General features: G+C 74.5%; 215 protein-coding genes, 5 tRNA genes, 3 pseudogenes and 1 riboswitch (1 of these 224 cut by a window edge). Of the genes and pseudogenes, 132 read left to right on the forward strand and 91 right to left on the reverse strand.

Going from position 1 to position 225,666, the window contains the following annotated elements; translation table 11 throughout:
• The 3 genes in view from BJP59_RS00740 to BJP59_RS00750 are tightly spaced (each overlapping or abutting the next) and all read left to right on the forward strand, a layout consistent with a single transcriptional unit that may run on beyond the window.
• Positions 1–436: the 3' end of an ABC transporter permease gene (locus BJP59_RS00740; protein WP_074805478.1), read on the forward strand. Its footprint begins 518 nt before the window's first position; only the last 436 of its 954 coding nucleotides appear in the window; its start codon lies off the left edge, out of view; its stop codon occupies positions 434–436.
• Positions 433–1,479, forward strand: coding sequence for an ABC transporter permease subunit (locus tag BJP59_RS00745; protein ID WP_194521905.1), 1,047 nt, complete (start codon positions 433–435; stop codon positions 1,477–1,479). The genes BJP59_RS00740 and BJP59_RS00745 overlap by 4 nt, the downstream gene beginning before the upstream one ends.
• Positions 1,476–3,266 carry a dipeptide ABC transporter ATP-binding protein gene (locus BJP59_RS00750; protein ID WP_194521906.1) on the forward strand — a complete coding sequence of 597 codons (1,791 nt, stop codon included), beginning with the start codon at positions 1,476–1,478 and terminating at the stop codon, positions 3,264–3,266. The genes BJP59_RS00745 and BJP59_RS00750 overlap by 4 nt, the downstream gene beginning before the upstream one ends.
• Before the next feature lie 76 nt (positions 3,267–3,342).
• Here BJP59_RS00750 and BJP59_RS00755 read toward each other — a convergent pair whose 3' ends face one another.
• On the reverse strand, positions 3,343–3,828 hold the full coding sequence (locus BJP59_RS00755; protein WP_051028364.1) for a Dps family protein: 486 nt from the start codon (positions 3,826–3,828) through the stop codon (positions 3,343–3,345).
• Between the two features lie 249 nt (positions 3,829–4,077).
• Here BJP59_RS00755 and BJP59_RS00760 point away from each other — a divergent pair, with 249 nt between their 5' ends.
• Together BJP59_RS00760 and BJP59_RS00765 are read left to right on the forward strand one after the other, a co-directional pair.
• Entirely contained in the window at positions 4,078–5,103 is a 1,026-nt protein-coding gene (locus tag BJP59_RS00760) for an aldo/keto reductase (protein WP_076403559.1), read from the forward strand.
• Between the two features lie 112 nt (positions 5,104–5,215).
• On the forward strand, positions 5,216–5,608 hold the full coding sequence (locus tag BJP59_RS00765; RefSeq protein WP_228485210.1) for a hypothetical protein: 393 nt from the start codon (positions 5,216–5,218) through the stop codon (positions 5,606–5,608).
• 86 nt (positions 5,609–5,694) lie between these two features.
• On the opposite strand, the gene BJP59_RS00770 is transcribed toward BJP59_RS00765, so the two are convergent.
• Positions 5,695–6,258, reverse strand: coding sequence for a flavin reductase family protein (locus BJP59_RS00770; protein ID WP_076403557.1), 564 nt, complete (start codon positions 6,256–6,258; stop codon positions 5,695–5,697).
• A 181-nt stretch (positions 6,259–6,439) separates the two neighbouring features.
• Positions 6,440–6,853, reverse strand: a pseudogene (locus BJP59_RS00775) (NADPH-dependent FMN reductase); the annotation flags it as partial.
• A gap of 54 nt (positions 6,854–6,907) precedes the next feature.
• A riboswitch (SAM riboswitch) is annotated at positions 6,908–7,010 on the reverse strand.
• A gap of 226 nt (positions 7,011–7,236) precedes the next feature.
• Here BJP59_RS00775 and gdhA point away from each other — a divergent pair.
• From gdhA to BJP59_RS00835, 12 genes are all read left to right on the forward strand, one after another.
• Complete coding sequence (gene gdhA, locus BJP59_RS00780; protein ID WP_021482903.1) at positions 7,237–8,574, forward strand: NADP-specific glutamate dehydrogenase; 1,338 nt, start codon at positions 7,237–7,239, stop codon at positions 8,572–8,574.
• A 116-nt stretch (positions 8,575–8,690) separates the two neighbouring features.
• A complete protein-coding gene (locus BJP59_RS00785) occupies positions 8,691–9,125 on the forward strand; it encodes a VOC family protein (protein WP_194521907.1) in 435 nt (144 codons plus the stop codon).
• Positions 9,126–9,233: 108 nt separating this feature from the next.
• Entirely contained in the window at positions 9,234–10,031 is a 798-nt protein-coding gene (locus BJP59_RS00790; RefSeq protein ID WP_194521908.1) for a copper homeostasis protein CutC, read from the forward strand.
• Between the two features lie 394 nt (positions 10,032–10,425).
• A complete protein-coding gene (locus BJP59_RS00795; RefSeq protein ID WP_194521909.1) occupies positions 10,426–12,105 on the forward strand; it encodes an ABC transporter substrate-binding protein in 1,680 nt (559 codons plus the stop codon).
• 46 nt (positions 12,106–12,151) lie between these two features.
• Entirely contained in the window at positions 12,152–13,147 is a 996-nt protein-coding gene (locus tag BJP59_RS00800; protein ID WP_085386588.1) for an ABC transporter permease, read from the forward strand.
• Positions 13,140–14,303 (forward strand): ABC transporter permease, encoded by a 1,164-nt coding sequence (locus BJP59_RS00805; protein WP_085386587.1) that lies wholly within the window; start codon positions 13,140–13,142, stop codon positions 14,301–14,303. The genes BJP59_RS00800 and BJP59_RS00805 overlap by 8 nt, the downstream gene beginning before the upstream one ends.
• The gene (locus BJP59_RS00810; protein ID WP_021483201.1) at positions 14,300–15,217 is read left to right on the forward strand and encodes an ABC transporter ATP-binding protein; all 918 of its coding nucleotides are present in this window, start codon (positions 14,300–14,302) and stop codon (positions 15,215–15,217) included. The genes BJP59_RS00805 and BJP59_RS00810 overlap by 4 nt, the downstream gene beginning before the upstream one ends.
• Positions 15,217–16,101 carry an ABC transporter ATP-binding protein gene (locus BJP59_RS00815; RefSeq protein ID WP_194521910.1) on the forward strand — a complete coding sequence of 295 codons (885 nt, stop codon included), beginning with the start codon at positions 15,217–15,219 and terminating at the stop codon, positions 16,099–16,101. The genes BJP59_RS00810 and BJP59_RS00815 overlap by 1 nt, the downstream gene beginning before the upstream one ends.
• Positions 16,102–16,288: 187 nt before the next feature.
• Complete coding sequence (locus BJP59_RS00820; protein ID WP_336244587.1) at positions 16,289–17,839, forward strand: RNB domain-containing ribonuclease; 1,551 nt, start codon at positions 16,289–16,291, stop codon at positions 17,837–17,839.
• A 30-nt stretch (positions 17,840–17,869) separates the two neighbouring features.
• A complete protein-coding gene (locus tag BJP59_RS00825) occupies positions 17,870–18,241 on the forward strand; it encodes a sterol carrier family protein (protein WP_194521912.1) in 372 nt (123 codons plus the stop codon).
• 319 nt (positions 18,242–18,560) lie between these two features.
• Complete coding sequence (locus BJP59_RS00830; protein ID WP_336244588.1) at positions 18,561–23,321, forward strand: ExeM/NucH family extracellular endonuclease; 4,761 nt, start codon at positions 18,561–18,563, stop codon at positions 23,319–23,321.
• Positions 23,322–23,464: 143 nt separating this feature from the next.
• Positions 23,465–23,941 (forward strand): hypothetical protein, encoded by a 477-nt coding sequence (locus tag BJP59_RS00835; protein ID WP_194521913.1) that lies wholly within the window; start codon positions 23,465–23,467, stop codon positions 23,939–23,941.
• Between the two features lie 4 nt (positions 23,942–23,945).
• Here BJP59_RS00835 and BJP59_RS00840 read toward each other — a convergent pair whose 3' ends face one another.
• Genes BJP59_RS00840 through BJP59_RS00855 form a run of 4 tightly spaced genes read right to left on the reverse strand, consistent with a single transcriptional unit; the run spans position 23,946 to position 27,821 of the window.
• Entirely contained in the window at positions 23,946–25,004 is a 1,059-nt protein-coding gene (locus BJP59_RS00840) for a sulfate/molybdate ABC transporter ATP-binding protein (RefSeq protein ID WP_194521914.1), read from the reverse strand.
• Positions 25,001–25,876, reverse strand: a complete 876-nt coding sequence (locus BJP59_RS00845) for a sulfate ABC transporter permease (protein ID WP_114552656.1) — start codon at positions 25,874–25,876, stop codon at positions 25,001–25,003. Before BJP59_RS00845 ends, BJP59_RS00840 begins: the two co-directional genes overlap by 4 nt.
• The gene (gene cysT / locus BJP59_RS00850) at positions 25,869–26,759 is read right to left on the reverse strand and encodes a sulfate ABC transporter permease subunit CysT (RefSeq protein ID WP_194521915.1); all 891 of its coding nucleotides are present in this window, start codon (positions 26,757–26,759) and stop codon (positions 25,869–25,871) included. The genes BJP59_RS00845 and cysT overlap by 8 nt, the downstream gene beginning before the upstream one ends.
• A 3-nt stretch (positions 26,760–26,762) precedes the next feature.
• On the reverse strand, positions 26,763–27,821 hold the full coding sequence (locus BJP59_RS00855; protein WP_194521916.1) for a sulfate ABC transporter substrate-binding protein: 1,059 nt from the start codon (positions 27,819–27,821) through the stop codon (positions 26,763–26,765).
• A 238-nt stretch (positions 27,822–28,059) separates the two neighbouring features.
• Between BJP59_RS00855 and purF the strand changes: the two genes are divergently transcribed.
• Together purF and purM are read left to right on the forward strand one after the other, a co-directional pair.
• Positions 28,060–29,607, forward strand: coding sequence for an amidophosphoribosyltransferase (purF, locus tag BJP59_RS00860; RefSeq protein ID WP_031315107.1), 1,548 nt, complete (start codon positions 28,060–28,062; stop codon positions 29,605–29,607).
• 57 nt (positions 29,608–29,664) lie between these two features.
• Positions 29,665–30,798, forward strand: a complete 1,134-nt coding sequence (gene purM, locus BJP59_RS00865; protein ID WP_076403534.1) for a phosphoribosylformylglycinamidine cyclo-ligase — start codon at positions 29,665–29,667, stop codon at positions 30,796–30,798.
• 249 nt (positions 30,799–31,047) lie between these two features.
• Here the strand turns inward: purM and BJP59_RS00870 are convergent, their stop codons facing one another.
• Entirely contained in the window at positions 31,048–31,254 is a 207-nt protein-coding gene (locus tag BJP59_RS00870; protein ID WP_021482112.1) for a DUF3073 domain-containing protein, read from the reverse strand.
• 409 nt (positions 31,255–31,663) lie between these two features.
• Between BJP59_RS00870 and BJP59_RS00875 the strand changes: the two genes are divergently transcribed.
• On the forward strand, positions 31,664–31,876 hold the full coding sequence (locus BJP59_RS00875) for a BldC family transcriptional regulator (RefSeq protein WP_021482113.1): 213 nt from the start codon (positions 31,664–31,666) through the stop codon (positions 31,874–31,876).
• Positions 31,877–32,156: 280 nt separating this feature from the next.
• On the opposite strand, the gene BJP59_RS00880 is transcribed toward BJP59_RS00875, so the two are convergent.
• From BJP59_RS00880 to BJP59_RS00900, 5 genes are all read right to left on the reverse strand, one after another.
• Entirely contained in the window at positions 32,157–32,465 is a 309-nt protein-coding gene (locus BJP59_RS00880) for a DUF3618 domain-containing protein (RefSeq protein WP_021481598.1), read from the reverse strand.
• On the reverse strand, positions 32,462–32,884 hold the full coding sequence (locus BJP59_RS00885) for a phage holin family protein (protein WP_021481597.1): 423 nt from the start codon (positions 32,882–32,884) through the stop codon (positions 32,462–32,464). Before BJP59_RS00885 ends, BJP59_RS00880 begins: the two co-directional genes overlap by 4 nt.
• A gap of 173 nt (positions 32,885–33,057) precedes the next feature.
• Positions 33,058–33,130, reverse strand: a tRNA-Phe gene (locus BJP59_RS00890).
• 50 nt (positions 33,131–33,180) lie between these two features.
• Positions 33,181–33,254, reverse strand: a tRNA-Asp gene (locus BJP59_RS00895).
• Positions 33,255–33,416: 162 nt separating this feature from the next.
• Positions 33,417–33,489, reverse strand: a tRNA-Glu gene (locus BJP59_RS00900).
• Between the two features lie 90 nt (positions 33,490–33,579).
• On the opposite strand from BJP59_RS00900, the gene BJP59_RS00905 reads away from it, so the two are divergent.
• From BJP59_RS00905 to BJP59_RS00945, 9 genes and pseudogenes are all read left to right on the forward strand, one after another.
• Positions 33,580–33,924: a metallopeptidase family protein gene (locus BJP59_RS00905; protein ID WP_194521917.1), complete on the forward strand. Its 345-nt coding sequence runs from the start codon at positions 33,580–33,582 to the stop codon at positions 33,922–33,924.
• 40 nt (positions 33,925–33,964) lie between these two features.
• Entirely contained in the window at positions 33,965–34,282 is a 318-nt protein-coding gene (locus tag BJP59_RS00910) for an ArsR/SmtB family transcription factor (RefSeq protein WP_021481595.1), read from the forward strand.
• Positions 34,283–34,374: 92 nt separating this feature from the next.
• On the forward strand, positions 34,375–35,301 hold the full coding sequence (locus tag BJP59_RS00915) for a cation diffusion facilitator family transporter (protein ID WP_194521918.1): 927 nt from the start codon (positions 34,375–34,377) through the stop codon (positions 35,299–35,301).
• Between the two features lie 89 nt (positions 35,302–35,390).
• Positions 35,391–36,398, forward strand: coding sequence for a UDP-glucose 4-epimerase GalE (gene galE, locus BJP59_RS00920; protein ID WP_021481593.1), 1,008 nt, complete (start codon positions 35,391–35,393; stop codon positions 36,396–36,398).
• An 88-nt stretch (positions 36,399–36,486) separates the two neighbouring features.
• Complete coding sequence (locus BJP59_RS00925) at positions 36,487–37,401, forward strand: phytoene/squalene synthase family protein (protein WP_114552786.1); 915 nt, start codon at positions 36,487–36,489, stop codon at positions 37,399–37,401.
• Positions 37,398–39,067 (forward strand): annotated as a pseudogene (crtI, locus tag BJP59_RS00930) (phytoene desaturase family protein). Before BJP59_RS00925 ends, crtI begins: the two are co-directional and overlap by 4 nt.
• On the forward strand, positions 39,064–39,402 hold the full coding sequence (locus BJP59_RS00935; protein ID WP_031317163.1) for a lycopene cyclase domain-containing protein: 339 nt from the start codon (positions 39,064–39,066) through the stop codon (positions 39,400–39,402). Before crtI ends, BJP59_RS00935 begins: the two are co-directional and overlap by 4 nt.
• The gene (locus BJP59_RS00940) at positions 39,399–39,743 is read left to right on the forward strand and encodes a lycopene cyclase domain-containing protein (RefSeq protein WP_194521919.1); all 345 of its coding nucleotides are present in this window, start codon (positions 39,399–39,401) and stop codon (positions 39,741–39,743) included. Before BJP59_RS00935 ends, BJP59_RS00940 begins: the two co-directional genes overlap by 4 nt.
• On the forward strand, positions 39,740–40,609 hold the full coding sequence (locus tag BJP59_RS00945; protein WP_194521920.1) for a prenyltransferase: 870 nt from the start codon (positions 39,740–39,742) through the stop codon (positions 40,607–40,609). Before BJP59_RS00940 ends, BJP59_RS00945 begins: the two co-directional genes overlap by 4 nt.
• Positions 40,610–40,699: 90 nt before the next feature.
• Here BJP59_RS00945 and BJP59_RS00950 read toward each other — a convergent pair whose 3' ends face one another.
• From BJP59_RS00950 to BJP59_RS00960, 3 genes are all read right to left on the reverse strand, one after another.
• Positions 40,700–42,166 carry a M15 family metallopeptidase gene (locus tag BJP59_RS00950; RefSeq protein ID WP_194521921.1) on the reverse strand — a complete coding sequence of 489 codons (1,467 nt, stop codon included), beginning with the start codon at positions 42,164–42,166 and terminating at the stop codon, positions 40,700–40,702.
• Positions 42,167–42,513: 347 nt separating this feature from the next.
• Complete coding sequence (locus tag BJP59_RS00955) at positions 42,514–43,785, reverse strand: threonine/serine ThrE exporter family protein (protein ID WP_186325201.1); 1,272 nt, start codon at positions 43,783–43,785, stop codon at positions 42,514–42,516.
• Between the two features lie 62 nt (positions 43,786–43,847).
• Positions 43,848–44,264 (reverse strand): hypothetical protein, encoded by a 417-nt coding sequence (locus tag BJP59_RS00960; protein ID WP_194521922.1) that lies wholly within the window; start codon positions 44,262–44,264, stop codon positions 43,848–43,850.
• Between the two features lie 124 nt (positions 44,265–44,388).
• Here BJP59_RS00960 and BJP59_RS00965 point away from each other — a divergent pair, with 124 nt between their 5' ends.
• Together BJP59_RS00965 and BJP59_RS00970 are read left to right on the forward strand one after the other, a co-directional pair.
• Positions 44,389–45,111, forward strand: coding sequence for an antibiotic biosynthesis monooxygenase (locus tag BJP59_RS00965; protein WP_194521923.1), 723 nt, complete (start codon positions 44,389–44,391; stop codon positions 45,109–45,111).
• 29 nt (positions 45,112–45,140) lie between these two features.
• Positions 45,141–46,742 carry a mechanosensitive ion channel family protein gene (locus tag BJP59_RS00970; RefSeq protein ID WP_194521924.1) on the forward strand — a complete coding sequence of 534 codons (1,602 nt, stop codon included), beginning with the start codon at positions 45,141–45,143 and terminating at the stop codon, positions 46,740–46,742.
• A 54-nt stretch (positions 46,743–46,796) separates the two neighbouring features.
• Here the strand turns inward: BJP59_RS00970 and surE are convergent, their stop codons facing one another.
• The 5 genes from surE to BJP59_RS00995 all read right to left on the reverse strand — a co-directional run bounded on the left by surE (position 46,797) and on the right by BJP59_RS00995 (position 51,386).
• Positions 46,797–47,570 (reverse strand): 5'/3'-nucleotidase SurE, encoded by a 774-nt coding sequence (gene surE, locus BJP59_RS00975; protein ID WP_194521925.1) that lies wholly within the window; start codon positions 47,568–47,570, stop codon positions 46,797–46,799.
• 67 nt (positions 47,571–47,637) lie between these two features.
• Complete coding sequence (locus tag BJP59_RS00980; RefSeq protein WP_194521926.1) at positions 47,638–48,648, reverse strand: 1-phosphofructokinase family hexose kinase; 1,011 nt, start codon at positions 48,646–48,648, stop codon at positions 47,638–47,640.
• Positions 48,649–48,657: 9 nt separating this feature from the next.
• Positions 48,658–49,545 (reverse strand): glycerophosphodiester phosphodiesterase, encoded by an 888-nt coding sequence (locus tag BJP59_RS00985; protein WP_194521928.1) that lies wholly within the window; start codon positions 49,543–49,545, stop codon positions 48,658–48,660.
• Positions 49,546–49,642: 97 nt separating this feature from the next.
• Positions 49,643–50,206 (reverse strand): TIGR03086 family metal-binding protein, encoded by a 564-nt coding sequence (locus BJP59_RS00990; protein ID WP_061269353.1) that lies wholly within the window; start codon positions 50,204–50,206, stop codon positions 49,643–49,645.
• A 121-nt stretch (positions 50,207–50,327) separates the two neighbouring features.
• Complete coding sequence (locus BJP59_RS00995) at positions 50,328–51,386, reverse strand: 2,3-butanediol dehydrogenase (RefSeq protein ID WP_194522875.1); 1,059 nt, start codon at positions 51,384–51,386, stop codon at positions 50,328–50,330.
• Between the two features lie 268 nt (positions 51,387–51,654).
• Between BJP59_RS00995 and BJP59_RS01000 the strand changes: the two genes are divergently transcribed.
• Positions 51,655–52,800 carry a VanZ family protein gene (locus BJP59_RS01000; RefSeq protein ID WP_194521930.1) on the forward strand — a complete coding sequence of 382 codons (1,146 nt, stop codon included), beginning with the start codon at positions 51,655–51,657 and terminating at the stop codon, positions 52,798–52,800.
• On the opposite strand, the gene BJP59_RS01005 is transcribed toward BJP59_RS01000, so the two are convergent.
• Positions 52,787–52,969, reverse strand: a complete 183-nt coding sequence (locus tag BJP59_RS01005) for a hypothetical protein (protein ID WP_085386565.1) — start codon at positions 52,967–52,969, stop codon at positions 52,787–52,789. The two genes, BJP59_RS01000 and BJP59_RS01005, sit on opposite strands and share 14 nt — an antisense overlap.
• Before the next feature lie 264 nt (positions 52,970–53,233).
• On the opposite strand from BJP59_RS01005, the gene BJP59_RS01010 reads away from it, so the two are divergent.
• Entirely contained in the window at positions 53,234–54,847 is a 1,614-nt protein-coding gene (locus tag BJP59_RS01010) for a class I SAM-dependent methyltransferase (protein ID WP_228485211.1), read from the forward strand.
• Positions 54,848–55,088: 241 nt separating this feature from the next.
• Positions 55,089–55,694, forward strand: coding sequence for a hypothetical protein (locus BJP59_RS01015; protein ID WP_194521931.1), 606 nt, complete (start codon positions 55,089–55,091; stop codon positions 55,692–55,694).
• 234 nt (positions 55,695–55,928) lie between these two features.
• Here BJP59_RS01015 and BJP59_RS01020 read toward each other — a convergent pair whose 3' ends face one another.
• Positions 55,929–56,531 carry a pyridoxamine 5'-phosphate oxidase family protein gene (locus BJP59_RS01020; protein WP_144721519.1) on the reverse strand — a complete coding sequence of 201 codons (603 nt, stop codon included), beginning with the start codon at positions 56,529–56,531 and terminating at the stop codon, positions 55,929–55,931.
• 48 nt (positions 56,532–56,579) lie between these two features.
• Between BJP59_RS01020 and BJP59_RS01025 the strand changes: the two genes are divergently transcribed.
• Positions 56,580–57,194 carry a DinB family protein gene (locus BJP59_RS01025; RefSeq protein ID WP_085386562.1) on the forward strand — a complete coding sequence of 205 codons (615 nt, stop codon included), beginning with the start codon at positions 56,580–56,582 and terminating at the stop codon, positions 57,192–57,194.
• A 31-nt stretch (positions 57,195–57,225) separates the two neighbouring features.
• Here BJP59_RS01025 and rlmC read toward each other — a convergent pair whose 3' ends face one another.
• Entirely contained in the window at positions 57,226–58,350 is a 1,125-nt protein-coding gene (gene rlmC, locus BJP59_RS01030) for a 23S rRNA (uracil(747)-C(5))-methyltransferase RlmC (RefSeq protein WP_194521932.1), read from the reverse strand.
• Positions 58,351–58,586: 236 nt separating this feature from the next.
• Between rlmC and BJP59_RS01035 the strand changes: the two genes are divergently transcribed.
• Positions 58,587–60,233, forward strand: coding sequence for a glucan endo-1,3-beta-glucosidase (locus tag BJP59_RS01035; RefSeq protein ID WP_194521934.1), 1,647 nt, complete (start codon positions 58,587–58,589; stop codon positions 60,231–60,233).
• 115 nt (positions 60,234–60,348) lie between these two features.
• Here BJP59_RS01035 and BJP59_RS01040 read toward each other — a convergent pair whose 3' ends face one another.
• The gene (locus BJP59_RS01040) at positions 60,349–60,636 is read right to left on the reverse strand and encodes a DUF4287 domain-containing protein (protein WP_034651273.1); all 288 of its coding nucleotides are present in this window, start codon (positions 60,634–60,636) and stop codon (positions 60,349–60,351) included.
• 71 nt (positions 60,637–60,707) lie between these two features.
• The gene (locus BJP59_RS01045) at positions 60,708–60,947 is read right to left on the reverse strand and encodes a three-helix bundle dimerization domain-containing protein (RefSeq protein ID WP_144681878.1); all 240 of its coding nucleotides are present in this window, start codon (positions 60,945–60,947) and stop codon (positions 60,708–60,710) included.
• A 206-nt stretch (positions 60,948–61,153) separates the two neighbouring features.
• Between BJP59_RS01045 and BJP59_RS01050 the strand changes: the two genes are divergently transcribed.
• The 3 genes from BJP59_RS01050 to BJP59_RS01060 all read left to right on the forward strand — a co-directional run bounded on the left by BJP59_RS01050 (position 61,154) and on the right by BJP59_RS01060 (position 63,729).
• Positions 61,154–61,615: an ATP-binding protein gene (locus BJP59_RS01050; protein ID WP_021479821.1), complete on the forward strand. Its 462-nt coding sequence runs from the start codon at positions 61,154–61,156 to the stop codon at positions 61,613–61,615.
• 381 nt (positions 61,616–61,996) lie between these two features.
• Positions 61,997–62,545 (forward strand): DUF4365 domain-containing protein, encoded by a 549-nt coding sequence (locus BJP59_RS01055; protein ID WP_194521935.1) that lies wholly within the window; start codon positions 61,997–61,999, stop codon positions 62,543–62,545.
• Positions 62,542–63,729: a hypothetical protein gene (locus BJP59_RS01060; protein ID WP_194521936.1), complete on the forward strand. Its 1,188-nt coding sequence runs from the start codon at positions 62,542–62,544 to the stop codon at positions 63,727–63,729. The genes BJP59_RS01055 and BJP59_RS01060 overlap by 4 nt, the downstream gene beginning before the upstream one ends.
• A gap of 15 nt (positions 63,730–63,744) precedes the next feature.
• On the opposite strand, the gene BJP59_RS01065 is transcribed toward BJP59_RS01060, so the two are convergent.
• From BJP59_RS01065 to BJP59_RS01075, 3 genes are all read right to left on the reverse strand, one after another.
• Positions 63,745–64,611 carry a tyrosine-type recombinase/integrase gene (locus BJP59_RS01065; protein ID WP_194521938.1) on the reverse strand — a complete coding sequence of 289 codons (867 nt, stop codon included), beginning with the start codon at positions 64,609–64,611 and terminating at the stop codon, positions 63,745–63,747.
• A gap of 274 nt (positions 64,612–64,885) precedes the next feature.
• Positions 64,886–65,317 (reverse strand): ImmA/IrrE family metallo-endopeptidase, encoded by a 432-nt coding sequence (locus tag BJP59_RS01070; RefSeq protein WP_194521940.1) that lies wholly within the window; start codon positions 65,315–65,317, stop codon positions 64,886–64,888.
• A 3-nt stretch (positions 65,318–65,320) separates the two neighbouring features.
• Positions 65,321–65,812 carry a hypothetical protein gene (locus BJP59_RS01075; protein WP_194521941.1) on the reverse strand — a complete coding sequence of 164 codons (492 nt, stop codon included), beginning with the start codon at positions 65,810–65,812 and terminating at the stop codon, positions 65,321–65,323.
• A 153-nt stretch (positions 65,813–65,965) separates the two neighbouring features.
• Between BJP59_RS01075 and BJP59_RS01080 the strand changes: the two genes are divergently transcribed.
• A complete protein-coding gene (locus BJP59_RS01080; RefSeq protein ID WP_194521942.1) occupies positions 65,966–66,220 on the forward strand; it encodes a hypothetical protein in 255 nt (84 codons plus the stop codon).
• A complete protein-coding gene (locus BJP59_RS01085; protein WP_194521943.1) occupies positions 66,217–66,492 on the forward strand; it encodes a helix-turn-helix domain-containing protein in 276 nt (91 codons plus the stop codon). The genes BJP59_RS01080 and BJP59_RS01085 overlap by 4 nt, the downstream gene beginning before the upstream one ends.
• A gap of 334 nt (positions 66,493–66,826) precedes the next feature.
• On the opposite strand, the gene BJP59_RS01090 is transcribed toward BJP59_RS01085, so the two are convergent.
• Positions 66,827–67,783, reverse strand: coding sequence for an HNH endonuclease (locus BJP59_RS01090; RefSeq protein ID WP_194521944.1), 957 nt, complete (start codon positions 67,781–67,783; stop codon positions 66,827–66,829).
• Positions 67,784–67,786: 3 nt separating this feature from the next.
• Positions 67,787–68,158, reverse strand: a complete 372-nt coding sequence (locus BJP59_RS01095) for a nucleotide pyrophosphohydrolase (protein WP_194521946.1) — start codon at positions 68,156–68,158, stop codon at positions 67,787–67,789.
• 47 nt (positions 68,159–68,205) lie between these two features.
• On the opposite strand from BJP59_RS01095, the gene BJP59_RS01100 reads away from it, so the two are divergent.
• The 6 genes from BJP59_RS01100 (at position 68,206) to BJP59_RS01125 (ending at position 71,534) form a co-directional block, all read left to right on the forward strand.
• Complete coding sequence (locus BJP59_RS01100; RefSeq protein WP_194521947.1) at positions 68,206–68,643, forward strand: hypothetical protein; 438 nt, start codon at positions 68,206–68,208, stop codon at positions 68,641–68,643.
• Positions 68,640–69,098: a hypothetical protein gene (locus tag BJP59_RS01105; protein ID WP_194521949.1), complete on the forward strand. Its 459-nt coding sequence runs from the start codon at positions 68,640–68,642 to the stop codon at positions 69,096–69,098. Before BJP59_RS01100 ends, BJP59_RS01105 begins: the two co-directional genes overlap by 4 nt.
• Positions 69,095–69,550, forward strand: a complete 456-nt coding sequence (locus tag BJP59_RS01110; protein ID WP_194521950.1) for a hypothetical protein — start codon at positions 69,095–69,097, stop codon at positions 69,548–69,550. Before BJP59_RS01105 ends, BJP59_RS01110 begins: the two co-directional genes overlap by 4 nt.
• A complete protein-coding gene (locus BJP59_RS01115; protein ID WP_194521952.1) occupies positions 69,550–69,792 on the forward strand; it encodes a hypothetical protein in 243 nt (80 codons plus the stop codon). Before BJP59_RS01110 ends, BJP59_RS01115 begins: the two co-directional genes overlap by 1 nt.
• Before the next feature lie 381 nt (positions 69,793–70,173).
• On the forward strand, positions 70,174–70,779 hold the full coding sequence (locus tag BJP59_RS01120) for a hypothetical protein (protein WP_194521953.1): 606 nt from the start codon (positions 70,174–70,176) through the stop codon (positions 70,777–70,779).
• On the forward strand, positions 70,776–71,534 hold the full coding sequence (locus BJP59_RS01125; protein WP_194521954.1) for a DUF7341 domain-containing protein: 759 nt from the start codon (positions 70,776–70,778) through the stop codon (positions 71,532–71,534). Before BJP59_RS01120 ends, BJP59_RS01125 begins: the two co-directional genes overlap by 4 nt.
• 88 nt (positions 71,535–71,622) lie before the next feature.
• On the opposite strand, the gene BJP59_RS01130 is transcribed toward BJP59_RS01125, so the two are convergent.
• The gene (locus BJP59_RS01130; RefSeq protein ID WP_194521955.1) at positions 71,623–72,399 is read right to left on the reverse strand and encodes a hypothetical protein; all 777 of its coding nucleotides are present in this window, start codon (positions 72,397–72,399) and stop codon (positions 71,623–71,625) included.
• Positions 72,400–72,470: 71 nt separating this feature from the next.
• Here BJP59_RS01130 and BJP59_RS01135 point away from each other — a divergent pair, with 71 nt between their 5' ends.
• The 25 genes from BJP59_RS01135 (at position 72,471) to BJP59_RS01255 (ending at position 92,008) form a co-directional block, all read left to right on the forward strand.
• Positions 72,471–72,830, forward strand: a complete 360-nt coding sequence (locus BJP59_RS01135; RefSeq protein ID WP_194521956.1) for an HNH endonuclease — start codon at positions 72,471–72,473, stop codon at positions 72,828–72,830.
• 163 nt (positions 72,831–72,993) lie between these two features.
• Positions 72,994–73,500 (forward strand): hypothetical protein, encoded by a 507-nt coding sequence (locus BJP59_RS01140; RefSeq protein ID WP_194521958.1) that lies wholly within the window; start codon positions 72,994–72,996, stop codon positions 73,498–73,500.
• The gene (locus BJP59_RS01145; RefSeq protein ID WP_194521959.1) at positions 73,487–75,028 is read left to right on the forward strand and encodes a hypothetical protein; all 1,542 of its coding nucleotides are present in this window, start codon (positions 73,487–73,489) and stop codon (positions 75,026–75,028) included. Before BJP59_RS01140 ends, BJP59_RS01145 begins: the two co-directional genes overlap by 14 nt.
• Positions 75,025–75,225 carry a hypothetical protein gene (locus BJP59_RS01150; RefSeq protein WP_194521960.1) on the forward strand — a complete coding sequence of 67 codons (201 nt, stop codon included), beginning with the start codon at positions 75,025–75,027 and terminating at the stop codon, positions 75,223–75,225. Before BJP59_RS01145 ends, BJP59_RS01150 begins: the two co-directional genes overlap by 4 nt.
• Positions 75,222–76,403 carry a phage portal protein gene (locus tag BJP59_RS01155; RefSeq protein WP_194521962.1) on the forward strand — a complete coding sequence of 394 codons (1,182 nt, stop codon included), beginning with the start codon at positions 75,222–75,224 and terminating at the stop codon, positions 76,401–76,403. Before BJP59_RS01150 ends, BJP59_RS01155 begins: the two co-directional genes overlap by 4 nt.
• Positions 76,403–77,086 (forward strand): HK97 family phage prohead protease, encoded by a 684-nt coding sequence (locus BJP59_RS01160; protein ID WP_194521963.1) that lies wholly within the window; start codon positions 76,403–76,405, stop codon positions 77,084–77,086. Before BJP59_RS01155 ends, BJP59_RS01160 begins: the two co-directional genes overlap by 1 nt.
• A 133-nt stretch (positions 77,087–77,219) precedes the next feature.
• Positions 77,220–78,650: a hypothetical protein gene (locus BJP59_RS01165; RefSeq protein WP_194521964.1), complete on the forward strand. Its 1,431-nt coding sequence runs from the start codon at positions 77,220–77,222 to the stop codon at positions 78,648–78,650.
• Positions 78,651–78,732: 82 nt separating this feature from the next.
• On the forward strand, positions 78,733–79,260 hold the full coding sequence (locus BJP59_RS01170) for a hypothetical protein (protein ID WP_194521966.1): 528 nt from the start codon (positions 78,733–78,735) through the stop codon (positions 79,258–79,260).
• A 3-nt stretch (positions 79,261–79,263) separates the two neighbouring features.
• On the forward strand, positions 79,264–79,800 hold the full coding sequence (locus BJP59_RS01175; RefSeq protein WP_194521968.1) for a hypothetical protein: 537 nt from the start codon (positions 79,264–79,266) through the stop codon (positions 79,798–79,800).
• The gene (locus BJP59_RS01180) at positions 79,797–80,279 is read left to right on the forward strand and encodes a hypothetical protein (RefSeq protein ID WP_194521969.1); all 483 of its coding nucleotides are present in this window, start codon (positions 79,797–79,799) and stop codon (positions 80,277–80,279) included. Before BJP59_RS01175 ends, BJP59_RS01180 begins: the two co-directional genes overlap by 4 nt.
• 9 nt (positions 80,280–80,288) lie before the next feature.
• Entirely contained in the window at positions 80,289–80,519 is a 231-nt protein-coding gene (locus BJP59_RS01185; protein ID WP_194521971.1) for a hypothetical protein, read from the forward strand.
• Positions 80,520–80,525: 6 nt separating this feature from the next.
• Complete coding sequence (locus tag BJP59_RS01190) at positions 80,526–81,560, forward strand: phage tail tube protein (RefSeq protein ID WP_194521972.1); 1,035 nt, start codon at positions 80,526–80,528, stop codon at positions 81,558–81,560.
• 1 nt (position 81,561) lies between these two features.
• On the forward strand, positions 81,562–82,173 hold the full coding sequence (locus tag BJP59_RS01195) for a hypothetical protein (protein WP_194521973.1): 612 nt from the start codon (positions 81,562–81,564) through the stop codon (positions 82,171–82,173).
• Positions 82,173–82,625: a hypothetical protein gene (locus BJP59_RS01200; protein WP_194521975.1), complete on the forward strand. Its 453-nt coding sequence runs from the start codon at positions 82,173–82,175 to the stop codon at positions 82,623–82,625. The genes BJP59_RS01195 and BJP59_RS01200 overlap by 1 nt, the downstream gene beginning before the upstream one ends.
• A 14-nt stretch (positions 82,626–82,639) precedes the next feature.
• On the forward strand, positions 82,640–82,789 hold the full coding sequence (locus BJP59_RS01205; protein WP_194521976.1) for a hypothetical protein: 150 nt from the start codon (positions 82,640–82,642) through the stop codon (positions 82,787–82,789).
• 21 nt (positions 82,790–82,810) lie between these two features.
• A complete protein-coding gene (locus tag BJP59_RS01210) occupies positions 82,811–84,823 on the forward strand; it encodes a phage tail tape measure protein (protein WP_194521977.1) in 2,013 nt (670 codons plus the stop codon).
• Positions 84,824–84,834: 11 nt separating this feature from the next.
• Positions 84,835–85,767 carry a phage tail domain-containing protein gene (locus BJP59_RS01215; RefSeq protein WP_194521978.1) on the forward strand — a complete coding sequence of 311 codons (933 nt, stop codon included), beginning with the start codon at positions 84,835–84,837 and terminating at the stop codon, positions 85,765–85,767.
• A gap of 10 nt (positions 85,768–85,777) precedes the next feature.
• Entirely contained in the window at positions 85,778–86,905 is a 1,128-nt protein-coding gene (locus tag BJP59_RS01220) for a hypothetical protein (protein WP_194521979.1), read from the forward strand.
• A complete protein-coding gene (locus BJP59_RS01225; protein ID WP_194521980.1) occupies positions 86,902–87,921 on the forward strand; it encodes a tail fiber domain-containing protein in 1,020 nt (339 codons plus the stop codon). Before BJP59_RS01220 ends, BJP59_RS01225 begins: the two co-directional genes overlap by 4 nt.
• Position 87,922: 1 nt before the next feature.
• Positions 87,923–88,987, forward strand: coding sequence for a hypothetical protein (locus BJP59_RS01230; RefSeq protein ID WP_194521981.1), 1,065 nt, complete (start codon positions 87,923–87,925; stop codon positions 88,985–88,987).
• A complete protein-coding gene (locus BJP59_RS01235) occupies positions 88,984–89,385 on the forward strand; it encodes a DUF2746 domain-containing protein (RefSeq protein ID WP_194521982.1) in 402 nt (133 codons plus the stop codon). The genes BJP59_RS01230 and BJP59_RS01235 overlap by 4 nt, the downstream gene beginning before the upstream one ends.
• A gap of 66 nt (positions 89,386–89,451) precedes the next feature.
• A complete protein-coding gene (locus BJP59_RS01240) occupies positions 89,452–90,282 on the forward strand; it encodes an N-acetylmuramoyl-L-alanine amidase (RefSeq protein WP_194521983.1) in 831 nt (276 codons plus the stop codon).
• Positions 90,282–90,449 (forward strand): hypothetical protein, encoded by a 168-nt coding sequence (locus BJP59_RS01245; protein WP_194521984.1) that lies wholly within the window; start codon positions 90,282–90,284, stop codon positions 90,447–90,449. Before BJP59_RS01240 ends, BJP59_RS01245 begins: the two co-directional genes overlap by 1 nt.
• Complete coding sequence (locus tag BJP59_RS01250; RefSeq protein WP_194521985.1) at positions 90,446–91,108, forward strand: hypothetical protein; 663 nt, start codon at positions 90,446–90,448, stop codon at positions 91,106–91,108. The genes BJP59_RS01245 and BJP59_RS01250 overlap by 4 nt, the downstream gene beginning before the upstream one ends.
• Positions 91,109–91,384: 276 nt before the next feature.
• Positions 91,385–92,008, forward strand: coding sequence for a PAS and ANTAR domain-containing protein (locus tag BJP59_RS01255; RefSeq protein WP_194521986.1), 624 nt, complete (start codon positions 91,385–91,387; stop codon positions 92,006–92,008).
• Between the two features lie 77 nt (positions 92,009–92,085).
• On the opposite strand, the gene BJP59_RS01260 is transcribed toward BJP59_RS01255, so the two are convergent.
• From BJP59_RS01260 to BJP59_RS01285, 6 genes are all read right to left on the reverse strand, one after another.
• On the reverse strand, positions 92,086–92,487 hold the full coding sequence (locus BJP59_RS01260; protein ID WP_194521987.1) for a hypothetical protein: 402 nt from the start codon (positions 92,485–92,487) through the stop codon (positions 92,086–92,088).
• A 336-nt stretch (positions 92,488–92,823) separates the two neighbouring features.
• Positions 92,824–93,600, reverse strand: a complete 777-nt coding sequence (locus BJP59_RS01265) for a GAF domain-containing protein (protein WP_194521989.1) — start codon at positions 93,598–93,600, stop codon at positions 92,824–92,826.
• Positions 93,601–94,006: 406 nt separating this feature from the next.
• Positions 94,007–94,867: a DUF2637 domain-containing protein gene (locus BJP59_RS01270; protein ID WP_194521990.1), complete on the reverse strand. Its 861-nt coding sequence runs from the start codon at positions 94,865–94,867 to the stop codon at positions 94,007–94,009.
• A gap of 27 nt (positions 94,868–94,894) precedes the next feature.
• Complete coding sequence (locus tag BJP59_RS01275; RefSeq protein WP_194521991.1) at positions 94,895–95,737, reverse strand: hypothetical protein; 843 nt, start codon at positions 95,735–95,737, stop codon at positions 94,895–94,897.
• Between the two features lie 161 nt (positions 95,738–95,898).
• Positions 95,899–96,582: a hypothetical protein gene (locus BJP59_RS01280; RefSeq protein WP_194521993.1), complete on the reverse strand. Its 684-nt coding sequence runs from the start codon at positions 96,580–96,582 to the stop codon at positions 95,899–95,901.
• A 123-nt stretch (positions 96,583–96,705) separates the two neighbouring features.
• Positions 96,706–96,778: transfer RNA gene (locus BJP59_RS01285), tRNA-Lys, on the reverse strand.
• A gap of 385 nt (positions 96,779–97,163) precedes the next feature.
• Here BJP59_RS01285 and BJP59_RS01290 point away from each other — a divergent pair.
• Entirely contained in the window at positions 97,164–97,445 is a 282-nt protein-coding gene (locus BJP59_RS01290; protein ID WP_021479822.1) for a HesB/IscA family protein, read from the forward strand.
• A 166-nt stretch (positions 97,446–97,611) separates the two neighbouring features.
• Here BJP59_RS01290 and BJP59_RS01295 read toward each other — a convergent pair whose 3' ends face one another.
• Complete coding sequence (locus tag BJP59_RS01295) at positions 97,612–98,328, reverse strand: M50 family metallopeptidase (RefSeq protein WP_061266574.1); 717 nt, start codon at positions 98,326–98,328, stop codon at positions 97,612–97,614.
• A 295-nt stretch (positions 98,329–98,623) separates the two neighbouring features.
• Between BJP59_RS01295 and BJP59_RS01300 the strand changes: the two genes are divergently transcribed.
• Together BJP59_RS01300 and msrB are read left to right on the forward strand one after the other, a co-directional pair.
• Positions 98,624–100,147, forward strand: a complete 1,524-nt coding sequence (locus BJP59_RS01300; RefSeq protein WP_194521994.1) for a DEAD/DEAH box helicase — start codon at positions 98,624–98,626, stop codon at positions 100,145–100,147.
• 131 nt (positions 100,148–100,278) lie between these two features.
• Complete coding sequence (gene msrB, locus BJP59_RS01305; RefSeq protein WP_194521996.1) at positions 100,279–100,707, forward strand: peptide-methionine (R)-S-oxide reductase MsrB; 429 nt, start codon at positions 100,279–100,281, stop codon at positions 100,705–100,707.
• Here msrB and BJP59_RS01310 read toward each other — a convergent pair.
• Together BJP59_RS01310 and BJP59_RS01315 are read right to left on the reverse strand one after the other, a co-directional pair.
• Positions 100,676–101,137 carry a ribosomal maturation YjgA family protein gene (locus BJP59_RS01310; protein ID WP_228485212.1) on the reverse strand — a complete coding sequence of 154 codons (462 nt, stop codon included), beginning with the start codon at positions 101,135–101,137 and terminating at the stop codon, positions 100,676–100,678. The genes msrB and BJP59_RS01310 overlap by 32 nt on opposite strands.
• Before the next feature lie 19 nt (positions 101,138–101,156).
• Positions 101,157–101,654, reverse strand: coding sequence for a MarR family winged helix-turn-helix transcriptional regulator (locus BJP59_RS01315; protein WP_228485213.1), 498 nt, complete (start codon positions 101,652–101,654; stop codon positions 101,157–101,159).
• 141 nt (positions 101,655–101,795) lie between these two features.
• On the opposite strand from BJP59_RS01315, the gene BJP59_RS01320 reads away from it, so the two are divergent.
• Together BJP59_RS01320 and BJP59_RS01325 are read left to right on the forward strand one after the other, a co-directional pair.
• The gene (locus BJP59_RS01320) at positions 101,796–102,848 is read left to right on the forward strand and encodes a hypothetical protein (protein WP_194521997.1); all 1,053 of its coding nucleotides are present in this window, start codon (positions 101,796–101,798) and stop codon (positions 102,846–102,848) included.
• A complete protein-coding gene (locus BJP59_RS01325; RefSeq protein ID WP_021481803.1) occupies positions 102,845–103,990 on the forward strand; it encodes a heparan-alpha-glucosaminide N-acetyltransferase domain-containing protein in 1,146 nt (381 codons plus the stop codon). The genes BJP59_RS01320 and BJP59_RS01325 overlap by 4 nt, the downstream gene beginning before the upstream one ends.
• A 78-nt stretch (positions 103,991–104,068) precedes the next feature.
• On the opposite strand, the gene BJP59_RS01330 is transcribed toward BJP59_RS01325, so the two are convergent.
• From BJP59_RS01330 to BJP59_RS01340, 3 genes are all read right to left on the reverse strand, one after another.
• Entirely contained in the window at positions 104,069–105,775 is a 1,707-nt protein-coding gene (locus BJP59_RS01330) for an MDR family MFS transporter (RefSeq protein WP_194521998.1), read from the reverse strand.
• Between the two features lie 141 nt (positions 105,776–105,916).
• Entirely contained in the window at positions 105,917–106,417 is a 501-nt protein-coding gene (locus BJP59_RS01335; protein WP_021482815.1) for a MarR family winged helix-turn-helix transcriptional regulator, read from the reverse strand.
• A 185-nt stretch (positions 106,418–106,602) separates the two neighbouring features.
• A complete protein-coding gene (locus BJP59_RS01340; protein ID WP_021482816.1) occupies positions 106,603–108,057 on the reverse strand; it encodes a sugar porter family MFS transporter in 1,455 nt (484 codons plus the stop codon).
• Positions 108,058–108,295: 238 nt separating this feature from the next.
• Here BJP59_RS01340 and BJP59_RS01345 point away from each other — a divergent pair, with 238 nt between their 5' ends.
• The 3 genes from BJP59_RS01345 to BJP59_RS01355 all read left to right on the forward strand — a co-directional run bounded on the left by BJP59_RS01345 (position 108,296) and on the right by BJP59_RS01355 (position 111,154).
• The gene (locus BJP59_RS01345) at positions 108,296–108,895 is read left to right on the forward strand and encodes a hypothetical protein (protein ID WP_043655142.1); all 600 of its coding nucleotides are present in this window, start codon (positions 108,296–108,298) and stop codon (positions 108,893–108,895) included.
• A 631-nt stretch (positions 108,896–109,526) separates the two neighbouring features.
• On the forward strand, positions 109,527–110,147 hold the full coding sequence (locus BJP59_RS01350) for a DUF47 domain-containing protein (protein ID WP_021482999.1): 621 nt from the start codon (positions 109,527–109,529) through the stop codon (positions 110,145–110,147).
• Positions 110,148–110,152: 5 nt separating this feature from the next.
• Positions 110,153–111,154, forward strand: coding sequence for an inorganic phosphate transporter (locus tag BJP59_RS01355; protein WP_021482998.1), 1,002 nt, complete (start codon positions 110,153–110,155; stop codon positions 111,152–111,154).
• A 121-nt stretch (positions 111,155–111,275) separates the two neighbouring features.
• On the opposite strand, the gene BJP59_RS01360 is transcribed toward BJP59_RS01355, so the two are convergent.
• From BJP59_RS01360 to mshD, 3 genes are all read right to left on the reverse strand, one after another.
• On the reverse strand, positions 111,276–112,313 hold the full coding sequence (locus BJP59_RS01360; protein ID WP_194522000.1) for an NUDIX hydrolase: 1,038 nt from the start codon (positions 112,311–112,313) through the stop codon (positions 111,276–111,278).
• 3 nt (positions 112,314–112,316) lie between these two features.
• Complete coding sequence (locus BJP59_RS01365) at positions 112,317–114,581, reverse strand: RNA degradosome polyphosphate kinase (protein ID WP_085386554.1); 2,265 nt, start codon at positions 114,579–114,581, stop codon at positions 112,317–112,319.
• A gap of 66 nt (positions 114,582–114,647) precedes the next feature.
• Positions 114,648–115,682 (reverse strand): mycothiol synthase, encoded by a 1,035-nt coding sequence (gene mshD / locus BJP59_RS01370; protein WP_194522001.1) that lies wholly within the window; start codon positions 115,680–115,682, stop codon positions 114,648–114,650.
• A 221-nt stretch (positions 115,683–115,903) separates the two neighbouring features.
• Between mshD and BJP59_RS01375 the strand changes: the two genes are divergently transcribed.
• The 3 genes from BJP59_RS01375 to BJP59_RS01385 all read left to right on the forward strand — a co-directional run bounded on the left by BJP59_RS01375 (position 115,904) and on the right by BJP59_RS01385 (position 120,066).
• The gene (locus tag BJP59_RS01375; protein ID WP_194522002.1) at positions 115,904–117,205 is read left to right on the forward strand and encodes an MFS transporter; all 1,302 of its coding nucleotides are present in this window, start codon (positions 115,904–115,906) and stop codon (positions 117,203–117,205) included.
• A gap of 160 nt (positions 117,206–117,365) precedes the next feature.
• Positions 117,366–118,574: an FAD-dependent oxidoreductase gene (locus BJP59_RS01380; RefSeq protein WP_442861524.1), complete on the forward strand. Its 1,209-nt coding sequence runs from the start codon at positions 117,366–117,368 to the stop codon at positions 118,572–118,574.
• A gap of 40 nt (positions 118,575–118,614) precedes the next feature.
• Entirely contained in the window at positions 118,615–120,066 is a 1,452-nt protein-coding gene (locus BJP59_RS01385) for an MFS transporter (RefSeq protein ID WP_194522005.1), read from the forward strand.
• 102 nt (positions 120,067–120,168) lie between these two features.
• Here the strand turns inward: BJP59_RS01385 and BJP59_RS01390 are convergent, their stop codons facing one another.
• On the reverse strand, positions 120,169–121,146 hold the full coding sequence (locus BJP59_RS01390) for a pentapeptide repeat-containing protein (protein WP_194522007.1): 978 nt from the start codon (positions 121,144–121,146) through the stop codon (positions 120,169–120,171).
• Between the two features lie 142 nt (positions 121,147–121,288).
• Positions 121,289–123,319, reverse strand: coding sequence for an acetate--CoA ligase (acs, locus tag BJP59_RS01395; protein WP_194522009.1), 2,031 nt, complete (start codon positions 123,317–123,319; stop codon positions 121,289–121,291).
• A 343-nt stretch (positions 123,320–123,662) separates the two neighbouring features.
• Between acs and BJP59_RS01400 the strand changes: the two genes are divergently transcribed.
• The 3 genes from BJP59_RS01400 (at position 123,663) to BJP59_RS01410 (ending at position 125,720) form a co-directional block, all read left to right on the forward strand.
• Entirely contained in the window at positions 123,663–124,337 is a 675-nt protein-coding gene (locus BJP59_RS01400) for a response regulator transcription factor (protein ID WP_144681852.1), read from the forward strand.
• A gap of 125 nt (positions 124,338–124,462) precedes the next feature.
• The gene (locus BJP59_RS01405) at positions 124,463–124,936 is read left to right on the forward strand and encodes a hypothetical protein (protein ID WP_194522010.1); all 474 of its coding nucleotides are present in this window, start codon (positions 124,463–124,465) and stop codon (positions 124,934–124,936) included.
• A gap of 67 nt (positions 124,937–125,003) precedes the next feature.
• The gene (locus tag BJP59_RS01410; RefSeq protein WP_021483279.1) at positions 125,004–125,720 is read left to right on the forward strand and encodes a hypothetical protein; all 717 of its coding nucleotides are present in this window, start codon (positions 125,004–125,006) and stop codon (positions 125,718–125,720) included.
• An 82-nt stretch (positions 125,721–125,802) separates the two neighbouring features.
• On the opposite strand, the gene BJP59_RS01415 is transcribed toward BJP59_RS01410, so the two are convergent.
• The 3 genes from BJP59_RS01415 to BJP59_RS01425 form a co-directional block, all read right to left on the reverse strand.
• On the reverse strand, positions 125,803–126,624 hold the full coding sequence (locus tag BJP59_RS01415; protein ID WP_336244589.1) for a TrmH family RNA methyltransferase: 822 nt from the start codon (positions 126,622–126,624) through the stop codon (positions 125,803–125,805).
• A gap of 2 nt (positions 126,625–126,626) precedes the next feature.
• Positions 126,627–128,099: an NAD-dependent malic enzyme gene (locus BJP59_RS01420; protein WP_082774168.1), complete on the reverse strand. Its 1,473-nt coding sequence runs from the start codon at positions 128,097–128,099 to the stop codon at positions 126,627–126,629.
• 415 nt (positions 128,100–128,514) lie between these two features.
• Complete coding sequence (locus BJP59_RS01425; protein WP_061266569.1) at positions 128,515–129,336, reverse strand: HAD family hydrolase; 822 nt, start codon at positions 129,334–129,336, stop codon at positions 128,515–128,517.
• 141 nt (positions 129,337–129,477) lie between these two features.
• Here BJP59_RS01425 and ssd point away from each other — a divergent pair, with 141 nt between their 5' ends.
• The 8 genes from ssd (at position 129,478) to BJP59_RS01465 (ending at position 135,358) form a co-directional block, all read left to right on the forward strand.
• Entirely contained in the window at positions 129,478–130,194 is a 717-nt protein-coding gene (gene ssd / locus BJP59_RS01430; protein WP_194522011.1) for a septum site-determining protein Ssd, read from the forward strand.
• A gap of 140 nt (positions 130,195–130,334) precedes the next feature.
• Complete coding sequence (locus BJP59_RS01435) at positions 130,335–131,609, forward strand: TadA family conjugal transfer-associated ATPase (RefSeq protein ID WP_194522880.1); 1,275 nt, start codon at positions 130,335–130,337, stop codon at positions 131,607–131,609.
• A gap of 67 nt (positions 131,610–131,676) precedes the next feature.
• Positions 131,677–132,327, forward strand: a complete 651-nt coding sequence (locus BJP59_RS01440) for a hypothetical protein (protein WP_194522013.1) — start codon at positions 131,677–131,679, stop codon at positions 132,325–132,327.
• Positions 132,328–132,370: 43 nt separating this feature from the next.
• Complete coding sequence (locus BJP59_RS01445) at positions 132,371–132,970, forward strand: type II secretion system F family protein (RefSeq protein WP_194522014.1); 600 nt, start codon at positions 132,371–132,373, stop codon at positions 132,968–132,970.
• 108 nt (positions 132,971–133,078) lie between these two features.
• A complete protein-coding gene (locus BJP59_RS01450; RefSeq protein ID WP_194522016.1) occupies positions 133,079–133,882 on the forward strand; it encodes an aminoglycoside 3'-phosphotransferase in 804 nt (267 codons plus the stop codon).
• 357 nt (positions 133,883–134,239) lie between these two features.
• Positions 134,240–134,446 (forward strand): DUF4244 domain-containing protein, encoded by a 207-nt coding sequence (locus tag BJP59_RS01455; protein WP_043655695.1) that lies wholly within the window; start codon positions 134,240–134,242, stop codon positions 134,444–134,446.
• A gap of 4 nt (positions 134,447–134,450) precedes the next feature.
• A complete protein-coding gene (locus BJP59_RS01460) occupies positions 134,451–134,840 on the forward strand; it encodes a TadE family type IV pilus minor pilin (RefSeq protein WP_194522018.1) in 390 nt (129 codons plus the stop codon).
• A gap of 155 nt (positions 134,841–134,995) precedes the next feature.
• Positions 134,996–135,358 (forward strand): Rv3654c family TadE-like protein, encoded by a 363-nt coding sequence (locus tag BJP59_RS01465; RefSeq protein ID WP_228485215.1) that lies wholly within the window; start codon positions 134,996–134,998, stop codon positions 135,356–135,358.
• A gap of 134 nt (positions 135,359–135,492) precedes the next feature.
• Here BJP59_RS01465 and BJP59_RS01470 read toward each other — a convergent pair whose 3' ends face one another.
• Entirely contained in the window at positions 135,493–138,066 is a 2,574-nt protein-coding gene (locus BJP59_RS01470) for a DEAD/DEAH box helicase (protein WP_228485216.1), read from the reverse strand.
• A 100-nt stretch (positions 138,067–138,166) separates the two neighbouring features.
• On the opposite strand from BJP59_RS01470, the gene BJP59_RS01475 reads away from it, so the two are divergent.
• Positions 138,167–138,814 carry an SRPBCC family protein gene (locus BJP59_RS01475; protein WP_194522020.1) on the forward strand — a complete coding sequence of 216 codons (648 nt, stop codon included), beginning with the start codon at positions 138,167–138,169 and terminating at the stop codon, positions 138,812–138,814.
• Between the two features lie 85 nt (positions 138,815–138,899).
• On the opposite strand, the gene BJP59_RS01480 is transcribed toward BJP59_RS01475, so the two are convergent.
• On the reverse strand, positions 138,900–140,297 hold the full coding sequence (locus BJP59_RS01480; protein ID WP_442861525.1) for a M18 family aminopeptidase: 1,398 nt from the start codon (positions 140,295–140,297) through the stop codon (positions 138,900–138,902).
• A 69-nt stretch (positions 140,298–140,366) separates the two neighbouring features.
• Between BJP59_RS01480 and BJP59_RS01485 the strand changes: the two genes are divergently transcribed.
• The gene (locus BJP59_RS01485; RefSeq protein ID WP_194522021.1) at positions 140,367–141,146 is read left to right on the forward strand and encodes an alpha/beta fold hydrolase; all 780 of its coding nucleotides are present in this window, start codon (positions 140,367–140,369) and stop codon (positions 141,144–141,146) included.
• A gap of 142 nt (positions 141,147–141,288) precedes the next feature.
• Positions 141,289–143,604, forward strand: a complete 2,316-nt coding sequence (locus BJP59_RS01490; protein ID WP_194522022.1) for a sodium-translocating pyrophosphatase — start codon at positions 141,289–141,291, stop codon at positions 143,602–143,604.
• A gap of 66 nt (positions 143,605–143,670) precedes the next feature.
• Here BJP59_RS01490 and BJP59_RS01495 read toward each other — a convergent pair whose 3' ends face one another.
• Both BJP59_RS01495 and BJP59_RS01500 read right to left on the reverse strand, forming a co-directional pair.
• Positions 143,671–145,968: a glycoside hydrolase family 3 N-terminal domain-containing protein gene (locus tag BJP59_RS01495; protein WP_228485217.1), complete on the reverse strand. Its 2,298-nt coding sequence runs from the start codon at positions 145,966–145,968 to the stop codon at positions 143,671–143,673.
• 121 nt (positions 145,969–146,089) lie between these two features.
• A complete protein-coding gene (locus BJP59_RS01500; RefSeq protein WP_194522023.1) occupies positions 146,090–146,725 on the reverse strand; it encodes a TetR/AcrR family transcriptional regulator in 636 nt (211 codons plus the stop codon).
• Between the two features lie 95 nt (positions 146,726–146,820).
• Between BJP59_RS01500 and BJP59_RS01505 the strand changes: the two genes are divergently transcribed.
• The 6 genes from BJP59_RS01505 to BJP59_RS01530 all read left to right on the forward strand — a co-directional run bounded on the left by BJP59_RS01505 (position 146,821) and on the right by BJP59_RS01530 (position 153,305).
• Positions 146,821–147,531: a DUF981 family protein gene (locus BJP59_RS01505; protein ID WP_021482095.1), complete on the forward strand. Its 711-nt coding sequence runs from the start codon at positions 146,821–146,823 to the stop codon at positions 147,529–147,531.
• Between the two features lie 83 nt (positions 147,532–147,614).
• Positions 147,615–148,235, forward strand: coding sequence for a hypothetical protein (locus BJP59_RS01510; protein ID WP_194522024.1), 621 nt, complete (start codon positions 147,615–147,617; stop codon positions 148,233–148,235).
• A 108-nt stretch (positions 148,236–148,343) separates the two neighbouring features.
• Positions 148,344–148,874: a hypothetical protein gene (locus tag BJP59_RS01515; RefSeq protein WP_137279693.1), complete on the forward strand. Its 531-nt coding sequence runs from the start codon at positions 148,344–148,346 to the stop codon at positions 148,872–148,874.
• A 110-nt stretch (positions 148,875–148,984) separates the two neighbouring features.
• Positions 148,985–150,676 carry a DUF7059 domain-containing protein gene (locus BJP59_RS01520; protein WP_194522025.1) on the forward strand — a complete coding sequence of 564 codons (1,692 nt, stop codon included), beginning with the start codon at positions 148,985–148,987 and terminating at the stop codon, positions 150,674–150,676.
• A gap of 42 nt (positions 150,677–150,718) precedes the next feature.
• Positions 150,719–151,690, forward strand: coding sequence for a LysR family transcriptional regulator (locus tag BJP59_RS01525; protein WP_194522026.1), 972 nt, complete (start codon positions 150,719–150,721; stop codon positions 151,688–151,690).
• A gap of 118 nt (positions 151,691–151,808) precedes the next feature.
• The gene (locus BJP59_RS01530; protein ID WP_194522027.1) at positions 151,809–153,305 is read left to right on the forward strand and encodes a S1 family peptidase; all 1,497 of its coding nucleotides are present in this window, start codon (positions 151,809–151,811) and stop codon (positions 153,303–153,305) included.
• Positions 153,306–153,389: 84 nt separating this feature from the next.
• Here BJP59_RS01530 and BJP59_RS01535 read toward each other — a convergent pair whose 3' ends face one another.
• Positions 153,390–154,088: a vitamin K epoxide reductase family protein gene (locus tag BJP59_RS01535; RefSeq protein WP_228485218.1), complete on the reverse strand. Its 699-nt coding sequence runs from the start codon at positions 154,086–154,088 to the stop codon at positions 153,390–153,392.
• A gap of 341 nt (positions 154,089–154,429) precedes the next feature.
• Here BJP59_RS01535 and BJP59_RS01540 point away from each other — a divergent pair, with 341 nt between their 5' ends.
• Genes BJP59_RS01540 through BJP59_RS01550 form a run of 3 tightly spaced genes read left to right on the forward strand, consistent with a single transcriptional unit; the run spans position 154,430 to position 160,520 of the window.
• On the forward strand, positions 154,430–156,106 hold the full coding sequence (locus tag BJP59_RS01540) for a DUF3375 domain-containing protein (RefSeq protein WP_194522028.1): 1,677 nt from the start codon (positions 154,430–154,432) through the stop codon (positions 156,104–156,106).
• The gene (locus tag BJP59_RS01545; protein WP_228485219.1) at positions 156,103–156,855 is read left to right on the forward strand and encodes a DUF4194 domain-containing protein; all 753 of its coding nucleotides are present in this window, start codon (positions 156,103–156,105) and stop codon (positions 156,853–156,855) included. Before BJP59_RS01540 ends, BJP59_RS01545 begins: the two co-directional genes overlap by 4 nt.
• Positions 156,855–160,520: an ATP-binding protein gene (locus BJP59_RS01550; RefSeq protein ID WP_194522029.1), complete on the forward strand. Its 3,666-nt coding sequence runs from the start codon at positions 156,855–156,857 to the stop codon at positions 160,518–160,520. The genes BJP59_RS01545 and BJP59_RS01550 overlap by 1 nt, the downstream gene beginning before the upstream one ends.
• Before the next feature lie 4 nt (positions 160,521–160,524).
• Here the strand turns inward: BJP59_RS01550 and BJP59_RS01555 are convergent, their stop codons facing one another.
• A complete protein-coding gene (locus BJP59_RS01555; RefSeq protein WP_194522030.1) occupies positions 160,525–161,262 on the reverse strand; it encodes a TetR/AcrR family transcriptional regulator in 738 nt (245 codons plus the stop codon).
• Positions 161,263–161,691: 429 nt separating this feature from the next.
• Between BJP59_RS01555 and BJP59_RS01560 the strand changes: the two genes are divergently transcribed.
• Together BJP59_RS01560 and topA are read left to right on the forward strand one after the other, a co-directional pair.
• Positions 161,692–162,531, forward strand: coding sequence for a phosphatase PAP2 family protein (locus BJP59_RS01560; protein ID WP_194522031.1), 840 nt, complete (start codon positions 161,692–161,694; stop codon positions 162,529–162,531).
• A gap of 155 nt (positions 162,532–162,686) precedes the next feature.
• The gene (gene topA / locus BJP59_RS01565; protein ID WP_194522032.1) at positions 162,687–165,464 is read left to right on the forward strand and encodes a type I DNA topoisomerase; all 2,778 of its coding nucleotides are present in this window, start codon (positions 162,687–162,689) and stop codon (positions 165,462–165,464) included.
• A 152-nt stretch (positions 165,465–165,616) separates the two neighbouring features.
• Here topA and BJP59_RS01570 read toward each other — a convergent pair whose 3' ends face one another.
• The 3 genes from BJP59_RS01570 to BJP59_RS20260 all read right to left on the reverse strand — a co-directional run bounded on the left by BJP59_RS01570 (position 165,617) and on the right by BJP59_RS20260 (position 168,143).
• The gene (locus BJP59_RS01570; RefSeq protein ID WP_043658558.1) at positions 165,617–166,762 is read right to left on the reverse strand and encodes a glycerol dehydrogenase; all 1,146 of its coding nucleotides are present in this window, start codon (positions 166,760–166,762) and stop codon (positions 165,617–165,619) included.
• Between the two features lie 146 nt (positions 166,763–166,908).
• Positions 166,909–167,646, reverse strand: a complete 738-nt coding sequence (locus BJP59_RS01575) for a hypothetical protein (RefSeq protein ID WP_194522033.1) — start codon at positions 167,644–167,646, stop codon at positions 166,909–166,911.
• Complete coding sequence (locus tag BJP59_RS20260; RefSeq protein WP_194522034.1) at positions 167,646–168,143, reverse strand: helix-turn-helix transcriptional regulator; 498 nt, start codon at positions 168,141–168,143, stop codon at positions 167,646–167,648. The genes BJP59_RS01575 and BJP59_RS20260 overlap by 1 nt, the downstream gene beginning before the upstream one ends.
• A 93-nt stretch (positions 168,144–168,236) precedes the next feature.
• Between BJP59_RS20260 and BJP59_RS01585 the strand changes: the two genes are divergently transcribed.
• Positions 168,237–168,743: a MarR family winged helix-turn-helix transcriptional regulator gene (locus BJP59_RS01585; protein WP_194522035.1), complete on the forward strand. Its 507-nt coding sequence runs from the start codon at positions 168,237–168,239 to the stop codon at positions 168,741–168,743.
• A gap of 1 nt (position 168,744) precedes the next feature.
• Positions 168,745–170,028: an MFS transporter gene (locus BJP59_RS01590; protein WP_194522036.1), complete on the forward strand. Its 1,284-nt coding sequence runs from the start codon at positions 168,745–168,747 to the stop codon at positions 170,026–170,028.
• Between the two features lie 65 nt (positions 170,029–170,093).
• On the opposite strand, the gene BJP59_RS01595 is transcribed toward BJP59_RS01590, so the two are convergent.
• Positions 170,094–172,736, reverse strand: a complete 2,643-nt coding sequence (locus BJP59_RS01595) for an ABC transporter permease (RefSeq protein WP_194522037.1) — start codon at positions 172,734–172,736, stop codon at positions 170,094–170,096.
• Positions 172,733–173,518, reverse strand: a complete 786-nt coding sequence (locus BJP59_RS01600; protein ID WP_144681809.1) for an ABC transporter ATP-binding protein — start codon at positions 173,516–173,518, stop codon at positions 172,733–172,735. Before BJP59_RS01600 ends, BJP59_RS01595 begins: the two co-directional genes overlap by 4 nt.
• Positions 173,519–173,644: 126 nt before the next feature.
• Between BJP59_RS01600 and BJP59_RS01605 the strand changes: the two genes are divergently transcribed.
• A complete protein-coding gene (locus tag BJP59_RS01605) occupies positions 173,645–174,739 on the forward strand; it encodes a Gfo/Idh/MocA family protein (protein WP_021482923.1) in 1,095 nt (364 codons plus the stop codon).
• A gap of 21 nt (positions 174,740–174,760) precedes the next feature.
• On the opposite strand, the gene BJP59_RS01610 is transcribed toward BJP59_RS01605, so the two are convergent.
• Entirely contained in the window at positions 174,761–174,970 is a 210-nt protein-coding gene (locus BJP59_RS01610) for a hypothetical protein (RefSeq protein WP_021482922.1), read from the reverse strand.
• 122 nt (positions 174,971–175,092) lie between these two features.
• Between BJP59_RS01610 and BJP59_RS01615 the strand changes: the two genes are divergently transcribed.
• The gene (locus tag BJP59_RS01615; RefSeq protein WP_194522038.1) at positions 175,093–175,596 is read left to right on the forward strand and encodes a MarR family winged helix-turn-helix transcriptional regulator; all 504 of its coding nucleotides are present in this window, start codon (positions 175,093–175,095) and stop codon (positions 175,594–175,596) included.
• A gap of 80 nt (positions 175,597–175,676) precedes the next feature.
• Here BJP59_RS01615 and BJP59_RS01620 read toward each other — a convergent pair whose 3' ends face one another.
• Positions 175,677–176,405: an HAD-IA family hydrolase gene (locus BJP59_RS01620; RefSeq protein WP_194522039.1), complete on the reverse strand. Its 729-nt coding sequence runs from the start codon at positions 176,403–176,405 to the stop codon at positions 175,677–175,679.
• 91 nt (positions 176,406–176,496) lie between these two features.
• Between BJP59_RS01620 and tmk the strand changes: the two genes are divergently transcribed.
• Positions 176,497–177,261 carry a dTMP kinase gene (tmk, locus tag BJP59_RS01625; protein WP_336244590.1) on the forward strand — a complete coding sequence of 255 codons (765 nt, stop codon included), beginning with the start codon at positions 176,497–176,499 and terminating at the stop codon, positions 177,259–177,261.
• Positions 177,258–178,394, forward strand: a complete 1,137-nt coding sequence (locus BJP59_RS01630; RefSeq protein WP_137279680.1) for a DNA polymerase III subunit delta' — start codon at positions 177,258–177,260, stop codon at positions 178,392–178,394. Before tmk ends, BJP59_RS01630 begins: the two co-directional genes overlap by 4 nt.
• A 6-nt stretch (positions 178,395–178,400) precedes the next feature.
• On the opposite strand, the gene BJP59_RS01635 is transcribed toward BJP59_RS01630, so the two are convergent.
• The 3 genes from BJP59_RS01635 to BJP59_RS01645 all read right to left on the reverse strand — a co-directional run bounded on the left by BJP59_RS01635 (position 178,401) and on the right by BJP59_RS01645 (position 181,263).
• Positions 178,401–179,390: a TIGR03557 family F420-dependent LLM class oxidoreductase gene (locus BJP59_RS01635; RefSeq protein ID WP_021483001.1), complete on the reverse strand. Its 990-nt coding sequence runs from the start codon at positions 179,388–179,390 to the stop codon at positions 178,401–178,403.
• Positions 179,391–179,460: 70 nt separating this feature from the next.
• Positions 179,461–179,841, reverse strand: a complete 381-nt coding sequence (locus BJP59_RS01640; RefSeq protein WP_051027601.1) for an SHOCT domain-containing protein — start codon at positions 179,839–179,841, stop codon at positions 179,461–179,463.
• A gap of 108 nt (positions 179,842–179,949) precedes the next feature.
• On the reverse strand, positions 179,950–181,263 hold the full coding sequence (locus BJP59_RS01645; protein WP_194522041.1) for a low temperature requirement protein A: 1,314 nt from the start codon (positions 181,261–181,263) through the stop codon (positions 179,950–179,952).
• Between the two features lie 126 nt (positions 181,264–181,389).
• Here BJP59_RS01645 and BJP59_RS01650 point away from each other — a divergent pair, with 126 nt between their 5' ends.
• From BJP59_RS01650 to BJP59_RS01665, 4 genes are all read left to right on the forward strand, one after another.
• Positions 181,390–181,998: a hypothetical protein gene (locus BJP59_RS01650; protein ID WP_194522042.1), complete on the forward strand. Its 609-nt coding sequence runs from the start codon at positions 181,390–181,392 to the stop codon at positions 181,996–181,998.
• Between the two features lie 88 nt (positions 181,999–182,086).
• Entirely contained in the window at positions 182,087–183,640 is a 1,554-nt protein-coding gene (locus tag BJP59_RS01655) for an alpha/beta hydrolase (protein ID WP_194522043.1), read from the forward strand.
• Positions 183,641–183,752: 112 nt separating this feature from the next.
• Positions 183,753–183,825, forward strand: a tRNA-Thr gene (locus tag BJP59_RS01660).
• A gap of 154 nt (positions 183,826–183,979) precedes the next feature.
• Complete coding sequence (locus BJP59_RS01665) at positions 183,980–184,261, forward strand: hypothetical protein (protein ID WP_194522044.1); 282 nt, start codon at positions 183,980–183,982, stop codon at positions 184,259–184,261.
• A 123-nt stretch (positions 184,262–184,384) separates the two neighbouring features.
• On the opposite strand, the gene BJP59_RS01670 is transcribed toward BJP59_RS01665, so the two are convergent.
• From BJP59_RS01670 to BJP59_RS01685, 4 genes are all read right to left on the reverse strand, one after another.
• Positions 184,385–185,152, reverse strand: a complete 768-nt coding sequence (locus BJP59_RS01670; protein WP_194522045.1) for a hypothetical protein — start codon at positions 185,150–185,152, stop codon at positions 184,385–184,387.
• A gap of 92 nt (positions 185,153–185,244) precedes the next feature.
• Positions 185,245–185,844, reverse strand: a complete 600-nt coding sequence (locus BJP59_RS01675) for an alpha/beta hydrolase family protein (RefSeq protein ID WP_194522046.1) — start codon at positions 185,842–185,844, stop codon at positions 185,245–185,247.
• A 136-nt stretch (positions 185,845–185,980) separates the two neighbouring features.
• On the reverse strand, positions 185,981–188,293 hold the full coding sequence (locus BJP59_RS01680) for a heavy metal translocating P-type ATPase (RefSeq protein ID WP_228485220.1): 2,313 nt from the start codon (positions 188,291–188,293) through the stop codon (positions 185,981–185,983).
• Positions 188,294–188,407: 114 nt separating this feature from the next.
• Positions 188,408–189,442 carry a LacI family DNA-binding transcriptional regulator gene (locus tag BJP59_RS01685; protein WP_194522047.1) on the reverse strand — a complete coding sequence of 345 codons (1,035 nt, stop codon included), beginning with the start codon at positions 189,440–189,442 and terminating at the stop codon, positions 188,408–188,410.
• 107 nt (positions 189,443–189,549) lie between these two features.
• Between BJP59_RS01685 and BJP59_RS01690 the strand changes: the two genes are divergently transcribed.
• A complete protein-coding gene (locus BJP59_RS01690; RefSeq protein WP_194522048.1) occupies positions 189,550–190,044 on the forward strand; it encodes a hypothetical protein in 495 nt (164 codons plus the stop codon).
• A gap of 67 nt (positions 190,045–190,111) precedes the next feature.
• Here the strand turns inward: BJP59_RS01690 and BJP59_RS01695 are convergent, their stop codons facing one another.
• Together BJP59_RS01695 and BJP59_RS01700 are read right to left on the reverse strand one after the other, a co-directional pair.
• A complete protein-coding gene (locus BJP59_RS01695; protein WP_194522049.1) occupies positions 190,112–190,822 on the reverse strand; it encodes a hypothetical protein in 711 nt (236 codons plus the stop codon).
• A 46-nt stretch (positions 190,823–190,868) separates the two neighbouring features.
• The gene (locus BJP59_RS01700) at positions 190,869–191,201 is read right to left on the reverse strand and encodes a cupin (protein WP_085386519.1); all 333 of its coding nucleotides are present in this window, start codon (positions 191,199–191,201) and stop codon (positions 190,869–190,871) included.
• Between the two features lie 187 nt (positions 191,202–191,388).
• On the opposite strand from BJP59_RS01700, the gene BJP59_RS01705 reads away from it, so the two are divergent.
• Positions 191,389–193,452: an ABC1 kinase family protein gene (locus BJP59_RS01705; RefSeq protein WP_194522050.1), complete on the forward strand. Its 2,064-nt coding sequence runs from the start codon at positions 191,389–191,391 to the stop codon at positions 193,450–193,452.
• A gap of 2 nt (positions 193,453–193,454) precedes the next feature.
• Here the strand turns inward: BJP59_RS01705 and BJP59_RS01710 are convergent, their stop codons facing one another.
• A complete protein-coding gene (locus BJP59_RS01710) occupies positions 193,455–194,408 on the reverse strand; it encodes a universal stress protein (protein ID WP_194522051.1) in 954 nt (317 codons plus the stop codon).
• Positions 194,409–194,578: 170 nt separating this feature from the next.
• Complete coding sequence (locus tag BJP59_RS01715) at positions 194,579–195,226, reverse strand: hypothetical protein (protein ID WP_228485221.1); 648 nt, start codon at positions 195,224–195,226, stop codon at positions 194,579–194,581.
• 280 nt (positions 195,227–195,506) lie between these two features.
• Here BJP59_RS01715 and BJP59_RS01720 point away from each other — a divergent pair, with 280 nt between their 5' ends.
• The 7 genes from BJP59_RS01720 (at position 195,507) to BJP59_RS01750 (ending at position 204,783) form a co-directional block, all read left to right on the forward strand.
• Positions 195,507–198,074 carry an ATP-dependent Clp protease ATP-binding subunit gene (locus BJP59_RS01720; RefSeq protein WP_031315080.1) on the forward strand — a complete coding sequence of 856 codons (2,568 nt, stop codon included), beginning with the start codon at positions 195,507–195,509 and terminating at the stop codon, positions 198,072–198,074.
• A gap of 614 nt (positions 198,075–198,688) precedes the next feature.
• Entirely contained in the window at positions 198,689–199,711 is a 1,023-nt protein-coding gene (locus BJP59_RS01725; RefSeq protein ID WP_194522052.1) for an ABC transporter substrate-binding protein, read from the forward strand.
• Complete coding sequence (locus BJP59_RS01730; protein WP_194522053.1) at positions 199,708–200,571, forward strand: ABC transporter permease; 864 nt, start codon at positions 199,708–199,710, stop codon at positions 200,569–200,571. Before BJP59_RS01725 ends, BJP59_RS01730 begins: the two co-directional genes overlap by 4 nt.
• Positions 200,547–201,365, forward strand: a complete 819-nt coding sequence (locus tag BJP59_RS01735) for an ABC transporter ATP-binding protein (protein ID WP_194522054.1) — start codon at positions 200,547–200,549, stop codon at positions 201,363–201,365. The genes BJP59_RS01730 and BJP59_RS01735 overlap by 25 nt, the downstream gene beginning before the upstream one ends.
• Complete coding sequence (locus tag BJP59_RS01740; protein ID WP_194522055.1) at positions 201,362–202,771, forward strand: LLM class flavin-dependent oxidoreductase; 1,410 nt, start codon at positions 201,362–201,364, stop codon at positions 202,769–202,771. The genes BJP59_RS01735 and BJP59_RS01740 overlap by 4 nt, the downstream gene beginning before the upstream one ends.
• Complete coding sequence (locus BJP59_RS01745) at positions 202,768–203,844, forward strand: LLM class flavin-dependent oxidoreductase (RefSeq protein WP_194522056.1); 1,077 nt, start codon at positions 202,768–202,770, stop codon at positions 203,842–203,844. Before BJP59_RS01740 ends, BJP59_RS01745 begins: the two co-directional genes overlap by 4 nt.
• A gap of 66 nt (positions 203,845–203,910) precedes the next feature.
• Entirely contained in the window at positions 203,911–204,783 is an 873-nt protein-coding gene (locus tag BJP59_RS01750) for a methyltransferase (protein WP_194522057.1), read from the forward strand.
• 69 nt (positions 204,784–204,852) lie between these two features.
• Here the strand turns inward: BJP59_RS01750 and BJP59_RS01755 are convergent, their stop codons facing one another.
• On the reverse strand, positions 204,853–205,569 hold the full coding sequence (locus tag BJP59_RS01755; RefSeq protein ID WP_336244591.1) for a uridine kinase family protein: 717 nt from the start codon (positions 205,567–205,569) through the stop codon (positions 204,853–204,855).
• A gap of 72 nt (positions 205,570–205,641) precedes the next feature.
• Here BJP59_RS01755 and BJP59_RS01760 point away from each other — a divergent pair, with 72 nt between their 5' ends.
• Complete coding sequence (locus BJP59_RS01760) at positions 205,642–206,352, forward strand: NUDIX hydrolase (RefSeq protein WP_194522058.1); 711 nt, start codon at positions 205,642–205,644, stop codon at positions 206,350–206,352.
• 43 nt (positions 206,353–206,395) lie between these two features.
• Here the strand turns inward: BJP59_RS01760 and BJP59_RS01765 are convergent, their stop codons facing one another.
• The 3 genes from BJP59_RS01765 to BJP59_RS01775 are packed head-to-tail and all read right to left on the reverse strand — an operon-like array spanning position 206,396 to position 209,480.
• Positions 206,396–207,082: a LutC/YkgG family protein gene (locus BJP59_RS01765; protein WP_194522059.1), complete on the reverse strand. Its 687-nt coding sequence runs from the start codon at positions 207,080–207,082 to the stop codon at positions 206,396–206,398.
• Positions 207,079–208,689, reverse strand: coding sequence for a LutB/LldF family L-lactate oxidation iron-sulfur protein (locus BJP59_RS01770; protein ID WP_194522060.1), 1,611 nt, complete (start codon positions 208,687–208,689; stop codon positions 207,079–207,081). The genes BJP59_RS01765 and BJP59_RS01770 overlap by 4 nt, the downstream gene beginning before the upstream one ends.
• Positions 208,686–209,480 carry a (Fe-S)-binding protein gene (locus BJP59_RS01775; RefSeq protein WP_194522061.1) on the reverse strand — a complete coding sequence of 265 codons (795 nt, stop codon included), beginning with the start codon at positions 209,478–209,480 and terminating at the stop codon, positions 208,686–208,688. Before BJP59_RS01775 ends, BJP59_RS01770 begins: the two co-directional genes overlap by 4 nt.
• Positions 209,481–209,654: 174 nt before the next feature.
• On the opposite strand from BJP59_RS01775, the gene BJP59_RS01780 reads away from it, so the two are divergent.
• Positions 209,655–210,359 carry a FadR/GntR family transcriptional regulator gene (locus BJP59_RS01780; protein ID WP_194522062.1) on the forward strand — a complete coding sequence of 235 codons (705 nt, stop codon included), beginning with the start codon at positions 209,655–209,657 and terminating at the stop codon, positions 210,357–210,359.
• Between the two features lie 40 nt (positions 210,360–210,399).
• Here BJP59_RS01780 and BJP59_RS01785 read toward each other — a convergent pair whose 3' ends face one another.
• The 5 genes and pseudogenes from BJP59_RS01785 to BJP59_RS01800 all read right to left on the reverse strand — a co-directional run bounded on the left by BJP59_RS01785 (position 210,400) and on the right by BJP59_RS01800 (position 212,782).
• Complete coding sequence (locus BJP59_RS01785; RefSeq protein WP_228485222.1) at positions 210,400–211,413, reverse strand: RNA polymerase sigma factor; 1,014 nt, start codon at positions 211,411–211,413, stop codon at positions 210,400–210,402.
• A gap of 146 nt (positions 211,414–211,559) precedes the next feature.
• Positions 211,560–211,730: pseudogene (locus BJP59_RS20265) on the reverse strand (RNA polymerase subunit sigma-24); the annotation flags it as partial.
• A 1-nt stretch (position 211,731) separates the two neighbouring features.
• On the reverse strand, positions 211,732–212,088 hold the full coding sequence (locus BJP59_RS01790) for a YciI family protein (RefSeq protein WP_194522063.1): 357 nt from the start codon (positions 212,086–212,088) through the stop codon (positions 211,732–211,734).
• Positions 212,088–212,261: a hypothetical protein gene (locus BJP59_RS01795; protein ID WP_194522064.1), complete on the reverse strand. Its 174-nt coding sequence runs from the start codon at positions 212,259–212,261 to the stop codon at positions 212,088–212,090. The genes BJP59_RS01790 and BJP59_RS01795 overlap by 1 nt, the downstream gene beginning before the upstream one ends.
• A gap of 104 nt (positions 212,262–212,365) precedes the next feature.
• The gene (locus BJP59_RS01800) at positions 212,366–212,782 is read right to left on the reverse strand and encodes a TIGR03618 family F420-dependent PPOX class oxidoreductase (RefSeq protein ID WP_061266625.1); all 417 of its coding nucleotides are present in this window, start codon (positions 212,780–212,782) and stop codon (positions 212,366–212,368) included.
• A 124-nt stretch (positions 212,783–212,906) separates the two neighbouring features.
• Here BJP59_RS01800 and BJP59_RS01805 point away from each other — a divergent pair, with 124 nt between their 5' ends.
• Together BJP59_RS01805 and mgrA are read left to right on the forward strand one after the other, a co-directional pair.
• Positions 212,907–213,932, forward strand: coding sequence for a beta-ketoacyl-ACP synthase III (locus tag BJP59_RS01805; protein WP_163185755.1), 1,026 nt, complete (start codon positions 212,907–212,909; stop codon positions 213,930–213,932).
• A gap of 53 nt (positions 213,933–213,985) precedes the next feature.
• Entirely contained in the window at positions 213,986–215,035 is a 1,050-nt protein-coding gene (gene mgrA / locus BJP59_RS01810) for an L-glyceraldehyde 3-phosphate reductase (RefSeq protein ID WP_194522065.1), read from the forward strand.
• Positions 215,036–215,100: 65 nt separating this feature from the next.
• On the opposite strand, the gene BJP59_RS01815 is transcribed toward mgrA, so the two are convergent.
• A complete protein-coding gene (locus tag BJP59_RS01815; RefSeq protein ID WP_034656282.1) occupies positions 215,101–215,898 on the reverse strand; it encodes an ABC transporter ATP-binding protein in 798 nt (265 codons plus the stop codon).
• Positions 215,899–216,146: 248 nt separating this feature from the next.
• Between BJP59_RS01815 and BJP59_RS01820 the strand changes: the two genes are divergently transcribed.
• Positions 216,147–218,432: a SpoIIE family protein phosphatase gene (locus tag BJP59_RS01820; RefSeq protein ID WP_228485223.1), complete on the forward strand. Its 2,286-nt coding sequence runs from the start codon at positions 216,147–216,149 to the stop codon at positions 218,430–218,432.
• 68 nt (positions 218,433–218,500) lie between these two features.
• Here the strand turns inward: BJP59_RS01820 and BJP59_RS01825 are convergent, their stop codons facing one another.
• From BJP59_RS01825 to BJP59_RS01840, 5 genes are all read right to left on the reverse strand, one after another.
• On the reverse strand, positions 218,501–218,974 hold the full coding sequence (locus tag BJP59_RS01825; RefSeq protein WP_086149091.1) for an ATP-binding protein: 474 nt from the start codon (positions 218,972–218,974) through the stop codon (positions 218,501–218,503).
• Positions 218,971–219,306 (reverse strand): STAS domain-containing protein, encoded by a 336-nt coding sequence (locus BJP59_RS01830; protein WP_228485224.1) that lies wholly within the window; start codon positions 219,304–219,306, stop codon positions 218,971–218,973. Before BJP59_RS01830 ends, BJP59_RS01825 begins: the two co-directional genes overlap by 4 nt.
• A 226-nt stretch (positions 219,307–219,532) precedes the next feature.
• Complete coding sequence (locus tag BJP59_RS19625) at positions 219,533–220,504, reverse strand: discoidin domain-containing protein (protein WP_228485225.1); 972 nt, start codon at positions 220,502–220,504, stop codon at positions 219,533–219,535.
• Positions 220,501–223,140 carry an RICIN domain-containing protein gene (locus BJP59_RS01835; protein ID WP_228485226.1) on the reverse strand — a complete coding sequence of 880 codons (2,640 nt, stop codon included), beginning with the start codon at positions 223,138–223,140 and terminating at the stop codon, positions 220,501–220,503. The genes BJP59_RS19625 and BJP59_RS01835 overlap by 4 nt, the downstream gene beginning before the upstream one ends.
• A 226-nt stretch (positions 223,141–223,366) precedes the next feature.
• Entirely contained in the window at positions 223,367–225,583 is a 2,217-nt protein-coding gene (locus BJP59_RS01840; RefSeq protein WP_194522067.1) for a beta-galactosidase, read from the reverse strand.
• Between the last annotated feature and the right edge of the window lie 83 nt (positions 225,584–225,666).

The following is a 225,666-nucleotide window of genomic DNA, read 5'->3' on the forward strand; positions in this document are numbered from 1 at the left end:
GGGCGCGATCAGCCTCGTGCTGCCGGCGATCACGCTCGCCGTGCCGGCGAGCGCCGCGCTCGCCCAGGTGCTCGCGCGGAGCCTGCGCGGGACGCTCGGCGAGCCGTACGTGGAGACGGCGCGCGCCAAGGGCGCGAGCCGCGCGCGCGTGCACTTCGGCCACGCGCTGCGCAACGCCGCGATCCCCGCGCTGACCGTGCTGGGGGTCGTCGTGGGCGGGCTGCTCGGCGGCACGGTCGTCACCGAGACGGTGTTCTCGCGCGCGGGCCTGGGACGGCTCACGGTGACGTCGGTGGACGCGCAGGACATCCCCGTGGTGCAGGCGGTCGTCGTCCTCTCGGCGCTCGTGTTCGTGGTCGTCACGCTCGTGGTCGACCTGCTCTACCCCCTGCTCGACCCCCGGATCGACGCTCGACAGAAGGCGGTGGCCGCATGAGCACCAGGCCGGGAGTGCGCATCGTGCTCCGGGACGAGGCCCGGGTCGCGGACCGTGCCGCGGTGGCGGACGTGCCGCCGTCGGGCGCGCTCGCCCCCGACGCCCCGCCCGCCGACGCGCCCGAGGGACGCACGCCCGCGGAGATCGAGGTCGAGGACCGCGAGGACGCGCGCGCGATCCTCCGGCACGGCCGCGTGCGGACCCGGGGCACGGCGGGCCGGTGGCGGCGCGGGGCGCGGTACGCCGTGCGGCGTCCCGGGCTGGTCGTCGCGGTGCTCGTCGTCCTGCTCGTCACGGCGTGGGCGGTCGTCCCGCAGCTCTTCACGTCGTACGACCCGTTGACGGGCGTGCCCGCGGACCGGCTGCAGCCGCCGTCGGGCGCGCACCTGTTCGGCACCGACCACCTGGGGCGGGACGTGTACGCGCGCGTCGTCCACGGCGCGTCGGCCTCGCTCGGCGCGACCGTCATCGCGGTCGCGGTCGGGCTCGTCGCCGGGTCGCTGCTCGGCCTGCTCGCGGGGTTCGTGCGCGGGTGGGTGGACGACGTCGTCGGCCGGTTCGTCGACGTGCTGCTCGCGATCCCCAGCATCCTGCTCTCGCTCGCGATCATCACGGCGCTCGGGTTCGGGACGGTCAAGGTCGCGATCGCCGTCGGCATCACGAGCGTCGCGACGTTCGCGCGCGTCATGCGGGCCGAGGTCCTGCGCACCTCGACGTCGGTGTACGTCGAGGCGGCCCGCGCGTCGGGGGTGCGCTGGTACGGCGTGCTGGGGCGCCACGTGCTGCCCAACTCGACGGGACCGGTGCTCGCGCTCGTCGCGCTCGAGCTCGGCACGGCCGTGCTCGCCATCTCGGCCCTGAGCTTCCTCGGCTACGGGACGCCGCCGCCCGCGCCGGAGTGGGGGTCGCTCGTCTCGGGCGGGCGCGACTACCTGGCCACCGCGTGGTGGCTCACGACCATGCCGGGCCTCGTGATCGTCGCCGTCGTGCTGTCGGCGAACCGCATCGCGCGGGCCCTGGAACGGACCGGAGGGGACGCATGACCGCCACGACGCCGACCACCCAGGAGCGTCCCGGCCCGACGTCGGGCGAGGCGCCCGCGCTCGAGATCCGCGGTCTGGAGGTCGCCTACCGCACGCGCGACGGCGGCTCGTACGCCGCCGTGCGCGGCGTCGACCTCACGGTCGGGGCGGGCGAGGTCGTCGCGGTCGTGGGCGAGTCCGGGTCGGGCAAGAGCACGACGGCGCACGCGGCCCTGCACCTGCTCGCGCGCGGGGGCGAGGTGACGGCAGGGACCATCCGCCTCGGCGGCCGCGACGTCGGACGGCTCTCCGAGAAGGAGTGGCAGCAGGTGCGGGGCCGTGACGTCGGCCTCGTGCCGCAGGACCCGACGGTCTCGCTCAACCCCGTCACGCGCGTGGGCGACCAGGTCGCGGAGGTGCTCGTCATCCACGGGCTCGCGCGGCGCAAGGAGGCGCGCGAGCGTGCGGTCGAGCTGCTGCGCCAGGCCGGGATCGACGACCCGGAGGCCCGCGCGCGGCAGTTCCCGTCGCAGCTCTCCGGCGGGATGCGCCAGCGCGTGCTCATCGCGATCGCCGTCGCGGCCCGGCCGCGCCTCGTCGTCGCGGACGAGCCCACGAGCGCGCTCGACGTGACGGTCCAGCGCCGCATCCTCGACCACCTCGACGGACTCGTGCGCGACCTCGGCACCGCCGTCCTGCTCATCACGCACGACCTCGGCGTCGCGGCGGACCGCGCCGACCGGATCGTCGTTCTCGAGCACGGGGTCGTCGTCGAGGAGGGCACCGCCGAGCAGGTGCTGCACGACCCACGCCACCCGTACACCCAGCAGCTCATCGCGGCGGCGCCGAGCCTCGCGAGCTCGCGCCTCGTCGCGGGCGGCACCCCGGAGACGGCGCCGAACGACGGCGTCGTCCCGCGCGCCGACGCGAGCCGCGCCGCGGTCGCGAGCCGCGACGTCGACCAGGGGACCGCGGTGCCTGACGCCGCCGGCCCGGACACCGCGAGCGCGCCCGTCCTCGCGGTGCGGGACCTGCGCAAGGAGTTCACGCTGCCGCGCGGGTCGGCGCACCGGACGCTCGTCGCGGTGGACGGCGTGAGCCTCGCGGTCGGGCGCGGCGAGACGTACGCGCTCGTGGGGGAGTCGGGGTCGGGCAAGAGCACGACGGCGCGCCTCGCCCTCCGGCTCGAGCGGCCCACCGCGGGCACGGTGGAGTTCGCCGGCGAGGACATCACGACGGCACGCGGCGAGCGGCTGCGGTCGCTGCGCCGCGGCTTCCAGGTGGTCTACCAGTCCCCGTACGCGTCGCTCGACCCGCGGTTCACCGTCGAGCAGATCGTCACCGAGCCGCTCCGGGCGTACCGGGTCGGGTCGCCGTCCGAGCGCGCCGACCGGGCGCGTGCGCTCGTCGAGGACGTCGCGCTCCCGCCCGACGTGCTCCGCCGGGGACCGCGCGAGCTCTCGGGCGGGCAGCGCCAGCGCGTCGCCATCGCGCGGGCGCTCGCCCTGAACCCGGCGCTCGTCGTGCTCGACGAGCCCGTCTCGGCGCTCGACGTGTCCGTGCAGGCGCAGATCCTCGAGCTGCTCGTGCGGCTCCAGGCCGAGCACGGGCTCGCGTACCTGTTCATCTCGCACGACCTGGCGGTCGTGCGGCAGGTGTCCGACCACGTCGGCGTCATGCACCGCGGGCGCGTCGTCGAGCAGGGGGCGGCCGAGCAGATCCTGCTCGACCCGCAGGAGGAGTACACGCGTGAGCTCGTCGCGGCCATCCCCGGCCGCCGCGCGCTCCAGGGGCGCACGGCGAGGTAGAACGGCCCGTCGCGAGGTAGCACACGGCGTGCTCTACCTCGCGACGGGCCGTTCTACCTCGCGGGGGCCGGACGGGTCAGGCCTCGCGGTTCTCCGAGGAGAGGAACCAGGCCTGCTTCTCCAGGTCGGCGATGATCTCGTGCAGGATGTCGGCGCTCGTCGGGTCCTCGGCGTCGACGTCGTCGTGCACGGCGCGGACGACCTCGACCGTCTGCGCGATGCGTTCGACGACCGCGTCGACCGTGTCGCCGACCGACACGAGGCCGGCCGGGTACGGCGAGAGGTCCGTCGTCGTCGCGACGGTCTCGGTGCGGCCGTCGGGCACGACCTGGAGCGCGCGCATGCGCTCGGCGACGGTGTCGCTGTGCTCGCGCGCGGCGTCCACGACGTCGTCGAGCTGGAGGTGCAGGTCGCGGAACCCGCGGCCCGTGACGTTCCAGTGGGCCTGCTTGCCCTGGACGTGCAGGTCGACGAGCGCGACGAGCACGCGCTGCAGGTGGGCGCGGAGCTTCTCCGACGCCTCGAAGCGGGCCGTCGTGCGGTGGATGGTGGGTGCGGACATGGTGCTCCTCGCTCTCTCGGGGGTCGCCCGGAATCGTGCGGCGGTCACCCGGCTTCCGTCGGTGCCGTTCACTTGAACGATTCCAGACTAGGGGGCATTCCGCGCGCCCGCCAGCAAGGAGAGGCGTGCCTGACCTGCGGCGGGGCTCGTCGCGCGCCGAGCCGCAGCGTGGCGCGTCACGTCCTCTCGCCAGGTGAGAGGACGGCGTCCGGCCTTGCCCCGGGCGGCGCGCGGTGGTCCGCTGGGGCCATGACCGACACCTCCCGGACCCTCGCCTTCGGCACCCTCCCGTCGCGCACGCTCGGCACCGGCGGGGCGGCGCTCGCCGTCTCCGCCGTCGGGTTCGGCGGGATGTCCGTCACCGACGCCTACGGCCCCGCGGACGCCGCGGAGGCCGAGGCCGTGCTGCTCCGCGCGCTCGATCTCGGCGTGACGCTCTTCGACACGGCCGACGTCTACGGCCACGGCCGCAACGAGGAGCTGTTCGGCCGGGTCCTCGGGCCGCACCGGGACGAGATCGTCCTCGCGTCGAAGTTCGGGCTCCCGCCCGCGGGCGGCCACCCCGACGGGCGTCCGGTCGACGGCCGCCCCGAGTACGTCCGTGCCGCAGTCGACGCGAGCCTGCGCCGCCTCGGCACCGACCGCCTCGACCTGTACTACCTGCACCGCGTCGACCCCCAGGTGCCGATCGAGGACACGGTGGGCGCGCTCGCCGAGCTCGTGGAGGCCGGGAAGGTCCGCGGCATCGGTCTCTCGGAGCCGTCCGCCGCGACCGTGCGCCGCGCGCACGCCGTGCACCCCGTGACGGCCGTGCAGAGCGAGTACTCGCTGTGGACGCGCGACCCGGAGGACGAGGTGCTGCCGACGCTGCGCGAGCTCGGGGTCGGCTTCGTGCCCTTCTCTCCGCTCGGCCGGGGCATCCTCACCGGGACCGTGGACGCCACCGACGGCTTCGCGGAGGACGACGTGCGCCGCGCCCACGCCCGGTACGCCGGCGAGGCGTTCGAGCACAACCGCGGCCTCGTGCGCTCCCTGGAGCAGCTCGCCGCGGAGCACGGCGTCACGACGGCACAGCTCGCGCTCGCGTGGCTCCTCGCGCAGGGCGACGACGTCGTCCCGATCCCGGGGACGAAGCGCGTCGCGTACCTGGAGCAGAACGTCGCGGCGGCCGCGGTCGAGCTGACGCCGGACGACGTCGCGACGATCGGCGCGGCGATCCCGCGCGCGGCCGTCCAGGGCGTGCGGCACCCGCAGCCGGACCTCCTCGACGGCTGACCCGCCGCGCGGGCGGCGGCGAGGACAGGGGGCCGCCCACCCTGCCTCGCGGGGCCGGGGAGACCTAGACTGGAGAGGTCCTGTGGGTCTCCCCGCGCAGAGGTCGGCTCCGATGTCGTGGCTGCTCATGATCTGGTGCGCGACGGCGTGCACGGCCGCCGCCGCGTGGTGGGTGCTGCGCCGGGCCGGGCGGCCTCCGAGCCACCGGGCGGGCGCGGGCCGTCGTGCCGCCGCGGCGCCGGACCCGCTGACGACGCTCGCGCTCCAGGTGCGGCTCACCGCGCTCGCCGCGGAGCTCCGGCGCATCGAGGCCGACCCGGACGTCTACGCGCGCGCCCACCACTACCTCGCGGTCCAGGGCGCCTACGACGCGCTGCTGCGCGAGGCCTGTCGGCTCACGGGGCTCCCGGTCGCGGACGCGCCCCTGCGCGCGGGCTTCCGCACCGGCGACGACGAGCGGTTCCGGGAGGAGCTCGAGCTCAGCGCGCGCGGCTGGAGCTGGTGACGGACCACCCGTGAGGGGCGGCACGGGACGGGCGAGGGGCCCGACGGCGGGACCTCCGCCGTCGGGCCCCTCGCCCGTCCGTGCGCTCAGAGCGCGGAGTGGTCGCCGATCCGGTGGTAGGTGCGGTCGTGGTAGACGAGCGGCGACGCCGCCGCCTCCCGCGACGCCCCGGGCGCGGCGCCGACGCTCGACGCGAGCGCGCGCAGCGAGACGAGGTAGGAGTCGCCCACCGGGGTGCGCTGGACGACCCGCCCGCGCACCCACGACAGCGCGCCGTCGATCACGGGTTCGCCCGTCGGCAGGCGCGACCAGCCGCCGTCCGCGAACCGGTCGATGCCGCTCGTCGCGAACCGGGCCGAGACGTCGTCCTGGTGGTCCGCGAGGAAGCTCACGGTCAGCGTGCGCGCCGTCGAGACCGCGGGCCACGACGACGACGTGGACGCGAGCGAGAACGCGAGCAGCGGGGGCGCGGCCGAGACGGAGATGACCGACGTCGCGGTGAAGCCGACGAGGCGGTCGCCGTGCTCGAGCGCGACGACGGCGACGCCCGCGGGGTGGCCGCGGAACACGGCCTTGTACTCGTCGGGGGAGAGCTGGGGCTCGTCCTGCTCGGCCAGGAGGGCCTCCAGGTGGGTGAGCTCGGCGGTCATCGGGCCACCCCCGCGAACGCGTCGGCGACGGCTGCGTCGGTGCGGGCCGACGGGCGGTCCTCCGCCGGGGGAGCTGCGCCGTGGCGCGGCGCAGGGCGTCGCCCTCGCGCGCGAGCCACGCGTCCACGACCGGTCCCAGGTCCGCGAGCTGCGGCTCGGTGACCGTGAGCGACCGGGTCGGGACGACGGCGCCGAGCTCGACGAGCACGGGTCGCAGGTGCACCTCCCCGACGAGCGCGTGCGCCGGGTTCCCGGACACGACGAGCGGGACCACGACGACGCCCGCGAGCCCGTCGGGGCCGTAGAGGTCGAGGAAGGCCTTCAGCAGCCCGGTGTAGGACGCCTTGTAGACCGGCGTCGCCACGACGGCGACGGTCGCCCGGGCGAGCTGCTCACGGGCGGCGTCGGCCGCCGGATGGTCGGCGGCGAGCACCTCGCCGGCGAGCGACGCCAGGTCGACCGTGGCGACGTCGTCCGCGCCGAGGAGGTCGGCGACGCGGCGCGCGACCGTCTCGGCGGCGCCGAGCGTGCGCGAGCCGGGCCGCGGGTTGCCCGAGACGGCGAGCACCGTCGGGTGGGTGGGGTGGTGGGTCATGTGCACCTCGCAGTAGTCGTCGATCACGCTTGCCGTGCGGGCCGTCCTCGCCGGTGGCGGGGCAGGCCGGGCCCGGCCTGGTCATCTCCCGGAGCACCCCGCCGTGACAGGGGGTTGCCGGCCAGCGAGCCGGGGCTTGGCGCTGGCGCTCGTGACCTGGGGACGGGTATAGCAACCGCCCCGAGAAACTGCACCAGATCGGTAGGGTTTCTCAGTGGGTGGACGGATGTGTCGTCGTCGGTGACTCCTGTGCCGCCCCGTGCGGTCGCTCCTGCGCTGCGGCCGCCCGTGCCGGTGCGCGCGGAGTGAGACGGTGTGACGGGAGCTTCTGGCACAGGCGTACCGTCAGCAGGAGTTCCGCCCGCGTCAGACGAGGAGTACCCATGGACAGCCGACTGCAGTCCGTCTACGACGAGGTCCTGCGTCGCAACCCCGGCGAGGCCGAGTTCCACCAGGCCGTGCGCGAGGTCTTCGACTCGCTCGGCCCCGTGCTGCGCAAGCACCCGCGCTACGTCGAGGCCGCCGTCCTCGAGCGCGTGTGCGAGCCGGAGCGCCAGATCATCTTCCGGGTCCCGTGGGTGGACGACACCGGGCGCGTGCAGATCAACCGCGGCTTCCGCGTCGAGTTCAACTCCGCGCTCGGCCCGTACAAGGGCGGCCTGCGGTTCCACCCGTCGGTCTACCTCGGCATCGTGAAGTTCCTCGGCTTCGAGCAGATCTTCAAGAACTCGCTCACGGGCATGCCCATCGGCGGCGGCAAGGGCGGCTCCGACTTCGACCCGCGCGGGCGGTCCGACGGCGAGGTCATGCGGTTCTGCCAGTCGTTCATGACGGAGCTCTACCGGCACATCGGCGAGAACACGGACGTCCCCGCGGGCGACATCGGCGTGGGCGGCCGCGAGATCGGCTACCTCTTCGGGCAGTACAAGCGCATCACCAACCGGTACGAGTCCGGCGTCCTCACGGGCAAGGGCATCTCGTGGGGCGGCTCGCTCGTCCGCACGGAGGCCACGGGCTACGGCACGGTCCTCTTCGCGCAGAACATGCTGGAGACGCGCGGGCAGGAGCTCGACGGGCGCCGCGTCGTCGTCTCGGGCTCGGGCAACGTCGCGATCTACGCGACGGCCAAGGCGCAGCAGCTCGGCGCGAACGTGGTCGCGTTCTCCGACTCGTCGGGGTACGTCGTCGACGAGGCCGGGGTCGACCTCGAGCTCCTGCGCCAGATCAAGGAGGTCGAGCGCGGGCGCGTCGCCGACTACGCCGCGCGCCGCCCCGGGGCCCGCGTCGTCACCGACGGGTCCATCTGGGACGTGCCGTGCGACGTCGCGCTCCCGTGCGCGACGCAGAACGAGCTCGACGAGGCGGCGGCCAAGCAGCTCGTCGCGAACGGCGTCGTCGCGGTCGCGGAGGGCGCCAACATGCCCACGACGCCGAGCGCCGTCGCGCTGCTCCAGGAGGCGGGCGTCCTCTTCGCGCCGGGCAAGGCAGCCAACGCGGGCGGCGTCGCGACGTCGGCCCTCGAGATGCAGCAGAACGCGTCGCGCGACGCGTGGTCCTTCGAGTACACGGAGGACCGCCTCGCGCAGATCATGGCGGGCATCCACGACCGCTGCGTCGAGACGGCCGACGAGTACGGCACGCCCGGCAACTACGTGCTCGGCGCCAACATCGCGGGCTTCACCAAGGTCGCCGACGCGATCCTCGCGCTCGGCGTCATCTGACCCGAGCCGCACGACGACGGCCGTCGGTGCCCCGCGCGGAGCGGTGGCATCGGCGGCCGTCGTGCGCCCGTGAAAAGCCCTCCGGCCGAGAAGGGTCGGGCGCCTAGGGTGGCCGGATGGCGGCGGTCAGGCAGGTCCAGGTCACGTTCGACTGCGCGCAGCCACGGCGCGTCGCCCGGTTCTGGTGCGAGGTGCTGGGCTACGTCCCGGCGCCGCCCCCGGAGGGCTTCAGCACCTGGGACGACGCCGAGGCCTCCCTCCCGGCCACAGAGCGGGACGCGTGGTCCGCGTGCAGCGACCCCACCGGGGCCGGTCCGCGCCTGTACTTCCAGCGTGTCCCCGAGGGCAAGGTCGTCAAGAACCGCGTGCACCTCGACGTGCGTGCCGGCACCGGGCTCGTGGGTGCCGAGCGTCTCGCCGCGCTCGAGGCCGAGCGCGACCGGCTCGTCGCGCTCGGCGCGACGTGCGTGCGCGTGATGGTCGCCGACGAGGAGAACGAGTCCTGCATCGTCATGCAGGACGTCGAGGGCAACGAGTTCTGCCTGGACTGACTGCCGGCCCGGCCCGCGCCCGCCCCGGGTCGTCTACCCTGGCCGACGGCCGTCGTCGTGCGGGTCGCGTGACGCGACGGCCGCCGGACCGGACGACGGGAGAGCGCCATGACGACCACCCACCCCGAGGGCGCCGCGGCGCACTCGGCCCGCGACGTGGCCCTCGAGCTCGCCGTCCAGGACCCCGACGGCGTCCGTGTGGCCGCGTCCGTGCGTGCGCACCGGGTCGAGCTGTGCGTCGGGCTCGGCGCGACGGGCGGGCTCACGCCCAGCGCCGGGCTCGTCGAGGCCGCGGTCGCCGCCGCGGCCGAGGCCGACGGCCCCGGGCCGCGCGTCGAGGTGCACGTGCTCGTGCGCCCGCGCCCGGGCGGCTTCGTCCTCACGCCCACCGACCTCGACGTCCAGGTGCGCGACGTCCGGGCCGCGGTGGCGGCCGGGGCGCGCGGCGTCGTCGTGGGTGCGCTCACCCCGGACGGCCTGGTCGACGTCGGCGCCGTCCGCGCCCTCGTGGACGCCGCCGACGGGTGCGAGGTCACGTTCCACCGCGCCGTCGACGTCGTCGCCGACCCGCTCGCCGCGCTCGACGCGCTCGCCGGGGCCGGGGTCGTGCGCGTGCTCACGTCGGGCGGTGCGTCGCGCAGCATCGACGGCACCGAGCGGCTGCGCGCCATGGCGGCGCACGCGCGCGACGCGCTCGACGGGCGTGTGCAGGTCATGGCCGGCGGGGGAGTGCGGCCGCAGGACGTCGGGGCCCTGGTGGCCGCCGGCGTGGACGCCGTGCACCTCTCGGCCAAGCGCGTCGTCGCGGACGACGCCGGGCCGGGTGGCGGCGGCGACGCGGGCTACGAGGTCACCGACCCCGAGGTCGCGCGGGCCGCACGCGCCGCGCTGGACGCCGCTCGCTGACCCAGATCCTCCGGCACGCACTCGGCGCTGGCGCCGTCCGCCGCTGACCTGCCCCCGGCTCGCCGCCGTCCCGCCGCCGGCCCCGTCCCCGGCCGCTCGCGCCAGCGCCGCCTGCTGCGCCCGCACGACGCGCTGCCCGCCACGGCCTGCGGCTCCCGGGCCGGCCGTGGACAGCCCCACCCTTTTTGACCGTCCTCGGCACCTCGGCCGGACCCCGCTCCACGGGGTCCGGCCGCCCCCGTTCCGGGACGATCCTGGCATCGATGTCTCAGTTAGGTAACTTTCCTGTCGTATTCGTAGGAGGGCCCACGGCTATTAGTTAGTGTTCCTGCCACACGCCTGCGGGCGCCGAAGTACGACGTGAGGACGCGTCGTCCATGCGAAAGGACCGAAGATGATTCGAAGCACGGCGCGCAAGCGTCTGCTCACGGCGGCGGCACTCGTGACGGGCGTCTCGCTGCTCGCGAGCGCCTGCACCGGCGGGGGCAACGGCGAGGGCGAGGGCAACGGCGGCGAGGCCCGTGTCCTCAACGTCTGGGCCGGCACCCAGACGCCCATGGTCGCGAACTTCAACCCGTACGCGCCCAACCCGCTGCACGTGACGAACGGCGGCATCTACGAGCCGCTGTTCTTCTACAACCGCGCCGAGGCCGGCGACCCGACGCCCCGCCTGGGCGAGTCCTACGAGTGGAGCGAGGACGGCACCGAGCTGACCGTCAAGATCCGCGAGGGCGTGAAGTGGTCCGACGGCGAGGACTTCACGGTCGAGGACGTCATCTTCTCGTACACCAACGAGGCGGCGAAGCGCGACTACCTGAACACGATCGAGAAGGTCGACGAGTCGACCGTCAAGTTCACGTTCAACGGCGCGCAGTTCACGAGCGCCGTGCAGATCCTCGGCACCACGCTCATGGTCCCCGAGCACCTCTTCAAGGAGGTGTCGGACCTCATCACGTACACGAACGAGGAGCCCGTCGGGACCGGCCCGTTCACGCTCGACACCATCACGAACGCGACCTACACCGTCGTCCCGAACGAGGACTACTGGGGCGGCGAGCCGAAGCTCGAGAAGGTCCGCTTCCTCGCGCTCGACAAGAACCAGAGCGCCCAGGACCTCCTCGCCACCGGCAAGATCGACTGGACCACGATGTTCATCGCGGACCCGGACACGGTCACCGGCGGCGGCCAGGTCTCGCTGCTCAACACCCCGCAGGACCCGACCACGATCATGTCGTGCTCGAACGCGGCGCTCGGCTGCGCGGGCCCGCAGACGGACCTCGCCGTCCGCCAGGCGGTCAACCTGCTCGTCGACCGCGGCGAGATCAACGAGAAGGCGTTCTCGGGCCACGCGGCCGTCGCGTCGCCGTCGCTCGCGCTCGTCGGTCGTGACGACCGCTGGATCTCCCCCGAGATCGAGAAGGAGAGCCCGCAGGAGGGCGACCCGGCCGAGGCGGCCAAGGTCCTCGAGGCGGCCGGCTACACCAAGGGTGCCGACGGCATCTTCGAGAAGGACGGCCAGAAGCTCTCGGTCGACCTCATCTCGGTCGACGGCTGGAGCGACCACAACGCGGCCGGTGACCTCATCGCGCAGCAGGCGCTCGAGGCGGGCGTGGAGATCAACCACGTGAAGATCACGCAGCAGGAGATGTCCGACGCCCGGACCAGCGGCAACTACCAGATGATGATCAGCGGCATCACGGGCACCTCCCTCGACGACCCGTTCGCCATCTACCGCCAGTGGCTCACGACCGAGTACACGACGCCGGTGGGCGAGACCATCGAGGCCGGCCGCTTCAACTTCCCGCGCTACTCGAACCCGCTCGTCGACGAGGCCGTGGCCACCGCCGCCGGCACCAACGACGAGGACGCGAAGAAGGCCGCGTACGCCACGGTGCAGAAGGAGATCGCCCGCGACCTCCCCTACATCGCCCTCGTCGTGAACCCGACCATGTCGTTCGTCAACACGAAGGACTACACCGGCTGGCCGTCCGAGGACGACATGTACGCCTTCCCCCCGTCGTGGGCCACGATCAGCAACGGCGTGATCCTCTCCCAGCTCGAGCCCGCGAGCTGATGTCGCACTGCCGAAGAGGAGCTCGGGTGAACGAGGAGTCAGTCGCATGAGGTACTACGCACGGCGGATCACGTTCTACGTGGTCACCTTCTGGGCCGCCGTCTCGCTCAACTTCCTCCTGCCGCGGGCGATCCCTGGTGACCCCAAGCAGATCTACCTCGACACCATGCTCCGGAAGAACGGCGAGCTGACCCCTGGTCTCATCCAGAGCGTCGACGTCCTCTTCGGCAGTGACGACGCCACCCTGTGGGAGCAGTACCTCGCGTACTGGAAGAACATCTTCACGGGTGACCTGGGTACGTCGGTCCTGTACTTCCCGGCACCTGTGAGCCAGCTGCTCGGCGAGGCCCTCCCCTGGACGGTGGGCCTCGTCGGGCTGGCGACGATCATCGCGTTCCTCCTCGGCGTCGGCCTCGGCGCGTGGGTCGGCTGGAAGCGCGGTACCTGGGTCGACCACATCATCCCCGCGTCGACCTTCCTCCAGGCGGTGCCGTACTTCTGGCTCGCCCTGGTGCTCATCTCGATCTTCTCGGTGTCGCTCGGCTGGTTCCCCATCGTGGGCGCGTACGACATCTTCGAGTTCGACAGCGGTCCCGAGTGGTCGTGGGACTTCGTGGGCAGCGTGATCTACCACGGCACCCTCCCGGCCGTGACGATCATCCTGTCGGCGATGGGCGGCTGGCTCCTCGGGATGCGCAACATGATGGTCTCGACCATCGCCGAGGACTACGTCACGACGGCCGAGGCCAAGGGCCTGCGCCCCTTCCGGGTCGCGCTGACGTACGCGACGCGGAACGCGGTCCTGCCGTCCGTCACGGGCTTCGGCATCGCGCTCGGCTTCGTCGTCGCCGGGTCGGTGGTCATGGAGCAGGCCTTCAGCTACCCCGGCATCGGCAAGCTGCTCTTCACCGCGGTCCAGGCGAAGGACTACGCGCTCATGCAGGGCGCCTTCCTCGTGATCACCGTGGTGGTGCTCGCGGCGAACTTCCTCATGGACCTGATCAACGGCATCATCGACCCGAGGACGCGGAACAATGGCTGACCCCACCCGTGACGCCGAGACCGTGACGCCTGCGGCGGACGCCGCGCCCGCCGCCTCCGTGGTGGTGGACGGCCTGCCGCCCGAGAACCGGACCGCCGGCATCGTGCCGGACGTGCCCATCGCCCCGCCCGAGGCCGTCGTCGCGGGCGAGCCCGTCCCGAAGAGCTCCGCGCCGAAGCGCGGCATCCGGGCGATGCTCCCGCGCCGCTCGGGCAAGCTCGTCGTCGGCCTCGTGCTGACGCTCGGGATCGTGCTCTTCTCCGTCGTGACGCCGCTGTTCAGCCAGAGCCCGCGGGCGACGTCGAACCCGGCGTACCTGCCGCCGAGCACCGAGCACCTGCTCGGCACGAACAACATCGGCGTCGACATCTTCGCGCAGGTCGCGCACGGAGGCCTCGGTTCGCTGACGGTCGGCCTCCTCGCGGGCGTGATCGCGATGGTCCTCTCGCTCCTGTTCGGCATCCTCGCCGGCTACGTCGGGGGCTGGACGAACGAGATCCTGTCCTTCGTCACGAACATCATGCTCGTGATCCCCGGGCTTCCCCTGATCATCGTGATCTCGGCCTACCTGGAGTCGCGCTCGCTCTTCCTCGTCGCCCTGATCCTCGGCATCACCGGCTGGGCGGGCGCGGCGATCGTGCTGCGGGCGCAGGCCCGGTCGCTGCGGAGCCGTGACTACGTCTACGCGGCCAAGGTCGCGGGCGAGAAGGCGCCGCGCATCATCCTCGTCGAGATCCTGCCGAACCTCCTGCCGCTCCTCACCGCGAACTTCCTGGGTGCCGTGCTGCTCGCGATCCTCAGCGAGGCCGGTCTCTCGTACCTCGGCCTCGGGCCGTCGGGGTCGGTCACCTGGGGCACGATCCTCAACGAGGCCAGCACGCAGAACGCGATGGCCTACGGACGCTGGTGGTGGTTCGTGCCGCCGGGCCTCCTCATCGCGCTGTTCGGGTGCGGGCTCGCGCTCATCAACTTCAGCATCGACGAGATCATCAACCCGAGGCTCCGGACGGCGCCCGCCGCGGTCAAGAACGTCCGGCTCGCCCGCAAGCAGCGCGCGAAGCGTGCGGCGGCGACCGCGCCGGCCGCCGGCGCTGCCGCCACGGCAGACGGCCCGGCGAGCACCCCGGCCCGAGACGACGAGAAGGTCCAGTCATGAGCACACCGACCCTCACCGCGAAGGCCGCGGGCGACTTCGGGGCCCCGCCCGGCGCGATCCCGGTGCTCACGGCGCGGAACGTCTCGATCGAGTACCAGGTGAACCCGGTCGTGCAGGCCGTGAAGGACGTGTCCCTGACCCTGCACCGGGGCGAGATCCTCGGCCTCGCGGGCGAGTCCGGCTGCGGCAAGACGACCCTCGCGTACGGGCTCAACCAGCTCCTCAAGCCGCCGGCGCTGCGCACGAGCGGGGAGATCGTCCTCCACGACAAGGACGGCGACGACATCGACGTCGCCGCCCTGTCCGGGGACTCGCTGCGGGCGTTCCGCTGGGACAAGGTCTCGATGGTCTTCCAGGGGGCGATGAACTCCCTCAACCCCGTGATCAGCATCAAGGCCCAGCTGTTCGACGTCTTCGCGACGCACCGCCCGGGGATGTCCGCGAAGGACAAGCTCGAGCGCAGCCGTGAGCTGCTGGAGCTCGTCGGCGTCGACCCGAACCGGCTCGACAGCTACGCGCACGAGCTCTCCGGCGGCATGCGCCAGCGCGTCATGATCGCGATGGCCCTCGCGCTCCAGCCGCAGGTCATGATCATGGACGAGCCGACGACGGCGCTCGACGTCGTCGTCCAGCGGGGCATCCTGCGCGAGATCATGCGGCTGCGCGAGCAGTTCGACTTCGCCGTCGTCTTCATCACGCACGACCTGCCGCTGCTGCTGGAGATCAGCGACCGGATCGCGGTCATGCTCCGCGGCGAGATCGTCGAGCTCAACACGGCCGAGGAGATCTACAACGCGCCCGCGCACGAGTACACGCGCCGCCTGCTCGGGTCGTTCCCGAGCCTGACGGGCGACCGGGGCGGGTTCGTCCGGTCCGGCGAGGACACCGCCGACAGCACGGGAGGGGTGGCCTGATGGGCACGCTCGAGATCCGGAACCTCACCAAGGACTTCGTCATCCGCAACGGGTGGAAGCGGTCGCGGCTGCGCGCGGTGAACGACGTGTCGTTCACGCTCGAGCCGGGCAAGACGATCGCCATCGTCGGTGAGTCGGGTTCCGGGAAGTCGACCGTCGCGCGGATGATCGCGAAGCTCGAGACGCCGACGTCAGGCGACATCCTGCTCGACGGCGTCCCGTCCGCCCGGCGCGGGCGCGCCCTGTCCGCGTACCGGCACGACGTCCAGATGGTGTTCCAGGACCCGTTCGCGTCGCTCAACCCGTTCCACTCGATCCGTCACCACCTGGAGCGGCCGCTGCGGATCCACGGGCTCGCGAAGACGGCCGCCGAGCTCGACGCGGCCGTCGACGAGCTCCTCACGCGCGTCAACCTCACGCCCCCGGGGACGTTCGCGGAGAAGCGTCCGCACGAGATGTCCGGAGGCCAGCGCCAGCGCGTCGCGATCGCCCGCGCGCTCGCGCCCGGCTCGCGGTTCCTCGTCGCGGACGAGCCCGTGTCGATGCTCGACGTGTCGATCCGGCTCGGGGTGCTCAACCTGCTGGCGCGCCTGCAGCGCGAGGAGAACCTCGGCGTCCTCTACATCACGCACGACCTCGCGACGGCGCGGCACTTCAGCGACGAGATCCTCGTGATGTTCCGCGGGAACGTCGTCGAGCGCGGGCCGTCGGACCAGGTCATCCTCGACCCGCAGCACGAGTACACGAAGCTGCTCCTCGGGGCGGCGCCGGAGCCGCAGAACCACGGCCGCCTCCGCGAGGAGGTGCGCCGCGAGCTCGCCGCGGCCGCGGCGGGCGGGGGCGACGCCGTCGTCCGCGACCGCTTCGGCACGCGCGGCATGTGAGACGGGCGTCGCCCGTCCCCTCGTCGTCCGGGCAGCGGGGGTTGCCCGGCGGCACGCGTCGGTGGTGATGCGTGCGCGTCGCGCGGGCCAGGTCAGTCGGACGCCCTGGCCCGCGCGCTCGCCCGTCCGTCGTCGTCCGTCCTGCCACGCAGGACGTCCCCGGCGACGGGTGGGTAGGGTCGGGCTCGTGCCCGCCCGTCACCTGCGCCTCGCGCGACCCGAGCCCTCCGCCCCGAGCACCACCGCCCTCGTCACCGACGCGCTCGCGGCGCTGCGCCGCGAGATGGAGGTACCGGAGAGCTTCCCGGACGGGGTGCTCGCCGAGGCCGAGGAGGTCGTGCGCGAGGACCGCGCGGTGCCCGGTCCGGGGCGCGTCGACCTGCGCGACGTCCCGTTCGTCACGATCGACCCGCCGGGCTCGATGGACCTCGACCAGGCGCTGCACCTCGAGCGGGCCGGGGGAGCGCCGGACGACCCGGCGGGCGCCGCGTTCGTCGTGCACTACGCGATCGCCGACGTCGGCGCGTTCGTCGTGCCGGGCGGCGCGATCGACGCCGAGGTCCACGAGCGCGGCACGACCCTCTACGCGCCCGACGGCCGCACCCCGCTGCACCCGGCCGTGCTGTCCGAGGGTGCGGCGAGCCTCCTGCCGGGCGAGGACCGCCCGGCGGCGGCCTGGCGCGTCGTGCTCGACGCCCGGGGCGAGATCCTCGACGCGACGGTGCGGCGCGCCGTCGTGCGCTCGACGCAGCGCCTCACCTACGACGAGGCGCAGGCCCGGATCGACACTCGGAGCGCCGGGGACGCGCTCCTCCTGCTCCGCGAGGTGGGCGAGCTGCGGCTCGCGCGCGAGCGCGAGCGCGGCGGCGTGTCGCTCGAGGTCCCGGAGCAGGAGATCGTCACGCGCGACGACGGCTCGTTCGGCCTCGAGTTCCGCTCGACCCTCCCGGCGGAGGCCTGGAACGCCCAGGTGTCGCTGCTCACGGGCATCGCGGCGGCGCGGATCATGCGCGCGGGGGGCGTCGGCGTCTTCCGCGCGCTGCCGGAGGCCGACCCGCGCGACCTCGCGCGCCTGCGCCGCACGGCTCGCGCGCTCAGCATCGACTGGCCGCGCGAGACACCGTACGCCGAGCTCGTCCCGACGCTCGACTCGCGCGTCCCGCGCCACGCCGCGTTCCTCAACGAGGCGACGTCGCTGTTCCGGGGCGCGTCGTACGAGGCGTTCGGCGGCACGGGCCAGGAGCCCGGCGTGCCCGACGACGCGGCGCACGCCGCGATCGGCGCGGAGTACGCGCACGTCACCGCGCCCCTGCGCCGGCTCGTGGACCGCTACGGCACCGAGGTGTGCCTCGCGCTGTGCGCGGGGGAGGACGTGCCGCGGTGGGTGCTCGACGCCCTGCCCGGCCTGCCGCGCACCATGGCCCGCACGGGCCAGCGCGCGAGCGCGTACGAGCGCGCGATCGTCGACGTCGTCGAGGCCGCGCTGCTCAGCGGTCGCGAGGGCGAGGAGTTCGACGGCGTCGTGGTCGACGTCGAGGACGACCGCGAGCGCGCCCGCCGCCTCGAGCGCGAGGACGCCGCCGGGGCGGGCACGGCGCGGCGCGGCCGGGTGGTCCTCGCCGACCCCGCGGTGCGCGCGCCCGTCGAGGGGACGGACCTCCCGCTCGGCGACCCGGTGCGCGCCACGCTGCGCGAGGCGTCGGTGCCCGGGCGCCGCGTCCGGTTCACCGTCGGCTGACGCCGGGCCGCGCGGCCTAGGCTGGTCCTCGTGCCTGCCCGACGCCGTACCGACCCCGCCGCCGGCCGCCTCGCCCTGGCGACGTGGCGCGACGACCCCACCGACCGCCGCGCCGTGACGACGGCCGTGCGGTTCACGCTCGAGGAGCTCGCCGACGTCGCGCCCGGGCACACGGTCGAGGTACGCGTGCCGCCCGCGGGGGCCGTCCAGGCGGTCGAGGGCCCGCGGCACACCCGCGGGACGCCGCCGAACGTCGTCGAGACGGACCCGCAGACGTGGCTGGGCCTCGTGACGGGGGCCGTCGCCTGGCCCGACGCCGTCGCGGACGGGCGCGTCCGCGCGTCGGGCGAGCGCTCCGACATCTCCTTCCTGCTGCCGCTCCAGGCGGCCCGGCCGCGCTGACCCCTCCGGCGGGGCCTCGGCATTCGCTCGCGGGCGGCGAGCGTGTTACCGGTGGGTAACGTTCTGGGGGCCGGTCTGGCGGAGCGCCGGACGGGGGACTAGCGTCCCAGGATGACCGGCCGCCGTCCGCGCGGGCGCTCGCGGCACGACGACGTGCGCTGGCGTTCTCGTGACGGTGACACGGCAGCAACCGCACGTTCATCCAGGTGGGGTGCGATGTCCCGCGGAGGCAGGGCGTCGCCCCGTCCGAGGGACGTCCCCGACCCACGGGAACGCGCGAGCTGCTGCCCGGCCGTCCGCACGAGATGAAGGAGTCAGCGTGACCGACCACCAGCACCTGCGGCGACGGAGGGTGGTGGCGGGCACGTTGACCGTGGCCCTCGCCGTGCCGTTCTCCGTCGCGGCGGCCACCGCCGCGAGCGCGGCGCCCGACGGGTCGGGCCTCGTCATCAACGAGGCCTACCTGAGCGGCGGCAGCGCCAACGCCCCGTACACCCACAAGTTCGTCGAGCTGTACAACCCCACGCAGGCGGCGATCGACCTCTCCGGGATGTCGCTGCAGTACCGCTCCGCGACGAGCACGGGCGCCTTCACGGGCGTGACCGCGCTGACCGGCTCGGTCGCCCCCGGGGGCTACTACCTGGTGCAGGGCGGGTCGAACGGCTCGAACGGCGCCGCGCTGCCCACGCCCGACGCGACGGGCGGTCTCAACCCGTCGGGCACGACGGGCACCCTCGCGCTCGTGCGGTCGACCTCCCCGGTGACGCTGCCGGCGGGGAACGCCGCGGGCGCCGCGAACGTCGTCGACCTGATCGGGTATGGCACCTCGAACACGTTCGAGACGGCAGCGGGCCCCGCGCCGTCGGCCAACAACGTGCCCGCGTCGATCAACCGGACCGGGTACGCCGACACGGACGACAACAGCAAGGACTTCACGCTCTCCAGCACCGTGACGCCGCAGAACAGCGGCGACGACGGCGGCGGCCCGGGCCCCGAGCCGGGCGAGGTCGTCCCGATCGCGGAGATCCAGGGCACGGGAGCGGCGAGCCCGCTCGTCGGGCAGACGGTCACCACACGCGGCGTCGTCACCGCGACGTACCCCACGGGCGGCTACGACGGCTTCTACCTGCAGACCGAGGGCACGGGCGGCGACCTCGACGCGTCGCACACGGCGTCGGACGCGATCTTCGTCTACTCGAAGGCGGGCGCGGCCGCGGTGGCGGTCGGTGATCACGTCGAGGTGACGGGCGCGGTGTCCGAGTACTTCACGCTCACCCAGATCACGCCCGCGGCGGGCGGCTGGACCGTGCTCGACGAGGCGGCGCAGGACGTCAAGCCCGCGAACGTCGCGTTCCCGGCGACCGATGCCGAGCGCGAGGTCCTCGAGGGCATGCTCGTGCAGCCGGCGGGCGACTACGTCGTCGCGGACAACTACGACACGAACTACTACGGGTCGTTCGTGCTCGCGGCGGGGACGGACCCGTTCGTCCAGCCGACGTCGGCCGGTCGGCCGGGCAGCGCGGAGGCGGCGGCCGCCGTCGCGGACCGTGCCGCGCGGGCCGTGGTGCTCGACGACGGCGCCACGACGAACTTCAACAACACGGCGAACAAGGGCGTCCCGCTCCCGTACCTCACGGGCGGGGCACCGGCGCGCGTGGGTGCGGCCGTGTCGTTCACGACGCCGGTCATCCTCGACTACCGGTTCGACGCCTGGACGTTCCAGCCGCGCACGCAGCTCACCGCGGGCGACGGCGGCAACGCCGCCACGGTGCAGCCGGCCACGTTCGAGAACACGCGGGAGGACGCTCCGGCCGAGGTCGGGGGCGACCTCTCCGTCGCGACGTTCAACGTGCTCAACTACTTCACGACCACGGGCGACCAGGTCGCGGGCTGCCAGTTCTACACGGACCGCGCGGGGAACCCGATCACGGTCCGCACGGGCTGCGACGCGCGCGGCGCGGCGGACGCCGCGAACCTCGAGCGGCAGCAGACGAAGATCGTCGCGGCGATCGACGCCCTCGACGCGGACGTCGTCGCGCTCATGGAGATCGAGAATTCGGAGCCGTTCGGCAAGGACCGCGACCAGGCGCTGTCGGACCTCGTGGACGCGCTCAACGCGGCCGCGGGCGCCGAGGAGTGGGCGTTCGTCCCGTCGCCGGCCGCCGTGCCGACGGACGAGGACGTCATCCGCCTCGCGTACATCTACCAGGTGGCCGAGGCCGAGCCGGTCGGCGACTCCGTGATCCTGCTCGACGACCCGGCGTTCTCGAACGCGCGCGAGCCGCTCGCCCAGGTCTTCCAGCCCGCGGGCGGGATCAGCGAGGGCGACGACGCGGCGAGCGACGACGTGCTCGTCGTGGCGAACCACCTCAAGTCGAAGGGCGGCAACGACACCGCGCCCGCCGACCAGAAGGACACGGGCGACGGCCAGGGCGCGTACAACAAGGCGCGCGTGGGCCAGGCGACGGCGCTCGTCGCCTTCGCCGAGGACGTCGCGGCCGACGCCGGGACGGACAAGGTCCTGCTCGCGGGCGACTTCAACTCCTACGAGCAGGAGGACCCGCTGCAGGTGCTCAAGGACGCCGGCTACACCGACCTCGGTGCGTCGACGGGCGAGCACACCTACCTGTTCGACGGGTACGTCGGGTCGCTCGACCACGTGTTCGCGTCGTCGGCCGCGGCGGACGCCGTCACCGGCACCGACGTGTGGAACATCAACTCGGTCGAGCCGATCGCCAACGAGTACAGCCGGTACAACTACAACGCGTCGATCCTCTACGACACGACGCCGTTCCGGTCGTCCGACCACGACCCCGTCCTCGTGGGCCTCCAGCTCGGCGCCACCGAGCCCGGCACCACGCAGCTGGACCTGCTGGCGATCAACGACTTCCACGGTCGCATCGACGCCAACACGGTGAAGTTCGCGGGCACGATCGAGCAGCTGCGCGCGGCGAACCCCGACGGGACGGCCTTCGTCTCGGCGGGCGACAACATCGGCGCCTCGCTGTTCGCGTCGGCGCTCCAGGAGGACCAGCCGACGATCGACGTGCTGAACGCGCTCGACCTCGCGGCGTCCGCGGTGGGCAACCACGAGTTCGACCAGGGCATGGACGACCTCACGGGTCGGGTCACCGACGAGGCCGACTGGGCCTACCTGGGCGCGAACGTCTACGACAAGGGCACGACGAACCCGGCGCTGCCGGAGTACCAGGTCGTCGAGATCGACGGCCTCGACGTCGGCTTCGTCGGCGTCGTGACGGAGGAGACCCCGACGCTCGTCACGCCGTCGGGCATCGCCGACGTCGAGTTCGGCGACCCCGTCGAGGCGCTCAACCGCGTCACCGCCCAGCTCCAGGACGGCGACCCGGCGAACGGCGAGGCGGACGTCGTCGTCGGCCTCGTCCACGAGGGCGCGTCCGCGGGCACGCCCGACGGCGCGACGCTCGAGGAGGAGGTCGCCGCGGGCGGCGCCTTCGCGGACATCGTCGACGGGACCGACGCGCGCGTCGCGGCGATCTTCACGGGCCACACCCACGAGCAGTACGCGTGGGACGCGCCCGTCCCGGGCGTCCCGGGCAAGACCCGCCCGATCGTCCAGACCGGCAACTACGGCGAGTTCATCGGGCACGTGTCGCTCACCGTGGACACCGCGACCCACGAGGTCACGGCGTACACGGCGCAGAACGTGGCCCGCACGAAGGCGGAGGACGCGACCCTGGTCGCGACGTACCCGCGCGTCGCGGAGGTCAAGACGATCGTCGACGCGGCGCTCCAGCAGGCCGAGATCATCGGCGCGCAGCCGATCGGCGAGGTCACCGCGGACATCACGACCGCGTTCGCGGGCGGCTCGTACACCGGTCCCGGCGGGACGTACGTGGGCTCCGGCCCGGACCCGACCTCCGGGCGTGACGACCGCGCCTCGGAGTCGACGCTCGGCAACCTCGTCGCCGACTCGCTCCTCGCGACGCTCTCCGACCCGGCGCGCGGCGGTGCGGACATCGGCGTCGTCAACCCGGGCGGGCTGCGCGCCGAGCTGCTGCACGGCGACGACGGCGTCATCACGTACGCCGAGGCCAACGCGGTCCTGCCGTTCGTCAACAACCTGTGGACCGTGACCCTCACGGGCGAGCAGGTCGTCGAGATGCTCGAGCAGCAGTGGCAGACGGACGCGAACGGCAACCGCCCGTCGCGCCCGTACCTCGCCCTGGGCCTCTCCGACAACGTGTCGTGGACGGCGAGCACCGCCGACCCGAACGCGGCGCCGGGGAGCAACGTCTCGTCCGTGACGATCGACGGCGAGCCGATCGACCCCGCCGGCGAGTACCGCGTCGCGACGTTCTCGTTCCTGGCCACCGGGGGCGACAACTTCCGCGTGTTCACGGACGGCACCGACCCGCGCGACTCCGGTCTGGTCGACCGGGACGCGTGGATCGCGTACCTGCAGCAGAGCTCGCCGGTGTCGCCGTCGTTCGACCGCTCGCGCGTGGTCGTCGACGAGCTGCCCGGCACCGTGACGGCGGGCTCCGAGGTGAGCATGGGGCTCTCGGGCCTGAACCTCACGTCGCTCGGGTCGCCGACGAACACGTCGGTGGACGGGTACCTCGTCGCCGCGGACGCCACGTTCGACCCGGCGAACCCGGGCACCGCGGCGGGCACCGCCACGGTGACGGGCGGGGCGGCGACCCTGACGGCGACGGTCCCGGCCGACGCCGCGGCGGGCGAGTACGACCTGTGGGTCGTCGCGTCGCCGAGCGGCACGACGGCGCGCATCCCCGTCACGGTCGAGGCCGCGGCCCCGACGGTGGAGCTCGTGAACCTCGAGGCCACCGCGCGCTGCACCGGCAAGTTCGTCCACCTCGCGGTCCGCGCCACCAACGGCGAGGACGCGCCGGTCGAGGTCGTCCTCGAGACGCCCTACGGCTCCAAGCGGTTCCCGAACCTCCAGCCGGGCAAGAACGCCTACCAGTCGTTCAACACCCGGGCCACGTCGGTCGAGGGCGGGACGGTCACCGTGACCGCGACGCTCGACGGCGTGACGCAGGAGTACGAGATCCCCTTCGAGGGTCAGACCTGCGGCTGACGCCTGCCTGACGCCGCGCGGCGCCGCCGTGGAGGCGACGCCACGTCCCGCGACCCGGGTCCCGTCCGACGGGCCCGGGTCGCGGTGCGTCCGGGGCGAGGGCTCTGCGGGGAGTCCCAGCAAGCGCGGGTAGGGTCGTGCTCGTGAGCTCCGAGCAGTCCCGCGTGCCCGACGGCACGGCCCCCGACCCGTCCGCCGCGCCCGACGCCGTCGTGCCCGACGCCGCGCGCCCCGAGGCCGGGTCCGAGGCCGCCGAGCCCGGGGGCGCTGAGCCCGAGGCCGCCGGGCCGGGGACGGGGGCGGACGAGACGCCCGGCGCGGCGTCCGACGACACCGCCTCCGCGGGTGGCGAGGAGGTCGAGATCGAGTCCGTGGTCGACCCGGCGACCGTCCGCCGCGCCCCCCGCTACCGCGCGTTCTTCACGGTCGGCATCCTCCTGGGCACGGTCCTCGGCCTGGGCATCGGTGGCGCGTGGCTCCAGTCGCCCGCCGCGGCGCCGGTCTTCAAGCCCGGCGTCTACTTCACCGTCATCCTCGTGACGTGCGCGGCGCTCGGCGCCGCGGTCGCGGGCGTGTGGGCCGTCGTCGCCGACCGCCGCAGCCTGCGCGGGCGCCGCTGACCGCTCAGCCGACGAGCGGCTCGGCCACGCGCCGGTCCGCCGGCTCGGACGCCGTACCGGTCGGGGCGCCGGCGGCGGGGGAGAGCCGCACCGCCACGCCGGGCGCCAGGCCCAGCGTCCGCGCCTCCGCGCGGGTCACGACGACGGACACCACCTCGTCGCCCGCGGTCACCTCTGCGCGCACCTCGAACCCCACGCGCGTCGTCCGCGTGACGACGCCGGTCACGCCCGCCGCGTCCGCCGTGTCCCCGATCGTGACGCCCCGGTGCGCCGACGGGTCGAGGCTCGCCCCGCCGTCCGGCAGCACCTCGACGTGCACGTCGTGCGGTCGCACGAGGACGCCGCCGAGGCGCGTGACCGGGCCGAGGAAGCCCATGACGAAGTCGTTCGCGGGGCGGTCGTAGAGGTCGTCGGGCGTGCCGACCTGCTCGATGCGGCCCTCGTTGACGACGACGATCTCGTCCGCGACCTCGAGCGCCTCCTCCTGGTCGTGCGTGACGAAGACCGTGGTCACGGGGATCTCGTCGTGCAGGCGGCGCAGCCAGTCGCGCAGCTCCTTGCGGACCTTCGCGTCGAGCGCACCGAACGGCTCGTCGAGCAGGAGGACGCTCGGGCGGATCGCGAGCGCGCGGGCGAGCGCCATGCGCTGGCGCTGCCCGCCGGAGAGCTGCGACGGCAGCCGGTGCGCGAAGCTCTCGAGGTGCACGAGCCGCAGGAGCTCGTCGACGCGCTCGGCGATCTCGGCCTTCGGCGTGCGGCGGATCTCGAGCCCGAACGCGACGTTCCGCGCGACGCTCAGGTGCTTGAAGGCCGCGTAGTGCTGGAAGACGAAGCCCACGTTGCGGCGGCGCGCGGGCAGGTTCGTGGCGTCGCGGCCCTCGATCTCGACCTGGCCGGAGTCCGGCACCTCGAGCCCGGCGACGACGCGCAGCAGCGTGGACTTGCCGCCGCCGCTCGGGCCGAGCAGGGCCGTGAGGCGGCCGGTCGGCACGGAGACGGAGACGTCGTCGAGCGCGACGAAGTCGCCGAAGGTCTTGCGGACGTTGCGGATCTCGATGCTCATGCGTCGGCCTCCGTGGGGGCGGCGGTGCGGGTGGACCTGACGGTGCGGGGGGAGCGGCGGGGGCGGGGGCCGGCGGCGTCGTCGGAGCGCAGGAACGTCACGGCGACGATGCACGCGACGGACACCGACGCGAGGAGGAACGCGACGGCGTAGGCGGTGCCCTGCTCGAAGTCCTGGTACCGCTGCTCGACGAGCAGCGTGGACGTCTGCGTGCGGCCCTCGAAGTTGCCGGAGACGACCTTGACCGCGCCGAACTCGCCGAGGGCGCGCGCGAGCGTGAGCACGACGCCGTAGACGACGGCCCACCGGATCGCCGGCAGGGTGATGCGCCGGAACGTCTGGAGGCGGCTCGCCCCGAGGCTCGTCGCGGCGAGCTCCTCGTCGGTGCCGAGCTCCGTGAGGACCGGCACGACCTCGCGGATGACGAGCGGGAGGCACACGAACGCGGTGGCGAGGACGATGCCCGGCGGCGCGAAGATCACCTGGAGCCCGGCGTCCTCGAGGGCGCCGCCGAACCAGCCGTTCTTCCCGTACACGAGGACGAGCGAGAGCCCGACGACGATCGGGGAGACGGACAGCGGGAGGTCGAGCAGGGCGTTGAGGAGCGCCTTGCCCGGGAAGTCGTACCGGACGATGAGCATCGAGATCCCGACGCCGAACACGGTGTTGATCAGCACGACCTGCACCGCGACGGCGGCGGTGAGCTGGAGCGCGAAGACGACGGACGGGTCGGCGAGGGCCCGCTGGAACGTCTCGAGCCCGTCGGCGAACGCGCCGCGCACGACGAGCGAGACCGGCCACCCGACGAGCAGCACGAGGTAGACGACCACGACGGCGCGCAGCGTGCGGCGCACCCAGGGAGAGCTATCCACGGCGGGCCACCCTGCGCTGGAGGAGCTGGATCGTCGCGATGACGAGCAGCGAGACGAGGAGGAGCACCGACGCGACGGCCGCCGCCTGCTCCGGCTGGCCGTTCTCGAGGTAGCTGAGGATGCGCACGGAGCCCACCTCGGTGCGCATCGGCAGGTTCCCGGAGAGCAGGACGAGCGCGCCGTACTCGCTGATCGCGCGCGCGAACGACAGCGCGGCGCCCGCGGTGATCGCGGGCGCGAGGGCCGGGAGGACGACGCGGCGGAAGGTCGTGGCCCGCGTCGCGCCGAGCGACGCGGCGGCCTCCTCGACGTCCCGGTCGAGCTCGGCGAGCACGGGCTGCACGCTGCGCACCACGAAGGGCAGCGTGACGAACAGGAACGCGAGGAAGACGGCGGCGCGCGTGTTCGCGACGTCGATCCCCAGCGGCCCCGACGGCCCGTACAGCGCGAGCAGCACGAGTCCGGCGACGATCGTGGGGAGCGCGAACGGGATGTCGATGAGCACCTCGAGGAGCCGCTTGCCGGGGAACCGGTCGCGCACGAGGACCCACGCGACGAGCGTGCCCATGACGACGTTGACGGCGGTCACGGCGAGCGCCTGCGTGACCGTGAGTGTCAGCGCCGCGGCGGTCTGCGGCTGCGTCACGGCGGCGACGAAGGCGGGCCAGCCGCCGACGGACGTCTCGACGAGCACCGCGATCAGCGGGACGAGGGCGAGGGCCGAGAACCACACGAGCGCGACGCCGAGCCCGAGGCCGGAGGTCGCCGTGAGCCGGTAGGGGCCGTTGGGCGCCCGACGGCGCGTGCGGCCGGGAGGCGCGGCCGAGGCCGGGCGGCGCTCGCGCGCCGCCCGGCCCGGTCGTTCAGCGAGGGTCGAGGACACGGGTCACTGCTTCCCGGTCTCGGCCTGGATCTTGGTCACGAGGCCCTCGTCGCCGAAGAACTTGTCGTTCGTGGCAGACCAGCCGCCGAAGTCGTCGGCGATGGTGAGGAGCGTCGGGACGGTGGGGAACGGGTCGCTCGGGTCGTTGGCGCCCTCGACCTCGAAGTCGACGTCCCCGGTCAGGGGGCGGAAGCCCACGTGCGCGAACGCCTCCTGGCCCTCGGGCGTGAGGACGAAGTCGAGGTAGCTCTGCGCCTTGGGGTCGGCGTCGACCGTCACCGCGGCGGGGTTCTCGATGAGGAGCGTCTGGTCGGGGACCACGTAGTCGAACGTCTCGCCGTTCTGCCGCGCGAGGATCGCCTCGTTCTCGTAGGAGAGCAGGACGTCGCCGGTGCCGGACGTGAAGGCCGTCGTCGCGTCGCGGCCGCTGCCGGGCAGCGCCACCGCGTTGGTGAAGAACTTCCGCAGGTACTCGGTCGCGTCCTCCTCGGAGCCGCCGTTCGCGATGACGCTGCCCCACCCGGCGAGGATGTTCCAGCGGGCCGAGCCCGACGAGCCGGGGTTCGGGGTGACGATCTCGACGCCGGGCTGGACGATGTCCTCCCAGCTCTGGATGTTCTTTGGGTTGCCCTCGCGCACCACGAGCACGACGACGGACTGGCTGACGATGCCCTGGTTCTCGCCCGCGTTCCAGTCCTCGGCGACGAGGCCCGCGTCGACGAGGCGCGTCACGTCGCCCTCGAGCGAGAAGTGCACGTAGTCGGCCTCCAGCCCGTCGGCGACCGCGCGGCTCTGGTCGCCGGACGCGCCGTACGACGTCTCCCAGGTCACGCCCTGGCCGTCCTCGGTCTCGCCCCACAGCTCCTGCGCCGCGTCGTTGCCCGCCTTCGGCACGGCGAAGCCGACGAGCGAGAGCGTCGTGGGCTCGGCGTCGGAGCCCCCGTCGCCGCTCGCGTCGCCCCCGCCCGACCCGTCGACGGCGGTCGGCGCGCAGGCGGTGAGGACCAGGGCGGTGGCTGCCGCGGCAGCCGCGAGGGTGATCGTCGTCCGGAGGCGTCGCATGGTGTCGTCCTTCGTCGGGGTCCCGGGGAGCGGGAGCGGTGGTGGAACGGGCCCGGCGCGGTGGCCATACTGGACCCGCGCGGTCGGGTAAGTCGAGATTCAAGCGCGGCGTTCCCACGCAGCGAAACCCCCGACCGACAGGTGGGACGACGTAACGCCACCGTGAACGACGGCCGGGGGCCGTCCGCCTGGTCGTCCGCTTCCGCCCTCGCCCGCACGCTGTGGGACACTGAGGTACGTGGCCCCCCGCGGAGATGGACTTCTCAACCACGACCTCATGCCCGGCGAGAAAGGCCCCCAGGACGCCTGCGGCGTCTTCGGTGTCTGGGCGCCCGGCGAGGAGGTCGCCAAGCTCGCCTACTTCGGGCTCTACGCGCTGCAGCACCGCGGCCAGGAGTCGGCGGGCATCGCGACGAGCAACGGCGAGCAGATCCTCGTCTACAAGGACATGGGCCTCGTCTCCCAGGTCTTCGACGAGACGGCCCTCAACGCCCTGACGGGGCACATCGCCGTCGGGCACTGCCGGTACTCGACCACGGGCGGCGTGACGTGGGAGAACGCGCAGCCGACGCTCGGCGCCACCGCGTCCGGGACCGTGGCACTCGGGCACAACGGCAACCTCACGAACTCCGCCGAGCTCGTCAACCTCGTCGCCGAGCGTTACGGGAGCCAGCGCCGCGGCGAGCTCGCGCGCGGCAACACGACGGACACCGCGCTCGTCACCGCGCTCCTCGCGGGCGACGCCGACCACACGCTGGAGGCGACGGCGCTCGAGGTGCTCCCGCGCCTGCGCGGCGCGTTCTCGCTCGTCTTCATGGACGAGCGCACGCTGTACGCCGCGCGCGACCCGCAGGGCGTGCGCCCGCTCGTGCTCGGCCGCCTCGAGCGCGGCTGGGTCGTCGCGAGCGAGACGCCGGCTCTGGACATCGTGGGCGCGTCCTTCGTGCGCGAGGTCGAGCCCGGCGAGCTCATCGCGATCGACGCGGAGGGCCTGCGCTCGCAGCGCTTCGCGCCCATCGAGCGCGCGGGCTGCGTCTTCGAGTACGTCTACCTGGCCCGCCCGGACACGAGCATCAACGGCCGCTCGGTGCACGCGGCGCGCGTCGAGATGGGCCGCCAGCTCGCCCGCGAGCACCCCGTCGAGGCGGACCTCGTCATCCCGGTCCCCGAGTCCGGCACCCCCGCCGCGGTGGGCTACGCCGCCGAGTCGGGCATCCCGTTCGGCCAGGGGCTCACGAAGAACGCCTACGTGGGCCGCACGTTCATCCAGCCGTCGGACACGCTGCGCCAGCTCGGCATCCGGCTCAAGCTCAACCCGCTGCGCGACGTGATCCGCGGCAAGCGGCTCGTCGTCGTCGACGACTCGATCGTGCGCGGCAACACGCAGCGCGCGCTCGTGCGGATGCTGCGTGAGGCCGGCGCGGCGGAGGTGCACGTGCGCATCAGCTCGCCGCCCGTGAAGTGGCCGTGCTTCTACGGCATCGACTTCGCGTCGCGCGCCGAGCTCATCGCGAACGGCCTGTCACCGCACGAGATCGGCCAGTCGCTCGGTGCCGACAGCCTCGGCTACATCTCGACCGAGGGCATGATCTCGGCGACCGAGCAGCCGTCGTCCCAGCTCTGCACGGCGTGCTTCACGGGCAAGTACCCCATCGAGCTGCCGCCGGACGACCAGCTCGGAAAGCACCTCCTCGAGCAGGCCGAGCTCCCGCTCGGGGCGCCCGAGGACGGGCTGCGCAGCCTCTCGGTGACCGCCGGCGGCGCCGGCGCCCTCCAGCACCCCTGACCCGCACTCTCCGCACCACCGGCGCGCGCGCCGCGAGACACCTTTGGAGCCGACACCATGACTGCCGACTCGCCCCGCACGGGCCTCACCTACGCCGCCGCGGGGGTCGACACCGAGGCCGGTGACAAGGCCGTCGAGCTCATGAAGGACGCCGTGCGCCGTACCCACGGGCCGCAGGTCCTCGGTGGCGTCGGCGGATTCGCCGGCCTGTACGACTTCTCCGAGGTCGCGACGTACCGCCGTCCGCTGCTCGCGACGTCGACCGACGGCGTCGGCACCAAGGTCGCGATCGCCCAGGCGCTCGACGTGCACGACACGATCGGCTTCGACCTCGTCGGCATGGTCGTCGACGACATCGTGGTGGTGGGCGCCAAGCCGCTGTTCATGACCGACTACATCGCGTGCGGCAAGGTCGTGCCCGAGCGCATCGCGGGCATCGTGCGGGGCATCGCCGCCGCCTGCGAGGTCGCCGGCACCGCGCTCGTCGGCGGCGAGACGGCCGAGCACCCGGGCCTGCTCGGCGAGGACGAGTACGACGTCGCGGGCGCGGCCACGGGCGTCGTCGAGGCGGACGCGCTGCTCGGCCCGGAGCGCGTGCGCGAGGGCGACGTGCTCGTCGCCATGGCGTCGTCGGGTCTCCACTCGAACGGCTACTCGCTCGTGCGCGCCGTGCTGAAGCACGCGGGCTGGGGCCTCGAGCGGCACGTGGACGAGCTCGGCCGCACCGTCGGCGAGGAGCTGCTCACCCCGACGCGCGTCTACGCGAGCGACTGCCTCGCCCTGGCCGCCGACGACGCGGCTCAGGTCCACGCGTTCACGCACGTCACGGGCGGCGGACTGGCCGCGAACCTCGCGCGCGTCCTCCCGGCCGGGCTCGTCGGGGTCGTGGACCGGGGGAGCTGGGACGTGCCGCCCGTCTTCCGCCTCGTGCGCGAGCTGGGCGGGGTCCCGCGCGGCGACCTCGAGAACACCCTCAACCTCGGCGTCGGGATGGTCGCGGTCGTGGGCGCGGACGGCGTCGACGCCGCCCTGGCGCGGTGCGCCGCGCTCGGCGTGCCCGCGTGGGTGCTCGGCACGGTCGAGGCCTTCGACCCGGACGCGGCCCGCGACCTCGCCGACGGCGACCTGGTCGCCGGCACCAAGGGCGTCCAGGCGGGCGCGGTGCGGCTCGTCGGGGACTACCGCTCCTGATCACCGCCCGGTCGGGTCGGCGCGCGGATCGCGGCGTCGGCCCGGCCAGGGCTGCTCTCCCGCGGGCGCGACGGCGCGGTGGGTCGATCCGCCGAGGACATCGCGGTGGGATGGTCCGTCGCGGACGTCGCGGTGGGGTGATCCGTCGCGGACGCACGACGACGGCGCCACCGCCTTCGGGCAGGCGGCGGCGCCGTCGAGGTCAGGTGCGTCCGTGCGAGACGGCGGAGGGGGTGTCGCGGACGACCGTCAGCGGTCGTCGGACCAGTCGTTGTAGCGCTGGTCGTAGCGCTCGAGGTCGTCAGGCTCGGCGCCGAAGCGCGAGTCCGTCACGACATCCGTACGGCTGTGACCCGTGAGCTCCTGCTCGAGCGCACTGTAGTTCGTCTCGGGGCTGTAGTACTTCAGCGCGCGAGCGACCTTGGTCTGCTTTGCCTTCTGACGGCCGCGGCCCATGGCTCCGACCCCCTCAACGTAGAAGCGGGGCGGCAACGTACTCAGACGTGCGGCCCCGGGGTGTAGTTTCGTCTGTTCAGGGTCCAACGGTACATGCTCAGGGCCTATTCCATCCACTCAGAGCCCCTGGTCGAGCCGTGGACGTGCCTACCGTCACACAGTCTCCACCGCGCGGCCTCGCCCGGACCGGGTCCGGCGGTGCGGAGGGCCCCCGCGGACCACCTGCGGCAACGCTCTCGTATGCCGCAGGAGCGCCTATCCGGCCGATCCGACCATAGAGCGCCTAATTCACCCGTCCGTCAAGTCGCCCGAAATCCGCATGCTGCGACAATGGAAGGTACTGGCGTCGTGCTGTCGTCGTGATCCGGGGTATCTGCCGGACCAGCGCGTACCAGGAGGAGGTGTCGTGATGTCCATGCACGGGGAGTCCGAGGTTCTGCTCACGCCCGCCGAGGTCGCCAGCCTTTTCCGCGTCGACCCCAAGACCGTCACCCGCTGGGCGAAGGCGGGCAAGCTGTCGTCGATCCGCACCCTCGGTGGCCACCGGCGCTACCGCGAGTCCGAGGTCCGGGCCCTGCTCGGCGCCGCGAGCGAGCCCGCGGACGGCACCGACAAGTCCTGACCCCGGGGTCGCGCCCCGCCCACGGCCCGCGGCGCGCCGACGTGGCGGCGCGCACCCGAACGGGCGCCGGCTCGACGCGCGCCCTCTGTCGGCACCGGCCTTGCCACCCAGCTCTGCGCGCGTGCGATGCTCCCGCACGCCGGACGCCCCGCGTACCCGAACCCTCCCCGCGTGCCGGACGCCCCGCGCGTCGCCGAACCCTCCCGCACGCCGGAACGCCGCCGACCCCGCGTCCGGTAGATCACCGGCGCGGGGTCGACGGCGTTCGTCGACGGGGTCGCTACGAGCGGCGGCGGAGGATCGCCGCGGCCACCAGCGCGACGCCGACCACGGCGGCGCCGAGCAGCAGCTTGACGTTGCGGGACCGGTCCGGGTCCTCCTCGGGCAGCCCGTTGCCGGAGAGGAACGCCCCGGTGTCGCTCGCCGCCTGCTTCGCCTGCTGCGCGGCGGCCTTGGCCTGGACGCGCGGGTCGAGCCGCGTCGTGAGCTCGTCGATCGTCCCCGCGAGCTCCTTGCGGGTGCGCGCGATCTCGTCCTCGAGCTGGGACGGGGAGAGCTGGGGGTCGGGGGTCTCGCCGGTTCCGCTCACGGGCGCAGTCCTTCCTTGATGGTCGCGACGTCTTCCTTGATGCTCTCGACCGCACCGGTCGGCGTCGGCGGCACGCCCCGCTGGAGCTGCTTGACGCCGACGAACGCGAGCGTACCGGCGACCAGCACGAGGACGCCGCCGACGATCAGCGCCGCGAGCCACAGAGGCATGGCGGTCGCGAGTCCCTCCATGGCGGAGTGCAGCAGGAAGCCCAGGCCGTACAGCACGAGCACGCCGCCGACGACGAGCAGGCCGATGCCGATGCCGGCGTGCTTCGCCTTCGTCGTCAGCTCGGCCTTCGCGAGGGCGATCTCCGAGCGGACGAGCCGGGTCGCCTGCTCGGACAAGCGCTCCACGAGCTGTCCGACCGTCGGCTTCTGCTCCTCGGGCGGGATGCGCCCGTCGATCCAGTCGCTCATCTCTCAGCCTTTCCGCAGGTGATCCCCCACCACTCAACCGGCACCGGGGTCGGCGCGCAACTTCCCCGGGGGTGCACGCGGTGCCCGGGGGCGAGGAGGGCCACGCGAGGGGCGTCGCGCCGGCTCGGGACGCAGAAGACCCCCGTCCGGAATCCCGGGCGGGGGTCTCTCGGTGGCTCCGACCGGCGTCGATCCGGTGACCTTTCGATTTTCAGTCGAACGCTCTACCAACTGAGCTACAGAGCCATGGGGGAAGAGCCCGGCCGGCCGATGCCGACCGGGCTCTTCGCCTCACGCGACCCTGACGGGACTTGAACCCGCGACCTCCGCCGTGACAGGGCGGCGCGCTAACCAACTGCGCTACAGGGCCTTGCTGTTCTGTGCGAGACACACCCTAACACCAGGGAACCCGGCGATTTCACCAGTGGACCTGGTGGTGTGGTGGCCCGCATTCGAACCGAGAGGATCGTACCGTACCGGTGAGCCGATCCGTAAATCCGCCGGTGACCACCGGTCCCGACGCGATCTCGCGTACCCCCAACGGGATTCGAACCCGTGCTACCGCCGTGAAAGGGCGGGGTCCTAGGCCGCTAGACGATGGGGGCTCAGGAACGTCGGCCAGTGTACAGCGGCGCCGCCGGGGGCTCCTCGTCGGATGCGCCGCCCGCGCGGGGGAGGATGGGCGGGTGGTGGAGATGACGCGAGCCGAGTTCGAGGACGCCGTGCGCGACGGGCTGGACCTCGTCCCCGAGGACCTGGCGGCGCAGATGGACAACGTCGTGGTGCTGGTCGAGGACGACGCGCCCGACGACGACCCCGAGTTGCTCGGACTCTACGAGGGGGTGCCGCTCACGGAGCGCGACCACATGTGGGCGGCGGGCGCGCTGCCCGACCGCATCACGATCTTCCGGAACCCGACGCTGGCCATCTGCGAGACGCGCGAGGAGGTGGTCGAGGAGGTGGCGGTGACCGTCGTCCACGAGATCGCGCACCACTTCGGCATCGACGACGACCGGCTGCACGAGCTCGGCTGGGGCTGAGCCCGGGCGGTCCGGGCCTGCCGATCGCTAGGATCGGCGGGTGACGACGAGCGCCGCGAGCGACCCCCGGCACGACGGCGCGCACGACCACGAGGCGGTCGCGCGCCTGCTCCACGCGCTCGCCGAGCCGCGCCGCCTCGCGATCGTGCACCTGCTCACGGGCTCGGAGCGCCGCGTCGTCGACCTCACGCGCGAGCTCGGGCTGGCCCAGTCGACCGTCTCGGAGCACCTCACCACGCTGCGCGAGGTGGGGGTCGTCGCCGTGCGGCGGGAGGGCCGGTCGTCCTGGTACCGCCTCGTGCGGCCGGAGGTGGCGCACCTCCTCGCCGACGCGGAGCACGTCGCCCTCGCCCCCTGACCCCTGCGCGTGACGCGCGTCACGGCGCACCCCGCCTAGAAAACATCGGCGTTCATCGATATCATCGGTCCACACCGATGAATGGAGGATCGATGGGAGCGGGTCACGACCACGGCGCAGGTGGCCTCGACGCGCCCGACCACCGCAGGCGACTCGCCGTCGCGTTCGGCATTACCGCGACGATCCTCGCGGCCCAGGCCGTCGGCGCGGTGCTCACGGGGAGCCTGGCGCTCCTCACGGACACGGCGCACATGCTCACCGACGCGATCGGGCTGGCCGTCGCGCTGGTCGCGGCGTCGCTCGCGCTGCGCCCGGCGACCAAGCGCCGCACGTGGGGCTTCCGTCGTGTCGAGGTGCTCGCGGCCCTCGCGCAGGCGGCGCTGCTCCTCGCCGTCGGCGCGTACGCCGCCGTCGAGGGTGTCCGGCGCCTGCTCGAGCCGCCCGAGGTGCCCTCCTCCGAGCTGCTCGTGTTCGGGATCGTCGGCCTCGTGGGGAACCTCGTCGCCATCGCGGTCCTGGCGTCCGGGCGGCGCGCGAACCTCAACCTGCGGGCCGCGTTCCTCGAGGTGGTCAACGACGCGCTGGGCTCCGTCGGGGTCATCGTGGCCGCCGTCGTGATCGCCACGACGGGCTACCAGCGGGCCGACGCGATCGCCGGCCTGCTCATCGCCGTCCTCATCGTGCCGCGCGCGTTCCGCCTCCTGCGCGAGGCGACGGCCGTCCTCATGGAGTTCACGCCCGAGGGCCTGGACCTCGACGACGTCCGGCGGCACATCCTCTCGCTCGACCATGTCGAGGACGTCCACGACCTGCACGCCTCCACCGTCGCGACGGGGCTCCCGACCATCTCGGCGCACGTCGTCGTGGACGACGCGTGCTTCCGCGACGGGCACGCGCTGGAGATCGTCGAGCGCGTGCGCACGTGCGTCGCCCACCACTTCCCGGTCTCCGTCGAGCACTCGACCTTCCAGCTCGAGACGGCCGCCCTGCGCGACCGCGAGGCGCACGGACACGCCTGAGGGCGGTCGGGCCTCCTCCCTCGGCGCGCGACCCGGACACCCTGGGGACGGGCCGCCGCCGGGCGGGGCGCGCGCACTAGGGTGGTGTCATGACGATCCTCGTGACCGGCGGAGCCGGGTACATCGGCGCGCACGTGGTGCGCCTCCTGCAGGAGCGCGGCGAGAAGGTGGTCGTGGTCGACGACCTGAGCACGGGCCGCGCGGACCGGGTCGGCGACGCGGTGCTCGTCGAGGTCGACGTCGCGTCGCCCGAGGCCGTGGACGTGCTCACCCGCGCCATGACCGAGCACGACGTGCGCGCGGTCGTCCACTTCGCGGCGCGCAAGCAGGTGGGGGAGTCGGTCGAGAAGCCGGCCTGGTACTACCAGCAGAACGTCGGGGGCTTCACGAACCTCGTCACCGCGATGCAGGCGGCCGGCGTCGACCGCCTCGTCTTCTCGTCGTCGGCGGCGACGTACGGCATGCCGTCGGTGTCCCTGGTCGAGGAGAAGCTGCACGCCGAGCCGATCAACCCCTACGGCGAGACGAAGCTGGTCGGGGAGTGGCTCGGCCGGGCCGCGGGCCGCGCGTGGGGTCTGCGGTTCGTCGCTCTGCGCTACTTCAACGTCGCCGGTGCGGGCTGGCCGGACCTGGGCGACCCCGCGGTGCTCAACCTCGTGCCCATGGTCCTCGACCGCCTCGAGCGCGGCGAGCGGCCCAAGATCTTCGGGGACGACTACCCGACGCCGGACGGCACGTGCATCCGGGACTACATCCACGTCCTCGACCTCGCGCAGGCCCACCTCGCCGCGCTCGAGTACCTCGACGTGGACGAGCGTCCGTTCGACGTCTTCAACGTCGGGACGGGCGAGGGCTCCTCGGTGCGCGAGGTGATCGAGGAGATCGGGCGCGTCAGCGGGCTCGACGTCACGCCGGAGGTCCTGCCGCGCCGCGCGGGCGACCCGCCGCAGCTCGTCGGGAACCCCCGCCGCATCAACGAGCTCTTCGGCTGGCGCGCCACGAACGGCCTGCCGGAGATCATCGCGTCGGCGTGGGAGGCCTGGCAGGCCGGGCCCCGCCGCATCGACACGACGCGCGAGGCCGCCTCCGAGGTGTGAAATCCGGCGTCCCGTGCGACCCTACATCCCTCAGCATGCTGAGGATTGACCGGGGAGGTGCCCCGGCGACGGAAGGCGGGACGACGACGTGGGCGACGAGAGCGACCCGGCACGGCTGTACGACCTGACCGCCGCACGCACGAGCCGGGTCGTGCTGGCGGCGTACTCGACCTCGTTCGGGCTGGGCGCACGCCTGCTCGACGCGCCGACCCGCGACGGGATCGACGCGGTGTACGGGCTCGTGCGGATCGCCGACGAGGTCGTGGACACGCGCCGCGGCGACGGCGCGGCAGACCTCCTCGACGAGCTCGAGGCGGAGACGGCGCGGGCGCTCGACCGGGGCTGGTCGACGAACCTCGTCGTCCACTCGTTCGCCCGCGCCGCGCGCCGCTGCGGCTTCGGGCACGACGAGGTCGACCCGTTCTTCGCCTCGATGCGCACCGACCTCACGGTGCGCGTGCACGACCGCGAGAGCTACGAGCGGTACGTGTACGGCTCGGCGGAGGTCGTCGGCCTCATGTGCCTCGCGGTGTTCCTCAACGCGCGGCGCCGCCCGGGAGAGCCGCTGCACGTCCCGGACCCGGTGCTGGTCCGGGGCGCCCGCGCGCTCGGCGCGGCGTTCCAGAAGATCAACTTCCTGCGCGACCTGCGCACCGACCACGACGAGCTCGGGCGCGCCTACCTGCCCGGCGTCGTCCCCGGCCGGCTGCGCCGCCGGGACGTCGAGGCGTTCTGCCGCGAGGTGGAGGGCGACCTCGCCGCCGCCCGCGCCGCGCTCCCCGGGCTCCCGGTGCGCCCGCGCATCGCCGTGGCCGCGACCGTCGCCGTCTACGAGCGGCTCCTCGCGCGGCTCGCCGCGACGCCGCCGGAGGACATCCTGCGTGCGCGCGTGCGCATCCCGGACACGATGAAGGTCGCGCTCGCGGCGCGCGCCGCCGGCGGCCAGCTCCTCGGCCAGGTGGCGTCCGCCCGCTCCCCGCGCCCGCGGAAGGTGCTCGCGTGAGGCCTCCGCGCGTCGTCGTCGTCGGAGGGGGGATCGCGGGGCTCGCCACCGCCGCCCTGCTCGCGCGCGGCGGCGCCCACGTCACCCTGCTCGAGCGGCACGACGAGGTGGGCGGTCGCGCGGGCACGCTCGAGGTGGACGGCTTCCGCTTCGACACCGGCCCGTCCTGGTACTTCATGCCCGAGGTGTTCGAGCACTTCTTCGGGCTGCTCGGCGCGCGCGTCGAGGACCACCTCGACCTCGTCCCCCTCGACCCGGCGTACCGGGTGTTCTTCGAGCCGGGCGCGGACGGCGCGGCGTCGACGTTCGAGCTGTCCGGCAACCCCGGGGTCAACCGGTCGCGACTCGACGCGATCGAGCCGGGCTCCGGCGGCCGGATCGCTGCGTACGCCGAGGACGCGAGCGAGGCGTACGGGCTCGCGCTCGACCACTTCCTCTACACGACGTTCGAGCGCCCCGACCGGGCGCTCTCGCCGGCGGTGCTGCGCCGGCTGCCGCGCCTGGCCGGGCTCCTGCGCGAGTCGCTCGCCGACCGGGCCGCGCGCGCCGTGGACGACCCGCGGCTCCAGCAGCTCCTCGGGTACCACGCCGTGTTCCTCGGGTCGTCCCCCTACCGCGCGCCCGCGCTCTACTCGCTCATGAGCCACCTCGACCTCGTCGACGGCGTCCAGTACCCCGCGGGGGCATGTACACGCTCATCGAGGCCGTCGAGCGGCTCGCGCGCGACGCGGGCGCCGAGGTGCGCACCGGCGCCGACGTCGCCGGGATCGAGGTCGTGCCCGGCGGCGGTCGCCGCGGCCGGGTCGCCGGGGTGCGCCTCGCGTCGGGCGAGCTCGTCGAGGCGGACGTCGTCGTGTCGGCCGCCGACCGGCACCACACGGAGACGGCGCTCCTCGATCCGCGCTGGGCGGACCTCCCCGCCGCGGCGTGGGAGGACAAGGGCCCCGGCATCTCGGCGCTGCTCGTGCTCGCGGGCGTCCGCGGCGAGCTGCCCGAGCTCGCGCACCACTCGCTGTTCTTCACGAAGGACTGGCCCGCCAACTTCGACGCGGTGCTCGGCCCGGACCGGCGCAGCGACCCCCGCGGCCTGCGCGTGCCGGAGCCGGCCTCGCTGTACGTGTCGCGCACGAGCGCGACCGACGGGCCGACGTCGGCCGCCCCCGCGGCGCCGCCCGGCCACGAGAACCTGTTCCTCCTCGTGCCGTTCCCCGCCGACCCGACGCTCGGCGGCGACGAGCCGTCGCAGCGCACGCTCGAAGGGCTGGCCGACCGCTACCTCGCCCAGGTGGGGCGCTGGGCGGGGGTCGAGGACCTCCCGGGGCGCGTCGTCACGCGACGCGTGCTCGGGCCGGCGCACTTCGCGACCGAGCTCTCGGCGTGGCGCGGCGGCGCGCTCGGCATGGAGCACACCCTGCGGCAGTCCGCGCTGTGGCGCCCGGGCAACGCGTCCCGCCGTGTCGACGGGCTCTACCACGCCGGAGGTGGCACGATCCCGGGCGTGGGACTGCCGATGTGCCTGATCAGCGCCGAGCTCGTCGCCAAGCGGCTGCTCGGCGAGACGTCCGCGCGCCCGCTGCCCGAGCCGCTGCGGGAGGGCTTCCTCGCCGCGAGCCGCCGGCCCGAACGGCTCCGGCCGGCGGACCGGCCGGTGGCGGTCCGCCGGTGACGGGCCTCGCCTACCTCGGTGCGCTCGCGGTCTCGCTCGGCGGCCTCGCCGTGCTCGACCGCCGGTTCCGGCTCGCGTTCTGGTCCGACCCGCGGCGGGCCGCGCTCACGGTCGGGCTCGGCGTCGTCGGGTTCCTCGCGTGGGACGTCGCGGGTCTCGCGCTCGGGATCTTCGCGCGCGGGGAGAGCCCCTGGATGACCGGGCTGCTGCTCGCGCCCGACCTCCCCGTCGAGGAGGCGGTGTTCCTGACGCTCCTGTGCTACAACGCGCTGCTCGTCTGGCGGGGCGCCGAGCGCGTGCTCGCGGCCCGCCGCGCCGGGGAGGACGACGCGTGACGAACATCGTGCTCAACGTCATCGTCCTCGCGGTGCTCGTCGCGGTGTCGTGGCGCGTGCTGCGCCGGCTGCGACCCGGGCCGCTCGTGTGGACGGCTGTCGTGATGTGCGTGCTCACGCTCGTGTTCGACACGCTGATGATCGCCGCCGACCTGTACGTCTACCACCCGGACAAGATCCTCGGCGTCTACCTGTGGGGGGCGCCGCTCGAGGACTTCGCGTACGCGCTCGCCGCCGCGCTCGGGATGCCGGTGCTGTGGACGGTGCTCGGCGCCCGCGGTCGCGACCGCGCCGCGGGCCGCGGGTCCGGGCGCGGGCGTGCCACGGAGGACGAGCGGTGAAGGACGTCCTCGCCGCGTCGCGGCCCTTCTCCTGGATCAACACCGCGTACCCCTTCGCCGCGGGGTACCTCGTGGCGACCGGTGGCCGCGTCGACCTCGCGCTCGTCGTCGGGACGCTGTACTTCCTCGTGCCGTACAACCTGCTCATGTACGGCGTGAACGACGTCTTCGACTACGCGAGCGACCTGCGGAACCCGCGCAAGGGCGGCATCGAGGGTGCGCTGGCGGACCCGGCGACCGCGCGCGTCACGCACCGGCGCATCCTGCGCGCGTGCGTCGCGACCAACGTGCCGTTCCTCGTCGCGCTCCTGCTCCTCGGCGACCCGCTCGCGGGCGCGGTCCTCGCGCTCGTGGTGTTCGGCGTCGTCGCCTACTCGGCGCCCCGGCTGCGGTTCAAGGAGCGCCCGTTCCTCGACTCGTTCACCTCCGCGATGCACTTCGCCGGGCCGCTGCTGTACGCGCTCGTGCTCGTCGACGCGGACCTCTCCGCGCGCGCCGTCTGGCCCGTGCTCGTCGGCTTCGTGCTCTGGGGCATGGCGTCGCACGCGTTCGGCGCCGTGCAGGACGTGCGCGCGGACCGCGAGGGCGGCATCGCGTCCGTCGCGACGGCGATCGGCGCGCACGCGACCGTGCTCGCCGCGGCGGCGGCGTACGTCGCGGCGGCCGCCGTGCTCGCGGTGCTCCCGTGGCCCGGCGTCCTCGCCGCGCTGCTCCCGCTGCCGTACGCCGTCAACGTGCTTCGGTTCCGCGACGTGCGCGACGACGACTGCGAGCGCGCCAACGCGGGGTGGCGGGCGTTCCTGTGGCTCAACCTCGTCACCGGGTTCCTCGTGACGATGCTGCTCCTCGCGGACGCCCTCACCTGACGCGCCCCGCGTCGCCGGGCACGGACGACGACGGCCCCGGTCCGCGAGGTCGTCGCGGTGCCGGGGCCGTCGTCGTGGGGGAGCGGCTCGTCAGGAGATGTCGCCGTACTCCCAGTGCCAGGGCTCGTTCTTCGAGCCGCCGGCGCGGGCCCACTCGGGGTTCTCCCACCCGTAGGCCGGCGCGTTGGCGCGCATCCACTCGTACTGCGCGGTGCCGTAGCTCTGGATGCCGCCGCCGAGGTCGAGCGCGAGCGCCCAGCCGTGGTTCGACATGCCGGGCGGCGCCGCGAAGTAGCCGCGGGACGCCTTCACGGCGACCTGGGACGCGTACGAGCGGTACGAGTCCGTGACGGACAGGTTCGCGCCGAACGCCTCGCGGTACTTCTCGTTGAGGGCCTCGATCTGGTGGGCGGCGTCGCAGCGGAGCTGCTCGCCGGGCGCGAACGACAGCTCGCACAGCGCGCTCGCCGGGATCTGCCCGTTGCCGTAGCCCGCGGTGGACGCGGCCCACTGGTCGAGCTGGGCGGCGACCTCTTCGGCCGACGGCGGTCCGGGCACGACCTGGACGGTCACGCCCGAGCCGGCGGCGTCGAGCAGGGTCGTGAGCTCCGCCGTCAGCGCGGCGATCTCCTCCGTGCCGGCGGGAGCCGCCGGGTCCGCCGGTGCCGCGGCGTCGGCGGCCTCGGCGGCCGGGGCGTCGGCGGTCGCGTCTGCCGTGCCGGCGGTGAGGTCGGGAGCGTCGGTCGCGGTGTCCGCGGCCGCCGCGTCCTCCTCGGGCGACTCGGTCGCCGCGTCGGCGCCGGCCGACGGCGCGGCGGCGTCCGTCCCGGGCGTGGCGTCGTCGGGCGCCGTGGCCAGGTCCGGCGTCGCGGTGCCGAGCGTCGGGACCGCGGCCTCGAGCTCGTCGAGCGGCGTGCGGGCCGAGGACCGGCTCGCACGGTCGTCGGCGCGGCCGTCGAGCGCGGGCACGCTCGCGCCGAGCGTCTCGGCGGCGGTGAGCGTGTCGTCGGTCGCGGGCTCCTCGGTGGCCTCGGCGGTCGCCGTGGCGCCGTCGTCCGGGCTCGCGAGCCCGGACCCCGCGGGGGAGCCGAGGAGCGTGGTGGCGTCCTCGGACGGGGACGCCTCGGACACGGCCTCGCTGAGCCGCGTGCGCGCGTCCTCGATCTGGGCGACCTGCTCGGGCGTGAGCGCCGCGGCGCCCTCCCCGGTGAGGAACTGGGCCCGGACGAGCACGTCGCCCGCGGCGTCGACGGTCGCCGGGTCGGCCGTCGCCGGGGCGGCGGACGTCCCGAGGGACGCGGGGGCGACCGCGGTGCCGGGGGTCGGCGCGCCGGCGGGCGCCGCCTCGGTCGCGTCGGTCGCCGCGGACGGCGCCGCGCCGTCGGCGAAGGCCGCCGCGGCGGTGCTCGCGGTGAGCGCGACGGCCGCGACGGCGGCGCCGGTCCCGAGCGTGCGGCGCCGCCGGGGCGCGGCAGAGCCGGTCCCGTGCGTGCCACGGCGGGCAGCGGAGACGAGTGCGGCGGGGAACGAGGCCCGGCGCGCGGTGTGGCGGCCCATCTAGCGCGCCTCGCCGCGGACGGCGGGGTACGCGCCGGTGGTGCCGGTCGGGGTGGACGTGAGGTGCTGTGCAGTGGTCAAGCGGACGATCCGATCATCGGGTCGTGGTCGCGGGCATCGAGCGCGGCGCGCTCCGGTCCCTGGGCACCTGCGCAGGGGAGCGCGGGGTGACCACGACGGCGTGCGGTCGGGCGGGACGCGAGCGCGCCCTCTCACCACGACGCCGACAGGCACGGTCTCGGGGTGGACCGCGGAGGCCTGTCGGCTGTTCCATCTTCAACTAGACGGACGTCCAGAGGGGTGGGCTCACGAGGGGAAGCCCCGGGAATGGCGTGGGGACCGTGTGCTCAGGACGTGAAGAGGGTACGTGTCACGCGTCCTGCGTCGCGCGTGACCGCCGAGCCGACGAGCGTCCCGAGCGCGATCCCGAACACGGCGACGACCGCGTTCGCGATCTCCTGCGCGGCCTCCGGCCCCCCGTTCACGAGGTCGGAGAGACCCAGGAGGCTCAGGGCGCCGGGCACGAGGAGCCAGAACGCGGGCAGCGTCGTGACGGCCGCCGGCGGCCCGTGCCGCGAGCGCTCGACGAGCGCGGCGAGCGGGGCGATGACGAGCGCCCCGAAGAACCCGGCGAGGGGCGCCGCGGCGAGCGACCCCAGGAGCTGGGCCGCGTAGGCGCCCAGCAGCACGAGCAGGACCCAGGGGAGCGACCCGCGCGGGGACGACGCGAAGAGCATCTGCCCCAGCCCGACGGCGAGGATCCCGACCCACGGCGCCCACCACCCGAGGTGGTCGCCCTGCGGTGCCGCGACGAGCGGGCCCCCGACGGCGGCGCCGGCGACGACGCCGAACACGAGGAGCAGGAGCTGCGCGACGCCGTAGACGAGCCGGCTCGCCCCCGCGACGATCTGGTTGCTCGTCAGCTCGATCGCCGCGACGGTGAGCACCGACCCGGGCAGGAACGACACGAGCGGCGGGACGAGCACGCTCAGCGGGTCGTCGCCCAGCCACGGGTGCACCACGTCCACGGCGAGGAGCGTGACGACGAACGCCGCGACGACGGGCAGGGCGGTCGCGAGCGTCGGCCAGCGCGTGCCGAGCCAGCGCAGCGCCCCGACGAGCAGCCCGAGGGCGAGGTAGACGGGCAGGAGCGGGCCCGTCGGGTTGAGCACGAGCCCGAACCCGACGGTGAGCAGCCCGTGCCCGACGACGGTCAGCGCGGCCCCGAACCGGGGCGGGCGGGCGACGATCGCGCGCAGCTGCGCCCGCGCGTCGGCGAGCGGGACGTCCGACGTGCGCAGGCGGCGCACGAGCGTCATGAGCGCCCCGATCTGGTCGAGGTTGAGACCGCTCGCCTCGGCGGCCGAGAAGTCCGCGACCGCGCCGCTCTCGGTGCTCACCCGGACGAAGACGCCCGTCGGCAGGACGAGGGTGCCGACGGTCGAGGCGCCCGACCGCCGGGCGACCGCCTCGAGGTCGTCCTCGACGTCGGTGACCGAGCGGCCGGAGTCGAGGAGCGCCGTCCCGAGCTCGCGCAGGAGAGGCACGAGGTCGGGCGAGACCTCGGGCGGCTCGGGCTCGACGGCGAGGGGCGGCTCGTCGCCCAGCGCGCGCAGCACCCGGCGCACGACGCCCGGGGCGCGCCGGACGTCGTCGAGCCAGGTCGCGTGCCGGCGGCGGGTCAGGGCGGGCCCTCCGTGCTCACGGCGACGAGCGCGAGCAGGGCGTCGGCGTAGGCGTCGGCCGCGTCGGCGGCGCGGTGCTGGGCCGCCTCGCCGAGGACCTCGGTGCGCACGACGTACCCGTCGGCGGTCCGTTCGAGCGCGCGGAACGTGCCGCCGAGCAGCTCGCGGAGCTGGTCCTCCAGCGGGTGCCACAGCGCGTCCTCGAGCGCGACGGAGTCGAGCGCCCACTCCGTCGTGCCGTTGAAGCCGAGCACGACGCCGGTGTCGAACTCGTGCGGCTCGATGGTCATGTCGCTCACGGTGAAGACGTCGCCGTCGGCACCGGTGGTGAGGAGGCGGAAGCGGTCGCCCGAGGCGGGGGACCACCGCACGCCCGCGTCGCGCAGGGCGAGCGCGAGCTCCCACGAGATCATGCCTGCCACGGTAGGCCCGGCCCGGCCGCCGCGCGCGTCGGCTCGCGTCCCGACCCGCGGGACGATCCGTCCCGCGCCCGCGCGCGTTCACGACCCGGAAACACCCGCCGCGTTCACTCGTCCCATGACCCACGACGTCCCCGGGGACGCGCGGCGGACCGGCGGCGACCCCGCCCGCGCCCTGCCCCCGAGCCCGCCCGCCCGACCCCGCTCCGGCCCGGCCCGCACCGGCGCCGGTCCCGTGACCGTCGCGATCGAGCGCCGCGTCCGGCCCGAGAACGTCCCCGCCGTCACGTGCTGGGTGCAGGACGGGGTCAACCTCGCCAACCGCTACCCGGGCTTCCTCGGCTCCGGCTGGGTGCGCGCGTCTGCCGGGTCGCACGACTGGCACATGCTCTACCGGTTCGCGGACGCCGCGACGCTCGACGCCTGGGAGACCTCGCCCGACCGGGTGGGCTGGCTCGCGCGAGGCCGGGACCTCGTCGAGGAGACGCGGGTCGAGCGCCGCACGGGCATCGAGGGCTGGTTCGACGACCCGACGCCGGGCGCGTCGTCGCCCGCGTCGTCGGGCGCGTCGGTCGCCGCGGCGCCGCCCCGCTGGAAGCAGTCCGTGAGCATCTGGCTCGGGTTCTTCCCGGTGAACCTCGCGTTCACGCTTCTCGTCGGGAGCCTGGTCCCGGCGTGGGACGAGGTGCCGGTCGTCCCGCGCGTGCTCGCCACGACGCTCGTCCTCACGCCCGTCATGACCTACCTCGTGCTGCCGCGCGTGACGCAGGTGCTCGCCCCGTGGCTGGCCCGCCCCCCGCGGTCCCGGGCGGCCCGCGTCCGTCGCGCGGCCCGGAGGTGACGGTCTCGCACCCTGCCTAGCCTGGGGGGATGGACACCGAGCTCGAGAACACGACCGACGTCCTGCTCACCCTCGGTGCGGTCGCGGCGGGCGTGGTCCTGGCGTTCGTGCTGGGGACGGTGATCTCCGCCGTCGTGCGGCGGGCCGGGCGGCGCAGCGAGCTGGCCCGGGACCTGTCGCGACGGCTCCGGCGGCCGGACCGCGCGGTCCTCACCGTCGTCGCCGTCTGGATCGCCGTGCGCGTCACCACCGACGCCGGGACGCCGTGGCGGCCCGCCGTCGAGCACCTGCTGCTCATCGCGCTCATCGTGGTCGGGGCGTGGTGGGTGGGCGCGATCGCGTTCGTGCTCGAGGACTCCGCGCTCCAGCGCTACCGCATGGACACCGCGGACAACCGGCACGCGCGCCGCGTCCGGACGCAGATCACGGTGCTGCGTCGGCTCACCGTCGCGGTGATCGTCGTGTGCGCGGTCGCGGGCATCCTGCTGACGTTCCCCGCCGCGCGCGCGGCGGGGGCGAGCCTGCTCGCGTCGGCCGGCCTCATCTCGATCGTCGCGGGGCTCGCGGCGCAGACGTCGCTCGCCAACGTCTTCGCGGGCATGCAGATCGCGTTCACCGACGCGATCCGCGTCGACGACGTCGTGGTGCTCGAGGGCGAGTGGGGGCGCATCGAGGAGATCACCATGACGTACGTCGTCGTGCACCTGTGGGACGACCGCCGGCTCATCATGCCGTCGACCTACTTCACGACGACGCCGTTCCAGAACTGGACCCGGCGCGCGGCCGACCTGCTGGGCACGGTCGAGCTCGACCTCGACTTCGAGGTGCCGGTCGGCCCCATGCGCGCCGAGCTGCGGCGCCTGCTGGGGCTCACGGACCTGTGGGACGAGCGCGTCGGCATCCTCCAGGTGACCGACGCCGTCGGGGGCCTCGTGCGCGTGCGCGCGCTCGTCAGCGCGCACGACGCCCCGACGCTGTTCGACCTGCGGTGCTTCGTGCGCGAGGGACTCGTCGACTGGTTGCAGCGCGCCGCGCCCCGGGGCCTGCCGCGCACGCGGCTCGAGCGCGCGGTGGACGCCCTGGACCTCGACGGGCCGGACGAGCGCGACGGGCTCGGCGCGCCGGACGGGGCCGACGCGCCCGGTGGCCCCGGCCGCGACGCCACGGACGACGGCGGTCCCGTCGCCCCGGCGCGGCCGCCCCGGCTCCCCGCCGAGCGCGGTGCGCGCCGTGCCGACGCGCCCGTCGTCCTCGGCACGATCCGGCGCGCGGGCCGCGGCGCGGGCGCCGCGCCGAGCGAGGACCCGACGCGGCTCGTCGGGGTGGTGCCGGGCCCGGACGACGGCGCGGGTCGTCCCGGCCCCACCGGGCCGACCGCGGCGGACGGGGGCGTCGACGCCGAGGCGCCGGGCAGCACGCGGCCGCTGCCCGCCGTCGGGCACGACGACGACCTGCCCGAGGCCGCGGAGTCCGCCTTCTTCAGCGGGACGCCCGAGGGCGAGGAGCGCTCGCGGGCGTTCGCCGGACCCGGTCAGGACGTCATCGAGGAGCGCGAGCGCACCGCCGAGCACGAGAAGGTGCCGGACGAGACCCCCGACCACGACACCGGCGACGGTCGAGCACGTGGTTGACGACCGGATCGGCCGCGACGCGGTCGCGGATCCCGTGCTGGACGGCGAGGGTCGTCAGGCCAGGGGCGGGAGGGTGGGGATGTCGACGCTCGCGTCCGCGTAGGGGGCGACGAGGAGCGTCGCGGTGGCCCAGCCGCGCGTGAGCAGGCCGGTGTCGGAGTCGGGCTCGGAGTGCCGCTCGGTGCCCGAGTACTGGAGCACGAGGTGCCGGTCGCCGTCCTCGTGGATGTTCGCCTGGACGAGGCCGAACGACGCGAGGGGCGCCTGCCGCAGCCCCCGCAGGCGGTCGGGGGCGACGTCGGGCACGTTGACGTTGAGCGTGCGCCGGTCGAGCGGGACCTCGGCGGCGCTCCCGTCCATCCAGGCGAGCACGTGGTCGGTGACGAGCCGCGCGGTGTCCCAGTGCCGCGGCTCGGCGGCGTCGACCGAGACGGCGAGCGACCGGATGCCGTGCGTCATCGCGGACAGCGCCGCGCCCACCGTGCCCGAGTGCAGGATCGCGTTGCCGGTGTTCGCGCCCTTGTTGGCGCCCGAGAGCACGAGGTCGGGCCGCGGGCCGAACCCCCCGTAGGCGGCGACGAACGCGATGAGCGCGGGGGCGGCGCGCACGGCGTAGGAGGTGACGTCGTCGGGCAGGCCGGGCGCGCGGCGCGGCTCGACGGCGAGCCGGCCGTCGCGCTCGGCGCCCAGCAGCGCGGCGCTCGCCCCGGACGACTCCCGGGCGGGCGCCGCGACGACGACCTCGTACCCGGCGTCGAGCGCCGCCCCGGCGAGCACCGCCAGGCCGGGGGAGTCGATCCCGTCGTCGTTGGTCACGAGTGCGCGCACGCGGTCCTCCTGAGGGTTCGGGTTCCGGTCCGGGTTCTGGTGCGGGGCCACGCTCCGCGGGCCGGCGTCAGGTCACGTCCTCGACCGTGACGCTGCGCGCGAAGCGCTCGATCTGGTCGCGGCGCCCCGTCCCGAGGCCCCGCCGCGTGACGTTGAGCGCACCGGCCGCGGCGCCGAGGCGGACGGCGTCGGGCAGCTCGAGCCCGCGCCCCAGCCCGACGGCGATCCCCGCCGTCATCGAGTCGCCCGCGCCCCGGTGGTCGACGGTCGTGACGCGCGGCGTCGTGACGCGGTACGTGTGCTCGCGCGTGACGAGCAGCGACGGGTCGTGCGCGCGGGACACGACGAGCGCGCGCGGGCCGGCGTCGACCATGGCGCGCGCGGACCGCAGGAGCGACTCCTCGGACTCGTCGTCGCTGAAGCCGCCCTCGACGAGCTCCTCGTGGCTCATCTTCAGCACGACCCCCGGCGCGTCGGCGACGGCCCGCGCCTGGTCGGCGGAGAGGTCCGCGACGACCTGGCTGTCGGAGGCGTGCAGGTCGTGGGCGAGACGCCGGAAGAACGACGCCGGGACCCCGACGCCCGTCTCCGAGCCGGTGAGGATCGTGACCGCCGCGTCGAGCGCGCTGACCAGGACGGTGCTGTAGAGGTCGTCGACCTCGTGCCGGTTCAGGGGGTAGGGGTCCATCGTCACGAGCTCGGTGCGCTGGCCGCTGCGCCGGTCGTGGACGAACGCCCCGTTGCCGCCGGTGCCGACCGTGCGCAGCTCGAGGTTCTCGGTGCGGGCGAGGTGCGCCGCGACGCTGCCCGTCTCGCCGCCGAACGGCCCGCAGACCACGACGTGCGCCCCGAGCGAGTAGGCCATGCGCGCGAGCCACAGGCCCTGCCCGCCCGGGTGGACGTGCACCTCGGGCGACGTCTCGGTCGGCCCGGCGGGCTCGATCTCGATCGCGAGAAGCGGCGTCAGGGCGAGCACGCACACCGCAGGAGACCGGGGCGCGCCGCCGGGCGCGGCAGGGCTCGTCGCGGTGCCGGGCGGGTGCGCGCCCGGGGGCGTCGGCGGGGTCGTCGCGCTCATCCGTCGAGGCTAGGGCGACGCGGCGAGGTCCACCTCTCGGGCGCCCGCGTGCGCGGCGGGGCCGAGCCGCGCGTCGAGCCAGCCGACGAGGCGGTCGGGTCGGTCGGTCATGATGCCGTCGACGCCCTGGACCAGGAGGTCGTCCCACTCGTCCGGCGTGTCCGCGGTCCAGACGTGCACGCGCAGGCCCGCGTCGCGCAGAGTCTCCACGATGCCCGGCTCGTGCGCGAGGAGCGCGACCTCCGGGTGGCACCCCACGACCCCGAGGTCCGCGCACACCGCGACCAGCTCGTCCAGGCTGTCCGGGTGCAGCGCGAGCAGCAGCGCCCGGTCGAGGTGCGGCGCGGCGTCGCGCAGCGCGGCGACCGTGGGCGGCCAGAACGACTGGACGACCACCCGGTCCCCGATCCCGGCGGCGTCCACGACCCCCGTCACGAGCGCCGCGTCGTCCGCCGACCACACGCCCTTGAGCTCGACGAGCAGCTCCAGCCCGGGCCGCTCCGCGACGAACCGCGCCGCCTCCTCGAACGTGGGGACGCGCTGGCCCGCGAACGCCCGCGCGAACGACGACCCGGCGTCCAGCGCGCGGACCTGCGCCAGCGTCAGTCCGTCCACGCGGCCGGTGCCGTCGGTCGTCTCGTCCACGACGTCGTCGTGCAGCACCACGACGTGCCGGTCGGCCGTGAGGTGCACGTCGAGCTCGATCGCGTCCGCGCCCGCGCGCCACGCCGCCTCGAACGCCGCGAGCGTGTTCTGCGGCGCGACGGACGAGTTGCCCCGGTGCCCGACGACGAGCGGCCGGCCCGCGCGGTCGGCGACCGGTTCGAGGAGACGGGCGCGACCCGGTGCGCCGGGCGGCTCCGCCGGCGTCCGGGGTGCGGTGCGGTCGAGCGGCATGGGGCCAGTCTCGCGCGCGGCGCGCCCGGCCGTCCTGCGCAGGACGCCGCTGGCCGGACGTTCCGCCGACGTTCACCCGGTCGTCGTGCGACGGCGGTCAGCGCGCCCGGCCGGTGAGCGCGAGGAGGCGCGTGAGGTCGTCGGCGCCGTCGTCGACGTCGAGGGGACCGCGGAAGAGCGGGCCGGGCTCGAGGAACGTCGAGCGCGCCTCGGCGTAGCGCAGCGCCCACGCGACGAGCGCCGGGTCGACCTCCTCGTCCCCGCCCGTCGCCCGGGCCAGGTCCCACGCGTGCACCACGAGGTCGAACGTCATCTGCGCGCAGTACTCCGCACCCGACTCGTCGCCGTACGAGAGGTGCACGCGACGGTCGAGGGCGTCCGGCGCGAGGAACGCCTCGCGCGCCTGGACGGACGCGTCGACCCAGCGGTCGACGGGGTCGTCGCCCAGCACGTCCCCGTCGAACACGCCGCCGACGTCCTCGATCCAGCGGCCCGCGAGGAGCTCCGGGGCCCAGAGCTGCTCGGCCGTGACGTGGTTGACGAGGTCGCGCACGGTCCAGTCCGCGTCGGGCGTGGGGAGCGGCCAGCGGTCGTCGCGCAGCGGGCGCACGAGCGCGTCGAACGCGCCGATCGCGTCGCCGTGGGCGGCGAGGACGTCCATGCGGGCCTCCCGGGGCCGGGTGCTGCGGTGCTCCTCCACCGTGGCACGCCCCGCCGTGCACCGCAGGTCGAGCAGCGCGGCCCGCGGCCCCCGGGGACGGTGGGGGCCGCGGGCCGCCGTCTCACACCGACACGACGATCTTCACGTGGTCGTCCTTGTGGTCGATGAGCTCTCGGTACCCCTTCTCCACGACGTCCTGGACGGCGATGCGGCTCGTCACGAACGGGGCGAGGTCGACCTTGCCCTCCTGCACGAGCCGGATCACGGCCGGGTGGTCGTCCGCGTACCCGATCGCGCCCTTGATGGTCAGCTCGCGGAGCAGGACCGTCATGACGTCGAGCGTCGGCGGCTCGGAGAACAGCGCCACGATCTGGAGCGTGCCGCCCGCCTTGAGCGCGCGGGTCAGCGTGTCGAGCACGGGCTGCGCGCCCGAGCACTCGATCGCGACGTCCGCGCCGCGGCCGTCCGTGAGCTCGAGGACCCGCGCGGCGACGTCGACCTCGCGCGGGTCGAGGACGTCGTCGGCCACCCCGGTCTCCAGCGCCTTGGCCTTGCGCGCCCCGCTCACCTCGGTGACGATCGCGCGCGCCCCGATCGCGTGCAGCACCGCGCACGTGAGCAGGCCGATCGGACCCGCGCCGCCGACGAGTACCGTGTCGCCCGCCTGCGCCCCCGACAGGCGGACGCCGTGGTACGCGACGGCCAGCGGCTCGATGAGCGCCGCCTGGTCCAGCGGGACGTCGCCCACCGGGTGCACCCACCGCCGCTCGACGACGACGTGCTCCGCCAGCCCGCCGCCGCGGCCGGAGATGCCGATGAAGCCCATCTTCACGCACGCGTTGTAGAGCCCGTCGCGGCACGGCGGGCACTCGCCGCACACCATGAACGGCTCGACGACGACCGCGTCCCCGACCGCGAGGCCCTCGACGCCCTCGCCGAGCTCCTCGACCACGCCGGAGAACTCGTGCCCGAACACGACGGGCAGCGTCTCGCCCGACAGGGGGTGCGGCTGCGTCTCCGACGGCGCCGGCGGGAACGGGCCCTCGAGGTAGAGGTGCAGGTCCGAGCCGCAGATCCCCGTCCACGCGGGCCGGATCTTCACGGTCCCCGGCCGGGTCTCGGGCTCCGGGACGTCCTCGATCCGGAGGTCTTCCTTGCCGTGGTACCGCGCCGCCTTCATCGTGCTCACCTCGTCCGTCGTGCCGCGCGCACCGGTCGGTGCGCGGCGGGCGGGCTCGGACCGGTCCTCGGTGCACCCGCGGCGACCCGTGGTTCCCGACCGCACCTCCACGGTAGGCCTGAGGCCCCGCCCCGGGCCGCGCCGAAGGTCCCGCCGGACGGGGCCGGTCGTCGTCGGCCGCGATACTGGGGCCCGTGACGCCGAACCCGACCCCGGACCCGACCGTGACGCGCGCCGCGCGCCGTCCCGCGCAGGGCGGAGCCCGCGCGTGACCGACCGGTGGACGTGGCCCGCGTACGTCGGCCTGCTCGGGGGCGCCCTGCTCTTCGCCGCCTTCCTCGTGCCCGCGCTCGCGTGGCAGTACCGGCGGTACGGCCGCCTGAGCGGCCGACGTCTGCTCGGGGCGGCCGCCGTCGCGGTCTACGGGGTCGCGCTCGTCGCCTACACGCTCCTGCCGCTCCCGAGCGGCGACCTCGCGCGGTGGTGCGCGCAGCACGGCGTCGCGGGCGCCGAGCTCGTGCCGTTCCACTCGCTCGCGGACGTCCGACGGGACACCGCCGGGCTCGGGCTCGGCGCGACCCTGCGCAGCACCGCCGTGCTCCAGGTGGTCTTCAACGTCGTCCTGTTCGTCCCCTGGGGCGTGCTCGTGCGGCGCTACCTCGGCCGCGGGGTGCTCGTCACGACACTGTCCGGCCTGCTCGTGTCGCTCCTCGTCGAGACCACGCAGTACACCGGGATCTTCGGGATCATCCCGTGCTCGTACCGGGTCGCCGACGTCGACGACGTGCTGACCAACACGCTCGGCGCGCTCCTCGGGGCGCTCGCGGCGCCCCTCCTGCTGCGCTGGATGCCGCGCGCGGGAGAGCTCGAGGCGCGCCGGGAGGAGGCCCGGCCGGTGACCGTCTGGCGGCGGTGGCTGGGGATGCTGCTCGACGCGCTGCTCGTCACGGCGCTGGGCGTCGTGCTGCAGGTCGCCTACCGCACGGTGCTCTACGCGCTCGGGCGCCCGCTGCCCGACGGCGCGGACTGGGCCCAGTGGCTGCTCGGCACGCTCGTGCCGTTCGTGGTCGTGTTCGTGGCGCCGACGTTCCTCGGCAGCGGTGCCTCGTGGGGCCAGCGGACGGTGTGGCTCGCCCCGCGCTGGGGCGGGCGGCGCGGCACGACGGCGCAGCGCGTCGCCCGCGCGGCGGCGGGCGGAGCCCTGTGGGGAGCGCTCGGCCTGCTGAGCGACCTGCCGGCGGGGCTGCCTGCGGCGGTGGGGGTGGCCGCCTCGGTCGCGGCGCCGCTCGCGGCCCTGTTCGCGGTGGTGTCGGTGGTCGCGGTCCCGTTCACCCGCGGGCGCCGCGGGCTCTCGGGTGCGGTGAGCGGGGCGGAGCTCGTGGACGCGCGGAAGGTGTCGGTCAGCCCTCGGTGAGCAGGCCGACGAGCAGGGCCACGGCGCCCCACACGAGGAGGCCGCCGCCGACCGCGATCGCGATGCCGCTCGCACCGGTCGACCCGGCGCGGCGCGCGCCGCGGGCGGCCGTCGCGGCGATCGCGAGGCCGGACACGACGAGCACAGCCCCTGCCACGATCCAGAACATCGCCCATACCGTCGCATACGGCGCGCCCCGCTGCATCGTGGACGGCCGTCCAGTCCGGGCGTGTCGCGCGGCGCGGACGCGTGCCCGGACCCGCGCAACCGCACCGTTCCGCGCCTCGTGAGCGTCCGTGCCCCGGACGCGGGCCCTGCGGGTGCTGCGTCCGGCCGCCCGAGACGTGAGACGGGTGGCGCCCAGGGCTGCGGCTGTCGGCCCGAGAGGTGAGACGGGTTGCGCCCGGGTGCCGGCTGGCCGCACCGTGTGCGGGTGCCCCTCCCCACCGACGGCCCGCCCGTGCGCCGCATCCTCTTCCCCGGCCGCCACCACGTCGTCACGCGCTACCAGGTTGACTACCTCCGGGCGCTGCGCGCCGGTCTCGTGCACGACCTCGACGGTCGGCGGGTGCGCTGCGCCCCCGACGTGGAGGTCGTCTGGGTCGTGACGTCCGCCAACCACGCCGGAACCCGCCGCAACCCGCTGCCCGGGCACCGGCGCGAGGCGCTCGTCGAGAACGTCACGACCCGGGAGGGCCTCGCGTCCGTCGTCGTGCCCGTGCCCGACGTCGCGCCGGACGACCGCTTCGCCCACCTCGTCGTGACGAGCGTCGCGACCGCGACCGGCGTCGCGCCCGACCCCGCGGACACCGTCGTCGCGTGCTCGACGCCCGCGCTCGTCGACGCCTACCGCGCCCTCGGCTACCGGGTCGCGGGGGTCGAGCTCGACGTCGCCGAGCCGGGCGGCGACCTCCCCGCGCGGCCGTGGGACGTCGTCGAGCAGATCGCCGCGGGGGACGAGCGCTGGCGCGACGTCGCGCACCCCGCCGTGCCGGAGTTCTTCGCGCGCTACCGGTTCGTCGAGGACGTCCGGCGCATCTTCGCCGACCCGGTCGTGTCCGGCGACGGCGACCTCACCTCGACGCGCGACTACCGCACGTACGCCGCCGCGTTCGAGGACGCGTCGGCGCGCAAGTGGGCCCAGGTCGCCCCGCACGTGCGGCCCGGGCGGATCGTCGACATCGGGTGCGCGACGGGCGGCCTCCTGGAGCACGTGGCGCGCGAGCCGCGCCTGCACGAGTCGGACCTGTTCGGCGTCGACGTCGCGCGGCACCTCGTCGCGGAGGCCGAGCACAAGAAGGCGCAGGGCGTGTTCGCGAACCCGCACGTGTGGTTCGTGCAGGCCAACATCCTCGACCGGTCCGTGATGCCCGACGCCTCCGTCGACACGACCCTCACCGTCGCGCTCACGCACGAGGTGTCGTCGTACGGGGACGGCGTGCGCGACGTCGAGACGTTCGCGCGCCGCGTCCACGCGCACACGCGGCCCGGCGGCGTGTGGATCAACTCGGACGTGTGCGGCCCCGCGGAGCCGGACCGGGTCGTCGTGCTCACGCTGCGGACCGACGACGGCGCCCCCGCGACCGGCGACGGGCCCGGCGGCGCCCGCACCGACCTCGACGACCTCGCGCGCGAGGACGTCGCGGCGTGGGTCGGGGCGCTCTCGACCGACGCCCGGCTCGTCCAGTTCGCGTACGACTTCCCCCGCCTCTCCGGGGCCGACTTCCGGCCCGAGCGCGTGCGCCCCGGGTCGTGGCGGCTCACGCTGCGCGAGGCGATGGAGTTCCTCACGCGCAAGGACTACGTCGACAACTGGCTGTCCGAGAGCCACGAGCGCTTCTGCGACCTCACCGGCCCCCGGTGGGCCGAGCTCCTCACCGCCGCCGGGTTCGAGCTCGAGCCGGCCAGCGGGGCGTGGCGCAACGAGTGGGTCGTGGAGCACGCGTTCACGCCCGTCGCCGCCCTGCACGACGCCACGACCGGCGAGCCCGTCGACTGGCCCGACACCCACGTCCTCACCGTCGCCCGCCGCCCCGAGCTCGCCTGACCTGCCCGCCCTGCCGAGGTCGAGCCGCAGTCGCGCGGGCTCGCGCGAGGTAGAGCCTCGGTGGGCCGAGGTAGAGCCCTGGTCGCGCGAGGTAGAGCCCAGGTGGGCCGAGGTAGAGCCCTGGTCGCGCGAGGTAGAGCCCAGGTGGGCCGAGGTAGAGCCCAGGTCGTGACCTCGGCTCTACCTCACCGGACGGGCTCTCCCTCGGGAGGGCGTGGCGGCGTGGTCGTAGGCTCGGAGCGTGCTCCTCGACGCCCGCACGCTGCGCGGCCTCCAGGACGGGACGGTGACGCTGGCGTTCCGCCGCTGGACGACGCCGCGCGTGCGCGTCGGGACGCTCCAGCGCACCCGGGTGGGCGTCGTCGAGGTGACGTCGGTCGAGCGCGTGCCCGCCGGTCCGGACGGCGCGCCCGTCGTGTCCGACGACGAGGCCCGCCTCGCGGGGATGACCTCGCCCGAGCGTGTGCTCGCTCGGGGCGCCGGGCGCGAGGGGGACCTCTACCGCGTGGGCCTGCGGCTCGCCGGCCCGGACCCGCGCGTCGCGCTGCGCGAGGACGCGGACCTCGACGAGGACGCCGTCGAGCAGCTCCGCACCGCGCTCGCGCGGAAGGACCGGGCCGCCGCGGAGCCGTGGACGCGCCGGTACCTCGAGCTGATCGGCACGCACGAGGGCGTCGTCGCGCGCGAGCTCGCGGCCGGGCTCGGGATGGCCCGCGACGACTTCAAGGTGCGCGTGCGTCGGCTCAAGGAGCTCGGCCTCACCGAGAGCCTCGACGTCGGGTACCGCCTCTCGCCGCGCGGGAGGGCCTACCTCGCCGCGACGGCGGACGAGCGGCCCGCCTCGTGAGGTCGAGCTCCCTCGCGGGGCCAGGCCTCTACTCCGCGCGACCAGGCCTCTACCTCGCGGACCTGGGCTCTACCTCGCGAGACCCCGCCTCGACCTCGCAGAACCGGGCCTCTACCTCGGCGAGGTAGAGGCCTGGTAGTGCCTGTCGGCGAGACGTGCGCGCGGACGTGCGCGCGGGCGTGCGTCGCGGGTTCTCGGGTGCGCACGCACCCAGGAGCCCGGTGTCGCGAGACGTCAGCGCCCGAGGGCTTCACGTGGCGTCGTGGCCTCCACGGTGTGGGAGCCGTCGCCGATCGCCGGGAGGCCGTCGATGCTCGTGGTGTTCTTCGTGACGCGGTAGGCCTCGAGCTGCTCCGGAGTCTTGCGATCGGCCCAGCGGTCGAGCAGGTCCCGGTCCTCGACGAGGGCCATGCGCGGCACGGAGAACCCGCACGAGTCGGAGACCCGCGTCACGTCGACGACCACGACGCCGCGCTGACCCGCTGTCTCGCGCTTGGGGAAGCGGGCGCGCAGCGCGTCGAACTCCGGGCTGCCGGCCTCGACGTACCGGCCGGTCCCGTGGAAGCGGACGATGTTGGGCGGACCCTCGAACGCGCAGAACATCACGACGATCCGGCCGTTCTCGCGCAGGTGCGCGGGCGTCTCCGCGCCCGAGCCGGTGTAGTCCAGGTAGGCGACGCGGTGCGGCCCGAGCACCGCGAACGTCCCGGCCATGCCCTTGGGCGCGACGTTCACATGACCGTCCGCGGCGAGCGGCGCGGTGCCGACGAAGAACACCGGCTGCGCGAGGACGAACGCCGCCAGCCGGTCGGTGATCTCTGCGTGCACGGTGGCCATGAGGGGAGTCTGGCACCGGTGTGGGCGGTCGTCGGTAGCGTCCGGTGGATGAGCACGAGGACGGCACCGGACCACGACCCCAAGGCGACGCTGCTGCGGTACCTGAGCCGGGAGCGCGACGCGCTGCTCGCCAAGGCGGAGGGGCTGAGCGAGTACGACGTCCGCCGTCCGCTCACGCGCACCGGCACGAACGTCCTGGGGCTGGTGAAGCACGTGGGCAGCGTGCAGCTCGGCTACCTGCACGAGGCGTTCGGCGGCACGCACGACCTCGACCTGCCCTGGTTCGCCGACGGCGCGGAGGTGAACGCCGACATGTGGGCCACGGCGGACGAGAGCCGGGAGGAGATCCTGGAGCTGTTCCGGCGGTCGACGGAGCTGTGCGACGCGACCGTGGCGTCGCTCGACCTCGACGCACCCGGGCACGTGCCGTGGTGGCGCCCGGAGAACCGGGACGTCACGCTCCACCAGGTGCTCGTGCACGTGCTCGCGGAGGTGGCGCACCACGCCGGGCACGCCGACATCGTGCGCGAGCTCGTCGACGGCGCGGCGGGCGACGGGCGGGGCAACCTGCCCGCGCTGGACGACGACGAGTGGGTCGCCTACCGGGCGCGCGTCGAGTCTGCGGCCGTCGAGGCGTCCCGACGCGCGGGGGAGCGCCCCTGAGCCGCGCGGCGCTCGCGGACGCCGGGCGAGGTCAGGCGCGCTCGAGCAGGACCGCGACCTCGTAGTGCGACGTCTGCGGGAACATGTCGAGCACGCGCGCCTCGCGCGGTCGGAGGGATGGCATGAGGGCCAGGTCGCGCGCGAGCGTCGTCGCGTTGCAGCTCGAGTAGACGACGTGCCCGACGCCGGACCGCTCCAGCCAGGTGCTGAGCGACTCCCCGATGCCGCGCCGCGGCGGGTTCACGACGACGAGGTCCGGCACGTCCTGCCGTGAGAGGGCGAACGCGGTCGCGTCCTCGGCGAGGAAGGTCGTGCGGTCGAGCCCGGCGTCACGCGCGGTGAGCCGTGCGCTCGCGACGGCCTCGGCGCTCGTCTCGACACCGACGACGTCGCGCGCGGGCCCCGCGACGTGCAGCGCGAACCCGCCCACGCCGCAGTAGAGGTCCCAGACCGTGGCGGGTGCGGCGTCGTCCACCCAGGCCCGGCCCTGGCGGTAGAGGGCCGCGGCGACGTCGGTGTTGGTCTGGAAGAAGCTCTGGGGGCGCAGGTGGAGGTCGATCCCGTTGACGTGCATGCGCAGCGTCTCGGTCTCGGTGAGCACGATCTCGGTCTCGCCCTCGACGACGGCCTTGTGCTCGGGGTGCAGGTTCACGGACACGACGCGCAGCGACGGGAGAGCGTCGAGCAGGACAGGCAGGTGCTTGCGGACCCGCGGCACGGACTCGGTGGACCGCAGGACGAACCGCGCCATGAGGTCGCCGTCGGGGGAGAGGGTGACGAGGACGTACTTGAGCTCGCCGCGCCGCGTGCGGACGTCGTAGGGGACGAGCCGCGCGCGCGTGACGAACGCCGCGAGCGCGGGGAACGACGCCTGGAGCGCGGGCGGGTAGAGCGGGCAGTCGGTGAGGTCGACGCCGCCGCCCTCCGCGAGGATCCCGAGCACCGGGGCGTCGGTGGTGCCGGTGACGACCATCTTCGCCTTGTTGCGGAAGCCTGACTCGGCGGACTCGACCGTCGGCAGCCAGGCGAGGTCCGGGCCGAGCGGGGCGAGGAGCTCGGCGCAGTGCTCCTGCTTGCCGGTGACCTGCGCGGGGTAGGCGAGGTCGAGGAGGGTGCACGACCGGCACCGGCCGGCGTCGTAGTGGTGGCACTGCACTCGTTCGAGTCTACGGGCGACCGGCTCCCTCCCGGGGCCGCGCACGGAGAGAGCGCCGCGGCGTCGATCCATGGCCTCCAGCACGCCGCACCGGACGCCGGGGAGCGCTCCCTGGCGTCGCGGGCCGTCGTCCGTTACGGTCGTGGCAGCGCTTCCACACCTCCTGTGGCAACGCTGTCGCCGGAACGGTCCGGCGACCGGTTTCGACGGAGCAACCGAACAGGAGCAGATCCCGTATGCCTCACGACAGGAAGAACAGCAGCAGACGAGCGTGGGCCGCGCTGTGCGCCGCGGTCCTCGCGGTGAGCGGGGCGCTGGTCGGCGTGGCGGCGCCCGCGAGCGCGGTCCCCGCGACCATCCCGCTGACGATCACCAACGACTCGGGCAGGGGGCCGATCTACCTGTACGTCCTCGGCGAGCGCGACGGCGTCGCCGGCTGGGCGGACGCGGGCGGCACGTTCCACCCGTGGCCCGGCGGGGTCGGGCCCGTGCCCGTCCCGGCGCCCGACGCGTCGATCGCCGGCCCCGGCCCCGGTCAGTCCGTGACGATCCGGCTCCCGAAGCTGTCCGGGCGCGTCTACTACTCGTACGGCCAGAAGATGACGTTCCAGATCGTGCTCGACGGGCGGCTCGTCCAGCCCGCCGTCCAGAACGACTCCGACCCCAACCGGAACATCCTCTTCAACTGGACCGAGTACACGCTCAACGACGGCGGCCTGTGGATCAACAGCACGCAGGTGGACCACTGGTCCGCGCCGTACCAGGTGGGCGTCCAGCGCGCCGACGGGCAGGTTCTCAGCACGGGCATGCTCAAGCCGAACGGCTACGAGGCGTTCTACACGGCCCTCGAGAGCGCGGGGTGGGGCGGGCTCGTGCAGCGCGCGCCCGACGGGAGCCGCCTGCGCGCGCTCAACCCGTCGCACGGGATCGACGTCGGCAAGATCTCGTCGGCCTCGATCGACTCCTACGTCACCGAGGTGTGGAACTCGTACCGCACGCGCGACATGGTCGTCACGCCGTTCTCCCACGAGCCCGGCACGCAGTTCCGCGGCCGGGTCGACGGCGACTGGTTCCGCTTCAGGAACGGGTCCGGGCAGGAGGTCGCCGCGTTCAAGAATCCCGACGCGTCGAGCGTGTACGGGTGCCACAAGGACCTCCAGGCGCCCAACGACCACGTCGTCGGGCCGATCGCCCGCACCCTGTGCGCCGCGCTCGTCCGCACCACGGCGCTGACGAACCCGAACCAGCCGGACGCGAGCAGCGCGGGCTTTTACCAGGACGCCCGCACGAACGTGTACGCGAAGCTCGCGCACCAGCAGATGGCGAACGGCAAGGCGTACGCGTTCGCGTTCGACGACGTCGGCGCGCACGAGTCGCTCGTCCACGACGGCAACCCCCAGGCGGCGTACATCAAGCTCGACCCGTTCACCGGCACGGCGACACCCATCGGGAACGGCAGCAGCACCGAGCAGCCGGGCACCCCCGGCGGTCTGCCCACCGGGACGGGCGCGCTCCGCATCGGGAGCACACTGTGCCTCGACGTCCCGTGGGCCGACCCGACCGACACCAACCAGGTCCAGCTCGCCACCTGCAGCGGCAACGCGGCGCAGCAGTGGACGCGCGGCACCGACGGGACGGTGCGCGCCCTCGGCAAGTGCCTCGACGTCGCGCGCAGCGGGACGGCCGACGGCACCGCCGTGTGGATCTACACGTGCAACGGCACGGGCGCGCAGAAGTGGACGTACGACTCCGCGACCAAGGCGCTGCGCAACCCGCAGTCCGGCAAGTGCCTCGACGCCCAGGGCGGCGCACCCCTGCGCGACGGCCAGAAGGTCCAGCTCTGGACCTGCAACCAGACCGACGCCCAGCGCTGGACGCTCTGACCGCGCCCGTCGCCTGAGCCGCCCCGCGCCCCGGTGCCCGACGACGCCCGCTCCCGGGACGTCGTCGGGCACCGGCGTGCGGGCCGAGGGAGGGCCGCGCCGGGCCCGCCGGGTGTCAGGCCGGCCGGGTCGCCTTGCCGTCGAGCCACAGCGTGTCGGAGTCGTCGCGGTGCGAGCCGTCGGACCCCACGTGCTTCGACGAGATCTGCGGGCCCTTCGTGATGACGTGGACCATCGCCATGCCGTGCCCGCGGCCCAGGCCGTAGTCGTCCCGGAGCCACTCGAGGATCGGGGTCGCCTTCGTCGTCTCGTCGAACCCGCGCTCGTGCGCGAGGTCGACCAGCTGGCGCGGGGTCAGACCGGTCTTGTCCTCGACCGCGTCGAGATAGGCCTGGAAGGACATGCGAGCTCCTCGTCGTCGGGGCAGGTCGATCGACCCGCCGCGAACGTACCGACGGCCGCCCACACCCGGACTCATCGGTCGCGGTGCACGCTTCCGCGGGGCGGCCGGTGCGCCCGCTCGCCCGAGCGCAGCACGTCCATCACCGCGTTCTCCACCAGCACCGGCACGAAGTCGCGCACGTGCGCGGCCTGGTACCGGCCCAGCTCCGCGAGCACCTGCTCACGGACGTCCTCCACCGGCACGTCTGGGAAGCGCGTGCTGACCCGCTCCACCACGACGTCGATCTCGCGGTCCTCGTCCTCGATCGCCATGGTCCGACGGTCCGGCCGCACCCGTCCCGCGCGCAACCAACGGGGGATGAACGCGCGGCGTCGGGCCGCAGTCGGGCCGCTGACCGGCCCGCCCCGGTGGCCGGGCCGGCGGGCTCCCGGTGAGCCGGGCGGGACGGGGTGCGGGCCGGGGGTTCGCGTGTCAGGGTGGCCGCTCCGCTCCTTCAAGCCGCTGGAGGTACCCCCGCGTGGACGACCAGACCCTGATCGACGTCCCCCTCGACGACGCCGACCTCATCACGTCGATGCCGCCCGAGGAGTACCAGCTCGTGGAGGAGTGGGTGCTCTCCACGACGGAGGAGCTCTCCGCGCTGCGCGCCGGCCTCGTGGCGACGCTCGAGAGCCAGGGCGTCGCGTCGACCGGTCGGCTCTCGTCCACGCCGGACAAGCTCGTCCTCATCGCCTCGGAGCTCGCGACCAACGCGCTGCGCCACGGCCTGCCCCCGACCATCGTGCGCCTCGCCCGCAGCGGCGACCGGTTCCTCCTCGAGGTCGCCGACCACGACGTGTCCACCGAGCCCGTCTACGCCGGTCGCCGCATCCCCGGCGCGGGCGGCGTCGGCCTGCACATGGCCCGCCAGCTCTCGCTCGACGTCGGCTGGTACCGGACCGACGACGTCAAGACCGTCTGGGCGACGTTCACGGCCTGAGCGTCTGCTGACCAGGGCACGCGGCGCCGGCTGGCGGTCCACCAGGGCGTGGCCGTCCGCCGGGTGGCGCCGTGAGAGAGCTGGGGCGTCCGCGGGCCAGGAGGTGGGCCCCGTGGGGTTCGAACCCACAACCTACGGATTAAAAGTGCGATCCGGCCAGTGGTGCCACGCGCGACGAGGGATGCGCCGACGTCATGTCCATCCAGGTCAGGCGGCATTTCTGAGGCTCCCTGGCTCGTAGCGGTGATGCCGAGCATAGCCCTACAGGGTCAAGAGTTGCCACGCATCTGCAACGCACGCGCCGACAGCGCCCGGGTGAAAGTGGCTCAGGTGGCGGACAGCCCCTCGCGGCGCGCCAACGTAGCCCTTACGCTGCGGCTCATGTCGCTCGCAGTCGAACCGTCTGACCGCCCTGCGGTCCTGCGCGGCTCGCCTGAGCGGCTGACGAACCACATGGAACAGCTGCAGAACGGCTACGTGCAAGCCATCGCCGCTGCCGCTGGATGCGGTCTCTTGACCCATAGCTTCGACTCGGGCGTGGACTTCACGGTTACGCACCGGGCCGACACCCACCACGGGCACGTAGCGTCGCTCGAACTGCAACTGAAGGCGACCAGTCAGTTCGCCGGTGTTAACAGTGAGCATGTAGAGGTACGGCTAAGTCGGGCTCGGTATGACTACTACCGCAGCACTGACGTGACGATCCCTCGGATTGTCGTCGCCATGAGCCAGCCACGGGAGCAAGATGACTGGGTGGACGTTTCGCACGATGCGCTAACTGTCCGCCACGCCGCATACTGGGTCTCGCTCCGAGGTGCCGAGGCGCGTGAGACTGAGTACGTGAATGTTCGGGTCCCCCGGTCTCAGATCTTCGACGACAAATCTCTGTGCGACATGATGTGCAGGATTGGTCAAGGGGGCCACCCGTGAGCCTCGAGCCGAAGACGATCGAGCCACTAACGCGGACGTTACAAGCTTTCTCATGGAGATCGGTTGGTGGCGTTCCAGGGTTGTTTGAGGTGTGGGAGGACGACCACGGGCGCTCAGAGATCCTCGTACCGACGAACCCGAACAAGGCCGATTTCACCGTCCTGCTCGGTCGCGCATACGAGCAACTCCAGTCGCTGCTCGGCGAGAAGGGTGCGCGCTACCTGGCTGCCGAGGAGCTCAGCCTTACTTCGTCTTTGGACCTTTCTAGATGGCACAAGGAGTCAGACCTTCCCAACGGTGTGATTCGCTGGCCCGTCGGGGAGCGACACTTCCTTGCTGTCCGTGCGGCTCTCAGTGCGTCCGCAAAGTCCACCCGTTCGCCGCGCAAGTATCACGGTAATGGGGGAGCGTTCATCGCAAGCGCGTTCCTCGAGGAAACCCTGATGGGCCAAACGCAGATCGGGAGCTTCGTTGTCACGGCGCACGTCCCTTCCAACGCCGTGATTCCGACGACGAGGTCCAGCGCAGAAAAGCTGGATCGGCGCGAGCGCGGTGCGGAGACGATCTCTACTGCCGCGATCCTTGACAAACTTGAGACGGCGCTCGCGACAGCGCAGGAAGGGCTGAGCGAGTACAAGCGCCGGCCAAACCTTGATGCGTTCGATGGTGCGGAGGAGGAGGGGCTGTCACACGAGCTCGCGAAGGCGCTCGCCGACCTAGCGCGTGATGGCGAGTGTGCGGTGCAGGTCGAGCGGGAAGGCGACCTCGTCCTACCGAACCGCAAGTCGGAATTTACTTTCTCCGCTCCGGATGCCGCCGTCTTCGACAGTCTTGCGACCCGGCTTGTGCAGGACATGGAGCCGCGCGAGGTCGTGCTCAGGGGCGACGTAACACTCCTAAGCAAAGAGCAAGAACTCGGCGACCAAGTCCGGACTATCAGGCTCAATGTGGAAGGCGAGCCCGGAGTACGGAAGGCTCGCGTCCGTCTCAGCCCAGAGCAGTACCGCCATGCACTCGCCGCACACGGTGATGATCTCCAGTTGCAGGTACGCGGCAGGCTGGAGCGTGAAGGCAACCTGTACTGGCTCTACGACCCACGTGACGTTGCAGTGATCGAGTTGCCCAATCCGTTCGCATCCCTTGAGGCGGAGCGGCACGACCAACAGCGGCTGTTCGACGAGTAAATCGAGCCCAGACCCTCAGCGCACGACTCGCAGGTGCGCGCGGCGCGAGTCAGCCAGGGGTGCGGCACGTCGCGATGTGGCGCGCGGCGCGCTGTCTCCCAGTGCGGCGAGGACGGTCGCGGAGGGCTCGTCGGCGAGGTGCGCATACCTCTGCGTCGTGAGCGGGGAGACGTGCCCGAGGAGCTTGCCGACCTCCGCAAGCGAGACGCCGCCCTGGATGAGCCACGACGCGTAGGTGTGCCGGAGGTCGTGCACGCGGGCGTGCTCCACGCCGGCGGCGCCAAGGGCGGCGACCCACACCTTGCGGAAGTTCGACTGCTCGAACCGGTAGCCGTCCTCTGTCGTCACGACGAGCTTGCCCGAGCACGTGCCCTTGGCGTGGTCGTACCCGCACGTGCCGGCACCGGGCTCGTCGATCTCGACCCACGACGGGAGCGGGACGTCGCGCGTGCGCTTGCCCTTCGGGTACGGCTTCATCACGCCGCCTCGGTTGTCCCACACGTCGACGACCTGAACAACACGACGCTCGAGGTCGACGCGGGGCCTGTGCAGCGCGATCGCCTCGCCCCAGCGCATGCCGGTGCCGACGAGCAGGTCGACCATGGCGCGCTCGGCGTCGGGCAGCTCGGCGCGGATCGCGTCGACCTCGTCGTGCGTCAGGTATCGCTCCGCGCTGGCCTTGCCGGCGTTGAGGCGCAGGCGCGCGGCCGGGTTCGCGGTGAGGATCTCGGCGTCGACGGCGGCGTGCAGCGACGCAGAGAGGAGGTGGACGATCCGCTGGACGGTCGTCGGCGCAAGACCAGCCTCGCGCAGCTCGACTGCCCATGCCTTGACGTCGTGGCGCGTGATGTCGACGAGCGGCGTCGCGCCCCACCGCGGCATCAGGTGCCGGTCCCGGCGGCCGTGGTCGGTCGCAAGGGTTGACGGCTCGACGTCGCGCGATCGCCACCACTCCTCAGACCAGTCACCCCACGTGCGCGCCGCGGCATCGGGGGAGCGCCACCCGAGCGACCTTGACGTCGCCTCGGCGGCCTCGCCTGCACGCTCAGCGGCCTTCTTGTGGGTGAAGGGCCCCCGGGGGCCGTGCGGACCTTGCCATCACCGTCGCGGTACTTCGCGATGTAGCGGCCGCTCGACGACCGCTGTACCCATGCCATCAGGCGATCCGGTCGGTGCGGCGCAGCGGTGTCGCGTACCTGACGCAGGGGACCTTGCGCAGAAGGCGCTGCCAGACCGTGATGACCTCGGCGACGGTGCCGAGCTCGAGCGCGATCGCGCCGGCGTGCGGGCCAACGAGTTGCTCGGCGCGCACGAACTCGGCCGGGTCGATCAGGAGGCGCGCGGCGTACTCATCGGCGAGTCGCTCTGCGGTCTCGTCCTCGTGTGGCCGACCCGTCCATGTGTGGTTGTGCCACGCGTGACCGAGCTCGTGCGCGAGCGCGTACTTCTGGCGCGTGACCGCCATGCGCGAGTTCAGGACGACAGTGCGCGCGGGCACGTCCGTGTACCCCCACAAGTTCTCACCGAGGCGCGGGTCCCACTCGACCCACAGCCCTCGTTCCTCGGCCACCCCCAGCAGGTGCTTCATGGTCTACGGCAGTTCCTCTCGTTCGACGTCGGCGTCGTGGTGCGACACATCGGAATACAGGGCCGCGACGTGCGCGGGAACGTGGGGCGGCAGTTCGGGTCGGCGCTCGCGGAAGTCGACGACCTCGGCGTGATCCAGGTCTTGCTGCGGTCCCGGGATCGGCTCGGTCAACGTGGCGCTCGCGGACCCAGCCTGTAGTCGACGGAGGATCTCGCCGACGAGTTGCTCGTCCGTCGCGGCTTCGAGCGAGCCGCCGGAGGACATGCGCTCGGCCTCGGCTTCGGAGACATAGCCGGCCGCGAGAAAGCCCTCGACGAGGTCGGCGTCGTAGGCACGGCAGACCGCGACGACGGTCTGAACTGGCACGCGCCCACGCGAGAGCTGCCGCGTGAGCGTGCTCGGGTCGAGGCCCGCAGCGTCAGCGATCGCACGGCGGGAGGAGTCCCGCGAGATGCGGTCGAAGAACTGCTCAAGGCGTTCGGTGGCTGCGCTCATGGGCCAACAGTGATGCACTTTTGCATCACTCGTCAAGAGGAACGCGCGGGTTCGCGCCCGAAACTACGGGCGATCGTGCCCATGTGTTGCATTCTGTCCCCATGATGATGCATGGTTGCAGCACCAACCGGACAGACTGCAACGGAGGTAGTCATGAACGAAGTTCGACTCCGGCTCCGCCCCGGGCTCGCGAAGAGGCTCCGGGAGGTGCGGAGTCTCCCGTCTGAGGAGGCGCAGGCCCGACTCGTCGGGGTTGACCGCACGACTCTCCGTCGCGTCGACGACGGCGCGCAGCCGTCCGCGACGTTCATCGCCCTCTTCTGCCGTGCGTTCGGTCTCGGACTCGGCGAGGCCTTCGAAATCGTCTCCGATGACCAGCGCGCGCCTGACCTGGCGGTGTCGGCGTGATCGCCGCTCGGGCGCTGACGCCGGCAGCGGACCTGCCCAAGCGTCCGGTCCGGCTGACCGTCGCCGAGGCCGCGGAGGAGGGGCGCAAGCACCCGATCACGGTCCGCCGCGCTCTCGAGTCCGGTGAGTTGCACGGCTCGCAGCGCGTCAAGGGCGGCCGCTGGACGATCGAGGAGTCGTGCCTGTCGGCGTGGCTAGCCGGTGAGACGTGCGAGCACCAGCGCGCCACCGCGACGTCGACGGTCGTTCCGTTCCGGCGCCGTCGGGCATGACTCGCCGACGAGCGGCTGACGAGCACGCCGCCAACATGCGGGCGCTTGCGTCATCGGGTGCCCTCCTCAACGTTCCGCGCGGGGCGCGATGCCCAGACCACGACATGCGCCTCTCGTCGGCGGGCGCTTGCGGTTCGTGCGCAGCCGACCACCACGTCGGTGAGCACTCGGGCGCACCGCGCCCCACGTGCGCGCGCTGCTACCCGACGCCTGTGCCACCGATCACTCACACGACCTATTCAGACAGGAGCGCGCGCTGATGTTGACGACGTGGCATCCCGGGATGTGCGCCGCGGCGTCGTGGTGCAGCATCGGCGGACAGCAGGCGGCTGGACTAGACGACGCCTGCGAAGTGCTCGCGGTGGTACAGCGCGTTGGCGAGGTCGATGTCGTGACCATCGTTGACGGCGAGGATGCCGATCGGCTGCCCGGTCAGGGTGTCGATGACCTTGCCGTCGTGGATGTGGATCGCGCCGGTGTCGAACCGCACGTGGTCGTTGGGGCACAGGCACAGGATGTTCGAGGGCGTGTCGGCGCCCGCGTGACCGCCGCCGAGCGCGCGGATGTGCGCGGCTTCGGAGTAGGTGCCCGTGCGGGTAGCGAGAGTCGTGCCGCAAAACTGGCACGTGTCTGCGTAGTGGCGCTTGACCCAGCGAGCCACTGCGCCATCACGCACGATCCGCTGCCCGACCACGGTCACCTTGCCCGGGGCGGTCGCACCGGTGGGGACCACGCCGCCGCCAGCGACGGGCGCTTCGAGCTCAAGACCCTGCCCGAAGGCTGCCGTGCCGGCGGCGACCGCGTCGCCGAACTCCTGGGCTTCGGGCTCCGTCGCGAGTGCGAGCTGTCGGAACGGGTAGTCCGGGCCCTTCCCGAGCAGGGTTCGGACCTCGGGGTAGGGGATGGCTGTCTCCTCGAACTCGAGCACGCTGTACACGAGCGCGTACGAGCCCTTGTCGGCGTCCGGAGCCCAGAGTGTGTCGGCGAACGCAGCATTCTTGAAGACCGCGCCGATGACGCCGATTCCACGGGCGTGGCTGCTGGCGGTGAAGACCACAGCAGCGCCGGGACCAGTCTCGCGGAGGTATCGCTCACGGTTCGGCTCGTCGAACGTGCCCCAGAACCTGGCCGTCCCCTCGGGGTGGAGCTTCAGGAGCGCGTCACGCTGCTCGGGCGTGAGGAACGGGGCGTGCTCCTCGGCGGTGAAGTCCACCGGGTTGCCGAGGGTCTTGCTCCAGTTGATCTTCCCTCGACCGGCGCCGCCGGAGGGGTGGATGAGGACGGCGGTCACGGGTCACTCCTGTGTGTCGCGAAGTCGGTCGTACTTCTCGTTCGATCCCCGGGCGAGGTGCTCGGGGTAGCGCTGCTCGTTGTGGTCGATCTTCGCGTTCGCTGCCTCGATGAGATCCACGTCGAGTACGTCGGCGAGGCGGACGAGGTAGATCAGCACGTCGGCCATCTCGTCGCGGACCCTCGCGATCTCTGGGGTTCCCACGGTCGCCGCCTCGCTGATCTGCGCGTCGGTACGCCACTGCAGTTCCGCGGCCAGCTCGCCAACCTCACCGGCGAGCGCCAGTACGAGGTTCTTCGGGGTGTGGAACTGCTCCCAGTCTCGTGCCGTGGCGAAGGCGCGGATCCGCTCGCTGAGGGCCTCGATGTCGCGCATGGGCAGGACAGTAGCGCGCATCAGCGACAGGCACGGGCGGCGGCCGCATGAGCCTCAGGAACGACGTCGTCGTTCTCGAGATCCCGGCCTCTCGCTTCCCGGGCAAGCCACTCAACGTCAACGACTTCCGCGGCCAGACGAAGCACCTCGCTCGGTCCGTGAAGCCGTGGCGGCAGCTCGGGTGCGTCCTCGGCCGGGACCACCGCTTCCCGCATCCGTTCGTGCACCCCGTGCGCGTGTGGGCCGAGTTCCGGTTCCCCGACAACCGACGCCGCGACACCCCGAACCTCTACCCGACCATCAAGCCCTTGATCGACGGCCTCGTCGACGCCGGCGTGCTCCTCGGCGACCACGACGGCCGCGTCGAGGGGCCCTGGCTCAAGCGCACCTACCCGAACGGACCGCTTCGCCTGCGCCTCGTCCTCGTCCCGCTGCCCGGCGGCGACGGGCTCGGCACGCCCTACCCCGAGGAGAACCCAGCATGACGACCACCACCCTGCCCGCACCCGCCGACGAGTGCGCCCAGCTCCACGTCCGCGCCCTCTACGGCGCGGCGATCCCGGACCGCCCCGCGCACCGGTGCGCCACCCTGCCCGACCCCGCCCGCAAGCTGCCCCGCGACACCGACACCACCGTCATCAAGCGCGTCCGCGCGATCGCCACCCTCTTCGGCGCCGTCGAGCACGCCCGCGAGACCCTCACCCTCGACCTCTTCCGCGCCCACCTCGCCTTCGACGACATCGCCGAGGAGACGCAGGTCTACCTCGAGGCCGCACTCGCGCCCGACGTCACCTGGACGGACATCAATACCTACGCGACGTGGATCTTCGACGCCGTCGCCGGCGACCCCGACCAGTACGGCCACGCTGCGGCGCTCGCGGCTGCCGCGCTCCGCGGCTGGACCCACCGCCAGGCGCATGCGGCCGGGGGTGCGCGGTGAACGCCCGCACGCTCACGTCCGCGGAGCTCGACGCACTCCCGGTCGGCGCTGCGGTGCGCTGCACTACGGACTACGGGCGCGTCGTGCTCGCGCTCAAGGTCGGCGTCCCGCAGGGCTCGGGCGGGCACATCTGGCGCACGACGGAGTACTCGACGCACCCGGGCTCGTTCGCGATCGCGCAGGCGAATGCCGTGCGCCTCGAGCCCGGCGAACCTGGACCTACCGCGCCAGAGGTCCAGGTTGCGTCTGCAACCTTGACCACCCCGGCCGAGGTTGACGCGCTCCCGGCGCGCGCCGTCATCCGCGACGCCGCCGGCACGGTCGCCGAGAACGCCGGCGGGCCGTACCCCTGGCTCACGACCGGCTTCTCCGAGTCCTGGCCGTCCGAGGCATTCGTCTACCCGGTCACCGTGCTCTGGCCCCTCGGCGCTCGCGGCGAGGGGGGTGTGTGATGGCGACTGGGTGGCGGACCGCGGGCGGCGAGGTGCACGCCAGTGCGGAGACCCTCGGGCTCGAGCTCGGCGACCTCCGCGAGCTCGTGCAGCGCGCCGACGAGCTCGGGCTCACGGACAAGGCAGACGTGTATGCGGGCGGGGTCAGCAAGAGCACGGTGTTCGTCGACCTCGCGATCGTGAAGGAGATCCGCGTCCGCGAGGTGGCCTACACGAAGCACGAGCCCGAGTCGGGCGCGTGAGCACGACGGCGGCTCCTCCGGCCCGGCGGCCGCGGCGCGGGCAGAAGCTCACGATCCCGGCCCGGGCGATGACCTACGTCGTCGTGTGGGACGAGATCGGCGTCGTCAAGGTGGGTCGGGCGTGGAAGCGGCACCGGCTCGCGGGCCTGACGGGCACGGGCGGGCGCGTGGCGATCCTCGAGTGGGACACGGAGGACGCCGTCGAGTGGGCGGTGCTGACGATGCTGCGCGCGCATCCCGAGCTCGTGCAGCCGGCGTTCGCGTCGGCTGAGGAGTCGCTCGAGCTCCTGCCGCACGGTCGTGGGTGGACCGAGTGCTTCCGCTTCGACCCGGGTGCGTGGCTGACCGTGCGGGCCCTGATCTTCCGAGGACTGGTGAATGGTGACCGAATCCAGGCGCGGCGCGCCGCCCACGCACGGCCTGTCGCGGCTGCTGACGGACCCGGAGATGCTGGCGCTCCCGGAGCGGACGAGGCTGACGGCGCTCGGTCTGTGGCAGCAGCACGTCGACCGGCAGGGGACGGGGCCGGCGGACCCGACTTTGGTGCGCGAGTCGGTGTGGCCGACGAGCGCAAGCGTGACCGACGACGACGTCCTGGACGACCTCGTCACGCTCGGGGACGCGGGCTGGCTGGCGCTCGTCGACGGCCCGCGCGGCGCCCTCCTGCTGCGCCTCGAGGGCTGGCCCTTTGCCAGCCCCGAATCAGCCGCAACCGCGCAACTAAGACATTCGGCCCAGGGAGTAGTAGGAGAGAAGGAAGGAAGGGGAGAGAGGGGGAGCGAAGCGGAGGCGGCGCCCGCCCAGCCTGCCCCGATCGTCCCCGTCCCGCTCTCGTCGACCCTGTCCGCCCTCGCCGACCTGCCCGAACCTGCGCCGTGGTGCTCCCGTCACCAACCGTGGGGAACCGACGACCCATGCGGACCGTGTGGCAGTGCCCGCAAGCGACACGAGCTCTGGAAGCGCGCGATCAAGGAGAACACCCCATGAGCAAGCACCGCACCGAGACGATCTGCACGACCGAGCAGCTCATCGCCGACCGGATCCGTGACCGCGTCCACGAGCTGACCGCGCCGCATACGACCGAGGTCTCGCAGTGGGTGGTGTCCGAAGACGCGACGCGCATGGTCCCCAAGGTCACGCGGATCGAGCACCCGTCGCTGCTGCACCAGCTCCGCGCGGACGTGTCCCGCTCGACGGCGGGCGCGGCGTCCCGCGGCCCGTCGTCGCGACCGCCGACGAACCTCGAGACGATTGCGGTCATCGAGCTCGTGCAGCGCGAGTCGCGGCACTGGCTTTGGTCCATCGATCGTGCCCGGGTCGAGCGTCCCGACATGGTCGTCGTCGTGGGTCGGCTATGGCGCCTGGCCGACCTCGCCTCGACCCTCGAGTGGGCGGACCTCGTCGAGCTCGACCGCTCGGTCCGGGCGTGGTGGGTCCGGGCGCGGGTCGCGACGACGTGGGGTGACCCGCCGCTGCGCCCGCACGTGCCGTGCTCGGAGTGCAGCGCCGTCGGGGGCATCCGGGTGACGCTCGTTCCGACGACGGCGGCTTGCATCGAGTGTGGCGCGACGTGGGACCGCTCGACAATCGGTGCACTCGGCGACCACGTGCGCATGCTCCTCGAGACGCCCGTCGACGCTGTTGCCCAGGTGCTCCGTCACGGCCAGTCCTCGGGAGAAGGGCTGCCCGTGGATCGCGACACGCTCCCCGCTTCGTTGCGAGGGGTGGTCCCGGTCGTCTAGTGTCGTCCTCGGTGGCACAGTCGTGCCCAGAAACCGAGCCCCGGCCCGCATCATCTGCGGCCGGGGTTTCGTGTTGCGCTCCTGTCGACTACTTCTGTGGTGCTTTGCCCTCGGGCCAACCGAGTTCTCGAACGAGCGCGACGATCTCGTTCGGATTCACGGGCCGCCCGTCGGGGAACTTGGGCTGGCCGTCGCCAGGGACCCAGGCGGGCGATTCTCCGCGCTTCTCGGTGCCCCGCCGCTCCAGCTCGGGAAAGTTCGCCCAAACGTGAGTCGGTTCGGGTCCCGGTGGCAGCTTTGAGATCGCACGGGCTCGTGCCTCCTCGCTCTCGCTGAGCTCCCCGTCCTTCTCGAGTAGCGCGCGCAGGAGCATGTATGTGTCGTAGGAGGCCTTGTTCTCGCGGTGCCATCTTGCCCGGACGTTCGCGTACTCGAGCGTGTGGATGAGGAAGATGATCGCCCACGAGAACCGCCGTGCTTGGCGGTCGAGTGGGTGTTGCTCGTCCAGTTCATACCATGCGGAAACGAATAGGTGACGAGCGAAACCCTGGATGCCGTCCTCTACCGCCTTGTACTCGGACACCGTCAACTCAGCATGGAGATCGTGTGCGGCACGGTTCCGCACCCGGTTGATCGCACGCAGCGCAGCAAGCTCCGCCTCGCCGAACGCATCGAGCGCGCTGCATAACGAGACCTTGGTGCTGAACTTCATCTGCGCGATGTTGATCTTGTCGGGCTTCTTGAGGTGGATGCTCAGGGCCCGGTCGACGCATGTCTCGAGCCAGAGATGAGCCTTAAGCAGGCGCGTCAAGCCCGACGGGTCGTTCATGTGCCGATGTAGAAGGCTGAAATCCAGGCGCTCCATGAGCCGGAGTCTATGGGCCGGTCGGATTGAGGGCCCTCGCGTGCGGGCACCGGAGACGGGTGGGGGTCTGCATGCGTGGGCGTACTGGCCACGTGTGGCGCGAGCTCGTGCGGGTGCTGTGCCCGCCGGGCTCGTACTGCGAGGTCGAGGACTGCTACGGCCCGAGCCGCGTCATCCTGTTCGGCCTGCGGCGCGGGCACCCCCTCGGCCCGAGCCTCGACCACAAGGTCGAGTTGTGGGAGGGCGGCGACCCGGAGGACCCGTCGAACCTGCGACCCGCGCACCTGACGTGCAACGTGCGCAAGTCCAACGCGCGCCGCGCCGAGTGGAAGGCACAGCAGGCCAGAGCTCGGCACTCCCGTGCCCGCCTCGCCGCGGCGGACGAGCAACCGCGTCGACGTCGGTCCGCGAGCGTGTTCGACGACGAGTGAACGAAGCGACAAAGAGACGCGAGAGCGCGAGAGCGTGACCGTCGCCGCAGGTCAGCGCCACGATTTTTGGCCGAGGGCTGCCGCGGAGACCCGCGCCTGTCCATATTTTTCTGTGCACCCGAGGGCCCAAGTAACCGGGCACGGTGGTGCCCGCTATCGGGGGGTGATCGTGGGCCGACCGCGCAAGCCGATCGAGGAGCTCGAGCACGGGACCGTCGCCCGCTACCGGCGCGGCTGCAAGTGCGAGCCCTGCCGCGCGGCGAACCGCGACCGCGTCCGTGACCACCGGTGGAGCGCGTCCGCGCGCACGAAGGAGCAGGCGAACGTCGAGCAGCTCGCGGTCCGGATCGACCCCGAGGCGCCCGTCCCGACGATCGACATGCACGCCGCGCCCGGCCCGATCGAGCAGGCGATCGTCGAGGACCTCGGCGACCTCGTCGGGTCGCCGCCATGGAAGCGCACCGCGTCGGCGATCCTGCGCCTCGACGCGCGGGTCCTGGACCAGGCCGCCGGCGTCGACCGGCTCGACCTGCTCTCGCCGATGCAGATCCGCGCCCAGGAGTGGATGAAGCTCCTGCGCTCGGTCAGCGGCGGCCCGGACCTGTCCGTCGCGGACCAGGCCGCGCAGCTCCTCAAGGACCTCGCCGGCGGCGACGGTGGGAGCGAGTAAGCCCGACCTCGTCCCGTTCCGCTGGACCCCACGCAACCCGAACCGTGAGACGACGGCGCGCCGCAAGGCCGGCGTCGCGAAGGCGCTCGGCACGCCGTACATCCCGTGGCAGCGTGACCTGTCCGCGGTGTGGGGCGAGATCGACCCCGCGACGGGGCTCCCGTGGTACCGGACGATGGTCCTGATCGGCCTGCGCCAGATCGGCAAGACGACGTTCGTCCGCGCCGACCAGGCCGAGACGTGCATCTTCCGCCCGAACGCCCTCGTGCGGTACACCGCGCAGAACCGGCTCATGGGCGTCAACCGCCTCGAGCGCGACTTCTACCGGCCGATCCGCGACAGCGCGCTCGCGATCTTCCTCGACACCAGGGTCGGCAACGCGAAGCGAGGCACGCCCGGTTGGTCGGCGAAGACCGGCGACGAGCACATCGAGTTCATGACCGGCTCGCGGTGGGAGACCGACGCCGTCAAGGAGGACTCCGGGCACGGGCCGCCGCTGACGAAGGGCGTGATCGACGAGGCGTTCTCGCACATCGACGCGCGCGTGGAGCAGGCCATGCGCCCGGCCCTGCAGACGATCCCGGGCTCGCAGCTCATGGTCGCGTCCGCCGTCGGCAATGCCAAGTCGCTGTACCTCGCCGGCAAGCGCGCCGCCGAGCTCGCGCGGTTCGACAGCCTCGTCGAGCAGTACGGCCCGATGGGGCCGACCCGCTCGCGCACGTTGTTCGTCGAGTTCGCCGCGCCGGCCGACGCGGACCGCGCGGACCCGCTGACCTGGTGGACCTACCACCCGGGCCTGAACGGCGGCCTGGTCACCGAGGACACGATCCAAGCGGACTTCGAGGCGTTCGCCGACAAGCCCGAGGAGTTCGATCGCGCGTACCTCGGATGGTGGCCGAGCGCGAAGAACGACGAGTGGGTCATCCCCGAGGCGTCGCTGCGAGCGTGCTTCGAGCCCGACGAGGACCTCAACTGGTCGGGCTCGCCGGTCTACGGCATCGACGTCGCCCCGGACCGCTCGGTCGCGACTATCGCGATCGCGGCCGACGCGCCGAACACGCGCGCGTGGGTCGAGGTCCCGCGGCAGGACGTCGGGACCGCGTGGGTCGTCGACGCGGCGTGCCGGATGCGCGACGGCTCGAGCAAGGTCGAGGGCCTCGGGGGTCGGCTCGTCGTGCTCGACGGCGCCGGTCCGGCCGCGTCGCTCGCCCCCGACCTGCGCAAGGCCGGCTTCGAGGTCGTCGAGCTCGGGGCCCGCGAGCTCAACGCCGCGTGCGGCGCCCTGTACGACGACGTCGTGCAGACGAACCTCACGCACTCCGGCGACCCCGAGCTCTACGCCGCGGTCAAGGCCGCGGCCAAGGCGCCGTCCGGGGACTCCTGGCGGTGGGGCCGCAAGCGCTCGCTCGAGGACATCACCGCCCTCTACGCCGTCACGCTCGCCCGGCACGGGTACGTCACCCGCGCACCGGCCGACTACGACCCGCTCGCGTCCGTGATCGGACCGACCGAGATGGAGGACGCGTGAACCTGACGACCCTGCTCGACCTGGTCGGGTCACTGCTCGTGATCGCGGCGCTCGCGGTCCTCGTGGGCACCTACAGCCTCGCCGCGGGGCTCGCCGTCGCGGGGCTGCTCCTGCTGGCCCTGTCCTACACGATCGACCGGCAGGCTGCGGCCCGCCGTCGTCGCGAGACGGCCGAGCGGAAGGAGTCGACGACGTGAGCCTGTTCCGCACCGCACGGGCCAGCTCGACGCAGATCGTGCTCCCCGCGCGCCGCGCTCGCGCACGCGGCCGCGAGATCCGGTCTACCGAGGCGCGACAGCAGTCGGTGGTCTGGGCTGCGCAGCGGCTACGCGCAGACCTGATCTCGCTCATGCCCGTCGACGACTACCGCAAGGTCGGCAGGATCAACGTCGCCGTCCCTACCCCGCCCGTCCTGCAGGTCCCCTCGGTCTGGGCCGACGGCCAGCCGATGACGATCGGGGAGTGGCTGGGCACGGGGCAGATGGACCTCGACGGGCACGGCAACGCGTTCGGTGTGATCCGCGCGTTCGACGGCCTCGGCCGGCCCGCGCAGATCGACCTCGTCAAGATCGACGACGTCTCGTGCACGATCCGCGACGGGCGCATCCTGCAGTACCGGATCGCGGGCGAGAAGACGGACCCGCGGTTCGTGTGGCACGAGCGCCAGTTCACGATCCCCGGCTTCCCGCTCGGGCTGTCCCCGATCGCGCACGCCGCGCTCACGATCGCCGGCAGCTCCGGTGCTCAGCAGTTCGCGACGGACTGGTTCGCCAACGGCGCGATCCCCTCCGCGCACCTGCGCAACGTCTCGATGGAGATCCCCGACCCGGCCCGGGCGCAACAGGTCAAGGACCGGTTCCTCGCGTCGACGTCGGCCGGTGAGCCGTTCGTCTCCGGCAAGGACTGGGAGTACAAGCCGCTCGCGGCGAAGGCCGCCGAGTCCGGGTTCCTGCAGCAGATGCAGTACACCGACGTCGCGCTCACGCGGTTCTTCGGCGTGCCCGGCGACATGGTCGACGTCCAGACGTCGACCGGGTCGGTCACCTACGCGAACATCACGCAGCGCAACCTGCAGCTCCTCGTGATGAACCTCGGCGGCGCGGTGAAGCGGCGCGACGACACGATCTCGCACCGCGTCCTGCCCGCCGCGCGCTTCGCGAAGCTCAACCGCAACGCCGTGCTCGCGATGGACGCCCAGACCCGGGCCGACGTCTTCAAGACCCAGATCGACTCGCGCCAGCTCTCGCCGTCCGAGGCCCGCGCGCTCGAGGACCGCGAGCCCTTCACCGAGGAGCAGTACGCCGAGTTTGACCGGCTGTTCGGCGCTCGCAGCCAGGGCCAGCCGCAGACCACCCCGACGGGAGGGAACAACTGATGGATCCGGAGCTGCTCTCGCGCGCCGCGCACGCGCGCGCCCAGGGCGTCGCCCAGCGCGCCGACCGGCCACGACAGCGCCGCTGCGCCGAGCCCCAGGGCTCGCGCTCCTCGGTCCTCGTGGCCGGCGCCCAGATGTCGCTGCGCGCCGCCGACGACACCGACTTCACCGGCTACGCCTCGGTGTACGAGCGCGGGTACGAGATGTGGGACTGGTACGGCCCGTACACCGAGATCGTCGAGGCGGGCGCCGGCGCGGTGTCCATCGCCCGGTCCGACCTCGACGTGCCGCTCGTGCTGCAGCACCAGACGCTGCGCCGTATCGCGCGCACGACGAACGGCACCCTCACCCTCAGCGAGGACGAGACCGGTCTGCACGTCGACGCGCCCGAGCTCGACCCGCGCGACCAGGACGTCGCGTACATCGCGCCCAAGCTGCGCTCGGGGCTCGTCGATGAGATGTCGTTCATGTTCCGCATCGAGCTCGGCCAGTGGTCCCCGGACTACTCCGAGTACCGGATTCAGCGGTACGACATCCACCGCGGCGACGTCGCGATCGTCGGCTACGGCGCCAACCCCCACACCTCGGGGTCTCCCGACCTGCGCGAGCAGGCCGGCCCCGACCTCGCTCGGCTCGGCCTCGGCATCCGCGCCGAGGAGACCCGGCTGCTCACGTTCCGCTGAGGCGGAACACCCCTGCTGCTCGCACGCGCTGCTCGAGCGCGCCCCGCGCCACGGCCTGGGGCGACCGACTGGCTCCGTCGACTGGCGTCCCCGCACACCGCCCCGCGTGGGCACCACACGAAGGAGAGTCCTCGTGGACTTCGACAAGCTCATCAGCCAGGCACGCGAGAAGATCAACGCCCGCATCTCGCTGCGCAACGACTACTCCACCGAGCTCGAGCAGCTCCGCGGCAAGGAGAACCCGACCGAGGCCGACACGGCCCGCGTCGCCGAGCTGCGCGAGAACAAGGCGAAGATCGACGCCGAGCTCAAGACGCTCGACGGCGAGCTGCGCGCGCTCGAGGAGGAGAAGGCGGCCGACGACGTCATCGCCCGCATGGCGCAGCGCGCCACGCCGACGGGTGCAGGCGGCGGCGACGCCGGCGCCGAGACCCGGGGCGGATCGGGCACGAAGGTGACCGAGGCCCGCACCTACGCCAAGGAGTCCGACCCCAAGGGTCTGCGCTTCCTGTCCGACGTCGTCGCGGACTTCCGCGGCGACCGGGCCGCCGGGGACCGCCTCGCGCGCCACCTCGAGGAGGAGCGCGCCGAGCGCGGCGACGTCGTCGAGCGCGCGGTCACGACCGGCGTCGCGCCGGGCACGATCGTGCCGCAGTACCTCATCGATCTCTACGCGCCGAAGGGTCGCCCGGGTCGCAAGTTCGCGGACATGTGCCGTCACCACGACCTGCCCGACACCGGGATGACGGTCTACATCCCGCGGCAGACCGAGACCACCGACGCGGGCGAGCAGGCCGCCGAGCTGGACCTGGTGACCGAGCAGGACTACGAGGACGAGCTGATCTCCGTCCCGGTCCGCACGATCGGCGCCTCGCAGACGATCTCGCTGCAGGCGTCCCAGCGCGGCCTGGGCACCGAGGACATCGTGTTCGAGGACCTGCTCAAGTCGTACAACGTGCGGCTCAACGACCGGCTCATCAACGCCCCGACGTGGGGCCTGCTCGCCGTGGCGAACCCGCTCACGTACACCTCGGCCAGCCCGACGGCGGCCGAGCTGTACCGCAAGATCCTCGGCGCGGCCGCGAACGTCGAGGACGTGCTCCTCGACCTCGACGAGGACGACCTGTTCACGCTCATGCGTGGGCGCCGGTGGGCGTGGTTCAACGGCGAGACGACGGACCAGAAGCCGTTCGTCCAGCAGGTCGGCGTCCCGACGAACACGTTCGCCGTGGACGAGGGCGGCCCGTACAGCGCCCCCGTCGCCGGGCTCCTGCCCAACGGCGGGCGCGTCGTGAAGGACAACTCGCTGCCGGCCAACCTCGGCACGGGCACCGACGAGGACGCCGTCGTCGTGGTCGCCCAGCACGAGGCGCACCTGTGGGAGGACCCCTCCGCGCCGTTCTTCATCCGCGCCGAGCAGACGCAGGCGAAGCGGCTCGGCATCGACCTCGTGCTCTACGGGTTCTACGCCGCGTGCTTCAACCGCGTCGTCGACGCGCAGGGCACGCCCAAGGCCGTGCACCAGAAGATCACCGGCACCGGCCTGGTCGCCCCGGTCTTCTGACCGATCCCGTCGAGGGCCGCCCACGCACGCCGCGGGCGGCCCTCGACGCATCCGCAGCACACCCCGCACACCAGGAGGAGCCATGCCCCCCACCCGACAGGAAGCCGCCGCCGCCCGCGCCGCGGCCGCGAAGAACGCCGAGGCGCGCGACCGCCTGTCCGCCCTCGAGGTCGAGCGCCAGGGCTACGTCCAGCGCGACGACAAGAAGGGCGTCGCCGCCGTCGACGAGGAGATCGCGCACTGGTCCAGCCAGGCCGGCGTCCCGCTCGACTCCGACCCCGACGGCGACGACGAGGACGCCAACACGGCAGAGGCCGCCGAGCTCCGCGCGTCGGTCGACGAGCTGACCGCGACGGTCGACGAGCTGACCGCGACGGTCGACGAGCTCATCGACCGGAACGCTCAGCTCGTCGCCCAGAACTCCGAGCTGACGGTCGAGAACGAGCGCCTGCGCGGCCTCGTGCCCGACGCCCCGCCGGCGGACTCGACCGCCCCCGCGCCGGCCACGCCCGACCCGTCGCCGGCCGACCCGGAGCCCGCGAAGGCCGAGGCGCCGAAGGGCCGTCAGCGCCGCTCCGCGGCCGCGGCAGCCGAGCCCAAGGCGGACTGACCCGTGGCCACGGAACCGACCTGGCCGATCACGGGCGCCATGGTCGCGGCTGACATGTCGTGGCCGGCGGAACGCGCCGACGAGCTCGACCAGTACGCCGACACGGCGGTGTCCAAGATCGAGGACAAGGTCGGCCCGTGGCACGGGCAGCAGCTCACGCACGCGGTCACGGCGGTGACGACCCGCACCGCGGTCGTCCTGCCGTGGCCGTGCGCGACCGTCGACACCATCACCGTCGACGGCGCCGACGTCGGCCCGCTCGTCGCCGACCCTGACGCCGGCATCGTGTACGGCCCGCTCGGGCCCGGGCGCATCGTCGTCACCGCGACCGCGCGCCCGTCGAGCACGGTCCCGCCCGACGTGATCCTCGCCGGACAGCGCCTCGCGGCGTTCCTCGCCGGGCCGACGAAGCTCGGGCCGAAGCGACTCGGCGCCGCCGGCACGAACGAGCGCGACGTCGACGTGCTGCAGGGCTTCGCCCTCCCGCGCCAGGTGTCCGAGCTCATCGCCGACCACGCTCTGCCGGGAGGCTTCTCGTGACGACCGGCGTCGGCATGTACCCCTCGCTCGGCGCCGCGACGTCGAGCGTCAAGCACGCCCTGCACGACCAGATCGCCGCGGCGCTCGCGACCGCCGCCGAGGACGAAGTCGACGTCGCGTTCGGGTTCGTGTGGCCCGCACGGTGGCCCGACGCGGTCTCGGTCAACGCCGTGCGCGCCGCGCCCGGCGAGGGCACCACGAGCCCGCAGCGGCGCCGCGAGATCACGGTCTACGTCGACGTGAGCATCGTCAGCTTCCGCGTCACCGCCGACGACGCGGTGCCGCACGACCGCGCCTATGGGCTGCTCGGCCTGATCGACGCCCACCTGCGCGAGGACCCGACCATGGCCGGCGCCGCCCTGTGGTGCTTCTCGGACGAGCTCACGTCCGACGGGGCGACCGACGAGACCGATGCCGGCGAAGGCCGGCTGTGCGAGATCGCGGTGACCTACGCGGCTCGCGTGATCGTGACCAGGTGAGGAGACCCGGTGCGCAAGTTCAAGAACGTCAGCCCGCTCGGCGCGCTCGAGCTGCCGCTCGTCGGCCGCGTCGTCGCGCACGGCGAGGTGATCGAGGTGACTCCCGCCCAGGCGGTGCACCTCGCGGGCCAGGCCGACTGGGAGCCGGCCGACCCGAAGCCGAAGCGTCGCCGGCAGGACGCGGCGCCCGACCAGGACGACGCCGCCGACGGCGTCGTCGACGACGAGCGAGAGGAGTAGCCCACCATGGGCCTTCAGAGCGACTACACGGTCGGGCTCGCCAGCGAGACGACCTACGGCACCTACGCGGCGCCGTCGCGGTTCCTCGAGGCGGACGCGACCCTCAAGGAGTCCGTCGAGACCGCGCAGGGCACGGGCATGCGCCCGGGCCTGCGCGTCGCACGAGCGAACCGGCGCGCGACCGTGAAGCGGTCGTCCGAGGGGGAGATCTCCCTCGACGCGCCGACCCGCGGCCTGGGCTACCTGCTCGCCGCATTCTTCGGCGTCTCGACGAGCACCGAGACCGCGGCCGACTCCGGCGTGTTCCAGCAGGTGCACACCCTCAAGCGCGAGGACTGGGGCCCCTCGTACACGATCCAGCAGGGCATCCCGCGCCTGGGGTCCTCCACAACGGACGCCTACACCTACCTCGGCGCGCAGTGCTCGACGCTCTCGCTCGAGGCGGCCGCCGACTCGATCGTCGCCGTCACGACCGGGTGGGTCGCGCGCGAGCTCACCATGGACGAGCCCTACGCCGCCCCGTCCTACGCCGCCGAGTTCGACCTCTTCACGTTCGTGCACGGCGGCCTCTACGTCGGCGGGGACGTCTTCACCGCCCCGACCGCCACCGCGCCCGCGTCTGCAGGCACCCCCCTCGCCTCGGTCCGCTCCGCTTCCGTCGCGCTCGACAACGGGCTCGACGAGAACGGGTGGAACCTCGGCAACGGCGGCCGGCGCTCGCGGCCCGCGGCGTTCACGGGCGGCAAGGACGACGGCGTGTCCGGGTCGTTCGAGATCGAGTACACGGGCCGCGACCTCACCGACGCCTACCGCGACCAGGAGCAGCTCACGATGCTGCTCCAGTTCGAGGGCCCCGCGGAGATCGCGCCCGGGGTGAAGCCGCTCCTGCAGATCGCGGTGCCCGCGATCTACCTCGACGGCGACCTGCCGACCGGCAACGGCGGCGACGTCATCACCGTCTCGCACGACTGGACCGGCCTGCAGGGCACCGACCCCGAGCCGGTCTACGCGGTGTACCGCTCGCTCGACACGGCGTTCTGACGTGGCACCGGCGTCGTCGGGCTCGGCCGCCGCGCAGGTAGCGGCCGGGCTCGACTTCGAGCTCGACACGACGAACCTGCGCGAGGTTCTCGCCGCGGTCAAGGACTTCTCGCCGGCGCTGGCCCGGCAGCTGCGGCGTGAGCTGCGCACCGTCGGTGACGACATCATCGCCGACCAGCGCCAGCTCCTCGCCGGCGCACTGCCCGGCTCGATCGCGGTCACCGGGAGCAAGACACGGCTCGTCGTCCCCAAGGACGGGCGCAAGCCGTACCTGCGCAAGGTCAACGTGTACGAGGAGCGCGAGCGGGTCGCGCGCGACCGCAACCGAGGGATGCGCAAGGCGGTCGGCGCCGGGCTCAAGACCCGGGTCGTGACGGGCAAGACCCGGCAGGGCGTCTCGGTGCGCACCGACCGGCGGATCTCGGGGCCGATGGCGCAGGCGTGGCAGGCGAAGCGGTTCCGCCACCCCGTGTTCGGCGGGGAGCAGTACGTCCACCAGGCCGGGCAGCCCTACTTCTGGGGCCCGGCCGTCGCCGGCCGCGACGCGGCCGCGAAGAAGATCGACGAGGCGATCGCCGCGGCGATCACCGAGATGACCAAGGGAGGCGCGTAGTGCGCATTCTGATCCACGGCGAGACCAAGCCGATCCGCGCCGTCGCGCTCAACGACGCCCGCGGCCGCGACGTCGCCGCGCTGCAGCACCAGACCGGCTGGACCCTGGACGAGATCCACGCCAAGACGTCCGACCCGACCGCGCAGGTCGAGTTCCTCAAGATGGTCGAGTTCCTGTCCGAGCACAACCGCGGCCGGTTCCTGTCCTGGGACGAGGTCCTCGACCGGCCCCTGGCAGCGATGCTCGTCGACCCCGGCGACGCGCGCGACGCCCCTGCCCAGGGCGAGGCCGAGGACCCTACGTCAGCGACGACGGTTTCCCAGTCGGGCGCCGCCGTCGCCGCGCGCAAGCGCAAGGGCAAGGGCGGAAAGAAGAACCACGGGTCGCGGCCCTCCGGCGCGAAGAGCCCTGGCTCGACGACCAGATCGACGCCCGCCTCCTCGACCTCCTGACGATCTTCCCCGGCATGACGCCGCGCGAGGTCCTCGAGCTCCCGTACCGCCAGTGGGTGGCGATGGCCCTGTCCGTCGACGGCGTCCGCAAGGAACGCCGCGAGCAGGCCCGCCGCGACCGCCGCGGCGCCCGCAACGGCATGACCCGCGCACGTCGCAGGTAGCACCCCGGAAGGAGGGCCGCTGTGGGCAACGCGAAGGACTTCGTCGTCAACATCCTCGGCGACGACCGCACCGCCAAGGCGTGGGAGTCGTTCAAGGCCAACGCCGGGAAGGCCGCGGCCGGTGCGGCCGCGGCGTTCGCCGGCAAGGAGATCGGCGAGGCGCTCGCGGCGAACATCGACTCCGCGGCGATCACGGACCGCCTGGACGCCTCGCTCGGCGCGACGGCGTCCCAGTCCCAGGCGTGGGGCGCGGCCGCGTCGGGCGCGTACCGGGCCGCGTGGGGCGAGTCGATGGAGGAGGCGGCCGCCGGCGTCGAGGCGGTCGTGGGGAACATCTCCGGCATGCGCGACGCGGCCGAGGGCGACATCCAGGCCACGACCGAGAAGGCTCTCGCGCTGTCGCAGGCGATGGGTGTCGACGTCGCCGAGTCGACCACGACGGCGGGCATCCTCATCAAGAACGGGCTGGCGAAGGACGCTACGCAGGCGTTCGACCTCATCACCGCGTCGCTGCAGCGGGTGCCGGCGTCGATGCGTGGTGAGGCGCTGGACGCGCTCAACGAGTACAGCGTGAACTTCGCCCAGCTCGGCCTTTCGGGCGACCAGGCGATGGCGATGCTGGTCAACGCCAGCGCGAACGGCGGCATCGCGATCGACAAGACGGGCGATGCCCTCAAGGAGTTCACGATCCGGGCGACCGACATGTCGACGTCGTCGGTGGCTGCCTACGACGCGCTCGGGCTCAACGCCCAGGAGATGTCGAACGAGATCCTCGCCGGCGGCGACCGGTCGGCGGCGGCGTTCTCGACGATCGTGTCGGGGCTGCAGGGGATCTCCGACCCGGCGACGCAGGCGAACACCGCGATCGCGCTGTTCGGCACCCCGCTCGAGGACCTCGGCACGTCGCAGATCCCCGCGTTCCTCGACTCGCTCGGTGGCGCGCAGGCCGGTCTCGGCGAGACCGCGGGCGCGGCGGACAAGATGGCCGCGACCCTGTCGGGCAACCCCAAGGCCCGGGTCGAGGAGCTGCGTCGCAGTTTCGAGGGCTGGAAGCAGGACCTCGTCGGGATGCCCGGCCCGGTCGGCGACATCGCCGTCGGGGTGCAGGCGTTCGGCGGGGACGCCGCGCAGCTCGCGACCACGGTCGGCATGACGGTCGTCGCGCTGAACAACATGAAGCTCGCGACCGTCGCGTCCACGGTCGCGACGAACGCCGGCAAGGTCGCCACCGCCGCGTCCACGGCCGCTCAGTGGCTGTTCAACACGGCCCTGCGGGCTAACCCCCTGGGCATCGTCCTGACCGCCGTGACGGCCCTCGTGGGCGGCCTGGTGTGGTTCTTCACGAAGACCGAGGCCGGGCAGAAGATCGTCCAGGTCGCGTGGGCCGCGATCAAGGTCGCGATCTCCGCGGTGACGGACTGGTGGAACAACACCGCCCTACCGTTCCTGCAGGCCGGGTGGCAGGCGATCGGCGTCATGTTCGAGAAGGGCAAGCAGACCGTCTCGAACGTCATGTCCGCGATCCTCGGCGCGGTGCGCCGGGTGTGGGAGTGGTCCCCGCTCGGGCTCATCGTCACGAACTGGGACAAGATCGTCGGCTTCGTGAAGGGCCTGCCGGGCAAGATCAAGTCGGCCGCGTCGGGCATGTGGGACGGGATCTCTGACGCCTTCCGCGGGGCGCTGAACAAGGTGATCCGCTGGTGGAACGACTTCAAGGTCGAGCTCAAGGTCCCGAAGAACGCGCTCACCGACGCGATCGGTCTCGCCGGTGCCGGGTTCACGATCAACACCCCCAACATCCCGTTCCTGGCCGACGGCGGTATCGCGACCCGAGCGACTCTCGCCGTCATCGGCGAGGGCCGCGGGCCCGAGGCCGTCGTGCCGCTGGATCGGCTCGACGAGTTCGTCTCGAACGTGAACCGCGCGACCGACCGCGACAACGGCGGCCGCGCTCCGCTGCACATCGAGCACTTCCACGCCGACGGCATGTCCCCGGCCGACGTCGGCGACGCGTTCGCCTGGGCATCGAGATAGGGAGGGACCGCGTGACCGAGACGCTCACGACCCTGTCGTCCGCCGGGATGCTCTCGACGGCGCCCGTGCTCGAGCCGTGGCAGGCCAGGCTCGGCCCGCTGCTGCTCGGGCCGGGCACCGCCTACGAATGGGCGTCGCTGTCCGGCCTGGACGAGCTTCCGTCGCTGCGCACCTCCGACGAGGCGCGCCCCTGGTCCCACGGCGACTACGCCGGCGAAGACTGGGCCCAGGGACGTGTGATCGCGTGGGAGCTAGAGGTCGCCGCCGAGCCCGAGCTCGGCGTCACCTACGACCAGGCGCTCGCGGACCTGCGCCGCGCGATGGTCCCTACGGTGGGAGACCTGATCCCGCTGTGGGTCTACCTCCCGCACCGCGGCGCACCGGTCCGCTGGGACGTGAAGGTGCGTAGGCACCGGATCACGACCGACATGCGGTACGAGCTCGGGCTCGCGTCCGCTGAGGCACAGCTCTACGCCCCGGACCCGGTCGGGTACGGCGACGAGCTCGGCACATTCACGGGCTTCCCGCAGATGGTCGGCGGCCTCGAGTTCGACCTTTTCACCGACGGCGCCACGGACACAGGGTTCCTCGAGTTCGGGGAGAGCGGCGGCACGGGACGGGTCGTGCTGTCCAACGACGGCACGGCTGAGTCCTGGCCGCGGTTCCGCACCTCGGGCGCGATCGCGGGCGGGTTCGAGGTCCTCGAGGTCTCGACCGGACGTCGGCTGCGCTTCGAGGGCGATGTCGCCGCCGGCTCGTCGATCACCATCGACTCCGCCACCGGGGCTGTGCTCCTGGACAGCGTCGCCGACCGGTCCGGCTCGCTCACCGTGCGCGAGTGGTTCCCCGTCCCGGCCGACGGCGGGACCGAGGTCATGTTCCTCCCGCTCGGGTCCTACACGTCCGCCACGCTCGGGGTCACCTGGGCGCCGGCCTGGTGGTGAGGAGGCCCCTGTGATCCGCATCGTGTGCGGTGAGCTCGTCACCGGCAAGATCCTCGCGACCGTCCCCACGACCGACAACGGCGGCGCATGGTCGACCGTCCTCAACGACGCCGGCACTATCGACGCGACCGTGCCCCTGCGCACCCGCGACGTCCGCGCCCGCCGCGAGCTGCTCGGCTACCTCGAGCCCACCCGCTGCTACCTCGCCGCGATCACCGACGACGGCGACGTGCTCGAGGCTGGTCCGATCTGGAAGCACGGCTTCAACGACAACACCGGCGAGCTCAAGGTCGGCGCCGCCGGCCTCATGTCCGTGTTCGACCACCGCCTCGTCGTCAAGGTTCTCGCCGCGGGCGAGCGAGCCCAGACCACGACCCTGTCCTGGTCCGGTCTGTCGCTCGCCACCATCGCGAAGCGGCTCATCCAGACGTCGATGAGCCACGCCGGCGGCTCCCTGCCGCTCGTGCTCCCCGACGACGAGCTCGGCAGCGCAGTACGCAACTACCCCGGCTACGAGCTCGGCGTCGTGGGCGAACGCGTGCGGCAGCTCGTCGAGGTGGCCGGCGGCCCGGACATCGCGCTGCAGCCCCGCCTCACCGGCGACGGCCTGCGGATCGAATGGGTCATGCGCGCCGGCACAACCGCCGACCCCCTCCTGCATCAGGCAGGCGATGACTGGGCCTGGGACCGCGGCGCCGCACGCGGGCCCCTCACCAAGCTCTCCGTCGACGTCGACGCGACCGGCGTCGCGCAACGCACCTGGGCCATCGGCTCCGGCATGGAGAGCGCCCTCATGCTCGGCACCGCCTACGACCCGGCCCCCCTCGCCGCCGGGTACCCCCTGCTCGAGGCCACCGGATCGTTCACGTCCGTCCTCGAGCAGTCCACCCTCGACGCCCACGCCGCGGCGCTCGCGGACACCGCACGCCGACCGTGGCAGACATGGGCGCTCACAGTCCGAGCCGACACCGCCCCGCGCCTGGGCACCTACCGGCCGGGGGACTGGGCTCGCGTACACGTCCCCGCCACGCACGAGTATCTGCGCGAGGGGCGCTACCGGTCTCGCGTCCTGTCGGTGTCCGGTGACCTGTCCGCCTCGGTGAGCGTGAAGCTCGCCCCGACGATGGAGAACCGATGAGCGACGACCAGGGGTGGAAGGGCCGCGCCCCGGAGAACCCGTCACCGCTCGGCCCGCTCCTGATCGAGCTGCGAGAGATCAAGCGGCGCCTCGCCGACCGCGAGACTGCCGCCCCGCTGCAGTCCGCGACCATCAGCTCCGGCGGGCTCACCGTCAAGGACGGTGGCGCCATCACCGCGGAGCACACCGACGAATCACCCGCGGCGTACTTCGGGCCGATCACCCTCGCCGACGGCAGCCCCTTCGGCACGGGACTGCTCATCCAGGCGCCCATCGGTCCCGACAACGACGACGCCGCCCAGGGCCCGGACGTGTTCATGGCCAAGGTCGACGCAGACGGCAGCCGCTCCGTCTACATCGGCCAGGTGGAACGCCCCGTCGACAACCTCTGGTCGCTGTCCAAGTACGCGACCTTCCAGGCGACCGACGGCAACGTCTACCTCGAGGCGATGAACGGGTGGGGCACCCTCAAGGGCAAGAGCGCGTGGGTCGAGGCCACCGACGGCACCGCGACCGTGAAGGGGTCGGCCGGGCTCACCCTCGACTCCGGCGGGCAGATCGTCCTGCGCTCCGCTACCGCCCGGGTGTTCATCGACCACGAGACGACGTCGAACGCTGGCAACTGCTACATCGGGACGACCGGGGTCGTCCAGCGCTCGACGTCGTCCCTGCGGTACAAGCAGGACGTCGAGGACCTGGCCGTCGACCTCGACGACGTGCTCAAGCTGCGCCCGCGCACGTGGCGCGACCGACTCGAGGTCGAGGCCGATCCCGACGTCCGGACCCGCTACGTCGGGTTCATCGCCGAGGAGCTCGACGACGCCGGGCTCGCGCAGTGGGTCCTCTACGACGAGCAGGGCCGCCCCGACGCGATCGCCTACGACCGCCTCACCGCCGCACTCGTGCCCGTCGTCCAGCACCAGCAACGCCGCCTCGACGACCAAGCCCGCCAGATCGCCGACCTCACCGCACAGCTCGACGAGCTGCGCGCCCTCGTCACCCCCCAGGAGGCATGACATGGCCCTGTTCCGTGGCCTGTTCGTCCGCAAGGACGCCACCCGCGGCACCACCCCTGTCGAGGCCCGCAAGGCGCTCGCGGGCCTGCTCGCGCCCGCCGGCGCGTTCGGCGCCCGCCCCGGCGTGCTGTCGGGCGGGCGCGTCACCGGCACCGCCGGGTGGGCCTACCAACTCGGGCCGTCGCACGTCGCCGTCGTGCGCGCGACCGCGGACGGCGTCGTGCTCACCGGCAACGACGGCAACCTGTCGGTCAGCACGAACCCCGCACCGGCGTCCGGTTCCCGGATCGACATCGTGTGGATCCGTCACCTCGACATCGACGCCGGCGACGCGACGTCGGACATCGAGGTCGGCGTCGCCAAGGGCGCTGCGTCCGGGTCTCCGAGCGAGCCGTCCATCCCGGCCGGCGCGCTCGAGCTCGCACGCGCAACCGTCGGCGCCGGCGCCACCAACACCAACCACGCGAACGTCACCATCACGCAGAGCGGTGCCCGGACCTCGGGCCGGGGCACGCCCGTGCCCGTGCGCGACAAGGCCGAGCGCAACGCCTACGCCACGGCGTTCACCGGTGCCGGCGGGATCGTCTCCGCGCTGTCGCCCCTGTGGGTGATCCGCGCGGACGCCGGCGAGGGACGTGAGTTCGAGTACACGGTCGACGGGACGAACTGGCGCACGGTGCCGGCCGAGCGCGTGGTCAAGATCGCGCCGTCGGAGATCTCGTCCGGCTGGGCGCCGACCGCGGGCTCGCAGTACACGCCGTTCCTCATGCGGTCGGGCAACTCGATCACCATGCACGGCGCGCTGTCGCGAAGCGGCGGCGCGGCAGGCAGCCTCCTGACGGTGCGCGAGGGCTTCCGCCCGGGGTCGCCGGGGTCCACGTTCGTCGGGACCACGGCCACGAGCTCGGGCTACGTCGGCGCGCTCCTCCTCACCGGCAACTCGGGGAACCTCTCCCTGCCCGGCGCCTACGGGTCCGGCACCCTCGCCAACACGGCGGTCGTCCCGCTCGTCGCGCACTGGACGGCGCTGGACCCGGCCGACGTCGACCAGGTGCCCGCGTCGTGACCCCGCCGCCACCGGGCACCCCGTGGTGGGCATGGCTGATCGCGCTCGTCGCGGTCGCACTTATCACCACCGGCGGCACCGTGCTCGCGAACCGGCCGATGCGCAAGAAGCTCGAGGCCGTCGCTGCCGACGCGCGCGAGGCGCGCGACCAGACCGCGAACACGCACGACACGAACCTGCGCGACGACCTCGACGCCTTCCGCAACGAGGTCCGCCGCGGCTTCGAGGACGTCTCGAGCGAGCAAGGCGAGGTCCGCCGCTCCGTCGGGATCGCACGCCGCGAGATCCGCGGCGTGCGCAAGGACGTGGGCTCCCTGCAGGAGGACGTCGTCGAGGTGCGCGACGAGACCCGCACTGTGCGCGAACGCCTCGACGAGCACCTCAGTTCCGGCACCTGAAACACCACCAACCCGGTCCCGGTCCGCCCCACGGCGCCCGGGGCTCCGTCATGCCAGGAGGCGCCCATGGGCGAGTTCTACGGGCTGGACCACCCGAACCGCCGGTCCCCGCAGATCGGCAACCCGCGCCGCGGCGGCACCTCACCGTCGGGCACGATCGTGATCCACACCGCCGAGTGCGCGGCCGACCTCGTCGGGCCGGACACCTCCGCGGAGGGCGTCGCGAACTACCTGACGAACCGGACGACGCCCGGGTCGTACCACCGCATCGTCGACTCCGACTCGGTCGTGAAGTACGCCCCGCTCGGGTACGAGACGTGGCACTGCCGCTTCACGAACCGGTGGTCGATCGGCATCTCGTTCGCCGTGCAGGCGCACATGTGGGCGCAGTACCCGCCCGCGTTCGTGACCGCGATCCTGCGCCAGGGCGCGCGCACGACGGCCGCCGCGATCCGCGACCTCAAGACGTACTGGGGCATCGACGTCCCGCTCGTGCGGATCACCCGGGAGCAGGCGCTCGCGCGCCGGCCCGGCTTCATCGGCCACGGCGAGACCGACCCGACCCGACGCTCCGACCCCGGACCCGCGTTCCCCTGGGCCCGGTTCCTCGACATGGTCCGCGCCGAGCTCACCGGCACCCCGACCGCGTCGCCCACAGCCCCGGCAGCACCCCCGCTGCCCCCGCCCGACAACATGGAGGAGATCCTCATGGGCTACCCGTTCATCATCCGCGGCACCGACCAGGACGCCTGGACCCTCGTCCTGTCGCCCACCAAGCAGGTCCCCATCTCGTCCACCGACGTCAAGGCGAACCGCGTCGAGATCATCGCCGCGTTCGGCGAGCCGCGCACGGTCGGCAAGGCGCTCGCGGCGAGCATCCGCGCGGAGATCGGCTGATGCGCACCCGGCGCGCCGTGCTCGCCGCGGCGCGCCGGCTCCCCGCCGTCCTCGCCCTCGGCGCCGTCACCCTCGCGCTCGGCGTCCTTGGCCTGCTGGCCGTCCTGCACCTGTTCCTCGTCGAGCCCCTGCGGGTGCTCGCCCACCTGATCGGAGCCACCCCGTGAACACCCTCACCGCCGCCCGCCCGCGCGTCCTGACGGCCGCGTTCTGGCAGGCCGCCGGCGCCCGCGCGCTGCGCACGGTGCTCGTCGCCGCGCTGCCGTTCCTCGCCCCGCTGATCGGCGGGGACTGGACCGCCGTCGGGCAGGCCGGGCTCGCGTTCGCGTTCGCCGCCGTCGCGTCCCTGGCGACGTCGCTCGCGTCCCTGCCCGAGCTCGGCGCCACCCGGTCCCGGTGGGCCGCGCTGCTCGACCGCTCGCTGCGCACCTTCGGCCAGACCCTGGCCGCGTCCATCGGGTCTGCACTCGTGTGGTCCGACGTCGACTGGCGCCTGGCCCTCGTCCAGGCCGCGACCGCCGCGATCACGACCGCGGTCCTCGCGGTCGTCGAGCAGCTCCCCGAGACCGTCCCCGGCATCGAGGCCGAGCCCGACGACGACGGCGTGTACACGATCACCTCGGTCGTCGACACGACCGCCCCCGCCGGGTACGAGGTCCCCGAGGTCAGCGCGGCCAAGGACGAGGTCGCCGAGGCCGTGCGCGACCTGCTCGAGTTCCACGACGTCGACATCGAGGCCGCCTACGGCACGAGCCGGGGCCCGATCAGCGCGGCCGACAAGATCGTCGAGCACCTCCTCGCGCTCGGCTGGCGACCGACCACCTGACCGGTACCGACCGCGACTGCGCCCCGTCCTCCTCCGGGAGGGCGGGGCGCGTCGTCGTCTGTCGGTGGCGGTGCTGGTAGGAGATGGAGGTGCACTGGCCGCGGCTTCATCACGGAACCAGTGCCCCCGCGGCGCCGTTGCCGCGCAACCAATCTACGAAGCGGTTCCGTGCTTGCGCCACCTCTTGCGCTTCGAAGGGGCGACGGTACGGTCGAAGGATCGAGTCTGGACCTGGCTCGCCGCCGCCTCCGAAGAAAACCGGAGCAGGACATGTCTGTGGAAAACACCTCTAGGAGTCATCACCGCACCCGCGACGCTGGGCAGAAGACCGGCCCATTCCGCCTCGACCTGGGTACCGGCACCTGGTGGTGGTCGTCTGAGACGTACCGGGTGCACGGGTTCGAGCCGGGCGAAGTGGTACCGACCACCGAGCTCGTCCTGGCGCACAAGCACCCCGACGACCGCGAGCACGTGCGTGCGGTCCTCGACCACGCCCAGGCCACGGGTGAGCCGTTCTCGAGCGTGCACCGCATCATGGATGCCCACGGCGTCGAGCGGTACGTCGCCCTGGTAGGGCAGGGCCGCCGGGACCGGGAGACGGGTGAGGTCGTGGAGCTGATGGGCTACTTCACCGACATCACCGCGACGATCGCCGCTCGTGCGAGCGAGCGCACACGCCGCGACATCTTGGCGGCGGCGGAGGGCCGTGGCCCGATCGAGCAGGCGAAGGGTGTTCTCATCGCCACGCACGGCGTGAGCGCCGACGAGGCGTTCGCCCGCCTCAAGCAGGCGTCCAACGACAAGAACGTCCGCCTGCGCGATCTCGCGTCCGTCGTCGTCGATGAAGCCATGCGCGCCGGCGGGGACTGTGCCGAGCGCGTCGACGCGATTCTGCGGTAGTCCTCGCGAACCGAGCGCTCCCGCTCCTCCCGCACGGGAGGAGCGGGAGCGCTTCGTCGTCTGTGCGGTGGGGTTGGCTAGACCTCGGTGCATGCCTCCCCGTAGGACGGGTGCCCGGCGACGACAAACGTCGAGCCGTCGGCCTCGAGGATGCTCACGTGCTCGGCGCCGAGCCCTTTGACGGCCTCGCAGACGACGATCGCGCTCTGCGCCTCGGCGCTGCCCGCGTCGCTGCGCGGGTCGGCGATCGTGGTCTCGACCTCGATGCGCCCGGGCTCGGTCTCGGTGGCCTTGGTGACTACGTCGCCGGCGACGGCTTGGACGTCGGCGGTCCGGTCGACGGGGGCGCTCGCCTCGGCCTCGGTCGAGGTCTCGGTCGCGGGAGCCGCGGTGGCTTCGTCGGGCGCGTCGCCCGAGCACGCGGACAGGGTGAGCGAGAGAGCCAGGATCGCGCCGGCGGCGGCGAGGGTTCGTCTCATGCCGGGGAGCCTACGGCGGCACCTGGTGCGCGTGGGCGTCCTGTCCGGAATTCACCCGTCCGTCCGTGCCTGTCCGCGGCGGACGCGAACGCGCCCCCGTCCTCCTCTGGGAGGGCGGGGGCGCTTCGTCCTGCTTAGGGCTTCGTCAGCGTCGGGGATCGCGCTTCTCCGTCTGCTGGGTGCGGCGAGAGCTTACGCTCGCCGTGAGCGGGTTGCTGCGCCGGGCTTCCCGGCGCGCCACCTCGAGATATTGAACGGGGTCGCGGCGCATCTGCTCGATGCGACGGTCCATGTCGCGAGACCAATTGCTCGTTGCCACGGTCACCACCTCCATTGCTAGTGTCCACCATCTTCCGGCCAACGCCCGCCGGAAGTGGCGAGCGCCACACCGGCGAGGACTCCCAAAACTCGCATGACGCCTCGGTCGCTCTCAGAGAACTCACCCGCGCGGGTCGCGTTGATCGTCAGGAGACCTTCGACGCGCCCCGCCACGATGATCGGCGTCGTGATGAAGCAGACGTAGGCGCGCTCACGCTCCGCGTCCATGCCGGGGGGTGGATTGACGCGGATGTCCGGGTAGAAGACGGTCTCGTCGGCTTCAGCTGCGCGCCACACCTCCTTGCCCTCCCCTCGGCGGGGGAAGAACTGCGAGACGGGCTCGTCGCCTCGCCCGTGTGTGAACATCGGGTGCGGCTCGAGGCAGTCCTGACCGTCGATGTTGACGCGGCGGAAGAGCGTCGCTCGCGACCGGCGTGCCTCCGTCAGGCTGAGAGCGGCAGTCAGGATCGCGGTGAGCGCACTGACCAACTCTTCCTTCTTCGCGTCCGCGGTCGTCTTGACGGCGAGGCGAAGCAAGCATCGGGCGAGCGGCTGAAGGCAGTCCTCGAGGAGTACCTTCCACTCGGTCGCGGCGTCGGCTGCCACGAGTGTGACGGTCCGCTTGGACGATGCATCCAGCATGAGAAGTAGCGCACCGGCAGTCCCGAGCACCGCGACGAGTGCCCAGCTCACACCCACGAGCAGGCCGGCCCCGGTGAGTAGCAGCGCAGACACAGCAGACAGCCACCACCACCGTGCGGCGGCCAACTGCAGTGCGAACCACGCTGTCTTCACGTGGGCGGACACTAGCCCAAGCGCTCTCGAGGTGAGTGCGACACTCGGGAAGTGGGACGGCAATCTCACCCGGTCTCGAACGTGCGTTCGAGCGATGCGACACTCAACGGGTGGACGTACAGCGGTGGCCCGGGTGGGTCGAGGTTCGGCGCGGGCGGTGGCTCAAGGTACCGCCGCGCCAGTGTCCGGCGTGCGCGTCCGCGTGGGAGACGGTCCGCGACCGTCCGGGTGAGCGGTTCGTCCGGTGCGGGTGCTCGGAGCCGTGGTGGCACACGCTGTGGACGTGTCCGGTGTGCGGAGCGATCGCCGCGGAGGGGTGCGCCGACGTCGGCCGGTGGCAGAACCACACAACGCCGATCGGCGCGGACCCCTCCCGGCGATGGACGGTCCCCGCGTGGACGGACGCCTAGACGGCGAGCAGGACGGCGTTCGTGTCCGGTGTCCGCGTGTCCGTCCGTCCGGCCCGGACCGCGGACACGCGGGCGCAGACGCTCGTCCGGCCGAGGCCGAGCTCGTCCGCGATCGCGCGCCCGGACATGTCCGTCGTCAGCGCGAGACGGTCGATCTCCTCGAGGCGCTCGGCCACGCGTCCGCGCGCCGCCGTCCGGAACGTGCGGACACCGTCCGGGTGTCCGCTATCCGTCCGGGCGTCCGTCGTCTCGGTGTCCACGGCGTGCAGCTCGGGCGTGCGCTCGACGACGAGCGTGACCGGTGCGACGTCGCCGACGACGGCGGGCGCGTCCGCCTGTCCGGCGCTCGCGGACGCCGCCTTGGTGTCCGCGTCCGTCACGGCCACGGTGTCCGCGTCCGTCACCGGGGCGGTGTCCGTCAGCGGGCCGAGCGCGACGCCGGCGACGACGTGGGCGGCGGCGAGCGTCATGAACGGGAACCCGGCAGCGAGGGTGGCGCCGACGACGCCCTGCCAACCCTTGGGGCCGGCGTCCCAGGCGTGCGCGGCGTTGATCGCGGACGACACGGTGGTCAGGGCCCAGACGAGCGTCCACGGCAGGAGCGCGCTCTGGCCGCGGTGGGTACGGACGAACGCGGCGATGACGTACCCGAGCATGGCGACCTCGAGCGCGACGGGCACGAGCCAGGCGAGGCGGACGGGGATCGCGGCCCACGGCGCGGCCGCGGAGAGGCCGTTGAAGCTCAGGGTGAATGAGGCCGCGGCGACGGCGACGAGCACGACGAGCAGACCGGCGAGCACGAGGCGGTTGTCGGGGTTGATCCGGGCGGACGGTGTCGGGCGAGGCGTGGTGGTCATGGTGGCGGGTCCTCTTGTGCGTGGTGGTCAGCGGGTAGTGCGACCGCGCCAGGCGATCGCCTTGACGGCGGCGACGGTCTCGGGGTCCGGGGGAGCGGCCGCGTGGGCGGCGTCGTCCTCGGCGAAGAGGTCGCGCGTGACGGTCGTCGGGCGGGCGTGGGTGCGAGCTGCGGGCGGGGGCGTCGGGCTGGTCTGCGCTAGCGCGGTGAGGCGGTAGCGGAGCAGGCCCGGACCGCGGGCGCCGGTGAAGTCCTGCGCGGCGAGCTCGCGGGCGACGTCGTCAGGGGCCCACCCGGCGGCGCGCAGTTCGCGAGCGTGCTTGCGTGCCGCCGCGGCCGCCAGGCCGCGGGCGAGGGGGTGTGACCGGATCTCCTCCACCACCCCGTCGAGCAGCGCGTCGCGCTCGCCGGTGACGTCGTCGACGACGGCGAGCGACCTGGTGGGGGGATGGGGCAGGGGATAGGACAGGGGATCCGGCACGCCTCGCGACACGAGTTCGTCGCGAGGCGACACGAGTTCGTCGCGATCCGACACGAGTCGCGGCGCACGCGGCTCGTGCGCCTGGTGCTCGACGACGTCGACGTCGTCGACCTGGTCCTCGTGCTCGACGGCGACGGGTGTGGTGAGCGCGTAGCGGGCCGTGGAGCCGCGCACGCCGGCCGAGGTGAGGGTGAGCCACCCCGCGTCGCGCAGACGCCGCACGGCGGCCGTGGTGGCGGTCCTACCGAGGCTGGTGCGCGCCTGTAGGCGCTCGGACGCGACCCACACCCGGAGCGGGCCGGTCGAGGCGTGGTCGGCGTAGGAGAGGGCGACGAGCTTGTCCGTCGCGGAGAGGGTCGACGTCCACACGGCGTCGCGCCACGCGTTCACGTGGCGGCGCGCGGACGTCGCTGGGTCGGGCGGCGTCGGCGCCGTGGGCAGGGTGCTGCTAGCGTGAGCGAGAGCCATCGCGGAGGGTCCGTTCCTCTAGTGGTGGTCAGGCCCCGCTCGGTGTTCGCGCACCGGCCGGGGCCGTTCTGTTGTGGGTGCTGCTAGTCGGTCACGAACGCGCGGAGCACTAGCTCGGCCGCCCGCACGTTCTCCTCAGGCACGTCCTCGTCGTAGAAGACGGTCCGGTTCTCGTCGGCAGGGGTGAGCGCGAGGGCGATCGCCTCGGCGAACGCCTCGCGCACGGGGGTCGTCTCGGGTCCCTCTTGCTCGAGCTCGACGACGACCAGGTCGGCGAGGTTCTCGTCGTTCAGGTCGAGCAGCGCGCCAAGCGCGTGCCCAAGCTCGTGCCGCACCGTCGTGCGCACGTGCTGCTCGAGCTGGCCACCGTCGACCTCGGCCGCGCCCTCGTCGGCGTAGGCCGCGACGTCCTGGACGATCCACACGTCGGGCACCTCGCCGGGGGCAACGTCCGCGTCGGCGAAGCCCCACCACCACCACTCGTCGCGGTCCGCGACGAACCGCCACTCGACGTCGCACACCGGCAGGCCCGCCTCACCGAGACGCTCGATCTCGGCCCACGCGATCGCGTTGACGACGCCGGCGACGTCCTTGGGCACGCACGACGTCCCGGGCGAGACGGGGGAGTAGGCAGCGAGGAGCGGGGCGACCGTCGGCACCTGGTCGGCGCTCGCGGCCGATCCGGCGAGTACCGCCGGCACCGCGAGCGCGGCGGCGGCCGCGACGACGCGACGACGATCGTGGCCCCCCAGGCCCATGGCGTCCATGGCACCCCGGGCGTGCCGGGGCGGCCCGGCAGGAGCAGGTGGGATCGCCCTGCGATGCAACGCATCTGCAACGCACGGTCGAACGGGTGTGCGACTCTCGAAGCGTTCTCGCAGTTCAGAGAGTGGGCCCCGTGGGGTTCGAACCCACAACCTACGGATTAAAAGTCCGCAGCTCTGCCGATTGAGCTAGAGGCCCTGGACGCCGGTGGCGTCCACGCACAGGCTACCCGCGCCCCGCCGTCGGCAGTCCCGACCGAGTTCGGCCGTCCCGACCCAGATCGGCAGGTGCGACTGCCGAACCCGGCAGTACGTGCCGACCCCGGCAGTATGTGCCGAACTCAGACCCCGACCCCCGCGGGCGCGCACCCTATGCGGCGCTCCGCGACGTGTCACCCGCGGTCTTGCTCCGTGAGAAATTTGGTGAGAACCGGGCGTTTCGCTTGCGACGGTCGCGGGTTCTTGTTTCGGTGGAGAAGACCGAGGAGCCCGCGGGAGGGTGCACCGACGGCAGGTCACGCCGGCCAGGCGTGGGCCGCACGGACGTGTCCCGCAGGTTCCGCCCGGCGACGAGAGGAGCTCTCGTGCTTACCCTGACCGACAACGCCCGTACCGCTGTCCACGACCTGCAGACCCAGGCCGGCGTCCCCGAGGGAGGCGGTCTGCGGATCGCCGAGTCGGCGGACCAGGCGGGCAGCTTCGAGCTCGCGCTCGTCCCCGCCCCGCAGCCCGACGACACGGTCGTGGAGAACGGCGAGGCGAAGGTGTTCGTGGAGTCCGCCACGGCCCCGACCCTCGCGAACCTCACGCTCGACACGGACCCGAACGCGCAGGGACCGGCGTTCGTCCTGACGCCGCAGGGCTGACGGGACGTTCCCGGCGCTCGCGCCGGACCATCTCGACGACGCGTCCTCCTCCTCCAGGCGCGTCCTCGGTCCCACGACGGGCCGCTCGCTCCGTCGGGCGGCCCGTCGTCGTGTCTCGACCGGCCTGCGAGGCCCGCTCGACCGGGGTGCGACCGGTACGCGAGGGTCAGGCGGCGGGCCCGACGATCCACGACCCGCCGAGCACGGCGGCGCCGACCGTCACGACGAGGAACACCCCGACCCAGAACAGGCCGGGCAGGCGGGTGAGGCGCGCGAGGATGTCGGCGTCGGAGGTGCTCGCCCGGCCGCGCGACCGCTCGGACTGCAGCTCCAGCACCGGCCGCACGGCGCCCAGCAGCAGGAACCACGTCACGGCGTAGGCGACGGCGCTCTGCACGGGCGGCGTCGCCCACCAGGACACCCCGACGAGCGCGGCGCCGGTGACGAGCACGGACCAGAGCCCGAACCAGTTGCGGATCTGCAGCAGCATGAGGGCGAGCAGCACGACGAGCAGCCACAGCAGCCCGACGGCGTACCCCTGGCGGAGCAGCGCGGCGGCGCCCAGGCCGATGAGGCCGGGGCCGACGTACCCCATGAACGCGGTGAGGACCATGCCGAACCCGCGCGGGCGCCCGGACGAGACGGTGAGCCCCGACGTGTCGGAGTGCAGGCGGATGCCCGCGAGCCGACGGCCGGTCAGCAGGGCCGCGATCGCGTGCGACGCCTCGTGCGCGATGGTCACGACGTGCCGGGCCACGCGCCACACGGGCGTGACGAGCACGACGACGAGCGCGAGGACGCCCATCGCGACGACCACGGCGGCCGCCGGGGGAGGGACGGGCGTGGTTGCGGCCTCCCACACCTGCCCGACGACGTCCCCCACGGACGCGGCGACGTCACCGCCCGTGGTGGAGGCGTCGTCGGGCGCTCCCGCGACCCCGCCGCGGGGGAGGGCGGGCAGGACGGTGAGGGCGTTCGCCAGGGCGTGCACGCGCGACATTCCACCACAGGGCCCTGTGCCCGAAAGTGCCGAGACGCACCTCACCCGGCCGCCCGTCGTCGGGCATGAGACACTGGACGTTCGAGGGCAGCGCGATCCCGCGCGCCCGGCGTCGTGGAGATCCCCCCGGATTGCGTGCGGCGGACCCCGACCTTGAGCCCCGAGAGGCCCATCACCTGTGACTTCCTTTGCCGACTTCGGCCTGCCCACCCCTGTCGTGCGCGAGCTCTCGCGCCAGGGCATCGACTCCCCGTTCCCCATCCAGACCGCCACGCTGCCCGACTCGCTGAAGGGCCGTGACGTCCTCGGCCGCGGCCGCACCGGCTCCGGCAAGACGCTCGCGTTCTCGCTGCCCACCGTCGCCCGCCTGTCGTGGGCGAAGTCGTCGCGCCACCCGCGCCGGCCCCGCGCGCTCGTGCTGTGCCCGACGCGCGAGCTCGCCAACCAGATCAACGCCACGATGGAGCCGGTCGCGAAGGCGCTCGGGCTCGTGACGACGACGATCTTCGGCGGCGTCGCGCAGTCGCGCCAGGTCGCCGCGCTCGACAAGGGCGCGGACATCGTCATCGCGTGCCCGGGCCGCCTGGAGGACCTCCTCAACCAGCGCCTGCTCACGCTCGACGGCATCGAGATCACCGTGCTCGACGAGGCCGACCACATGGCCGACCTCGGGTTCCTGCCGGGCGTGAAGCGCATCATGGACAAGACGCCGAAGCAGGGGCAGCGCATGCTGTTCTCCGCGACGCTGGACAACGGCGTCGACCAGCTGGTCAAGCGCTACCTCAGCAACCCGGTGCGCCACTCGGTGGACGACGCCGCGGCCGCGCCCCCGCAGATGACGCACCACATCCTCGCGGTGCGCGACGCGGACGCGAAGAAGCAGATCGTGCACGAGCTCGCCTCGGGCACGGGCCGTCGCGTGCTGTTCATGCGCACCAAGCACCAGGCGAAGAAGCTCGCGAAGCAGCTCACCGCGGCGGGCGTGCCCGCCGTCGACCTGCACGGCAACCTCGGCCAGGGCGCGCGCGAGCGCAACCTCGAGGCGTTCTCGTCGGGCGCGGTCAAGGTGCTCGTCGCCACGGACATCGCCGCGCGCGGCATCCACGTCGACGACGTGGAGCTCGTCGTGCACGTCGACCCGCCGGCGGAGCACAAGGCGTACCTGCACCGCTCGGGCCGCACCGCCCGCGCCGGGTCGGAGGGCGTCGTCGTCACCGTCATGCTCCCGGAGCAGCGCGGCGACGTGCGCGACCTCACGCGCAAGGCGAAGATCACCGCGCAGCCGCAGCCGGTCGCGCCCGGCGACGCGACGATCAAGGGGCTCGTCGGCGAGGTCGCGGAGTATGTGCGCCCGTCCGACATCACGCCGCCGCAGACGCAGGCGAAGCGCGGCACGGGCTCGTCCAACGGCGGGTCGCGCGCGTCGCGCCGTGGCCGTGGCGGCCAGGGCGGCGCACGCCCGGCCGCGCAGCCCGCGGGCCAGGGCACGACGGCGCAGCGCGGCCAGGGCGGTCAGCGCCCGGCGCAGCGCCCGACGGGTGCGGGTCGCCCCGAGGGCGGCGCCCGGGACGGCCGCGGCACCTCGGGCACCGGGAACGGCGCAGCAGGCCAGGGCGGCGGGCGCCGTCGCGGTGGCCGTGGCCGCGCGCAGCGCCCCGCCGGGGGGTCGAGCACCGTCTACTCGACCTCCAGCCCGCGCTGACGCCCCGACGCTGAGGCAGGAGAGAGTCGCGGTCGAACCGGTTCGGCCGCGACTTTTTCCTGCACGCAGCGGGTGGGGCGGGGCGGGAACACGGGAGCGGTCGGCGTGGTTGGGACCGTCGGAGGTGGACCATGACCAGCCAGACCCACGAGAACCAGCCCTACGAGGTCGTGAAGACCGAGGACGAGTGGCGCGCCGAGCTGTCCCCGCAGGAGTACGCCGTGCTGCGGCAGGCCGGGACCGAGCGCGCGTGGACGGGCGAGCTGCTCGACGAGAAGCGCGTCGGCGTCTACGCGTGTCGCGCGTGCGGGAACGAGCTCTTCCGCTCCGACACGAAGTTCGACTCGCACTGCGGGTGGCCGAGCTTCTTCAGCCCGCTCGCGGGCGACCGCGTCGAGCTGCTCACCGACCGCAGCCACGGCATGGTGCGCACCGAGGTGCGCTGCGCGCGCTGCGGCTCGCACCTGGGCCACGTGTTCGACGACGCGCCCCAGACCCCGACGGGCGACCGGTTCTGCATGAACTCGGTCAGCCTGACGTTCGAGGCCGGCGCGGAGTAGCCGACCGGGCGCCGACGCCCGCGTCGACCACGCACGCGAGCGCCACGCCCACCAGATAGCAGACCAGGTCCCGCACCGCGAACGTGCTGCCCAGCAGCCACGCCGCGGGCGGGACCGCGTCGTTCACGGCGGCGGCGACGCCCGTCGCCTGGAGCGCCTCGACCGCCCAGCACCACCCCAGCGCGACGGCGCCCGCCACGAGCGGGCGCACGCGCGGCGCCACGAGGACCACGAGGACGAAGGTCGCGACGGCGTAGAGCACGTCGCCGCCGACGTCGCCCCACGGGTTGGGGACACGCGTCGCGACGACGAGGCCCGCCACCACGACGAGCGCGAGGACGAGCGCGACGACGGGCCGCCGTCGGACCCGGGCCACCCCGCGGCCGCGCGGGGCGACGTGGGGCGGGCGGGCGCCGTCGGGCACGGTCATGCCGCGCCGGGGGCCAGGGTCACCGGTTGGCGGCCCAGCCCACGACGTCCTCGGAGTACCGGCGCAGGAGCGTCGCGAGCGTCGCGACGTCGCGCTGGTCCCAGCCCTCCAGCGCCTCGGTGATCGACGTGACCCGCCCGCTGTGCGCGGCGTGGAGGCGGGCCTCGCCGTCGGGTGTCAGGGTGATGAGCTGGCCGCGCGAGTCGTCGGGATCGACCTCGCGCGCGACGAGGCCGAGGTCGTGCAGGCGGCTGAGCTGGCGGGAGATCGTGGCGCGCCCCACGCCGAACTGCGCCGCGAGCTCCGAGCCGCGGACCCCGGGGTGGTCGGCGATGTGGGCGAGCAGCGGGTAGGCGCTCGCCTCCAGATCGGGGTGGATGCGGCGGGCCATGCCCGTGGCGACCGCGCCGGCGCGGCGCAGCAGGATCCGCAGCTCGCGTTCGAGGTCGACGTACGCGTCGTCGTCGACGTGCGCGGTGTCGGGAACGGGGCGGGCCGGAGCGGTCTCGGGGGGCACAGGGCCATCATGGCGCGAAGGGCACGGCCCGGTCACCTTCCTCCCCGGAACCTCACCCGCCGGGGGCGATCGGGGTTGCTGGACGAGGTCGAGTATCCTTGCCCGGGCCCGAGGGTGGTCAAGGGGAGGTCGTGTCCGGTGGTGGCTCGCCGTCCCATGCGCATGGTCGTCGCGCTCGCGGTCGTGCTCGTCGCGGTGCTGAGCGGCTGCTCCGCTCTCGACGCCCCGCGCCGGGTCCAGGTCGTGGTCGCACCCCACCCCGACGACGACCTCCTGGGCATCGCCGCGCTGGACGAGCACGACTACACCGTGTGGGTCGTCGGGACGCAGGGGGAGTCGACCGGCTACTGCGAGCCCGACCTGCTCCGACCGTCGATGACGCCGCTCGGGGAGTGGCCCGTCCCGGCACCGACGGGCCGGCAGAGCCCGGAGTGCCGGGCCGCGCGGCTCGGCTCGTGGCTGGGCTTCCACCGGGACCTCTCCGCCCGCCAGGGGCAGGACGCGTTCGGGGCGGCCGCCGACACGCTGCCCGTCCTCGAGGAGGTCCCGGCGCCGGGACTCTCCGCAGGGACGCCACCGCGGTCGGTCGAGGACGCGGAGACCCCCGGCCCGATCCTCTACGCGGTCGGCTCGGACGCCGCGCTCGTCGCCTTCGACGGCGGTGACGGGAACCTCACCGCGGACGAGGTCGACTACATGGTCGCCTGGGTCCTCCTCCAGCGGGGGACGCTCCTGCCCGACCTGGAGCTGTCCCGCGTGATCGGGGCGTCGTACTTCAACGATCCCGCAGGCGTCGTCTCGACCCCGGACTGCCGACGCGAGCTGTGCACGGGGACGTCGTCGTTCGCCGACTACCCGCACCCGGACCACCTCGCGGTGTCGGCGGCGCTCGCGCGGACCGACTACGGCGCGGTCGAGGGCAACCTCGTCGCGACGTGGCCCCGCCCGACGGCCGTGACCTACCGCTACGCGCTCGACGAGGACGCGTACTGCTCGCTCATGTGCGAGACCCCTGACGAGGGCGGCGTGCCGCGCGGGCTGATGCAGTCCTGGTACGGGTGGCTGGCCTTCCCCGGCGACCACTGGCCCCGGACCGAGGTGCCCGTCCAGGCGGGGAACGGGCGGGCGCACATCATGTCGCGGCAGCAGGCGTTCCTGAGCTACCACGGCGCCTGGAACCGGGTGGCACCGTGACGGCGACGACCACGGCCCGCACGCGGCCGACCACGCGGATCGCGGCGCTCGACTGGCTCCGCGGCATCATGCTCGTCGCCTCCGTCGCGATCAACAGCATGGTGATCCTGCCGGCGTCCGTCCATCACTCGCCGTGGGACGGCGTGAACCTCGAGGACGTCATCTTCCCGATCTTCGTCACCCTCTCGGGGTGCGGTCTGGCCTTCGCGCTCAGCCGTCGCACCGACTGGGTCCGCTTCGCCCGACGGGTCCTGGTCCTCTTCGGGCTCGGGCTGGTCTACAACTGGGTCGTCGACGGCACCCAGTCGCTGGGAGACCTGCGCGTCACGGGCGTCCTCCAGCTGTACGCGGCGGTCGTCCTGCTCACCGCGCTGGGCCACCAGCTCACCCGGACCTGGCGCGGGTGGCTCGGCTGGACGGCGTTCTACGCGCTCACCTACTCGGCGCTGCTCATGTGGTGGAGCACCCGGTGCCCGGACTCGGTGCTCACGCGGGAGTGCAACCCCTCGGGGGCGATCGACGGGGCGGTCTTCGGCAGCCACATGTATGCCGGCGGACTGCTGGGCCACGACCCGGAGGGACTCGTCGCGATCTACGGCGCGATGGTCTCCGTCGCCGCCGGGGCGACCGTCGGGCACCTGGTCCTCGCGATCCACCGGCGCGGCCCGGACGTCCCGCTCCGCCGGTACGTCGGGCCGCTGACGGTCCTCGGGGCCGGTCTCCTCGCGGCTGCCTGGTTGCTGCCCCGCCTCGCGGAGCTGCTCGGGACCGACCTGCCCACCATGAAACGGCTGTGGACGCCGCCCTTCGCCCTGGCGATCGCCGGAGGCGTCGCGATCGCCATGGGGATCGCGGTCGTCGTGACGCGGAAGATCGAGTCCCGGCCGGTGCTCGACACGGCGTTCCTCTACTGGCTCGTGGCGCTCGGACGCAACAGCCTGCTCGTCTACTTCGGGTCGCACGTGCTCAGCTCGTTGCTGCGGCGCTACCCGGGCGGCCCGGGGGAGGGCGTGCTCTTCAGCGCGGTGGCCGCGCTCGGCGGCGGATGGCCGGGGCAGCTCGCCGTCACGGCGTGCCTCCTGCTCTTCTGGGTCACGGTTGCCGTCGTGCTGCACCGCAGGCGGATCTACCTCACGGCGTGACGGGCCTGCGCACGACGAAGGGGCGTTCCCCGGCTCGGCCGGGGAACGCCCCTTCGTCGTGCGCGCACGCGGCGCGCGTCAGCTCCGGCGCGCCTCGTCGTCGACCACGCCCGCGGGCTCGTAGGCACCGAGCAGCGTGGACTCCGTCTCCTCCGCGAGCGTCACGCGACCGGGGGTCGCGTCGACGGGGGCGTCCGTGCCGAGCAAGGCCGCCTCCTTCTCGAGGCGCTCCTGGAGGCCGGTCTTGGTGCCGAGCGGCACCTCCTTGAGGAACGACACGGCGATGAGCGCGACGAGCGCGAGCGGCACCGCGACGAGGAAGATCTCGGCGATCCCGTCGCCGTAGGACTTCTCCACGAGGTCCTTGATCGGCGCGGGCAGGGTCGAGACGTCGGGCACGGCGTTGCCGCCGCCCATCGAGCCTGCCGGGACGCCGAGCTGGGTGAGGCCGTCCTGGATCGACGTCGTGACCTTGTTCGCGAGCACCGCGCCGAGCACGGACACGCCGATCGCGCCGCCGAGGCTGCGGAAGAACGCGACGGTCGAGGTCCCGGCACCCATCTCCTCCACGGCGAGCGTGTTCTGCACGGCGAGCACGAGGTTCTGCATGAGCATGCCCATGCTCACCCCGAGGAAGAACAGGTAGACGCTGATGAGCGTGAAGCTCGTGTGGTAGTCGATCGTCGACAGCGCGAAGAGCGACCCGACGAGGACCGCGCCGCCGGTGACCATGAAGGCCTTGTAGCGGCCGTAGCGCGTGATGAGCTGGCCGAACAAGGTCGACGCGACGAACGTGCCGACGATCATCGGGATCGTGAGGAGGCCGGACTCGGTCGGCGTCTTGCCCCGCGCGACCTGCATGTACTGGCTGAGGAACACGGCGGTCCCGAACATCGCGACGCCGACCGCGACGGACGCGACGACCGCGAGGACGAACGTGCGGTTCTTGAACAGGTGCAGCGGGATGAGCGGCTCGGGCGTGACCCGCTCGACGAGCACGGCACCGACGAGCGCGACGACCGCGCCGCCGACCATCGCGAAGGTCTGCCACGAGAGCCACTCGAAGTTCTGCCCGGCGAACGTCACCCACAGCAGGAGCGAGGACACGCCGGCGCTGATGAGGATCGCGCCCCAGTAGTCGATCCGGACGACGCGGCGCGCGACCTTCGGCAGGTGCAGCGTGCGCTGGAGGACGATGATCGCGGCGATGGCGAACGGCAGGCCGACGAAGAAGTTGAGGCGCCAGCTCACGGCGTCGGTGAGGACGCCGCCGAGGAGCGGCCCGCCGATCTGGCTGACGGCCATGATGCCGCCCATGAGGCCCATGAACTTGCCGCGCTCGCGCGGCGAGATGATGTCGGTGATGAGCACCGTGGCGAGCGCCATGAGGCCACCGGCGCCGATGCCCTGGAACGCGCGGAGCGCGATGAGGGTGCCGACGTTCTGCGAGAGCCCCGCGAGCGCGGAGGACACGACCGCGACGACGAGGGCGATCTGGATGAGGACCTTGCGGTTGGTGAGGTCGGCGAGCTTGCCCCAGATGGGGGTCGAGATCGTCATGGCGAGCAGGGTCGAGGTGACGACCCACGTGTACGACGACTGCGAGCCGTCGAGGTCGCTGACGATCTTCGGGAGGGAGCTCGAGACGATCGAGCTCGCGAGGATCGCGACGAACATGCCGAGGAGGATCCCGGAGAGGGACTCCATGACCTCGCGGCGGGTCATCGGTGCGCGGGCGCCGGCGCTGCCGGGCGGTGCGGTGCGTTCTGCGGGGGTGCTGGTCATCAGGCGCTGGGTTCCTTGCTCACGAGGCCGGGGCGGGGCGCACGTGTCGGGGGGCGGTGTCAGGTGGTCGGGGGCCGGTCCGCGGTGCGGCCGGTGGTCGGGGCGCGGGCCCGACGGCGCAGGGCCGCCGGGCGCCGTCGGTCACCCGGTGGTGCGGGGGGAGTCGTGGACCGCGACGACCGCCGCGGCGACGCGCTCGATGTGGCGCGTGGCCTCGACGATCTCCTCGTCGCCCCAGTCCGCGAACGTCGTCGCGGCGAGGACGTCGATGTGCTCGTACGCCCGCACCAGGAGCGCGCGGCCCGCCTCGGTGAGCTCGACGGTCCGGGCCCGCCGGTCGTCGTCGTCCACCGTGCGGCGCACGAGGCCCGCGTCGACCAGGTGGCTCACCTGGCGGCTCGCGACGGAGAGGTCGACCCGGAGCTTCGCCGCGACGTCCCCGAGCTGGACGGGGCCGCAGTGCTGGAGCATCCGGAGCAGACCGAACGACGCCCGCGGCATGTCGAGGTCGCGGGCGATCCGGACGGCGGACTCCCGCTGGGCGCGCGCCAGGTCGTCGAGCGCGCGGACGAGTCCCGCCGCGGGGGACGGGTCCGGGGTGAGTCCGGGGTCTGCGACGTCGGTCGCGGGAAGGGCGGTCACAGGCACAGGCACTCCTTGGTTGCTGCAGGCAAGCATACTCCGCGAAGTTGCTTTCAGCAACCATTGTGTGGGGCAAGGAATTCCCGGCCGTGAGAGGCGGTGGTGCGAACGACGGAGCCCGGGCCCGTCCCCGTCGTCGCAGCGGCGTGGGAGGACCCGGGCTCGGTGGGGACCGGGAGGGGAGGTCAGCGCCCGGAGCGGCTCTTGGCCTGGTCGCCCATGTCCTCCAGCTCGACGCCCTTCGTCTCCGGCACCTTGCTCAGGACGAAGACGAACGAGAGCGCCGCGAAGATCGCGTACATCAGGTAGGGGATCGAGGCGCCGAAGGCGGCGAGCATCGGCGGGAACGTCAGGGTGATGGCGAAGTTCGCCAGCCACTGCGCCATGGCCGCCACGCCCAGGGCGGCGGCCCGGATCCGGTTCGGGAACATCTCGCCCAGGAGGACCCAGACGAGCGGGCCCCACGACGCCCCGAAGAACACGACGAACGCGTTCGCGGCCACGAGGGCGATCGGGCCCCACGGGTCCGGCAGGCTGATGTTGTCCCCGCTCCCGCTGGCCTGCGTGAAGGCGAGCGCCATGATCCCGAGCGAGAGGGTCATGCCGGCCGAACCGATGAGCAGGATCGGGCGTCGCCCCACCTTGTCGACGAGCGCGATCGCGATGAACGTCACCGCGACGTTCGTCACGGACGTGATCGTCGAGACGAGGAACGACTGGCTCTCGTCGAAGCCGACGGCCTGCCACAGCGTCGTCGAGTAGTAGAAGATCACGTTGATCCCGACGAACTGCTGGAACACCGAGAGCAGGATGCCGACCCACACGATCGGCTTGAGGCCCAGTGCCGAGCCCTTGAGCGTGCCCTCCTGCGCGTTCTTCTCGTCGACGGCGATCGAGCGGTGGATCTGCGCGATGCGGTCGTCGACGTCCTCGTCCGGCCCGAGCACGGACTCGAGCACGGCGCGCGCCTCGTCGTCCCGGCCCTTCGCCACCAGGTACCGGGGCGACTCGGGGATGCGCAGGGCGAGGATGCCGTAGACCGCAGCGGGGACGACGCAGACGAGAAACATCCAGCGCCACGCCTCCCACCCGAGCCACAGCTCGTTGGACGCGCCGCCAGCGGTCTCCGCGAGGAGCTGGTCGGAGAGCAGCGCGGCGAAGATGCCGATCGTGATGGCGAGCTGCTGGAGCGAGCCCATGCGGCCGCGGAGGCGGGCCGGCGCGATCTCCGCGATGTACGCGGGCGCGATGACCGAGGCGATACCGATGCCGACGCCCGCCATGAACCGCCAGATGGCCAGGTCGAAGGCCGACCACGCGATCGCCGAGAGGATCGAGGAGACGAAGAACAGGACGGCGCCGAACACCATGACGCGCGTGCGGCCCCACCGGTCGGCCAGGCGGCCGCCCGACCACGCGCCGAGCGCGCAGCCGAGGAGAGCGATCGCGACGACGAGGCCCGTCACCGCGGAGTCGAGGTCGAACTGGCCCTCGATCGCCGCGACGGCGCCGTTGATGACCGAGCTGTCGAACCCGAACAGGAAACCGCCGACGGCGGCGGCGACCGCGAGGCCGATCGCCTTCCGGTGGGCGCTCCGCTCGCTCACGGTCCTCTGACCTGCTGCGCCGCTGCTCGACATCTCGCCCTCCGCTCCGTCCCGGAGCCGGTGGCAGCTCCTGTCGTCCCTCTGTCGTCACTGTAGGGCGGGGTGCGGACCGTGGCGCGGTGAACGAGGTCCGGCTCCGAGCACCCCCCGGAGGCTGCGCGCGTCGCGGGCCCGGGTGGAGACTGGGCGGGTGCCAGACGACGTCCCCACCCCCGGAGCCCGGCCCGACCCCGGTCGGTCCGACCGCACGCAGCGCCCCCGGCGCCCCGCCATGCTCGACCCGCGCGACGCCGACGAGCTGCCCGGAGAGCTCGACCCCGCGCTCCGCGACCGGGTCGCGCACACCACCGCGCACGCGATCGTCCACCGCGCCCGCGACACGGAGGACCCGGAGGTCGTCGAGCGGCTCGTCCACCTCGTCGAGACCGAGGGTCTCGACGTGGTGGCCGGCCTGTGGTCCGACGCCGCGCCCAACTCCCTGCCGGGGGCGCTCTGGCGGCTCTACGTGCTGCGCGAGTGGGTGCGTCGGGACCCGCAGACCGTCACCCTCCGCTACCGGCTCGGCGTCGACGCGGCGCCCGTCCACGAGGCCATCGCGGGCGTGCCCCGGCCGCCGGGGCCGCAGGACGTGCGCGACCTCGCCGACGCGGTGCTGTCCGGCGTCTTCACGGGCGACCTCGCGGTCGCGCTCGAGCGCGCGGGGTCGTTCTGCCGCATCCTCGCCACCGGCGCCGCGTTCGACGCCGACGCCCGCGAGGTCGCCGACCCCGACGGCGCCCTGCGCACGACCCGGGGCGCGGGCTCGCTGCTGCGGACCGCCCAGGAGCTCGAGCACGCCGCCGAGCTCTGGCGCGCCGACCGCCTCGACTGAGCGCGCGCTCCTCCCCGCTGCGGAGGCCCCGGTCGTCGCCGAGCAGGCGGACCTGGCGCGTCCGTGCCACCTGACGCGCCCAGACCGCCTGCTCGACCGACCGGAACCACCTGGTCGGGCCCGTCGGGACCCCGCGGGCGCGAGGGTGCGGGATGGGCGGCGCGCCCGCACGGCGGGCGGGGGCGGTCTCGCGGAGCGCGAACACGGGTACCCCGAGCGGGGTGCGGCACGTACGATGGATCTCGACGCCGGGCCGCGGTAGCCCCGGGCTCCACACTCAGCCGCTACGAGCGGCCACGCGCCGAGAGGCGCTCCCGGTCCGGCGTCACTACTTCCCCCTCGCGCCCACCGCGCGCCGCCTCTCGTGCGGTGCGCGGGCGCGGTGGCCGCACCGGCGACGACGCCGTGCGCAGGCTGTGGGCGTCCTGAGCATCCGGGACCTTGGGCCCGACGATTCCAGCATCGCTCCGCGCGTCGGCTACATTTGACGAGAGTTCGACGTGCGTTCACCGAGAGATCATCCGACCAGAGATCGTGACCACCCCGGCCGTCCGGTTCCCCCGGCGGTCGAGCGGCCCTCGCGGCCGACGCCAGCTCAGACCCCTACCCCGCGTCCCTTCCGGAGCCCCCCGTGCGCCTGCGCCTGACACCGCGCGACACCTCGTTCTTCGACCTCCTCGCCGCCTCGGCGCAGCACCTGGTCACAGGGTCCACGCTCCTCGCGGAGCTGCTGGGGGCGGACCGCCCCACGCGCAAGCAGCTCGCGAAGCAGCTGAGCGAGACCGAGCACCTCGCGGACGACGCGACGCACTCGATCATGCGACGCCTCAACCAGACGTTCGTCACGCCGTTCGACCGGGACGACATCTACGCCCTCGCGTCGGCGCTCGACGACTGCATGGACTACATGGAGGAGGCGGCCGACCTCATCGTCCTCTACAAGGTCGACGAGCTCCCGGCCCGCGTGTCCGAGCAGGTCCAGGTGCTCCAGCGGGCGTCGGAGCTCACGGCCGAGGCGATGCCGCGGCTGCGCTCGATGGACGACCTCCCCGAGTACTGGGTCGAGGTCAACCGCCTGGAGAACCAGGCGGACAAGGTCCACCGCAAGCTGCTCGCCGAGCTCTTCGACGACGTGTCCGACCCGGTCCTCCTCATGAAGCTCAAGGAGATCGTGGAGGTCCTCGAGCAGGCGGCCGACGCCTTCGAGAAGGTCGCCAACACGGTCGAGACCATCGCCCTCAAGGAGTCCTGAGCCCCGTGGAGGCAGTGCTCGTCGTCGTCGTCGTGGCCTTCGCCCTGGCGTTCGACTACACGAACGGGTTCCACGACGCCGCGAACGCCATCGCGACCTCGGTGTCGACCCGGGCCCTCACACCGCGCGCGGCGCTCCTCATGGCGGCGGTGTTCAACCTCATCGGCGCGCTGCTCGGCACGGCCGTGGCGCAGACCATCGCGGAGGACATCGTCGCCGTCGGCGACGTGCCACCCCACCAGGGTCTCGTCATCGTCCTGTGCGGGCTGGTCGGCGCGATCACGTGGAACCTCATCACGTGGTGGCTGGGCCTGCCGTCGTCGTCGACGCACGCGATCATCGGCGGCCTCGCGGGCGTCGGCCTCGCGTCCGGGATCACGGTGCACTGGGACGCGATCCTCGACAAGGTCGTGCTCCCCATGATCTTCTCGCCGCTGATCGGCTTCGGCCTCGCGTTCGCGCTCATGGTCCTGCTGCTGTGGGTGTTCCGGAACGCGGCGCCCGCCCGGGCGTTCCGCCGGTTCCGGATCGCGCAGACGGCCTCCGCCGCCGCGATGGCGCTCGGCCACGGTCTGCAGGACGCGCAGAAGACGATGGGCGTCATCGTGCTCGCCCTCGTGGCGGGCGGGTTCCAGGACGACAACACGATCCCGCTGTGGGTCAAGCTGTCGGCCGCGACGGCGATCTCGCTCGGCACCTACGCGGGCGGCTGGCGCATCATGCGCACGCTCGGCCGCAAGATCATCGAGCTCGACCCGGCGCGCGGCTTCGTCGCCGAGTCCGTGTCCGCCGTGGTGCTCTACGCCAACGCGTTCATCTTCCACGCGCCCGTCTCGACGACGCACACCATCACCTCGGCGATCATGGGCGTCGGCGCGACCAAGCGCCTGTCCGCGGTGCGCTGGGGCGTCGCCAAGAATATCGGCGCCGCGTGGGTCCTGACGATCCCCGCCGCCGCGCTCGTCGCGGCCGTCGTCTACTGGATCCTCAGCCCCATCCTGCTCTGACCCGCACCGGCGACGCCGGTCCCCTCGCACGACGACGGCGCCCCGTCGGAGGCCTCGCGGCCGCCGGCGGGGCGTCGTCGTGCGTCCGGACGGCGCCGGCCCGGCGACGCCGGTGCGGGTCTCAGTGCAGCGGCGGGGCGACCTTCTCCGCGGCGACGACGCGCGGTCCCTTGGGCGTGCGCGCCACGTGGGCCACGATCATCTCGCCGGGCTCGAGGAACGGGTCGTGCGCGGGCAGGGCGTTCGCGACCGGCCGGCGCGAGTGCTGGCCGAGGACGTCGAGCACCGTGGGCAGCACCGGCCGGTGCGTGCACAGCACCGACGACCGCTCGGCCTCGAGCAGCCCCCGGACCGTCCGCGCGACACGCGCGGGGGACCGCTCGTGCTGCGCCTCGGTGAGGTGGTCGATGCTGACCGTGGCGAGCCCCGAGGCGGTCGCGTACGGCGCGATCGTCTGGGCGCAGCGGTCCCAGCGGCTCGTGACGATCGTCTCGACGCCGTAGGCCGCGAGCACCGGCACGAGCGCGACCCCCTGGGCATGGCCCGCGGGCGTGAGCGGACGGTCCTGCTCGTCGCCGTGCCACGCCGACCGCGCCACGGCCTTGCCGTGGCGCGCGATGACGACGACGTGCGTCGCGAGCCGGCCCTCGTCGCGCTCGCGCACGAGCGCCTCGAGCGGCGCCCGGTCGGCCTGCCGCGTGAGGCGCCGCGCGGCGTCGTCCGTCGAGAGCCACGCGGCGCGGTCGATCTCCTGGGGCGACACCGGCGGGACGGGGGCGCGCGCGGCGAGCGCGCCGGCGTCGGACCGACTCGACGCCCGGCGCGCGGCCCAGTAGTGCACGCGCTTCACGCGGCCCTCGGGCGTGAGGTACTGCAGCCCCGGGAGCGGGACGCCCAGCACGACCGGCTTGCCCGTCTCCTCGGCGACCTCGCGCGCCGCGGCCGCCTGGAACGTCTCGCCCGGGTCGAGCTTGCCCTTGGGCCACGACCAGTCGTCGTAGCGCGGCCGGTGGACGAGGCGCACCTGCAGCTCGTCGTCGCGCACGCGCCACACGAGGGCACCGGCCGACTCGATGACGGGCGCGTGCGACACGTGCGTCGGGCCGAGCGTGTCCACGAGCGGCACGCCGCCGCGGAGCGCGGAGGACGGCACTCCCATCCGCTACCGCCTCCCGACGAGCCGGCGGCGCTGTCGCTGGACGAGGCTGGCCTGGAGGTCGACGAGCGGCGAGCCGTCGGGCGCGGTGTCGGGGCGGTGCCACGTGCCGTCGGCGTCGAGGTGCCACGACGCGGTGCGCTCGGACATCGACGCGTCGAGCAGGTCGAGCAGCTCCATGACCTGGTCGGGGTCGGTGATGCGCACGAGGGCCTCGACGCGGCGGTCGAGGTTGCGGTGCATGAGGTCGGCCGACCCGATGAACACCTCCGGACCGCTCTCCGGCCCCTCGCCGATGGCGGGGCCCGCGGAGTTCGCGAACGCGTAGATGCGCGAGTGCTCGAGGAAGCGCCCGAGGATCGAGCGCACGCGGATGTTCTCGCTCAGCCCGGGGACGCCCGGGCGGACGGCGCAGATGCCGCGCACCACGAGGTCGACCTTCACGCCCGCCTGCGACGCGCGGTAGAGCGCGTCCAGCGTCGTCTCGTCGACGACGGAGTTGACCTTGATCTTGACCCACGCCTCGTGGCCCTCGCGCGCGGCGACCGCCTCGCGGTCGATCCGCTCGACGAGGCCGGAGCGGACGGTGCGGGGTGCGACGAGCAGGCGGTGGAACCGCGACTGCGGCGCGTACCCGGAGAGCTGGTTGAACAGGCGCGTGAGGTCCTGCCCGACGTCGGGGTCGCACGTGAGCAGGCCGTGGTCGGTGTAGAGGCGCGCCGTCTTCGGGTGGTAGTTCCCCGTGCCGACGTGGCAGTAGCGGCGCAGGCCGTCCGACTCCTGGCGCACGACGAGCGAGAGCTTGCAGTGCGTCTTGAGCCCGACGATCCCGTACACGACGTGCACGCCCGCCTGCTCGAGCTTGCGCGCCCACGAGATGTTGGCCTGCTCGTCGAACCGGGCCTTGATCTCGACGAGCGCGAGCACCTGCTTGCCCGCCTCGGCCGCGTCGATGAGCGCGTCGACGATCGGCGAGTCGCCCGACGTCCGGTACAGCGTCTGCTTGATCGCGAGCACCGCCGGGTCGGCCGCCGCCTGCTCGAGGAACGTCTGCACCGACGTCGAGAACGAGTCGTACGGGTGGTGCAGCAGGACGTCGCGCTCGCGGATCGCGGCGAACACGTCCGTCGGGGACGAGCTCTCCACCTCGGCGAGGAGGCGGTGCGTCGTCGGGACGAACGGCGGGAAGTGCAGGTCGGCACGGTCGAGGTCGGCGATGAGGTTGAGGCCCGTGAGGTCGAGCGGCAGCGGGATCTCGTACACCTCCTCCTCGACGACGCCGAGCTCGCGCACCAGCAGCGCGCGGATGCGCGGGCTGATGCCCGGCGTGAGCTCGAGGCGCACGGGCGGGCCGAACCGGCGGCGCAGCAGCTCCTTCTCCATCGCCTGGAGCAGGTTCTCCGCGTCGTCCTCCTCGACCTCGACGTCCTCGTTGCGCGTGACGCGGAACAGGTGGTGCTCGCGCACCTCCATGCCGGGGAAGAGGTGGTCGAGGTGCTGGGCGATGACCTCCTCGATCGGCACGAACGACGTCGGCCCGCGGTCGGGCGACGCCGTCTGCGACGTCGGCGCGCTCGGGCGGCCGCGCGCGTCCACGGCGATGAACCGGGGCAGCAGCGGCGGCACCTTGACGCGCGCGAAGTGCTCCTTGCCGGTCGTCGGGTTCGCCACCACGACCGCGAGGTTGAGCGAGAGCCCCGAGATGTAGGGGAACGGGTGCGCCGGGTCGACGGCGAGCGGCGTGAGCACGGGGAAGATCTGCTTGCGGAAGAACTTGTGCAGGCGCTCCTGCTCGCGCGTCTCCAGCTCGTCCCAGTGGACGAGCGTGATGCCCTCGGCGGCGAGCGCCGGCTGGACGTCGTCGGCGAAGACCCGCGCGTGGCGGTCCATGAGCTCGTGCGCGCGCTCGCTGATCGCGTCGAGCACCTGGCGCGGCGACAGCCCCGAGGCGGCCGTGACCGCGATGCCCGTCGCCATGCGGCGCTTGAGGCCGGCGACCCGGACCATGAAGAACTCGTCCAGGTTCGACGCGAAGATCGCGAGGAACCGCACGCGCTCCAGGAGCGGCTGGCTCGGGTCCTCCGCGAGCTCGAGCACGCGCTGGTTGAACGCGAGCCAGCTCAGCTCGCGGTCGGCGAACCGGTCGTCGGGCAGCGGACCGAGGTCGAGCTCCGCACCGACCGGTTCGATCTCGGGCTCCTCGGCGATGTGCTCCGCGATGTGCGCGGCGAGGTCCGGGTCGAGGGTGCGCTGCGTGGACGTGTCGGTCATGGGTTCATGGTGGCACCAGTTGATGAACGGTGCGTGACGCGGGTCACCGTTCGGCCGGTGCGGGGGTCAGCGGGCGGGCCGGGCGTACTGCACGTGCACGGCGCGCCGCACGAACCCCGCCCGCTCGTACGTCCGCACCGCGGGGACGTTGTCGCCGTCCACGTAGAGCACGGCCGTGCGTGCCCCGCGCTCCGCGAGGTGCGCGAGCCCGACGGCGGTCAGGAGCCGCCCGAGCCCCTCGCCCTGGGCGGACGGGACCACGCCGACGACGTAGATCTCGCCCTCGCGCGCGGCGTCCGGCTGGCCCGTCGGGATCTTGGTCCACACGAACCCGACGAGCTCGGGCGCGCCGTCGCCGGGCGCCGGGTCGCGCTCGAGGAGCAGGAGGCCCGCGGCGTCGAACCAGTCCTCGCGCATCCGCGCACGTAGGTCGTCGACCGTGAGCCGCCCCTGCTCCGGGTGGTGCGCGAACGCGAGCGCGTTGGCCCGGACCCAGGCCGCGTCGTCGTCCCCGGGCACGAACGCGCGCAGCCGCAGACCCGCCGGGACGGCGGGGCGCGGGTGCTCCGCCGGGCCGCCCAGCGGGCGCTCGAGCACGAGCAGCTCCCGCACGACGCCGTACCCCGCCCGCGCGGCGAGGGCCTGCGCCGCGGGCAGGTCGCCGTGAGCCCACACGCGCAGCGGCGGGACGTCCCTGCCGGGGGAGGGCGCGCCGTCCGTGCCGGCCCCGACCGGGCCGTGCTCGTCCGTGGCGCGCTCGTCCGCGGTGCGCTCGGACGGGCGCGGCTCGACGGCGCGGTCCGCGGCGCTGCCCAGGAGGTGGAACCCGAGGCCGTGGCCGCGGTGCGCCGGGCGCACGACGAGCTCCGCGCTCGGTGCGTCCCCGCGCTTGTCCACCTGGGCGTAGCCCGCGAGCTCGCCCCCGCGCCACGTGAGGAGGTGCACGACGTCGTCGGTCGCCTCGCGCAGGTTGAGCAGCGGCTGCTCCGAGAGGGGAGCCACGCCGTCCTCCCGCTCCGCCGCCGCGGCGAGGTCGTGGACCTGCGCGATCTCGACGTCGTCGATGAGCGGCCCGGTGTGCCAGAGGATCGCGGTCTCCACCGGTCCATCTTGCCCCCGGCGCCCGCGCACGACCGAACGCGCGCCGCCCGCGCCCGCGGGGCGCCGTCGTCGTCGCGGGAAGGTTCGGGCCGGGGTGACGGTTGTCACGTCCGTGAGCGAGCGGCCGTGAGGCGCGGGACCCGGGGGGGCCGCGTCGGCCTGCCCGCCCCGCCGTCGTCCGACCGGTCGGACGACGGCGAGGGGCTGAGAGGCAGGGCGGCATGGGCGCGTGCGCGGTCGAGGAGGCGGCGGAGGCCGCAGCAGGGCGGGTCCCGGTCCCGGTCCCGGTGCCGGTTCCGGCCCGGCCTCTCGGGGAACCGACGGGACCGGCCGTCTGGTCGCGGGACTTCCGGTACTACTTCACCGCGCGCAGCGCGGGGCTGCTCAGCTGGGCGATGCTCCCGGTCGCGGTCTCGGCCGGGCTGCTCGCCTCGGGCTACGGGCTCGCGGTCGCGGGGTACGCGATGGCGTTCCTCGTCGCCCCGTTCGCGGGGCTCGTGCTCTTCGGCGGCGTGCTCGCCGACCGGTTCACCGCGCGCCGGATGATGATCGTCGCCGACCTCGCGAACCTCGCCGCGCACGTGCTCCTCGCGGTGCTGTTCGTGCGGGGGATCGACCACCTCTGGCACCTCTACGCCCTCCTCGCGGTCGCCGGCACGGCCAACGCGCTGTTCCAGCCCGGCGCGGCGTCGACCGTGCCGCTCGTCGCGCGCGACGTCCAGGGGGCCAACGGCGTCCTGCGGACCTCCGAGGCGATCACCGGGCTCGGCGGCCCGGCGCTCGCGGGCGTCCTCGTCGGGTTCGGGTCGACCGGCGGGGTGATGATCCTCTCCGCCGTCGCCTACGCGACGAGCGCGCTGTGCCTGCTCGCGCTCCGGCTCGGCGTCGTGCCGGCGCCCCCGGCGGGCGCGGGCCTGTGGCGCAGCCTGGCCGTCGGGTGGCACGAGTTCCGTTCCCGCACGTGGCTGTGGGGCGTCGTCGTCATCTGGATGGTCTACGCGGTGCTCGCCTGGGGGCCGCAGCTCCCCCTGGCGGCGAGCGTCGTCGTGCCGACGCACGGGGCGACCGCGTTCGGCGTGCTCAACAGCGCGCTCGGGGTCGGGACCGTGGTCGGCGGGCTGCTCGCGATCCGCTACCGGCCGCGGCGGCCGCTCGCCGCGGGCGCCGTGGCGCTCGTGGCCTACCCGCTCTACCCGCTCGGCCTCGTGCTGGGCTGGCCCGTCTGGGCGCTCGCCGTCGCGCAGGTGCTCGTGGGCGTCGGGGTCGGGGTGTGGGGCGTCATGTGGGCGACGAGCGTCCAGACGCAGGTGCCGGGCGACGTGCTCAACCGGGTCCACGCCTACGAGGTCGCGGGGTCGGTCGGGATGTACCCGATCGGGGCCGCGCTGGCCGGTCCCGCCGTCGCCGCGTTCGGGACGGACCGGGTGCTCCTGGTGGGCGCGGTCGTGGGGACGCTCACGGTCGTGGCGCTCCTCGCCGTCCGACCGATCCGCACGCTCCGGCGGGTCCCGGACCTCCTCTGAGCGCGGCCGCACGCGCGGCGGCGCGTCGCCGAGCACGGGGTTGCTCGCCGTCGACCACGGGGTTGTCGTCGTGAAGAGTGCGATGACGACGGCAACCCCGTGTTCGGCACCTCACCTCGGGCCGGGGAAGGTTCTGTCGGGGCGGGTCGTTGTGGTCGGCGTGAGCGAGCGGACCCACGGGCGAGAGACGGCGGCACCGGGCACGGCGGGCGCGGACCTGCTCGGCCCGGGCGGGGCCGTGCACGACGTCGTGGTCGTCGGTGCGGGCCAGGCGGGGCTCTCGGCGGCTTACCACCTGCGGCGCGCCGGGCTCGACCCGCTCGTGCTCGACGGCGGTCGCGGCCCGGGCGGCGCGTGGCAGGACCGCTGGGACTCGCTGACCATGGCCGAGACGCACGCGGTGCACGACCTCCCGGGCGTCCCGCTCCCGGCCGGCGACCCCGGCGAGCGCGCCAACGTCGCCGTCCCGCGCTACTACGCCGCGTACGAGCGCGAGAACGACCTGCGCGTGGTGCGGCCCGCCACGGTGCACGACGTGCGCGACGACCCCGACGACCCCGCGCTCCTGCTGGTCCGCGCCACGGTCGGCGCCGGGCCGGACGCGCGCGACGTCGTCGTCCGCACGCGCACGGTCGTCAACGCGACCGGCACGTGGACCCGCCCGTTCTGGCCGCGCTACCCCGGGATGGAGACGTTCCGCGGGCGCCAGCTCCACACGCATGACTTCCGCTCCGCCGAGGACTTCGCGGGGCAGCACGTGGTGGTCGTCGGCGGCGGGGCGTCGGCGACGCAGCTCCTGCTCCAGATCGCGCCGCACGCGTCGGGCACGACGTGGGTGACGCGCCGCGAGCCCGTGTGGGTCGAGGAGGAGTTCTCGCCCGAGCTCGGCCGGGCCGCCGTCGCGCGCGTCGCGGAGCGGACGGCCGCGGGCCTGCCGCCGGGGAGCGTCGTCTCGGTCACGGGCCTGCCGCTCACGCCCCGCTACCGCGCGGGGATCGCGAGCGGGGTGCTGCGCCGTCGGCCGATGTTCGCGCGCGTCACGGCGACCGGCGTCGAGTGGGCCCCCGGCGCGAACGATGACGGGCTCCTGCACCAGCCCGCCGACGTCATCCTCTGGGCCACCGGGTTCCGGGCCGCGCTCGACCACCTCGCACCCCTCGGCCTGCGCGCGCCCGGCGGCGGGATCGTGCTCGACGGCACGACCGCGTCGAGCGACCCGCGCGTCCAGCTCGTCGGCTACGGGCCGAGCGCCTCGACGATCGGGGCCAACCGGGCGGGACGTGAGGCGGCGCGCGGCGTGCTGCGGGCGCTCGGCCGACAGCCCGGTCGCAGCCCTGCGGCAGGATCTCGGCGACCGGTGGCGGTGTGAGGGCTCGTCAGCGCCCGCCGCGGAGCCCTAGCGTGCACCCGTGAGCACCGAGTCCTCCCCGGCCCCTGACCCGCACCCCGCCCGCGGGCCCGCCCCGACCGCCGTCGACGCGCCCGCCCTCCCGACGCAGCGCCGCACCCTGACGACCCTCGCCGCGACCCAGGTGCTGTCCGGTGTCGGGGTCGCGAGCGGCATCGCCGTCGCACCCCTCGTGGCGTCGGCGCTGTCCGGGTCCGACGCCATCGCGGGGCTCACCTCGACCTCGGGCGTCGTCGGCGCGGCGCTCGTCGCGCTGCCGCTCGCCCAGGTCGCGGGCCGGCGTGGCCGGCGGCCGTCGCTCCTGCTCGGCTTCGGCCTCGCGACGGGCGGCGCGGTGCTCGCGACGGTCGCCGTCCTGCTGGGCTCGTGGCCGCTGCTCGTCGTGGCGATGCTGCTGTTCGGCTCCGGCACGGCTGCCGGTCTCGCCTCCCGCTTCGCCGCGACGGACCTCGCGACGCCGCAGCGCCGGGCCCGCGACCTGTCCGTCGTGGTCTGGGCGACGACCGTCGGGTCCGTCGTCGGGCCGACGCTCGCGGGCGTCGCCGACCGGGTCGCCGGGCCCGCCCTGCGCCTCGGGGACGCGCACGCCGGGCACGGGAGCGCTGCGGGGAGCACCGCCCCGAGCGCGGCCCCGTTCGTGCTCGCGACGCTCGCGTTCGCCCTCGCGGCGACCGTCGTCGCGGTGTGGCTGCGCCCCGACCCGCTGCTCGCGTCGCGCGCGCCGTCGGGGGCGGGTGCGGCGGGGTCCGTCGCGGAGGGGTCCGGCGCGGCGGGTTCGGGTGCGGCAGGCTCCGGTGCGGCGGGTGGCGACGGGGGCGCGCCGGGCGCGGGTGGAGCGCCGGGCCCGGCGTCGTGGCGCGACGGCCTGCGTGCCGGCTGGGCCGTCGTCGCGGCCAGCCCGACGGCGCGCCTCGCGCTCGGCGCGATCGTGCTGAGCCACCTCGTCATGGTCGGCCTCATGTCCATGACCCCGGTCCACATGAACCACGGCGGCGCGACGCTCCAGGTCGTGGGTCTCGTGATCAGCGCCCACATCGCGGGCATGTACGCGCTGAGCCCCGTCGTCGGGTGGCTCGCGGACCGGCTCGGGCATGCGCGCGTGCTGTACGCCGGGGGCGCGCTGCTCCTCGCCGCGGCGGTCGTCGTGGCGGGCGCGCCGGGCGAGGACTCCGCGCGCCTCACGGTGGGCCTGGTGCTGCTGGGGCTCGGGTGGTCGTGCGGGCTCGTCGCCGGGTCGGCGCTGCTCGTCGACGCGACGCCCGGCCCGTCGCGCACCGCCGTGCAGGGCCTGTCGGACCTCGCGATGAACACGGGCGGCGCCGTCGGCGGCATCCTCGCCGGGGCGATCATCGGGTTCTCGTCGTACGGCGCGCTCGCGTGGGGTGCGGCGGCGCTCGTCGTCGTGTGCGCGGCCGTGGCGGCTCCGCTCGCGCGGCGGGCCGCGCTCCGCTGACGACCGCCGCCGAGATCGGCACCCGGGGGTGGGATCGGTGGTCGCGACCGCCGATCCGGTCTGCGGGTGCCGATCTCGCGGGGTGGGGGGCCGCGGCCAGGGTCAGGCGAGCACGGCCGGGAGCGCCGTGCGCTCGTCCCGGCGGACGGCGCCGACCTGCGCCGGGGTGAGGAACAGCGCCCGGGAGAGGTCTGTGCCGCGCGCGTCCGCGCCCCGCAGGTCGGCGCCGAGCAGGTCGACGGCGTCGAGCCGGGCCCCGCGCAGGTCGGCACCGAGGAGCAGCGCGCCCCGCAGGTCCGACGCCGTGAGGTCCAGCCCGCGGAGGTCCGCGCCGACGAGGTCCGCCCCCGGCCGCAACCGACGTCGCACCCCCGCGCCCGGGGCCCGGAGTGCCGGCGGGGCGTCGGGCGGGGCCGCTGCGCGGACGGTGCCGTGCGGCGACGCGGCGCCGCGGCGGCCGTCCCGGTGCCGCCCGTCGCGCGCCTGTCGACCGTCGCGCGCCTGTCGACCGTCGCGCGCCGCGTCGCGCACGAGCGCGCTCGCCCGGTCGACCAGCGGGCCGACGGAACGACGGACCGCGCCGACGTCGAGCGCGAGCAGGTCCGCCGGGGCGAGGTCGGCGAGCGGTGCGGTGCGGTCGAGCGCCTGCCGGGCGTCGTCGTGCACGGCGGTGGCCGCGGGGAGCGTGAGCACCTCCGCGAGGTACCAGAGCAGCTCCTGGAGCTGCGTGACGACGGGCAGGGCGGCGAACGCGTCGCGCGCGGCGGCGGGGTCGTCGCGCCAGGTCGCGCCGTCGTGCGCCGCCCGGACCGCGGCCGACACGCGCTGGCCCGCGCCCAGGCAGTCGTAGGCGACGCACCCGGGGAAGCCGGACTCGGGCAGCCGGGCGTGGATGCCGCAGCCGAAGTCCGTGCGCAGGTTGGGGCAGGGCGTGCCGGCGGGCTTGTCGATCGCGAAGTCGGCGGACCGCACGAGGTGCAGCCCCACGCAGCACAGGCCCGTGCAGCGGGAGCAGTCGCTGCGCAGGTCGAGCTGCTCGACGAGGAGGGCGCGGCCGTCGGCCGCGGGGACGCGGGGCACGCCTCGACGCTACGCCGTCGCGGGGACGCCGGGCACGGGCATATCGCCGTGCGCAGCGGCCGGGCGGTCGGCGCACGAGAACGGGGCCGGTGCCGTCATCGCGCGGATGAGGGCACCGACCCCGTGGTCGACGAGCGGCGCGTCAGTCGTCCGAGGACGACGGCTTCTGCAGGCCCGCCGAGATGAGCTCCATCACGGACGAGTCCGCGAGGGTCGTGGCGTCGCCCACCGTCCGGTTCTCCGCGACGTCGCGCAGGAGGCGGCGCATGATCTTGCCGGACCGCGTCTTCGGGAGCTCGGGCACGACGAGGATGCGCTTCGGCTTGGCGATCGGGCCGATCTCCTTCGCGACGTGGTTGCGCAGCTCCGTCTGCACGGCCGCCGCGCCGTCGGCGTCGGACGCCCGGCCGGCGTGCTCGCCGCGCAGGATGACGAACGCGACGACGGCCTGGCCCGTGAGGTCGTCGCTCGCGCCGACGACCGCGGCCTCCGCGACGATCTCGTGGGAGACCAGCGCCGACTCGATCTCCGTGGTGGACAGGCGGTGCCCCGAGACGTTCATGACGTCGTCGACCCGGCCGAGCAGCCAGATGTCGCCGTCCTCGTCCTTCTTGGCGCCGTCGCCCGCGAAGTAGATGCCCGGGAAGCGCGACCAGTACGTGTCCTTGAAGCGCTCGAGGTCGCCCCAGATGCCGCGCAGCATCGACGGCCACGGCTCGGACAGCACGAGGTACCCGCCGCCGCCGTTCGGCACGGAGCGCGCCTCGTCGTCGACGACGTCCGCCACGATGCCCGGCAGCGGCACCTGGGCGGAGCCCGGCTTGGCCGCCGTGACGCCCGGCAGCGGCGAGATCATGATCGCGCCGGTCTCCGTCTGCCACCACGTGTCGACGATGGGCGTGCGGTCGCCGCCGATGACGCGGCGGTACCACATCCAGGCCTCGGGGTTGATCGGCTCGCCCACCGACCCGAGCACGCGCAGCGACGACAGGTCGAACTTCGCCGGGATCTCCTCGCCCCACTTCATGCACGCGCGGATCGCGGTGGGCGCCGTGTAGAGGATCGAGACCTTGTACTTCTCGACGATCTCCCACCAGCGGCCCTGGTGCGGCGAGTCCGGGGTGCCCTCGTAGATGACCTGCGTCGCGCCGTTGAGCAGCGGGCCGTAGACGACGTACGAGTGGCCCGTGACCCAGCCGATGTCGGCGGTGCACCAGTAGACGTCGGTGTCCGCCTTGAGGTCGAACACGTTGCGGTGCGTGTACGCGGCCTGCGTGAGGTAGCCGCCCGTGGTGTGGAGGATGCCCTTCGGCTTCCCGGTGGTGCCCGACGTGTAGAGGATGAACAGCGGGTGCTCCGCCTCGACCCACACCGGGGTGTGCGTCGTGTCGGCGGCCTCGAGCGCGTCGTGCCACCACACGTCGCGGCCCTCGGTCCACGCGGTGTCCTGGCCGGTGCGGCGCACGACGAGGACGTGCTCGACCGTCGTCGGCTCCGCGCCCTCCTTCGGCGCGAGCGCCTCGTCGACCGCGGGCTTGAGCGCGGAGGCCGCGCCGCGGCGGTAGCCGCCGTCGGCCGTGATGACGAGCTTCGCCTCGGCGTCGGCGATGCGGCTGCGCAGCGCGTCGGCGGAGAACCCGCCGAACACGACCGAGTGCGGGGCGCTGATGCGCGCGCACGCGAGCATCGCCACGACGGCCTCGACGACCATCGGGAGGTAGATGACGACGCGGTCGCCCGTCTCGACGCCGAGGGCCGCGAGCGCGTTGGCCGCGCGCGAGACGTCGCGCTGCAGCTCGGCGTACGTGACGGTGCGCGTGTCGCCCGGCTCGCCCTCGAAGTGGATCGCGACCCGGTCGCCCAGACCCGCCTCGACGTGGCGGTCCACCGCGTTGTACGCGGCGTTGAGCGTGCCGTCGGCGAACCAGCGCGCGACAGGCGCCTGCGACCAGTCGAGGGTCTCGGTGAACGGGGTCTGCCACGTGACGAGGTCGTTCGCCTGCCGCGCCCAGAACGCGAGCCGGTCGGCCCGCGCCTCCTCGTACAGCTCGGGCTGCGCGTTCGCCTGCGCGGCGAACTCGGGGCTCGGGGGGAAGCTCCGGGTCTCGTGGAGGAGGTTCTCCAGGCTGGACGTGGTGGCCGCTGCTGCGGCCTCGGGCTCGTTCTCTGGCACGCTGACCTCCGGTGCGCATCGACTCTGGTGCGGTCCCGCCGACCGCGGCGGCCGCCCGGGGGCGGCGTGACGGTACGACGGTACGACGGGGCGGACGGCCGCACGACCGGGGCCCCGACCTGGCGAGTGTAGACCTCCTGCGGTGAGCGCGGTCACATCCGTCCGGGATTCGGCGAGAGTGCTCGCAAAGGAACAGGCGAGCGCCCCGGACGGCGGGGGAGCACGCGGTCGGACGGTCCGCCGGGCACCCCGGCGCGCTGTTGCCGCGCGGGGGGTGGTGCCCCACCATGGGCTCACGTTCCTCGCGGAGCGTGCGGCCTCACGGCGAGGCACAGGGGGCGGGTTGGCGTACGCGGCGGTGCGGGGCGCGCGGTCGCGCCCTGCCGCGCCCGCACGCCGGGACGACGGTGTCGACGTCGCGTCCCGGGACCGCGTGCTCGCCGTCGCCGTGGCCGCCGGGCTGCGCGCCGTCGGCCGCTGCGGGGCGCGCACGGTCCCCGAGGACGCCCTCCGGCCGGGGTCCGGCGGCCGCCGCGGGCTCGTGCTCGTGGCCGACGACGCCGGGTCCCTCCCCGGCCCGCCGCTGCTCGCGGTCCTGCGGCGCCCGGGCCCGGTCGTGGTCGTGGGCGGCGCGGTGGCGGCGGACCGGCTGCTCGTCGCCGCGCGGGCCGGCGCCCTGGTCGTCGCCGCGGAGCGACCGTTCGGCGACCAGGTGCGGACGGTCGCCCGCATGCTCGCGGGGGACGTGCGCGCGGGCGACGCGCTCCTGGTGGACCAGCTCGTCGGGGTCGTGCGCGACCGCCGGGCGGTGGCGTCGCTCACGGGCCGGGAGACCGAGGTGCTGGAGCACCTCGCGGGCGGTCGGTCGGTGGCCGAGATCGCTGCTGCGCTCGTGCTGTCGGTCGCGACCGTGCGCGCCCACGTCCGCTCGATCCTCGGCAAGCTCGGCGTCTCGTCGCAGCTCGCGGCCTCCGCCGCCCTGGCCCGCGCACGTGGCGGCCGTCCCGTCCGCAGATAGTCAGAACTGACGATGTGGGGCGGTCGGCGCCCGGCGGATCCTGGCGACGGACCCGGACGAAGGCACCGGGCCGACGGCGGGGCGACGCAGCCCCGCCGACGCACGAGAGGGGGCACGACATGCTGGTGGTCTGCACACAGGACGACGACATCCGCGAGGCCGTCGAGGAGCACGGTTCCGGGGCGGACGCGTGGGGCGAGGTCGTCCTGCTTCCGAAGGGCTCACGGGCCGCGGCGGAACGGGCGCTCGTCGCGGCGCTCGCGACGGCGCGGGGCCCGGTCTGCCTGTCCGCGCACGGCAACGCCGAGGAGATCGGCGACGAGGGGAACGGCGCCGACGACTGGGGGTGGAACCGGCGGCAGGTCGCACGGCTCCTCGCCCGGGTGCCCGGGCCGGTCGGCCCGGTGCTCGTGCACGCGTGCGCCGAGAACGTCTCCAACTTCTCGGCGGGGCTCGCCCTCGCGCTCGAGGAGGAGCGGGCGCTCGAGGGCGTCTGGGTCTACGGCTACAACCGGCCCGTCCCGGCGACCGCCGGCTACCCGCGGCCGGACGCGCTGAGCAGGCAGGTCGACCTGCAGGGCACGCAGGTCGTCTTCTGACCTCGCGCCACGGGGGCGGGGCGGTCGCCGCGCTCCGACACCGCACCACACGTCATCGGAGGAAGTCATGTCGCTCGTGAGAGACATCGTCAAGCAGTTCGACAACAGCGACGAGCTCGCGCAGACGCAGCGCGAGGTCGTGGAGTCGCTCGCCCGGCTCGGGGAGACCAAGGCCGAGCTGTTCGAGGCGAAGATCCAGGAGTCGCTCCGCGGGGCGGGAGGCACGAACTCGACCGTGCCCATCACGTCCATCCTCGCGTCCAAGAAGGAGGTGCACGCCTTCACGTCCACGTCGACGGAGCACCTCGCCGACACCGTGAAGTCGTCGCTCAAGTCGTTCGTCTCGGGGACGGCGGACAGCATCATCGACGGGGTGGGCGGCCTCATCTCCGAGGCCCTCACCGTGTTCCTCGGCGGCGCGTCGGCGTCGACCGGCACGATGGAGGAGTACTACGTCGTGACCGAGGGCCTGTCCATCGTCCGGGTGGACCTCAAGGCGTGGTACCTCAACGTCTCGGCCCGCGGCATCTACGAGAAGATGGAGCGCATCAGCGCGTTCGTCGCGGTCAAGTCCACCGTGGACCTGACGAAGATCGACTTCAACACGTTCCTGTACCTCTACCAGAACCAGCTGACCGCGGCTCACCTCGACAAGAACCAGGTCAAGCAGGCGCTGCAGGAGGCGAAGGAGATCTACCAGGAGTTCAACGGGGCCGGACTGCGCACGCAGGCGGTGCACCACATCACCCGGGCTCCGGGCAGCACGGCGCCGCGCTCGTCCTGACGCGGGGACGACGGCGGGTGCGGCGCCCCCCGGGACGCCGCACCCGCCGTCGGGCGTGCGCCGACCGCCGCCGTACGTGCCGTCAGCGCGCCCGGCGCTGGCGCACGGCCTCGTACAGCACGACGGTCGTCGCGCTCGCGGCGTTGAGAGAGCTCGCCGAGCCGAGCATCGGGATGCTCACCATGACGTCGCACGCCTCGCGCCAGCCCGCGCTGAGGCCGGTGGTCTCGTTGCCGGTCACGACGAGCGTCGGGCCCGTGAGGTCGTGGTCGGCGAGCTCGACGTCGCCGTGCTCGTCGGTCCCGAGCAGGGTCAGCGGGACCCCGGAGGAGCGCTGCGCGGCGACCCAGTCGAGGACATCGCGCCCCGCGGCGACGCGGACCGTCGGGACGGAGAAGATCGAGCCGGTGCTCGCGCGCACGGCGCGCGGGTCGTACGGGTCGGCCGCGTGCCCGGCGACGACGAGCCCGCTCCCGCCGAACGCGTCGAGCGACCGCGCGACCGTCCCCACGTTGCCCGGGCTCGTGGGCCGGTCCAGCACGACGCCGAGGAAGTCGGCGCCCACGGTGCCGCCGCCGATCCGGCCGAGGTCGTCGGGCGGTGTCGCGACGACGGCGAGGAGCTCGGGCGTCTCGTCCTCCTTGCCGCCGAGCTCGCGCAGGAGCGCGGACGACACGGCGAACCGCTGCGCGCGGACCCGGTCGAGCATCGTGTGGGCCCACGACGACAGCGACCGGTCGGCGTCGACGAGCCACGTCCGCACGGTCCACCCGGACTCGACGGCGAGCGTGATGGGTCGGACCCCCTGGACGACCATCTCGCCCGCCCGGTGCCGCTTCGTGCGGTTGGTGAGCAGGGCCTCCCACTGCTGGAACGCCGCGTTGCGGGTCGTGACGCGCTGCACGCTCAGGCCTCCGGGGCGGTGGTCGGGGCGGACGTCGTGGTCGCGACGCGCGGGAGGCCGCCGGTCAGGGCGGGAGGTTCGGCGACGCCGTCCTCCCGCGCGGCGCGCTCGACCGCCGCGGCGACGAGCGTCGTCACCTCCGGGTTGAACACGCTCGGAATGATGTAGGTCGGGTTGAGCTGGTCCTCGTGGATCGCGGACGCGAGCGCGCGGGCGGCGGCGAGCAGCATGGCGTCGGTGATCCGGTGCGACCGCGCGTCGAGCAGGCCGCGGAACACGCCCGGGAACGCGAGCACGTTGTTGATCTGGTTCGCGAAGTCGGAGCGCCCGGTGCCGACGATGGCCGCGTGCTCCGCCGCCTCGACCGGGTCGACCTCGGGCCGCGGGTTCGCCATCGCGAACACGATGGCGTCGGGGGCCATGCGCGCGACGTCGTCGCCCGTGAGGACGTCCGGCGCGGAGACGCCGATGAACACGTCCGCGTCGACGACGGCCTCGCGCAGCGTGCCGGTGACGCGCCGCGGGTTCGTGTTGACCGCGGTCCACGCGAGGGACGGGGACAGGCCCGGGCGGCCCGGGTGCACGACGCCCTCGATGTCCGCGACGACGACGTCGTGCGCGCCCGCCGCGAGGAGCAGCTTGAGCACCGCGGTCCCGGCCGCACCCGCGCCCGAGAGGACGATGCGCACGTCGGGCAGCTGCTTGCCCACGACCTTGAGCGCGTTGGTCAGCGCGGCGAGCGCCACGATGGCGGTGCCGTGCTGGTCGTCGTGGAACACGGGGATGTCGAGCTCGGCCCGCAGCCGTGCCTCGATCTCGAAGCACCGGGGGGCCGAGATGTCCTCGAGGTTGATGCCCGCGAACACGGGCGCGATCGCCTTGACCGTCCGCACGATCTCGTCGACGTCGGTCGTGTCGAGCGCGATGGGGAACGCGTCGATGTCCGCGAACCGCTTGAACAGGGCCGCCTTGCCCTCCATGACGGGCAGCGACGCGAGCGGGCCGATGTCGCCCAGCCCGAGCACGGCCGACCCGTCGGTGACCACCGCGATGGTGTTGCGCTTGATCGTCAGGCGGCGGGCGTCGTCGGGCTTGGCGGCGATGGCCTCGCACACGCGCGCGACGCCGGGCGTGTAGATCATCGACAGGTCGTCGCGGTTGCGGATCGGCACCTTGGACTCGATCTTCAGCTTGCCGCCCAGGTGGAGCAGGAACGTGCGGTCGGAGACGCGGTCCACGACGACGCCCGGGAGCGCGCGCAGCGCCTCGACGATCTGCCCGGCGTGCTCCTCGCCGCGCGTCGCGACGGTCACGTCGACCGTGATGCGCTCGTGGCCCGACGCCGTCACGTCCAGGGCGGTGACGATGCCTCCGGTGTGCTCGATCGCCGTCGTCAGCTCGCTCACGGCGGTGGGGCGGGCCTCGACCTGGAGGCGGGCGGTGATGGAGGAGGAGACACTCGGCGCTGACGTCATGGGCCCCAGTATCGCCCGGCCGGCGGGCCACGACGCGGGAACGGGGCGCGTGAGCCCGGACACGACGACGGCGCCCTCGCGGACGCCGTGGTCGCCAGCGGCGGCGGTGAGCAGGCGCGCTCGCTCCAAGTCGCTGCAACGGGTCGGGGGCCGTCGTGGCCTGGTCCGCCCCGGTCAGCGCGTCCTTCGGTGGACTGCCCTGCGCGTGGGTACCGCCGCGGTGCTGTTGTCCCTCCATCACAGCCCGCCGGGGCGGCGGGCGCAAGCGCTCCGGGGGTTCTTCCACACCGTGTTCTACCGGGGTTCGAACACGCCGGTGCGGTTGGTCCGGGAGGTCCGGATCGGGCCCTTCGGCGGTCGTCCGCGGGGGGCCGGACGGGCGGGTCGGCCGCGCGGGCGGCGACGCTGAAGAGGGTCAGCCGCGCGAGCGGCGGCGCCAGGCCCGCCACACGAGCCACCCGACGACGCCGAGCCCGACGAGGCCCGCGGCGGCGAGCACCGGCGTCGGCGCGGCGAGCTGCGAGCGCAGGGCGACGGGCCGCGAGAACGTCAGCGCGCCCCACCCGTGCTCGGCGGCGAGACGACGCAGCGTCCGGTCGGGGTTGACGACGAACGCGTGGCCGACGGCGCTCAGCATCGGCGCGTCGGTCACCGAGTCCGAGTACGCGTAGCTCGCCGCGAGGTCGTAGCCCTCGCGCTCCGCGAGCTCGCGCAGGGCGACGGCCTTGTTCTCGCCGTACGCGTAGAAGTCGATCGCGCCGGTGTAGCGACCGCCCTCGACGGCCATCCGGGACGAGATGGCGTGGTCGGCGCCGAGCACCGCGGCGATGGGCTCCACCACCTCGCTGCCCGAGGCGGAGACGATGACGACGTCGTGCCCGTGCTCGTGGTGCGACTCGATGAGCTCGACCGCCTCCGCGTACACGACCGGGTCGATGTGCTCGTGGAGCGTCTCCTCGACGATGCGGGAGACGGTCGCGACGTCCCAGCCGGTCACGAGGTTCGACAGGTGCGCGCGCATGCGTTCCGTCTGGTCCGCGTCGGCCCCGCCCACCATGAACAGGAAGTGCGCGTACGCGCTGCGCAGCACGTCCCCGCGGTTGATGAGCCCGCCCGCGAAGAACGGCCGCGAGAACGCCGCGGCCGACGACGTCGCGATGATCGTCTTGTCCAGGTCGAAGAACGCGGCGACCCGGCCGGCGCGCGGCGGGTCCGTCGGGTCCGGGAGCGGGGTCACGGTCGCGAGCCTAGCGGCGGAACGTGGCCGTCCCCAGGAGCGCTCGCCGACCGGCCCGTCCCCAGGGCGGGTGACGGGCCGACGGCGGCCCGCGCCCAGGGGGCACGGTGGTCCCCGGTCGACGGAGGGCAGGGGAGCGCGATGGACGGAGCGGTCGTGGCGGTGGTCGGTGCGCGCGGCGGGGCGGGGGCGAGCGTCGTCGCCGCGTCGTTGGCACGGGCGGTCGCGCGGCGGCGCGCGCCGACGTGCCTGGTCGACCTCTCCCTCCTGGGCGGGGGCCTCGACGTCCTGCTCGGCGTCGAGCAGGACCCGGGCGTGCGCTGGCCGGACCTCGCCGACGCGCGGGGCCGGATCGACGGCGACGACCTCCTCGCGCGCCTGCCCCGCTGGGGCACCGTGCCGGTCGTCAGCACCGAGCGCGGCGGGGGCCCGGAGCAGGCGGCGCTCGCCGACGTCGTCGCCGCGCTCGCCGAGGCCACGGCGGCGAGGTCCGGGGTGCTCGTGCTCGACGCCGACCGCGCGGCCCTCGGGGCGGGTGCTGCCGGGGCGTCGTTGCTCGAGGCGTGCGACGAGGTGCTCCTCGTGACCCCGCTCGACGTCGCCGGGGTCGCGGGCGCCGCCGCGGTGCGCGACCGCCTGCCGGGCCGGGCCGCCCTCGTCGTGCGCGGCCCAGCGCCCGGTCGGCTCTCGCCGCCCGAGGTGGCCGCCGCCGTCGGGCTGGACGTCGCCGCCACCGCCGGGTGGGACCGCGCGCTCGCCGGCGCGGTCGAGCGGGGGCACGGGCCGTGCGTCGGGCGCGGGCCGGTCCTCCGGGCCGGTCGCGAGCTCGCCGCGCGCTACCTCGGGCCTGCCCGGTGAGCGCGCGGGAGGCGCGTGCGCCGCGCGGCGGGCGTGGTCGGGACGGAGGTGTCGCGGACGGGGCGCAGCGCCGCGGGGAGGCGCCACCGCGTGCCGAGCGCGGCCGGGTCGCCCTGCTCGACGGGGTCCGGGACCGCCTCGTGCGGTCGGGCGACGAGCCGGGCGGCGCCACCGAGGTGCTCGGCGACGCGGCCGTCGCGGACGCGCTGCGGGCGTCGGGCCGGGTGCTCGGCACGACCGCGCTGCGCGAGCTGACCCGGACGGCCCACGCGGAGATCTTCGGGGCCGGGCCGCTCCAGCGGTACCTCGACGAGCCCGGCGTGACGGACGTGCTCGTCAACGGGCCCGACGACGTGTGGGTCGACCGCGGCGCCGGTCTCGAGCGGGTCGAGGTCGCGCTCAGCGGCCCCGAGGCGGTGCGGGCGCTCGCGGTGCGCCTCGCCGCGGCGGGCGGGCAGCGGCTCGACGACGCGTCGCCCGTCGTCGACGCCCGCCTCCCGGACGGGACCCGGTTGCACGCCGTCGTCGCGCCCGTGTGCGCGACGGGGGCCGTCGTCTCGCTGCGCGTCCTGCGGACCCGGACGTTCCGGCTCGACGACCTCGTGGCGGGCGGCACCGTCCCGCACGCGTGGGAGCCGGTGCTGCGCGGCCTCGTCGCGCGGCGCGCGAACGTCCTCGTCTCCGGCGGCACCGGCACCGGCAAGACGACGCTCCTCGCCGCCCTCCTCGCGCTCGTCCCGCCCGACGAGCGGGTCGTCTGCGTCGAGGAGGCGCGCGAGCTCGACCCGGACCACCCCCACGTCGTCCCGCTCACCGCGCGGCGTCCCAACGTCGAGGGCGCGGGCGGCGTGGACCTCGCCGACCTCGTGCGCGCCGCGCTGCGCATGCGGCCCGACCGCATCGTGCTCGGCGAGTGCCGCGGGCCGGAGGTCCGCGAGGTGCTCATGGCGCTCAACACGGGCCACGACGGCGGCCTCGCGACGATCCACGCCAACGACGTCGAGGGGGTCCCCGCCCGGCTGGAGGCGCTCGCGGCGCTCGCGGGGATGGACCGGGCCGCCGTCGCCGCGCAGGCCGCGGGCGGCCTCGATGTCGTGCTGCACCTGCGCCGCGTCTGCACGGCGGGCACGACCCGGCGCGTCCTCGCGCAGCTCGGCGTCGTGCGGCAGGACGAGCGCGGCGCGCTGCGCGTGGACGTCGCGGGGTCGTGGGACGGGACCGTCGTGCCGCCGGGCGCTGGGTCGCCGCGCGGCGGTTCGGCGGCAGGCGGGTCGCCGGGCGGTGGGTCGCCGCGCGGCGGTTCGACGGGAGACGGGTCGCCGGGAGACGGGTCGCCGGGCGGTGGGTCGACGGGCGCGGCGGGGCCGGTCGCGGGACCGGCGTGGGACGAGCTCGTGGGGCGGTGGTCCGCATGACGCGAGGCCGTGCCGGGAGCCTCCGCGCGGGTGCGGCCCGGACGGTGCGCGGCGGGGGAGTACGCGCATGACGGTCCTCGTGGGTCTCCTCGTCGGTGCCGCGGTCTGGTGCGCCACGGCCCGGGGCGGTCGGTCGGCGCGCCAGGTCGTCGGCCGGTCGGCGTCGCGGGCCGTGCGGTGGTCGGTCCTGCGCCGTCCGGCCCGACCCCAGGCGGTGCCCGAGCTCGTGCGCGTCGTCGTGACGCAGGTCGGGGCGCTCCTGCGGTCCGGAGCCGCGCCGGGCGTCGCGTGGGGTCGTGCGGTCGGGGTCCGGGTCGACGGCGGGGGCGTCCCGCGGGTCGCGGACCTCGCGCCGCACGTCGGCGGCCCGGCGACGGCGCGTGCCCTCGTCGCGGCGTGCCGGCTGGCCGCGGAGCTCGGTGCGCCGCTGGCGACCGTGCTCGACGAGGTCGCCGTGTCCGTGGCCGCGGACGCCGAGGCGCGGGCCGAGCGGGAGGCGGCGCTCGCAGGACCGCGCGCGACCGCCCGCGTGCTGCTCTGGCTCCCGGTCGTCGGGGTCCTGCTCGGCTACGTGCTGGGCGCCGACCCGCTCGGCACCGCGACCGACGGCGGCCTCGGGACGGCGGGCGTGCTCCTCGGGGTCTTGCTGCTCGTCGCGGGCCGCACGTGGTCAGCTCGGCTCGTCGAGCGGGCGCGCACCGCAGGGGACGACCGGTGACCGCGCGGCGCGCGGAGCGGCCCGCCCGGGAAGGAGAGCACCGATGACCCTCGTCCTCGTGGCGCTCTGCGTCCTGGTGGGCGCGGCACCGTGGTGGTCCGCGCGCACCGAGGCCGGACGGCGCGCCGTCGCCGTCGGGCGGGCAGCGCCCGCGCCGGACGATCCCGCCGCCGGCCCGGGCGGCCGACGGCGCCGGGGCGACGACCGCGAACCCGGCATCGAGACCGGAGTGCTCCTCGAGCTGCTCGCGGCCGCAGTCGGGTCGGGGGCGGCGATCCCGCGAGCGCTCGACGTCGTCGGGTCGTGCGTCGGGGGCCGCGACGGTGCGGGGCTGCGCGCCGCCGGCGCGGCGCTCCTCCTCGGGGCGTCGTGGGACGGTGCCTGGGCGGGTGCACCGCCGCGGCTCGGGGTCGTGCAGCGCGCGCTGCGGCCCGCGTGGCTGCACGGCGCTGCTCCGGCGTCGTCGCTGCGGGCAGCGGCCGGGGCGTCGCGTCAGGACCGGACCGGAGCGGCCAAGGCTGCCGCGGCGCGGCTCGCCGTGCACCTCGTGCTCCCGCTCGGCGCGTGCTTCCTGCCCGCGTTCGTGCTCGTCGGGCTGCTGCCCGTCCTCGTCTCCCTCGGGGCGGGTCTGCTCTCCGGATAGGCGTCGGAGGTCCGGAGGCAGAGGCGGGCGTCGGTGTTGTTTTCGGGCCGGGGCCGGGGCCGGGGCCGGGGCCGGGCCGGTGTCGAGTCGGGTCGCTACGGTGGCCGCATGGACCCGTCCCCTGTCTCCGATGTGCCTGCTGCGCTCCGGGACGACGCCTGGCGGGACGTCGGGAGCGGCGAGTCCTCGGCCCGCGTGCTCGTCAGCGCGGACGGCGCACGGCACGCCAAGGTCGTGGGCCCGGACCAGGCGGCCGACCTGGCGGACGAGCGGGACCGCGCGCTCTGGGCGGCTGAGCGCGGGATCGTCGTCCCCGAGGTGCTGGCGTGGGAGGACACGGGGGAGCAGGCCGTCCTCGTGACGCGCACGGTGCCGGGCGTGCCCGCCGACACGGTCCGCCCCGACCAGGTCGACCGCGCCTGGACGAGCGTCCTCGCGGCGGCGCGGATCCTCCACGACCTCGCCGTGGCCGACTGCCCGTTCGACCGGAGCCTCGACGCCATGGTCGCCCTCGCCCGCGACGTGGTCGACGGCGGCCGCGTGCACCCGGAGTTCCTGCGGCCGGAGCAGGAGTCCCGTGACCCCGCGGACCTCCTCGCGGAGCTCATCGCCGAGCTGCCGTGGCGGCGGGAGCAGCAGGCGACGGACCTCGTGGTCTGCCACGGCGACCTGTGCCTGCCCAACGTCCTGCTCGACCCGAAGACGCTGGAGGTCTGCGGGTTCGTCGACGTCGGGCGGCTCGGGGTCGCCGACCGGCACGCCGACCTCTCCCTCCTCCTGGCGAACGCCCAGGACACTTGGCCGGAGCACGCGCGTGCCCTGGGGGAGTCGCTCGCGCCGCGCTACGGGTCCCCGGTCGACCCGGGCAGGCTCCGCTTCCACCTCGAGCTCGACCCGCTCACCTGGGGCTGACCGCGCCCTGGTTGATCGGGGCTGGTCACTCGACCCGTCGACGGGGGGTGCTGCTCGCGCGACCTGTCGACGGGGTGCTCCTCGGGCGGCGGGGTGCCGGTGGCTCGACCTGTCGACCGGGTGCTGATCGTGCGACGGGGTGCCGGTGGCTCGACCTGTCGACCGGGTGCTGATCGTGCGACGGAGCGCTGGTGGCTCGACCCGTCGACGCGGGCGGAGCGCGCGCTGCCGTGCACAGGTCGTCGTCTTGAGAGCCCCGTCCACCGACGCCCCGCGGTGGGGTGCGGCAGGGGTGCAGGTCCCGGCAGGGTCTCCCCGACCGCCCGCACGACGCGGGCCACACGAGGGGAGCCGGAGATGACACGACAGCCGCGACGCGCGTTCGCGCGCCTGACGGGGACGAGCACGGGGCAGGACGGCGAGGCGGGTCTCGCGACGGCGGAGTACGCCATCGCGACGGTCGCGGCGGCGGGCTTCGCCGGGCTGCTCATCGTCGTGCTGAAGAGCGGCGAGGTGCGCGAGATGCTGCTCGGCATCGTGCGCAGCGCGCTCTCGCTGGGCTGAGCCCGTGCGACGGGACGCCGGGGCGGAGTGCCCCCGGTCGAGGGGTCGGGTCCGAGAGGGCGGCGAGCGCGGTGCTGTCACGGCCGAGCTCGCGGTCGCCCTCCCGGCGGTCGTCCTGGTGCTCGTCGTGGTCCTCACCCTCGCCGCGGCGGCGGGCGCCCAGATGCGCTCCGCCGACGCGGCGAGGGCCGCCGCCCGCGCGGTGGCCATCGGTGAGGACGACGCGACCGTGCGCGCGACCGCGCTCCGGGTCGCCGGAGCCGGCGCGACGGTCGGCGTGCAGCGCGGCGACCCGTGGGTCGAGGTGCACGTCACGACGCCCGTCGTGGGCGGGTGGCTCGCCGGGTCGCCGTTGCGAGCGAGCGGCGCGGCCGTCGCCTGGGCCGAGCCGTGACCGCGGCGCGGCCTCCGCGGGGACGGCGCACCGAGACCGAGACCGAGACCGGGACCAGGACCAGGTCTGGCGCCGAGACTCGCGCCGGAAGCGGGATCGAGACCGCGATCGGGACCGAGACCGACGGGCGGCCGGGTGCGAGGCCGGGGGTGGCCGTGCACCTCGACGTCGAGCACGGAGCAGGCACGGTGCTGGTGCTCGGGGTCGTCGCGGCGGTCCTCGTGCTGGCGCTCGCGCTCGCCGGGCTCGCGCAGGCGCAGGCGGCGCGTGGCACCGCGCAGACCGGAGCCGACCTCGCGGCGCTCGCGGCGGCGACGGCGGTCCGCGACGGGTGGGAACCCTGCGGCCGGGCGCGCGAGGCCGCGGCGCGCAACCGGGCCGTGGTCGTCGCGTGCACGGAGCAGGGCGCCGGGGTCGTCCGGGTGGACGTCGAGTCGAGAGCCGGCGTGACGTTCCTCGGCGCCACGCTCGGCCGCGCGACCGCCGCCGCCCGCGCCGGCCCCGCGAGCGCGCGATGAACGGCCGCCACCGGCAGGGGCAGCGGTCCGTCGGGCGGCGCGAGCGTTGTGACCGGCGGTCGCGATCCTTCGTGGGACGGGTGCCGTCAGCGACCGGACGGTACTCGTCCTCGACCCTGCGGAAGTGCCGTGCCCTATCGCGGGATACCTGCGGTCCGCCCCACGGCGTCGGCGTCGGCGTCGGCGTCGGCCTCGGTCCCGGTCTCGGCGACCGGGGCGTGCGCCAGCACGGCGTCGAGCAGCCGGACGGCGGCGGCCTTCTCGAGCGGGGCGTTGTACGACCCGCACTTGGGCGACTGCACGCACGCCGGGCAGCCGTCGTGGCACGGGCAGCGGGCGATGGCGTCGCGCGTCGCGCGGAGCCAGGTCGCGCCGAGCTCGAAACCGCGCTCGGCGAAGCCGGCCCCGCCGGGGTAGGCGTCGTGGACGAACACGGTGGCCTCGCCGGTGTCGGCGTGCAGCGCGGTGGACACCCCGCCGAGGTCCCAGCGGTCGCACGTCGCGAGGAGGGGGAGCAGACCGATCGACGCGTGCTCGGCGGCGTGCAGCGCGCCGGGCAGCTCGTCGGCGTCGACGGCCGCCTCCTCGATCACGGAGGCGGGGACGGTCCACCAGACCGCCATCGTCGGCAGCGTGCGCTCGGGAAGGTCGAGGGTCTCCGTGCCGAGGACCTGCATGTCGAGGAGACGGCGGCGCTGGAAGCTCACCACCTGGGAGCACACGTCGACCGGGCCGTAGCCCCAGCCGACCGGACCCCAGCTGCGCTCGACGACCTCGCGGCCCGTCGCGACGTCCCCGTCCGTGGGCTCGTCGACGATCGTGATGGACGTGGTCGACCGGGACCACGTGCCGTGGTCGACGTCCTGCCGACGCACGAGCGCGACGTGGTCCGCGAGGTCGAGGTGCTCGACGACGTAGGTGCGGCCCTGGTGGACGTACACCGCGCCGTCGTGCACGGAGCCGTCCGCGGAGGCGGCGTCGACGGTCCCGAGCAGCCGGCCGGTGCGCGCCTCGGCGACCCGGACGGGCGCGCCGCCGGAGCCGCGCAGGTCGGTCATGCCCGACGCGGGCTGCGCGTGCGTCCAGTACCAGCCCGAGGCCCGGCGCCGCAGGGCGCCGCGCGCGACGAGCACGTCGAGGAGACCGCGCACGACGTCGGGCGTGCCGAACGCGGCGAGGTCCTCGGACCGCAGCGGCACCTCCGCCGCCGCCGCGCACAGGTGCGGCGCGAGGACGTAGGGGTTCGCGGGGTCGAACACGGTCGCCTCGAGCGGTGCGTCGAACACCGCCTCGGGGTGGTGCACGAGGAACGTGTCGAGCGGGTCCTCGCGTGCCACGAACGCGACGAGGCCGTCGGCGCCCGCCCTCCCGGCGCGGCCCGCCTGCTGCCAGACCGACATGCGGGTGCCGGGCCAGCCGGCGATGAGGACGGCGTCGAGCCCCGAGATGTCGACGCCCAGCTCGAGCGCGTTGGTCGTCGCGAGGCCGAGCACGTCGCCGGTGCGCACCGCGTCCTCGAGCTCACGCCTCTCCTCGGGCAGGTAGCCGCCGCGGTACGCGGCGACGCGGCGCACGAGCCGGGGGTCGACGACGCGCACGCTGTCCTGCGTCTGGACCGCGACGGACTCCGCGCCGCGGCGCGAGCGCGTGAACGCGAGCGTGCGGGCGCCCGCGATGACGAGGTCGGCGAGCAGGTCGGCCGTCTCGGCGGTGGCGCTGCGGCGCGGGTGCTCCGGCCCCTCGGCGGGCGTCGCGACCGCCGGGTCGTCGTCGTGACCCTCGGCGGGGCCGTCGTCCGTGGACGCCTCGAAGCCCACCACGACGGGCGGCTCCCACAGGGCGAACGTCTTGCGCCCCGCGGGGGAGGTGTCGCGCGCGACGGTCACGACGTCGTCGGGCTCGACCCCGACGAGCCGCGCCGCGCTCGTGGCCGGGTCGGCGGTCGTCGCCGACGCGACGACGAACGTCGGAGGCGGGTCGCCCTCGCGCGCGTAGTGCGCCGCGAGCCGGCGCAGGCGCCGCAGGACGAGGGAGACGTGCGCGCCGAACACCCCGCGGTAGGCGTGCCCCTCGTCCACGACGACGTACCGCAGGTCCCGCAGCAGCCGCGTCCAGCCGCGGTGGTGCGGCAGGAGCGCGAAGTGCAGGAAGTCCGGGTTGGTGAGCACGACGTCGGCGTGCTCGCGCACCCACCGGCGCTCGTCCTGCCCGGTGTCGCCGTCGCACGTCGCGACCCGGACGTCGCGCGTCCCGGCGGCGTCGAGGAGGCGCTGGAGCCCGGAGAGCTGGTCGGCTGCGAGCGCCTTCGTGGGCGAGAGGTAGAGCACGGCGCCGCGCCGTGCGACCGACTCGATGCGGCCGGGGTCGAGCACGCGCGCCGCGGCGTCGGCGCGCACGGCCGTGAGCGCCGGGAGCCAGAACGCGAGCGACTTACCGGAGCCGGTGGAGGTCGCGAGCGCGACGTGCCGGCCCGACCACGCGGCGTCGGCCGCCTCGACCTGGTGCTCCCAGGGGCGCTCCACCCCGAGCGCGCGGTACCCGGCGACGAGCGACGCGTCGGCCCACGCGGGCCACTCGCCCTGGGTGCCGGGGCGCGCGGGCAGCTCGCGCACGTGCCGCAGCCGTTCGTCCCGCCGCCCGCCGGCGCGCAGCACGTCGAGCAGCGTCGCGCTCGTCGGTCGCGGGGAGGTGGTGGGGGCGTGCAGCACGTCTCCGAGTGTCCCACCTCGGGCCCACGGTTCGGCCGAGGGCCGTGCTCGGGACCTCCGGCCCTCGCGCGGGGAGGGGCGCACGGCCGACGATCGACGCATGGCAGCGTGGCGTGGGGTCCGGGTCCTGACGACGACGGCGCTCGCCGCCGGGGCGCTCCTGCTCACCCGGCGCATGACCCAGACGTGGGGCACCTGGGAGGGCGAGCACGAGTGCGTGCTCCCCGGCGACGACCTCGTCCCCGACGCGCGCGCCGTCGTCGCGACGCGGGCCGTGACGGTCGACGCGCCGCCGGCCGACGTCTGGCCGTGGCTCGTCCAGCTCGGCCAGGGCCGCGGTGGCTTCTACTCCTACGACGCGCTCGAGAACCTCGTCGGCCTGGGCATCCGCAGCGCGGACGCGATCGAGGAGCGCTGGCAGGGCCTCGCTGTGGGCGACGACGTCCACCTGGCCGACGAGGCCGTCCTGCGGGTGGCTGCGCTCGAGCCGGGCTCGCACCTCGTGCTGCTCGGCGCGCCCGGGCCCGGGCAGCCGGACACGATGCCGTTCCGGTTCTCGTGGGCGTTCGTCGTGCGATCGCTCCCGCCGGGGGCGGACGGCACCCCGCGGTCGCGCCTGCTCGTCCGCGAGCGGTACGTGCCGCTGGGCGCCGCGGGCCGCGCGGTCGTCGAGGCGGTGCAGCCGGTGAGCTTCCTCATGACGCAGAAGATGCTGCGGGGCGTCCGCGCCCGCGCCGAGCGCCACTGACAGGTCCCGAACATGCGGTCGTCGCCCGTCCGGCGCTCGGCACGGTCCGCAACCACATGCTCGGCCGCGGGGGAGAGGGGGAGACTCAGCCGCGGAAGATCTCGACCGTGGCGCGCGAGAGGTACCACGGGTCCACGACGGCGGTGAGCTCGCGCGCGGAGTGCATCGAGAGGATGGGGACCCCGACGTCGACCGTGCGGATGCCGAGGCGGGTCGCGGTGAGCGGCCCGATGGTCGAGCCGCACGGCACGGTGTTCTTCGAGACGAACTCCTGGCTCGGCACCCCGGCCCGGGCGCAGGCGCGCGCCCACGCCGCGGCGCCGTGCGCGTCGGTCGTGTAGCGCTGGTTCGCGTTGATCTTGAGGATCGGCCCGCCGCCGGCGAGCGGCCGGTTCGCGGGGTCGTGCCGCTCCGGATAGTTCGGGTGGACGGAGTGGCCGACGTCGCTCGACACGCACAGCGACCCCGCGAGCTGGCGATGCCGCTCCTCCTCCGTAGCGCCGAGGCCGGCCGCGACCCGGGCGAGCACGTCCGCGAGGAACGGGCCGGACGCGCCGGAGCGCGACTCGGACCCGATCTCCTCGTGGTCGAACGCGGCGAGCACGGGGATCGCGGCGCCCTCGACGGGCCGGTCGGGCGTGCCCGCGACCTCGAGCAGCGCGACGAGACCGGCGTGCACCGACAGCAGGTTGTCGAGGCGCCCGGACGCGAGGAACGCGCCGTGCGCACCGAACACGCGGGGCGACTGGGTGTCGGCGACCACGACGTCGTACCCGGCGATCTCGCTCGCCCGCACGCCCGCGTGGTGCGCGAGCTCGGCGAGCACGTCCCCGCCGCTCGTCCCGTGCGGCGCGCCCGCGACGTCGGACCCGGCCGGACCGGACGCCGACGCGAGCCCCCACACGGGCTGCGTGTGCTGCTGCTTGTCGAGCGTGAGCCCGTCGTTCGCGGCGCGGTCGAGGTGGATCGCGAGCTGCGGGATGCGCAGCAGGGGGCCCGTGCGCACGAGGTGCTCCTCGCCGTCGGCCGTGACGAGGCGACCGGCGAGCTCGAGCTCGCGGTCGAGCCACGAGTTGAGCAGCGGGCCGCCGTAGATCTCCACGCCCGCCTGCCACCAGCCCTCGCGGCCGACGCTCGGGCGCGGCTTGAGCTTGAAGCCGGGCGAGTCGGTGTGGGCGCCGAGGATCGCGAACGGCGTGGTCGCCGTCGCGCCCGCGGGCACGGCCCAGGCGATCACCGCGCCGTCGCGCACGACGACGTACCGCCCGCCCGCGGGCCCGTCGCCCTCGCCGCCGGTCACCGACGGCCACGCCGCGGTCTCGTCCAGGCGCTCGAAGCCGACGGCCTCGAGCCGGCGCGCGACCTCGTGCGCCGCGTGGTACGACGACGGGGACGCCTCGACGAACGTCGCGAGGTCGTGCGCGTGGGCGAGGGCGGGGTCGTGGGGGGTCGGGTCGGTCACGGGGGTGCTGGGCGTCGACACAGGCTCCACCCTACGCACGCCCAGGAGCGCTCCGTAGGGTGGTCGCGCACCGCGAGAGAGGGAGTCCGCATGACCTGGGTCGTCCTGCCGGGCCTGGCGCTCACGCCCGAGGACTTCGCCCCGCTCGCACACGCCCTCGGCACCGCGTCCGGCACCGACGACGTCCGCGTCCTCGACGCGTGGCGCGTGCCCGCGACGGGACCGGTCGACGTGGTGCGGGAGGGCCTCGGCGTCGACGGGTCGCGGCCCGTGGACCTCGTGGGGCACTCCGTCGGCGGGCTCACCGCGATCGAGTGGGCGCTGCGGCACCCGGACGAGGTCCGTCGGCTCGTGCTCCTCGACCCGACGAGCCCGTGGGAGGCCCATCTCCCGGCCCTGCACACGGGGCGGGTCACGGCCCGGGCGGGCACCGCGGCGGCGGGCGTGCTCGCGACCGGGCTGGCCGTGACGGGCGCGACCCTGCGCCGCGTGGGCGTCCGGGTGGTCACGCGCGCCCCGGACCGCCTCCCGCACGACGTCGCGCGCGCCCGCTACGGCTCGCGGGAGGCGTGGACGCTGCTCGCCCACCAGTGGTTCGCGAGCTGGGAGCAGGCGCCGCGGGTGCGCGACCTGCTCGACGACGGCCGCCGTCTGCCCGCGGGCGCCGAGCCGCTGCTCGTCACCGGCCTGCGGGCGAGCGCGCGGTTCCTGCGCGCGCAGCGCGAGCTGTCGGACCGGCTCGGGGTCCCGCGCGTCGGGCTCGCGGGGGAGGGCCACCTCTACCCGCTCACCCGGCCCGACGCCGTCGCGCGCCTCGCCACGGGCCTCGCCCCGGACGCCGGCGGAGGGGCCGCGCGACCGCCGGGCTGACGGGCCCCGGGGCGCCGTCACCGGGCGCGCTCGTGACGTCGTGCACGAGTGGTCGTGACGTACGACACACGTGCGTAGACTCACCCCCATCGCTCCGGCAGGGGACCGGCGCGACGGTCGCGCGGTTCGTCAAGGAGGACGGATGCTCACGCTCGGTACGGAAAGTCTCACCATCGTCGCGGTCATCGCGGCGATCGCCCTCGTGGCCCTCGCCTTCGCGGTCGTGCTGCGCAGACAGGTCCTCGCCGCGGACGAGGGCACGGCGAAGATGCAGGACATCGCCCAGGCCGTGCAGGAGGGCGCTGGCGCGTACCTGAGCCGCCAGTTCCGCACCCTCGCGCTGTTCGCGGCGATCGTCTTCGGCCTCCTGTTCCTGCTGCCGGGCGACGGCGGCATCCGCGTGGGGCGCTCGGTCGCGTTCCTCGTGGGCGCCGGGTTCTCGGCCGCGATCGGCTACCTCGGGATGTGGCTCGCGGTGCGCGCGAACGTGCGCGTCGCGTCGGCCGCGACCCGGCCGGGCGGACGCTCGGAGGGCGCGCGCATCGCGTTCCGGACGGGCGGCGTCGTCGGCATGTCGGTCGTCGGCCTCGGCCTGCTCGGCGCCGCGGGCGTCGTGCTCGTCTACAAGGGCGACGCCCCGGCGGTGCTCGAGGGCTTCGGGTTCGGCGCGGCGCTGCTCGCGATGTTCATGCGCGTCGGCGGCGGCATCTTCACCAAGGCGGCGGACGTCGGCGCGGACCTCGTCGGCAAGGTTGAGCAGGGCATCCCCGAGGACGACCCGCGCAACGCCGCGACCATCGCGGACAACGTGGGCGACAACGTCGGCGACTGCGCGGGCATGGCGGCCGACCTGTTCGAGTCGTACGCGGTGACGCTCGTCGCGGCGCTCATCCTCGGCAAGGCGGCGATGGGCGAGGAGGGCCTCGTGTTCCCGCTCGTCGTGACCGCCCTGGGCGCGCTCGTCGCGGTGCTCGGCGTCTTCATCACGCGCGTGCGCGGTCAGGAGAACGGCCTCAAGGCCATCTATCGCGGGTTCTACCTCTCGGCGCTCATCGGCGCGGTGCTCGCCGCCGTCGCCGCGTTCGTCTACCTGCCGTCGTCGTTCGCCGCGCTCGACGGTACGGCCGACCTCGGCGACCTGTCCGGGATCGCGGCCGACCCGCGCGTCGTCGCGAGCCTCGCCGTCGTCATCGGGATCGTCCTCGCGGGCATCATCCTGTGGATCACGGGCTACTTCACCGGCACGACGTCGAAGCCCACCCTGCACGTGGCGGCCACCTCGCGCACGGGCGCGGCGACGGTCGTGCTGTCGGGCATCGGGGTCGGGTTCGAGTCGGCCGTGTACACGGCGGGCGTGATCGCCGCGGCGATCTGCGGGCTGTTCCTCCTCGCGGGCGGGTCGGTGTGGCTCGCGCTGTTCCTCGTCGCCCTCGCCGGGTGCGGCCTGCTGACGACGGTCGGCGTCATCGTCGCGATGGACACGTTCGGTCCCGTCTCCGACAACGCCCAGGGCATCTACGAGATGTCGGTCGGCGAGTCGGGCGACGGCGACGCAGAAGCCGCGCAGATCCTCACGGACCTCGACGCGGTGGGCAACACGACGAAGGCGATCACCAAGGGCATCGCGATCACGACGGCCGTCCTCGCGGCGACCGCCCTGTTCGGGTCGTACGCCGACGCCGTGAGCCACGCGCTCGCGGACGTGCAGGGCGTCGGGAGCGGTCTCGTCACGGCGATGCTCGACTACCAGATCGTCTCGCCGATCACGCTCGTGGGCGTGATCCTCGGTGCCGCGACCGTGTTCCTCTTCTCGGGTCTCGCGATCGACGCGGTGACCCGGGCCGCGGGCGCGATCGTGTTCGAGGTGCGCCGCCAGTTCCGCGAGCACCCCGGGATCATGACGTTCCAGGAGCGCCCCGAGTACGGCCGGGTCGTCGACATCTGCACGCGCGACTCGCTGCGCGAGCTCGCGACCCCCGGCCTGCTCGCCGCGTTCGCGCCCATCGCCGTCGGCTTCGGCCTGGGCGTCGGGCCGCTGGCCGGCTTCCTCGCCGGCGCGATCGGCGCGGGCGTGCTCATGGCCGTGTTCCTCGCCAACTCGGGCGGCGCGTGGGACAACGCGAAGAAGATCGTCGAGGACGGCGCGTACGGGGGCAAGGGCTCGGAGGCGCACGCCGCGACCGTCATCGGCGACACGGTCGGCGACCCGTTCAAGGACACCGCCGGCCCGGCGATCAACCCGCTCATCAAGGTGATGAACCTCGTGTCGGTGCTCATCGCTCCTGCGGTCGTGCTCATGAGCGTGCCCGAGGACGCGAACCACGTCCTGCGCATCGCGATCGCGGTCGTCGCGGCGGCCATCGCGTTCGGCGCGGTGATCATGTCGCGGCTGCGTGCGGCGCGCGTCGACCGCGAGGAGTCCGCCGTCGAGCGGGAGCGCGTCGCGACGGGCGCCTGACGCCCGGCCACCGCAGACGACGGAGGGCGCCCGGGTCGACCCGGGCGCCCTCCGTCGTGCGCGGGACTAGCCCGCGACGGTGAACGACGCGCGCAGGAGCGCGTCCTCGCGCGACGACGGCCCGACCCGCAGCTCGAACTCGCCCGGCTCGACGACGCGGCGCCCGCGGGCGTCGACGAGCGTGCAGTCCGCCACGGGCACCTCGAGGCCGACGGTCGCCGACTCGCGCGGCGCGAGGTCCACCTTGCGGTAGGCCTTGAGCTCCTTCTCGGCCCACGTCACCGACGTGACGGTGTCGCTCACGTAGACCTGGACGGTCTCGCGCACCGGGCGCGACCCGGTGTTCGTCAGCGTGACCTCGGCGCGCACGACGTCGTCGGGCCCGTGCTCCGTGCCGAGCACCCGCAGGTCGGCGTACTCGACGGTCGTGTAGCTCAGGCCCTCGCCGAACGCGAACGCGGGGCTCTGGGTGAGGTCGGCGTAGCGGACGCCGTGCTGTCCGCGCACCACGTTGTAGTAGGTGGGCTGCTGGCCGGCGTGGCGCGCGAAGGAGATCGGGAGCCGGCCCTCGGGCTCGATCAGCCCGAGCACGAGCTCGGCGACGGCCTGGCCGCCGCGCATCCCGGGGTTGGCCGCCCAGACGACCGCCGCCGCCGCGTGCGCCGACGGCGGCAGGACGAGCGGCTTCGACGCGACGACGACCACGACCACGGGGGTGCCCGTGGCGACGAGGGCGTCGAGCAGCGCGACCTGGCCGCCGACGAGCTCGAGCGTCGCGGTCGAGCGGCCCTCGCCCACGAGCTCGATGCGGTCGCCCACCACGGCGACGGCGAGGTCGGCGTCGCGCGCGGCGGCGACGGCCTCGGCGATCAGCGCGTCGTCGGGCGCGGCCGGGACGACGACCTGGGGCCGCGGCTGCCCGTCGGGGAACAGCTCGCCCTCCGGGTCGGGCGCGAGCGTGAGGATGTCGGCGCCGCGTGCGTGGGTCACGGCCCAGCCCTCCGGGGCCAGCGCGCGGAAGCCGTCGAGCACGGTCGTCGTCATCTCGCGCGGGTGGCCGTCGGGCAGCCAGTCGGCCTGCCCCGACGCGCCCGCCCAGTCGCCGAGCTGCGTGTGGTCGTCGTCCGCGTTCGGACCGACGACGGCGATCGTCCGGGCGGGCGCCCCGGCCGGGGCGAGGGCCCGGCCGTCGGGCGTGCCGGCGTCGCGGTCGAGCCCGCCCGCGAACGGGAGGGTGCCGTCGTTGGTGAGGAGCACGAGGGAGCGGCGCGCGACCTCGAGGTTCACCGCGGCGTGCTCGGCCGACGCGATGACCGCCCGCTGGCGCGCGACGTCCGGCCGCCGCGGGTCCTCGAACAGGCCGAGGCGGAACTTGAGGGTGAGGATGCGGCGGACGGCGCCGTCGATCGCCGCCTCCTCGACGAGGCCGCGGTCCACCGCCTCGAGCGCGCCCTCGAAGAAGCGCGGCGTCGTCATGACCATGTCGTTGCCGGCGCGCACGGCCGCGGCGGACGCGTGCACGTAGTCGGGCTGGATGTGCTGCTCCCAGACCATGCGGCCCACGTTGTCCCAGTCCGTGACGAGCGTGCCGGTGTACCCCCACTCGCCGCGCAGGACGTCGTCGAGCAGCCAGCCGTTCACGGTGACGGGCACGCCGTCCATGGACTGGTAGCCGAGCATGAACGTGGCGCAGCCCTCGCGCGCGACCCGCTCGAACGGGGGCAGGAACCAGGACCGGAGCTTGCGCTGCGAGATGTCGGCCTCGCTCGCGTCGCGCCCGCCCTGCGTCTCGGAGTAGCCCGCGAAGTGCTTCGCCGTGGCAAGGATGCCCGTCGGGTCGGACAGGCCGTCGCCCTGGTAGCCGCGGACCATCGCGGACGCGAGCTCGCCGATGAGGAACGGGTCCTCGCCGAACGTCTCGTCGACGCGGCCCCAGCGCAGGTCGCGCGCGATGCAGAGCACGGGGGAGAAGGTCCAGTGGACGCCGGTCGCGGCGACCTCGACCGCGGTCGCGCGCGCGACCTGCTCCACGAGCGCGGGGTCCCACGTCGCGGCCATGCCGAGCTGCGTGGGGAAGATCGTCGCGCCGACCCAGAACGAGTGGCCGTGGATGCAGTCCTCGGCGAGCAGCAGGGGGATGCGCAGCCGTGTCCGCCCGGTGAGCTCGTGCGCGGCGAGGACGTTCTCCGGCGAGGTGTGCAGCAGCGAGCCCGCGTGCTTCTCGAGCACCGCGGGGCCGACGCCGTCGCGCGCGTCGAGCTGGAGCATCTGGCCGACCTTCTCGGGCAGCGTCATGCGGGCGAGGAGGTCCTCGACGCGGTCGGCCACGGGCACGGCGGGGTCGAGGTAGGGCAGGGTGCTCACGGACGGTCCTTCCACGGCGGCGGCGACGGCACCCGGCGGCGCCGCGGGTGCGGGCACGGCGTCGGCGGACCGGGCGCCGTCACTCTACCGGAAACCAAGTAACTGGTCAGTAAGTTTGGCCTCAGCGCCAGTGGTCGAGGAAGCGGGCGACGGTCCGCGTCGCGTGGTCGAGCACGTGACCGTCCTCCGCGGCGGCCCCCGAGAGCAGCGCCGCGTCCACGACGTGCGCGACGAGGTCGGTGTCCGTCACGTGCCCGTGGCCCGACGCGTCGAGCACGGTCCGCGCCGCCGCCAGCAGGCGCGGGCGCGAGGCCCGCATGATCGGTCGCAGCGCCGGGTCCCGCATGGCCGTGAGCATCGGGTCGAGGCGCACGTCGACCACCGAGTCGTCCACGTGCGGGGCGTAGAGCGTCTCGATGAGCTCGCGCGCCGTCGCGGTGCTCGAGCGACGCCGGCGGGCGAGGGTGTCGGCGTGCGCCTGCGCGGCCGTCGCGCGCACGTCCTCCGCGGCCTGGACGGCGGCGGCGACGAGCGAGGCGCTCGTCGGGAAGTAGTACGACGCCGACCCCTGCGGCACGCCCGCGGCGCGGGCGACCTGCCGGTGGGTCACGGCGGCGAAGCCCTGGTCGATGAGCAGGTGCGCGGCGGCGTCGACCATCGCGCGCTGCCGCTCCGCGCTGCGCCCCTGCACCGTGGTGCGTGCGCCCCGCGCGCCGCTCGTCGCCGACCGGTCCCGGGCACCCGCAGCGTCGTCCACGCGGCCATCGTAGTGAGGAATAACCTATACGCGCGTATGGTTATCGCCCTCGGACCGCGAGCGCGGCCCGTGGAACGAACGAGGAGTGGAGAAGGATGGTCGCCGCCGAGGGGCTCGTCATCGACTGGGCGCAGATGCCCACCTACAACACCGTGATGTCCGTCGCCGTCGGCGCCGGGCTGATCCTGCTGGTCATGCTCGGCCGCGAGCTGCTGCGGGCGCCCGGGAAGATCGTCGTGGAGGGCTGGTCGCTCGCGTTCGGCGTGCTGGGCACGATCCTCACGGCGACCGGGCTGCACATGACGCTCACGTGGCCGCTCGCCGCGGGCGGCTTCCCGTTCGACAACATCATCTTCGGCGAGACGAGCCTCGCGTTCGGCGTGCTGCTCCTCGCCGCCGCGTTCTACCTCTGGACCCGCGGCCGCGCCGCGCTCGAGCGGGCCGACGCCACCGAGCACCTGCAGGCCGTCGCGCGCCCCGTGTCGGTGTTCGTGCTCGGGATGGGCCTCGGCCTCGTCGCCATCGCGATCGCCGGCGTGACGTACCAGCTCTTCGCCGCGCCGCCGGAGGAGCCGATCTCCGGCGCGTTCGCCGCCTACCCGCTCGTCGAGGCGATCTTCATGTCCGGGCTCATCGCGCTCGTGGGCGTCGGCGCGATCCTCTTCCCGTTCGCGGTCCGCTCCGGGCGCCGCGTCGTGCGGGTCGTCATCGGGTGGGCCTGGGGCCTGTCCGGCGTCGCGTTCCTGCTGTTCGGCGCGATGAACTTCTTCACCCACATCGGCCTCATCGTCAACACGATGGGCTGACGCCGCGGCGACCCCGAGGACCCCGCCGGCCGACCAGGCCCGCGGGGTTCTTCGCGCCCGCGGGAGGCGTCATCATAGGGGCCATGCAATCACCGGTGCGCGCCGTGGCCCACGCCGCGGTCCTCGCCGTCGTCGCCGGGCTGTGCCTCGCCGTCGTCGCGAGCGGGGCGTTCGACGTCGTGTCCCTCCCGGGCGCAGCACCCGCCGCCGCACCGCCCCCGCCCGCCGCACCCGCGGCGTCGTCCCCGGGTGCCGGGGACGGCGCGGACGACGGCGCGGCACCCGCCGACGGCACGGACCCTGCCGAGACGGACCTCGCCGCGACCACCGCGCCCGACGACGGCACGGACCCGGCTGCGGGCGCCGTCGACCCGGCGTGCCGGGAGGCGGAGGTCGCGTGGGGCGCGGCGGCCAAGGCGCAGGTCAACCTCACGGTCGACCACCCCGAGGCCCTCGTCGAGGGGTTCACCACCGCCCGCGACACGCTCGCCGGGGCCACCCCGCCCGCGGCGGTCGCGCGCGACTGGGCCGTCGTCACGACCTACCTCACGATGATCGCGGACGAGGTCGAGGCCACCGGCACGCGGGACACGGGCGAGCTGTCGCGGGCGATCGACCGCGTGGGGCGCCGGATCGACACGGCGGCGCTCACGTCGTCGTCCCGGGCCGTCACCGAGTACTTCCGGGCCGGCTGCGCGCGCTGACCGGCACCCGCCGGAACTTCACCCCGTGGCGATGGCCACATGGGGAGCGGTCCCCACTTCGAGGATTTGAGGGCGCGCGACGCGCGTCCGTGGGAAACCATGGTCGTCATGCGCACCCGACTGACGATCACCAAGACCACGACCGCCCTCGCGACGAGCGCCCTCCTCGTGCTCGGCCTGGCCGCCTGCGGTGGCTCCGGCGACGACGCGAGCACCGACTCCGAGACCACGCCGGCGGAGGAGACCAGCACGTCGGCCGAGGAGGAGACCACCCCGTCGGAGGAGCCCGCCGAGGAGGAGTCCGGCGACACCGAGGCGTCGGGCGACTTCTGCACCGCCTACGACGCCCTGCTCGACGCCCAGACGACCCTGAGCTCGATCGACACGAGCGACCCGGCCGCCGCCGTGACGCAGTTCGAGACGTTCACGGCGTCGCTCGAGGCCGCCGAGGCCCCGGCCGAGATCAGCACCGACTGGGACAACGTCACGGGCGTCTTCCGCCAGCTCACCGACACGCTCGAGACCGCGGTCGACGACCCGGCGAACGCCGACATCTCCTCGATCACGTCGCTCATGACGGACGAGACCTTCCAGACCTCGGCGCAGAACGTCGCGGTCTACGGCACGCAGAACTGCTGACGACGTCGTCCCCCACGGACCCTCGGCACGCCTCGGCGAGCCGGGGGCCCGTCGCGTCCGGGGCGGCGCGGGCCCTCGGCCGCCGCGCGCGGATCGGTGAGGATGGAGCCATGCCTCCCGCCTCCAGCACCCCGAGCCCGTCGTCGCGCACCGTCGCGGACGGGCCCGGCCCCGTCCCGCCCGGCGCCGGCCTCGCCCCCGCCGACCTCGCGGCCGCCGCGGCGACGCTGCGTGAGGACCTCGCGGCGGCGGACTTCACGGTCGACGGCGTCGAGCGCGTGCTCGGTCCCGTCGCGTCCGCCGCGCTGCACCGCGAGCAGGCCGTCCCGGCGCGGCGCGCGCTGCGCGACCGCGGTCGGGAGGAGGCCGACCCCACGGCCGCTCTCGCCGCCCTCTTCCTCCTCGGCGACGACGTGCCCCGGCGCGCCCTCGACGCGGCGCTCGGGCGCACGGGGGTCGACGGCGCACGGCGGCTGGGCCTCGTCGAGGCGGCGGGCGCGGGCGAGGACGACGCGGTGCGCGCGCTCGTCGACCTGCGGCCGTACGCGGCGACCGACGCCGCGGGCCCCGTCACGTGGTGGTTGTCGTCGGACCTGGGCGAGCTCGCGACGGGTCGCCGGCTCGCCCCGGACCACGTGCTCGGTGCGGGCGGCGCGTCCCTGACCCTCGCCCAGGTGACGGTCCGGACGCCGGTCGGGCGCGTGCTCGACCTCGGGACGGGCTGCGGCATCCAGGCCCTGCACGCCGCGCGGCACGCGCGCGCGGTCGTCGGCACGGACATCTCGCGCCGGGCACTCGGCTTCGCCGCGTTCAACGCTGCGTTCAACGCCGCGTTCGACGAGGACTCCGGCGACTCCCCGTCGGCCAGGCCCGGAGGCGCCGCACCGGCCGGGCGCGTCGAGCTGCGCGAGGGCTCGATGCTGGAGCCGGTCGCGGGCGAGCGGTTCGACCTCGTCGTGTCGAACCCGCCGTTCGTCATCACCCCGCGCGCCGCCGGGGGCGCGCTCCCGGACTACGAGTACCGCGACGGCGGCCGGTCGGGCGACGACCTCGTGCGCGACCTCGTGACCGGGGTCGGCGCCGTGCTCGAGCCCGGCGGCGTGGCGCAGCTCCTCGGCAACTGGGAGCACCGCCGCGGCGTCCCGTGGGACGAGCGCGTCGGCGCGTGGCTCGACGAGGCCGGCCTCGACGGCTGGGTGGTCCAGCGCGAGGTGCTCGACCCCGCGGAGTACGCGGAGACCTGGATCCGCGACGGCGGCACGACCCCCGAGCGCGAGCCCGCGGCGTGGGCGGCGGCGTACGGCGCGTGGCTCGACGACTTCGCCGCGCGCGACGTGGAGGCCGTCGGCTTCGGCATCGTCACGCTGCGCCGTCCGCTCGCGGGCGCCCGCCCGACGCTGCGGCGGCTCGAGGAGCACACCGGGTCGGTGCGCCAGCCGCTCGGCGCGCACCTCGCGGCGTCGCTCGCGGCGCACGACTGGCTCGCGGCGCGCGACGACGCGGCCCTCGCGGGCGAGCGGCTCGCCGTCGCGCCCGACGTCACGGAGGAGCGGTTCCACACGCCCGGCGCCCCGGACCCCACGGTCGTCCTGCTGCGCCAGGGCGACGGTCTGGGCCGCGCCGTGCGGGCGACGACGGGGCTCGCCGCGCTCGTCGGCGCGAGCGACGGCGAGCTGACGGTCGGGCAGCTCGTGGGAGCGATCGCCGCGCTGTTCGAGGTCGGTGCCGAGGACCTCGCGGGCGACCTCCTGCCCGACGTGCGCGGGCTCGTGCGCGACGGCTTCCTCGCACCCGTGGGCTGACGCGCGCGACACGCCCCGGCCGCACCGATACGTTGGGGCGGCATGGACCTCGAGGTGCGGCACCTGCGCATGATCGTGACGGTGGCCGAGACGGGCAGCGTGACCAAGGCGGCGGCGTCGCTGGGCCTCGCGCAGCCAGCCCTCACCGCCCAGCTCAACCGGATCGACCGCACGCTCGGCGGGTGCGTCTTCACGCGCGACCGGCAGGGCGCGCGCCCCACGGAGCTCGGCGAGCTCGTGCTGCGGCACGCGCGCGTCGTGCTGCCCGCCATGTCCGCGCTGGTCGACGACGCCCGGCGGCTCACCAGCGAGCACGGCACGGTCGGCCGCGTGCACGTGGGGACGGTGAGCTCCGCGATCGGCGGCCTGTTCGCGAGCCGGCTGCACACCGCGCTGCCCGGCGCGCTGGGGGTCGACGACCTGCTCGTCACGACGGCGACGTCGTGGTCCGTCGAGGAGACCGCGGACCGCCTCGCGAGCGGGACCCTCGACGTCGCGCTCGTCGGGATGTGCGGCGACGCGACCCCGCCCGCGGCCGGGGGCCTGGTGTGGACGGCGGTGTCCACCGACCCGGTGTTCGTGCTCGTCGACGAGTACCACCCCGTCGCCGGGCGCGACGCCGTCGGGCTGGACGAGCTCGCCGACGCGCTGTGGCTCACGGCACCCGGGAGCGGGTGCTTCGAGCGCTGCTTCGTCGGTGCGTGCGCGCGGGCGGGCTTCACGCCGCGCGCGATGGGGGAGTCGGACCGCACGTCGTGCATCGACCAGGTGCGCGGCGGGCACGCGGTCGCGCTCGTCCAGCCCGTGCTCCTCGACGCCCCCGGCGTGCGGACCGTCGCGCTCGAGGGCGCCCCGCTGCGCTGGACGCACCACGTGGGGTGGCGGCGCGACGCCGTCGACCGCCTCCCGGTCGACGCGGTCCTGCGGGCCGCGACGGGTGCGCACCGCGACGCCGTGCAGCGCTCGCCCCGCTACCGGCGGTGGCGCGCCGAGCACCCGGTGGAGACCGCGTAGGGGCGAGCCCGCACATAGCGCCCGCGTATGACCTGATCGTGATCTGGGCGCGCCCTGGACGCGTCCCTAGCGTGGCCCTCGACCGGGCCACCCGGGCCCGGCGAAGGGAATGGACGACATGACACGACCACTCCGCAGGAGGCTCGCCGCGGTCACCGCCGCGGCGACGCTCCTGGCGGGCGGGGCCGCGACGCACGCCGTCGCCGCCACGCCCGCACCCGACGACCAGCGCGCGACGGTGCGCGCGGTCCCCAAGACGGCCCCCGGCCTGGAGCGCGCGCTGGAGCGCGACCTGGGCCTCAGCGCGCGGGACGCACGGACGCGCCTCGCCTTCCAGTCCGACGCGGCGGGCACCGAGGCCGCGCTCGAGCGGCGCCTCGGCGCCGACTACGCGGGCGCGTGGGTCGACGACGCCGCGAACGTCCTCTACGTCGGCGTCACCGACGCCGCCGACGCGCGCACGGTGCGCGCCGAGGGCGCCACAGCGGTCGACGTCGACCACACGCTCGCCGACCTCGAGACCTGGCGCGCGACGCTCGACGGCGCGCTCGCCGACGACCCGGCGGCGCTGCCGGGCTGGTACGTCGACGTGACGCGCAACCGCGTCGTCGTCGCGGTGCGCGAGGGCGGCCAGGCCGACGTCGCCGCCCAGGTCGCCGCCGCGGGCGTGCCCGCCGACGCGGTCGCGTACGAGGAGACGACGGAGTCCCCGCAGCCGCTGATCGACGTCGTGGGCGGGAACGCCTACACGATCGGCGGCGGCAGCCGGTGCTCCGTCGGGTTCGCCGTCCAGGGCGGGTTCGTCACCGCCGGGCACTGCGGCTCGACCGGCGCGCGCACGTCCGGGCCGGCGGGCACGTTCCGCGGGTCGAGCTTCCCGGGCAACGACTACGCGTGGGTCCAGGTCGACGCGGGCAACACGCCCGTCGGCGCGGTGAACAACTACGCCGGGGGCCGCGTCGCGGTCGCGGGCGCGACGCAGGCGCCGGTCGGGGCCTCCGTCTGCCGCTCGGGCTCGACCACCGGCTGGCACTGCGGCACCGTCCAGGCTTACAACGCGTCCGTCACCTACCCGCAGGGGACCGTCACGGGCCTCATCCGCACGACGGTGTGCGCCGAGCCCGGCGACTCGGGCGGCTCGCTCCTCGCGGGCAACCAGGCGCAGGGCGTCACGTCCGGCGGGTCCGGGAACTGCAGCTCCGGCGGGACGACGTACTTCCAGCCGGTGGGCGAGATCCTCTCGGCGTACGGCCTGACCCTCGTCACGAGCGACGGCGGGGGCGGCACGCCGCAGCCGCCGACGGGCTGCAGCGGCTACGCCCGCACGTACACCGGGTCGCTCGCCGCGGGCACGACGGCGGTCCAGCCCAACGGGTCGTACTACACGGCCGGGGCCGCCGGGACGCACCGCGCGTGCGTGAGCGGTCCGAGCGGTGCCGACTTCGACCTCTACCTCCAGCGCTGGAACGGGTCGACGTGGGCGACGGTCGCGCAGTCGACCTCCCCGGGCGCGAACGAGTCCCTCTCCTACTCGGGGGCCGCGGGCTACTACCGGTTCGTCGTCCAGGCGTACTCCGGCTCGGGCGCCTACACGCTGGGGGCGACGACGCCCTGACCCGCCCGCCGCGCGCCGAGCACGAGGTCGCCGTCGTTCCCGTCCGCTTCCCGGGAGCAGCCTCGTGCTCGGCCGCGTGGGCGGTCAGGCCAGCAGCGCCGGGCCGTACTTGAGCAGCACGAGCGAGGCGAGGCCCACGAGCCACGCCGCGACGAGGTAGCCGTACGCGCCCGACCGCACGAACCCGAGCAGGCGCGCCTGGGCGCCGCGCGGCAGGTAGAGGTTGTCCTCCAGGACGTTCCAGTGCAGGAGCGACGCGAACACGAGCGTCGTGGAGACCGTGATCAGCAGGCACCACGGGCACAGCGCCCCGATGACGAACATCGACTGGTAGAAGAGCCAGTACGCGAACACGACCCCGAGCAGGTACACGCACTGCGCGGCGAAGAGGAACCACCGGGGGAAGCGGGTCCCGCCGAGCGCCGCGACCGCCGTCGTGATGACGATCGGCTCCGCGACGAGCCCGAGGAACGCGTTGGGGAAGCCGAACACCTGCGCCTGCCACGACTGCGCGACCGTCCCGCACGACAGCACGGTGTTGACGTCGCACGACAGCACGGCGCCAGGGTCCCCGGCGAGGAGGACGGCGTCGTACGACAGCACGAACGCCGCCGTGAGGCTCAGCAGCCCGAACAGCAGCATCTCGCCGAACAGCACGCCGCGGGAGTGGGTCCAGCCCGTGGGCCGGGCGAAGGGGTCGAAGCCCGCGTCCGGCGTCGGGCCCGACGCCGTCGTGCCGGGCGAGCGGGCGTCGTCCGCGAGCGCGGTGGTCGTTCCGGTCACGGGCGGTCCTCGGGTCCGCGGGGCCCCGCCGGAGAGATCCGGCGGGCGGGGCAGAAGGTGGCGCCGGCCGGCAGGGTGGGCGCGCTGCCGGCCCGGCGCCGCACCCAGCGTACGAACGTGCGCCGCGGGGCCGACAGGGACCATGGTCCCGGATCCGGGGCGCTTCTCGGGCGGTCCCGGGCGACCGGTCGGACGCCCGCCGAGCCCGTCGGGAGGGCAGCCTCGCGGTGGGTCGTGGGGGCGGTGCGGGCGGTCCGCCCTAAGATCTGGGGGCGCCCCCTCGCGTGGCGCGCCCTGGCCGCCGCGCCGGGCACCGACCCGCCCCGCCCGAGAGGACCTGCGTGCAGCACGACGACGTCGACTCCCTGCGACGGTCGAGCGCGGCGTGGCGGCTCCTGCGCGCGGACACGGCGCCGCTCGTGCTCTCGTTCCTCGGCACGCTGTTCGTCGAGGACAACGTGCGCGCCATCCCGGAGAGCGAGCTCGTCGCGCGCCTCGACGACCACCTGTGGGCGGTCGACGGCCGGGCCGCGCGCGCCTCCGGCACGGAGCCGCGGTACCCGCGCGCCCCGCAGGCGTACGTGGACCACTGGACGCACCCGGACCAGGGCTGGCTGCGCGCCTGGTACCCGCCCGGCTCGGCGGAGCCGCACTACGACGCGACGCCCGCCGTCGAGCAGGCCGTGCGCTGGGTCGCGTCGCTGCGCGGGCGCGGGTTCGTCGGCACCGAGTCGCGGCTCAACACCGTCTTCGAGCTGCTGCGCCAGCTCGCCGTCGGCACGCAGACCGACCCGGCGGAGCGTCTGCGCGAGCTCGAGGAGCGCCGCGCCGCGATCGACGACGAGATCGCCCAGGTCCGCGCGGGGCGCGTCGCCGTCCTCGACGCGGCGGCGCAGCGCGACCGCTACCAGCAGCTCACCCAGACGGCGGCCGACCTGCTCTCGGACTTCCGCGAGGTCGAGGCGAACTTCCGCTCCCTCGACCGGGAGCTGCGCGAGCGCATCACGGGGTGGGACGGCGCGAAGGGCGAGCTGCTCGAGGAGGTCGTGCGGTCGCGCACGGCCATCGCGGAGTCGGACCAGGGGCGGTCGTTCCACGCGTTCTACGACTTCCTCCTCGACCGGCGCCGCCAGGAGGAGTTCGCCGCGCTCGTCGAGCGCGTGCAGTCCCTCGACGCGATCGCGCCCGACGTCGTCCGGCCGGCCCCCGGGACGCCCGGCCCGGCCGTGGACGCCGCCGCGCAGGCCGCGGCCCGGGAGCAGGAGCACCGCCGCCTGCGCCGCGTCCACTACGACTGGCTCGACGCCGGCGAGCGGACCCAGGCGACCGTGCGGACCCTCTCCGAGCAGCTCCGCCGCTTCCTCGACGACCAGGTGTGGCTCGAGAACCGACGGGTCATGGACATCCTGCGCGGCGTCGAGGCGAAGGCGCTCGCCGCGCGCGACGTCGCCCGCGCGGCAGGCCGCGCCGGTGCGCCGCCGGGGATGCCGGTGGACGCCGTCGCGCCCGAGGTCGTGCTGCCGACGGAGCGGCCGCTCTTCACGCCGCGGCCCACGGCCCGCCTCGACTCCGACCACGTCGAGGTCGGCGACGACGACTTCGAGGTCGACGCGCTGTACGACCAGGTGCACGTCGACCCGGAGCGCCTCGCGCGCACGGTCCGCGCGACGCTCTCGCGGCCCGGCGGCCCGGGGGAGGTCGCGCTCGCGGACCTGCTCGCCGAGGCCCCGCTCGAGCACGGGCTGGCCGAGCTCGTGACGTACCTGTCGCTCGAGGACCCGCGGTTCGTCGTCGTGCACGACGACGAGCGCACCGACGAGGTGCGCTGGGAGGGCGAGGCCCCGGCGGGGCCCGTCGCCGAGGACGGCGCACCCGAGCCGGTGGTGCGCGTCGCGCGCCTGCCCCGCGTCACGTACGCGCGGCGGACGAGCGGCTCCCCGCCCGGCGGGCCCCCTGCCGCACGACCCGATGCACGACCCGACGCCGCCCCCGACCCGAGCCCGGAGGAGACCCCGTGAGCACGACCCGCACCGCGCGCGACCCGGAGCTGTCCGTCGTCGTGACGTCGCTGCTCAAGGGCGTCGTCTACCGCGAGTCCGGCGAGGCGCTGTGGCGCGACCTGCTCGCCCGCGAGGCGCAGGTGCGCGACGCCGTCGCGATGCTCGGGCTGCAGGTCGTCGTCGACGAGGGCGACGGCTACGCCTACCTGCGCTCGCAGCCCGAGCACGAGCGCGACGAGCGCGTGCCGCGGTTGATCCCGCGCCGCGAGCTGCCGTTCGACGTCAGCCTGCTGCTCGCCCTGCTCCGCAAGCGGCTCGCCCAGGCGGACTCGGAGGGCGGCGAGACGCGCCTCGTGCTCACGCGCTCGGAGATCGTCGACCTGCTGCGGGTCTTCCTCACCCAGGACGCGGGCGCCGCGGCGAACGAAGCACGGCTCGTGGACCGGGTGGACGCGCTCGTGCGGCGCGTCGTGGAGCTCGGCTTCCTGCGCCCGGCAGGGCGCCCGGACCCGGACGGGCCCGACGCCGGCGCGCCGGGGGACCCCGGCGACCCGGCCGACGCGGAGGCCCGGCGGTACGAGGTGCGCCGCATCCTCAAGGCGTTCGTCGACGCGCAGTGGCTCGCGGACTTCGACGCGCGCCTCGCGCAGTACCTGGAGCTCGCCGCCGAGGGCGGCGGCCGGGGGGCGGGGGCGCGCGCCGGGACGGGCGCGGGGACAGGCCTGGCGACGGGCACGGCGGGCACGACGACGAGGACGGTGGCGTGATGGAGGGCCTGTTCAGCGCGGTCGAGCTGCACGACCCGGCGGCCGACCTCGACGCGCGCGCCGGGTTCCGGCTCGAACGGCTCGAGGTGCTCAACTGGGGCACGTTCGACCAGCGCGTGTGGGCGTTCGACCTCGACGGTCGTAACGCCCTGCTGACCGGCGACATCGGCTCGGGCAAGTCGACCATCGTCGACGCGGTGACGACGCTGCTCGTGCCGTCGCACCGGATCTCGTACAACAAGGCCGCCGGGGCGGGGGCGCGCGAGCGGTCGCTGCGGTCGTACGTCGCGGGGCACTACAAGTCCGAGCGCGACGAGGCGACGGGCACGACGCGTCACGTGGGCCTGCGCGAGCGCGGCACGTACTCGGTCGTGCTGGGGCGGTTCTCGAACCGCGGGTTCGACCAGGAGGTCACGCTCGCGCAGGTGTTCTGGCTCGCCCCGGGCCAGGCGGGCCAGCCGGACCGCTTCTTCGTCACGGCGGACCGCCCGCTGACGATCACCGAGGACTTCGCGGGATTCGGCGGCGACGTCACGGCGCTGCGCCGCCGCCTGCGCGAGTCCGGCGCGCAGGTGCGCGACCACTTCCCCGACTACGGGCGCGACTTCCGCCGCCTGCTCGGCATCCCGTCGGAGCAGGCGATGGACCTGTTCCACCAGACGGTGTCGATGAAGTCGGTCGGCGACCTCGGCGAGTTCGTGCGCGAGCACATGCTCGAGCCGTTCGACGCCGACCGCTGGACGGACCGGCTCGTCGCGCACTTCGACGACCTGACGAGCGCCCACGACGCCGTCGTGCGGGCCACCGCGCAGATCGAGCGGCTCGCGCCCCTGCTCGCGGACTGCGACGCGCACGACGCGCTCGGGGAGCGGGCCGAGGCGCTCGTCGCGCGCCGCGACGCCCTGCGCGCGTTCACCGCGTCGCGCCGCGTGGCGGACCTCGACGGTCTCACCGCCGCCCTCGACGAGCGCGTGGCCGACGGCGAGGCCCGCCGCCGCCGCGTCGTCGACGAGCTGGGGCTGCTCGGCGCCGAGCGGCAGCGGCTCGAGCTCGAGCGCGCGGGCCACGGCGGCGACCGGCTCGCCGCGATCGAGGGCGAGGTCGCGCGCCGCGAGGTCGAGCGCGCCGCGCGCGAGCGCCGCGTCGCCCAGCTCGCCGGGTACGCGGCGGCGGCCGGCCTGACGCTCGGCGCCCCGGACGGCGCCGACGCCGCGGCGGGGGACTCCGTCCCGGCGGGGCCGGGGGAGGGCGCCACGGCGGGCGCGGTGGCCGCCGCGCTCGTCGACGCCGAGGCGTTCGCGGCACTCCGGCGCGCGGCCGACGACGCCGCCGTGCGCGTGCGCGACGACCTCGCCCGGGCGGAGGAGCAGGCGAGCGAGGTCGCGGCGCAGGTGCGCGCCGTCGAGCAGGAGACTGCCGACGTCAAGGCCGAGCTCGCGAGCCTCGCCGACCGCCGGTCCAACCTGCCGCGCACCCACCTGGAGGTCCGGGACCGGCTGTGCGACGGCGTCGGGCTCGCGCCGGGCGACGTCCCCTTCGTGGGCGAGCTGCTCGCCGTCCGCCCCGAGCACGCCGACTGGGAGGGTGCGGCCGAGCGCGTGCTGCGCGGCTTCGCGCTCTCGCTCCTCGTGCCGGCGGCGCACTACGACGCGGTGTCCGCGTGGGTCGACCGCGAGCACCTCGGGCTGCGGCTCGTCTACCACCGGGTGCCCGAGCGCGTCCCCGCCGCCCGGCCGGCGCCGCGCGAGGACGGCGTCCCGCTCCTCGCCGACCTGCTCGACGTGCGCCGTCTCGACGACGCGCCGACCCTCACGGCGTGGGTCGAGGCCGAGCTCGAGCGCCGCGCCGACCACGCGTGCGCGCCGGACCTCGACGCGTTCCGCCGGCTCCCGCGCGCGATCACGCGGGCCGGCCAGGTCAAGCACTCGCCGGACCACCACGAGAAGAACGACACGCGCGCGGTCGACGACCGCCGGGGCTACGTGCTGGGCTGGTCGACGCAGGCGAAGATCGACGCGCTGCTCGAGCAGGCGGCCGAGGTCACGGCGCGTCGCGACGAGCTTGCACGGCGTCGGGACGAGGCGGCCGCCGCACGCGAGGCCCTCCAGGCCCGTTCCGCCGCGCTCGGGCGGCTCGACGTCTACCGCGACTGGGACGAGCTCGACCGCGGGGCCGAGACGGCGCGCATCGCCGAGCTCGCCGAGGAGAAGCGGCGGCTCGAGCAGGCGAGCGACGAGCTCGGCCGCCTCGCGGCGCTCCTCGACGACAACGCGCGCCGCCAGGCGGAGCTCGAGGCGGAGCGCGACCGCGTCGTCGCGACGCTCGGCGCCGACCGGCACGCGCTCGACGAGGCGCGGACGGCGCGGGAGCGGGCGCGCGCGGTGCTCGACGGCGCGGGCGAGACGCTCGACGAGGAGACGACGGCGGCCCTCGCCGCGGAGTTCGACCGGGAGCTCGCGGGGTTCGGCGCGGCGGGCCCGGGCGGCGCCGCTGACGGCCCGACGCGCGCGGCCGACCTCGACGCGGTCGAGAACGCGGTGCGCTCGCGGCTCACGGCCGAGGCCGAGCAGGCGCAGCGCGAGCGCGCGGACCTCGGGACGCGGATCGCGGGGCAGATGGCCTCGTTCCGGTCGGCGTACCCGGTCGAGACGGCGGAGCTCGACGCGGACGTGCGGTCGGCCGACGGCTACCGCGAGATCCACGACCGGCTCGTGCGCGACGACCTCCCGCGGTTCGAGGCCGACTTCAAGGCGTACCTCAACACGAACGCGATCCGCGACATCGCGGGCTTCGCGGCCGAGCTCGCCAAGCAGGCCGACGTCATCCGCGACCGGATCGACACGATCAACGACTCGCTCCGCGCGATCGACTACAACCCGGGCCGGTACATCCGTCTGGAGATGTCGCGCACGCCCAACCTCGAGGTGCGCGAGTTCCAGCAGGACCTGCGCGCGTGCACCGACGGCGACGGGATCCTCGCCGAGGACGACCGCGCGCTCGCCGAGGGCGACGGGTCGCTCGCCGACGGCGCGCTGTCGTACTCGGAGGACCGGTTCCTGCGGGTCAAGGCGCTCGTCGAGCGGTTCCGCGGACGCGAGGGCATGACGGACCTGGACGAGGCGTGGCGCCGCCGCGTGACCGACGTGCGCAACTGGTTCGTGCTCTCCGCGTCCGAGCGGTCCCGCGCCGACGACTCCGAGCACGAGCACTACTCCGACTCCGGCGGCAAGTCCGGCGGCCAGAAGGAGAAGCTCGCGTACACCGTGCTCGCGGCGTCGCTCGCCTACCAGTTCAAGCTCGACTGGGGCGCGGTGCGGTCGACGGCGTTCCGGTTCGTCGTCATCGACGAGGCGTTCGGGCGGGGGTCGGACGAGTCGACGCGCTTCGCGCTCGAGCTGTTCCGCCGCCTCGGGCTGCAGCTGCTCATCGTCACGCCGCTGCAGAAGATCCACGTCATCGAGCCCTACATCTCGGCCGTCGGGTTCGTCGACAACCCCACCGGCCGGTCGTCGCGCCTGCGGACGCTGTCCATCGCCGCGTACCGCGAGGGCCGTCGGGAGGGCGACGCCGCGACGTCGGAGGGCGAGGCCGCGCCGTCGGACGGCGGTGCCGAGCCCGCGGTCGAGCCGGTGCCCGATCCCGTGCCGGAGAGCGTGGCGACGTAGCGCGTCAGGCGAGCGGGCGGGGGCGGCGGGCGCCCGCCAGGGTCGCGGCGAGGACGGCCTCGATCGCGAACGCGGTCGCCTCCGCGAGGTCGACGGCGTCGGGGTCGAGGAGCCACTGGGTCTGGAGGCCGTCCATCGCGGCGATGATCGTCGAGGCGGCGAGGTCGAGCGCGCGGTCGTCCGGCACGGCCGCCGTCTCGTCGCCCGCGGCCCGCCGCTCCTCGACGACCTCGCGGAGCGCACCGGCGACGTCGGCGCGCAGCCCGGCGAAGCGCGCGGTCACCCACGCGCGGGCGGGATGGTCGTCCGTGACGGCCTCGCCGGCGAGGACCGTGTAGGTCTGCACGATCCCGGGGCGATCGGCGTTCGCGGCGGCGGTCGCGACGAGGTGTCGGAACAGGTCGAGCCCGCCCGGCATGTGCTGCCCCTCGAGGTGCGCGACGCCGTCGCGGTCGCGGGACGCCAGGACCTCGGTGAGCAGGCGTTCCTTGGACCCGAAGTGGTGCAGCACGCCGGCGTGCGTGATGCCCACCTGCTCGGCGACCTCCGCGAGCGACCCCTGGTGGTAGCCCCGCGACCCGAAGACGCGCATCGCCGCGCGCAGGATCTCCTCCCTCCGCTCGGCGGTCCCGGGGCGCGGGCGCCGGGGGCGCGGGCTCCGGGGGCGCGGGCTCCGGGGGGACGCGGAGTCGCTCGCGTCGGCGTCGCCGGGGGCGCTCGGCGCGGGGGAGGCGTCGGTCATGGCGTCACCCTACTGGCGGCCCGCGACGCCGTGCTCGGGCCCCTCGGCCCGGACGGGCGGGCCGTGCCCCGGACCGGTCCGGGGCAGCGCCCGGAGCTCTTCCCGTCGTCTTCCCCGAATGCGCACACGCGTCCTCTACGGTGGTGGGATGCCTTCCGACCACGCCCCGACCCGGCCGCTGCCGACCAGCGGCGGGGCGGGTACGCGGCCGCTCCCGGCGACGCAGCCGATGCCGCCCACGCCCGGACCGGCGGCCGCGCCGCCGCCCGCCGCAGTGCCCCCGCGGGTCCCGCCGCAGCGCCCTCCGCCGGGACCCCGTACCCGCCCGTCCCGCAGGCCGCCGCGGGCGGTCCCTCCGCCCCGGCGCCGCGCCGGGCGCCGCACGCGCACGCCGTCCCAGGTCCCGACGGACCGAGCACCGGCTCGCGCGTGGTCGCGGCCGTCGTCGCGCTGCTCGCGGTCGCGGGGGCGTGGCTCGTGTGGCGGTTCTTCGTCGACACGTTCGCCGGGCAGATGCTCGAGCGGGCCGCGTTCGACGGCGCCGTGACCGGCCAGGGAGAGCTCTGGGCGGTCGCCGAACCGGTTCTCGACACGGTCTCGGTCGCGTTCGTCGTGGGCGGCCTGGGCGCCGCGATGGGCATCGCGCTGCTGCGCCGTCGCTGGGGCCTCGCGGTCCAGGTCGCGTTCCTCGTCGTCGGCGCGAACGTCACGACGCAGCTCGTCAAGCACTCCCTCCTCGGCCGCGAGGAGCTCATCGGTGGCTGGCACTGGGAGAACTCGCTGCCCAGCGGCCACACCACCGTCGCAGGGTCGGTCGCCGCCGCGCTGCTGCTCGTCGTGCCGCGCGGGGCGCGGCCGCTCGTCGCCGTCCTCGGCGGCGCGTACACCGCGGCCACCGGGGTCTCGACCCTGGTCGGCCAGTGGCACCGCCCGAGCGACGTCGTCGCCGCCGTCCTCGTCGTCCTCGCGTGGGCCGCCCTCGTATGCGTCTTCACGCCGAGGTCGTCGCTCGACCCGGGCGCCGGGCCCACGCCCGGCTCCACCGTCACCGCGGTGCTCCTCCTGCTCGGCGCGGCCGCGGCGGGGGTCGCGGCGGCGCTCGCGCTGCGCGCGACGCCCGCGACCTGGGGCACGACGGCGGCCCAGGAGGTGACGGCCTACGCGGGCGGCGTCGCGGGCGTGCTGGCGGTGACGGCCGCGGCGTTCGCGGTGCTGCTCCTCGTCCGTCAGTCCACAGCCCGCCCCGACCCCCGTCCCGTTCGGGGGTAGGGTGCGTGCGGCTGGCGCGACGGGAGTAACGTCGTAGGCTGCCACGGCGGGCGACCGGACGGTCGTCCGGGTCGCCGGGGCCCCGGCGGGGCCCGCCGCCGTCGGGCAGGGAGCGCCCGCCACGGACACGTACGCACGGACGAAAGCAGGATCGGATGCCACGCAAGCTCGTGATCGTCGAGTCGCCCGCCAAGGCTCGCAAGATCCAGGGCTACCTCGGCGACGACTACGAGGTCGAGGCGAGCGTCGGGCACATCCGCGACCTGCCGCAGCCGTCCGAGCTGCCCGCGGACATGAAGAAGGGCCCGTACGGGAAGTTCGCGGTCGACGTCGACCACGGCTTCGACCCGTACTACGAGGTCTACGCGGACAAGAAGAAGAAGGTCGCCGAGCTCAAGCGCGCGCTCAAGGACGCCGACGAGCTCTACCTCGCGACCGATGAGGACCGCGAGGGCGAGGCCATCGCGTGGCACCTCCTCGAGGCGCTCAAGCCCAAGGTCCCGGTCAAGCGCATGGTCTTCCACGAGATCACGCGCGAGGCCATCCAGCGGGCGCTGCAGAACACGCGCGACCTCGACGAGCACCTCGTCGACGCGCAGGAGACGCGCCGCATCCTCGATCGCCTCTACGGCTACGAGGTCTCGCCCGTGCTGTGGCGCAAGATCGCCCAGGGGCTCTCGGCCGGCCGCGTGCAGTCGGTCGCGACGCGCCTCGTCGTCGAGCGCGAGCGCGAGCGCATGGCGTTCGTCCCCGCCGAGTACTGGGACGTCACGGGCACCTTCGAGCACGCCGACGCGTCGGCGCCGGACGCGGGCAAGGCGTTCGGCGCCCGGCTGGTGCAGCTCGGCGACGCGCGCGTCGCCTCGGGCCGCGACTTCGACGACCGCGGGCAGCTCAAGCCTGCGGCGGCGCGCGACGGCGTCGCGCACCTCGACGAGACGACGGCGCGCGCCGTCGTGACCGGCCTCGCGGACGCGGCGTTCGCGGTGCGCTCGCTCGAGACCAAGCCGTACACGCGCCGTCCCGCGGCGCCGTTCACGACGTCGACCCTCCAGCAGGAGGCGAGCCGCAAGCTGCGCATGTCGTCGCGCCAGGCCATGCGCACCGCGCAGTCGCTGTACGAGAACGGCTACATCACCTACATGCGTACGGACTCGCCGTCGCTGTCGGCGGAGGCCACGACGGCAGCCCGCCGCCAGGCGGCCGAGCTGTACGGCCCCGAGTTCGTCCCGGAGAAGCCGCGCGTCTACGCCGCGAAGAACCAGGGCGCGCAGGAGGCGCACGAGGCGATCCGCCCCGCGGGCGACTCGTTCCGCACGCCCGCGCAGGTCAAGCGCGAGCTGAGCGACGACCAGTTCAAGCTCTACGAGCTCGTGTGGAAGCGCACCGTCGCGTCGCAGATGGCGGACGCGAAGGGGTCGACGGCGTCCGTCCGCCTCGGCGCGACCCTCTCGGCCGCCGCGGGCGACGTCGCGGGCCGCGACGCGGTGTTCGCCGCGTCGGGCACCGTCATCACGTTCCGCGGCTTCCTCGCCGCGTACGAGGAGAGCTCGGACGTCGACCGCTACGCCGAGGACGCGCCCGTCGTCGGGGCCAAGGGCGGCGACGAGGCGCGCCTGCCGCAGATGAGCGAGGGCGACGCCCTGCGCGCCGACGACCTCACCGCCGACGGGCACTCCACGTCCGCGCCGCCCCGGTACACCGAGGCCAGCCTCGTCAAGGCGCTCGAGGAGCTCGGGATCGGGCGGCCGTCGACGTACGCCTCGACGATCTCGACGATCCAGGACCGCGGGTACGTGCTCTCGCGCGGGCAGGCGCTCGTGCCGAGCTGGCTCGCGTTCGCCGTCGTGCGGCTGCTCGAGGAGCACTTCGACCGGCTCGTCGACTACGACTTCACCGCGCGCATGGAGGCCGACCTCGACGAGATCGCCGCCGGTCGCCGCGACCGCGTCGCGTGGCTCACCGAGTTCTACTTCGGCGACGCCGCGAAGGGCGAGGACGCCGAGGGCCTGCGCGACCTCGTCGCGAACCTCGGCGACATCGACGCGCGCGGCATCAACTCGGTGCCGATCGGCGAGGGCATCCAGCTCCGCGTCGGGCGCTACGGGCCCTACGTGGAGGACCTCTCCGTCCCCGTCAAGGAGGGCGAGAACCCGCCGCGCGCGTCCGTGCCCGACGACGTCGCCCCCGACGAGCTGACGGTCGCCAAGGCGCGCGAGCTGCTCGCCGCGGGCGCCGACGACGGCAAGGTGCTCGGCACCGACCCGGTGTCCGGCAACGAGATCATCGCGAAGGCGGGCCGCTACGGCCCGTACGTCACCGAGGTGCTCGACCTCCCGCCGATCGACACCAGCCTCTCGGCCGCCGCGCAGAAGAAGGCGAAGGCCGCGCAGCCCAAGCCGCGCACGGCGTCGCTGCTCAAGACGCAGTCGCTCGACACGATCACGATCGACGACGCGCTGCGCCTGCTGTCGCTGCCGCGCGTCGTCGGGACGGACCCGGAGTCGGGCGAGGAGATCACGGCGCAGAACGGCCGCTACGGCCCCTACCTCAAGAAGGGCACCGACTCGCGGTCGCTGCCCGACGAGGAGTCGATGTTCACCGTCACCCTCGACGAGGCGCTCGAGCTGTACAAGCAGCCCAAGCGCGGGCGCGGCCAGCGTGCCGCGACGCCGCCGCTGCGCGAGCTCGGTGACGACCCGAACAGCGGCAAGCCGATCGTCGTCAAGGACGGCCGGTTCGGCGCGTACGTCACCGACGGCGAGACGAACCGCACCCTGCCCCGCGACGTCACGCCCGAGTCGATCACGCCCGAGCAGGCGATCGAGCTCCTCGCGGAGAAGCGCGCGCAGGGCCCGGCGAAGAAGCGCACCCCGGCCCGCAAGCCGGCCGCGAAGAAGACCCCGGCGAAGAAGACGGCCGCGAAGAAGTAGCCGCCGTCAGCCGTCGGTCGACCAGGTGATCGTGGTGCGTCCGGGCCGCCGGACGCGCCAGATCCACCTGGTCGAGGGGTCGGGACCGCCTGGTCGGCCCATCCCGGGCCGGGCCCCTCCGGCGACGGCGGGGCCCGGGCCGGTGGGAACGGTCAGTGCGCGGTGTGCTTGACCGGCTCGGGGAGGCCCGCCTCGGCGCGGACGCGGCGGGAGAAGCCCTCGATCGAGCGCAGGGCGTCGACGAGCTCGGGAACGCGCACGGGGAACGGCATGGCGTGGATCGTCTCGCCCTCCGCGGTGGCGGCCTCCGCGACGCGCGTGAGGTCGTGCACGTCGTCGGCGGTCAGGCCGATCTCGGTGAGCGTGTTCGGCAGGCCGACGCGCGTCGTGAAGCGCACGAACTCCTCGATCTCCTCGGTCGGCGCGCCCTCCAGGACGAGCTGCGTCACGGAGCCGATGTTCACCTTCTGGCCGTGCGTGAGGCCGTGCGTCTGGGGCGCGGCGGTGAGGCCGTTGTGGATCGCGTGCGCGGCGGCGAGGCCGCCGGACTCGAAGCCCAGCCCGGACAGGAGCGTGTTCGCCTCGACGACCTTCTCGACCGCGGGCGTCACGAGGTGGTCCTTCACCGCGTCGATCGCGGGCAGCGCGTTCTCCCAGAGGATGTCCCACGAGAGCTGCGCGAGCGCCGTGCCCGTGACGAGGGGGAGGCCGCCGGCCATGGTCGACGCGTTCGCCTCGGCGACGGCGCGCGCCTCGATCCACGTCGCGAGCGCGTCGCCGACGCCGGCGACGAGGAACTTCACGGGCGCGTTCGCGACGAGGCCCGTGTCGACGAGCACGAGGTCCGGGTTGTGCGGGAAGAACCGGTACTCCTCGAACGCGCCGTCCTCGGTGTAGATGACGGACAGGGCGGAGCACGGGGCGTCGGTGGACGCGACGGTCGGCACGGACACCCAGCGGATGCCGCGCAGGTGGCCCGCGGCCTTCACCGCGTCGATGGTCGAGCCGCCGCCGATGCCGACGATCACGTCGGCGCCGAGCTCGTCGATCTCGCGCGCGAGCCGGTCGACCTCCGCGGCGGTGGCGTAGGTGCCGAACCCGGTGCGGTGGCGGGGGAGGTCCTGCTCCTGGAAGGACACGGCGACCGTGTCCTGGACGATGCCCCACACGACGTCGTCGGCGACGAGCAGCGGCTTCGTGCCGATCGGTCGGACGAACTCGCCGAGCCGCGTGAGCGCACCGCGGGCCTGGACGTAGCGCAGCGGGCTGATGAGCGTGCGGACGGGAACCTCGGACATCGTGGCCTCCTGTGGAGTCGGTGGGTCGCCGTCGGGCGCGCCGCAGCCGTGCGAGGCCGGTGCCCGCCGGCCATCCCCACCGTGTCACGCGTCCCCGGGGACCACCACCGGGACGACGGGTCGCGTGACCTAGGTCCCCTCCGGGCTCAGCGGACGAGCACCGTGATCGTCCCGAGCACCACCATCACGGCGGGCAGGAGCAGCACGCCCCAGCGCCCCGTGCGGTCGGTGCGGGCGTGCGGCGCGTCGTCGAGCGGGTCGACGACGGGGTCGCCCGAGCCCTGCTCGCGCAGGCCCCAGACGGTCCCCACGACGAGCGCGACGGCGGCCGCGACCAGGACCGGGACCGCAGGGAGGCTCGCGACCGGGGCGCGCAGCGTGACCGCGACGGCCACGAGGGCAGCCGTCACGACCATGTTCCCGAGGACGGTCAGCACGGGGTGGGCGAGCGCGGCGCGCAGCACGCGGTCGCCGGCGCGCCACAGCCCGACGAAGCCCGCGAGCGCGGCGACGAGGACGAGCAGCATCCCGACCGGGACCACGAGGGCGCCGCCGTCGAGCGCGGGCCGCAGCGACCACAGCACGCCGAGCATCCCGACCGTCTGCACGGCGGAGGCGGCGACCGTCCGCCCGATCGAGGAGCTCGACTGCGCGGGGTCCTCGGGCAGGTCGAGCGAGCGCGCGTACGCCACAGGGTCGCCGAACGCCTCCTGCGCGGTCTCGCCGGAGTCGACGACGTGCGCGTCCACCTCGGCGAGCACCGCGCCGATGCGCGCCCCGGCGACGCCCTGGAGCCGCAGCTCCAGCAGGAGCGCCTCGGCCCAGCGCGGGTCGACGTGCGGCGCGTGACGGCGCTCGATCGTGTAGCGGGTCGTGTCGCTCATCAGGGAGTCCTTGTCGGGGTGGGGTCGGGAGGGGGTGCGTCGGCCGGGATCGCGCCCGGCTCGTGGACCGGTGCGGTTCCCGGGTCGGGGTCCGGGCGCGCGCCGGCATGCGGGTCGAGGTCCGCGGCCGGGCGCGGGCGGTCCGGCGAGGGCGCGCCGGACGCGCCCGCGACGAGGGTGGTCGCCGCCGTCGTCACGGCGTCCCAGCGGGAGGTCGCGTCGGCGAGCGCGACGCGACCCTGGTCCGTGACGGCGTAGTACCGACGGCTCGGCCCGCGCTCGCCCTGGTGCCAGGAGGTCGTGACGAGGCCGTCGTCCTCCAGCCGCTGCAGCAGCGGGTAGAGCGTGCCGCCCTTCACGGTGCCGAGGCCCGCGTCGGCGAGCGACCGCGTGATCGCGTAGCCGTAGGTGGGGCCGTGGGTCGCGACGACCGCGAGCACGCACAGCGGCAGCACGCCGCGCAGGAGCTCGCGGTCGAGCCGCTCGTCGAACTTCATGGGCTAGACAGTACGGCTATCTAGTTAGGGAGGCAATCTAGTCGTTCCCGGGCAGGCAACCCACGATCGCATGAGTGCTGTTATAACAGTGCTATGACTTCTCCGGACCCGACCACCGGCCCCGGCCGGTGGGACTCCCTGCACGCGGTGCTCCGACGCCTCGACGACGAGATCGAGACCGTCTACGCGGACCGCGGGATCGTGGGGGTGCGCCCGCGGTTCGTCTACCCGCTCATCCGGCTCGCGCACACGGGCCCCCTGACCATCCGGGAGCTCGCGGCCTCGCTCGGGCGCACGCACTCGGCGATGAGCCAGACGGTCACCGCCATGCGGCGCGAGGGCCTCGTCGAGACCGCGCCGGGCGCGGACGCCCGTACGCGCCGCGTCGCGCTCACGGCGCGGTCGCGCGAGCTCGTCCCGCTCCTCGAGGCGGAGTGGCGGGCGACCGAGGAGTCCGTCGCCGAGATCGACGACGAGCTGCCGCACGCACTGAGCGCGGTCGTCGTCGAGCTGGAGCGCGTGCTCGCCCGTCGCTCGCTGCGCGAGCGGCTCGTCGAGCGCCTCGACGCGGCCGGGCACCCGGCGCCGCGGGAGCGCTGAGGTGCGCGACCACGTCCTCGACCTGCGGCCGCTGCGCGCGAGCCGCGCGTACCGCGACCTGTGGGCCGGGTCCGCCGTGGGCGGCCTCGGGTTCCAGATCGCGAACGTCGCGGTGCTGCTCCAGGTCTGGGAGCTCACCCGCAGCCCGCTGTGGACGGGCACGATCGGCCTGGCCACGGCGGTCCCGCTCCTGACGCTCGGCCTGGTGGGCGGGCACCTCGCCGACGTCCACGACCGCCGCACCCTCATGCGCCTCGCCGCGGTCGGACAGGTGCTCTCCGCTGCTGGTCTCGCCGCGCAGGCGCTCGCGGGGAACCGGTCGGTGTGGCTCCTGCTCGGGCTCGTCGCCGCCGGCGCGGCGTGCAACGCGCTCGGCTCGCCGGCGCGCCGGACCGTGCCGCCCCGGCTGCTGCCGCCCGACCAGGTCGCCGCGGGCCTCGCGCTGCAGAACCTCGCGTTCCAGGTGGCCATGCTGGTCGGGCCCGCGCTCGCCGGCCTGGTCCTGGCGCGCTGGGACCTGCCCGCGGCGTACGGCCTCCAGGCGGTGGCCGCCGTCGTCGCGCTGCTCGGGCTCGTGCGCCTCCCGCCCCTGCCCCCGCTCCCCGTCGGTCCCTCGGCCACGACGGGCCCGGCCGCCGCGCCGCCCGGGCCCGCGCCGCGCCGTCGGGCGGCTGCGGGTGGGTGGTCGATCGTGTGGCGCAAGCCGACGCTGCGCGGCGCGTTCGCGACGGACGTCGCGGCCACCGTGCTCGCCATGCCGATCTCGCTCTTCCCGCTCGTCAACGAGATCCGGTTCGACGGCGACCCCCGCACCCTCGGCCTGTTCCTCTCGGCGGTCGCGGTGGGAGGGATCGGCGCGGGCCTGCTCTCCGGGGCCGTGACGCGGGCGACGCGCTCGGGCGCGCTGCAGCTCGCCGCGGCGGCGACGTGGGGCGTCGCGCTCGCCGGGTTCGGTCTCGCGGGACCGCTGTGGCTCGCGCTCGCGTGCCTGGCGATCGCCGGCGCGGCGGACACGGTGTCGGTCGTGACGCGTGGCGCGCTGGTGCAGCTCGAGACGCCCGACGAGTTCCGGGGCCGCGTGTCCTCGGTCGAGCACGTGGTGGGCGTCGCCGGCCCGGAGGTCGGGAACTTCCGCGGGGGAGTGCTCGCGTCGCTGACGTCCGCGCCCGTCGCGCTGGTGGCGGGCGGGCTGGTGGCGAGCGCCGTCGTCGGGCTCGTCGCGTGGCGCAACGCCCCGCTGCGCCGCTACCGCACCCCGGCACCGGACCCCCTCCCCGTCCCGTGAGTGCGGGAGACAGTCGCGCTTGGGCCTCCCGACGCGACGAGCTCACGCACTCAGCGGAAGAAGGGTCAGTCGACGGTCACCGCGTCGAGGACCGGGAGGCGGGCGGCGCGGATCGCGGGCCAGACGCTCGCGACGAGCCCGATGACGACGGCGACGCCGAGGATCGCGAGCACCTGGCCCCACGGCACGGCGAGCGTGCTCAGCCCCTCGTCGGCGAGCACGCCCGGGAGGGCGGCGCCGATGCCGATGCCCGTCGCGACGCCGAGCACCGTCCCGTAGACGGCGGTGAGCACCGACTCGATCGCGATGACCCCCGCGAGCTGGAGACGGCCCAGCCCGACGGCGCGCAGCAGCCCGATCTCGCGCGTGCGCTCGATGATCGACAGCGCGAGCGTGTTGACGATGCCGAGCAGCGCGATGACGATCGACAGCGCGAGCAGGGCGTAGAGGATGACGAGCACCTGGTTCACCTGGTCGGCGAACGCGGACGCGGTCTGCTCCCGGTCGAGCACCGTGACGACGAGGAACGGCTCGACCGCCGACCCCAGGGCGGTGCGCAGCTCCTCGACGTCGGCGGGGCTCGCGCCGTCGGCCGCCGACACGTAGACGATCCGCACGCTCGCCTGGGCGGCCGGTACGACGGCGTCGAACACGTCGTCGCGCACCAGGACGCCGGTCCCCACGAGCTGGCTGTCGATCACCGCGCCCACGCGCGCCTCGACGGCGGCGTCGCCCTCGCCGAGCCGCAGCGTGTCGCCCACCTCCCAGCCGCGCTCGCGCGCGGTGCGCCGGTGCACGACGACGTCCCCGTCCTCGAGCGTGGCCGTCGGGTCCCCGGCGAGCGTCACGGGTTCGAGCGCGGTGTCGAAGAACCCGGCGGGCACGCCCGCGACGTCGGTCCCGCGCGCGCCGTCGTCCGTGCCGGAGCCGCCGCCGACCGTGGCGACCGGCGCCGACCCGAGCCGCACCGTGTCCACGGCGGCGGCGCCCGGCGTCGCGGTCACGGCCTCGACCGCGCCCTCGGGCACGACGAGCGTCGCGGAGTCGACCACGAGGTCGGCCCGCACCTCGTTCTCGACGATGCTCCGCACCGACGCCTGGGTCGAGGCGGCGATGACGCCCGTGACCGACACGAGCGCCATGCCGATGAGCAGGGCTCCCGCGGTGCTCGCGGTGCGGCGGGGGTTGCGCGTGACGTTGCCGCGCGCGAGGCGGCCGAGCGGTCGCAGCGCGACGACGAGCGGCCACGCGAGGACCGCGAGCACGCCGCGCGCGACGGCCGGCGACCCGACGAGCACCCCCACGAGCACCAGCCCGGCCCCGACGCCGAGGAGCAGCCGGGGGCTCAGGTCGTCGACCCAGGCCCAGCCGGTCGGCGCGTCCACGACGGAGGACCCCAGGTACGCGGCGAGCCACAGCACACCGGCGCCCGCCGCGACGACGACCACCCCGCCCACCGCCCGCAGCCCGGTGCCGCGGTCGGGCGCGACGTCGTCGCGCATCGCCTGCACGGGCGGGATCGCGGCGGCCCGGCGCGCGGGCAGCACGGCCGCGAGGACGCTGACGACGGCCCCGAGCGCGACGGCGGCCACGACCTGCGAGGTCCCGAGCGGGACCCGGCCGGAGAACTCGAAGCCGGCGAGCGCGAGCCCCCACCGGATGACCCGCACGAGGCCGGCCCCCGCGAGCACGCCGAACCCGCCACCCACGAGCCCGACGACGAGCGCCTGGACGAGGACCGACGCGAACACCTGGCCCGGCGACGCGCCGAGCGCGCGCAGGAGAGCGAGCTCGCGCAGGCGCTCGCGCACCGACATCGCGAACGTGTTCGCGATGATGAACGCGCCGACGAACAGCGCGATGGCGGCGAACACGAGCAGGAAGGTCTCGACGAACCCGAGCACCTCCTCGACCGCCTCGCTCGCCTCGGCGCGCGCCTGCTCGCCCGTGACGGCCTCCGCACCGGACGGCAGGACCGACGCGACGCGGTCCGCGAGCGCGTCCTCGTCCACCGGTCCGCCCGCGTCCGCCCAGACCGCGATCTGGGGCACCAGCCCGTCGGGCGCGTAGACCTCGCGCGCGGTGTCGCCGTCGATCCCGACGAGGACCGCGCCCGCGGCGGCGGCCTCGATGCCGAACACGCCGGACACGGTCACGGGGCGCGGCTCCCCGCCCAGCACGACCGTGGTCTCGTCGCCCGTGGCGAGGTCCGCGGTCTCGGCCGCGCTCTGCTCCAGCACGATCTCGTTCGGGCCGGGCCACGCGCCGTCGAGCAGCGTGAGGCTCGGGTCCTCCGGGTCGACGGAGAACGCCGTGCTCGGCGGGCCCGTGGTCACGACGGCGGTGCCGTCGGCCGCGACGAGCACGACGGGTCCGGACACGTCCGCCACGGCCCGCTCGACGCCGTCGACCCCCTCGACCTCCGTCGTGAGGTCCGCCGGGACGAGCGTGCGGTCGCCCGCGAACCCGCCCCCGCCGGCGGCGCCGCCGCCACCGGGCCCGGACGCGTCGCTCTCGACCTCCTGCGCGCCACGCACGTAGACGTCGGCCGTGAGCGTCGTCGCGATGATGTCGTCGAAGGTGGAGGAGAGCATGCCGCGGAACGCGAACGTGCCCACGACGAAGGCGACGCCGAGCGTCACGGCGAGCACCGACAGGACGAACCGCACGACGTGCGCGCGCACGCCCCGCAGCGCGACGCGGATCATGCGCCGGCGTCCGCGGCGAGCGCGAGCGCGTCGAGGATGTCCTGCTGCGTGGGGTCGTGCAGCTCGCCCGCGAGGCGACCGTCCGCGAGGAAGACGACGCGGTGCGCGTACGACGCCGCGCGCGGGTCGTGCGTGACCATGACGACCGTCTGGTCGAGCTCGTCGACGGAGCGGCGCAGGAACGTGAGCACCTCGCCCGCGGAGCGCGAGTCGAGGTTGCCGGTCGGCTCGTCGGCGAACACGATCGAGGGCCGCGACACGAGCGCCCGCGCGCACGCGACGCGCTGCTGCTGCCCGCCGGACAGCTCGGAGGGGCGGTGGTGGAGGCGGTCGGTGAGCCCGACGGCGGTCGTCACCTCGTCGAACCAGTCGCGGTCCACGCGGGTGCGCGCGATGTCGAGGGGGAGCGTGATGTTCTCCGCGGCCGTGAGCGTCGGGACGAGGTTGTACGCCTGGAAGACGAACCCGACGCGCGTGCGGCGCAGCGCCGTGAGCCGCCGCTGCGACATGCGGCTGATCTCCTGCCCGTCGATCACGACGCTGCCGGACGTCGGGGAGTCCAGGCCGGCGAGGCAGTGCATGAGCGTCGATTTGCCGGAGCCGGACGGCCCCATGATCGCCGTGAGGCGGCCGCGCGCGAAGTCGACGTCGACGCCGTCGAGCGCGCGGACGGCCGTCGGGCCGGATCCGTAGACCTTGACGAGGTCGCGCGCGCTCGCCCGTGCCTCGGGCTCGGGTCCGGCGTCGGTCGGCGTGCCGGTCCGGGGCGCGGGGGTCGTCATGCCCCCATCGTGACGTGCCGCGCGGCGGCGCGCACCACCCGTGCGGGGGAGGGTGGCTCGCGCGCCCGACGCGCGGCCTGTGGACGAGCGGCGGCAAGGCCCGCGCAGGGCGATAGCGTGGGCCGCATGAGCACCGTCGCCCCGCCGCCCGCCGCGCACCCCGACGAGACCCCGGCCGCCTCCGGCGTCCACCCGTTCCCCGACCTGTCCGCCGAGGTGACGGGCACGGTCCCCGATCCGCGCAGCGCGCCCCCGATCCGCTGGGGCATCCTCGGCGCGGGCGGCATCGCGTCGTCGTTCGCGGAGGCGGTGCGCCTGCACACGCAGGGTCGCGTCGCCTCGGTGGGCTCGCGCGACCGCGTGCGCGCCGAGCGCTTCGCGACCGCGCACGGCGTCCCCACGACGCACCACGGCTACGACGAGCTCGTCGAGGACCCGCAGGTGGACGTCGTGTACGTCGCGACGCCGCACTCGCACCACCACGAGCACGCCCTGCTCGCGATCCGCGCGGGCAAGCACGTCCTCGTCGAGAAGGCGTTCACGCGCAACGAGGCCGAGGCGGTCGAGGTGCTCGACGCCGCGCGCGAGGCGGGCGTGTTCGTCATGGAGGCCATGTGGACGCGGTTCCTGCCGCACGTCGCCGCGCTGCGCGGCGTGATCGCGCGCGGCGAGATCGGTGACGTCGTGAACCTCAGCGCGGACCACGGCCAGTGGTTCCCGTTCGACCCCGAGCACCGGCTCTACGCGCCGGAGCTGGCGGGCGGCGCGCTGCTCGACCTGGGCGTCTACCCGGTGTCGTTCGCGCACGACCTGCTGGGCGCGCCGTCGACCGTGACGGCCGTCGGGGCGCTCACGGAGACGGGCGTGGACGGGCAGGTGAGCATCGTGCTCGGCTACGGCGACACGCAGGCGACGCTCTCGACCACGCTGTGGTCGCGCACCGCGAACACGGCGGTGATCTCGGGCACGGCGGGCCGCATCGAGGTCGAGGGCACGTTCTACGCGCCGACGTCGTTCCGGGTCGTCCGGCACGACGGCGCGTCCTGGTACTACGACGGCTTCTCCGGTGAGGGCAAGCAGTACCAGGCCGCCGAGGTCGCGCGCCGCGTCGCCGCGGGCGAGACGCAGAGCCCGCGCATGTCGTGGGACTCGACGCTCGAGGTCATGCGCACGCTCGACGAGGTGCGCCGCCAGGTCGGGGTCGTCTACCCCGGGGAGTGACGCCCGCGGGCGGGCGTCGCGTCAGTCGGTGTGCTCGACGACGTAGCTGCGGCCGTCGGGGCCGGTGACCCGCTCGAAGCGGGTGCGCAGCTCCTGGTCGCGCTCGCGTTCGGCGTCGGACACGCCGCGGCCGTCGGCCTCCTGCCGCCCCAGCTGTGCCGGGCCGAAGATCGGCAGGAAGCCCTCGGTGATGCGCATGCCGAGCGTGCGCTTGTCGTTCTTGCGCGCCACGGTGTCCTCCGCTGGTGTCGCGTCGCCGGCCCGGGGGCCGGTGGCTGGTGCTCGTCCGCTGATGGTTGGTGCACCAATGATTGGCGTACCAAGAATAGCGCGATCCTCGGTAGCATGGCGCCATGACGAGCGAGGAGAACGGCGGGGCGTCCGCACCGGGCGCGGCGACGTTGTTCGCGGATCCGCTCGCGCTCGAGGCGCAGGTGTGCTTCGCGCTCTCGGCGGGCGCGCGCGGCATGGTCGCCCTGTACCGGCCGCTGCTCGAGCCCCTGGGCATCACCCACCCGCAGTACCTCGTGCTGCTCGCGCTGTGGCAGGACGACGCGGCGGGCACGACGTCGACCGTCGGCGACCTCGCGGCGCGGCTGCACCTCGACGCCGGGACGCTCTCGCCGCTCCTCAAAAGGCTCGAGACCCTCGGCTACGTGCGCCGGTCCCGTTCGCCCGACGACGGCCGCCAGGTCCGCGTGACGCTCACGCCCGAGGGACGGGCGCGGCGTCGTGACGCGGAGCGCATCCCGCCCGCGATCGTCGCCGCCACGGGCCTCACCCTCGACGAGCTGGCGGAGATCCACGCCGCCGCGTCGAAGGTCGTCGCGGCCGCCCAACGCGCCGGGGTCTACTGACCGACGGCAGCCCGCCGAGCATGCGGTTCTAGCCCGTCCGGGGACGAAGACGGGAGACGACCGCATGGTCGGCGGGGTGATCAGGCGTCCGTGATCCGGATGCCGTCCGGGCCTGCGGCGAAGCGCACCGCCGCCAGACCCGCCGCCAGCGCGTCGGGTGCAGGGGACGCGGACGCGAGCTCGTCGGCCGTGTGCGTGCCCGTCACGACGAGCACGGCGCACCCTGCGGCGCGGGCCGACGCGACCCCGGCCGGGGCGTCCTCGACGACGAGGCACCGCGCCGGGTCCACGCCCAGGCGCTCCGCGCCGAGGAGGAACGGGTCCGGGTCGGGCTTGCCGTGGGCGACGTCGTCCGCGGTGACGACCACCGACGGCGCGACGAGGCCCGACGCGGCCATGCGCGCCGCCGCGAGGGGGCGGGTGCACGACGTGACGATCGCCTGCCGCTCCGGGGGCAGGGTGGCGAGCGCGTCGCGCGTCCCCGGCAGGATCGTCACGCCCTCGTTGTCCTCGAGCTCCAGCTCGTGGATGCGGTCGTACGCGGGCTCGACCTGGTCGGCCGGCAGGAGCGTCGCAATGAGCGTGCGCGCGGGGGTGCCGTGCTGGATCTGGAAGTCCTCGGCGTCGGGCAGCCCGTGCTCCGCGGCCCAGCGACGCCAGTTCCGGTCCACCGCCGGGACCGAGTCGATGAGGGTGCCGTCCATGTCGAACAGCACGGCGTCGAACGTCCGCCCGGCGAACGCGACGCCGGGGGTGGGCAGAGGAGCGGGCGCAGGGTCCGTCGCGGGGGCGGTCACGGGATCGGGCATGGCCCGAGGCTATCCCGCGCGTCCGGCGCCCGCGGCTGTCCCGCACCCGGGGGACCGGCCCGTGTCCGACGTCGCGACTAGGGTGGTCGCCGTGAGCGCACCCGGGTACTTCATCTCCTTCGAGGGCGGCGACGGCGTCGGCAAGTCGACGCAGGCACGCCTGCTCGGGCAGTGGCTCGGCGAGCTCACGGGTCGCGAGGTCGTGCTGACGCGCGAGCCGGGCGGCACGGAGCTCGGCAAGGAGCTGCGCGCCGCGGTGCTCCACGGGCAGGACATGGACCCCCGCACGGAGGCGCTCATCTACGCCGCGGACCGCGCGCACCACGTCGCGAGCCTCGTGCGCCCCGCGCTCGAGCGCGGGGCGATCGTCGTCACGGACCGCTACCTCGACTCGTCGGTCGCCTACCAGGCGGGCGGGCGCGAGCTCGGCGCGGACGAGGTCGAGCTCATCTCGCGCTGGGCCGTGCAGGACCTCCTGCCGGACGTGACGATCCTGCTCGACCTCGACCCGACGGTCGCCGCCGGGCGCATCCGCCGCCAGCACGACCGCCTCGAGCGCGCGGGCGCGGAGTTCCACCGCCGCACGCGCGAGGCGTTCCTCACGCGCGCGGCGTCGGACCCGGACCGCTGGGTCGTGCTCGACGCCGCAGGCTCGGTCGACGACCTCCAGGCGCAGATCCGGGTCGACGTCGCCGCGCGGCTCGAGCTCACGCCCGTCGTCGAGGAGGCCGAGGACACGGTCGCCGCGCTGCCCGACGACGGCTTCGACGACACGGACAGCGCGATCGGCTACGCGCCGGGCACGGACCTCCTGCCGGGCGCCCCGGCGCGGCCCGCCGGGGACGCGCGCGCATGAGCGTCTGGGACGACGTCGTCGGGCAGGAGCAGGCCGTCGCGACGCTCCGCGCCGCGGCCACCGACCCGGCCGCGATGACCCACGCGTGGCTGCTCACCGGCCCGCCCGGGTCCGGCCGCTCGAACGCCGCGCGCGCGTTCGCGGCAGCGCTCCAGTGCGAGCAGGGCGGCTGCGGGCGCTGCCAGGCGTGCCGCACGACGCTCGCCGGGACGCACCCGGACGTGACGCTCGTCGCGACCGAGCTCGTGACCATCAAGATCGACGACGTGCGCGACCTGGTGACGGTCGCGAGCCGCAGCCCGTCGCAGGGCAGGCGCCGGGTCATCGTCGTCGAGGACGCCGACCGCATGGCGGAGCGCACCACGAACGTCCTCCTCAAGGCGATCGAGGAGCCCGCCCCGCACACCGTGTGGATCCTCTGCGCGCCCAGCCCGCAGGACGTGCTCGTGACGATCCGCTCGCGGTGCCGCGGGGTCGTGCTGCGGGTGCCGCCGGTCGAGGCCGTCGCGGGCCTGCTCGTGCAGCGCGACGGCGTCGACGAGCACGTCGCCCTCGTCGCGGCGCGCGCGGCCCAGAGCCACATCGGCCTCGCCCGGCGCCTCGCGCGGGACGCGGGGGCGCGCGAGCGCCGCACGTCCGTGCTGTCGCTCGCCCGGCGGGTCCGCGGGGTGGGCGACGCCGTGCTCGCCGCGGGAGAGCTCGTGGACCTCGCGCAGGCCGAGGCGAAGGCGGCGACGGAGGAGCGCGACGCCGCGGAGAAGGCCGAGCTCCTGCGTGCGCTCGGCGTCGCGGACGGCGAGACGCTCCCGCCCCGGCTGCGCTCCCAGCTCCGCGACCTCGAGGCCGACCAGAAGCGGCGCGCGACGCGCCACCAGCGCGACGTGCTCGACCGCGCGATGGTCGACCTGCTCTCGCTGTACCGCGACGTGCTCGTGGTGCAGCTCGGGGCGCAGGTCGAGCTCGTCAACACCGAGCTCGCCGAGACGGTGCGCGCGCTCGCGCAGGACTCGACGCCCGAGCAGACGGTGCGGCGCATGGACGCGATCGGCGTCGCGCGCGAGCGGCTCGAGGGCAACGTCGCGCCGCTGCTCGCGGTGGAGGCGATGGTCGTCGCGCTGCGCCCCCAGGGCTGACTGCCGCTAGCTCGACGGCGCCGCCGCGCGGAGCTTCTCCAGGAGCGGCCCGGCCGCGGTCTCGAGGAACTCGCGCTGCCCGACCTCGCCCACCTGGACGAGCGCGAGGTCGGTGAACCCCGCTTCCCACCACGCGGACGCCGCCTCGACGACCGCGTCCAGGTCGGGACCGCACGGGATGGACGCGGCCACGTCCTCGGGCCGCACGAACGCCGTCGCCGCCTCGAACGCCTCGGTCGTCGGCAGGTCCGCGTTGACGCGCCAGCCGCCGCCGAACCACCGGAACTGCTCGTGCGCGCGCGCCACGGCGGTCTCCTCGTCCGGGTCCCAGCAGATCGGCATCTGCCCGACGACGCGCGACGGCGCGAGCTCGGCGCGCTCGCGGACGGAGGACCACCGCTGCACGACGCCGGCCTCGGGCTCGGTCGTGACGAGGTGGTCGGCCAGCGGGGCGAACCGCTCGATCGACTGCGGCCCGGAGACGGCCACGCCGATCTCGACGGTCTCGTCGGGCAGGTCCCAGAGCTTGGCGGAGTCGACGCGATAGTGGACGCCGTCGAACGTGAGGCGCTCGCCGTCGAGCAGCGAGCGGATGATCTCCACCGCCTCCTCGAGCATGTCGTGCCGCTCGCCGACGGCGGGCCAGCGCTCGCCCGCCACGTGCTCGTTGAGGTTCTCCCCGGCGCCGAGCCCGAGGGTGAAGCGGTCGTCGGACAGGAGCGCCACGGTCGCGGCCTTCTGCGCCACGACCGCGGGGTGGTAGCGCAGGAGGGGGCAGGTCACGTACGTCATGAGGCCGACGCGCTCGGTCGCCTGGGCGACCGCCCCGAGCACGGACCACGCGTACGGGGCGTGGCCCTGGGCGTCGAGCCAGGGGAAGTAGTGGTCGCTCATCACCTCGAAGTCGAAGCCGACGCGCTCCGCGTCGACCGCGTGCTCCACGAGCGCACGAGGGCCGGACTGCTCGGTCATGAGGGTGTAGCCGAAGCGGGTCATGTCTCGATCGTGGGACGGGCCGGGCGCACCCGCACGCGGGTACGCCCGGCCCGGGGGAGGGAGGGGACGGTCAGGCGAGCGCCTTCGCCTTGAGCTGCGCGAACTCCTCGGGGGTGATGGCGCCCGAGTCGAGGAGCGACTTGGCGTGGGAGATCTGCTCGGCCGGCGACGTCGTCGCGACCTGGCGGATGTAGGCGTCCGTGTCGTGCTTCGCCTGGACGACGGCCGCGGCCTGCCGCTCCGCCATGCCGCGCCCGCGCGCGATGAGGTAGACGAGCGACGTCAGCACGGGCAGGAAGATGAGGAAGATGATCCAGACCGCCTTCCACCACCCGGAGAGCTCTCGGTCACGGAACAGGTCCGCGATGATCTGGAAGAGCACGATGAGGTACGCGATGAAGAAGAAGCTCCACACGAGGAGCCAGAAGAAGTCCCAGAAGTCCACGGTCACGCCCTTTCTCGACGGGTCCCGCGACGCGACGGCCTGCTGCCCCGCGCCATCAGGGCGAACGTAGCGACGTCGCGACGATCGCGCCCGGCGAGACGCACGGGGCCCGGCTCACGGGGTCCCGGACGGCGCCTCGGGCGGTGGCCCCGTCGGCGCGCCCGGCACGTCCGACGGCGTACCCGACAGCCCGTCCGACGGTGGGGTCGGGACCCGCCGCGCGCGGACCACGTCGCCCACGATGACCGCCAGCAGGACGCCGTCCGTCACCCAGTTGAGCGCGAGCGGCGAGAGCCACGCGTGGACGGCGAAGAGCACGCCGACCGCGACCGCGCCCAGCACGTGCGGGAGCGACCAGCGCCCGCCCGTCGCGCGCCGGAACAGCGCGTTCCCCACGAGGTACGTCGCCGCCGCCCCGCACACGAGGCCGGCGGTCCAGGCGTCGGCGTGACCGCCGTCGTGCCCGAGCGGGTGCAGGAGCACGAGCTCGTCGGCGACGGCGGTGAGCACGATCCCGGCGACGATGACGAACGGGACGTACGTGTACGCCGTCTGGGCGACCATCCCGCGCTCGGCGCGCGACGTGAAGTACTCGGTGGCGCGCCGCTCGGACCGGTCGAAGAACAGCAGCCACATGAGCACGGTGCTCGCGAACGCGGAGCAGAACGCGGAGACGGTCGTGAGGTCGAGGGGGAGCTCGGCGAACGCGGCGCCCGTGACGATGATCGACTCGCCCAGGCAGATGATGACGAACAGGCTGACGCGCTCGGCCATGTGCTCCCCGCGGACCACCCACGTGCTCGCGCGCGACGCCCCGATCCCGGGGAGCCAGAACATCGCGCGCGGCCCGGCGACGTCGATCGCGGCCGCGACCGCCCACAGCAGCAGGCGGTGCTCCTCGACGAGGCCGCCCGCCACCCACAGCGCGCCCGACGCCGCGAGCCACGTCGTGATGCGGACGAAGTTCACCGCGTTCTCGGGCCAGACGCGGCCCATCGCGACCATCGTGAAGAGGCTGCGCCCCACCTGCATCGCGACGAGCATGACGGCGAACAGCAGGCCCTTGTCGCCGAACGCCTCCGGGATCGCGCTCGCGAGGACGAGGCCCAGCAGCATGAGCACCACGAGCAGGCTCCGCACCGGCAGGCGCTCGGGGTCGAGCCAGTTCGTCACCCACATCGTGTCGACCCACACCCACCAGACGGCGACGCCGAGCAGGAGCGTGTGCCCGAGCGCCTCGACGCCGGGGTGGGCGATGAGCCCGTGCGAGAGCTGGGTGACCGCGAACACGAACACCAGGTCGAAGAACAGCTCCACGTAGCCGACCCGGCTCGAGTCGCCGCCGTCGCCGTGCCGCAGGAGGTCGGTGCGCAGGCCCCAGCGCAGCGGGGGCCGCTCGGTGCCGCGGGTCGGGTGCGGTGCGTCCATGCGGGGATGCTCCCACCCCGGGTCACCGTCGGGTCACGATCCCGCGGCGCGTCGGCGGTTCGGCGCGCGCGAGGTCCCGGCGCGGACCACGATGGTCGCGCACCCGTCGCCGACCGAGGAGTCCCCATGGTTCCCGCCCGTCGTCCCGCCGCCCGCACCGCGCGCCTCACCGCGGCGCTCGTGCTCACGGCCACGGTCGCCCTGCTCGGGGCGTGCGCGTCCGACACCGACGGGGGCGGTGGCGGCACGAGCGCCACCGAGGAGACCACGGAGCCCGACGGCGGCCCCTCGACGGACCCCTCCACGGAGCCGACCGACGACGCCACCGACGAGCAGCAGGGCCTGCCCGACGCCGCGACGATGGACGTCGTCGCGGGCGCGCACGGCAAGGGCCTGCCGCCCGGCGCGGACGCGCCGACCGAGGGCGGCACCGGCGCCGCGTGGAGCGCCGAGCCGGGCCTGCTGCTCGTCGTGACGTTCGGGTCCAGCACGTGCCCGCTGCTCGCCGAGGACGACGCCGCGGTCGAGGGGAGCGACGTCGTCGTGTCGTTCGTCGACATCCCCGCCGACACCGCGTGCACCATGGACTACGTCCCCGCGACGTCCGTCGTCGCGGTGCCCGACGACGTGGACACGAGCGCCGACGTGAGCGTCGTGCTCGGGGACCGCGGGACCGTCGTCGTGCCGCCGCCGGCCGAGGGCGCGGCCGGCGAGTTCGCCTGGACCGCGGGGTGACGACCCCCGCGGTGAAGAGCGCGTGAAAGGACGGGCCGCCGGCGGTGGGCCGTCTCCCGCGCGACGGGCGAGCGGCTACCGTGTCCGGGTGACGACGTCCCCCTCCTCCCGCTCCGCTCGCCGCGCCCTGGCCTGCGCCGCGACCCTCGTGCTGGCCCTCGTCGCGGGCGCGTGCTCGGCGCCCCCGAAGCAGCAGACCCCGGTCGAGGACGTCCCGACCGCGTCGTCGACCGGCACGGGCGAGACGGGACCGGAGGGCTTCGAGGAGTTCTACGGGCAGACCCTCGCGTGGGAGGAGTGCGGGGCCGGCTGGGAGTGCACGACGGCGCGCGCCCCCCTCTCCTGGCAGGACCCGGCGGCGGGCGAGATCGAGCTCGCGGTCAAGCGCCAGCCCGCGACCGGTGAGCGCATCGGTTCGCTCCTCACCAACCCCGGCGGGCCCGGCGCGTCGGGCGTCGACTTCGTCGCGTCGCTCGCGCCGACGGTCGGCGAGAGCGTCACCGCGGCCTACGACCTCGTGGGCTTCGATCCCCGCGGCGTCGGGCGGTCGTCGCCCGTCGTGTGCCTCGACGACGCCGCGAAGGACGAGTCCCTGTCGCGCGACTTCGACACGGACGAGGCGGGGCTCGAGGCGCTCGCGGAGGACCGTCGCGCGTGGGCCGACGCGTGCGCCGAGAACACGGGCGAGCTGCTCGGGCAGGTCGACACGCAGAGCGCTGCCCGCGACATGGACATGCTGCGCGCCGTCCTCGGTGACGAGAAGCTCGCGTACCTCGGCTACTCGTACGGCACGCAGCTCGGAGCCACGTACGCCGGGCTGTTCCCGGACAAGGTCGGCCGCATGGTGCTGGACGGGGCGATCGACACCTCGCTCGACCCGGACGAGATCTCCGAGCAGCAGGCCGTCGGCTTCGAGAACGCCCTGCGCGCGTACGTCGAGGACTGCCAGGCCGGCGCCGGGTGCCCACTGAAGGGCGACACGGACGCGGGGATGCGCCAGATCCGCTCGCTCCTCGACGCCGCGAAGGCGAACCCGCTCCCGACGGACTCGGGTCGCAGCGTCACGCAGACCCTCGGTTTCTACGGCGTCGCCGTCACGCTGTACAACGACCAGAGCTGGCCCGTGCTCACGCAGGCGCTCACCGAGGCGTTCGAGGAGGGCACCGGCAACGGCCTGCTCTACCTCGCCGACTTCTACAACGACCGGAACGCCGACGGCACGTACGCGTCGAACTCGTCCGAGGCGTTCCGGGCCGTGAACTGCCTCGACGGGCGCCAGGACGACGACCCGGCCGCGATGCAGGCCCAGCTCGAGCGGCTCGAGAAGGAGGCCCCGACGATGGGCTACTTCTTCGCGTTCGGCGGGCTCACGTGCGAGGGCTGGGCGTACCCCGTCGTCGACCAGGAGTTCGACCTCGCCGCGGAGGGCGCCGCGCCGATCCTCGTCATCGGCACGACCAACGACCCGGCCACCCCCTACGTGTGGGCCGAGGGCCTCGCCGACACGCTCGACTCCGCCGTCCTGGTCACCTGGGAGGGCGAGGGGCACACCGCGTACGGGCGCGCGAACGACTGCCTGAGCGACGCCGTGGACGCCTACCTCGTGGACGGGACCGTCCCCGAGGACGGGCTCCGCTGCTGACGCGGAGGACGCCCGACGGCGGCCCGCGGGCCCGCTTTGGAATCTGGCCCGGTCGTTGGGTACAGTAGGCGCTCGTTGCCACCGGTTCGCCGAGCGGACCGGGACGTAGCACGCCGCCTTAGCTCAGTCGGCAGAGCGATTCACTCGTAATGAATAGGTCAAGGGTTCGATTCCCTTAGGCGGCTCGGTGACGAAGGCCCGGAACCCACGGTTCCGGGCCTTCGTCGTGCTCAGGGGCGGCACGGAGGGTGCGGCACTCGAGCACCGACGCGTGGCGGCCTGACGGCGCACGGGCCGCACGATGCGCGTCGGCCGCACGACCCGACCCCGAGGAGCGAGATGTCCCGCAGCGTCGCAGTCACCCTGATGGTCCTCGGCCTCGTGCTGGTGGTCGCCGGGGTCGTCAACGGTTACACCGTCGGCATCATCTCCGACAACCCGTTGGCGGAAGACGGCGTGCCGCGCGTGCACGTGACCCTTCTCCTGGGTTGTGCGGCCACGACGTCGGCCGTCGGAGGGACCGTCGCCGTGCTCGGGCTCCTCGGGCTCTTCGCCCGGCCGGTCCCGCACGCCGAGGTCCGTGCGCAGCCGCGAGACCCGGACCGCAGGACAGCGGTCTGAGCGGCTGAGCAGCGCCGCGCGCGTCTCGTCGCGAGACCATGCGGCACGTGCCGGGCGCTCCCGGTGCTCGCGGGGAGCGCCGGTCCGGCCGGACGACGGCGGGCACCGTCCGCCGCTGAGGGCTCAGCCCACGCGGCGCACGAGCAGGATCACGCCGCCGGCCGCAGCGGCGACGAGCCCGCCGACGCCTAGCGCGGCGAAGATCGGGAAGGTCTCGCCGGCGGGCGGGGGCGGCGCCGTGCGGTCGACGGACGCGAGCGGGACGCGCGCCGGCTCGGTGCCGGTGGTCGTGGGCGCGGCGGTCGGCGTCGGCTCGACGGGGGCGTCCGTCGTCGGTTCCTCCGTCGGCTCGGCGGTCGGCTCCTCCGTGACGTCCGGCTCCGGCGCGTCCGGCGTCTCGACGGGCGCCTCCACGACCGCCGCGGCCGGCGGCACCTCGGCCGTCGGGGCCGAGGTCGCGGGAGCGTCGGGGGTCGGCGCCGGGGGCGCCGTCGTGGGGGAGGGCTCGGCCTGCGCCGTCGTGCAGACGGGGTCGTCCCCGTTCCACCGCGCGTGCTGCGCGCGCAGGCCGGACACCTGGGCCCACGTGACGCAGTAGCCGTCGGGGAACGTGCGCGCCGGCACCGAGAAGGCCAGGAACCCGTCCGCGGAGTCGCGCGGGCCGTACGAGTCGGAGTAGTACCGCTCGCGGCTCCCGTCCGGCGCGCTCACGGCGTAGGAGACGGCGCCCCACTCGGACCAGAGGCGCTCCGGGTCGAACGAGACGCCGTCGACGCTCACCTCGAGCCCGCTCTCGCCGTCCCGGCCGACGGCGGTCGCGGGTGCGGCGGCGACGGCCACCACGAGCACCGCCAGCGGTGCGAGGGCGAGCAGGCGGCCAGCGGCACGCATCAGCACCTCCGGGTCGTTCGGGAGCGGTCCGCGGCACATCGTACGCAGTCGTGCGGGCCGGTCGGAACGTCGGGGCGGCGGCCTGGGGCGGGTCAGGCCCCGAGCGTCGCGAGCCACCGGACGACGGCCTCGCACACGGCCGCGTCCTGCCCCTTGAGGTCGTGGGCACCGGGCAGCTCGACGCGTGTGACGGGGCCGGGGATCGCGGTGGTGTGCTCGGCGAGCTCGTCCGGCGTCGCGAACGGGTCCGTGCGCCCGGAGACGAGGACGACCGGCACGTGGAGGTCCGGGAAGTGCTCGGTCCGCAGCCGCTCGGGCTTGCCCGGCGGGTGCAGCGGGTAGCTGACGAGGGCCAGCCCGGCGGCGGGGAGCCCCTCGGCGACGGCCATCGAGCACATGCGGCCGCCGTAGGAGCGGCCGCCGAGCACGAGGCGGTCCGTCGTGGTGCCGAGCTCCGCGGCGAAGGCCTCCGCCTCGGCGCGGACGTGCGCGATCGCGACGGGCGGCCGGTCGGGCATCCGCTTGCCGGCGATCCGGTAGGGGAAGTCGACGCGGCGCACCGGCACGGGCGGGTCGAGGGCGGCCAGCGCCTCGTCGATCGCGACGAGCGCGCGGTGGTCGCGGCTCGCTCCGGCGCCGGGCGTGAGCAGGACGCCGGCGACGGGCCGGTCGTCGGGGGTCGGCGTGGTCACCGGCCCAGTCTCGCAGCGCGCACGGGGTTCCTCACGGTCGAGCACGACCTTCCGCGCGGCCGACCACGAGGTTGCTGTCGTCCTGCGCGGCAGGACGACAGCAACCTCGTGGTCGCGGGGGCCTCGCGGCCCCGGGTCACCGCGACGCGAGCCGGGCCGGGTCGAGGTCGGTGCGGCGCAGCAGCTGCGCGTTGAGCGCGACGATGACCGTCGACGCGGACATGAGGATCGCGCCCACCGCCATCGGCATGACGAACCCGACGGGCGCGAGCGCGCCCGCGGCGAGGGGCACGGCCGCGATGTTGTAGCCCGCGGCCCACCACAGGTTCTGCTGCATCTTGCGGTACGACGCGTGCGACAGCTCGATGATCGACAGCACCGCCCGCGGGTCGGAGCTCGCGAGGATCACCCCGGCGGACGCGATCGCGACGTCGGTGCCCGCGCCGATCGCGATGCCGACGTCCGCCTGGGCGAGCGCCGGGGCGTCGTTGACGCCGTCGCCGACCATCGCGACGACGCGCCCGCCGTGCTGCAGCTCGGCGACCTTCGCGTCCTTGTCCTCGGGGCGCACGCCCGCGAAGACCTGGTCGATGCCGAGCTCGCGCCCGACCGCGCGGGCGACGGGCTCGGCGTCGCCGGTGATCATGACGACCCGGATGCCGCGCCGGTGCAGCGCGTCGACGGCCTCGCGCGACTCGGGACGGATCGCGTCCGCCAGGGCGAACGCGCCCACGACCTCGCCGGACCGCGCGTCCGACGCGGTGCCGGTGCCGTCGTCGCTCGCGACGACCACGTGCAGGACGGTCGACCCGTCCTCGGCCCACGCCGCGGCGTCGGGCAGGGGGTCGAGCCCACGCTCGCGCAGGAGTGCCGGCCCGCCGACCGCGACGCGGCGCGCGCCGTCGGGGGTCGGGACGGTCGCCTCGACGCCGACGGCCGTGAGCGACCGGAAGTCGGTGGCGCGGGGGACGTCGTCGCCCCGCTCCTCGGCCGCCCGCACGATCGCGCGGGCGAGCGGGTGCTGGCTGTCCGCCTCGGCCGCCGCGGCGAGGGCGAGCAGCTCGGCCTCGGACGTGCCGCCCGCGGTCGCGAGGTGCACGACGACCGGCTCGCCCGCGGTGAGCGTCCCGGTCTTGTCGAACAGGACGGTGTCCACGGTGCGCATGCGCTCGAGCGCCAGACGGTCCTTGACGAGGACGCCCGCCTTCGCGGCGCGCTCCGTCGAGAGCGAGACGACGAGCGGGATCGCGAGACCCAGCGCGTGGGGGCACGCGATGACGAGGACGGTGATCGCCCGGATCAGCGCCTGCTCGGGCGTGCCGAAGACGAGCCACAGGCCGATCGTCAGGGCAGCGGCCCCGAGCGCGTACCAGAACAGCCACCCGGCGGCGCGGTCCGCGAGGCGCTGGGTCTTCGTCGACGACGCCTGCGCGTCCGCGACGAGCCGCTGGATGCCCGCGAGCGCGGTGTCCTCGCCGACGGCCGTGATCCGCACGCGCAGCGCGTCGTCCGTCGCGACGGTCCCCGCGACGACGGCGTCCCCGACGGTGCGGCGCACGGGGCGCGACTCGCCGGTGATCATCGACTCGTCGACGTCCGCGGACCCGGATGCGACCTCGCCGTCCGCGGGCACGCGCCCTCCCGGCCGGACGACGACCAGGTCGCCCACGCGCAGGTCCGTCGGCGCGACGGTCGTCACGGTCCCGTCCTCGGCGACCCGCTCCGCCTCGTCCGGGAGGAGCGCGGCGAGCGAGTCGAGCGCGGACGCGGTCTGCGCGAGCGAGCGCATCTCGAGCCAGTGGCCGAGCAGCATGATGACGACGAGGAGCGCGAGCTCCCACCAGACGTCGAGCTCGTGCGCGAGCAGGCCCAGGCTCGCTCCCAGCGACGACACGAACGCGACCGTGATGGCGAGCGAGATGAGCGTCATCATCCCGGGCTTGCGGCTCCGCAGCTCGCTCACCGCACCGGTGAGGAACGGGCGCCCGCCCCAGGCGTAGATCACCGTGCCGAGGACGGGGGAGACCCAGGGCACCCACGCGGCGTCGGGCAGGTCGTAGCCCAGGAGCATCGCGAACATGGCGTTCAGCGCGACCGTGGGGACCGCGAGGACGAGCATGATCCAGAACAGGCGGCGGAACTGCCCGACGTGGTCGCCGTGCCCGCCATGCCCGCCGTGACCCGCCGTGCCGTGACCGGCCATGTCGTGGCCCTCGTGCCCGGCCGTGCCGTGGCCCGCGGTGCCGTGACCGGCCGCGTGGTGGTCCTCGTGCCCCGCCGTGTCGTGGCCGCCATGCGCGGCCGGGGCGTGCGCGGCGTGGTCGACGGCGGCGGTCGCCGCCGCGCCGGGGTGCCCGTGCGCCTCGGGGTGCGCGTGCGCCTCGTGGTGCCCGTGCTCGCCGTCCGCGCCGGTCCGGCGCCCGGGGCCGTGCTCCGTGCGGTGGTCCACCGTGTCTCCTCTCGGCCGCTGATACCCCTAGGGGGTATCTCCTCCTCCCGATCATGCCCCGGTGGTGCTGATCCGTCAACCGTTCGGGAGCGACGCGACGGGGAGGGCCGTGCGTCAGAGCGCGGGGGTGGACTCCCGCAGCATGACCGTGCACGCGACCGCCACGCGCCGGGGTGCGTCGTCGTCCGGGGCGAGCGCGAGGCGCAGCGCCTGCTCGCCGACCTCGGTCAGCGGGATGCGGACCGTCGTCAGGCCCGGCGTGACGTCGCGCAGCGTCACGATGTCGTCGAAGCCGGCCACCGCGACGTCCTCCGGGACGCGCAGCCCCGCCTCGCGCGCGGCCGCCATCGCGCCGACGGCCATGACGTCGTTCACCGCGAAGACGGCGCGCGGTGCGCCGTCGGGCCTGGCGGCACCCACCCGGGCGAGCAGGTCGCGCATCCCGCCGTGGCCGCCGTCGCGCGTGAACGCGCACTCGGCGACCGCGTCCGGCGGGACCGGGGACCCCAGCGCGGCGAGCGCGGTGGTGAACCCCTGCGCGCGGTCCACGGCGGTGCGGTGGCTCGCCGGCCCGGCCAGCACGCCGAACGCGCGGTAGCCCAGCCCGTGCAGGGCGCGCGCGAGGGCGGCCGCGCCGTCGGCGTTCGCGATCTCCACCGCGGGCAGGTCGCCGAGCGGCTGCCCGACGAGCGAGACGCCGCCCCCCGACGCGCGGTACCGCTCCAGCGCGTGCCGCAGCGCGCCGTCGGCGTCGTCGGCGAGCCGGCCGCCGCCCAGCACGACCGCCCGCGCCCGCTGGCGGTCCATGAGCTCGACGAACGCGCGCTCGCGCTCGGGGGAGTGCCGGGTGCTCGTCAGCGTGACGATGAGCCCGTCGTGGTCGGCGGCCTCCGCGACGCCCGCCGCGAGCGAGGAGAAGTATGGGTCCGCGATGTCGTGCACGACGAGACCGACGCTCGTCGTGCGGCCGCGGGCCATGGCCTGCGCGCTCGGGTCGGGGGAGTACCCGAGCCGACGCGCGGACGCGAGGACCCGCTCCCGCAGGTCCGGGCGCACCGTGCGGTTCGCGCTCCCGTTGATCGCGCGGGACGCGGTCGCGAGGGAGACGCCGGCGTCGCGAGCGACCTCGCTCAGGGTGGGTCCGGGCACGGGAACAGGCTAGCGGGGGCGCCTCGTCGCCGGGTGGGCCGCCCCGGGAGCGGTTACGTTCGGAAGAGCCCGGTCGACCGGGCCCCACCACGCCGCAGGAGGACCTCATGACGTCCCAGCACGCAGCCGCGCCGCTCGGCACGACGGCGGTGCTCGCCCGGGCGCTCGCGCTCGGCGTCGCCGCGGGCTCGCGCAGCAGCCTCGGGGTCGCGGCGCCGGTGCTGGCCGGCCTCGTGCGGCCCGGCGGGTCGGGCCGGTCGGCCCACGGACCCCGGCCGCTCGCGCGCGGCGCGGCGCTCCTGGGCGTCGTCGGCGAGCTGGTCGGCGACAAGCTGCCGCAGACGCCGAGCCGGCTCGCGCCGCCCGGCCCCGTCGTCCGCGTCGCGAGCGGCGCCGTAGGCGGGGTGCTCGTCGCCCGGCACCGGGCCGGTCCGGTCGGGCTGGTCCTCGCCGCCGCCGCGGGAGCCGCGGGCGGGGCCGTCGGGACGTGGGGCGGTGCGGCGTGGCGACGCCTCGCCGTCGGCGAGCGGCCCGACTGGCCCGGCGCCGTCGCGGAGGACGTCACGGCGCTGGCCCTCGCCGCCTGGGCCGTCCGGGTCTGAGCGCCCGCCACGGCGACCCGGGGCGCGACGTCCCGGGAGTGAGTCTCCCGGGCGGAAGGGCCGTCGGTCAGCAGCCCGCCTGCTCGTAGCGGCACAGCAGCTCCCACGCGGCGCGGGCCTGCTCCGCGACCGTCTCGCGGGCCGCGCCCACGGTGCTCTCCCCGCCGTCGAGCGCGACGAGCGTGACCGCGGCACCGCGGCGCGTGGTCGCCAGGTAGGTCCCGAGCGCCGTGTCCAGGTCCCCGCTCCCGCCCGACCCGTAGTAGTCGGTGGCCAGGCCGCTGCCCTGGGCGCCGACGTCGAGCGGCTCGGCCGTGTACGTCGTGCCCTCCGCGCCGCCCTGCGCCGCGCACGCGGCGAGCAGGTCCGCGAGCCGTGCGGCCTCGGCGGTGGCGGCGTCGGCGTCGGCGAACACCGCGACCTGGTGGACCCCCACGGTGCCCTCGGCCGCGCCGTCGCCCTCGGTCGCGGTGCGCATCGCTGTGGCGTCCGCGGGGCCGCCGTCGGCGCACGCCTCCGGGAGGTGCCAGTCCGCGACCCCCTCCGCCTCATCGCGTCCTCCCTCGCCGCCCCACGCCCCCGCGGGGAGCAGGACGTCGGCGGGCGCGTCCGTCGGGAGCGCCGGGGCGGGATCGCCGGGTGCCGGGGTCGCGGCAGAGGTCGAGGGGGCCGGGGCCGACGGTTCCGGGGTGCCCGGGGCGTCGCCGGGGGTCGCGGTGCAGGCCGCGAGGACCAGGGCGCTCGCGGCGAGGACGGTCGTCGTTGTCGAGGCTCTCATCCGCACCACCCTGGCAGCCGTGCGGGCGGTTCGCAGGAGCAGGCGCTCAGCTGCCCGGGACGCTCGTCACGGTCGTCAGGAGGAACGCCGCGTCCTCGATCGCGCTCACCGCGTGCCGCTCGTGCGTGAGCACGCGCAGCTCGCCCTCGCCCAGCTCGACGTCGCCCTCGCCGAGCGCCGTGACCCGGACCCGGCCGCGCAGGACCTGGATCGACGCCGCGGGCGGGGAGTTGTGCTCGCCGAGCTCGACGCCCGCGCGCAGCGCGAGGATCGTCTGGCGCAGCGGGCCGTCGTGCAGCACGACCTCGGCGCTGCGACCGTTCGGCGCGGTGCGGGCGGTCGTGAGGTGGGCTTCCGTGAGGAGGTCGACGTTCGTCATCGGGGCTCCGGCCTGTCGGGGAGCTCCATCATGCCGCGCCACGGACGTCGCTGCCGCCCGTGCCGCGGCCGTGCGGCGCTGGTCGCCGCGACCGTGCGGCGCTGGTCGCCGCGACCCGCTCGGGCGGGCGGGGCGCGCCGGTGGCGCGTGCTGGTGGTCTGCCGTGCGGTCCGGAAGAGTGGCCGCCATGCAGGTGGTCTCCGGTCTCCTCGTCGGTCTGTTCGGCCTCGTCTTCACCGTCGGCATGCTGCTGCTCCTCGCCGCGACGGCGCGGCGCGTCATGGGCGCGCCGGTCGGCTGGATCCGCTCGGCGGTCGTGGCCCTCGCGATGCTGTCGGTCGCGTCCTGGGTGCTCACGGGCGGCCTGCTCGACGCCGGCTGGTCGCGCCCGGACGGGACGCTCACCGTCGCGCCGGGTGTCGCGCTCGTCGCCGTCGTGCTCGCGTTCGCGTGGGCGTTCGTGCTCGGGCTGTGCGTGCTCCTCGTGCTCGAGCTCCTCGTGCCGACGGGCTCCGTCCCGGGGCCGTGGCGCGCGCTCCGGGGGCTGCGCCAGGGTCGCCGCGAGACGCGGCGCTACGCGCAGATCCTGGGGATCGGCGTCCGGCACGGCCTCGGCGGGGCGCTCACGCGCGGGGCGCGGCAGCCGGACGGTTCGCGCCTGTCGCGCACCGACCAGCGGCGCCAGGCCGCCGCGCTGCGCGACGCCCTCAGCGACGCCGGCGTGACCTTCGTGAAGTTCGGCCAGGTGCTGTCCACGCGCCGGGACCTGCTCCCCGCCGCGTTCGCGGACGCGCTCGCCACCCTCCAGAGCGAGGTCCCACCCGCGCCGTGGTCGCAGGTGGAGGCGGCCGTCACGGGCGCGCTCGGGCGCCCGGTCGACGAGGCGTTCGCCGACTTCTCGCCGGAGCCCCTCGCCTCGGCGTCCGTGGGCCAGGTCCACGCGGCCCGCCTGCTCGACGGGCGCGACGTCGTCGTCAAGGTGCAGCGCCCGGGCGCCCGTGCCCAGGTCGAGACGGATCTCGCGATCCTCGGGCGGCTCGCGCGTCGCATCGAGCGCGACACCGCGTGGGGCCGCTCGCTCGGCGTCGTCGACCTCGCCGACGGCTTCGCCGCGTCGCTGCGCGAGGAGCTCGACTACACGGTCGAGCTGGAGAACACGCTCGCGCTGCGGGCTGCGCTCGCGCGGGGAGCGGCGGGGGACCGGCGCCCCGACGACGACGCCGACCCGGGCACGGGCCCGCGCGTCCGGGTCCCCGACGTCTACCCCGAGCTCTCCGGGACGACGCTGCTCGTCATGGAACGGCTCGACGGCGTTCCCCTCGGCCGCGCCGCGGACGTGCTCGCGGGCCTCGACGACGCCGTGCGCGCCGACCTCGCCTCGCGGCTCCTCACCGCGACGCTCGAGCAGGTGCTGGTCGCGGGCACCTTCCACGCCGACCTCCACCCCGGCAACGTGCTCGTCACCGCCGACGGCCGCCTCGGCCTGCTCGACATGGGCTCCGTCGGCCGGCTCGGCGAGCCCGACCGGCTCGCGCTCGCGGCGGTGCTGCTCGCGGTCGACGCCGACGACGCCGTCGCCGCGACCGACGCCCTCCTGGAGCTGCTCGACGCCCCGGTCGACCTCGACGTGCGCCGCCTGGAGCGCGCCGTCGGGCAGGTGATCGTGCGGTTCCGCGGCGCCGGCGCGAGCGGCGCGATGTTCACCGCGCTGTTCCGGCTCGTCACCGACGCGGGCCTCGCCGTCCCGTCGCAGGTCGCCGCCGCGTTCCGCACGTTCACGTCGCTGGAGGGCACGCTGCGCCTGCTCGACCCCGGGTTCGACCTCGTCGCCGGAGCCCGCGCGACCGCGCAGCCGCTCGTGCGGCGCGTCGTGACGCCGGAGGGCCTGCGCGAGCGGGCGACGAGCCTGTTCCTCGGCCTCGCGCCCGAGCTGGAACGGCTCCCGCGCCGGCTCGCGAAGATCACGAGCGACGTCGAGGCCGGGCGGCTCACCGTCAACGTCCGCTCGTTCGCGCACCCCGAGGACCGCGCGTTCCTCACCGGCCTCGTGCAGCAGGTCGTGTCCACCGTCATCGCTGCCGCGGCCGTCGTCGCGGCGGTCGTGCTGGTCTCCGCGGACTCCGGCCCCGAGCTCGTCGAGGGTCTGCGCCTGTTCGCCGTCCTCGGTGCGGCGCTCGGGTTCGTCGGGACCGTGCTCGCCGTGCGCGTCCTCGTGTTCGCGTTCCGGGGGTCGGCCGCGCGCCGCGGGTGACCTCAGGCGTCGTGCGCGCCCGAGGGGTGCGTCGCGTCCGCGGGCCGCACGACCGTGACCGGGCAGTGCGCGTACTCGACCGCGTGCCGGCTCACCGAGCCCAGGAGCAGCCGGTCGAACCCGCCGACGCCGCGGTTGCCGAGCACGAGCCGCTCCGCGCGCGACGACGCCTCGATGACCCCCTTCGCGGCGTGCACGTGCTGCACGCTGCGCACGAGGCGGTCGTCGGGCAGGTCGACCCCCGCCGCCTCGAGCGCGGCGTCGAGCTTCTGGGCGGCGAACTTCTCGTAGTCGTCGATGGGCGGCGTCCATCCCCACGAGTCGGGCAGGGGCGCGAGCGAGACGATCTGCCAGCAGAACAGGGCCTCGAGCGTCGCGCCCGTGCGCCGCGCGACGTCGGCGCCGTGCCGCAGCGCTTGGACCGACGTCGACGACCCGTCGACCCCGACGACGACGGGCCGCGCGTGGTCGTGGCGCACGTCGGGCGTCCCGCGCACCACGGTCACGGGGACGGTCGCGTGCTGCACGACGGCGGTCGGCACCGACCCGAGGACCATCCGACCGAGGCGACCCCGGCCGCAGCGGCCGAGGACGAGCAGGTCGGCGTCGTCGCCGTCGGCGGCGTCGGGCCGCACGTCGTCCTGGGCTGCCTGCGCGACGCGCGGCTGGGCGAGGGCGAGCAGGACGGCCGCGGGGCTGCCGCGCTCGGCGACGGCCGTCGCGGTGACCGCGTCCGGGCCGATCCCCGTGCGGGCGCGCGCGGCGTCGAGCCACTCCTGGACGAGCGCCCGCTTCTCCTCGGCCGCCGCGTCGGGGCCGTCGCCCGGCCCCTGCCGCGACTCGAACGCGAGCACCGCCGTCAGGGGCACCGCCCGGTCCGCCGCCTCGCGCAGCGCCCAGTCGAGCGCGCCGCCCGACTCCTCCGACCCGTCGACACCGACGATCACGCCGCGCATCTCGCCACCTCCGCCCGGTCGGCCGACCGCGTGCGCCGTCGGCGTGCTGTCCCCGACGCCGTCGGCGGCGCCGGTGCTGACTCGACCCTAGGCCGCGGGGCCGCGCCGCGCCCGGGACGGGCGTCCCGAGGTGGTGGACGAGAGTCCCGCGGCGCGGCGCGCGGAGCCGGTCAGAACCGCGGGTCGGGCTCGTCCTGGAGGATGTTGCGCAGGGGGCGGGTGACGACGTCGACCCGCGCGAGCAGGTCCGCCGGGCCCGAGACGACCAGCGCCCGGTCCTCGACCGGCACGTACGCCGCGGCGTGCTCCCGCACGGTGACGTACAGGCAGGGGCGGGTCTCGCCGTCGACCCGGAACGTGGTGCGCACGACGGGCGCGACGTCCACCTCCTCGACGATCGCGCGCATCGCGGCGCGGTACTCCTGGTAGGAGTCGAGGAAGTCGTCGTCGCCGGGGGTGTCGGAGTGCAGGGGCGCGGCGAGCGCCCCGCTGAGCGCGGTGCGGGCGATGTCCTCGGCCTGCTCGTCGTGCGCGGCCCGCACCCGCAGCGTCTCGACGTCGAGCGTCTCGCCCGTGAACGACACGTAGGAGCGCAGGAAGCGCTCCTCGGCCGGGTCGTGCGCGCCGTGGCCGGCGCCCGTCAGCGTCTCCTCGTCGAGGTCGAGGCCCCAGGTCAGCGGGTCGTCGACCTCCGCGACGGCGCCGTGGAACCGCGCGACCACCTGTTCCCACGACGCGGCCGAGCCCGTGGGGCGTGCCTCTCGCTCGTCCGCGTCCGGTGCGGGGGTGTCCTCCGGCGGCTGGTCCGGTTGGTGCATCGCTCTCGCCACCCTTCTGGACGTCGTGCGGGGCGCACTCCCGAGCCTGCCCGTGGCGCGGGCCGCGGTCAACGCCCCCGGCGCGTGTCGGGCCGGGTGATCTCCGCCGTCGTGCCCCCGGGACCGCCCGGCAGGTCACGGCGCGACCCCTCTTTCACGCCCCTGGCGAACAACGGCATACGGAGGGGGTGCGGCTCGTTCGAACCGCATAGAGTCAATGCGGTCAGGCTTGTACCCGTCGTCCGGCGGGCAGGTGTACGCCGCTCACGAGGAGCAGCACATGTTCGAGAGATTCACAGACCGAGCCCGTCGGGTCGTCGTCCTCGCCCAGGAAGAGGCGCGGATGCTCAACCACAACTACATCGGCACCGAGCACATCCTCCTCGGCCTCATCCACGAGGGCGAGGGTGTCGCGGCCAAGGCGCTGGAGTCCCTCGGGATCTCCCTCGACGGCGTCCGCACCCAGGTGACCGAGATCATCGGCGAGGGCCAGCAGGCCCCGAGCGGGCACATCCCGTTCACGCCGCGCGCCAAGAAGGTGCTCGAGCTGTCGCTGCGCGAGGCGCTCCAGCTCGGCCACAACTACATCGGCACCGAGCACATCCTGCTCGGCCTCATCCGCGAGGGCGAGGGCGTCGCCGCCCAGGTCCTGACGAAGATGGGCGCCGACCTCAACAAGGTGCGCCAGCAGGTCATCCAGCTCCTGTCCGGCTACCAGGGCAAGGAGCCGGTCGCCGCCGGCGGTCCCACCGAGGGTCAGCCGTCCGGCTCGGCCGTGCTCGACCAGTTCGGGCGCAACCTCACCCAGGCCGCGCGCGAGGGCAAGCTCGACCCGGTCATCGGGCGCAGCCTCGAGATCGAGCGCGTCATGCAGGTGCTGAGCCGCCGCACCAAGAACAACCCCGTCCTCATCGGCGAGCCCGGCGTCGGCAAGACGGCCGTCGTCGAGGGCCTCGCTCAGGACATCGTCCGCGGGGACGTCCCCGAGACGCTCAAGGACAAGCAGCTCTACACGCTCGACCTCGGCGCGCTCGTGGCCGGCTCGCGCTACCGCGGTGACTTCGAGGAGCGCCTGAAGAAGGTGCTCAAGGAGATCCGCACGCGCGGCGACATCATCCTGTTCATCGACGAGATCCACACCCTCGTCGGGGCGGGTGCCGCCGAGGGCGCGATCGACGCCGCCAGCATCCTCAAGCCGATGCTCGCGCGCGGCGAGCTGCAGACCATCGGCGCGACGACGCTCGACGAGTACCGCAAGCACGTCGAGAAGGACCCGGCCCTGGAGCGTCGCTTCCAGCCCATCCAGGTCGCCGAGCCGTCGCTCCCGCACGCCATCGAGATCCTCAAGGGCCTGCGCGACCGCTACGAGGCGCACCACCGCGTGTCCATCACGGACTCCGCGCTGGTCTCCGCGGCCACGCTCGCGGACCGCTACATCAACGACCGGTTCCTCCCAGACAAGGCGATCGACCTCATCGACGAGGCGGGCGCGCGCCTGCGCATCCGCCGCATGACGGCCCCGCCGGAGCTCAAGGAGCTCGACGAGGAGATCGCCGAGGCGCGCCGCGAGAAGGAGTCCGCGATCGACGCCCAGGACTTCGAGAAGGCCGCCGGTCTGCGCGACAAGGAGAAGCAGCTCACCGCGAAGCGCGCCGACAAGGAGAAGGCGTGGAAGTCCGGTGACCTGGACACCGTCGCGGAGGTGGACGAGGAGCTGATCGCCGAGGTCCTGGCCATGGCCACGGGCATCCCGGTCTTCAAGCTCACCGAGGAGGAGTCCAGCCGCCTGCTCAACATGGAGGACGAGCTGCACAAGCGCGTCGTCGGCCAGGAGGCCGCGATCAAGGCGCTGTCGCAGGCCATCCGCCGGACGCGGGCAGGCCTCAAGGACCCGAAGCGCCCCGGTGGGTCGTTCATCTTCGCCGGCCCCACGGGCGTCGGGAAGACGGAGCTGGCCAAGGCGCTCGCCGAGTTCCTCTTCGGGGACGAGGACGCGCTCATCCAGCTCGACATGTCGGAGTTCTCCGAGAAGCACACCGTCTCGCGGCTGTTCGGCTCGCCCCCCGGCTACGTCGGGTACGACGAGGGTGGCCAGCTCACCGAGAAGGTGCGGCGCAAGCCGTTCTCGGTCGTCCTGTTCGACGAGGTGGAGAAGGCCCACGCGGACATCTTCAACTCCCTCCTGCAGATCCTCGAGGACGGTCGCCTGACCGACTCGCAGGGCCGCGTCGTGGACTTCAAGAACACCGTCATCATCATGACGACCAACCTCGGCACGCGGGACATCGCCAAGGGCGTCCAGACCGGCTTCAACGCCGGCGGCGACCTGGTCACGTCCTACGAGCGCATGAAGGCGAAGGTCAACGACGAGCTCAAGCAGCACTTCCGGCCGGAGTTCCTCAACCGCGTCGACGACGTGGTGGTCTTCCCGCAGCTCTCGCAGGCCGAGATCATCCAGATCGTCGACCTGATGATCGCCCGTCTCGACGCCCGCCTGCGGGACAAGGACATGGGCATCGAGCTCACGCAGCCCGCGAAGCAGCTCCTCGCCGAGAAGGGCTACGACCCGGTCCTGGGTGCTCGTCCGCTGCGCCGCGCGATCCAGCGCGACATCGAGGACGTGCTCTCCGAGAAGATCCTGTTCGGCGAGCTCAAGGCCGGCGAGATCGTCCTGGTCGACGCCGAGGGCGAGGGCCTGCTCGGAGAGTTCACCTTCCGGGGTGTCTCGAAGGGCGAGCACGACCGCGGCCCGGTGAGCGTGGGCGCGGCCGCCGCGCTCGACGCCCCCACCGGCGTCTCGGTCCGCGACCTGCCCCCGACGGGCGAGCTGCAGGCCGGCGCGGAGTGACGCACTCCTGAACGCCTGACACACGGGCCCCGATCCTCCTCCGGGAGGGTCGGGGCCCGTCGTCGTCCCGGCGCCCCGCGCCCGCCGAGCAGGTGGTCGTGGCGCGTCCCGGGCGACCGACGCACCACCATCGCCTGCTCGGCCGACACGGACCACCTGGTCGGCGGGCGAGGGGCCGTTGCACGGCGTTACGTCCGTCCTCGTCGTGGGACAGGGGTCGACCGCCCTTTGCGGGGCGTGCGCACGCTGGCACAGTCGCCCGCATGCCGACGACACCGGGGGGCCTCGTCGCCCTCCCCGCCACCGACGCCGGGCACGTGCCCGGACTCGCGTGTCGTCGCGCCCTGCGTGCGCGACTGCGCCGTCGGGCCGCGTGTCGTCCGACCGCGTGCCGCTGAGCACCCCGACGCACTGACCGACGGCCGCCCCGGGCCGCCGTCGGGCCGTCCCACCACCCTCCCGCGCACGGCACCCGCGCGCCTCGTGCCTCCCCGTGCGCTCTCCCTGAGAGGACCCGTCATGCCTGCTTCCCCGCTCCGTCCGTCCGCACCGCCCGGCCGCCGCAGGGCGACGGCCGTCGCCCTCGGTCTCGTCGCGCTCCTCGCCTCCGGTGCGTGCAGCACCGCCGAGGCGTCGGGGGCGGTGACCCGACCGACGGCGGCACGCTCGCCCCGGACGCCGAGCTGCCCACCGAGGTGCCGGAGGGCACCGTCCTGCGCGTCGGCGACCCGACGACGCAGAAGGCGTTCGAGCTCGCGGGCGACGACCTGGACAGCGACTTCTCGTTCGAGATCGAGTGGGCCAACATCTCGGGCGGCCCGGCGACGACGGAGGCGTTCCGGGCCGGGTCGCTCGACGTCGGCGCCGTCGCGGAGATCCCGCCGATCCACGCGACGTGGACGGGCCTGGACGTGCAGGTGTACGCGTCCGTCTACCGGGAGAACTGGGAGGACGCGCCGGTCTACGAGTTCGCGGGGGCGCCGGGGGTCGAGCTCGACTCGCTCGAGGACTTCCGCGGTCACCGCATCGCGTTCAGCCCGGGCCAGGCGCAGGGGGCGATCGTCCTCAAGGCGCTGGAGGAGGCCGGGCTCACGCAGGACGACGTCGAGCTCGTCGAGCTCCCGAGCACGGGCGACGTCTACTCGACGGCCCTCGCGGCGGGCGAGGTCGACGTCGCGCCGCTCGGCGGCACGCAGCTCTTCCGGTACCTCGCGACGTACGAGGCCGACGGCGCGACGTCGGTCCAGCACCACCTGCGCGACGACGCGTCGCACCTCTACGGCCCGACCGAGGTCGTGCGCGACCCGGCCAGGGCGGCGGCGCTGCGGGAGTACGTCGCCGCGTGGGCGGCCGCGAAGATCTGGGTCGCGGAGCACCCCGAGGAGTGGAAGCAGGGCTACTACATCGAGGACCAGGGGCTGAGCGAGGAGGACGCGCAGTATCTCGTCGACCACGCGCCGGTCCCGGACGTCCCGTCCGACCTCACGGAGGGCATCGAGCGCACGCAGGCGACGGTCGACCTGCTCGCGACGGAGCTCGACGAGCAGCCGCTCGACGCGGCAGACCTGTTCGACGTGCGCTTCGGCCCGGTCGCGGGCGAGGCGGCGGCTGCCGCGCGGGACGGGGGCGCGCAGTGAGCGCCGCGGTCGTCGACCGGGTCGACGTGGGGGTCCCGCGGGCCGACGCCGCGCCGTCGACCCCGGCGGACGTGCGGCCGCGCGGCACGCGCCTCGGGCTCGGCCGGCCGGTCCCGCTCGCGGCGCTCGTCGGGGTCACGCTCCTCGCGGTCGTCTGGTCGGTGGGGTCCGCGACGGGGCTCGTCGACCCGCGCGTGCTCTCGGCGCCGTGGACGGTCGTCTCGACGGGCGCCGAGCTCGTCGCGAACGGCAAGCTCGGGGCGCACCTCGGCGTGTCCCTGACGCGCGCCGCGCTCGGGCTCGCGGCCGGCGTCGTCGCGGGCGTCGTGCTCGCGCTGGCCGCCGGGCTGAGCCGGGTGGGCGACGCGGTGCTCGACGGCCCGATCCAGGTCAAGCGCGCCATCCCCAACCTCGCGCTCCTGCCGCTGCTCATCCTGTGGTTCGGCATCGGCGAGGAGATGAAGGTCATCACCATCGCGCTCGGCGTCTTCATCCCCATCTACCTGCACACGCACAACGGCCTGCGCGCGATCGACAGCCGTTACGTCGAGCTCGCCGAGACGGTGCAGCTCTCGCGGTGGCAGTTCGTGCGCCGCGTCATCCTGCCGGGCGCGCTGCCCGGGTTCTTCCTCGGGCTGCGGTTCGCGGTCACGGGGTCGATGCTCGCGCTCGTCGTCGTCGAGCAGGTCAACGCGACGGCCGGGATCGGCTACATGATGGAGCTCGCCCGGACGTACGGGCAGACGGAGATCATCCTCGTCGGCCTCGTGGTCTACGGCGTGCTGGGCTACTCCGCGGACCTCGCCGTCCGTCTCCTGCAGAGGAGGGTGCTCTCGTGGCGACGCACGCTGGAGGACTGACCGCGCACGAGGCCCGCCCGACGGCGCCGGGCGCGGCCGTGCGGGTCCGCTCGCTCGTCCGGTCGTACGGGGAGCAGCGCATCCTCGACCACCTCGACCTCACCGTGGACGACGGCGAGTTCGTCGCGATCCTGGGCCGGTCCGGCTCGGGCAAGAGCACGCTCCTGCGCGCGCTCGCCGCGCTCGACCACGGGGTCGCGGGCTCGGGCGAGGTCGTCGTGCCGGACCAGGTGTCCGTCGTCTTCCAGGACTCGCGGCTCCTCCCGTGGGCGCGCGTGCTGGACAACGTGGTGCTCGGTCTCGACGCCGGGGCGCGCGGGCGGAGCGCCGCGCGGGACGCCGGCCGCGCGAGCCTCGCGGAGGTCGGCCTGGCCGGGCGCGAGCGCGCGTGGCCGAACGAGCTCTCGGGCGGCGAGCAGCAGCGCGTGTCGCTCGCCCGCTCGCTCGTGCGCTCGCCGCGGCTCCTGCTCGCCGACGAGCCGTTCGGCGCGCTCGACGCCCTGACGCGCATCCGGATGCACGCCCTGCTGCGCGACCTGTGCGCGCGGCACCGCCCCGCGGTCCTGCTCGTCACGCACGACGTGGACGAGGCGATCGTGCTCGCGGACCGCGTCGTCGTGCTCGACGAGGGACGGATCGCGGCCGAGCGCCGCGTCGACCGGAGCTACGGCCCTACCGAGGCCCGCGACCCTGCGGACCCCCGCTTCGCCCGGCTCCGCACGGAGCTGCTCGACGCGCTCGGCGTCGTCCGCGACGCCCCGACGACCTCCGACCGGAAGGACACCGCCGCATGACCCGCCACGCCTCCTCGGGCCACCGCCCTGGCCGCCTGCACCTCAACGCGTTCCTCATGAGCACGGGCCACCACGAGGCGTCGTGGCGCCTGCCCGAGAGCGACCCGTCGTGGACCTCGACCAACATCGCGCACCTGCAGCGCCTCGCGCAGGTCGCGGAGGCGGGGAAGCTCGACTCGATCTTCTTCGCGGACGGCCCCGGGCTGCGGTCCGACGTCGGGCGCCGCCCGGCGGGCTCGCTCGACCCGCTCATCGTCCTGACGGCGATCGCGACCGTGACCGAGCGCATCGGCCTCATCGCGACGGCGTCGACGACGTACAACTCGCCCTACAACCTCGCGCGACGCTTCGCGTCGATCGACCACGTCTCGGGCGGCCGCGCCGGGTGGAACGTCGTCACGACGGCCGGGCCGGAGATCGCGCGCAACTTCGGCCTCGACGACCAGCCGGCGCACGCCGTGCGGTACGAGCGCGCGGCCGAGTTCCTCGACGTCGCGTTCCGGCTCTGGGACTCGTGGGAGGACGACGCCGTGCTCGCCGACAAGGCCGCGGGCGTCTGGGCGGACCCGGCCAAGATCCACGGGCCCGCGCACGTCGGCACCCACTTCTCCGTGCACGGCGCGCTCACGACGCCACGCTCGCCGCAGGCGCGCCCGCTCATCGTGCAGGCCGGGTCGTCCGAGGACGGCAAGGACCTCGCCTCGCGGTACGCCGAGGCTGTGTTCACCGCGCACCAGACGCTCGCCGACGCCCAGGCGTTCTACTCCGACCTCAAGGCCCGGGCGGTCGCCGTCGGGCGGGACCCGGGCACGGTGAAGATCCTGCCCGGCATCGTCCCCGTCATCGGGTCCACGGAGGCGGAGGCGCTCGCGCGGGAGCGCGAGCTCGACGAGCTCATCGTCCCCGAGTACGCGCGCGCCCAGCTCGCGAAGACGCTGCGCCTCGCGCCCGAGGACCTGCCGCTCGACCGCGAGCTGCCCGACGGCCTGCCCACCGAGGACGAGATCGAGGGGGCCAAGAGCCGGTACACGCTGATCGTCGAGCTCGCGCGCCGCGAGCGGCTCACGGTGCGCCAGCTCATCGTGCGCCTCGGCGGCGGGCGGGGCCACCGCACGTTCGCCGGCACGCCCGAGCAGGTCGCCGACGCGATCCAGGACTGGTACGACGCCGAGGCCGCCGACGGTTTCAACATCATGCCCGCGGTCCTGCCGTCGGGGCTCGAGCAGTTCGTCGAGCACGTGCTGCCCGTGCTGCGCGAGCGCGGCCTGTTCCGCACCGAGTACGAGGGCCGGACGCTGCGCGAGCACTACGGGCTCGAACGGCCCGCGAACCGCTACACGGACGCGGCCCCCGCCGGGACGTCGTCCGACGGCGGGGCACGAGTCGTCGAGGGGGCCTTCGCATGAGCACGGAGCACCTCTGGTACATCCCGAACCAGGTCCGGCCCGGGCACCGCGGCGACGACACCACCGAGGACCACAACAGCCTCGACACCCTGACGAGCCACGCGCACGCCCTGGAGCGCCACGGGTTCGCGGGCGCGCTGCTCGGGACGAGCTGGGGGCGTCCCGACACGTTCACGGTCGCGACGGCGCTCGCCGCCCGCACCACGACGTTCGAGCCGCTCGTCGCGATCCGGCCCGGGTTCTGGCGGCCCGCGCACTTCGCGTCCGCCGCCGCGACCCTCGACCACCTCAGCGGGGGCCGGCTGCGCGTCAACATCGTGTCCGGCACCGACGGGCAGGAGGCGTACGGCGACGGCGAGGCCGACCCGGCGCACCGCTACGCCCGCACGCGCGAGTTCCTGCAGATCGTCCGCAGGCTGTGGACGCAGGAGGAGGTCACGTACGCGGGCCAGCACTTCTCGGTGACGCGCTCGTCGCTGGGGCCGCGGCCCGTCGTCCGCGGCGACCGCGCCCACCCGCGGATCTACTTCGGCGGCGCCTCGGAGGCGGCGGAGCGCGTCGCGGCGACCGAGGCCGACGTGCAGCTCTTCTGGGGCGAGCCGCTCGACGGGATCGCGGAGCGCATCGACCGGCTGAGGCGGCTGAGCGCCGAGCTCGGCCGTGAGCACGCACCGCTCGAGTTCGGGCTGCGCGTCACGACGTTCGTGCGCGACACGACCGAGGAGGCGTGGGCCGACGCCGAGGCGAAGGTCGCGCAGCTCGCGGCCCGGTCGCCGGAGCGCGAGGCGTGGTCGGCCCGCGACCGGGGGCGGAGCACCGCCGTCGGGCAGCAGCGCCTGCTCGACCTGGCCGAGCGGGGCGAGGTGCTCGACGACAACCTGTGGACCGCCCCGGGCCGGTTCGGCGGCGGAGGAGCGGGCACGACGTGGCTCGTCGGTTCCGCGGAGGACGTCGCGAAGTCGCTGCGGCGCTACGAGGACCTCGGCGTGACGCACTTCGTCCTGTCCGACACCCCGTACCTGCGCGAGATCGAGCGCCAGGGCACCCGGCTCCTCCCGCTCCTGCGCGACTGACGGTCACCGTCGCCGGGACCTGTCGGCGGTCCCCGGGCGTCCGCGACCCGGAGTACCGTCCGGAGCGTGGACCAGAGCCGGCTCGACGACCTCACCGCCCGCCTGCGCGCCGCCGGGTGCGTCTTCGCGGAGGACGAGGCCGCGCTCCTCGCCGAGCGGGCCGACGACGACGCGCACCTCGAGGAGCTCGTCGCGCGCCGGGTCGCGGGCGAGCCGCTCGAGCACGTCCTCGGGTACGTCGACTTCCACGGGCTGCGGGTCGCCGTCGACCCCGGGGTGTTCGTGCCGCGCCAGCGCACCACGCTGCTCGTCGACGAGGCGGTCGCGCTCGGGCGGCGGGCCGGGCGCCCGGCGCAGCTGTCCGACGGCGGCTCGGCCAGCGGCCCCGGCGGTCGTCCGGAGGGTGGCCCGGACGGCCGGACGGTCGTCGTCGACCTGTGCTGCGGCGCCGGGGCGCTGGGGCTCGCGACCGCGGTGGGCCTCGGCGGCGACGAGACCGTCGCGCTGCACGCGAGCGACGTGGACCCGGCCGCGGTCGCGTGCGCGGCGCGCAACGTCGCGGCCGTCGGCGGGACCGCGTACGAGGGCGACCTCTTCGACCCTCTGCCCGCCGGTCTGCGCGGGTGGGTCGACCTCCTCCTCGCCAACGTGCCGTACGTGCCGTCGGGCGAGATCCCGCTCCTGCCGCGCGAGGCGCGCGACCATGAGGCCCACGTCGCGCTCGACGGCGGCGGCGACGGGCTGGACGTGCTGCGCCGCGTCGCGACCGAGGCGCCCGCCTGGCTCGCCCGCGGCGGCCACCTGCTCACCGAGTCCGGCGAGCGTCAGGCAGCGGGCGCCGTCGCGGTGCTCGAGCGCGCCGGGCTGGTCGCGCGCGTCGTCCGGGACGACGACATCGGCGCGACGATCGTCGTCGGGACGCTCCCTGCCGAGACGTGAGAAATGGCCCCTGCGACGCGCGGGTCAGGGGCCACTTCTCACGTCTCGGCAGGCTTCCGCGCGTGCCGCCTACGTCGAGGCGGGCCGCAGCAGCGCGCGGATCTCCTTCTCGGCCTGCGCGGGCGTGAGCGCGCGGCAGCCGAGCGACTCCCAGTGCCGCACGAGCGCGGGCTCGGCGCGCAGCAGCGCCCAGCCGCGCCGGAACAGGGTGAGCGGCGGCTTGCGCATCTCGGCGAGGTCGCGCAGCAGGCGGAACCAGAACGTCACGAGGCGCGGTCGGTAGAGGCAGATCGCGTCGGCCAGCACGTCCTGCGCGCGGCAGGCCGCGACGATCTCCGCCGCGAAGATGCCCTCCGCCAGGACGACGCGCGAGCCCGTGACGTCGACGTGGGTCGTGCCGGTGCGGCGCGACGTCGGGATGTCGTAGACCGGCACGTCGGCCTGGCCCGTGCGCGCGAGGTCGACGAGCGCCGCGACCGCGCCCTCGGCGTCCCACGAGCGGGGGTCGTCCCAGTCCACGATGCCGAACCGCTGCGGCAGGTCGGGGTGGTCGTGGTCGAGGTAGAAGTCGTCGAGCGCGACGACCGGGAGCCCGAGCCGGCGGGTGAGCGACGTCTTGCCCGAGCCCGACGCCCCGGTGAGCAGCACGATCCGCGTCGGGACCTCGCGCGACCCGGGCGGGAGGTCGAACAGCGCCGGGTCCCCGGCGGGTCCGGTCGGCACCGGGTCGGTCCGGGTGGCGGCGTCGGTGGGGCCGCCGTCGGCGTCGTGCTGAGGGTCGCTCACGGGACACCATTGTCGCAGCGTCCGGCGCGAGCCCCGAGGCGGGGCGTCGGGTGGGGCGCGTAGCCTTCCCCGGTGACCGCTCCGGACCCCGCCGCCCTGCTCGCCCGCGACGCCCTCGACCGCCTCGACCGGTGGGAGCCCGTGGATCCCCGTCAGGAGGCGCTCGCGGCGGAGTACCGCGCGTTCGTCCGCGGCGACGCCGGCCCGCGGGCCGAGGCGGTGCGGCGCGACGGCGGTCCGCAGCACCTCACGGCGAGCTGCTTCGTGCTCAGCCCCGGTCTCGACCGCGTGCTCCTGTGCTTCCACCGCAAGGGCCGGTTCTGGGTCCAGGTGGGCGGCCACACCGAGCCGGAGGACACGACGCTCGCCGGTGCCGCCTACCGCGAGGCGCGCGAGGAGAGCGGCATCGAGGACCTCGTCCCGTTCGACCCGGACCCCGAGCCGGGCGTCCCGCTCGACGCGGACCCCGAGCCGGGTGCGGAGTCCGTGGTCGGGGCCGACGCCGCGCCGTCCGCCCCGGTCGATGTGCACCGGCACGACCTCGCCGCGGCGTTCGGCACCTGCCGGACGCACTGGGACGTCGGGTTCGTCGCGTTCGCCGACCCGGACGCGCGCACGGTCGTCAGCGACGAGAGCGAGGACGTCGCGTGGTTCCCGGTGGACGCGCTGCCGCCCGGCACGCCCGACGACTTCCCCGTCCGCCTGGCGACGGTCCTCGCGGAGGTGCGCCACCGCCGTCGGGCAGGACTCCCCACGAGCGAGAGCCCCGGTCGCGCGAGGTAGAGCCCTGGTCCCGACCAGGGCTCTATCTCGGCTAACCAGGGCTCTATCTCGGCGGACCGGGGCTCTCTCTCGGCGGGGCGAGGACGACGTGGAGGGTGCGGGGGCCGTGCACGCCCTCGACGCGGGAGAGCTCGATGTCGCTCGTCGCGCTGGGGCCGCTGATCCACGTCTGCGGGCGCCCGGGGTGCGCGGCGAGCAGGCGCACGGCCTCGGGCACGGTCTGCACCACCTGGTCCGTGCGCACGACGCACACGTGCAGGTCGGGCACGAGCGTGATCGCCCGGCGGCCCTGGTCGGGCTCGCCGTCCAGCACGATCGTGCCGGTGTCGCCCACCGCGACGCGCGCCGCGGTGACGACGGCGTCCGTGCGGTCGAGCTCGTCGGGCGTGCGCGGGTCGTCGCGCGCGTCCCGCACGACGGCGGTCCCGGCGCCCAGGCCCGCGAGCCACGCCTCGTCGAGACCGGCCGGCACGACGACGGACGTCGCGTCGGCGAGCAGGTCGCCGACGACCGTGGCCACGTCCGCTGCCGTCTCGGCACGGTGCACGTGCGCCCGGTAGTCGACGAGCCGGTCGACGAGCACGTCCACGACCTCGGGCGAGCCCGGGGCGAGCTCGCCGTGCTCGCGGTAGGCGCGCGGCACGCTGCCCGACGCCACGGGGCCGCCCGCCGCCGTCGACCCGCCGAGCGCGGTGCGCACGCGGGCGAGGACGTCGTCGCGCGCGCTCACCGGCCCTCACCTCCCTCGGTGCGCGGCTCGTCGGCCGGGCGGTCGCGCCACCAGTCGCGGAAGGTCTGCTTCGCGGGCGCCGGGAGGTCGCGCGAGCGGGTCCACGCGGATGCGGGCGGCGGGAGGGTCGAGATCCGGCCCTTCGGACCGGCGACCAGGCGCCCGACCCCCGCCGCCTTCTCCGCGAGCTCGAACCGGCGCGCGTCGGACATGACGAAGGAGGCCGCCTTCATCGCGGCGCCCCACCCGGTGGGGCGGCCGCGGTCGGCGTCGACCTCGCGCGCCCGGAGCTCGACGAGGATCGACGGGATGTCGATCTTCACGGGGCACACCTCGTAGCACGCGCCGCACAGCGTCGAGGCGTAGGGGAGCGACGCGTTGGGGTCGTGGTGGCCGGAGAGCCCGCCGGAGGACTTCGTGAGCTGCGGCGTGAGGATCGCGCCGATCGGGCCGGGGTACACCGACCCGTACGCGTGGCCGCCCACCCGCTCGTACACCGGGCACACGTTGAGGCACGCGGAGCAGCGGATGCAGTGCAGCGCGGCCCGCCCGACCTCGTCGGCGAGGACGTCGGTCCGCCCGTTGTCGAGCAGGACGAGGTGGAACTCCTGCGGGCCGTCGCCGGGCGTGACGCCCGTCCACAGGGACGTGTAGGGGTTCATGCGCTCGCCCGTGGACGACCGCGGCAGGAGCTGGAGGAACACCTCCAGGTCGGTGTACGTGGGCACGACCTTCTCGATCCCCATGACCGTGATGAGCGTCTCCGGGAGCGTGAGGCACATTCGGCCGTTGCCCTCGGACTCGACGACGGTCAGCGTCCCCGTGTCCGCGACGCCGAAGTTCGCGCCGCTGATCGCGACCTTCGCCGAGAGGAACTTGCGGCGCAGGTGGGCGCGCGCGGCCATCGCGAGCTCGCGCGGGACGTCCGACAGGTCCGGCGGGGCGTCGCCCATGCGGGCGAGGAAGATCTCGCGGATCTCCGCGCGGTTGCGGTGGATCGCGGGCACGAGGATGTGCGACGGCATGTCGTCGGCGAGCTGCACGATGAGCTCCGCGAGGTCCGTCTCGTAGGCCGCGATCCCCTCGGCGGCGAGCGCCTCGTTGAGCCCGGTCTCCTGCGTCGCCATGGACTTCACCTTGACGACCTCGTCGACCCCCTTCGCCTTGACGAGGTCCGCGACGATCCGGTTGGCCTCGTCCGCGTCGCGCGCCCAGTGCACGACGCCGCCCCGCGCCACGACGTTGCGCTCCAGCTCCTCGAGGAGCTCGGGCAGGCGCGCCATGACGTCGGTCTTGATCGCGGAGCCCGCGTCGCGCAGCGCCTCCCAGTCCGGCACCTCGCCGACGACGGCGGCGCGCTTGGCGCGGATGGTCGACGTCGCGTGCGCGAGGTTGCGCCGCAGCTGCGTGTTCTGGAGTGCCTCGCGCGCCGCGTCGGGGAACGACCCGCCCCAGCGCAGCGGGGCGTCCGGGTGCGGCACGTCGCCGAACGCGTCCGACGCCGCCCCCGCGCCCGCCGAGGTGCCGTGCCCGCCCGGGTGGGCGACGTCGTCGGGCAGGGTGCGCGCGCCGCGCCGGACGGGCAGGCCGAGGAACGTGCGGCTCACCGGGCACCCCCGCGCGTCGACGGGCCGACCCCGGCGGGGGCGGGCGTGTCCTTCGTGGACGCGAGGATCTCGGCGAGGTGCAGCGTGCGGACGCCCGCGCGGATGCGCGACAGGCCGCCGCCGATGTGCATGAGGCACGACGCGTCGCCCGCGGTGAGGACCTCGGCGCCCGTCGTCTTCACGTGCGTCATCTTGTCGGCGAGCATCGCCGTCGAGGTCTCGGCGTTCTTCAGCGCGAAGGTGCCGCCGAACCCGCAGCATTCCTCCGCCGCGGGCAGCTCGACGAGGTCGATGCCCTCGACCGCGCGCAGGAGGCGCAGCGGCTTGTCGCCGACGTGGAGCATGCGCAGCGAGTGGCACGTCGGGTGGTAGGTGACCCGGTGGGGGAAGTAGGCGCCGACGTCGGTCACGCCGAGCACGTCGACGAGCAGCTCGGACAGCTCGTACGTCTTCGCGGCGACCGCGTCGGCGGTGCGCGCGAGGTCGTCGAGACCGGCGCGCCGGCAGACCATGCCCTGCTGGTGCCGCACGGACCCGGTGCACGACCCGGACGGGACGACGATCGCGTCCCACTCGCCGTCGAGCACGGGGGAGAACGCCTCGACGTGGTTGCGCACCACGGGGACCGCCTCGTCGAGGTACCCCGTGTTGACGTGCATCTGGCCGCAGCAGGCCTGGCGCTCGGGGAAGAACACCTCGTGGCCGAGGCGCTCGAGGAGTTGGGCGGTGGCGCGCGGTGCCTGGGGGAACATCACGTCGCCGATGCAGGTCGCGGTGAGGGCTATGCGCATCGTTGCTCCGGGGGAGGGCGAGTCGGTCCAGTCTCGCCGGGCCGCGTCCGTGCCGCCTGCCGAGACCGCCGCGGTGAGGCGCCGCGGCTGTGGTCTGACCACAGTCCGTCCACTGTAGACCACGCGGTCGGCGTGGTCTGACCACAGCGTGCCGGGGTCGCCTACCCTGAGCGGGTGCGCACCCACGAACGCGTCCTCGCCCGCATCGAGGCGGACCTCGCCGCGGGCCGGTGGGCGCTCGGCGAGCGCCTCCCGGCCGAGCGCGCGCTCGCCGAGGAGCTCGGCGTCTCGCGCCCCTCCGTGCGCGAGGCGCTCCGCGTGCTCGAGGCCATGGGCATCGTGCGCACGGCCGTGGGCTCCGGGCCCGACGCCGGCGCCACCGTCGTCGACCGGCCCGCCGCCGGGCTGGGGGCGGCCGTGCGCCTGCACGTCGCGTCCGGGACGCTCGCGGTGCGCGACGTCGTCGAGACGCGGGTGCTGCTCGAGACGTGGGCGGTCCGGGCCGCGGGGGAGCGAGTGGGCGCGGGAGACGACGAGGCCGCGGCGACGCTCGCGGAGGCCGGCGCCCTGCTCGACCGCATGGACGACCCGGCGCTGCCCGCGGCCGACTTCCGCGAGCTCGACGCGACGTTCCACGTGCTGCTCGTGCGGCTCGCGGGCAACGCGCTCGTCGAGGCCGTCATGACCGGGCTGCGCGGCGCGATCGAGTCGTACGTCGCCGCGGGCAGCGCTGCGCTCCCGTCCTGGGAGCGGACCGCCGCGCGGCTGCGCGCCGAGCACCGCGCGGTGCTCGGCGCCGTCGCGGGCGGCGACGGCGAGCGCGCGGCCCGCGCGGTGCGCGCCCACATCGAGGGCTTCTACGCCGAGACGGGCCTCTGAGCGGACCGTCGCGCGCGTCCCGCGAGGGGTCTCGCGGCGGCTAGGTCGATCTGGCGCGAGGCAGGCCGGACAGGCGGCGCTCCAGGAGCCGGCGGTCGCCCTCGCGGTCGACGAGCTCGAGCGCACGGCGCAGGTCGACGGCGGCGTCCGCGGGCCGTCCGGCCCGCACGAGCAGCTCGGCGCGGACGGCGGGCAAAAGGTGGTAGCCCGCGAGCGCCGGCTCGTCCGCGACGGCGTCGACCGCGGTCAGCCCCGCGTCCGCGCCGTGCACCTCCGCGACCGCGACCGCGCGGTTGAGCGCGACGACGGGCGAGCCGGTGAGGTCGAGCAGCACGTCGTAGAGACCGAGGATCTGCGGCCAGTCGGTCGCGGCCGCGTCGGTCGCCTCGTCGTGGAGCGCCGCGACGGCGGCCTGCACCTGGTACGGCCCGGGCCGCCCGACGGCGAGCGCCGCGTCCAGCTCGGCCAGCCCCTCGGCGATCTCGTCGTGCCGCCAGCGTGCGCGGTCCTGCTCGGCCAGGGTCCGCGTGACGCCGTCGGGGCCCACGCGCTCGTCGCGGCGCGCGTGCTGGAGCAGCAGCAGGGCGAGCAGCCCGCGCGCCTCGGGCTCGTCGTCGAGCAGGCGCGCGGTGAGCCGCGCGAGCCGGACGGCGACGTCGGCGAGCGCGCGCCGCTCGGCCGAGCCCTCGACGGCGTCGGCGGGCTCCGCCCACGCGTCGTACCCCTCGGTGAACAGCACGTACAGCACCGCGAGGACGCCCTCGACGCGCTCGGCCCGCAGCGCGGCCGGCGGCACGCGGAAGGTCATGCCGGTCGCGCGGATGCGGCGCTTGGCCCGGACCAGGCGCTGCGCCATCGTCGCCTCGGGGACGAGAAAGGCGCGCGCGACCTGGGCGGTCGTCATGCCGGTCAGCGACCGGAGGGTGAGCGCGACCCGCGCCTCGGCGGGCAGCGCCGGGTGGCAGCACGTGAAGAGCAGGCGGACGAGGTCGCCGTCCGGGTCGTCGGCGTCCCAGGGGTCGTCGTCGAGGCCGCGCGCGACGTGGTCGGGCACGGGGTCCGCGGCCGGGCCCCCGCCCTGGGGCCCGGGTCGACGCGCTCGCCCAGGCGGCCCGCGGCCGCGACCCGCTCCGCCTCGACCCGACGGCGGCGCAGGACGTCGATCGCGTGGCGGCGCGCGGTCGTCGTCAGCCACGCGCCGGGACGCTCGGGCACGCCGTCGCGACCCCACGTCCGCAGCGCCGCGGCGAACGCCTCCTGCGCGGACTCCTCGGCCAGGTCGAGGTCGCCCGTGCTGCGCGCGACGGCGCCGAGGACGCGTCCCCACTCGGTGCGGAACGCGTCCTCGACGGGGTCCGTCGCGGCCGGCAGGTCAGGACCCGCCGAGGTCCAGCGGCCACGCGGGGTGCAGCTCGATCGCGCCGCCGTACGCCATGGGGTGCTCGGACGCGATGGCGATCGCGGTGTCCAGGTCGGGCGCCTCGAGGACGTCGAAGCCCGCGATCGACTCCTTCGTCTCGGAGAACGGCCCGTCCGTGACGAGCACCTTGCCGCCCCGGACCCGCACGCCCACGGCGTCCTCCGGGGGGCGCAGCCGGTCGCCGACCACCGCGGCGCCGCTGCCGTAGTGCCGCCCGACCCACTCCCCGATCGGGGCCGCGGCCTCGGCCTCCTCGGGCGGCAGCCCCGGGTCGTCCGGGGTGCCGAGCACGAGCATGAGGTAGCGCATCAGAGGTCCTCCGCCCTCGTCGCCGCGGGCCCGCGGAGCACCGTCAGCCCGGAGGACGCGACGTCGGCGGCGGACGTCCCGTCCCCGGCGCAGCGTCGACCGTCACGGTACCGCGCGCGGTCCGGCGGGTGCTCGCGGTCCGCCGCGAGGATCGTCTCCAGGAACGTCGTCATCGTGCCTCCTCCTCTCGCACGGCCCGGGCGGCCGTACGAGAGGACGACGAAGCCCGGTCGCCGAGATCGACACCTCTCTCGCGACCGTCTCTCGCGGCGCGGCGCTACGCGTCGTCGCCGGCCTTCGCCTCGCCCCAGCCGTACCAGCGCTCGACCTCGACCCAGGCGCTGACGCGCGGGTCGGTCCGGTTCGCGTACTCGTGGCCGGTGTAGTGGCGCGAGATGCGGTCGATGTCGGCCAGGCCCTCGTCGGCGCGCAGCTCGACGACGCGACCGATGAGCGTCACGTGCGTGTACCAGTTCTCGTCGAGCACGGTGAGCGAGACCCGGGGGTCGTTGCGCAGGTGCTTGAGCCGCACGCGGGACTCGTCGAGGTTGACGAGCACGCGGCCGTCGTCCTCCCAGACGTACCAGGTCGCGGCGGTGACGGGCGCGCCGTCGGAGCGCACCGTCGCCATGACGGCGGCGTTCGGGCGGCGGAGCATCTCGACGAGACGGGAGGGCAGCGGCGGACGGGACACGACGGCTCCTTCGGTGGCACGACGGCGGACCTCCCGACGGTACGTCACGGGTGTGGCGCACGACCTCCCGGAGCCCCGCCCGAAGCGTTCTGACGACGAGCGGCCGCGTGACATGATCGTCCTCATGCTCACTCCCGCCACCGGCGCGGCCGGGTCGCGCATCGTCGGCCTCGGTCACTTCCAGCCCGAGAAGACGCTGACGAACGACGACATCGCGCAGCTCGTCGAGACCAACGACGAGTGGATCCGCTCGCGGACGGGCATCGTCACGCGGCACGTCGCGGACGACGACACGACCGTCGCCGACATGGCGACCGCGGCGGCCCGCCACGCGCTCGACGACGCGGGCGTCGACCCGGCCGAGGTCGACCTCGTCGTCGTCGCCACGGCGACCGCGACGGACCGCTCGCCCAACACGGCGGGACGCGTCGCGTACCACCTGCGCACCGGCGTCATGCCCGGGCAGTCGACGCCCGAGGAGGCGTCCGAGCTCGACCTGCGGGGCGTCGTCGGGCCGGCGGTGCTCGACGTGAACGTCGCGTGCTCCGGCTTCGCCCACTCCGTCGGCCTCGCCGACCAGGCGATCCGCGGCGGCTCGGCGCGCACGGCCGTCGTGATCGGCGCGGAGAAGCTCACCGCGTTCACCGACTGGACCGACCGCAGCACGTGCATCCTCACCGCCGACGGCGCGGGCGCGGCGGTGCTGCGCGCGACGGACGAGCCCGGCGTCGGCCCGGTGACCTGGGGCTCCGAGCCCGACCTCACCCCGGCCGTGCTCATCGAGGCGCCGCAGGAGAAGTTCGCCCAGGACGGCCGCGCCGTGTTCAAGTGGGCCATCACGCGCGCCGCCGAGCGCGCGCGCACGGTCGTGGAGCGCTCCGGGGTCTCGCTCGACGACATCGAGGTGCTCGTCGCGCACCAGGCCAACCTGCGCATCATCGAGCCGCTCGCGAAGGCGCTCGGGATGGAGTCGAAGGTCGTCGTCACGGACATCGTCGAGTCCGGCAACACGTCCGCGGCGTCCATCCCGCTCGGGCTGTCCAAGTGGTGGCACGCGGGCAAGATCCCCGCGGGCGTCCCCGCGCTGCTCTTCGGCTTCGGCGGCGGGTTCGCCTGGGCGGGCCAGGTCGTGGAGACCCCGACCCGCTGACGACCCGCTGACGCGTGGTGCGTCGCGTCGGTGGTGCGCGCCACAATGGGCCCATGCCTCTCGCCCCGCGCTACCTCGCCGCCGACGACCGCTACGACACCATGACCTACCGGCGGACGGGGCGCAGCGGCCTCGACCTGCCCGCGATCTCGCTCGGTCTGTGGCACAACTTCGGCGACGTGAACCCGTTCGAGACGCAGCGCGCGGTGCTGCGCCGCGCGTTCGACCTCGGGATCACGCACTTCGACCTGGCGAACAACTACGGCCCGCCGTACGGCTCGGCGGAGGAGAACTTCGGCCGGCACCTCGCGCAGGACCTCGGCGCGTACCGCGACGAGCTCGTCATCTCGTCGAAGGCGGGCTACGACATGTGGCCCGGCCCCTACGGCGACGGCGGCTCGCGCAAGTACCTGCTCTCCTCGCTCGACCAGTCGCTACGCCGGATGGGCCTCGACTACGTCGACGTCTTCTACCACCACCGTCCGGACCCGAGCACGCCGCTCGAGGAGTCCATGCGCGCGCTGCACGACGCCGTCCAGCAGGGCAAGGCGCTGTACGTGGGCGTCTCCAACTACTCGCCGGCGCGCACGCGCGAGGCCGCGGCGATCCTCGCCGACCTCGGCACCCCGCTGCTCATCCACCAGCCGAGCTACTCGATGCTCAACCGCCACGTCGAGGACCCGGCGCACGAGGACGCGTACGACGGCGTGCAGACCGAGTCGCTGCTCGACGTCGTGGGCGACCTCGGCGTCGGCACCATCGTGTTCTCGCCGCTCCAGCAGGGCCTGCTCACGGACCGGTACCTCTCCGGGTCGGCGCCCGAGGGGTCGCGCGCGGCCCGCCCGGACTCGCCGTTCCTGTCGGAGAAGAACCTCGACGAGACGTACCTGGAGCGCGCCCGGGCGCTCAACGAGATCGCGGGTTCCCGCAGCCAGACCCTCGCGCAGCTCGCCCTCTCCTGGGTGCTGCGCGACGACCGCGTCACCTCCGCCCTCGTCGGGGCGAGCAGCGTCCGCCAGCTCGAGAACAACGTCGCGGCCCTCTCGGCGCCCCCGCTCACCCCGGAGGAGTCGGCCACCATCGAGTCCGTCCTCGCGAGGTAGAAGCACCGGTCGCGAGGTAGAGCCCGCGGCGTTCTACCTCGCGTCGGGAGGTTCTACCTCGCGGGTCAGCGGAAGCGCTGGACGGCGAGCGGGGCGGCCTCCGCGAGGCCGCGGACTGCCGGGTGGTCGGCGCCCGGGGCGGTGCCCGCGAACACGTCGCGCAGCGACCCCGACGCGACGAACGTCCCGTCGGCGAGCACGTGCACGGTGGGGCACATCCGCTCGACGAGCTCGAGGTCGTGCGAGACCAGCAGCACGGCGGTGCCGAGCGCGGTCGTCGCGTCGGCGAGGCGGCGCACGACGTCGCCGCGCATCGCGGGGTCGACGGCGGTGAGCGGCTCGTCGAGGAGGAGCGCCCGGGGGCGCGTCGCGAGCGCGACGGCGAGCGCGACCCGCTGCTTCTCGCCGCCCGAGAGCGACTGCACGGTGCGCGGCGCGTAGCGCGGCTCGAGCGCGACGTCGCCGAGCAGGTCCTCGACGGAGCGTCCGCTCGGGCGGCCGGCGCGCCGCGCGTCCTTGAGCGCCGCGGACAGCGTGCGGTCGACCGTCCAGCGGGGGTCGATGCCGATGCCGGCGAGGCCGTCCTGGGAGACGCGGCGCACGTCGGCCGTGAACTGCTTCTTGTCCCGGCGGGAGAGCTTGCCGACCGTCCGCTCGGCGTAGGTGACGTGCCCCGCCGTGGGGCGCACGAGGCCGACGAGCGCGCGCACGATCGTCGACTTCCCGGCGCCCGACTCCCCGACGATCCCGACCGGCGCGGTGCCGGGCGTCACGTCGAGGTCGATGCCGTGCACGACGTCGGGGCCTCCGTAACCGGCCGCGAGGCCGCTGGCGCGCAGGAGGGGGGTCGTCGTCGTGCTCATGGGTCACCTTCTGGTCGTCGGGGTCCGGGCGGGCGGTCCGGGCTCCCGCTCGTCCGACGAACGACGCTACCGCGGAGTTCCGTGGCGTCGCTCACGGGGCTCGCCCGCCGACCTCCACGGACGCGGCGCACGAACGGTCGGTGGGGCGCGGTAGCCTGAGGCACGCGTCTCCGGATCCTCGAGCCAAGGTGGTCCGCCGACCGTAGTACGGCAACCGTCCGCGGGACGTGATGCCCGGACGGAGGATCGTGACCAGGACGGTCGACGAGCCGGAGCTCCTCGCGCCCGGCGAGGCGGTGGACCTCGACAACTGTGCCCGCGAGCCCATCCACGTCCCCGGCATGATCCAGCCGCGCGGGGTCCTGCTGGTGGTCCGCGAGGCGGACGGCGTGCTGCTCCAGGCGTCGGCGAACGTGGAACGGCACCTCGGCGTCCCCGCGGAGGAGCTCGCGGGCCGGCCGCTCGCCGACGTGCTCGGCGAGGAACCTGCGCGTGACCTGCTCGCGCACGCGGCGGACGGCGCGGACCTCGCGACGCGCAACCCCGTGACCCTGCACCTCGACCGCTGGGACGGCAGGCCGCTCGACGTCGACGCCGTGCTCCACCGGCCGCCGCTGCCGGAGGAGGGCCCGGGCTCCGAGCCGGTGCTCGTCGTCGAGCTCGAGACCGCGGCGGGCGCGCGCCCGCTGACGTTCCCCAACACCTACCTCGCCGTCCGGCAGGCGCTGCGCGACCTCGAGCGCGCCGCGACGCTCGACGAGCTGTACGACGACGCGGCCCGGCACGTGCGCGAGCTCACGGGCTTCGACCGCGTGATGATCTACCGCTTCGACGCGGACTACAACGGGGAGGTCGTGGCCGAGGCGCGCCGGGACGACCTCAACGCGTTCCTCGGGCTGCACTACCCGGCGTCCGACATCCCGCCGCAGGCGCGCGCGCTGTACGAGAAGAACTGGATCCGGCTCATCGCGGACGTGGACTACGCGCCCCAGCCGATCGTCCCGACGCTGCTCCCCACGACGGGCGCGCCGCTCGACCTCACCTACTCGACGCTGCGCAGCGTCTCGCCGATCCACCTCGAGTACCTGCGCAACATGGGCGTGCGGGCGTCGATGTCGATCTCGCTCCTGCGCGACGGCCGGCTGTGGGGTCTCGTCGCGTGCCACCACTACTCCGGCCCGCACGAGCCGCCCTTCGAGGTCCGCACCGCGGCGGAGTTCCTCGGGTCCGCGCTCTCCGTCCGGCTCGTCTCCCAGGCGGAGGACGAGCGCGAGATCGAGGTGCGGCGAGCGGAGGGCGTCCTCGCCCACCTCGCCGCGGACAGCCGCGACGAGAGCGTCCCCATCGGCATCGCCCTGACGCGCTCGGGGTGGCTGCGCCGCCTCGTGCGGGCCGACGGCGCGGTCGTCGTCGCGGAGGGCGGCCTCATCGCGGTCGGCAACGTGCCCGACGAGGACGGGTGCCGCGCGCTCGTCGCGTGGGTCCTCGGGCACGGCGAGGACCTGGTCATGTCCGACGCCCTGCACCGGGACGCGCCCGACGTCGCGGCGCTCGTGCCCGACGTCGCGGGCGTCCTCGGGATCGTGCTGCCCGAGGGGCAGGTCGTGCTGTGGGTGCGCGACGAGGTCCTGCGGCACGTGGACTGGGGCGGCGACCCGTACAACAAGGAGATCGCGCGCGGCGAGGACGACTCGGTGCGGCTCAGCCCGCGCAAGTCGTTCGAGCGGTGGCGCGAGGTCGTGCGCGGGCACAGCGTGCCCTGGACGTCGGACCAGACGGACGTCGCGACGTCGCTGCGCGGCCACCTCGTCGAGGCCCTCTACCTGCGCGGCCGCAAGGCGGTGCGGGCGACGGAGGAGCTCCAGCGGAGCCTCCTGCCCGCGCTCCTGCCCGACGTCCCGGGGTGGACGCTGCAGTCGCGCTACGAGTCGGCCGGCACGGGTCTCGTGGGCGGCGACTGGTACGACGCGCTCGTGCTGCCGTCCGGGCGCCTCGCGCTCGTCGTGGGCGACGTGACGGGCCACGGGCTCCAGGCCGCGGCGACGATGGGCCAGCTCGGGACGACGCTGCGGGCCGCGCTCGTGAGCACGGGCTCCGCGGTCGAGGCGGTGACGCTGCTGGGAGAGGTCGCGCGCTGGACGCTCCCCGGCGAGGTCGCGACGATCGCCGTCGCGGTGCTGGACCCGGTGACCGGCGTCGTCGAGCACGTGTCCCTGGGGCACCCGCCGCTGCTCGTCGTCGCGCCCGACGGGACCACGAGCTGGACGGAGAGCGCGATCGTGCCGCCGCTCGGCCTCGTGGACCGCGTGCCGCCCGCGCAGCACGTCCAGGTGCCGCCCGGCGGCGCGCTCGTGCTGTACAGCGACGGGCTCGTGGAGCGGCGCGAGGAGTCGATCCTCGACGGCCTGCGGCGGCTCGCGGCGTTCTTCGCGGCGGAGCCGGGGACGGTCGACGTCGATGGCGTCGTGGCCGCCGCGCGCGACCCGCGCTCCGCGGACGACGCGACCCTGCTCCTGGTGCGGCGGGACGCCTGAGGCGCGCGCCGGGGCGCGTGCGTGCGGGGGGTCGAGCGTCGCGGCGGGGGAGCGGGTGCGGCGGAGGGTCAGCCGACGGGGAGGAGCGCGCTGCGCACGCCCGCACCGCCGCGGAAGACGGGGACGTCGAAGCGCGCCCAGACGTGCTTCTCGCCGGTGCCGGCGCGGAACCAGCCGACGGCCGTCGAGGCGCGCTGCGCGAGCACGAGGCCGAACCCGCCCGCGCCCGGCGAGCGCCGGCCCGCGATGACGGGGACGTCCGGCGAGTGGTCCACGACGTCGATGACGAGCTCGCGCCCGTCGCTGAGCAGGCGCACCTGCGTCGGGGGGAGGCCGTGGCGCAGCGCGTTCGTCGCGAGCTCGCTCGCGACGAGGACGACGCGCTCGGGCGTGGCCTCGAGCGCGCGGTCCGCGGGCAGCGGGGCGCCGGTGAGCATGCGGTGCAGGCCCTCCCGCAGGGTGGCGAGGTCCGCCAGCGTGCGCAGCGGCCAGGCACCGATCTCGACGAAGCCGGGCGGTACCGCCGCGTGGGCGAAGGTCACGCCTCGTCCTCGGCAGGTCCGGCGTCGTCGGTGAGCTCGAACAGCTCGGCGACACCGCTGAGCTCGAGCAGGTCGCGGACGCGGCGCGGGACGCGCTCCAGCACGGGTGCCCCCGAGCCGGCCGTGGCGGCGTGGTAGAGCAGGCGCAGGCCGCCCGAGTCCATGAAGGTGACCGCGCCGAGGTCGATGTGGATGCGCCCGTCGGCCGACTGCGCGAGCCGCAGCAGCTCGTCCTCGCGCCGGGCCTGGACCGCGGCGTCGATCTCGCCGCGCATGGTCCAGCGCGTGCCGCCGGCCGTCGTCAGGACGTCTCCGCTCGTGGTGGGGGTCACGGTGGTGGGCTCCTCCTCGGTCCCGGCACTGTACCGGGCACCCGGGATACGGTACGCGGCTCCGCCGACGCACGCGAGGCAGTGTCGCGGCGTGGCCGCGATCATCGGGTGACGTGCCTCTCCCGCGCCGCGGAGGGCGGCGCGGGGGAGGCACGACGAGGGCCGCCCGGCGGGCCGGGACGGCGTCGCGGAGGACGCCGGCCCGGCCGCCGGGCGGCCGGACGGCTCAGCAGGAGCGCGCGTCGAACGCGACCTCGAGCGGTGCGAACCCGTCGACCGTCACGACGGCCGTCCCGCCCGGGACGGACGCCGCGCGCGACGCGAACGACTGGTAGGCGCTCGCGCCCGGCGCCACCGCGGCGACCGTGCGGGTGCCGTACGGCGTCGCGAGGGCCACGTCGAGCGGCGCGTCGCCGTCGTTCGTGGCGCGGACCGCGACGTACACCTTGCCGGCCAGGCACCGCGTCTCGGCGGTGACCGTCACCGGCGCCGCGCCGGCGTCGGCCGTCCAGCGCAGGGCGTACGTCCGCTCCGTGCCGTCCTCGGCCGTGACGCGCACCGTCGTCGTGCCGGGGACGGCGTCGGCGGCCTCGACCGCGACCGTCGCCCAAGGGTCGTGCGCGACCGCCTCGACGGCGGGCACCCCGCCCGCGACGGGCACGTCGTACGCCGTGACGGCCGGGTCGAACCCGGCGAGGGGCTCGCCGGCCACGGTGATGCCCGACGCCGCGGCGTCGGTCCCCCTGCCGGGCACCTTGGCGAGCACCTCGATCTCGGAGACCACCAGGTGGGTGTTCGCCCGGGCCGTGAGGACGACGCGCACGGACGACGTCCGCACGTTCGCGGGGATCTCGACCGCGGGCGCGGGGCCGTCGGGCGAGGCGTCCACCGTGACGGGCGCGCCGACGTCGGTCCACGTGCCGCCCACGAGGGCCTGGAGCCGGACGGACTGCGCCCAGCTCGCGCTGGACCCGTCCTTCCAGAACCGCGTCACGACGCCCGTGACGTCCCGGTCGGCGGGGAGCGTGACGGTGAGCGTGTCGGACGTCCGCTTGGTGCCCGACACCCAGTTCGACCACGCCTTGTCGGTGAGGTTGCCGTTCACGACGCCGCCGACGGCGTAGCCCGGCTCGGTGAACGTCGCGCTCGCGGTCGTGCCCGCGGCGAGCGCGCCGTTGGCGGACGCCGCCTCGGTCACCTGGACGCGGACGGTGGCCGGGAGCGTGGCGCCCGCCCCGGCGTCGGCCGTGCCCGTGAGCTCGACGACGCCGACGGCGTCGTACGCGCCCGCGGGGCGTCGTCCCAGACCACCGGGCGCTGCACCTCCGCGCCGCCCGCGGCGACCGCCGTGACGGTCGCGGGCAGGGTCGGGGTGCCGCCCGCGTACGCCTTGGCGCGCGCGGGGAGCGTGGACGTGAGCTCGTCGACGACGACGGTCGCCGTCGCGGCGACCTCGCCGCCGGTCGGCGTGGCCACGGTGCCCGTCACCTCGACGGTGCCGGGCTCGGCCCACGCGTCGTCGTCCGGCACGTCCCACGTCACGGGGAGCGCGCCGCGCGCCCCGTCACGGTAGACCGGGGTGACGGTCGCGGGGAGCTCGGGCGCGGTGCCCGGCGTCGTGAACGCCTGGACGGGCTCGGTGCCGAGGACCGTCTCGTCGACCACGCGCCATCGCTGGTTCACGCCGGAGTTCGCGAGGTACGTGCCCACGCGCGAGCCGTCCGCCGTCGCCTGGCCGCCGACCTCGAGGAGGGTCTTCGAGGACGCGTTGACGAGCGTGAAGGTGCCGTCGCCGGTCGTCGAGAGGATCCACTGCGCGGCGAGCGGGGTGTCCGCGACGTCGGCGGGCGCGTCCTGGAGGACGGCGGACGTGTCGGCCGCGACGGCGAGCTGTCGGCCCGTGGCCGCGTTCGTCACGGCGTAGCGCGTGCGGTGCGTGCCGGAGCCCTCGGGGGCGCCGAGCGCCGTGAGCTCCCACGCCTGCTCCGCGACCGGTGCGTCGGTGCGGATCACGACGCCCGTGCGCGACGCCGACGGCGCGAGCGAGCGGTCCGCCTGCACGCCGTCGAGACGGTAGGCGTGACCGTCCTGGACGAGCGCGGCGTCGTCCGCGACGCCGGAGACGCCGTCGACGACGAACGTCGTCACGGACTCGGCCGGCACGACGAGCGTCGCGCTCGGGCCGGCGCCGTCCTCGGTGCCGGGCGTGACGGCCACCGGCTCGCCCTCGACGAGGTAGCCGGCCGTGCTCGTGACCACGGGGGTGACGGTCGCATCGGACCCGACCGCACCGAACTTCGACAGGTCGAGCGTCACGGCGCGCTCGGCCTTCGTGGCGTTGACGTGCACGACGGTCGCGGAGGTGCCGTCGGCCGACACCGCGGCCGTGCTGCTCGCGTCGTCCGAGCGGATCAGCGAGTCGCCCGGCTCGATGTAGTGCGTGAAGTTCTGGGTCGCCCAGTACTTCGTGTTCGTGTAGATCGGGCACGTCTCGAGCGTGTCCTCGGCGGTGCAGTCGAACGGGATCTGGATCTCGCCCCAGTTCATGCCGTTCGCGCTCTCGCCGCCGGGCGCCATGTTGGCGTAGTCCTCGACCGGCTGCCAGAACACCCACGCGCTCGGCTCGAGCTCGCGCAGGTCGTCGACGATGTGCTGCGCGCTGCCGAGGCCCGACTCCATGGTCTCGAAGTCCTGGCCCGTCGAGCTCCAGTTCCCGCCGACCTCGCTCATCCACAGCGGCTTGTCCTCGCCCTTGGCGATGTCGCGGACCGTCGTGCGCTGGCCCGTGCCGTAGGTGTGGACGTTGAGCTGCGACACCTGGTCGCGGACCGCCTGCGGGTACGCGTTCCAGTTGGTCGCGAACGTGCCGGGGTTCGTCTCGTCCATCGCCGAGATCACGGCGTCGGTCGAGGAGCCCTCGAGCGCCGCGGCGAGCGCCGGGACGACCTTCGCCTGGAGCGCGGGGCCCATGTGGGCACCCTCCTGGCGGCCCCCGGTGGGGTTGCCGTCGGCGCCGAGCTGCGTGCCCCAGTAGTTGGTGTTGGGCTCGTTGAACGGGTCGATCGTGTCGACCTCGATGCCGTGCGCGTCCTCGAGGCGCTCGGTCACGCCGACCAGGTAGGCCGCGAAGTCGTCGATGCTGTCCGTCTTGAGCTGGTCCGCGGTCGAGCTGAACCCGCCCGAGACGTACCCGCTCACGGTCATGAACCACGGCGGGGAGTTGCTGAACGTCTCCCAGTGCGTGACGTCGTCCTTGATGCGGTCGACCCACCAGCGCTGCGTCGCGTCGGCGTCCTCGTCCCAGTGGTCCGGGTTCTCGGGGTCCCACCAGTCCACGTCGGTGCGCGTCGTGCCCTCGGGCGCCTTCCACCAGCCGTCGACGGCGCCGCCGGCGCGCAGGTAGTCCGGCACGTCGGGAGCGTTCCCGCCGCCGACGTTGTAGCGCGCGATGTTGAGGTTGAGGCCCTCGTCGCCGAACACCATGTCCGCGAGCCGGTCGCGGATCTCGTCCGGGTAGCCGCCCGTGGCGTTGGCGAACCACACGAGGCTCGTGCCCCAGCCCTCGAACGGCGCGCCCGCGTACGACGGGTCGGGCGTCACGGTGACGCCCGCGACGTCGGCGGGGGCCGTCGTCGTGCCGGTCGCGGCGGTCGCGCCCAGGGGCGAGGCCTGCGCGGGCAGGGCCGCGAGCGCGCAGCCCGCGACGAGCGCCCCGGCGCCGAGGCCCGCGACGACGCGGGCCCCCGTCCGGCGGGCGGCCGGGCCGCCCGGGCCCGTGCGGCGAGGACCGGGTGGTCCACCCCGCGTGGTCGTGTCGGTCTCGGTCGGGCTCATCCCTGAGCCACCTCCTTCGCGTCGCTGCGAACCGGCGGGGTGCACCGGGTGCGGGTCGTTCCCGCGGGGGTCTGTCGTGCCGAGGTAGAGCCCTGGTCCGCCGAGGTGGAGCCCTGGTCTGCCGAGGTAGAGGCGTGGTCTCGACGACGGCGACCACGGCCTCCAGCTCGGCGGTACCAGGCCTCTACCTCGCGGTACTGGGGCTCTACCTCGTGGAACCGGGGCTCTACCTCGCGGTGGCGGGGTTCTTCCTCGGCGGGGTCGGCGCGGCCGGGCGGCGGACGACCGCGACGCCGCGCGGCTCGAGCAGCAGCGCGCCTCCCGCCGTGCCCTCCACCGGGGCCTCCGCCGTGCCTTCCGCCATGCCGTCCGTCGTGACGGCCCTCGTGCCCGACGCCGTGAGGCGCCGCCCGGCGAGGACGTCGCCCGCGACGTCGGGCACCTCGACCGGGCGCGCCGTGCGGTTGACGAGGAACCAGAAGTCGTCCGTGCCGTCGGTGCGCACCGCGAGCTCGACGTCGCCGCGCACGGCGGCGGGCAGCTCGCTGCGCACGCCCGCGTCGTCGAGCAGGCGGGCGAGCACGGGGACGAGGCCCTGGCGGCCGAACCGCGTGGAGACGTAGGCGGCGGAGCCCTCGCGGGCGCCCGTGCCGTCGCCGGTGCGGACCGTCCGGCGCGTCACGGCGGCGCGGCCGGCCTGCTCGCCGGTCTTGTACCAGCCCAGCACCTCGACGTCCGGGTCGACGACGTCCACCGGCTCGGTCCACACCGTGCCCTCGAGCTGCTCGCCCGCGAGCTCGACCGTCGCGCTCTCGCCGTCCAGCAGCGGGGCGAACTCCTCGACCCGGATGCCGAGCAGGTCGCGCAGCGCGCCCGGGTAGCCGCCGAGCCACGCGTGGTCGTCCTGGTCGACGACGCCCGAGAAGTAGGTCGTGACGAGGTGGCCGCCCGCCTCGACGAACGCCGTGAGGCGGTCGCGCAGGCCGGCCGGGACGACGTGCAGCACCGGCGCCACGACGACGTCGTACGTCGCGAGGTCCGTCGCGGACGGCACGACGTCCGCGCGGACGCCGAGCGCGAGGAACGCCGAGTACCAGTCGAGCGCCTCCTGGCGGTAGCGCAGCCGGTCGGTGGGGTGGGAGTCGAGCTCGCTCGTCCACCACGAGTCCCAGTCGAAGACGATCGCGGCGCGCGCGGGCTTCTGCGTGCTGCCCGCGACGGGTGCGAGGTCGCGCAGCGTCGCGCCGAGCGCGACGACGTCGCGGAACAGGCGCGAGCGCTCGCCCGCGTGCGGGACCATGCCCGAGTGGTACTTCTCCGCGCCGGCCGCGGACTGGCGCCACTGGAAGTAGCAGACCGCGTCGGCGCCGTGGGCGACGTGGGTGAGCGAGTCGCGCGCGAGCTCGCCCGGCTTCTTCGCGACGTTGACGGGCTGCCAGTTCACCGCGCTCGTCGAGTGCTCCATGAGGAACCACGGGCGGTGCCGGGCGATGCCTCCCGTGAGGTTCGCGGAGAACGACAGCTCGTCGAGCGCCTGCGGGCCGGGCAGCACGTAGTGGTCGTTGGAGACGAAGTCGAGCTCGTCCGCCCACGCGGCGTAGTCCATGCCCTTCGTCTCGCCCATGACCATGAAGTTCGTCGTCACGGGCACGTCCGGCGTGACGCGGCGCAGGATCTCCGCCTCGGCGCGCAGGTACTGGCGGAGCGCGTCGGACGAGAAGCGCTTGAAGTCGAGCTGCTGGGTCGGGTTCGGGTGCGACGCGGCGAGTCGCGGCGGGAGGACCTGCTCCCACGCGCTGTAGCGCTGCGACCAGAACGCGGTGCCCCACGCGGCGTTGAGCGCGTCGAGCGTCGTGTAGCGGTCGCGCAGCCACGCGCGGAAGGCCGCGGCCGCGTCGTCGGAGAAGTCGTAGACGTTGTGGCAGCCGAGCTCGTTCGACACGTGCCACGCGACGAGCGCCGGGTGGTCGCCGTACCGCTCGGCCATGCGCTCGACGAGGCGCAGCGCGTGCTCCCGGAAGACCGGCGACGTCGGGCGCCACTGCTGCCGCGCGCCCGGCCACAGGGTCTCGCCCGTGCGCGTCTGCGGCAGGACCTCCGGGTGCTTCGTCGTCAGCCACGGCGGTGGCGAGGCCGTCGCCGTCGCCAGGTCGACCGTGATGCCGTGCTCGTGGAGCAGGTCCATCGCGTCGTCCAGCCACGCGAAGTCCCACGTGTCCTCGGTCGGCTGGATGCGGGCCCACGAGAAGATCGCGAGCGAGACCACCGTCACGCCCGCCTCGCGCATGAGGCGCACGTCCTCGTCCCAGACCTCGCGCGGCCACTGGTCCGGGTTGTAGTCCGCGCCGTAGGACAGGCCCGACGGCGTGTACGCGCCGGGCTCGCCCGGCGGCGTGTGCGGCCCGGGACGGCGCAGCCAGCGGAACGGGGTGGGGGAAGACATGCAGGCTCCTCAGGTGCTCGCAGAGCGGTCGACGGCGGGGTGGGCCGTCGGCGGGGGTGCCGCGTGGTCGCGCCGGGAGGCGC

Origin of the sequence: Cellulosimicrobium sp. JZ28 (assembly GCF_015327065.1) — a bacterium.
Lineage (GTDB): Bacteria > Actinomycetota > Actinomycetes > Actinomycetales > Cellulomonadaceae > Cellulosimicrobium > Cellulosimicrobium funkei.

What these genes read in the sequence shown, in the direction of transcription:
- BJP59_RS00745 (WP_194521905.1), top strand. Translation starts at nt 433, where the DNA reads ATGAGCACCAGGCCGGGAGTGCGCATCGTGCTCCGGGACGAGGCCCGG.
- BJP59_RS00750 (WP_194521906.1), top strand. Translation starts at nt 1,476, where the DNA reads ATGACCGCCACGACGCCGACCACCCAGGAGCGTCCCGGCCCGACGTCG.
- BJP59_RS00755 (WP_051028364.1), bottom strand. Translation starts at nt 3,828, where the DNA reads ATGTCCGCACCCACCATCCACCGCACGACGGCCCGCTTCGAGGCGTCG.
- BJP59_RS00760 (WP_076403559.1), top strand. Translation starts at nt 4,078, where the DNA reads ATGACCGACACCTCCCGGACCCTCGCCTTCGGCACCCTCCCGTCGCGC.
- BJP59_RS00765 (WP_228485210.1), top strand. Translation starts at nt 5,216, where the DNA reads ATGTCGTGGCTGCTCATGATCTGGTGCGCGACGGCGTGCACGGCCGCC.
- BJP59_RS00770 (WP_076403557.1), bottom strand. Translation starts at nt 6,258, where the DNA reads ATGACCGCCGAGCTCACCCACCTGGAGGCCCTCCTGGCCGAGCAGGAC.
- gdhA (WP_021482903.1), top strand. Translation starts at nt 7,237, where the DNA reads ATGGACAGCCGACTGCAGTCCGTCTACGACGAGGTCCTGCGTCGCAAC.
- BJP59_RS00785 (WP_194521907.1), top strand. Translation starts at nt 8,691, where the DNA reads ATGGCGGCGGTCAGGCAGGTCCAGGTCACGTTCGACTGCGCGCAGCCA.
- BJP59_RS00790 (WP_194521908.1), top strand. Translation starts at nt 9,234, where the DNA reads ATGACGACCACCCACCCCGAGGGCGCCGCGGCGCACTCGGCCCGCGAC.
- BJP59_RS00795 (WP_194521909.1), top strand. Translation starts at nt 10,426, where the DNA reads ATGATTCGAAGCACGGCGCGCAAGCGTCTGCTCACGGCGGCGGCACTC.
- BJP59_RS00800 (WP_085386588.1), top strand. Translation starts at nt 12,152, where the DNA reads ATGAGGTACTACGCACGGCGGATCACGTTCTACGTGGTCACCTTCTGG.
- BJP59_RS00805 (WP_085386587.1), top strand. Translation starts at nt 13,140, where the DNA reads ATGGCTGACCCCACCCGTGACGCCGAGACCGTGACGCCTGCGGCGGAC.
- BJP59_RS00810 (WP_021483201.1), top strand. Translation starts at nt 14,300, where the DNA reads ATGAGCACACCGACCCTCACCGCGAAGGCCGCGGGCGACTTCGGGGCC.
- BJP59_RS00815 (WP_194521910.1), top strand. Translation starts at nt 15,217, where the DNA reads ATGGGCACGCTCGAGATCCGGAACCTCACCAAGGACTTCGTCATCCGC.
- BJP59_RS00840 (WP_194521914.1), bottom strand. Translation starts at nt 25,004, where the DNA reads ATGAGCATCGAGATCCGCAACGTCCGCAAGACCTTCGGCGACTTCGTC.
- BJP59_RS00855 (WP_194521916.1), bottom strand. Translation starts at nt 27,821, where the DNA reads ATGCGACGCCTCCGGACGACGATCACCCTCGCGGCTGCCGCGGCAGCC.
- purM (WP_076403534.1), top strand. Translation starts at nt 29,665, where the DNA reads ATGACTGCCGACTCGCCCCGCACGGGCCTCACCTACGCCGCCGCGGGG.
- BJP59_RS00870 (WP_021482112.1), bottom strand. Translation starts at nt 31,254, where the DNA reads ATGGGCCGCGGCCGTCAGAAGGCAAAGCAGACCAAGGTCGCTCGCGCG.
- BJP59_RS00875 (WP_021482113.1), top strand. Translation starts at nt 31,664, where the DNA reads ATGTCCATGCACGGGGAGTCCGAGGTTCTGCTCACGCCCGCCGAGGTC.
- BJP59_RS00885 (WP_021481597.1), bottom strand. Translation starts at nt 32,884, where the DNA reads ATGAGCGACTGGATCGACGGGCGCATCCCGCCCGAGGAGCAGAAGCCG.
- BJP59_RS00905 (WP_194521917.1), top strand. Translation starts at nt 33,580, where the DNA reads ATGACGCGAGCCGAGTTCGAGGACGCCGTGCGCGACGGGCTGGACCTC.
- BJP59_RS00915 (WP_194521918.1), top strand. Translation starts at nt 34,375, where the DNA reads ATGGGAGCGGGTCACGACCACGGCGCAGGTGGCCTCGACGCGCCCGAC.
- galE (WP_021481593.1), top strand. Translation starts at nt 35,391, where the DNA reads ATGACGATCCTCGTGACCGGCGGAGCCGGGTACATCGGCGCGCACGTG.
- BJP59_RS00950 (WP_194521921.1), bottom strand. Translation starts at nt 42,166, where the DNA reads ATGGGCCGCCACACCGCGCGCCGGGCCTCGTTCCCCGCCGCACTCGTC.
- BJP59_RS00960 (WP_194521922.1), bottom strand. Translation starts at nt 44,264, where the DNA reads ATGATCTCGTGGGAGCTCGCGCTCGCCCTGCGCGACGCGGGCGTGCGG.
- BJP59_RS00965 (WP_194521923.1), top strand. Translation starts at nt 44,389, where the DNA reads ATGACCCACGACGTCCCCGGGGACGCGCGGCGGACCGGCGGCGACCCC.
- BJP59_RS00970 (WP_194521924.1), top strand. Translation starts at nt 45,141, where the DNA reads ATGGACACCGAGCTCGAGAACACGACCGACGTCCTGCTCACCCTCGGT.
- BJP59_RS00980 (WP_194521926.1), bottom strand. Translation starts at nt 48,648, where the DNA reads ATGAGCGCGACGACCCCGCCGACGCCCCCGGGCGCGCACCCGCCCGGC.
- BJP59_RS00985 (WP_194521928.1), bottom strand. Translation starts at nt 49,545, where the DNA reads ATGCCGCTCGACCGCACCGCACCCCGGACGCCGGCGGAGCCGCCCGGC.
- BJP59_RS00990 (WP_061269353.1), bottom strand. Translation starts at nt 50,206, where the DNA reads ATGGACGTCCTCGCCGCCCACGGCGACGCGATCGGCGCGTTCGACGCG.
- BJP59_RS00995 (WP_194522875.1), bottom strand. Translation starts at nt 51,386, where the DNA reads ATGAAGGCGGCGCGGTACCACGGCAAGGAAGACCTCCGGATCGAGGAC.
- BJP59_RS01005 (WP_085386565.1), bottom strand. Translation starts at nt 52,969, where the DNA reads ATGTTCTGGATCGTGGCAGGGGCTGTGCTCGTCGTGTCCGGCCTCGCG.
- BJP59_RS01020 (WP_144721519.1), bottom strand. Translation starts at nt 56,531, where the DNA reads ATGGCCACCGTGCACGCAGAGATCACCGACCGGCTGGCGGCGTTCGTC.
- BJP59_RS01025 (WP_085386562.1), top strand. Translation starts at nt 56,580, where the DNA reads ATGAGCACGAGGACGGCACCGGACCACGACCCCAAGGCGACGCTGCTG.
- BJP59_RS01035 (WP_194521934.1), top strand. Translation starts at nt 58,587, where the DNA reads ATGCCTCACGACAGGAAGAACAGCAGCAGACGAGCGTGGGCCGCGCTG.
- BJP59_RS01040 (WP_034651273.1), bottom strand. Translation starts at nt 60,636, where the DNA reads ATGTCCTTCCAGGCCTATCTCGACGCGGTCGAGGACAAGACCGGTCTG.
- BJP59_RS01045 (WP_144681878.1), bottom strand. Translation starts at nt 60,947, where the DNA reads ATGGCGATCGAGGACGAGGACCGCGAGATCGACGTCGTGGTGGAGCGG.
- BJP59_RS01055 (WP_194521935.1), top strand. Translation starts at nt 61,997, where the DNA reads ATGTCGCTCGCAGTCGAACCGTCTGACCGCCCTGCGGTCCTGCGCGGC.
- BJP59_RS01065 (WP_194521938.1), bottom strand. Translation starts at nt 64,611, where the DNA reads ATGCCGCGGTGGGGCGCGACGCCGCTCGTCGACATCACGCGCCACGAC.
- BJP59_RS01070 (WP_194521940.1), bottom strand. Translation starts at nt 65,317, where the DNA reads ATGAAGCACCTGCTGGGGGTGGCCGAGGAACGAGGGCTGTGGGTCGAG.
- BJP59_RS01075 (WP_194521941.1), bottom strand. Translation starts at nt 65,812, where the DNA reads ATGAGCGCAGCCACCGAACGCCTTGAGCAGTTCTTCGACCGCATCTCG.
- BJP59_RS01080 (WP_194521942.1), top strand. Translation starts at nt 65,966, where the DNA reads ATGAACGAAGTTCGACTCCGGCTCCGCCCCGGGCTCGCGAAGAGGCTC.
- BJP59_RS01095 (WP_194521946.1), bottom strand. Translation starts at nt 68,158, where the DNA reads ATGCGCGACATCGAGGCCCTCAGCGAGCGGATCCGCGCCTTCGCCACG.
- BJP59_RS01100 (WP_194521947.1), top strand. Translation starts at nt 68,206, where the DNA reads ATGAGCCTCAGGAACGACGTCGTCGTTCTCGAGATCCCGGCCTCTCGC.
- BJP59_RS01105 (WP_194521949.1), top strand. Translation starts at nt 68,640, where the DNA reads ATGACGACCACCACCCTGCCCGCACCCGCCGACGAGTGCGCCCAGCTC.
- BJP59_RS01115 (WP_194521952.1), top strand. Translation starts at nt 69,550, where the DNA reads ATGGCGACTGGGTGGCGGACCGCGGGCGGCGAGGTGCACGCCAGTGCG.
- BJP59_RS01125 (WP_194521954.1), top strand. Translation starts at nt 70,776, where the DNA reads ATGAGCAAGCACCGCACCGAGACGATCTGCACGACCGAGCAGCTCATC.
- BJP59_RS01130 (WP_194521955.1), bottom strand. Translation starts at nt 72,399, where the DNA reads ATGGAGCGCCTGGATTTCAGCCTTCTACATCGGCACATGAACGACCCG.
- BJP59_RS01135 (WP_194521956.1), top strand. Translation starts at nt 72,471, where the DNA reads ATGCGTGGGCGTACTGGCCACGTGTGGCGCGAGCTCGTGCGGGTGCTG.
- BJP59_RS01160 (WP_194521963.1), top strand. Translation starts at nt 76,403, where the DNA reads ATGGATCCGGAGCTGCTCTCGCGCGCCGCGCACGCGCGCGCCCAGGGC.
- BJP59_RS01170 (WP_194521966.1), top strand. Translation starts at nt 78,733, where the DNA reads ATGCCCCCCACCCGACAGGAAGCCGCCGCCGCCCGCGCCGCGGCCGCG.
- BJP59_RS01190 (WP_194521972.1), top strand. Translation starts at nt 80,526, where the DNA reads ATGGGCCTTCAGAGCGACTACACGGTCGGGCTCGCCAGCGAGACGACC.
- BJP59_RS01205 (WP_194521976.1), top strand. Translation starts at nt 82,640, where the DNA reads ATGACGCCGCGCGAGGTCCTCGAGCTCCCGTACCGCCAGTGGGTGGCG.
- BJP59_RS01225 (WP_194521980.1), top strand. Translation starts at nt 86,902, where the DNA reads ATGAGCGACGACCAGGGGTGGAAGGGCCGCGCCCCGGAGAACCCGTCA.
- BJP59_RS01230 (WP_194521981.1), top strand. Translation starts at nt 87,923, where the DNA reads ATGGCCCTGTTCCGTGGCCTGTTCGTCCGCAAGGACGCCACCCGCGGC.
- BJP59_RS01240 (WP_194521983.1), top strand. Translation starts at nt 89,452, where the DNA reads ATGGGCGAGTTCTACGGGCTGGACCACCCGAACCGCCGGTCCCCGCAG.
- BJP59_RS01245 (WP_194521984.1), top strand. Translation starts at nt 90,282, where the DNA reads ATGCGCACCCGGCGCGCCGTGCTCGCCGCGGCGCGCCGGCTCCCCGCC.
- BJP59_RS01260 (WP_194521987.1), bottom strand. Translation starts at nt 92,487, where the DNA reads ATGAGACGAACCCTCGCCGCCGCCGGCGCGATCCTGGCTCTCTCGCTC.
- BJP59_RS01270 (WP_194521990.1), bottom strand. Translation starts at nt 94,867, where the DNA reads ATGACCACCACGCCTCGCCCGACACCGTCCGCCCGGATCAACCCCGAC.
- BJP59_RS01280 (WP_194521993.1), bottom strand. Translation starts at nt 96,582, where the DNA reads ATGGACGCCATGGGCCTGGGGGGCCACGATCGTCGTCGCGTCGTCGCG.
- msrB (WP_194521996.1), top strand. Translation starts at nt 100,279, where the DNA reads ATGACCAGCCAGACCCACGAGAACCAGCCCTACGAGGTCGTGAAGACC.
- BJP59_RS01310 (WP_228485212.1), bottom strand. Translation starts at nt 101,137, where the DNA reads ATGACCGTGCCCGACGGCGCCCGCCCGCCCCACGTCGCCCCGCGCGGC.
- BJP59_RS01330 (WP_194521998.1), bottom strand. Translation starts at nt 105,775, where the DNA reads ATGACCAGCACCCCCGCAGAACGCACCGCACCGCCCGGCAGCGCCGGC.
- BJP59_RS01340 (WP_021482816.1), bottom strand. Translation starts at nt 108,057, where the DNA reads ATGTCGAGCAGCGGCGCAGCAGGTCAGAGGACCGTGAGCGAGCGGAGC.
- BJP59_RS01345 (WP_043655142.1), top strand. Translation starts at nt 108,296, where the DNA reads ATGCTCGACCCGCGCGACGCCGACGAGCTGCCCGGAGAGCTCGACCCC.
- BJP59_RS01360 (WP_194522000.1), bottom strand. Translation starts at nt 112,313, where the DNA reads ATGGGAGTGCCGTCCTCCGCGCTCCGCGGCGGCGTGCCGCTCGTGGAC.
- BJP59_RS01365 (WP_085386554.1), bottom strand. Translation starts at nt 114,581, where the DNA reads ATGACCGACACGTCCACGCAGCGCACCCTCGACCCGGACCTCGCCGCG.
- BJP59_RS01375 (WP_194522002.1), top strand. Translation starts at nt 115,904, where the DNA reads ATGGGCGCGTGCGCGGTCGAGGAGGCGGCGGAGGCCGCAGCAGGGCGG.
- BJP59_RS01410 (WP_021483279.1), top strand. Translation starts at nt 125,004, where the DNA reads ATGTCGCTCGTGAGAGACATCGTCAAGCAGTTCGACAACAGCGACGAG.
- BJP59_RS01420 (WP_082774168.1), bottom strand. Translation starts at nt 128,099, where the DNA reads ATGACGTCAGCGCCGAGTGTCTCCTCCTCCATCACCGCCCGCCTCCAG.
- ssd (WP_194522011.1), top strand. Translation starts at nt 129,478, where the DNA reads ATGGACGGAGCGGTCGTGGCGGTGGTCGGTGCGCGCGGCGGGGCGGGG.
- BJP59_RS01440 (WP_194522013.1), top strand. Translation starts at nt 131,677, where the DNA reads ATGACGGTCCTCGTGGGTCTCCTCGTCGGTGCCGCGGTCTGGTGCGCC.
- BJP59_RS01445 (WP_194522014.1), top strand. Translation starts at nt 132,371, where the DNA reads ATGACCCTCGTCCTCGTGGCGCTCTGCGTCCTGGTGGGCGCGGCACCG.
- BJP59_RS01450 (WP_194522016.1), top strand. Translation starts at nt 133,079, where the DNA reads ATGGACCCGTCCCCTGTCTCCGATGTGCCTGCTGCGCTCCGGGACGAC.
- BJP59_RS01455 (WP_043655695.1), top strand. Translation starts at nt 134,240, where the DNA reads ATGACACGACAGCCGCGACGCGCGTTCGCGCGCCTGACGGGGACGAGC.
- BJP59_RS01475 (WP_194522020.1), top strand. Translation starts at nt 138,167, where the DNA reads ATGGCAGCGTGGCGTGGGGTCCGGGTCCTGACGACGACGGCGCTCGCC.
- BJP59_RS01485 (WP_194522021.1), top strand. Translation starts at nt 140,367, where the DNA reads ATGACCTGGGTCGTCCTGCCGGGCCTGGCGCTCACGCCCGAGGACTTC.
- BJP59_RS01490 (WP_194522022.1), top strand. Translation starts at nt 141,289, where the DNA reads ATGCTCACGCTCGGTACGGAAAGTCTCACCATCGTCGCGGTCATCGCG.
- BJP59_RS01505 (WP_021482095.1), top strand. Translation starts at nt 146,821, where the DNA reads ATGGTCGCCGCCGAGGGGCTCGTCATCGACTGGGCGCAGATGCCCACC.
- BJP59_RS01510 (WP_194522024.1), top strand. Translation starts at nt 147,615, where the DNA reads ATGCAATCACCGGTGCGCGCCGTGGCCCACGCCGCGGTCCTCGCCGTC.
- BJP59_RS01515 (WP_137279693.1), top strand. Translation starts at nt 148,344, where the DNA reads ATGCGCACCCGACTGACGATCACCAAGACCACGACCGCCCTCGCGACG.
- BJP59_RS01520 (WP_194522025.1), top strand. Translation starts at nt 148,985, where the DNA reads ATGCCTCCCGCCTCCAGCACCCCGAGCCCGTCGTCGCGCACCGTCGCG.
- BJP59_RS01525 (WP_194522026.1), top strand. Translation starts at nt 150,719, where the DNA reads ATGGACCTCGAGGTGCGGCACCTGCGCATGATCGTGACGGTGGCCGAG.
- BJP59_RS01530 (WP_194522027.1), top strand. Translation starts at nt 151,809, where the DNA reads ATGACACGACCACTCCGCAGGAGGCTCGCCGCGGTCACCGCCGCGGCG.
- BJP59_RS01550 (WP_194522029.1), top strand. Translation starts at nt 156,855, where the DNA reads ATGGAGGGCCTGTTCAGCGCGGTCGAGCTGCACGACCCGGCGGCCGAC.
- BJP59_RS01555 (WP_194522030.1), bottom strand. Translation starts at nt 161,262, where the DNA reads ATGACCGACGCCTCCCCCGCGCCGAGCGCCCCCGGCGACGCCGACGCG.
- topA (WP_194522032.1), top strand. Translation starts at nt 162,687, where the DNA reads ATGCCACGCAAGCTCGTGATCGTCGAGTCGCCCGCCAAGGCTCGCAAG.
- BJP59_RS01570 (WP_043658558.1), bottom strand. Translation starts at nt 166,762, where the DNA reads ATGTCCGAGGTTCCCGTCCGCACGCTCATCAGCCCGCTGCGCTACGTC.
- BJP59_RS01575 (WP_194522033.1), bottom strand. Translation starts at nt 167,646, where the DNA reads ATGAGCGACACGACCCGCTACACGATCGAGCGCCGTCACGCGCCGCAC.
- BJP59_RS20260 (WP_194522034.1), bottom strand. Translation starts at nt 168,143, where the DNA reads ATGAAGTTCGACGAGCGGCTCGACCGCGAGCTCCTGCGCGGCGTGCTG.
- BJP59_RS01585 (WP_194522035.1), top strand. Translation starts at nt 168,237, where the DNA reads ATGACTTCTCCGGACCCGACCACCGGCCCCGGCCGGTGGGACTCCCTG.
- BJP59_RS01595 (WP_194522037.1), bottom strand. Translation starts at nt 172,736, where the DNA reads ATGATCCGCGTCGCGCTGCGGGGCGTGCGCGCGCACGTCGTGCGGTTC.
- BJP59_RS01600 (WP_144681809.1), bottom strand. Translation starts at nt 173,518, where the DNA reads ATGACGACCCCCGCGCCCCGGACCGGCACGCCGACCGACGCCGGACCC.
- BJP59_RS01605 (WP_021482923.1), top strand. Translation starts at nt 173,645, where the DNA reads ATGAGCACCGTCGCCCCGCCGCCCGCCGCGCACCCCGACGAGACCCCG.
- BJP59_RS01615 (WP_194522038.1), top strand. Translation starts at nt 175,093, where the DNA reads ATGACGAGCGAGGAGAACGGCGGGGCGTCCGCACCGGGCGCGGCGACG.
- BJP59_RS01620 (WP_194522039.1), bottom strand. Translation starts at nt 176,405, where the DNA reads ATGCCCGATCCCGTGACCGCCCCCGCGACGGACCCTGCGCCCGCTCCT.
- BJP59_RS01630 (WP_137279680.1), top strand. Translation starts at nt 177,258, where the DNA reads ATGAGCGTCTGGGACGACGTCGTCGGGCAGGAGCAGGCCGTCGCGACG.
- BJP59_RS01635 (WP_021483001.1), bottom strand. Translation starts at nt 179,390, where the DNA reads ATGACCCGCTTCGGCTACACCCTCATGACCGAGCAGTCCGGCCCTCGT.
- BJP59_RS01645 (WP_194522041.1), bottom strand. Translation starts at nt 181,263, where the DNA reads ATGGACGCACCGCACCCGACCCGCGGCACCGAGCGGCCCCCGCTGCGC.
- BJP59_RS01650 (WP_194522042.1), top strand. Translation starts at nt 181,390, where the DNA reads ATGGTTCCCGCCCGTCGTCCCGCCGCCCGCACCGCGCGCCTCACCGCG.
- BJP59_RS01665 (WP_194522044.1), top strand. Translation starts at nt 183,980, where the DNA reads ATGTCCCGCAGCGTCGCAGTCACCCTGATGGTCCTCGGCCTCGTGCTG.
- BJP59_RS01670 (WP_194522045.1), bottom strand. Translation starts at nt 185,152, where the DNA reads ATGCGTGCCGCTGGCCGCCTGCTCGCCCTCGCACCGCTGGCGGTGCTC.
- BJP59_RS01690 (WP_194522048.1), top strand. Translation starts at nt 189,550, where the DNA reads ATGACGTCCCAGCACGCAGCCGCGCCGCTCGGCACGACGGCGGTGCTC.
- BJP59_RS01695 (WP_194522049.1), bottom strand. Translation starts at nt 190,822, where the DNA reads ATGAGAGCCTCGACAACGACGACCGTCCTCGCCGCGAGCGCCCTGGTC.
- BJP59_RS01700 (WP_085386519.1), bottom strand. Translation starts at nt 191,201, where the DNA reads ATGACGAACGTCGACCTCCTCACGGAAGCCCACCTCACGACCGCCCGC.
- BJP59_RS01705 (WP_194522050.1), top strand. Translation starts at nt 191,389, where the DNA reads ATGCAGGTGGTCTCCGGTCTCCTCGTCGGTCTGTTCGGCCTCGTCTTC.
- BJP59_RS01710 (WP_194522051.1), bottom strand. Translation starts at nt 194,408, where the DNA reads ATGCGCGGCGTGATCGTCGGTGTCGACGGGTCGGAGGAGTCGGGCGGC.
- BJP59_RS01715 (WP_228485221.1), bottom strand. Translation starts at nt 195,226, where the DNA reads ATGCACCAACCGGACCAGCCGCCGGAGGACACCCCCGCACCGGACGCG.
- BJP59_RS01720 (WP_031315080.1), top strand. Translation starts at nt 195,507, where the DNA reads ATGTTCGAGAGATTCACAGACCGAGCCCGTCGGGTCGTCGTCCTCGCC.
- BJP59_RS01740 (WP_194522055.1), top strand. Translation starts at nt 201,362, where the DNA reads ATGACCCGCCACGCCTCCTCGGGCCACCGCCCTGGCCGCCTGCACCTC.
- BJP59_RS01745 (WP_194522056.1), top strand. Translation starts at nt 202,768, where the DNA reads ATGAGCACGGAGCACCTCTGGTACATCCCGAACCAGGTCCGGCCCGGG.
- BJP59_RS01775 (WP_194522061.1), bottom strand. Translation starts at nt 209,480, where the DNA reads ATGCGCATAGCCCTCACCGCGACCTGCATCGGCGACGTGATGTTCCCC.
- BJP59_RS01790 (WP_194522063.1), bottom strand. Translation starts at nt 212,088, where the DNA reads ATGCGCTACCTCATGCTCGTGCTCGGCACCCCGGACGACCCGGGGCTG.
- BJP59_RS01795 (WP_194522064.1), bottom strand. Translation starts at nt 212,261, where the DNA reads ATGACGACGTTCCTGGAGACGATCCTCGCGGCGGACCGCGAGCACCCG.
- BJP59_RS01805 (WP_163185755.1), top strand. Translation starts at nt 212,907, where the DNA reads ATGCTCACTCCCGCCACCGGCGCGGCCGGGTCGCGCATCGTCGGCCTC.
- mgrA (WP_194522065.1), top strand. Translation starts at nt 213,986, where the DNA reads ATGCCTCTCGCCCCGCGCTACCTCGCCGCCGACGACCGCTACGACACC.
- BJP59_RS01815 (WP_034656282.1), bottom strand. Translation starts at nt 215,898, where the DNA reads ATGAGCACGACGACGACCCCCCTCCTGCGCGCCAGCGGCCTCGCGGCC.
- BJP59_RS01835 (WP_228485226.1), bottom strand. Translation starts at nt 223,140, where the DNA reads ATGAGCCCGACCGAGACCGACACGACCACGCGGGGTGGACCACCCGGT.
- BJP59_RS01840 (WP_194522067.1), bottom strand. Translation starts at nt 225,583, where the DNA reads ATGTCTTCCCCCACCCCGTTCCGCTGGCTGCGCCGTCCCGGGCCGCAC.